Genomic DNA, 223,270 nt, shown 5'->3' with positions numbered 1-223,270 from the left:
TGGCCAGCCACCCGGACAAGAAAACAAAGTTGTTCGACCCAAAGTTTTCCAAGCTGTACTACGCTCACAATGTGACTTTCAAGATCATTTCAGTCTTCAACCACAAGGGCGGCGTGTCAAAGACGACAACCACCTTCAACCTCGCGTGGATGCTTGCTCAGAAGGGTAAGCGGGTGATCATGGTCGACGCTGATCCGCAATGCAACCTCACAGGAGTCACCTTGGGGCTCAATCCTGAATGGCCGGACGATGATGAAATGGCCTCCAGCCTTGATGATCCCGACAGTGTTCAATTCGGCAGAACGCAGGACACGGCGCAAGACTTCTGGGAAGAGAATTTTGATCGAACCCTATTCGGTGCGCTTAAACCTGCTTTTGATTCCGAGCCACGTGTCCTGGAAGCGGTTGAATGTGTACCAGTAGAAGGGCGGGAAGGGCTGTATCTACTCCCTGGGCACTTGCGTCTAGGCGAGTATGAAGTCTCGTTGGGCATCGCACAAGAGCTCGCTGGTTCCATGTCGGCACTACGCAATCTTCCTGGTGCCATTCACTTCCTCTTGAAAGAAACAGCAGAGGCGCTTGATGCCGATTATGTCATCGTCGACATGAGCCCCAGTCTGGGTGCAATCAATCAGAATATTGTGAGCATCAGTGATCTCCTCCTCGTGCCGACCTCACCAGACTTCTTCTCTATCATGGCCTTGCAGTCGCTCGGTAAGGTCTTACCGCGCTGGAAACGCTGGGCTGAGGGTGCCAGTACGAACGAGGTGCTCAGAGACGCTTCATACCCGTATCCCTTGCCGAGACTTAAGTTTGCGGGGCTCGTTATCCAGCGGTACCGCCTCTACCGGTCTGCGACCGCGGAAGAGCCATATGGCACGCCGACCGGGCCGTTCCGAGCGTGGATTGATAAGGTGGCTGACGCTTCCGAGAGTCAATTTGTTCCGGCGTTGCGTCAGGCAGGGCTTACCTACGATGTAGCCCAGTATGAAGCAGCGGAAGTTGCTGCTAATGGCGTGATTGGGCAGGTGCAAGAATTCAATAGTCTCTTGCCGAAGTCCCAGGAACATCACGTCCCGGTGTTTGCGCTCACCGACGAACAGCTGGCCCAAGTCGGCGTCGTTCTCGACGGGTCACGAGCTCAGATTGCTAGTCTGGCTCGTATCTTTGACTCGATGGCGGATCGGCTCATCGCCCTCGCCGCGGAGTGAACATGTCTGCATCATTCGCTCTTGCTGTTTTCGAACGGCTGATTGAGCAAGTAGACCACGTGGAGGCTGTCGCGAAGGAAATGGATGAGTCGAATCCGCCGTCGGCCTCAGTGCTTCGCCGTAGCGCTCTAGTATTGGCGGTCGCCGCGATAGACACATATTTCCATGAGCAAGCGGCCATGCGTCTTCGTGCTGCCGCGTTGCAAGGTGCGCCTCATAGTGCTCGCGTTTCAAACTTCCTGAAGAACGTGTCCGCGGGGGATGTTTCGGGAGCGCAGGGGGAGAGTCACATCAGACTACGCCTGAGTTTCATGACGCTCGTCGCTCCGAGTCGCATCGATGCTGCGATCACGGCCTGGGGTGGGGACCCAGTGGTTGTTTGGCAGAACTATTGTTTCGCGAAAGGGTCCCGAACAGACCGGGAACGTCGTCAGCTGGAGCTGCTTTACGATCGACGAAATCAGATCGCGCACGAAGGAGATTGGGATTCTATTCAGCTTGACTTTCGGCCAATGACTCAATCTCACCTCGATGACTGTGTGGTTGCACTTCGTTCGCTAGCTGCGGGTATCGACGCCGTGCTCTGAGTTTGGCGCCGGAGGCCTACGCCTGGTAGGCGGCCAGGGTGACCCCGGGCGTTCCGATCGAAGGGCACCCGGGGTCCGACGCTGTCACAGCTCGTTGTCCACGACGCGCCGGACTGCCTGTGCAATAGCCATCGGTCCCGCGTTGAGCTCCAGGATCCGTCGGCTGATGTTCGGCTCGAGGATGAGTGCCTCGAGGACCGCAGCCACGTCTTCGCGCGTGATCTCGTCGTGGAGTTCGGCGGGCCCCAGGGCGACCGTTCCCCGGGCCGGGTCATCGGTCAGCAGTGAGGGGCGGAGGATGACCCAGTCGATCGGCTGGCGGGTCAGCGCGACCTCCGCCCGCTTCTTGACGGCGAAGTAGTGCTCTTCGTCGTCGTTCAGCTGCCGCTCACGCCAAGCCTCCGGCATGACGGACAGCAGTATGAGGCGCTTCCCCGGCGTCGCAGCGACCGAGTCCGACACGCGCCGGAGAGCCGTGTCGTCGATGTCGTCCGTCACGCTCTGGGGTCCGGCGTTCGACCCTGCCGCGAAGACGATGACGTCCCAGTCCGAGGTCATCGCCGTGATCTCCTCCGTGGTGGCGACCCCGAGCTCGCCGGTGACGGTCGTCACTCCATCGGCTTCGAGGGCGGGATCCGGCAGCGACGACCTCGTGAGGCCTGAGACGATGACACCTCTGGCGCGGAGCCGGGTCGTCAGGAGTCGGCCGACCCTGCCCGTGATCCCGAAGATGAACACGCGCGTGGTGGGTGCGGCTGAATCGTCGTGGGATGCGTTCTCGGTCGCGGCGGTGGTGTCTTGTGACGTCATGGGTGATCCTCTCGATCTCTTACTTACCAATCGTAACTTACTAAGAGTAGGTAGAATCGGAGGATGGAAACCACCGCGGACGACAGCTTCAGCTCTGGGCCGAGACGTCGCCTCTCGTGGGATGTACGCCACGCGCAGTTACTCGATGCGTTTCGCGACCTCATCCGCACGCATGACCTCGCGGACGTCACGCTGGCGCGGGTGGCTGCGCACGCCGGCGTGACGAAGCCCGTGGCCTATGACCACTTCGGCGATCTGTCGGGGCTGTTCTCCGAGGCCTACCGAGCCTTCGAGTCCCACCAGCGAGACGTCCTGCTCCGGGCCCTCGAGAGCGCCCCGCGGGACCTCGATGCTGTAGCCGACCTGGTCGCCGAGGCCTACATCGAGTGTTGGGTCGCTGAGGGGTTGGAGCTTGCGGCCGTCGTGGCCGCTCTCCAGGGTTCGACGACCTTGAGTACCCTGCGGTCGGACGCGGAGCAGGCGTATCTCGAGATCTGTCGCGAGGCGCTGGAGCCTTGGACCGGACCCCTCGTGAGTGCATCGTTGGCAGCTGTCGTCGGTGCCGGGGACGCCCTCGCCCGAAGTGTCATGTCCGGGTCGCTCTCAACCGCCCAGGCCTCCTCGACACTCGCCGTGGTGGTTCGTGCCGTCGCGTCGGCGTCTGCCCTCCCCGATGCCACTCGAGACCGCAGGACCTGAGCGGCCGCTTCCTCAGCGTGGGGAGTCGGCGGGAGCGAGCGCGATGACGTGTTCGCCGACCCCCCGTTATGGTTGCTCCATGGCTCGCGCACCCTGGAATCGACCCGGCGAATCTCCACAGATACGACGGCTTCGCATCGTGATGTTCTGGACCGCCGTCGTCCTCGTCGTGGCATTCGTCGCCATCCTCGTGTACTTCGTCGTGCGATCGGCCGAAATCGCCGGTCTGTAAGGGCGGCCCGCGGGGATGGACGCTCACTGGCCCCCGGGCATGATGGCTTCGATGAGGCTGAAACTCGCGTCCACGGATGACTTCATCACGCTTCGTCGCCTGTTCGATGACCCTTCCTTCCACGGATGGGGCGGGCCGGGACGGCTTTCCGACGAACTCATCCGCGCCAAGTACCTAGGGGCGCGACTGCCCGACGTCGAGTGCTATCTCGTCCTCGTCGAGGAGCAGGCGGTCGGGCTCGTCCAGCTGCACGTGGACGGGGCTGACTGCGCTGGGATCGACCTCATCTTGTCGCCCTCGGCGCGAGGTCAGGGGACCGGTCGACGGGTGGTCGATGCCATGGTGGCCCGCGCAAGGGAACGGAACATCGCTCGACTCACCGTCGACCCGGACGTCCAGAACGAGCGCGGAGTGCGATTCTGGCGAGCCGTTGGGTTCGAACCGCAATCGACCATCACGGACGACAGCGGACGTGCACCGTATGTCCTCATGTCCCGCAGCACCGCTCTCGAGCCTGCGTCGGGACCGCGGAGTTCAGCGCGTCGATAAGCTCACCCCATGGGCGTTCTCGGCATCGGCGGGTTGTTCTTCCGCAGTCATGACCCGTCGGCGCGCGCGGCGTGGTACCGCGAGCATCTCGGCCTTGAAGCCGGCGCAGAGGGCGAAGACGCCGTCTGGATGCAGGAGGCCGGCATGACCGTCTTCGCGCCGGTTGCGGGGACGAGCGAGTCGTTCGCGCACGACCAGCCGTTCATGCTCAACCTTCGCGTGAGCGACTTGGATGCCCTGACAGCGCATCTCGAGGGAGCCGGGATCGTTGTCGAGCGTCGAACTGAGTGGGAGACGGAATACGGCCGATTCGTCCGCATCCACGACCCCGAGGGACTCCCGATCGAACTCTGGGAAGTCCTCGAATAGACGCCTCGTCCCCCTCGTGGACGGCTCGACTCCGGAAGCCGTCACGTCTCGACGGTGCCGCCACTGTGAATCAGCCGGACCTCGACCCCTCCTCCTCGATGAACCTCGGGGTTCGTGGCAGCGATGGTGAGCGCTTCCTCGAACGTCGAGGCTTCGATGATGTAGACACCCGCGACCACCTCTCGAGAGTCGATGAACGGACCGATGGTCACTCCGGACGCGCGGATCGATCGCGCAAGATCGCGCGGAGTGAACGCGTAGGCGGCCCGCAGCGAACCAGTCTCAGTGAGCGCTCGTCCGTGGGCATCTGGAACCGCCAGTTCCTCCTCAGTCGCATCTCCGGCGTGAAGGGAGTCTTCGGTGTAGATCAGGACGGCGAAGTGAGGCATGGTCTCTCCTTTTTTCGAAGGGTACGCGAGGCCGTATCGATGTCAACCGAAACTGTGGGATGACATGTGGCGCCCCGCCCGAGTGAGCCCCTGCATCGTTCGTGGCACGGGTCGGGAGTTGTCCCGATGGACGAGCTCGGAGCGGCGGCGGCGGAGAGTCCCTAGCTTCCGCTGATGACGCTCACGGCCTGGAGGCCGACGACGATCGCGTTGATCGGTACGGCGATGACGAGCACGACGACCGCGCCGACGACGCCGATGATCGAGTGCCGCGGCGTCCGCTTGTGGACCCGTGCCTCAAGGATGATCACGAGGACGGGCGAACCGATCGCGATCGCGGCGCCGAGCATGAACCCGCCGAGCAAGCCGCCGTCGCTCAGCCGGTCCTCGGGTGGCCCGAACCCGCCCTGCAGGGCGAAGGACAGCTGGACGAGCCAGCTCACCACCAGCAGCCCGAACAGGAGCAGCGTGATGCCGACGCCGGACGCTCGTCCGGTGACCGGTCCGTCCTGGTCGGCTGCTGCAGGGTCGGCGGCTGACACGGATCCAGCGGCCGACGCGGCAGGCTCCCTGGCTGAGCTCGGCCCTGACAGCGGTTCGGCCGGCGGCCGCAGTCCGTCGCCAGCGCTCGGTTCATCGCTCACGACGTGCCCCTCGTCCCTTCGATCAGACGCCGGCGTGCCGGCATCCTCGTCAGCCTATGGTCACGCCGTGAGCGCCGCCCGCACCTGCGCGGCCAGCAGCGGCACCGTCTCCTCCTGGAACCAGGGGTTCTTGGTGCGCCAGCCGCGCGCGAGCGGCGACGGGTGCACGATCGGGAAGAGCGGGAGGTGGGTCTCCGCGGCACGGACGTTCTCCGTCAGGGTGCGACCGGCCCGCGGTCCGAGGTAGGCGCGCTGGGCGTAGGCGCCGATGAGGATCGTCAAGCGCACCTCCGTCAGCCGCTCGAGCAGGGGCGGATGCCAGCGCGGTGCGAAGTCCCGGCGAGGCGGCAGGTCGCCGCTCGCCCCCTTGCCCGGGAAGTAGAAGTCCATCGGGACGATCGCGACGTTCGCCGGGTCGTAGAACTCCTCAGGTGTCACGCCCATCCAGGAGCGGAGGAGGACACCACTCGGGTCGTTCCAGGGGATGCCCGACTCCTGCGCCAGACGACCAGGCGCCTGACTGATGATGAGCACGCGGGCCTCCGGGGAGGCGACGAAGAGCGGTTTCCAGCCGAGCTCGTGGGCCCACTCGTTCGACTCGTGCGCGGCGACCTCGGCTCGGAGACGGTCGATCGGATGCATCCCTGCAGTCTCCCACCGCGAGCGCAATACAGTGAGGGGATGGACGACGACCAGCGGCGACGGCGCCTCATCCCCGAGCCGGTGGACCGGTTCGCGACCGGCGAGGAGTACCCCGAGTACCGGGTCGACCTCGAGCGCATCCGGTTCTCCCCGTACTTCGCGCGGTTGTCCGCGGTGACGCAGGTCGTCTCGCCCTCCGGCGTCGGTCAGGTCGTCCACAACCGGCTCACGCACTCGATCAAGGTGACCGCGGTCGCCCGTGCCATCGCGATGCAGCTCACCACGACGGATCCCGAGCAGAACGCCATCGTCGAGCGGCTCGGCGGGTGCGACCCGGTCGTGGTTCAGGCCGCCGCCTCCGCCCACGACCTCGGTCACCCACCGTTCGGCCACCTCGGCGAACAGGTCCTCGACCGCCTGGCACGTGAGCGGCTCGGCCTCGCGGAGGGCTTCGAGGGCAACGCGCAGTCGTTCCGCATCCTCTCCGCGCTCGACGTGTGCGAAACGGTGAAGGAGGGCCTCAATCTCACGGCCGCTTCCCGCGCCGCCGTGCTCAAGTACCCCTGGGGCCGCACCATCCACCGCCCCGACCTCGACCCGGCAGACCCCACCCGCATGCCTCGCGGGTCAACCGCCAGCCGCTGGGAGACCGCGCCGCCGAAGTTCTCCGCGTACACCCTCGATCTCGACGACATGCTCGACGCCCGCAGCGCGTTCACCGCGATCGCGCCCTGGCAGCAGACCGTCGAGTGCTCCGTGATGGACGTCGCCGACGACATCGCCTACTCCCTGCACGACCTCGACGACTTCTATCGGGCCGGCGTCCTGCAGCAGGCGGCGGTCGCGGTCGAGTTCCGCACCTTCCTCCGCGACCAGCACACCCTCGCCGCGCTCGACGCCGACGAACTCTGGAACCGCGCACCCGGCCACTCGCTCGAGCTGTTGCGCCGGCGGATCGTCTCACGCGACCCGTGGATCGCCAGCGACGAGCACTTCCGGGCGTCGGTCCAGCGGGTCGCGACCGAGCTCGTCGAAGGACTCCTCGCCGTGCCCTTCGACGGTTCCAGCCGAACCGAACGCGCCATCGAATCGTTCGTGTCGTCTTGGATCGGTCGCCTCCAGCGCTCCGTCCTCGTCGTCGAGGAGCCGAACGTGCGCTCCGGCCACGTGTCGCTCCTCCCCGAGGCGTGGCACGACGTCACGGTGCTGAAGTTCGTCCACACCCGGTTCGTCATCGACCGGCCGGACTTCGCCACCTACCAGCGAGGCCAGTCCCGGGTGCTCGACGTGCTCGTCACCGAACTGGACAGCTGGCTCGACGACCCCCGCGACGGCCCGCGCGCCCCGCAGAAGCTCCTCGACTTCGTCGAACTCGCCACCGACGGCTACTTCCGACTCCGGGCGGACAACCCCGACTGGCTCCCTGCGGACCCCGAGTCCGAGAGCGAGCGACCGCAGAGTGACCCGCGCGCCCTCGGGCGGCTCGGACGGGCCCGCGGCATCCTCGACTACGTCGCCTCGCTGACCGACGAACAGGCGACGGCGCTCGCCGCGCGACTGCGCGGTGACCGCGAGGCCTGGGCCTTCGGCAGCTGAGTGCAGCCTGGACGCCGACCCGGTTCCGAGCAATACCCGACGCATTTCGGATAGGTCAGAGCGGGGGATCGCTAGAAGATCTAGCGTTAGCAACGGCGCCGGGAACCAGCCCGGCACCGAAACAGAACGGATGGCGCGCCTCATGGGAAACCTCCTCTACGGAACCCCTCCGACCCCGCACGAGATCGAAGACCGACTGCTCGCTCACCTGCAGACGGTCATCTTCACGAAGTTCCGCCGCAACGAGAGCTTCGCGTTCCACCTCGAAGCCGTTCCCGGCCGTGGAACCGGACGTCAGTCGCTCTGGCTGAACCCGATGATCCCCCTCCAGTTCTCGTTCTACGGCAGCCGTGCCCCCGAACTCAACCGCGAATGGTTGGCCGCGCTCCTCGAGCAGGCCAACAGCGCCAAGGGCATGCGCGTCGTCCCCGAGCCGGCAGCCGGCGCCGCGAAGCGCGTCGAGTCCGCAGCGTAAATCCGAACGGTCGGCGGCAACTGACCGACCATCGTCTCGACGCGCTCCGGCCGTCGGACGTCTCTGAAACACCAGTTGGGGGTGCCACCGTGACCACCGGTCTCCAGAGCGCGCCCGACTTCCTCGACCTGGACGACGCGCGAGCCTCACGTCGCCTGATCGACCGCACGGACATCGTGTTCCAGACCTCGCACGCCAGCTTGGACGCGGAGGGCGGGCTGTCCCTCAGTCGGACGTCCCTCAGCCTCGACGTCGACGGCGACACCGTCCGGGTTCCGGCGAATCACATCGTCGCCTGGTCGCTCCGTACCGAAGGCGGCCTCATCGTGGTGACCGTCTGGTCCGAGCGCCCGACCGCCGTCCACGAGACCACGGTCCTCCCGCGGTTCGCCCGCATGGCGTCGTCCGCGCTCACCGAGGTCCTGGGTGCGGAACACGGCTTCCTGCAAGGGACCGCCTGACATCGAGTGGTCTGCTCGGGCCGGAAACGACCCGCTACGGGATGACAGCCGGGCGCCGCCGTGAGATTCTATGAGCGATGAGCGAAGAAACGGGACCCGCGGAGCGGTCCGAGGTCGCAGGCCGCGACGTCGATGAGGCTCGCGATCTGTTTGCCGGCGCGTACAACGCCGGCTCGATGATCATCGAACCCACCGAATCGGCGTTCACCTTCCGGTACACCGCGATCGGCGACGACGAGCTGACCCTGCGCGCCACCCAGTTCACCGGACGCGTCACCGGAACGGTGCTCACCGAGGGCGAGTACATCGTCTCGTGGCTGACGGCGGGCAGTGGGGCCACCGACCTCGCCGGCGCACCGATGCAGCTCGTGCACGGGCAGCCGGCGATGTTCGCGAACGACCGACTCGCCGAGTTCGACTTCACCGACTACCGGCAGAACCTCATGCACTTCGACGGCGGGTTCCTGGAGCGTGTGGCGGCCGAAGTGGAGGGGACGAGCGGGCCGATCCTCTTCGACACGACGGCCCGCCCGACGGGTGAACAGCTCCGTCGCTGGGCCGCCTCGGTGACGACCGTCGCCAGGGTCATCTACGACGACACGAGTCCGGCCGTCCTCCGCGCCGAGGCGAACCGGTCGGCGGCGATCGCGCTCCTCGAGACGTTCCCGCACACGGCCCTGCACGCGCCGGTGGAGATCGGCCTGCCGGACGCCGGGAAGACCCGCGCGGCCATCGAGTTCATGATCGCCAACGCCCACCTCCCGATCCGCACGGAGGACGTTGCCGAAGCGGTCGGCATGAGCCAGCGCAGCCTCCAGAGCGCGTTCCGTCGGGAGCACGACATCACCGCGATCGACTACCTGCGACGGGTCAGGCTCGACCGGGTGCAAGAGGAACTGCAGAAGGCCGACCCCGGGCTGGCCACGGTCGCGGAGGTCGCAAGCCGGTGGGGGTTCGCGCACCTCGGGCGGTTCTCCGCCTCGTACACCAACCGCTTCGGCGAGTATCCGAGCACGACGCTCGGCTCCTAGCCGCCGGCCGTTCGGCTCAGAAGTCGCCGAACTCGTCGTACTCGTCGAGACCCGACAGCTTCTCCGTCTCGATGGCGGGAACGATCTCCAGCGCCCGGTTCGCGAAGGATTCCACGGTCACCTGCAGGCCCGGGCTGACCAGGACGTCCAGGTTGCGATCTGCGGAGAGCGGGACGTGGACGAAGCGACCACCGGCTTGGACGGCGGACTCAATCTCGCTCATCAGTGCCGAGATGTCGACACCCGACTCGATGTCGTACGAAACGCGGCCGATGGCGATGCTGTACTGCATGACCATCACCTCCGGGATCGGGTTGTTGCTGCAAGCGTATGGAACGCGCCTGTGGATCACGGTGGGTTGACCAAGGTCGCCACACGTGCAGGGGGTGTCGCCTCAGTCTTCCTCCTGCGCGGCGAAACTGCGGCGACACCCGCTATCGCGCGCGGTCGACGCGGGTCTCCTCCCAGACGGGCGCGTCGGAGGCCTGCACCCGGCCGTCGGAGCCGAAGACGAGGAAGCGGTCGAAGCCGCGCGCGAACCAGCGGTCGTGGGTGACCGCGATCACCGTGCCCTCGAAACCCGCCAGACCCTGCTCGAGCGCCTCCGCCGAGACGAGGTCCAGGTTGTCGGTCGGCTCGTCGAGCAGCAGCAGCGTGGCACCGGAGAGTTCGAGCAGGAGGATCTGCAGGCGCGCCTGCTGTCCGCCCGAGAGGGATTCGAACGGCTGCTCGGCCGCGCCCGCCAGCCCGTAGCGGTCGAGCACGCGGCTGGCGGCCTCGCGGGGGAGACCCGACCGGTGCTCGTCGCCGCGGTGCAAGATGTCGAGCAGGGTCCGGCCGACGAGTTCGGGGTGCCGGTGCGACTGTGCGAACCACCCCGGTTGCACGCGCGCGCCGAGCTTGGAATGGCCGTCGTGCGCGACCGGGACGAGTGCGTCGCCAACTGCGGCGAGGTGCCCCGCGCCCGGATCGGGATCCGTCCCACCGCCGGCGAGCAGCCGGAGGAAGTGCGACTTGCCCGAACCGTTCGAACCGAGGACGCCGATGCGCTCGCCGAACCAGATCTCCGCGTCGAACGGCTGCATGAGGCCGGTCAGTTCCAGCCCCGTGCAGACGATCGCGCGGCGGCCCGTGCGTGCGCCGCGGAGACGCATCGTGACCTGCTGGTCCTTCGGCCGCTCCTCCGGTGGTCCGGCCTCCTCGAACTTGGCGAGTCGGGTCTGCGCGGCCCGGTAGCGGGAGGCCATGGAGTCGTTGAACTTGGCCTGCTCGCGCAGACGCAGCACGAGTGCGCGCAGCTTCACGCGGTCCTCGTCCCAGCGCCGGCGGAGTTCGTCGAGTCGGTCGAGGCGGGCGTCGCGGGCCTCGTGGTAGCTGCGGAAGCTCGCGCCATGGGTCCACGTCGTGCTGCCGGCCGCGCCGACCTCGAGGGTGATGATGCGGGTCGCCGCCTCTGCCAGGAGCTCGCGGTCGTGCGAGACGAGGAGGACCGTCTTGCGGGTCTCGGCGAGCATCCCCTCGAGCCAGCGCTTCGTCGGGACGTCGAGCGAGTTGTCGGGCTCGTCGAGGAGGAGGACCTGCTCAGGGCCGCGGAACAGGGCCTCCAGGACGAGCCGCTTCTGCTCGCCGCCCGACAGCGTTCCAAGCGTCCGCCACTGCGCGCGGTCGTAGGGCACCCCGAGTGCCGCCTCGCAGCAGCTGTCCCAGAGCACCTCCTGGTCGTACCCGCCGGCGTCGGCGTACTCGGCGAGCGTCGTCGCGTAGGCCATCTGGGTCGCCTCGACGTCGTCCTCCATGAGGGCGAGCTCGGCGCGGTCGACCGCCTCTGCCGCCGCGCGGACCCGCGGAGGCGCGACCTGGACGAGGAGGTCCCGGACCGTCCGGTCATCGTCGCCGCGACCGACGAACTGGTCCATCACGCCGAGGCCGCCGTCGATGGAGACGACCCCGGAGTCGGGCTGGAGCTCGCCGCGGATGATCCGCAGCAGCGTCGTCTTGCCGGCGCCGTTCGCTCCGATGAGCGCGGCGATCGCCCCTTCGCCGACGCGGAACGAGACCTCGTCCAGCAGCGTCCGTCCGTCGCTCAGCGTGTAGCTGAGGTCGCTGACGTCGATGTAGCCCATGGTGCGCACTCCCCAGGGAGCCGATCGCTCCCGAACGGGCCCGCGCTGGTTCGCGCCGGGCCGCCCACCGCCTGGCGAGCCGACCAGTCTAGCCGCGCGGGTTCGTCCGCGCGCAACTGCCGCTGCGCACGACTCCCGGTCACTGAGCCCCCACCCCGGTCACTGAGCTTGTCGAAGTGCCCCGACCGCCCTTCGACAAGCTCAGGGACCGGAGGAGGTCAGCTCAGGGACCGGAGGAGGTCAGCCCAGGGACCGGAGGAGGTCAGCTCAGGGACCGGAGAGTCGCGCGGCTCAGGCGAGCGAGGCCGCGATGTCACCGATCCACGTGCGCACCGACGCGTCGTGTTCGTCGAACCAGTCGCCCTCGTAGCCACGCGGGACGCCTTCGACCACCATGACGAGCGCGAGGTACAGCGACCACAGGCGCGCGCGGGTCCGGGCGTCCTCATCGGGCAGGAGCTCGCGGCCGGACGTCTCGCGGTAGGCGCGGAGGAGTTCCGAGTCGGCGGCGACCGTCTCCGGCACGTCGGTGAAGAGCGCCAGGGAGACGAGGTCGGCGGTGGGGTCGGCCCAGTGCGCGCGCTCATGGTCGATGACGCCGGTCAGTTGGGCGGCCTCCGCCCCGTGTTCGGGCATGACGAGGAGGTTGCCCTCCCAGAGGTCGAAGTGGACGAGCGTCGGCTCCGTCACGCTGTCGAAGGCCGGCAGCGCGGTGTCGATCAGGTGTCGGATCTCGTCCGCCGCGACCGGAAGGTCGACCTCGAACCGCAGGGCATCGGCGAGGACGGCCTCCACGACGAGCCGGTAGGCGTCCGCGGCACTGGCCGCCTGAAGCTCCGGGCGGAAGGGGTAGCCGAATCGGTTCCCCTCGGCGAGGCCGGTCGCCGAATCGATGGACGCGGCCTCCGCCGGGATGTCGACGTCGTCTGGTTCCACGTGGAACGGCGTGCGACCCGCCTCGTGCAGACGGGCGAGCGTGCGGCCGAGGACGTCGCGGGCGAGGGGGACGGTCTCGGTGCTGTTCGCCGGTCGGCCGGTGAGTTCGGTCATCACGAGGGCGTCGCGTCCGTCGAGCGTCGCCTCGAAGACGATCTCCGGCTGCGGCACCTCCGCACGGCCGAGGATGCGGAGGGCGAGCGCCTCGGTCGCCATGAGGGACCGCTCGTAGGTGAGGCCGGCCGCGTCCGCGGGGGAGAGCTTCACGATGACGCGCTCGCCGCCGTCGAGTTCGACCGCTGCGACCTCGTTCGCCGTGCCCGCTCCGAGCATCGTGATGGTCGGGCTGCCGGGCTGCATCGCCGGTCGCTCGGCCGCCCAGTGCTCGGCGACCGCGATCATGGTGTCACTGGGGCGAGGGGTTCGGCTCATCCGCCCACGGTAGTCGACGGTGTGGCGCTCCCGCTCCCGCTGCCCGTCGGCTCAGGAGATCGGTTCGCAGGTGAGAATCCGCGTGAAGATCGCAACGAGCTTGGAGTCGTCGCCATTGTTTCTCGCCGCATGACAGGCCGCGTGCAAGTCCTCGCGCTCGACCCGACCCCACTCGAGACCGCGCCCCGACTCAGCGAGCAGCTGCGCGAAGAACTCGCGTTGCGTTCGGCCGTTCCCTTCACGAAACGGATGCGCGAAGTTCATGTAGTCGTAGAGATAGGCGACTTCGGCGGCGAGGTGATCGTCGGTGACTCCGCGGAGGAGGTCCGAATCCGCTATCCGTTGAGCCGCGTGGGCTACGGGGCGGCCGATCTCCGCCGGAGGCGTGAAGGACTCGCCACCATCTCGCGCAAGTCCGACGGTGCGAAGTTCACCGGCCCATTCGTAGACGTCTTGGAAGAGCTGGCGATGCAGTGCTTGCACGTGGCTGAGGTCGTAGGTCCGTTTCACGAGCGTCGGATCGGCGCGGAGTTCGGCGAGGCGATACTCGACGAGGTCGTCCTCGGCGGCTTGGAGCTGTTCCGCGTCGACGATCCCCAGCGTGTTTCGGAGGACCCCTGAGTCAGGCCCCCATAAGTAACCGAGCCAACGACATGCTGCATCCCCCAGCTCCCAGGGACGCTCGATGGTCAATCGAGACCGTAGCGCGAACGCACCCGTTGGCCGAGCTGCGCGATGTCGATCTCGCCTCGGACGTAGGCATCCTGGTCAGCCCGCGTCGCGGGGGTGCTCTGTGATCCCTCGAGCTCTGAGGATCGGCGAGCGTCTTCGATCGCCCGCTGCCGTCGGTCCTGTGCAGTGTCCAAAGTCATAGCGTCGTCCTCCTGACGCCAGTGTAATCGGGCGTCCCTCGAGCGATGCCACCGTCTCTGGGTGGCTGCGGTGTCGATGCGATTCGTCCACAACTCCCGCTGGATTCGCGGGCGGCTCACGCGGGGTGCGGGATCTCCTGGCGGGCGGCGTCGGCGGGCTCGTCCTGCAGGAGTTGTGGACGACGACGGGAGCACTTCGCGGCGGTGGCCGCACCGATGATGACGATCAGGCCGAGCAGGGTGATGGCCGCACCGGCCCAGATCGGCGAGGTGTAGCCGAGGCCGGCGGTGATCGTGACGCCGCCGAGCCAGGCGCCGAGCGCGTTCCCGAGGTTGAACGCGGCGATGTTCGCTCCCGAGGCGAGCGTGGGAGCGGCCGACGCGTACCGCATGACCCGCATCTGCAGCGCGGGGACGGTCGCGAACCCGAAGCCGCCCATGAGGACGAGGGCGATCACGGTGGCGACGGGCGACTGTGCGGTCGCGGCGAAGGCGACCAGGATCACGCTCAGTACCGCGATGACGACGATGAGCGTCCGGTCGATGTTCCGGTCGGCCGCCTTGCCACCCACGATGTTGCCGACCAGGAGCCCGACGCCGAAGAGGATGAGGAGCCACGGCACCGTGGTCGAGGCGAAGCCGCTGACCTCCGTGAGTGTGTACGCGATGTAGGTGAACGCACCGAACATGCCGCCGTAGCCGAGGACCGTGACAGCGATCGAGAGCCAGACCTGGCCGGAGCGGAACGCGCGCAGCTCGGCGAGGAGCGACGCCGGGGCGTCGTCACGCTTCGGCTTCGGCACGAGTGCCAGGATGCCGATGAAGGCGACGACCCCGATCACCGTGATGGCCCAGAAGGTCGAGCGCCAGCCGAAGTGCTGGCCGAGCAGCGTGCCGAACGGGACGCCGAGCACGTTCGCCGCGGTGAGGCCGGTGAACATGATCGCGATCGCGCCGGCCTGTTTGTGGGCGGGGACCATCGCCGCCGCCAGGACCGAGCCGATACCGAAGAACGCTCCGTGGCTGAGGGCGGCGAGGATGCGGCCGGCGAGCATGATCTGGTAGTCGCCGGCGAGTGCGGAGACGAGGTTGCCGACGACGAAGAGCACCATCAGGGCCAGCAGGACGGGCTTCTTCGGCAGTCGGGTGACCGCCGCGGTGAGGGCGAGCGCCCCGACGACGACGGCCAGGGCGTAGCCGGAGATGAGCCAGCCGGCTGCGGCCTCCGAGACGCCGAAGTCGGCCGCCACCTCGGGCAACAGCCCCATGATGACGAACTCCGTGAGGCCGATGCCGAAGCCGCCGAGGGCGAGGGCGATGAGACCGAGTGGCATGACGATTCCTGCGATTCCTGGGGGTCGTGGGGAGAGTGCTGGTGGCCTGCAGCCGGGGCGCGTACGCTGATAGTTGCAGACGCGCGATAGATATCGTTGCACGCGCTAGGTAATAGCGCAAGCAACTATGTGCGCCTGCAATCAATTGATCGATGTTCGAACCGAGGAGTCCCGATGGGCATCGCCGACGACGCTGTTGAGATCCGCGCGCAGGGGTGGCGGACGCTCGCCGCCCTGTACGGATCGATCGAGTCCGATCTGGAACGCGCGCTGCAGGCCGAGGCCCGGCTCTCCGTGGTCGAGTACACCGTGCTCGACGCCCTGGGGCGCCAGGACGGCTGGCACATGCGCATGCAGCAGCTCGCCCGTGCGACGGCCCTGTCGCCGAGCGCCACCACCCGGCTCGTCAACCGCCTCGAGGACCGCGCGCTCCTCACCCGCGTCCTGTGCGCCGACGATCGCCGAGGGGTCTACACCGAGCTCACGGCGGCCGGGAAGGCGCTGCTCGAGGAGGCCCGACCGGTGCACGATCGCGCCCTCGAGGAGTCGCTCTCCACCGCGGAGTCGCTCCCGGAACTCGCACCGCTCGTGGAGGCGATCCACCGGCTGGAGCCCGTCGCCACCACCGTCTGACCGACCGGACCGTTCTCAGGAGAACTCCGGCGCGTCGCTCGGGGAGCAGGGCGGCGTGCCGGAGGAGTCCTGAGACAAGGACGTCCGGGTCGCGGAACGGTGCACGCGCGCGTCGGTGGGTGATGCCAAGCTGAGTCGTCCGACTCGAGGGAGCACGATGAGCACCGCAGCACCGAACACCCGTGTCACCGCGCTCGTCGCACCAGGGTCCCGCAGGGTGCTGGGCGCCTATCTCGGCGCTGCGCTCATCTGGGGCGCCAGCTTCCTCTTCATGAAGACCGGCCTGACCGGGCTCGCTCCGGCGCAGGTCGCCCTGTCCCGCGTGGTGCTCGGCGCCTTGACGCTCTGCATCATCATGCTCGTCACCCGACGCCGCTGGCCGCGGGAGCGTCGGCTCTGGGCGCACCTCGCCGTCGTCTCCGTCTTCCTCTGCGTCGCCCCGTTCCTCCTGTTCTCCTGGGCGGGACAGTTCCTGCCGTCAGGCCTGTCGAGCATCCTCAACGCGACCACGCCGATCATGACGCTCGCCGTCGGCGCCGTGTTCCTCCCGAAGGAACGGCTGAACGGCCTGCAGGTGTTCGGCATCTTCGTCGGTGCCCTCGGCGTCGCGATCGTCGTCGGCCCCTGGCGCGTCCTGGCCGACCCGGCGATCCTCGAGTCCATCCCGGCTCAGCTCGCCTGCCTCGGAGCGACCCTCTGCTACGGCATCGCCTTCGTCTACCTCCGGAAGTTCGTCCTCGGCACCCACAGCTACGACGCGGTGGTCATCTCGGCCGTGGAGATCTCGCTCGCCGCCGTCATCATGCTCGTGCTCTCGCCGTTCATCGCGATGCAGCCGGTGTCGCTCGACGCCCCGGTCGTCCTCAGCATGCTCGCCCTGGGAGCACTCGGTACCGGCGTCGCCTACATCTGGATGACGACGATCGTCGACTCCTGGGGCCCGACGGCGGCGTCCACCGTCACGTACCTCACGCCCCTCGTCGGTGTCGTCCTCGGCATCCTCGTGCTCGGTGAGATCCTGCACTGGAACGAGCCGGTCGGCGGCGTGATCGTCGTGCTCGGCATCCTCGTGAGCCAGGGCCGGCTCCGGCTCCGGCGGCGTACGCCCCCACTCTCGGCATAGGGTGGCTGGACGGCCGCGCGCTGACGGTCGCGGCCCTCCCCACGGAACGAGGTTTCACATGCGCATCGCATCCGGGCAGTTCTCCGCCGGAACGGACATCGACGAGAACCTCGCCAGCGTGGTCGCCCTGCTCGGTGAGGCCGCGGCGGGTGGCGCCGAACTGCTGCTGCTGCCGGAGATGAGCAGCTACGCCACCTCGGAGCCGCCGAGCGCGCTCGCCGCGATCGCCCAACCACTCGACGGACCCTTCATCACGGGCGTCGCCGCCGCAGCCGCCGCGCGCTCCCTCCCGACGGTCGTCGGCACCATCGAGGAGAACCCCGACGGGTTGCCGTACAACACGCTCGTGGCGATCGACGCCGAGGGGCGCATTACCGCGACGTACCGGAAGGTGCACCTCTACGACGCCTTCGGGTACGCGGAGAGCGACGGCATCTCGGCCGGCGAGCTCACCGAACCGTTCGTCCTCGAGCTCGGCGACCTCCGCATCGGTGCCTTCACCTGCTACGACCTCCGCTTCCCGGAGAGCGCGCGGCGTCTCATCGACGCCGGCGCCAACGTCATCCTGCTGCCCGCGATGTGGATCGTCGGCCCCGGCAAGGAGGACGCCTGGACGACCCTCGTGCGCGCCCGGGCCATCGAGAACACCGCCTACGTCGTGAGCGCCAACCAGACCGGCCCGCTCGCCACCGGGAACTCGATCATCGTCGACCCGGCCGGCGTCGTCATCGCCGCCGCCGGCGAGGCGCCCGGGGTGGTCTTCGCCGAGCTCGATCCGGCGCGACTCGACGCCGTCCGTGCGCGGGTGCCCTCGCTCGCCAACCGCCGGTTCACCGTGGTCCCGCGGACCGCCGAATGAGCGTGGGCGAGCGCGTGAGCGACCCGGTCGGTCTCTCGGAGGTCGTCGCCATCACGCGCGACCTCATCCGGATCGACACCTCGAACTACGGCGGCGGGCGTGCCGTCGGCGAGTCCCGCGCGGCCGACCTCGTCGAACGCCTGCTCGGTGAGGTCGGGATCGTGTGCGAGCGCTTCGAGGCCGAGCCTGGCAGGACGAACCTCGTGGCACGGTGGCCAGGTCGTGACCGCACCCTGCCCGGCCTCCTGCTGCACGGGCACCTCGACGTCGTCCCGGTCGACGCGGCCGCGTGGACGGTCGACCCGTTCGGTGGCGAGATCGCCGACGGCATGCTGTGGGGCCGCGGTGCCGTCGACATGAAGAACATGGTGGCGATGATCGTCGCGTCGGTCCGGCGCATGGTGACGGCGGGGGAGCAGCCCGAGCGAGACGTCGTCCTGGCGTTCTTCGCCGATGAGGAGGCCGGGTGTGTCCTCGGCTCGCAGTGGATGGTGGAGCACCACCCGGAGCAGTTCGCCGGCGTCCGCGACGCGATCAGCGAGGGCGGCGGGTACAGCGTCACCGTCGGCGAACGAGCCGACACCCGCGCCTACCTGCTCAACACCGGCGAGAAGGGCGTGCTCTGGTTGCGCCTGACCGCCCACGGTGCCGCCGGTCACGCCTCGCTCGCGAGTCAGGATTCGGCGATCGTCAAGCTCGCCGCCGCGGTCGGCCGGATCGGCGCGCTCGACTGGCCGGTGTCGTTCACCGAGACCACGACGCACCTGTTCCAGCGGCTGCGTGAACTGACCGGAGCGTCCTCCGAGCTGTCGCCGTTCGAACTCGCCGCGCTCGTCGGCCCGAGTGCGTCGCGGCTGCGCGCCGGCCTGCAGAACGTGGCGAACGTCACCATGATCACCGGCGGGTACAAGGAGAACGTGATCCCCGAGTCCGCGACCGCGACGGTCGACGCCCGGTTCCTGCCCGGCCAACGGGACGAGGTCATCGCGCGCATCCGCGAGGCGGCGGGCGAGGGGGTCGACGTCGAGGTCCAGCTGGAGCTCATCGCGATGGAGTCGCCGAACGACGGTGAGCTCGTCTCGGTGATCGAAGCGGTCATCGAGCGGCACGATCCCGGTGCGACCGTGCTCCCGCACCTCATCCCCGGCGGCACCGACGCGAAGGCGCTCAGCCGACTCGGCATCACGGGGTACGGTTTCATCCCGCTCAGGTTGCCGGCGGACTTCGACTTCCCCGGGATGTTCCACGGTGTCGACGAACGTGTGCCGCTCGACGCGCTCGACTTCGGCTGCGCGGTGCTCACGGACATCATCCGCTCGGTCTGACGGGCAGATGACCGGGGGGCCGACCGGTGTTCGGGTTCGCCGATCGGCCACCCGGAGACGGGTGGCACGGTGTTCTGGCGAGCTCGGGGTCCGGGAGTCTCGGCGGTACTAGCGTGCGGGTGGTGCAGGCGGAACAGGCGTCGGTGCCGTCGCGAACGGGCCGGAGAGCCTCGCCCACTGCAGCAGCATGATGGTCTTCGCGTCGATGATGTCGTCGCCGATGCGCGCGATCGCGTCGTCGATGTCGAGTTCGAGGAGTTCGATCTCCTCGCCCTCCTCGGCGAGCCCGCCCCAGTCGCCGCGACGCGCGGCGGGGTCGTACTCGGCCGCGTAGAAGTGCAGGCGCTCGGTCACGGAGCCGGGGCTCATGAAGGCGTCGAACACATGCTGGACGGCCTCGACCGCGAACCCGGTCTCCTCGCGGGCCTCACGGGCGACCGCCGTCTCAGGATCGTCGTCGTCGAGCAGGCCGGCGGCGGTCTCGATGAGCTCGCCGGTCGGGTGTCCATTGACGTACGCCGGGTAGCGGAACTGCCTGGTGAGCAGGACCTTCCGGGAGTCACCGTGGTAGAGCAGGATGGTCGCGCCGTTGCCGCGGTCGTAGGTCTCGCGCTGCTGCGTCGACCATGCGCCTGAGCGGTCCTGGACCCGCAGGGTCGTCCGGCGGAGGACGTGCCAGGCGGCGGCGACCAGTTCCACGTCGGTCACCTGGACGCGCGGGTTGCCGGTGAGGTCGAGACCGGTCCGGTGCAGGCCGGTGCGCCCGCGGGCGTCGGGGAGGTCTCCTCCGGGTTGCGGCTCCCGGACCGTCGTGGAATCGGCCATCCATCGAGTGTACGACCGCCTGCGAACGGCATACCAGCGGGGTGTCCCGTGTGCGCCGCTCGGGTGAGCCCTGCTGTGCGCCGCGTCCGATGGTGAATGGCGACTGCTCTTCGGTTTTCGCGGGTTCTGCAACATACTGGTGGGAGCACCGGTCGCGGTCCACGGAGGACCCCCGTCGAAAGGCACTCGATGACGAGCAGCAGTCCCGCCAGCAGTCCCGCCGCCAGCGGGGGCACCACGGCATCGGCGCGGTCGGTCACCTGGGTCGTGACCACCCAGGACGCACCCTGGCAGGAGCAGGAGCCGCTCGGGTTCGGACGACTCGCGGGGATGCCGAACGTCATGGTCGACGTGATGAACCCCCGGCAGACCGTCGACGGCATCGGCGGGTGCTTCAACGAACTCGGCTGGACGGCGCTCGGGCTCCTCTCTGAGGAGGACCGCGAGGGCATCCTGTCCGACCTCTTCACGCCGGGCGCGGGACTGAACCTCTCGCTCTGCCGCATGCCCGTCGGCGCCAACGACTTCTCCACCGACTGGTACTCCTACGACGAGGTCGACGGCGACTTCGACCTCGAGCACTTCAGCATCGACCACGACCGTGCGACGCTCGTCCCCTTCATCCAGGCGGCGCAGCGGTACCGGGGCGACCTGCGTCTCTGGGCGTCGCCGTGGAGCCCGCCCACCTGGATGAAGACGAACGGGCACTACGCGGCCGCGCGCCCCTGGCCGGGGTCCGGCGTCGACAACGGCATCCGTGACGACCAGCTGGGCTCCGAGGGGACCGATCTGTTCATCCTCGAAGACCGCTACCTCGAGACCTACGCCCGGTACTTCGCCCGCTTCGTCGAGGCCTACGGCGAGGAGGGCATCCGCGTCGAGATGGTCATGCCGCAGAACGAGTTCAATTCGGCGCAGGTGTTCCCGAGCTGCGTGTGGACGGCCGAGGGGCTCGCGCGGTTCATCGCCGTCCTCGGCCCGGAGATGGACCGTCTCGGAGTGCGGGTCTTCCTCGGCACGCAGGAGCGGCCTCACGACGCGCAGATCGAGACCGTGCTCCGGGATCCGGCGGCCGGCCCGTGGGTCGCCGGAGTCGGATTCCAGTGGGCCGGCAAGGGCGCGATCGCCGCCGTGCATCACGCCCACCCCGACCTCGCGCTCTACCAGACCGAGCAGGAGTGCGGCGACGGACGGAACGACTGGCGCTTCGTGCGACACACCTGGGGACTCATGCGCCACTTCTTCACGAACGGCGCGCAGGCCTACACGTACTGGAACCTCGCGCTCACCGAGGGCGGGGTCAGCCGCTGGGGCTGGGCGCAGAACTCGCTCGTCGTGGTGGATCCCGAGACCCGGACCTTCCGTTACACGCACGAGTACTTCCTCATGCGGCACCTGGGGCACTTCCTGCAGCCGGGGGCACAGCGGCTCGCGACGATGAGCTGGACCGGGCACGAGAACCTGCTCGCCTTCCGCAACCCGGACGGCGGCGTCGTGCTCGTGATGCAGAACGACCTCGGCGAACCGCTCCCCGTGCAGATCGTAGTGGGCGACGACGTCATCACGCCGACCCTGCCGGCAGACTCCTTCGCGACGCTCGTCATCCCACCCGCCTGACCGTCGGTGCCGGAGCCACCCCTTGTGGGCGGTCGCCTCTGCGGCCTAGCCTCTCGCGTACCGGCACTGGCGACGGAGGACACATGGGCAGGCTCATCTACTCGGCGATCAGCTCGCTCGACGGCTACCTCGCCGATGAGGAGGGCCACTTCGACTGGAGCGCACCGGACGCCGAGGTGCACGCCTTCGTGAACGAGCTCTCCCGGCCGATCGGCACCTACCTGTTCGGCCGACGGATGTACGAGATCATGACGTTCTGGGAGACGGCGGACGAGCTGCCGGACGAGCCCCGCGAGATCGCGGACTTCGCGGCTCTGTGGCTCGCTGCCGACAAGGTCGTGTACTCGACGTCGCTCGACGCGGTCTCGACGGCCCGGACGACGCTCGAGCGATCGTTCGATCCGGAGGCCGTGCGCCGGTGGAAAGCGGAATCGGACCGCGACCTCAGCGTCGGCGGCCCACACCTCGCAGCCGAGGCGATCGCCGCGGGGCTCGTCGACGAGGTGCAGTTGTTCCTCTCGCCGGTGATCGTCGGCGGCGGCTTGCGTGTACTGCCGGCCAACCTCCGGCGGCGTCTGGAACTCGTCGACGAGCGTCGCTTCGAGGCCGGCGTCGTCCACCTCCGCTACACCGTCACCGGCGAGCCCGTCTGAGGTGAGGCAGTCTGTCGCGGGGATGCCCCGGGAGCGACCAGATGCCTCACCTCACGGATCAGACGGCCTCGAGGATGATCGCGGAGCCCTGGCCGCCGCCACCGCAGATGCCGGCGGCACCGATCGAACCCGAGCCGGCGGCGGCGAGGCGCCGGGCGAGGTGCCCGACGATCCGGGTGCCGGAGGCGCCGATCGGGTGACCGAGGGCGATCGCGCCGCCGTTCGCGTTGACGATCGCAGGATCGACCCCCAGTTCGTCGGTCGAGTGGACCGACACGGCGGCGAACGCCTCGTTGATCTCGACCGCTGCGAGGTCACCGATCGTGTGGGAGGTCTTTGCGAGTGCGGCGACGATCGCGTTCGACGGCTGGGCGTGCAGGCTCACATCGGGTCCGGCGACGAGCGCGTGCGCGACGACCCGGGCGATCGGGGTGAGTCCCCGGGCTGCAGCCGCCTCCTCGCTCATGAGCACGACCGCGGCCGCTCCGTCGGTGATCTGGGAGGAGTTGCCCGCGGTGATCGTGCCCTCGCCGCCGAACGCGGGACGCAGCCCGGCCAGCGACTCGGCGGTGGTGTCGGCGCGGAGTCCGTCATCGGCGCTCACGACCGTCGGACCCTTGCGCCCCGGCACGGAGAAGGGTTCGATCTCCTCGGCCTGGACGTCCGCCGCTGCCGCGAGCCGCTGGTGCGACCCGGCCGCCCAGGCGTCCTGCTCCGGGCGTGCGATGCCGAGTGAGCCGTTGCGCTCCTCGGTGGACGACCCCATCGACCGGTGCTCGAACGCATCGGTCAGGCCGTCGTGATCGAGGGTGTCGACCAGCTCGATGGCGCCATAGCGCTTGCCCGCGCGCGAGCCCGACCAGGCGTGCGGGGCGAGGCTCATCGACTCCTGGCCGAGCGCGACGACGACGTCGACCTCGCCGGCGTCGATGAGACGCGTGCCGGTGACGATCGCCTCCATGCCGGACAGGCACACGGCGTTGACGGTGATGGCGGGGACGGTGAAGGGGATGTCGGCCCCGACGGCGGACTGCCGGGCGGGGTTCTGGCCGGCTGCGCCCTGCAGCACCTGGCCGGCGATGACCTGCTGCACGTCGGCGGCGTCGACTCCTGCCCGGGACAGGGCCGCGCGGATGGCGTGGGCGCCGAGCTCGGTGGCCGGCACGGACGCGAACGCCCCGTTGAACTTCACGAACGGGGTGCGGGCGTACCCGACGATGACGGTGCTCATGCGTGTGCCTCCTGAGGCGTGGCGGGTGCGGTCGGCACCTCGCCGGTGGTGGTGGGGTCGAGTTCGACGGAGAACTCCGCGCCTGTCAGGGTGCGCAGCTCGGCGACGCTCGTGTCGGGCGCGAAGGCCCGCAGGACGAGCGCCCCCTCGACGATATCGAAGACGGCGCGGTCGCTGATGATCCGGTCGACGACACCGACACCGGTGAGTGGGAGATCGCACCGCTCGACGATCTTCGGGCTGCCGTCCTTCGCGACGTGCTCGGTGACGACCACCACCCGCGGGGTCCCGGCGACGAGGTCCATCGCACCGCCCATCCCCTTGACGAGCTTGCCCGGGATCGTCCAGTTCGCGAGGTCGCCCGCACCCGAGACCTGGAGTGCGCCGAGGATGGCCAGCTGCACGTGGCCGCCGCGGATCATGCCGAACGACATCGCCGAGTCGAAGTAGCTCCCGCCCTCGAGGAGCGTGACCGTCTGCTTCCCGGCGTTGATGAGGTCGGCGTCCTCCTCGCCCTCGATCGGGAACGGACCCATGCCGAGGAGGCCGTTCTCGCTCTGGAGGGTCACGTGCACCCCGGGTGGGACGTGGTTCGCGACGAGCGTGGGGATGCCGATGCCGAGGTTCACGTACTCGCCGTCGCGGAGTTCGGTCGCCGCGATCGCGGCCATGTCGTCTCTCGTCCACATGATGATCAGGCTCCTGCCGGTGTCGTGGTGGCGGCCGCCGGACGGACGGTGCGCTGTTCGATGTCCTTCACCCGCGGCGTCGCCGTGACGAGGCGCTGGACGAAGATGCCGGGGGTGACGACGGTGTTCGGATCGAGGTAGCCGTCCTCGACGACCTCTTCGGCCTCGGCGATCGTCAGCCGGCCGGCGGTCGCGACGATCGGGTTGAAGTTCCGTGCCGTGTGGCGGAAGACGAGGTTGCCCTCGCGGTCCGCGCGGAACGCGTGCACGAGGGCCACGTCGGCGACGATGCCGCGCTCGAGGACGTAGGTCTCCCCGTCGAAGACCTCCGTCGGCTTGCCCTCGGCGACCGGGGTGCCGACGCCGGTCTTCGTGTAGAACCCGGCGATACCGGCGCCGCCCGCGCGCAGCCGCTCGGCGAGCGTGCCCTGCGGGGTGAACTCGACCTCGAGCTCACCGTCGAGGAACTGCTTGGCGAAGAGCTTGTTCTCGCCCACGTACGACGCGACGACCTTCCGCACCTGTCGGTTCTCGAGGAGGATGCCGAGGCCTTTGCCGTCGACGCCCATGTTATTGGAGACGATCGTGAGGTCGGTGGCACCGGTGTCCCGGAGGGCCTCGATGAGGTCGGTCGGGTTGCCGCTCAGGCCGAACCCGCCGACCGCGATGGTCGCTCCGTCCCGGACGACCTCGTGCAACGCTTCGGCGGCGCTCGACCAGTGTTTCGTCATATCACTCCCTTGTGGATGGCGGGCCGACCTGACCACATGGTGGCACTGGCCGCTCGTCTCTCCTGTAGTCAGTCACAGCCGTCCTGCGGTGTCAAAGGTGGCATGGGGCCCGATCCCGGATTCACTCATGACGTGGTCCCGGCTGCGGTGTATGCTCACCATGTGGACAACCTGACGGTGCGACGTGGCTGAGGGGATGCGTGGCGCCCAGGTCGTCTCACGCGTGAGCCGGATCCTCAAGATCGTGTCGGAGCACCCCGGTGGTGCGTCGTCTTCGGCGGTGGCTGCGGCCGCCGGGCTCACCCGGCCGACGGCGCACCGCCTGCTCGCCTCGCTCGCCGCCGAAGGCTTCCTCGACCACGACGTCCGCGCCGCCCGGTGGCACCTCGGCCCGGAGCTGTTCCTCCTCGGATCGCTCGCGGCGGAGCGGTACGACGTCGCCGAGCTCGCCCGGGAGAGCGTGCGGATCCTCGCGCACGAGAGCGGCGAGAGTGCCTTCCTCTCGGTGCGTCGCGGCTTCGAGACTGTGTGTCTGCTGCGTGAGGAGGGGAGTTTTCCGGTGCGGTCGTTCGTCCTGACCGAGGGTGTCCGCTTCCCGCTGGGGGTCGCGTCGGCGGGACTGGCGATCCTCGCGTTCTCGAGCGACGAGGAGATCGACGACTACCTGGGCCGCGCCGACCTCACCGAGCGATGGGGCGAGGCCCACACCGCCGACCGCGTGCGCGAGCGGATCCGCGAGACGCGCGAGCGCGGGTACGCGGTGAACCCGGCGCTCATCCTCGAGGGCAGCTGGGGCATGGGCGCGGCGGTCTTCGATGCGGCGGGGAAGCCCGCCTGGGCGCTCAGTCTCACCGGGATCGAGTCCCGGTTCCGGCCTGAGCGCCAGGCGTTCCTCGGTGGCCTGCTGCTGGAGCAGGCGCACGAGCTGTCGAAGCGGCTCCGCTGAGCCGGGTGGTCGGACCCTGAGCTGCGCGGCACTTCGACAAGCTCAGTGACCGGCGGTGCGGTTCCTGAGCCTTTCGAAGGGCAGTGACCGACGGTCCGGTCCCTGAGCCTGTCGAAGGGCGGCGCTACGACGCAGGCCATGTTCGAACCGTAACCCGACGCTGCTCCAGAGGTATCGCTGACCTCCCAAGGTGGCGCGATGAGGCGTGGACGGACCCTCGACCATCTTTCGACCCACGCGCTGGGTCTCGCGCTATGGCGGTGAGTCAGTCATATCAGCGAACCAGGAAAGCCTGAAATATTAACTGGACATGCAAAATATCTGTTCGCTAGGGTCGACCTGCGCTCAACTCCTCAAGCCGAACCGACCAAAAGGAGCCATTCAGGTGTCGATAGTCGGATCGGCTGCGGACAAGATCGCGGGGCGTTAGCGTCGGTGGCGCTCGACTCAAAGGGTTAGAGGGGAAACACACAATGAGGATCAAAAAGGCACTCACAGTCACGCTACTGTCTGCGGGACTGTTGGCTGGAGGAGCAGGTGTCGCGCACGCGGAAACCGTTTACTACAAAGGGTCTGCGATCAGCTGGGATCACGGTCGCTCTTGGGGGGTAACGAGTTACTCGAGTGTGCAGTCGGGCGCCTACGAGCACAGCGCCACCGCAAATACGACCTTCTCAGGTTGGAAAGCCCCGGGAGTGCTTGCGAGCGCTGAACAGTGGGTCGGGACGGGCTCGGCGACGGCCTACTGGAACGCCCGAGGATAGGTTCTTCGTTCACATATTCGGCCTCTCGTGAGGTCTCCGTCGTCTGGGGCGTCCTCACGAGAGTGTCCGGAGAACCGGCGGTCGGCGAAAGAGAGACGGCAACACACATGGCCCTTTGGTCGAAAGTGACGAGCGTCGTGCTCGTGATCGTCATCGGAGCAATGATGAGTGTGCTCTACGTGATCGGTCAAGGGAGCCTGCTTCGTCGAGAGATCGATGAGTATCCTCGCGGTTCCACAGAGATCTCCCTCTATGACGTTTCCGAGTCGCAAACGACTCGCGTACTGGACATTCTCGGTGAGTTCGCTACCGCCGACGAGGTAGCCATCGTGAGAGTGGATCAAGAGTTGTCCGATGCTGACGGCTCATTGACCGGGATGCGCGTCGGGGTCATGACCGGAGACAATGCTCCGGCACCGCTCACGTTAGATTTCCTCGGGACGACGCTGGTCGACATCGATCAGATCGCCGATCTCGCCAGGGCCGATCCCGCTGCATCGATCGGCCTCGACGCCAACACGGCAGATGTCATCCACCCTGTTCCGGAGTTGTTGTTCGCGCCGCGGTTCTCCGTGGTGCAACTCGCGCGGCTCGTGGAAACGTCGGGTACGGTCAACGGTGCTTACCGGGTTTCGGGAGCCGACGAGGAGCAGTTGACGGAGTTGCTCAGTTCGCTCGAATCGGCGACGGGGCTCTCGTCGGACCGCATGCTCGCACCGCTCCGCGGTCATGTGACGGACAGCGGGATGAGCGCCCGCCTGCTTCACGGATTCGTGATAGCCACGGCTCTCCTGCTGTTGCTCGTTCTCCTCTTCGAGGCAGTGCGTGCGTTCCGCGTGCTCGGCGTGCATCTCCTCCTGGGGAGATCGCGCTTGGGTTTCGCCGTCGTGCTGTTGAGGCCCGTCGTCGTCGCGATCGTTGCGACCATTGCGCTGTCGATGATCGCCGTACCACTGATGGCGCCGGGATACAGCCTGAACCCGACGATGCTCGCCGCTGCATGGAGTGCCGCAGTGGCCGGAGTGCTCCTACCAGTCGGGTGCGTGGCGATCGCGGCCCTCGCGCTCGTCGCGGTCAAACCGGTCGACGCGATCGCCGGACGCTTCTCGCGGCGAATTCTGCTCGGCGTGCTCGCCGGTATTCACGCGATGGCGATGGCCGGATTCACCACGACGTTCATCTTTCTCGACGGTCCGATGAAGGAAGCCGGAACGCTCGCAGGGGTCAGCGAATCATGGGCGGCGGTGGCCGATCAGGAGATCCTGTACCAGACGAAGGCGGGTGAGGATGAGGCGAGTTTCGCCGGACAGTCAGGCCAGTATCAGCGCGACTTCTACGACTGGTACACCTCGATCGCCGACGCGCGCGGCGTCGGCCTCGTCAACAGCCAGTATGTCGACCGGAGTGTGCTGGCCGTGTGGTCGGGAGTGTACCAATCCGTTCCGGAGCGGCCGTTCTGGTATGTGGTGGCCTCGCCGAACGCCCTCGCGTCACAGGGCTTCGAGGTGGACGCCAGCCTCGTCGAGCGTGCCGAGGCCGGCGAACGTGTCTTCCTGATTCCGGATTCCTGGACGGGATCGGCGCAAGCCGCAGTCCGCGGGTGGCTCGGTGAGCACAGTGACGTCGCCTACGAACCGGCGATCCGCACGGCCTTCTTCGACGACCGGATCGTCACCTTCCAGAACTACCACCCCGCCGAAGCGCTGTTCCCGTGGAGCACGAACCCGGCTGGGTGGAATGGGGTCACCGACGCGGTCATCCTCGTGACGACCCCGGAGAACATGATCCCGTTCGAAAGCGAAAGCCTCGCCGCGGTCGGGTTGGACAACAGTTACGTCAAGCTCAGCCGGGGCGCATCGAAGAGCTATGCGAATCAGTCATACCTCTCGAGATTCGACCTGGACGACAACCGGGTCGAATTCCTCCCGGTCGGCGATTTCGTCGCGGGCCTCACGAAGTCCATCCAGTCGGTGGTGCAACTCTTCGGCGTGATGATTCTCTTCCTTGGTCTGTTCTGCTTGTTGCTGCTCACTGCGCTGATGAGGCTGTATTCGACCACGTATCGGGAATCGATGGCCGTCAAGAGGATGCTCGGGTATTCATCCAGCAGCATCTTCGCGCCCGCCTTCGTCCTCGTCGGCGTGGTCTGTGCCTCGGCAGTGACAGCCGCGGCGCTGTCCTCTTCGCGGAGCGCGATCTTGGGGATCGCCGTCATGTCCGCGGCACAACTCATCCTGTTCGTGTTCCTTGCGCGAACCCTTTCGCGGCTGCAACTGACCATCATGCTCAAGGACTAGGACGGACCCACAGTGACACCACTGCTCATGATCGACCAGCTGAACAAGCAGTACGGTTCACGCCGCGTCCTCGACCGCGTGGACTTGGAGGTCCACCGTGGCGAATCGGTCGCCATCGTGGGGCCGTCAGGTTCCGGCAAGTCGACGTTGTTGAACATCGCAGGGCTCCTCGACGAGTGCAGCGGCGGCGAAGTGCGGTTCCGCGGCGCACCCCTTCCACGGATCAACAGCCGCGCGGCGTCGCATCTGCGCCGCGACCACATCAACTACCTCTTCCAGTCGTTCGCGCTGATCGGTGCTTCGACGGCCTTCGAGAACGTCCTGATCGGTCTTCATGCTGTGAGACTCGGCCGACGAGCGAAGGAGCAGCAGATCATGGAGATACTCAGCCGGCTCGGTCTCCGGCAGGTCGCGCATGACCGGGTCATGACGCTGTCCGGGGGAGAGCGTCAGCGCGTCGCGCTCGCTCGTTGCCTCGTGAAGCCGGGAGAGCTCATCCTCGCGGACGAGCCGACGGGAGCCCTCGATGACGCTCTGGCGGATGTCGCAGTCGCTGAAATGCTCTCGCTACAGCAGGACTACGGCAAGACACTGCTGGTGGTCACTCACGATCGGCGGGTCGCCGACCGATGCGACCGGGTCTTCGACCTCGGCCTGTCTGCAGAACGCGATGCAGCCCCGTCGCTCTCGGCCTCGTCGACTGACCCGGTGGCCAGGTCCTGAGCTGCGCCGCACTTCGACAAGCTCAGTGACCGGGTGGCCGCTCAGTGACCAACGGTGCGGTCCCTGAGCCTGTCGAAGGGTGGTGGGAGTACTACTCCGAGACGGCGGACAGCTCCTCGAACTCGTCGTCGGTGAGCTCGATCGTCGCACCCTGCAGGTTGTCCTCGAGGTGCTCGATGCTCGACGTCCCCGGGATTGGGAGCATGGCGGGCGAGCGCTTGAGCAGCCAGGCCAGCGCGAGCTGCGACGGGGTCGCGTCGTGTCGCTCGGCGAGCTGCGTGAGCGGGCCGTCCTCCTTGCTGAGGGCGCCGGTCGCCAGCGGGAACCACGGGATGAAGGCGACGCCGTGCTCGGTCGACCAGTCGAGGAGGTCCTCCGAGGAGCGGTCGGTCAGGTTGTAGAGGTTCTGCACCGACGCGATCGGAGCGATCTGCTGGGCCGCCTCGACCTCGGCGACGCTGACCTGGCTGAGGCCGATGTGTCGGATCTTGCCCTCGTCCTGCAGCTTGCGCAGTTCGCCGATCTGGTCCTCGAACGGCACGGTCGGGTCGATCCGGTGCAACTGCAGGAGGTCGATGCGGTCGACGGCGAGACGGCGGAGGCCGAGCTCGACCTGCTGGCGGAGGTAGGCGGGCACGCCGGTGGGCGTCCACTCGCCGGGACCCTGTCGCGTCTGGCCGACCTTCGTCGCGATCACGATGTCGTCGTAGGGGTGCAGCGCCTCGCGGAGGAGGGTGTCGGTGACGTCCGGACCGTAGGCGTCGGCGCTGTCGAAGAAGTTCACGCCGAGCTCGGCGGCGCGCTTGATCAGGCGGATGGCGCCGTCGCGGTCGTCGGGCTCGCCCCAGACGCCCTCGCCGGTCAGCTGCATCGTGCCGTAGCCCAGTCGGTTGACGGTGAGGTCGCCGCCGAGCGAGAAGGTGCCGGCGGCGGTTGCTGGACGGGTGGTGGTGTCGGTCATGCGGGTGCTCCTTCGGAGGAATGCGGAAGTTCAACCCAAGCATCGGCGGCTGGGAGGCGCACCCCCCTTGCATTCGGTCCCTGAGCCTGTCGAAGGGACCGGCCGGTGTTACTCAGGGACCGGCGGGTGTTCCTCAGGGACCGCCCTTCGACAGGCTCAGGGACCGGGGATGGGTCAGGCCGCCGCGGCCTCGAGGGCGGCGCGGAAGGCGACGATCGCCGGGCGGGTGACGCCGGCCTCGCGCGCGGAGGTGAAGATGGTGCGTCGCGGGAGGTCGGGCAGGTCGACGAGGCGACAGCTGGCCGGCTCGCCCGCCCACTGGAGGTCGGGGATGAGGGCGACCGCGTTGCCGGACTCGATCAACCGGATCTGCGCCTGGAGGTCGGCGGTCTGGTAGCGGACGTCGGGCTCGAACCCCGCGCGGCGGCACAACTGCTCGGCGAAGTGGCGTGACGCCGCTCCGTGCGGCTCCATGACCCACGGGAGGTCGGCCGCATCCTCGATGCGCAGCACGGGGTGGATCTCGTTCGCGACCGGCGGGCACGCGAGTCGGATCGGGTCGGTGGCGAGCTGACGGCGGTCGAGTCCGGGGTGCCGCGGGGCGGCGTGGGCGGGGTACTGCTCCGCGACGACGACGTCGAAGTCGCGCGCCCAGGTCTCGGCCAGTGCCGTCTCCGGTTCGTGTTGCACCATCTCGACGCGGACGTCCGGGTGGTCGCGGCGCATGGCGCTCAGGGCCGCCGGCATGAGTGCGAGTGCCGCCGACTGGAACACCGCGACGCGGATGGTGCCCGACACGGTCGTGAGGGACGCCCCGAGGTCGGCCTCGGCGCGCTCGAGCGTGTCGAGGAGTGCGTCCGTGTGCCCCACGAGGATCTCGGCCTGCGGGGTGAGCTGCACCCGTCGACCGACCTTCCGCAGGAGCTCGACGCCGGTCTCCTGCTCGAGGACGGAGAGCTGCTGCGACACCGAGGAGGGGCTGAAGTTGAGGGCGGAAGCGACCTCGGCGATCGTCCCGCGGATCTTGAGTTCGCGCAGGAGGCGGAGCCGTCGGACGTCCAGCACGATGCCCTCCAAAACCATCGGCTCAACCGATGAATATTGTTCGAAAACCTTCGCTGTATCTTATTGGTCTCGACGCCGATACTGGCACCATGACCGACACTCTTGCATCGACGCAGCAGCTCGACCGCGACGCCCTCGCCACCGAGGCCATCGCCCTCGTCCGCCGCTGGCTCCAGACGGCCTCGACGATCCCCGCCGACGCCTCCGCGCAGCAGCTCGCCGGTGTGTTGAAGGATCCGACCGGCCTCGAGTTCACGGTCGGCTTCGTCGACGGCGTCGTGCGTCCGGAGGACCTCCGCGTCGCGGCCCGCACCCTGCAGACGATCGCCCCGAAGGTGCCCGCGTTCCTCCCCTGGTACTTGAAGGCCGCCGTCCGCTGCGGCGGTGCGTTCGCCCCGATCCTGCCCGGCGTCGTCATCCCGATCTCCCGTAAGGTGCTCCGCAACATGGTCGGCCACCTCGTCGTCGACGCCACCGACAAGAAGCTCGGCCCCGCGATCGCGAAGATCAAGACGCCCGGCACCCGACTCAACGTCAACCTGCTCGGCGAGGCCGTCCTCGGTACGGGTGAGGCGGCACGTCGTCTCGAGGGCACCCACAAGCTGCTCGCGCGCCCCGACGTCGACTACGTCTCCATCAAGGTCTCCTCGACTGTGAGCCCCCACTCGGTCTGGGCGTTCGACGAAGCCGTCGAGCACGTCGTCACGAGCCTCACCCCGCTGTTCGAGCGTGCCGCCAAAGCCACACCTGCGAAGTTCATCAACCTCGACATGGAGGAGTACAAGGATCTCGACCTCACCATCGCGGTCTTCACCAAGCTCCTCGACCTCCCGCAGTTCCGCGATCTCGAGGCCGGCATCGTCCTGCAGGCCTACCTGCCCGACGCCCTGTCCGCGATGATCCGCCTGCAGGAGTGGTCGGCCGGTCGCCGTGCCGCCGGTGGTGCCGGCATCAAGGTGCGCATCGTCAAGGGTGCGAACCTCCCCATGGAGCAGGTCGAGTCGTCGCTCCACGACTGGCCGCTCGCCACCTGGTCCACCAAGCAGGACTCCGACACCAACTACAAGCGCGTCGTCGAATACGCCCTGCACCCCGACCGCATCGACAACGTGCGCATCGGCGTCGCGGGCCACAACCTCTTCGACATCGCCTTCGCCTGGCTGCTCGCCAAGCAGCGTGGTGTCGAGCGCGGCGTCGAGTTCGAGATGCTGCTCGGCATGGCTCAGGGCCAGGCCGAGGCCGTGAAGCGCGACGTCGGCGAGCTCCTGCTCTATACGCCGGTCGTGCACCCGCAGGAGTTCGACGTCGCCATCGCTTACCTCATCCGCCGCCTGGAGGAGGGCGCGAGCCAGGACAACTTCATGTCCGCCGTGTTCGAGTTGAGCGAGAACGAGACCCTCTTCGCCCGTGAGGAGCAGCGGTTCCTCGCGTCGCTCGCGGAGCTGGACACCACCGTCCCCGCGCCGAACCGGCAGCAGGACCGCACGAAGCCCGCCGAGGCGTCCCCGGTCGACGCGTTCGAGAACACCCCCGACACCGACCCCTCGCTCCCCGCGAACCGGGTCTGGGGACGCGACATCCTCACCCGCGTCACCGAGTCGCGGCTCGGGAACGACACCGTCGCCGCGTCCATCCTCGACAGCGTCGAAGCCCTCGACGCCGTCATCGACGGAGCGACCGCAGCGGGCGCCTCGTGGGGCTCGCTCTCCGGCGCCGAGCGTGCGGTCATCCTGCACCGCGCCGGCGACGTCCTCGAGCAGCGTCGTGCCGACCTCATGGAGGTCATGGCGTCGGAGACCGGCAAGACCCTCGACCAGTCCGACCCCGAGGTGTCCGAGGCGATCGACTTCGCCCACTACTACGCCGAGCGCGCCCGCGAGCTCGACCACGTGGACGGCGCGACCTTCACCCCCGCGAAGCTCACCGTCGTCACCCCGCCGTGGAACTTCCCCGTCGCCATCCCCGCCGGCTCGACCCTCGCGGCGCTCGCCGCCGGGTCGCCCGTCATCATCAAGCCCGCCCGTCAGGCTCGCCGCAGCGGCGCGGTCATGATCGAGGCGCTGTGGGAGGCCGGTGTGCCGCGCGAGGTGCTCCGCTTCGCGCAGCTGGCCGACAACTCGCTCGGAGAGCGCCTGGTCGCCCACCCGGCGGTGGAGCGCGTCATCCTCACCGGTGGCTACGAGACGGCGGAGCTGTTCCGCTCCTTCCGTCCCGAGCTGCCGCTCCTCGCCGAGACGTCCGGCAAGAACGCGATCATCGTCACCCCGAGCGCCGACCTCGACCTCGCGGTGAAGGACGTCGTCGCGTCGGCCTTCGGTCACGCCGGCCAGAAGTGCTCGGCCGCGTCGCTCGTGATCCTCGTCGGTTCCGTCGCGTCCTCGCGCCGCTTCCGTCACCAGCTCGTCGACGCCGTCACGTCGCTCAAGGTCGGCTACCCGGTCGACCCGACCACGCAGATGGGTCCGATCATCGAGCCGGCGAAGGGCAAGCTGCTCAGCGGCCTGACGACCCTCGGCTCCGGTGAGTCGTGGCTGGTCGAGCCGAAGCAGCTCGACGACAGCGGCAAGCTGTGGAGCCCCGGCGTGCGTGCCGGCGTCGCCCGCGGCTCCGAGTACCACCTCACCGAGTACTTCGGTCCGATCCTCGGGATCATGACGGCCGAGACCCTCGAGGAGGCCATCGCCATCCAGAACGAGATCGACTACGGACTCACCGCCGGGCTGCACTCCCTGAACCCGGCCGAGCTGCGCCTCTGGCTCGACGGCATCCAGGCCGGCAACCTGTACGTGAACCGCGGCATCACTGGCGCGATCGTGCAGCGTCAGCCGTTCGGCGGTTGGAAGAAGTCCGCGGTCGGCGCGGGGACGAAGGCCGGTGGCCCGAACTACCTCATCGGCCTTGGCTCGTGGTCGAGTGCCGAGAGCACGGCTGAGCGCACCGTCGGTCGGTCGGCGGAGCGCCGTGGCCCGAAGCCCGCTGTCGCCTCATTGCTGCGTGCCGCCGACGCGGTGCTCACCGCCGACGAGTTCGCGTTCCTGCGCCGGTCGGTTGCGAGCGACGCAACCGTGTGGGCGGACGAGTTCGGGGTCGCGAAGGACGTCTCGAAGCTGACCGCCGAGCGCAACGTGTTCCGGTACGTGCCGCGTGAGGTCCACGTGCGTCTCGTGGACGGCGGTTCGGTCGCGGAGCTCCTCCGCGTCGTCGCCGCCGGTGCGACCGCGGGCGCGACCGTGCACGTGTCGTCCGCCGTCGCGCTGCCGCCGAAGCTCGTCCCGGCCGTCGAGGCCATCGCCGGTGGGATCACCGTCGAGAGCGAGGACCGCTGGTACGTCACCGCCGCCTCGCTCGTCGGGACGAAGGCCGGCGCGCGTGTCCGGATCATCGGTGGGACGACCGAGGGTGTCGCCCACGCGACCTCCGGCAGCCCCGACGTCGCGATCTACGCCGGCGACGTCACCGAGGCCGGCCGCATCGAGCTGCTGCCGTTCCTCCAGGAGCAGGCGGTCTCGATCACGGCGCACCGCTTCGGCACACCGAACCACCTCTCGGACGACCTCATCTGACCCGACTCCGCTCGGTTCGCAACTCAGGAACGCCCCGGCGTGTCATCCCGACACACCGGGGCGTTTTGCATGCCGCGCCGCGAAGCCGAGCGTTGGTCAAGCGCAAGAACGGCGACACATGCGGGTCTTCACATTGAAGTATTTACTCGGGTAAACGACTGAAATATATTGTGTGAATCCGCCGAGGTCGTTCGATCTTGGATAAGGCGGCGCCGCGGGTGTCCTCTGTGCTCATTGACGAAAGGAAGCATCGAATGAAAGTCCGCGCCTACCTGGCCACGTTGGCGATAGCTGCTCTGCTTTCCGGTGGGTCCGCTGTGCTCACTCCGAGCGACGCGAGTGCCGCGCCACTGATCTCCGAGGCGACGTCCGATGGGGGGTTTGCGATTCGTGGCACTGATGATGCTGTCCGCTCGATCATCCCCGACGAGAAGAACACCTCCTCCGTCAGCGGGATGAGCGCCAAGGTTTCGATGGAGCCTACGGATCGCATCGTCCTGAGCGCCGATGCGCGCCTCCTCGTACTCCACGACCAGGATGGTGGGGTCTTGCTGAGTTCAGCGAACCCGACCCTGGAGCGGGGAGCGGAGACAGTGCCGGCCAAGTTCGTCCTCGAGGACGGACACCTCATCGTCACCCCGATCGAGCACACCCCGAATCTCGCACGCGCAGCGTGCGCCTCATCGTTCTGGGGCAACCTGATCTTCAACATCGGGATGGCAGGGGTCTGCGCGATGCTCGGTATCGCAACAGCTGGTCCGGGCGGAGTCGCTTGCACGATGGCAGTCATCGGCGCAAACTTGGGCATCGACTGGGATCGACCTTGCTAGGCGGCTGTGATGTCTCATTCCAGGAAACTGCGTTCGACCAGGATTGACTGGAAGAACATGCGACAGTTCGGCTGGTTCCTCGGCCTGCTTTGGGGGCTGACGGTTCTTGGCACCTTCGTCGGCTTGCTGGTGCAAGCGCTGCTTGGTACTCGTACTTGGTCAGACGTCCCAAGTGACATGGTTCCAGTGTTGCTCGGGACCTCGCTCGGCTACGGGCTGCTCTGGCTGGGGAGCAATATCGCAACCAGACGCCGCAAGCATCCGCCGGAGTAGGGCTTCGTCTGCTCGGCTGCGCGACGCAGGAACGCCCCGGCGTGTCATTCCGACACACCGGGGCGTTCTGCGCGACGCGCCGACATCCTCCTGAGTTGTGAACCTGTCTCAGGAGAACTCCGGCGGGTCGGGTGGGTGCGGGGGCGACGCGCCGGAGCTCTCCTGAGTGAGGGACTAGGTGAAGGGGTCAGGGAGGGGTTGTGGCGTCAGCGGAGGGTGCCGTGGACGGCGAACTCGTCGATGCGCGCGAGTTCGGCGTCGTCGAAGTCCAGGCGGTGGATCGCCGCGTAGTTGCCCTCGAGCTGCTCGACCGAGCTGGCACCGATGATCGCCGACGTGACCGTGTCGCGGCGCAGCACCCACGAGAGCGCCAGCTGCGCGAGCGTCTGGCCGCGTTCCTCGGCGATCGTCTGCAGACCGCGGGCGCGCTGGAGATAGGTGTCCGTGATCGATTCCTCGTTGAGGAAGTGGCTCGTCGCCGCACGCGAGTCCGACGGAACCGTCCCACCGAGGTAGCGGTCGGTCAGCATGCCCTGCGCGAGGGGGCTGAAGACGACGGCACCGAGACCGAGGTCGTCGAGGGTGTCGAGCAGACCGTCCTCGACCTCGCGGGAGAACATCGAGTAGCGGGGCTGGTGCACGAGCAGCGGGACACCGTGCTCACGAAGCGCGGCCGCCGCGGCGATGGTCTGCTCGGGGGAGTAGTTCGAGATGCCGGCGTACAGCGCCTTGCCCTGCTTGACCGCCGTCGCGAGCGCACCCATCGTCTCCTCGATCGGGGTCTCCGGGTCGGGCCGGTGCGAGTAGAAGACGTCGACGTACTCGACGCCGATACGGCCGAGGCTCTGGTCGAGCGAGGACAGCATGGTCTTGCGCGAGCCCCACTCGCCGTAGGGCCCCTGCCACATGGAGTAGCCGGCCTTCGAGGTGATGATGATCTCGTCACGGTGGGCCGCGAGGTCCTCGGCGAAGATGCGACCGAAGGCGGTCTCGGCGGAACCCGCGGGCGGGCCGTAGTTGTTGGCGAGGTCGAAGTGGGTGATCCCGAGGTCGAAGGCGCGGCGCACGATGGCCCGCTGGACCTCGATGCTGCGGCCTTCGCCGAAGTTGTGCCAGAGACCGAGGGACAGTGCGGGGAGGCGCAGTCCGCTGCGGCCCACGCGGCGGTAGGTCATGTCGTCGTAACGGGTTTCGGCTGCTTCGTAGGGCATGGTCTGCGCTTTCATCATCGAATCGTCGTGGTGCCGGGAGCAAGCGTACCGTGATCGTTCACGGCCGAGTCGGTGCGGCGTCGAGTAGCGTGAGCACGTGTCGTCAACCGCGCTTCTGCCCGCTGAAGAGCCCGTGTCGCACCCGCGCTCCGGGTGCGGCGTCGCGATCGTCCGCGAGGGTCGGATCCTCCTACTCGAGCGCCTCCGCGAGCCCGAGGCCGGATCCTGGGGCATCCCCGGCGGGAAGGTCGATTGGATGGAACGCCTCGAAGACGCCGTCCGTCGCGAGGCACTGGAGGAGACCGGGCTCGAGCTCGGCTCGATCGAGCTGTTGTGCGTCGTCGACCATTTCGAGGAGGCGCTGCAGCAGCACTGGATCTCGCCGGTGTACCTCGCGGAGGACACCGTCGGTGAGCCTGAACTCCGAGAGCCGGAGAAGCATGGCGGCCTCCGGTGGTTCCCGCTCGAGGTGTTGCCGGAACGGGTGACCGTCTCCACGGTGGCGGCGGTCGAAGCGATCGCGCGGTCTCGCGGATCCAGACGCCCGGACGGCGCCGACTCGTAGACTCGGGCACGTGACCGATCACCCGTCGTCCGACGCCCGCAACGACTTCGTCACCTTCGACGCGCTCCGGGCGGAGGCCGTCGAGCAGCCGATCCGACGTGGAGCGGGCGCATGGGGCTTCTTCGGCACGGTCGCGATCGTGATCGGTGCCCTGTTGATCCCGGTCGCCCTCGTCAGCACCTGGGCGGACACGATGCTCCGCGACACCGACGCGTTCGTCGACACCCTCGCCCCGCTGGCCACGGACCCCGCCGTCCAAGCCTTCGTGGGGGACCAGGCGCTCGCCGCGCTGGAGAGTCAGGTCGACCTCGATGCGGCGGCTGCAGTACCGGCCGACCTCGCGGCGACCCTCTCGCTCCCGCCGGCGATCTCGGAGGTGCTCGGCGCGATCGGTGGCGACACCGCGGATGCGCTGCGCGAGGTCCTGCGTCGGAACGTCGCCGAGTTCGCGGCCTCGCCCGCGTTCGCGACCGCCTGGACCGAAGCCCTCCGCGTCACGCATGAGCAGCTCGTCGCGCGCGTCTCCGGTTCCCAGGGAGCGGTCATCGACGTCTCGGCCGAGCAGGGCCTGGGCGTGCAGTTGGGTCCGATCGTCTCCGCGACCCGCACGTGGCTGGTCGACGCGGGGTTCGGATTCGCGGCCGCCATCCCGGACGTCGACCGCGTGGTCGACGTCGTCCCGGCGGCGCAGGTCGCGCCGGTACTCAGTGGAATCCAGGTGATCGAGACGGCGGCGGGTTGGTCGCCCTGGCTCGCGATCGGGCTCCTCGCACTCGGGGTGATCCTGCTCTGGCTGGGGCGCCGCAACCCGAGCCGGACCGTGGCCGGAGCCGCGATCAGCGTCCTGCTCGCTGCGGGCCTGACGCTCATCCTGCTCGGCGCTGCCCGGCTCGCCCTCGTGTTCGCGGTGTCGGTCGCGATCCCCGGCGGCGTCGGAGACGCGGCGGCGTCGCTGCTGCTGGGCCCGCCCACTGATGCCGCCTGGTCCGTGCTCTGGGTGTCGCTCGCCGTGGCGGTGCTCGCCTTCGTCAGCGCCGCGTTGCGGCTCCCCGAGCGCATCGCGCAGGGCGTTCGGTCGGCGCGGGGTCCGCTGTCGGGCACGAACGCCTAAGAGCCGGTCGCCGATCCGTCGGCGTGGACGGCCCGGCTCGTGCGCGGTGCTGCGAGTCTCCGATGCCACGGCACCTCCACGAGCGTGTGGAGCAGCCACGATGCGGCGAGGATCGAGCCGAACCAGGTCAGGATGATCGGAGCACGGAGGAGGAGCGGCATGCCGTCGACGGCGCTCGGCGTGATCGCCTTCGCCAGCAGGATGAGCACGAAGACGTGCACGAGGTACGTGGAGAACGAGAGCTGCCCCAGGAAGCGCGCGGGGCGGCTGCGCAGCCCCGCGGTGGAGCGCGGACTCGCGACCGCCAGGCCTCCGACGACGATCCCCGCGAAGGTGATCGCCGCCCAGGCGCGCGGTGCTCCGGGTTCGAGTGCGATCGCCGCCACCACCAGGCCGGCGGCACCTCCTGCAGCGACCCACGCCGCTCGCCGGGTGACCGGCAGGGCTGCCGTCCACTCCGCCAGACAGATGCCGAGCGCGAAACAGCACAGCACACGGAGGGCCGGGGTCGCCATACCGTTCATGGCCGACGGGGCGAGGGCGGCGGCGATCGTCGTAGCGCTGACGAGCACGATCGACAGGGTGACCACCGGGACCGGGCCGCGCACCCGGCCGCGGAAGGCGAGGGCGATCGCCGGGAACAGGATGAACGCGAGGAACTGGGCCGACAGTGACCATGCGGGCGGGTTCCACCACAGTGCGTCGCCGAACCACGCGCGGGTGAGCGTGAGTTCGGCGAGGAGGCCGATGGGCGGGAACGCCCCGTCGTCCGTTGGGACACCGACCATCGCCCCGCCGACGCAGAGCAGTGCGAAGGCGAGGAGCACGGCCACGTGTGCCGGGTAGAGGCGCGCCACGCGGTTCCGGAGGAAGCGACCGTAGGCGGGCCAGGTCCAGCGTCGATCCAGGTAGGCCCGGGCGATCGTGTACCCGCTCAGGACGAAGAAGACGTCCACGGCGAGTCCGGTGTGGGCCATCGGGGCGAGCCACGAGAGCTCGGGGAGGATGGAGAACAGCCAGTCCGCGGAGTGCGAGAACACCACCCACCAGGCGGCGATGGCGCGGGCTCCGGCGAAGGCGGTGTGGTCGACGCGGGGTGCCGGTCGGCGGCCCGGCCCGGTCGCGCGGTTCTCCGGTGACGGCATGGTGCTCCTGAGTGATCGGACGGCGGTGATCACGCCGGACTTCAACTCTAGGATGCTTCTGCACCTCATGCTTCTGTACGGTGTGGATTGTGGACAAGACATCATGGCGCGACGGAACAGCTCGGGGGCGGGGGACCGGAGCGGAACCCGAACCGATCCCGGAACCTGAACCGACGGCCCTCGATCCCGATCCCGATCCCGATCCCGACCACGAGGCCCCGTCATCACCACCGACCGGGAGTGCGGACACCCAGGCCGCCCCGCCCATCGGACTCGTGCTCGAAGGTCCCGGGATCGATCCGACCGGCGCCTCCGTCAGCACCACCGCGGTCCTCGCCTGGTTCGCGGCCGTCCCGGCCGGCAGCACAGTGATCGTCCGCGGCGGCGACGTCATCGCCGTGGACGCGACGATCCGGATCGACCGTCGCGTCCATCTCCGCGGGCGCGGCGAGCTGCGGTTCGTCGGAGGTGTCGAGGCGGCCCCGGCGCTGAAGCTCATCGTGTCGGGCAGCTCGGTGACCGGTGTCCGGGTCAGCTACGCGGGCCCGCCGGCGTCGAGCACGGGTGAGCGCAACACCGGGATCAGCATCTGGGCGAGCGACGTCCTGATCGACGGCGTCACCGTCGACGGGTTCCAGAACGGCATCGCCGTGCAACCGTCAGGCGAGTTCGAGGGCGTCGTCATCTCCGCGTGCCATGTCCTGAACGTCGTCGGCTCGGGCGGAGGGCGAGGCTCCGCCTCGTCCGCGGGCGAGGACCGCGGCGACGGCATCACCGTCTGGGGTGCGCGTTCGGCGGTCATCGGCAACATCGTCTCGGCTGCCCCCGGCACCGACGCACGGGTCGGCATCCATGCCGAGAACCTGCCCGACTACGCGGTCGATCCCGGGTCCTGGGCCGACTCGATGGTCACGATCGAGGGCAACGTCGTCACCGGGCCGTTCCGCCGATCCATCGCCGTGGAAGGCATGGCCCACACCGTCGTGACCGGCAACACCGTGTCCGACGCGACCTGGTGGGGACTCGCCGTCATCGACACCCGATCGGTCGCCCTGGTCGCGAACACGGTGCGCTGGACGCGGACGGCCGACGACGACCAGGGGTCGGCCTGGGGGCCGAAGCGCTGCCCGGTCATGATCTACCGCGACGCGCAGGGAACCGTGGTCTCCGGGAACGTCATCGAGATCCGCGGCGTCGCGGCCGCGGGCATCATGGCCCAGGCGGCGACACCGCCCCGCGGTTCGACCACCGTCATCGGCGCCGTCGACGCGCTCATCACCGACAACGTGGTCCGCATCGCCGCCGGTACCTGCCCGATCGGGATCGCGCTCGATCGGACCAGGCAACCCGTCGTCTCCGGCAACCGCGTCGCCGTCACGCTCGCATCCGGCTCGGTGGGCGGTGTCGTGTCGTACCTCGCCGAGGATGCGGTGGTCTCCGACAACTCCATCACCGGGGCGGCGACCTCCAACGGGTTCGGGGTGCTCCACCAGGGTGCCGGCTCGATCGTGGTCATGGGCAACCGCATCGACCGCATCCGCGTCGCGGTCGCCGTGAGCAACTGCACCGGTGGCGCGACGATCATCGGCAACACCGCGCGCGAGTGCGAGTACGGCCTCGACACCTTCGGCACGACCGGGCATTCGGTGGTGCAGGGCAACCGTTGGGAGTCGAACAACACGGCGCACGCGAACGCGCAGCCGAACACGAGCTACCTCTCCACGCGGCACATGGGGCTCGCGCGTCCGTACGGCGGTCGCTCCGGCGACATCCTCGTGGGGAACGGACGACTGTGGGTGAACGATCAGGGCACCTGGCGGTCGACCACCCTCAGCTGAACCGACCGGCGGGCGCCCGGGAATCGAGCGCCCGCCGGTCGTGGCGTCGGTGTCGGATCAGCTGCGCGGTGCGTGCGCCGTGTCGGAACCGCTGGCTACGGCTGCCTCGTCGATCGCCGACTGCTCCTCGCCACCGCGGAACTGCGTGCGGTAGAGCTCGGCGTACGCGCCGTCGACCTCGAGGAGCTGCGCGTGCGAGCCCTGCTCCACGATCCGGCCGTTCTCCATCACGAGGATCGTGTCCGCGTCGCGGATGGTCGACAAGCGGTGGGCGATGACGAACGAGGTGCGGTCGGACCGCAGCGCCGCCATCGCGTGCTGCACCAGCAGCTCGGTCCGCGTGTCGACTGAGGACGTCGCCTCGTCGAGGATGAGGAGCTTCGGCTTCGCGATGAACGCGCGGGCGATGGTGATGAGCTGGCGCTCACCGGCCGAGACGCTGCCGCCGTCCGCGTCGAGGACGGTGTCGTACCCGTCGGGCAGCTGCCGCACGAAGCGGTCGACCATCGTCGCCTCAGCGGCCTCGACGACCTCCGCGTCGCTCGCGTCGAGTCGGCCGTACCGGATGTTCTCGCGGATGGTGCCCTCGAAGAGCCACGCGTCCTGGAGCACCATCCCGACCTGCGATCGCAGCTCGGCACGCGTCAGCGCCGTGACGTCGACCCCGTCGAGGAGGATGCGTCCGCCGGTGAGCTCGTAGAACCGCATGACGAGGTTCACGAGGGTCGTCTTCCCGGCCCCGGTCGGGCCGACGATCGCGACGGTCTGACCCGGCTGCGCGGAGAAGGAGAGGTCCTCGATGAGTGGCTTCTCGGGGTCGTAGCTGAAGGAGACGCCGTCGAACTCGACGTGGCCGTCGGTGTGCTCGGGCAGGTGCGCCGTCGCCGTCTCCGGGTCCTGCTCCTCGGCGTCGAGCAGCTCGAAGGTGCGCTCGGCGGACGCGACACCCGACTGCAACTGGTTGGCCATGCCCGCGATCTGGCCGAGCGGCTGCGAGAACTCGCGGGAGTACTGGATGAACGCCGTCGCGTCGCCGAGGGTCATCTGCCCGGAGGCGACCCGGAGGCCGCCCACGACGGCGATGAGCACGTAGGACAGATAGGAGACGAAGGTCATCGCCGGCATGATCATGCCGGACACGAACTGCGCGCCGAACGCCGCCGTGTAGAGCTTCTCGTTCCGCTCGTCGAACTCGGCGAGCATCTCCTTGTCGCGACCGAAGACCCGCACCAGCTCGAGGCCCGAGAACGACTCCTCGATGTGCCCGTTGAGCGAGCCGGTGTTCTTCCACTGCGCGGTGAAGAGCTTCTGCGAGCGGGAGCCGATGACCCCGGCGATCAGCGCGGACAGCGGCAACGCGATCAGCGCGATGAGTGCGAGCTGCCACGACACGATGAACATCATCGCCGTGATGCCGAGCACCGTGAGGGCGGACTGCACGAGTTGTGAGAACGCCTGCTGGAGGGCGGTCTGGATGTTGTCGACGTCGTTCGTGACCCGGGACATGAGGTCGCCGCGCTGGCGGGTGTCGAAGTAGCTGAGCGGGAGGCGGTTGAGCTTCCGTTCGATGTCCTGGCGCAGGTTGTAGACCACGCGCATGACGAGTCCGTTGAGGATGTAGCCCTGCGCCCAGTTGAGGATCGACGCGACGATGTACATGGCGAGCACGATGATGATGAGGCGGCCGAGCAGGGTGAAGTCGATGCCCTGGCCGGGCGTGATGTCGGACTTCACGAGCATGTCGGCGTACTGGTCGTTGCCGGAGGCCCGTGCTTCGTCGACGATCCGGTCGAGCGGGACGCCCGCCGGGAGTTGCGAGCCGATGACGCCGTTGAAGATCGCGTCCATCGCGAGCCCGAGGATCTTCGGGGCGATGACCGTGAGGACGACGGAGAGCACGACGAGCCCGACGACGAGGCTCATCTTCACCTTCTCGGGTGCGAGCAGACCGACGAGCCGCTTGGCGGACGGCCAGAACTGCTCGGCCTTCTTCGAGGGCGTGCCGCCGAACATGTCGCCGTCGGACTCTCCCGGGGTGAACTCCGGCTCGAGGACGTCTGCCTCGATCGCGTTCAGCTCGGGAGCCTGGGCGGTGTCCTTCGAGGTGCGCGAGGGACGCTTGTCACGTGGTGAACGGGCCATGGTCACGCCACCCCTTCCACAGCGAGCTGCGATTGGACGATCTCGCGATACGTCTCGTTAGATTCCAGGAGTTCGTCGTGGGTGCCGCGGCCGACGATGCCGCCGTCGTTCATGACGATGATGTGGTCGGCCTCGCGGATCGTCGCGATGCGCTGCGCGACGATGATGACGGTCGCGTCGGCGGTGCTGTCGCCGAGGGCTGCCCGGAGTCGGGCGTCGGTGGCGACGTCGAGGGCCGAGAACGAGTCGTCGAAGAGGTAGACCAGGGGCTTCGCGACGAGGGCCCTGGCGATGCACAGGCGCTGACGCTGGCCGCCAGACACGTTCGTGCCGCCCTGGGCGACGCCGTCGTTCAGCATCTTCGGCTTCGCGCGGACGAAGTCCTCGGCCTGCGCGACGTCGAGGGCGCTCCACAGCTCGTCGTCGGTGGCGTCGGGACGTCCGAACCGGAGGTTCGAGGCGATCGTGCCGGAGAACAGGTACGGCTTCTGCGGCACGATCCCGACGACCCCGGCGATCTGCTGCCGGGTGAGCTGCGAGACGGGGACGCCGTCGATGGTGACGTGGCCCTGCTGCGGGTCGTAGAGGCGCGGGATGAGCGAGAGGAGCGTCGTCTTGCCGGAGCCGGTCGAGCCGACGATCGCGGTGGTCTTGCCGGGCTCCGCCGTGAACGTCACGTCCGACAGGACCGGTCGCTCCGCGCCGGGGTAGCCGAAGGTGACGCCGGTGAACTCGACGCGACCGACGGACGGCACGCGGATGTCGGTGCTGGTCGGCACCGTGAGGCTCGGCTCGGTGTCGAGGACGCTCTGGATGCGTTCGGCGCACACGACCGCGCGAGGGATCATCATGACCATGAAGACGCCCATCATCACCGAGGTGAGGATCTGGAGCAGGTACTGGAGGAACGCGGTGAGGGAACCGACCTGCATCTGTCCGGCGTCCACCCGCTGACCGCCGAACCAGAGGACGGCGGCGGTCGCGAGGTGCAGGACCATCATGATGACGGGGAACATGAGGACGAAGATGTTGCCGACCTTGATCGAGACGCGCGTGAGCGCCTCGTTCGCACGGTTGTAGCGCTCCGACTCGAACGGCTCGCGGACGAAGGCGCGTACGACGCGGATGCCGATGATCTGCTCGCGCAGCACGCTGTTGATGCCGTCGATGCGGTCCTGCATCTGCCGGAACAGCGGCATGAGCAGGTAGACCAGGAACCCGACGATGATGAAGAGCACCGGCACGGACACCCACACCAGCCAGGACAGCCCCGCGTCCTCACGGAGGGCCATGATGATGCCGCCGACGCACATGATCGGTGCGGACACCATGAAGTTGAGGGTCATGAGGATCAGCATCTGGACCTGCTGGACGTCGTTCGTGCCGCGCGTGATGAGCGTCGCGCTGCCGAAGCCGCCGATCTCGAGGGCGCCGAGCGAGTCGACCTTCCGGTAGAACTCCCGGCGCAGGTCGCGGCCGATGGCCATGGCGGTGCGGGCGCCGAAGTAGACCCCGCCGATGGCTGCGGCCACCTGGACGAGGCAGACGAGCAGCATCGTCATGCCGGTGGACCAGATGAAGTCCGTGTCGCCGCGGGAGACACCCTGGTCGATGATCTGGGCGTTCAGGCTGGGGAGGTAGAGGGCCGCGATCGTCGAGACGAGCTGCAGCACGAACACCGCGACCACCCAGGCCGCGTACGGCTTGGCGTGTCGGAAGGCGAGGGCAAGGAGGGCCACGTGAGGTCCTTAGACGGTTCGTGTCCGGCGCGGGGCATCGCGCGGACGGGTGACGAGGTGGAGCGGGCCTGGCGCGAGACCAGTGCTCCGGTCGGCGGCGCAGCCGGACAGGAGCGTGAGGGACGTGCCCGAGTGACGATACTCCGCACCGGTGACACGGTGGTGTCCCGGTTCGGAATCGTGATGATCCCGGGTCAGTCGACGCCGACGGAGATGGTGTGCCAGCCCTCCGCGCCGTCGGGGACGACGTCGACGGGGGTCTCGCTCTGCGTCTTGCCCGCGGCGTCGGTCGCGCGAACGGCGATGGTGTGGTCGCCGGCCGGGGCGTCCCACTGGAGGACCCACTGCACCCAGGTGTCGTCGGAGATGGCGGTCGCGAGCGTCGTGTCGAGCCAGTCGCCGTCGTCGATCCGGACCTGGACCCGGTTCACGCCCGTGTGCTGCGCCCAGGCGACGCCGGCGATCGCGACGTTCCCCGCCGCGACACGTCCACCATTGCGCGGTACGTCGATGCGCGACTCCGTCTTGATGGGCCCGCGCTCCGACCAGCCGCGGTCGGTCCAGTAGGCCCGCGCGTCCGCGTAGCGGGTCACCTCCAGCTCGACGACCCACTTCGTGGCGGAGACGTACCCGTACAGGCCCGGGACGACCATGCGCACCGGGAAGCCGTGCTGCAGCGGGAGCGGTTGCCCGTTCATCCCGACGGCGAGGAGGCTGTCGCGATCCTCGTCCTGCAACACCTCGAGCGGAGTGCCGGCGGTGAACCCGTCGATGCTCCGCGACAGGACCATGTCGGCTCCCGCCTTGGGCTTCGCGCGGGCGAGCAACTCGCGGATCGGATACCCGAGCCAGAGCGCGTTGCCGATGAGGTCGCCGCCGACGGGGTTCGAGACGCAGGTCAGCGTGATGATCGACTCCTGGAGCGGGAGGGCGAGGAGTTCCTCGAACCCGATCTCGACCTCTTGCTCGACCATGCCGGTGATCTTGAGGCTCCAGGTCGAGGGGTCGATGTTCGGCACCTGGAGGGCCGTGTCGATCCGGTAGAAGGAGTCGTTCGCCGACACGACCGGGGTGAGTCCGTCGACACCGAGTTCGGCTCCGGCGGGGACCGGCGGTGCGGCGACGGCGGCCGTCGGGAGCTTGAGCGCCTTCCGGATGGTCTCCACGGCGACCGCTCCGGCCGAGGCGACGCGCGCGCCGACGCCGACGACGAGTGCGCCGACCGCGGTGCCGCCGAGCAGGACGAGGAAGGAGCGCCGGGGGAGTTCGGCCCGGGAGGCGCCGACGACCGGCCGGGCTTCATCCGCGACCGTCGCGTCGTCCCAGGTGCGGAGCCGGGTGACGAGCAGTCGCAGGACGAGGATGCCGACCGCTGTACCGACGACGCTCGGGAACGCCCAGTCGAGGCCCGCGTCCGCGCGGGTGATCGCTGCGACGACCGCGACGACACCGACGAGCGCGAGCGCGATGCTGCCGACCACCGGGCGACGCTCCTCGAGGATCCCGATCCCGACGGCGAGGGCCGCGACCAGGACGCCGAGCACGATGAGCAGCACGAGCTTGTCGTTGGTGCCGAACAGGGCGATGACGAGGTCCTTCACCCAGCCGGGCACGAGGTCGATCACGAGGGAACCCACGGCGAGCAGTGGCGAGCTCGCGGGGGCGACGAAGGCTGCGACGGCCTCGGCCGAGCCGAGGGTGGCGACGGCTGCGACGACGCCGGACGCACCGGCGAGCAGGGTGCGGCGGCGGGGCTCCATGTCCGTCATGCTACGCGCGCCCGCTGGGCGTTCCTCCCCGAAGCGGCTCTAGAGGGGCAAGTCGGCCGTCCATCCCCGTACCCTGGGGGGATGACCACAGTCGGGCTCGGAATCCCACGCATCGGGTCGCCGCTCAGGCACATCCCGGACGCTGCCGGGCGCCCCGACGTCGACGGCCTCATCGACCGCTTCGGCAGGGTCGCCCGCGACCTCCGGGTGTCGATCACGGAGAAGTGCTCGCTGCGCTGCACGTACTGCATGCCCGAGCAGGGTCTCCCCGCGATCGCCCGCGACGACCTGCTGACGCCCACCGAGATCGGTCGCCTCGTCGAAATCGCCGTCCGCGACCTCGGGGTGCACGACATCCGCTTCACGGGTGGCGAGCCGCTCATGCGCCCCGACCTCGCGGAGATCATCGCCCGCAGCTCCGCGGTCGCCGGCGACGCCTCGATCTCCATGACGACGAACGGCATCGGACTCGACAAGCGCGTCGACGAGCTCGTGGCCGCCGGGCTCACCCGCGTGAACATCTCCCTCGACACCGTCGACCGCGACCACTTCGCGCGACTCACGCGTCGCGACCGACTCCCCGCCGTCCTGGCCGGCATCGAGGCCGCCAAGCGCGCCGGGCTGACGCCGCTCAAGATCAACGCCGTCCTCATGCGCGACACGCTCGACGGCGCGGTCGCCCTCCTCTCCTGGGCGATCGAGAACGGTTGCCGTCTTCGTTTCATCGAGCAGATGCCGCTCGACGCCGACGAGGCGTGGGTGCGGGAGAACATGGTCGACGCGGCCGAGTTGCTCGACGTCCTCGGCTCCCGCTTCACGCTCACTGCCCCGCATCGCGAGGACCCCTCCGCTCCCGCAGAGGAGTGGCTCGTCGACGGCGGCCCGGCCACGGTCGGCATCATCGCCTCGGTCACGCGCTCGTTCTGCGACGACTGCGACCGCACGCGGCTCACCGCCGAGGGGACGATCCGCTCCTGCCTCTTCGGCGACGACGAGACCGACCTTCGGGGCATGTTGCGTTCGGGCGTCGAGGACGTCGAGATCGCGGATCGCTGGCGCGCGGCGATGTGGCACAAGCAGGCTGGGCACCGCATCGCGTCACCCGACTTCGTCCGTCCCGAGCGGAGCATGGGAGCGATCGGTGGCTGAGACGACGACCCTGCAGGTGCTCGTGCGCTACTTCGCCGCTGCCGAGGAGGCCGCCGGCGTCCCCGAGGAGTCCTTGCCGGCGGTCGCGACGGTCGGCGAGCTGAAGTCGGTGCTGCTCGAGCGCTACGGCGACGCGATGGCGAAGGTCCTCGCGTCAGGCTCGTTCCTGGTCGACGGCGTCGTCAGTCGCGACGACACCCGTCCGCTCGGCGCCCGGGTCGACGTCCTCCCACCCTTCGCCGGCGGCTAGGACGGGGACGTCGCCGAGCGACCACGCTCGGCGAGGGCGCGGGTCGCGCGGTGTTGGAACCATCGCAGGAGGTCCAGGATGCGATGGCGCCGTGCATCCGATTCGTCCTCGTGCGACGCGCGGTAGCCGGGGATCGAATCAGCCGGGTAGTCGTCGAGGTTCTCGCAGCGCATGGTCCAGTCCGGGAACCGCCGGTAGTCGATCTCCTCTTCGACCAGGACCCGCAGCTCGCTGTGTCGGTTGTCCTCGCGCAACCGCTGCAGTACGTGGCGCACGGCCGTAGGAGGCCCTTCGATCACCTGGAAGAAGTCGTCGCCGCGCACGGCGAGCATGCCGGTGAGGCCGGAGCGTCCGTTGTTGTCGCGGGACTGCCGGAGGATCGCTTCGAGGGCGGTCTGGGTCAGCGGCGCAGCGGAGGTGCTCACGTAGGTCACGGAGAGGAACGCGGATTCGGGCTGCGTCATACTCCGTGACCTTACACGTCAGGTGTCGGATAGGGGCTCATCGCGAAGCCTGCCAGGCGCGACGGGCCACCCCGGCCGACCGGAACATCAGGATGAGCGAGCAGATCGCTCCGATGACGGTCGCCAGGAACGCCACGAGCGCGAGCATCTGGAGCAGTTCGCCGACCGATGACGACCGGCCGACGTATGGCGGGATCTCGTCGGACACGGTGTTTCCGACGCCGAAGCCGGCGACGAACATGGCCAGGAGACCGAGCCAGACGAGCATGGATCCGAGTGTCGCGACCTGGACCCAGTGTGTGCCGAGCCGGCCGCGCCATCCGAAGTGGGTGAACACCAGAATGGCTGTGAGGCCGAGCAGGAACGCGACCGCGACACCGACGAGGCCGACGGTCAGGGTGGTGGGCGCGAACACCCCGTAGATCGCCTCGAGGCCGTAGGAGTCGTCCGTCATCGCGAGCGGCGCCCAGATGAGTTCCTCGATGGGAGCCAGCACCAGCATCACCGTCGCGGCGACCGCCCAGACGACGACGGCGATGCGCTGAGCGCGGAGGTCACGGCGTGCATCGGTCGTCTGCATGGACTCCACGCTAGGCGCTCGGCGAAGGCGGGGCGTCATCCCGCCGACGCGTCCTCCGGTGACGGTGCCGCTCCGAGCAACGCCAGTCGCTTCGCCAGGTAGGGCGCAGTGCGGCTGTCTGGGTCTGCGGCGACGGTGTCCGGAGTGCCCGCGGACACGATGCGTCCACCAGCGTCGCCGCCGGACGGTCCGAGGTCGATCACCCAGTCGGCCGCCGCGACGACGTCCATCTCGTGCTCGACCACGACGACCGTGTCGCCGGAGTCGACGAGCGCGTTCAGCTGCGCCAGCAGACGACGGACGTCGGCCGGGTGGAGACCGGTCGTCGGCTCGTCGAGGAGGTAGAGGGTGTGACCGCGTCGCACCCGCTGGAGTTCCGTCGCGAGTTTGATGCGCTGCGCCTCTCCGCCCGACAGCTCCGTGGCCGGCTGGCCGAGCCGCAGGTACCCCAGGCCGACCTCGAGCAGGGTGCGGAGGCTGCGTGCCGCCGCCGGGACGGCCGTGAGGAACTCGGCCGCCTGCTCGACGGTGAGTGCGAGGACGTCTGCGATCGACTTCCCGTCGTAGGTGACCTCGAGGGTCTCGGCGTTGTACCGAGCGCCGTCACAGGTCGGGCACTTCCCGTAGCTGCCGGGGAGGAACAGCAGCTCGACCGACACGAAGCCCTCACCGAGGCAGGTCTCGCAGCGACCTCCCGCGACGTTGAACGAGAAGCGGCCGGCCGTGTAGCCGCGTTCGCGGGCGAGGTCCGTGGCGGCGAAGGCCGCGCGGACGGCGTCGAAGAGGCCGGTGTAGGTCGCGAGGTTCGACCGCGGCGTTCGACCGATGGGCTTCTGGTCGACCCGGACGAGGCGGTCGACGTGCTCGAGCCCTCGGACGCGGCGGACGGTGAGCGTGTCGGCATGTCCGTCCGGCACCGTCGCCTCCGCCAGGCCGGAACCCTCCGTCGCATCGGTCTCGGTGGGCACCTCGTCGTCATCGTCTGCGACGTCGTCCGTCGTCCGGCCGTCTGCCCGCAGGTGATCGCGCACGACGTCGCGGAGGACGCGGCTCACGAGGGTCGATTTGCCGGAACCGGAGACACCGGTGACGGCCACGAACGTCCCGAGGGGGATCGAGGCGTCGACGCCGGCGAGGTTGTGGAGCGTGATGCCCTCCACCTCGAGCCAGTCGCGCGCCTCACGGAGTGCTCGTCGCTCGGGAGCCGGACCGTGCTGGTCGGGGAAGAGGAACGGACGGGTCGCCGACGCCTCGACGTCGGCGAGACCCTCGACGGCGCCGCTGTAGAGCACGTCGCCGCCACCCTCACCCGCGCCGGGGCCGACGTCGACGATCCAGTCCGCGTTCCGGACGACGTCCATGTTGTGCTCGACGACGTAGACCGAGTTGCCGGAGCGCTTCAGCTGCTCCAGCACCTCGAGGAGGGGCTCCGCGTCGGCCGGGTGCAGACCCGCTGACGGTTCGTCGAGGACGTAGACCACGCCGAAGAGCCCGGAGCGCAGCTGGGTCGCGAGCCGGAGCCGCTGCATCTCGCCGGGGGAGAGCGTCGTCGTCACGCGTCCGAGGCCGAGGTAGCCGAGTCCGAGGTCGGTGAGCACGCGGATGCGCGCGAGGAGGTCGGTCGTGATGGCGACGGCGACGTCGGTGCGCTCGCCGGACAGCGTGGTCGGGAGCGCGGGCGCCGCGTCGGTCAGCTCCGTGGTGGGGCGGATGACCTCGGCGAGCTCCGTCATCGGCAGGGCGTTGAGCTCGGCGATCGTGCGGCCGGCGAAGGTGACCGCGAGCGCCTCGCGGCGGAGTCCCGTGCCGTGGCAGAGCGGGCACGGACCCGAGCGCACGAACTGCAGCACCTTGTTCCGCATCATCTGGCTCTTCGAGTCGGAGAGGGTGTGGAAGACGTACTGCTTGGCGCTCCAGAACATGCCGTTGTACGGTTTCGCGACGCGGTCGCGCTGCGGCGTGATCTGCACGACCGGCTGCTCCTCGGTGAAGAGGATCCAGTCGCGGTCCTCCTGGTCGAGCTCCCGCCAGGGTCGGTCGACGTCGTATCCGAGGGCGATGGTGATGTCGCGGAGGTTCTTCGCCTGCCAGGCTCCCGGCCAGGCGGCGATCGCGCCCTCGCGGATGCTCAACGACGGGTCGGGCACGAGGGAGTCCTCGGTGACCGTGTGCGCGACGCCGATGCCGTGGCACTCCGGGCAGGCGCCGACGGCGGTGTTGGGGGAGAAGGCGTCCGAGTCGAGTCGGGTCGTGAACCCCTCGGGGAAGGTGCCGGCGCGCGAGAAGAGCATGCGGAGCGAGTTCGAGAGGGTCGTCACCGTGCCGACGCTGGAGCGCGAGCTGGGGGCGCCGCGACGCTGCTGCAGGGCGACCGCCGGTGGCAGTCCTGAGATCGAGTCGACGTGCGGGTCATGACCCTGCTGGATCAGCCGCCTGGCGTACGGTGCGACGGACTCGAGGTACCGCCGTTGTGCCTCGGTGAAGATGGTGCCGAACGCGAGCGACGACTTGCCCGAGCCGGAGACCCCGGTGAAGGCGACGATCGCATCGCGCGGCACGTCGACGTCAACGTTGCGGAGGTTGTTCTCGTTGGCTCCCCGGACGCGGACGAACGGGTCGGATGCTTCGGGGGCGTGTTCGGGCATCAGATCACCCTACGTCGCCGCGGTCCGGTGGGCGACCGGTTGACGTGCCCCGCCCGATGCGCGATGTCGGGGGTGGACGGCAGGATCGTCCTCATGACTCGTGAACGTTCCTGGCACGGCTGTGTCTTCATCGGCGTGAGCCTCGACGGTTACATCGCAAAGCCCGACGGCGACCTCGGCTGGCTCACGGAGCTCGAGCCGCGGGGGCATGCCGCGGATGCGCCGGGAGGACACCCGGCGCTCGACTGGGATTCGTTCTTCCCGACGATCGACACCCTCGTGATGGGACGCACCACCTACGACACCGTCCTCGGCTTCGGCGAGTGGCCGTTCGAGGGCAAGCGGGTCGTCGTGCTGAGCACCACGCTCGAGGCAGGGGACGACCGCATCACGGTCGCCGGGTCGGTCGACGAAGCGGCCGCCCTGCTCGACGAGGCCGGGGCCGGCCGCGTCTACATCGACGGCGGCAGGACCATCCAGGCGTTCCTCGGTGCTGGCCTCGTCGACGAGATCACCGTGTCGGTCGCGCCGGTGCTCATCGGCTCGGGCGCCCGCCTGTTCGGCGACCTCGACGCCGACGTCCGCCTGCGACTCCGCGGCACCCACGCGACGCCCGAGGACGGGCTCGTGCGCATCACCTACGACGTGCTGCCACGCTGACAGCTCGATTCGCCCCGAATGGTCGGCCACGCTTCGTGCGTGCGACCATTCGGGGCGAATCGAGGACGGGCCGCTACAGGCCGACCCACTCCGTCTCGCCGTCGGCCAGGTGCTGGCGCTTCCAGATGGGGACGGTGCGCTTGATCTCCTCGACCAGGCGCTCGCAGGCGGCGAAGGCCTCGGCACGGTGCGCGGCGGCGACGGCGGCCACGAGGGCCAGGTCGCCGACGACGAGCGACCCGACGCGATGCGCTGCCGCCACTCGGAGGCCGGTCTCCGCGGCAACCGTCCGGCAGCAGTCCTCCAGGAACCGTTGGGCATCGGGATGGGCGCGGTAGTCGAGGGCGTCGACCGCCTCGCCGTGGTCGTGGTCGCGCACGATGCCTCGGAAGGCGACGAGGGCGCCGTTGGCGGGCGCCGCGACGAAGTCCTCGATCGCATGCGCGTCGAGGGGCGACTCAGAGATGAGTGCGAGGACCTCGGGAACCGTCGACTCACTCATGCGCGCCACCTCCGGCGATCTGGGCGACGAGGTGGTCGAGCAGGCCGTCGAGGACCGCGAGTCCGTCCTTCACGCCGCCGGTCGATCCGGGCAGGTTCACCACGACGGTGCCGCCGGAGACCCCTGCGAGTCCGCGACTGAGCGCCGCGGTCGGAATCTTGGTCGACCCGAGGGTGCGGATCGCCTCCGCGATGCCGGGCAGCTCGCGGTCGAGGTGGGGCCGCGTCGCCTCCGGGGTGCGGTCGCTCGGCGAGAGGCCGGTGCCGCCCGTTGTGATGAGCACCGCGGGCGCGGCGTCCAGGGCTGCCGCGATCGCGAGGTGCACGTCGGCGTCGGACACGACCGTCACCGCATCGACCGCGTAGTCGTGCTCGGACAGCCACGCGGAGATGCGCGGCCCCGTGAGGTCCTCGCGCGTGCCGGCCGCGCCGGCGGTCGACGCGACGATGACGGCCGCGGTTCGCGGGCGGACCGTTCGTCCCGCCGGCGCCTCGACCGGATCCACCGCATCCGGCGTCCAGTTCCCGCGCTTGCCGCCGGACTTCTCCAGCAGCCGGATGTCGCCGAGGACCGATGCCGGGTCGACGGCCTTGACCATGTCGTGCAGGGTCAGGCCGGCGATCGACGCGGCCGTCAGGGCCTCCATCTCGACCCCGGTCTGGCCGGTGGTCTTCGCCGTCGCGGTGATGACGATGGAGTCCTCGGTGAAGGCGAAGTCGAGGCTCACGGACGACAGCGCGAGCTGGTGGCACAGCGGGATGAGCTCGCTCGTCCGCTTGGCCCCCGCGATCCCCGCGATGCGAGCGGTCGCGATGACGTCCGCTTTCGGCAGGCCGTCCGCTTGAACGAGCGCGATCACGTCTGGTCGGGTGGTGAAGGTCGCGGTCGCCGTCGCGACCCGCTTCGTCGTGGCCTTGTCGCCGACATCGACCATGCGTGCGCGGCCGTCGTCGTCGAGGTGTGTGAGCCCGGTCATAGTGCCCATGCTTCCACAGCGTCACCGGCGTCGAGCTCGAGCGTGTCCTCCGGGATCACGATCAGCACGTCGGAGGCCGCGAGCCCGGCGACCAGGTGCGAGCCGGGGCCCGCGACCGGTTCGACCCGGCCATCGTCTCGTCGGCGTCCGCGGAGGAACTGGCGCTTGCCGGGCACCGAACGCACGGCGACCGCGAGTTCGGCCGGTGCGCGTGTCGCCTGCGGCAGCCCGGCGACCCGGCGGAGGACCGGAGCGACGAAGACCTCGAACGAGAGCTGGGTGCTCACCGGGTTGCCGGGGAACGCGATGATCGGGACGCCCCGGTGGGCGCCGAGCGCCTGTGGTCCGCCGGGCTGCATCGCGACCGAACCGATCCAGCCACCCAGCGGACCGAGGACGTCACGGACGACCTCGTGCTCACCCATGGAGATCCCGCCGGAGGTGAGGATGAGATCGACCTCGCCGCGGAGGTCGTCGAGCAGGGCGAGCAGGACGTCGGCATCGTCGACGACGCGCGCACGGGCGTTGACCTCGGCCCCGGCTGCGACGACGGCGGCCGCCAGCGCGGTCCCGTTGGAGTCGAAGGTCTGGCCGAGCGTCGGCGTCTCGCCGGGTTCGACGAGTTCGGCACCGGTCGTGACGATCGCGACCCGCACCCGCCGACGCACCTCGACGGTCGTGATTCCGGCCGCAGCCAACACGGCGAGGTGTCGTGAAGCGAGGCGCACGCCGGCCGGCAGCAGCTCCTCGCCGGCGCGGACGTCGCTCCCGCGTTCCCGGACGAACAGCCCCACCGGGCGCTCGCCACCGCCGCGCGCAGGACCGAGGAGGACGGTCTCGACACCGCCCGGATCCGTCTCGACCTCGCTCTCCTCGACCGGCACGACGACGTCCGCACCCGGCGGAACGACCGCGCCCGTCATGATGCGCACCGAGGTCCCCGCCTCAAGCGGCGCGGGGTCGATCGGGCGCGCGGCGATCTCGCCCACCACCCGCAGTCGCGTCTCATCGCCCGTGAGGTCTGCCGCCCGAACCGCGAAGCCGTCCATCTGCGAGTTGCGGAACAGCGGCAGGTCGACCGGTGACGGCACCGCCACCGCCGTCACCCGAGCTGCGGCCTCGTCGATCGGCACGTGCTCGGCGCCTGTGTCGGTCACGTCGTCGAGGAGGGCTGCGACGTCGGAGGCGTGTTGCTCGACGGTCTTCCGACTCGTGGGCGCTGGCGTCGTCATGGTGGTTCCCGTCGTCGAGGTCGGTCGGTGGGGCTGCACGGGGTGTTCGGAGCCGCGGTCAGTAGCGGGGGACGGTCGGATCCACGAGCCGCGACCACGCGTCGATGCCGCCCTCGAGATGGACGGCCGAGTAGCCGCGCTCGAGGAGCAGGCGAAGCGCGGACTCGGATCGGATGCCGTGGTGGCAGTAGACGACCACGGGCGTCTCGGGGTCGAGCCCGTGGAGCGTCTCGGGGAGCGAGCCGAGCGGCATCAGCGTCGAACCGGGCAACCGGGCGATCTCCGCCTCCCACGGCTCCCGGACGTCGAGCAGGACGGCCTCATCGTCGCTCGCCGCGAGCTGCGGTGCGGTGATCGTGCGGCCGCCGTGTCGCGGCTCGTGCGGGGCTGCCGCTGCGGCGCTCGCCGTGTCCCCTCCTGGCGTCCGATGCAGATGCTCATCGAGCGACACCTGCCGGGCGCCCGCGGGGTCGCGCTCGTACCGGAGTTCGCGGAACCCGCCGCTCAGCCCGTCGAACATCGTCACCCGGCCGAGCGAGAGGGTCCCGACCCCGGTGAGCACCTTGATCGCCTCGGTGGCCATGATGGACCCGATGACCCCGACCGTGGTGGGCAGGACGCCGCCGGCCTCGCAGGAGAGCACCGAACCGTCCGTCGGCGGGTGGGGGAAGAGGTCGCGGTAGCGCGGGCCGCGAGACGACCAGCTGAGTCCAGCCTGCCCGCCGTACTGCGAGACCGCACCCCAGACGAGTGGGACGTCGGCGAGCGTCGCGGCGTCGTCGACCAGGTAACGGGTCTCGAAGTTGTCGCTGCCGTCGATGACGAGGTCGATCTCCGCGTCGGCCAGGAGGCCCATGATCTCGCCGGGTCCGAGGCGGAGGCGGTGCCTGAGGATCGTCGCATCGGTGTTGACGGCGAGGGCGCGGTCCGCGGCGGAGTCGACCTTCGGACGGCCGACGTCCGCGGTGCTGTGGACGGTCTGCCGATGCAGGTTGCTGAGCTCGACCGTGTCGTCGTCCACCAGGTGGATCGAGCCGTCACCGGAACCGACACCGGCAGCGGCAAGCGCCGGGATGACGATGCTGCCGAGGCCGCCGGCGCCGACGATCAGCACCCGCGCATCGGCGAGACGCTGCTGCGCCGCTGGTCCGAACCCGGGGAGGGCGAGCTGCCTGGCGTACCGCGTGGTCGAGGACATGCGCCGATTATCCCACCGGCACCGTGCCCGCCGGCCCTCAGACCGCATCCGCTCGCGTCCGCAGGAGGCAGCAGGCGCCGCCGCGAGAAACCGACAGGAGTGGTGCAGTGGCACGACGCGTCGATCGATGCTGGGATGGACGCATGGATGACCACCTCCCCATCGTCGAGTTCGCGTTCCCCGGCCCGCTGCGGGACAGGCTGGTGGCGGCGATCGAGTCCGGCGAGAAGGTCGCGACGAGTTCCCTGGCGCACGAGTACGAGGTGGCAGGCGAGGAGTTGCCGGCGGTCGGGCAGCGCGGAATCGTCGTCGATTCCGATGGCGTTCACCGCTTCGTCATCGAGACGGTGGGTGTCGAGGTGGTACCGCTGGGCGAGGTGCCGCTGGCTCACGCTCTGGCGGAGGGCGAAGGCTACGCGTCGGTCGCCGACTGGCGTGCCGGTCACGAGCGGTTCTGGACCTCACCGGAGATGCAGGCCGAACTCGGCGCCGACTTCCACCTCGACGACACGACGCTCGTCGTCCTCGAACGGTTCGCCCTCATCGCCCGGGACTGACGCCGATCAGACCGGCTTGACGGGCGTGCGCAGGAGGCAGAAAGCGTTGCCCTCGGGATCGGCGAGGACGTGCCACGACTCGTCGCCCGTCTGCCCGATGTCCGTCGGGCGCGCTCCGAGGGCCAACAGGCGCTCGAGTTCGGCGTCCTGGTCGCCGTCGGTCGGGCTGACGTCGATGTGGAGCTTCGACTTCGGCTGCGGCGGGTCGTCGCTGCGGCTGAGGATGATGGTCGGCTGCGATCCACCGAAGCCGTCCCGCGCTCCGATCTCCACCCCGTCCTCGTCTCGGTCGAGCACGACGAAGTCGAGGACCTCGCACCAGAAGCGGGCGAGCGCTTCCGGATCGCGGCAGTCCAGGACGAGTTCACTGATGCGGCATGACATGACGGCACGCTACCCCGCACGCGTCGTGCAGCGGAACCCGTTGCGGATCGGCTAGGACTCGTCCCCAGCGGTCTCGGCCCAACGGGTCAGGGTGATCGTGAACCCACGGACGAGGCGGTCGAAGCTCCGGTCGAGGTCGCGGTCGAGGCCGAAGGAGCCTGCCGCCTCGAGCGAGACGAAGCCGTGCAGGGTGGAGCGGAACGCGCGGATCGCGTCGATGGCGTCGTCGCCGCGGAGCTCGTAGGCCGTGAGGACGTCGCTGATGACCTGGATGGCGCCGAGCGATGCCGCCGCGTCCTCCTCATCCTCCGGCCCGGCGATCCACTGCGCGGCCGTATAGCGTGCCGGGTGCTCCAGGGCCCACTCCCGGTAGGCGCCGGCCATCACCGTGATCGCATCCGCGCCCGAACGGCCGACGGCGGCGCGCAGCAGGACGTCGCCGAGCTCGCCCTTCGCTTGGAGGGAGATGCTCCGGCGGAGTCCGGCGAGCGAGTCGAGGTGCTTGTAGAGCGAGGGCTGCCGGACGCCGAGCCGTTCGGCGAGGGCGGCGAGGGTCAGCCCCTCGAGCCCGACCTCGTCGGCGAGTTCAGTCGCTTCGTCCACCACGCGCGCGCGGCTGAGTCCCGCCCTAGGCACGGTGCAGCGCCGACTGGAGGAAGCCGAGGACGGCCTGCGAGGTGACCTCGGGCTGCTGGGCCTGCGGGTAGTGGCCGGCGTCCTCGACGAGGACGACCTCCGCCTGCAGGGTGTCGCCGATCCAGCGGGCCTCTCCTGCGGGGTCGGGGAAGTCGGGGTCCTTGGTGCCCATGATCACGAGCGTCGGAGCGCTCACGCCGGGGAGCGCAGCCTCGGCCGGGGCATGGTCGGTCTGTCTGGTCGTCTGCGAGAAGGCCTTGCCGTAGGCGGGGCGACGCAGGCTCGCGAAGACGTCGGCGAGGTAGTCGTCGAAGTCGACCGGCTTCCGGCCCGCGTTCAGCGTGGGGAGGTAGGCCTTCCAGACCCGTGCGATCCACAGCGGAGCCATCATGGCGCGGAAGACCGCCTGCATGACGGCGCCCGCCTTCGGGTTGCGGACGAAGGGCCCGACGAGGACGAGACCCGACACGTCCTCCGGGTGCTCGGCGGCGACGATCACGCCCGCGCCGGCAGCGAGGGAGTTCCCGATGACGACGGCCGGGGCACCCAGGTCGCGGATGAGGGCGTGGATGTCCGAGGCGGTCGCGACGTCGCCGTACGAGGAGAACGTCGTGTCGCTGTCGCCGTGACCACGGAGGTCGGTGGAGGCGACGCGGTACCCGGCCTGGACGAGCGCGGGAGCGAGGAAGCGGTAGGAGGAGCGGAGCTCGCCCATTCCCGGGACGAGGACGACGAGCGGGCCGTCGCCCTGGATCTCGTAGGCGATCTTGCCCTCGGGACGGTCGAGGTAGCGGGTGGCAGGCCCTGTCGATGCCGGGTTCGTGTTCATGAAGCTAGTCTGCATCGCCGTTTAGCTAATGTCAATAGCTTTGATGGATTGCCTGTCGAAGCCACCTCATCGACTCGGCGCTGGCTCCGAACACTGGCGCCGATACTCGGCAACCGTGTCGACCTTCGGCAGAATGAGGAGGAGTGCCAGGTAGATGAGACCGGCGGTCCCGCCTGTGAAGAGGAGGAGGAAGAGGGCGACGGTGCGGACCCAGTCCACGCGGAAGTCGCCGTACGCGGCGATGCCAGCGCACAGGCCGCCGAACCAGCTCCCTTCCCCGATGCGACAGAAGAATCGACCGCGAGCGGGATAGGCGAGGATCCGGGTCGGCGGTGCTTCCTGCTCGACGGAGCCCGTCTCCGCGAGGATCCTCGCGAGCTGTTCGTCGTCGATCGCGGAGCCAGGGGTCGTGGTCATCGATCGCAGGCGGTCTCCGAGCGTCGTCTCGAGGTCGCGTACGGTCTCGTCCGCATCGGGGTCGGTGCCGAGTGCGGCGCGGGTGTTCGACAGGTAGCGGACCAGGTGGGCGTGTGCGGCGGCCGTCAGCGGGATCGTCTCCGCATGCCCACTCAGGCTCATGTGGTGGATCTGTTCCATGTCAGTGTCCGATCGTCGTGATCAAGTCGGTGAGGGAGGACCAATAGGTGCGGAAGTTCCGCAGCTGTACTCGTCCGGCTTCGGTTAGGGAGAGGTACTTGCGAGGCGGGCCGGACGTGGACTCCTGCCAGTCGTGCGCCAGGAGGTCTTCGCGTCGGAGCTTGTTCAGGAGTGGATACAGCGTGGCTTCCTGGACGGGGAAGCCGGCTTCGCGGAGCGCCGTCGCTATCTCGCCCGCGTAGCGTCGCTGATGCTCGACCGAAGCGAGCACGAGGGGTTCGAGCATGCCTCGGCGGAGTGCCGCGAGCTTGCTATCTCGTTCCATGCCGGTACTGTAACACGACTCGGTACCCGGCGGGATGTCGTCAACCGAGGTCAGTCCACCAGCGAACGCCGTCGAGGGTGACGCGCGTGGTCTCCTCGTGATGGAGGACGACGAGCAGGACGTCGTCGCAGAGCCGACAGCGCACCACCCACGCGTCCGGGGTGCCGAAGACCAGCTCCGCCGCGAGGGGCGAGACGTCGCGGCACCCGAGGCACTGCGACATCGTCCCGCTCGGGTCGGTGCCGGTCAGTTCCGACAGGGTTCCGGCGAGGACGTTCCCGTCCAGATGCGAGGTCATCACGCGCCTCCGAACCGCTCGGTCTTGATGCGGGCGGGATCGTGGCCGATCGCGACGAGGGTGTCGGCGACCGCCTCGACGAATCCGGTCGGTCCGCAGACGAACACCGACGGGGCCTCGTCGCCGGCGGCCTCGAGCGCCTGCAGGTCGGCCGCGACCAGGCGGCCGGCGGGACGAGCCCAGCCGTCGGGCGCTCGCCGGGTGTAGATCCAGGTGACCTCGACTCCGGTCGCCGCAGCGAGCTCGTCGGCGAAGAAGGCGTCCTGCGGTGAGCGGACCGAGTACACGAGTCGGAACGGCGTCGTGGTCCCGGCCGCCTCGTGCGCTCGCACCATCGCCATGAGCGGCACGATGCCCGAACCTCCGCCGATCAGGAGGACCGGCTCCGTGTCCTCGGGTCGCCAGACGAACCAGCCGCCCAACGGCCCCCGCACCTCGACCTGGTCGCCGACCTCGATCGCGTCGACGAGGAACGGAGAGACCTCGCCGTCGGGGACCCGGTCGACGGCGATCTCGATGCGGTCACCGGCGTCCGCCGAGGCGATCGAATAGGAGCGGACCGCCTGGTAGCCGTCGGGTGCGGTGAGGCGGACGTCGGCGTGCTGCCCGGCGAGGTTCCCGCCCCAGCCGGGGGCGTCGAGGATGAGGCTCCGCCCCGACGGGGTCAGCTGCGTCGCCGCGACCACGGTGGCCGCCTTCCAGGCGTCGACATGGCCCGTGCGCCTCACGAGTACCGCTGTTCGAGCCAGGGGTCACCGTAGGCGTGATAGCCGTTCTGCTCCCAGAACCCCGGTTCGTCGTCCTGTTGCATGACGAGGCCGCGGATCCACTTCGCGCTCTTCCAGAAGTAGAGGTGCGGGATGAGGAGCCTCGCCGGCCCGCCGTGCTCCGCGGCGAGCGGCTCGCCGTCGAAGCCGGTGGCGATCCAGGCCTTGCCGTCCAGGAGGTCGTCGAGTGGGACGTTGGTCGTGTAGCCGCCGTAGGAGTGGGCCATCACGAAGTCGTAGCCGCTCTCGACCTCGGCGAAGAGCGTGTCGAGGGAGACGCCCTGCCAGCTCGTGCCGAGCTTCGTCCAGCGGGTCACGCAGTGGATGTCGCGGGTGATGTCGTCCTGCTGGAGCGCCTGCATGGCTGTCCAGTCCCAGCGGTGGATCTCGCCCGTCTCCGTGCGGATCTGGAACTCCCACTCATCAGTGTCGATCCGCGGCGTGGGCCCGGCGGACAGGACGGGGAAGTCCTCGGTGAGGAACTGCCCGGGCGGGAGCCGGTCGTCCTGCTCCCGTGCCCGTCCTCCGAAACCGCGTGTGAACACCGCCATGTCGACCTCCTCAGGATGGTCATCACCCTAGTGAGCGGGTGTCGGTGAAACCAGACCCTCCTGGGGCCACCCGGGGCGGTCGCGGCTCCAGGCCTGCGTGGCCAGCTGCACGGCATCCCACGGCGAGCCGAGCGGCGGCGTGTAGGAGAGGTCGAGGTCGCTCATCGCGCCGACCGTCATCCCGTGATGGAGTGCGGTGGCATAGGTGTCGACACGTTTCGCGATCTCCGCGCCGCGCGTGCCGACGAGCTGGGCGCCCAGCAGCAGGCCGGAGTCGGTCGCGCCGGTGATCCGGATGCTGATCGGTGTGGCCCCGGGATAGTAGGCCTTGTGGTCGTCCGCGATCGCTGTGGAGCTGTGCGGTGTGTATCCGGCCGTGGTCGCTTCGTGGTCGCGCAGGCCGGTGCGTGCGGCGACGAGGTCGAACACCTTCACGACCTGGGTGCCGAGGCTTCCCGCGAACCGGGTGTCGCCGCCGATCGCGTTCTCACCCGCGACCCGGCCCTGCTTGTGCGCTGTCGTGCCGAGCGGTAGATACGTGACGCCCAGCATTCGGTGGTGGGTGATGACGCCGTCGCCTGCCGCCCAGACGTGTGGCAGGCCGGTGCGCATCCGCTCGTCGACGACGACCGCACCTGCGGCGCCGGTGGTCGCACCGGCCTCGGTGAGCAGCCCCGTGTTCGGCTGAACACCGACGACGACGAGTACGAGGTCCGCGCTGCGCTCGAATGCCCGCCCGTCCTGCTGGCCGGTCACCGTGATTCCGCCGCTCGTCGTGCTGATGTGCTCCACGCGGGTGCCGGTCACGACGTCGACGCCGTGCCGCGTGAGTTCGTCGTGGACGAGTGAGCCGAGGTCCGTGTCGAGGGTGGAGAGCACCTCGGGGCCGCGCTGCAACTGGGTGACCTGGAGGCCTCGGACGGTGAGCGCTTCGGCCATCTCCAGGCCTACGTAGCCGGCGCCGACGATGATCGCGGTGTCCGGTTGATGTGTATCGAGGTACCGCTCGAGCGCGAAGGTGTCGCCCATCGAGTGCAACAGGTGCACACCGTCCGCCGGTCCGAGTCGGTCGAGGCCGGCGATGCCCGCGGTGGAGGGCGATGCCCCGGTACCGACCATGAGTTCGTCGTAGGGGATCGTCGACTGCGAGCCCCGCTCGTCGCGCACCGTGAGGCGCTGATCGTCGACGTCGATGCCGGTGGCGAGCGTGTTCAGACGCAGCTGCATGCCGGTGGCTTCGAGGTCGGCATGGGTGCGGTGCGCGAGTGACTGCCACGGATCCACTTCGCGCGAGAAGTAGTAGGGGATGCCGCAGATGGAGAAGTTCGGGTAAGCGTCCGCGACGACGACGGTCACGTCGACGGAGGGGTCGAGTTCGCGGGCGCGGAGAGCGGTGGAGATACCGGCGTCGCTGCCGCCGACGATTGCGAGATGCATGAGGGTGCCTTTCAGGCCTGGGTTGCACGAGGGAGCGGAGCCGGGACGCCGACGGTGCTGCGCGCGGGAGTCGGGTAGAGCACGAGGACCAGGCCGAGCCCGATGGCCGCGCCGAGGACCTGCGCGAGGATGAACGGGCCGACCGAGGCCGGGGCGATGCCGGCGAAGGTGTCGGTGAACATGCGGGCGATCGTCACCGCCGGGTTCGCGAACGACGTCGAGCTGGTGAACCAGTAAGCGGCCCCGATGTACGCACCCACCGCGGCCGCCGTCACCGCACCCTTCCCGGATCGGGATAGGGCGAAGATCACCAGAATGAGCCCCGCGGTCGCGACAACCTCACCGAGCAACGTCCCAGCGCTCGCCCGGTCCGTCGTGGAGAGCGCTGGTGCGGTGTCGAACATCACCCCGGCCAGCACCGTGCCAGCGGCCCCGCCGACGATCTGCGCGACCAGGTACGGCAGCAGGTCCAGCGTCGGCAGACCGTGCGCCATGCCGCGATTCACCCACCAGTCCGCGAGCGAGACGACTGGGTTGAGGTGAGCGCCCGAGACCTGGCCGAGGATGAGGATGAGCACGGCGAGCCCGAGCGCGGTCGTCAGGCTGTTCTGCAGCAGCTGCAGCCCGGCGTCATCCGGGGAGAGCCGCTGCGCCATGATCCCGGAGCCGACGACGATCGTCACCAGGAGTCCGGTGCCGATGAACTCGGCCAGCATCCGACGCGACAGATGCGGTCGGATCGGGGTGGGGGCGGGGTTCGGTGGGTTCATGGCGACATCATCTTGACCCACCAAGATACTTCAGTCAATATTGAACCAATGAACATCGAACGAACTGAAGTGGTCGAAGCGCGGGCGGCGAAGCATGCCGCGCTGAGCGATCCCACGCGCCTGCAGATGATCGACCTGCTGACCTTGGGCGACCTGTCCCCGACCGAGATCCGGGTCGCGCTCGGAACGCCGGGCAATCTGCTGACCCACCACCTGAACGTGTTGGAACACGTCGGCATGATCACTCGCACGACGTCCGAAGGCGATAAGCGCCGCAGCTACGTCCACCTCGCCCCTGGCTGGTTCGACGGTCTGGTGCCCGGCGCTGCAGGCTCGGCCAGCCGTGTCGTCTTCGTGTGCTCCGCGAACTCCGCACGCTCGCAGCTCGCTGCCGCCCTCTGGGCGCGGCAGAGCAGCATCCCTGTCGCCTCCGGTGGCACTCACCCCGCCGAGCGGATCGCGCCCGGCGCGATCGCCGCCGCCGAACGGCATCAGCTCGCGCTCCCGTCGAGCGCGCCGAGCGCACTCGACGCCGTGCTGGGCGCGGACGATTTCGTCATCACGGTGTGCGACAACGCACACGAGGAGATCGGCGTCGCCGGAGATCTGCACTGGTCGATCCCCGACCCGGTGCGCGTCGGCACCGACGCCGCGTTCGACGCCGCCTACACCGAATTGGAGCGCCGCATCGCGGACTTCGCTCCCCGCCTGCTCGCCGCCTGACCCGAAAGCACCAGCACCCCATGGAAACGACCAAGCCCGTCGTCCTGTTCGTCTGCCAGCACAATGCGGGCCGCTCCCAACTCGGTGCAGCGCTGCTCGAACACGTTGCGAGCGAGCGTTTCACCGCGATCTCAGCCGGCCTCGCTCCGTCACACGCTGTGAACCCCGCCGTCGCCGCAACCGTCGCCGAACTCGGACTCGACATCTCCGACCGTGTGCCGCGCGCCGTCACCCCCACCGACTTGGATCAGGCCGACATCGTGGTGCTCATGAAGCCCGGCCTGACCCTTCCCGCCAGCCCGCGAGGAGAGGTCTTGGAGTGGTCGTTCCCGAACCCAGAAGCCTGGGACGTCGACGCTGTGCGCCCGCTGCGGGAAGCCGTCGCCGAGCGGATTCGCACGAGCCTGCTCACCCGGTAGCGCCCGCAGTGCGGTCAGACGGACGCGGGCGCGCGGCCGATCTGCAGCACCTGCTCCGGTACGGCGCAACAGGAACCACCGGGCGATGCATCGGACGCATCGAACAGGCCGGTCCCGCCACACACACCCGTGTCCGGGAGGACGAGTTCCACCCGTTTGGCCGCAGCGTGGTCCCCTGCCAGGGCGGCGACGACGGAGCGCACCTGCTCGTAGCCGGTCATCGCGAGGAAGGTCGGCGCGCGCCCGTAGGACTTCGCGCCCACGATGTAGAAGTCCGGCTCCGGCTGCGCGAGATCCCGTGCGCCGGTCGCGGCGACCGAGCCGCACGAGTGGAGGTTCGGGTCGACCTCGTCCGCGATCCGCACCGGAGCCTGGAGCGACGGGTCCAGCTCGATCCGCAGTTCTGACAGGAACGACAGATCGGGTCGGAATCCGGTCAGTACGATCACCCGATCAGCGGTGGGCAGCTCGCGGCCGTCCTCCGACACCAGCACGGTCCGGTCTCCGTCGCAAGCCACGCGCTCGACCCGGAACCCCGTGACCAGGTTGACCAGACCGCTCTCGAAGAGTTCTCTCGCCGTCACCCCGAGGGCGCCGCGGGCGGGCAGCTCGTCGGCATCGCCGCCGCCGAAGGTGTTCCCGACCGTGCCCCGGCGCAGCACCCAGGTGATCGTGGTGTCCGGATGCCGGCGAGCGACTCGGGCCAATGCGATGACGGCCGTCACGGCTGAGTGTCCGGAGCCGACCACGACGGTGTGCCTGCCCTCGAACCCGGCCTGGTTCCAGAAGTCGGGGATCCGGTAGCTGAGCAGATCGGACGCCGCCCTTTCTCCCAGCGCCGGCAGGCCGTCGGCGCCGGCAGGGTTCGGTGTCGACCAGGTGCCGGAAGCGTCGATGACCGCCCGGGCATCCAATCGATACTCCGCCCCGTCCGCCGATTCGACATGCACGGTGAACGGTTGTTCCGCGCGCCCAGCGTCAACGAGTCGGTCGCGACCGCGCCGGGACACTCCGACCACACGGGCGTCGAACCGCACGCGCTCGCCCAGGGCCTCGGCGAGTGGAGCGAGATAGGTGTTGATCCACTGGGCACCGGTCGGGAAGCCCTTCGTCGGGGCCGTCCAACCGGTCGGGGCGAGTAACCGGGCGGATGCCGCGTCGACCAACTCCGACCAGTCGGAGAACATCCGCACATGGCCCCACTCTGATACCGCGGCGGCAGCCGAGGGGCCGGCCTCGAGCACCCGCACCGGAACGTCGCGCTCCACCAGGTGCGCTGCGGCTGCCAAGCCCTGCGGGCCCGCGCCGATCACGATCACGGGCAGCTCGTTCACCATCGCCAACTCCAATCGACAAACATCAATACGCCGACACTGATCGATACATCGACGAATGTCAATACGACGTGTCAGGATGAGTCCATGCCGATCGAACCGCCGCTCCTGGAAGCCGACGTAGCCGCATGCTGCACTCCCGTCACCGGCGGAGTGCTCGCGCTCGACGAGGCTGAACGGATCGCCCACACCTTCAAAGCGCTCGGCGACCCGACTCGCGTGCGTCTGCTGTCGCTGATCGCTGCGAGCGAGGGCGGAGAGGCGTGCATCTGCGATCTCACCGAGCCGGTCGGGCTCTCGCAGCCCACGGTCTCGCACCACATGCGGATCCTCGTCGATGCCGGACTCGCCACCCGTGAACAGCGTGGTCGATGGGCGTACTTCCGGGTCATCGCGGACGGGCTCGAACGCGCCTCACGAGCGATCCGCCCGTGACCGTGTCGGTCGCCGTCCGCCCGCTCAGCCGGTGATGAGGTTCGACAGCGCGTCGATCGAGTGGACGACGGCGAGGGCGCCGGCGGCCTCCGCCGGCGAGCCGTAGCCCCACTCGACGAGGATCGTCGGGATCCCGTGTGCAGCCGCGCCCTCGATGTCGTGGAGGCGGTCGCCGACGAGCACGGTGCGGGAGGTGTCGACGCCGGCGGCCGTGAGGCGTCGGAGGGCCTCGCCGACGACGTCGGCCTTGCTGCTGCGCACCTCGTCCTCCGAGGCGCCGGTCACGACGGTGAAGTACTGGCTCAGACCGAAGTGGTCGAGGATCGTGTTCGCCTGTGACTCGGGCTTCGAGGTCGCGAGCCCGATTGGGATCCCGGCCTCGGAGATGCGCGCGAGCAGCCCGGTGACGCCTGGGAACACCGCGGTGCCGACCTCGGCGCCCTCGATGGCGACCTGGCGACGGTACTCGGTGAGGGCGAGCTGCGACTGCAACGGGTCCATGTCCGCGAAGTCGCGGAAGGAGTCGAGCAGCGGCGGCCCGACCCAACGCAGCAGTGACTCGTCGGACGGGACGACGGCACCGACGTTCGCCAGGGTCGTCTTCATGCGGGAGATGATGCCGGGAGCCGAGTCCACGATCGTGCCGTCGAGGTCGAACAGCACGCAGGACCAGCTGCGGTGGAAGGACACGGTCGTACTCGCGAGGTAGAGATCGGTCACACGCTCCATCCTAGGGCGACCCCTCCGGCTGCAAAGGGTTGTCAACCGGTTGCCAGAGTCGTAGGCTGACAGGACCGGCAGCCCGACTGCCTGGTTCCCGATGACGAGAACGAACGCGAAGGCGGAAGCGCACGTGAATGCACAACACCCGGTGAGCTGGACCCTGTCGGGCTTCGGAGACGAGATCGACGCCGACCCGACGACGCAGATCGCCGTGCTCGAGGCGCTCGGTGCATCGCACATCGAGGTCAGGAGCGCGTGGGGCGTCAACATCATCGACCTCGACGCCGACCAGCTCGCCCGACTCGGTGCGCAGCTGCAGCGGTCCGGCATGGGCGTGTCCGCCATCGGATCGCCGATCGGCAAGGTCGACGTGGCCCTCGACGCCGAGCTGGAGGTCGCCCGCCTCGAGCGAGCGATCGCCGCTGCACATGCCCTCGGGACCCCCAACATCCGGATCTTCTCCTTCTTCCGCGGTGAGGGCGTGCCGGTGGAGGCCATCCGCGACGACGTCCTGGTCCGCATGCGCCTGCTCGCCGACCTGGCCGAGCGGGAGGGGGTCGTGCTCCTGCACGAGAACGAGAAGGACATCTACGGCGACGTCCCGGAGCGCATTCTCGACCTCGTCGAGTCCGTCGGATCGCCTGCACTCCGCCTCGCCTGGGACAACGCGAACTTCGTCCAGGTGGGCGTCGCGCCGTTCGACGACGGCTATGCGATGCTGCGCCCGTACCTCGACTACCTGCAGGTCAAGGACGCGGTCGCCGAGAGCGGCCAGGTCGTGCCGTCCGGCGAGGGCGACGGGCAACTGCGTGAAACGCTCACGGCGTTGCGCGACGACGGCTACGCGGGGTTCGCCTCGCTCGAGCCGCACCTCGCCGACACCCACGCGCTCGGCGGCTTCTCGGGTCCCGCCTCGTTCGGCGTGGCCGCCCGGGCCTTCCGGAGGCTCACCGACGAGCTGGGGATCGAACTGCGATGAGCCGCGGGCCCGCACCCGTCCTCCGTCGCGTCGCCGTGGTCGGGTGCGGCGACATCTCCGCCCTCCACATCGCGGCGATCGGAACGGTGCCCGGTGCGCAGCTCGTGGCGGTGTGCGACGTCGACGCCGGCCGGCTCGATGCGGCGACGGCTGCGACGGGTGTCCCGGGCTTCACCGACCTCGATCGACTGTTCGAGGAGGCGCGACCCGACGTCGTCCACATCTGCACCCCGCACCACCTGCACGCCGACCAGGCGATCCGGGCGCTCGAGCGCGGGATCAGTGTCATCCTCGAGAAGCCCCTCGCCCACACGCGCAATGAGGCCGAACGGCTCCTGGCCGCGGCGGAGCACAGTCGCGCGAAGATCGCGGTGTGCTTCCAGAACCGCTACAACCAGCCGGCGGAGCGCGCCAAGGAACTCCTCGACTCGGGTGAGCTCGGCGCAGTGCTCGGCGCCTCGGCGGTCGTGCCGTGGCATCGGACGGCGGCCTACTACGAGGATCGCCCGTGGCGCGGTCGCTGGGAGACCGGCGGCGGTGGACTCCTCATGAACCAGGCGATCCACACCATCGACCTCGTGCAGTGGTTGGTCGGCGACCCGCTCGAGGCGACGGGGTCGATCGCCACCCGCGCGCTCGCCGAGGTGATCGAGGTCGAGGACACGGCCGAGCTGCGCATCGTGCACGCGGGTGGCGCGACGAGCACGGTCTACGCGACGGTCGCCGGGGTCGCGAACCTGCCCGTGACGATCGACGTCGTCTGCGAGCTGGGCACGCTGAGCTTGGGGGCCGAACTCACCGCACGCTTCGCCGATGGACGCGTCGAGACCACCGTCGAGCGGGTGATGGCCAGCGGAGCGCGTGCCTACTGGGGCGTGTCCCATGAACGGCTGATCCAGGACTTCTACGCGGGGCTCGACGAGCCGGGCGCCTTCTGGCTCCACCCCGCAGAAGCGCGGAAGGCGTTCGACGTGATCCAGGACGTCTACGACGCGGCGATCCCCGAGCGACGGTCGTCGGTCCTCGCCGCGCAGCTCGGCGGTCGCTGAGCCACCACCCGCCGCGGGCTGTGACGGCTCAGGGCGCTGCGGTCCGCTTGACGAGCAGCTGCGCTCCGTCCGGGTCGGGGAACCGCTCCACGTCTCGGACGGCCGTCTGCAGGACGGTGTCGAGGTGCTGGGACGCCAGGCTCACGCCACCCATCGCCACCGCCTCCGAACCCAGCGAGGAGACGACCACGTCCGGTGGCAGCGGGCAGATCTCGCCGAGGGCGCGGATGAAACGCGGCAGGAAGACGTCCGCGCCCGGAGCGCTGCCGCCGCCGACCACGAGGAGTTCCGGATCGAGTGCGAGGACCATGGCCGCCGCGCCGGTGGCCAGGTCGTCCGCGAACTCGTCCATCGCCGTCAGGGCGATCCGATCACCGGCGCGAGCCGCATCGAAGATCTCCTCGCGGGACGGCCGTGGTGAGCCGAGGACCGACTCGCCGTACCGCTCGTTCAGGCGGGACCACCGGAGTTCGGGCATCTCGCCGACGATCCCTGCCGCACCGTGCACGCCGCGATGCACCTTGCCATCGACGATGGAGGCGGCGCTGGTGCGCACGCCGCAGAGGAGGTAGACGACGTCGCGGTGGCCCTGTGCCGCGCCGACGGTCAGTTCCGCGCGGGCGCCGAGCGCGACGTCGCCCTCCACCAGGACGGCTCCGTCGAACTCCCGCTCGAACCGCTCGCGCAGGTTCAACCCGACCCAGTCCGGAAGTCCCGTCCCGCCGAAGTGCAGCACCTCGCCGTCCCGGCCGATCGCGCCGGGGGAGCCGACGGCGACGATCCACACCGACCCGCGGGTGAGGTCGAGGGTGCTGAGCACCGCATCGCCGGTCGCCAGCGCCAGGGTGATGCGCTCGGTCGCACCGGTGTCCTCGGCGAGCTGTGCCGTGCGCTGGCCCAGGACGGCACCGGCGAGGTCGGTCACGACGGCGTGGATGTGGTTCGCGCCGATGTCGAGCGACAGGAGGTGGCCGAGTCCGGCCCGCACGCTGAAAGCGGTGGCGGGTCTGCCGATCCGGGACGCCGAGGCGCGTTCGACGGATTCGAGCCAGCCCATGTCGACGAGATCCGTCACGATCGCGTCGATGGCCGTGCGAGACAGCCCGGACGCGTCCGCCAGCTCCCGCAGGGTGAGCGGCTGCGGGAGCAGGGCGCGCAGCACACCGAGCGAGTTCATCCTCCGGAGCAACGACCGACTGCCCATCGATCCGCCGGACGGCTCCACCATCGCCTCTCGAGGCATTCCCATTCCCCTCTTGCGACTTTTCACGGCACGTTGCAGTATTAACTCCGCCTCCCCGACTCTACCCGCGGCAGCCCCGCGGCGGCAGTCGGGAATCCCACGTCGACGCCGAGCGCGCGCCCACCCAGAGAGAAACCCGGCCATGCTGCACACCTTCACCTTCGGTGACCTCCGCATCCCCGCGAACCTCGCCGGCGAGCCGACCGCCACGAGCACCGGGTTCGTCGTGCCCGCAGGTCCGGTCGCGCTCCTCCACCCCTTCGGCGACACCGGCTTCTACCGGCACGGCTGGAACTCGTGGAGCCCGAGCGGGTGGACCACCACCGACGGCGAGACCATCGGCATCAAGAACAGCCCCGACCGGCTGCTCACCGCCGACGACGCGGTCAACGAGACCCCGCACCTCCACTCCGGCAGTGGCGTCGGAGCCATCGCCGGACCGGACGGCACCGTCCTGCTCATCGGGACCCTCGGGCTCGGCAACCCCCGGGTCGGTGCCGACCGCAACACGATCTGGGCGCGGAGCGAGACCGAGGAAGCCGAGTGGTTCGTCACGTTCGGACCGGAGCAGCAGGCCTTCGCCGACTACGCGGCCATCCTGTCCGAACGGCTCGGGCGGCGCTCGCAGCGCGCCGGTCGCGTCTGGAGCAGTTGGTACTCCTACTACGAGGGCATCGACGAGGAGCTGGTCGCCCGCACCGTCGCCGATCTCACCGGGTACCCCTTCGACGTGTTCCAGCTCGACGACGGCTGGGAGCCGATCGTGGGCGACTGGACGGCCGGACCGGACTTCCCGTCGGGCATGCAGGCGACCGCCGGTCGCATCGCCGAAGCCGGGTTCCGCCCGGGGCTCTGGCTCGCCCCGATGATCGCGCTTCCCGACTCCACGATCGCGCGGGAGCGCCCCGACCTCCTCGTGCAGGACGACGCCGGCCGAGCGCTTGCGACCGGCTACAACTGGAACTCCCACTACTACTCGCTCGACACCACCCAGCGGGAGGTGCAGGACCACCTCCGCGAGGTCTTCGAGCGCGTCACCGGGTGGGGCTTCAGCTACCTCAAGCTCGACTTCATGTACGCGGGCGCCGTCACCGGTCGGCGGCACCAGGACGTCCACCGTGAGACCGCCTACCGGGACGCGATCTCGTTCATCAGGGAGACCGTCGGCGACGACGTGTACCTGCTCGGCTGCGGCGTCCCGATGATCCCGTCCATCGGGGTGTTCGACGGCGCGCGCGTGGGGCCGGATGTCGGTCCGTTCTGGGACAACGCCGAACGCGTCGGCGACCCGTCGGGCGTCGGGGCGTGGAACTCCATCGTCGACTCCATCAACCGCGTCTGGCTGAAGGACGTCTACGAGGCCGACCCCGACGCCGTCTACTTCCGCAGCGCTCGGAACCTCCTCGACCCCGTCGAACGTCGCATGCTCCAAGACGTCGCCGCCATCCTCGAGTTCAAGTCGACCTCCGACCCGGTGGTCTGGCTGCACGAGAGCGAACGCGCCGAACTCCGCCAGTACCTCACGGAGACGCCGACGGTCGAACAGACGGGGCGGTTCACGTTCCGCCTCGACGGCCGCGAGGTCGACCTGACTGCCGTCGTGGCGGGAGAGGCCCGCTCCGACACCTCGTACATCGGGTGACGCCTGGCGCTCGGCTGCGATCCGGCGTTATCCGATAAACGAACGCCGACCGCCCGGAAGTGGAGCTTTGGCATAGTCGTGGGATTCTGAGCAGGATGAGCGCGAAACCAGGGTCCGCGGAGCGGTTCGAGGCCGCGGGGAGCGACGTCGACGACGCTCGCGAGCTCTACCGCGAGGCCTACCGGATCGGCGGGATGACGGTCGAGCCGACCGCCGCCGAGTTCGGATACCGCTTCACCTCCACCGGCGACGACGACCTCTCCCTCCGTGCCTCGCAGGTCGAGGGACGGATCACGGGTGCGTCGTTCACCCAGGGCGAGTACGTGGTCTCCTGGATGACGCGTGGCGAAGGCGTCTCAGACCTGCTCGGCTCGCCGATGAAGTTCCTGCACGGGCAGCCGGCGATGTTCGCCAACGACCGCCCCGCGCAGTTCGACCTCATCGACTACCGGCTCAACATGATGCACTTCGGCGGCGCCTATCTCGAGGGTGTCGCGGGGGAGACCGAGGGGTCGGTGGGTCCGATCCGGTTCGACACGACGTTCCGCCCGTCGGGCGCGGGACTCCACCGATGGAACGCCTCCGTCGCGGCCGTCGCTGGGGTGGTCTACGACGACGACAGCCCGGCGCTCCTGCGCGCGGAGGCCAGGCGAGCGGCCGCGGTGTCGTTGCTCGAGACGTTCCCGCACCTCGCGCTCCGGCCGCCGACCGAGGTGGCCGTCGCCGCCAGCGCTCGGACGCGAACCGCGGTGGAGTACCTCGTCGCGAACGCTCATCTGCCGATCCGCACCGAGGACGTCGCAGCGGCGGCCGGCATGAGCCTCCGCAGTCTGCAGTCGGCGTTCCGCCGGGAGTTCGACGTGACACCGGCCGACTACCTCCGCGCGGTCCGGCTCGACCGCGTCCGCGACGACCTGCGGGACGCCGACCCCGGACGGACGACGGTCGGTGACGTCGCCCGTCGGTGGGGGTTCGGTCATCTGGGGCGGTTCGCCGCCGGGTACTCGCGACGCTTCGGCGAGTACCCGAGTGCGACGCTGGCCTCGTCGAACACCATCGGAACCCGCCCGCGTTCCCTAGGCTGAGGCCATGACCCGATCCACCGTGACCGACCCGCACGCGCCCGAACCCGTCGGGCCGTACTCGCATGCGGCGTCCGGCCCGAGCGGGGCACTCCACCTTTCGGGGCAGACGCCCATCGACCCCTCGACCGGAACCCTCGTCGAGGGCGACGTCGCGGCACAGACCGAGCGGGTGTTCGCCAACCTCGAGTCGGTGCTGACGGCCGCCGGTCGAGGCTTCGGCGATGTCGTGAAGGTGAACGTGTACCTCGTCGACATGGCCGATTTCGCCGCGATGAACCGCGTCTACGAGACGGTCTTCTCGGCGCCCTACCCTGCGCGCACCACGGTCGCGGTCGTCGGGCTGCCGCTCGGCGCGCGCGTCGAGATCGAGCTCGTCGCCTGAGGACCACGCGAGGGGCGGCCCTACTTGTCCCAGGCCTCGGTCGGCGGCAGGCCCCGCGCGGTGCGTTCCTCGTTCAGCAGCGCTTCGATGAGCGGGAGTTTCGCCGCCGTGTAGGCGCGGCCGTCGTCGGTCCTGGCGAGCTCCAGCTTGAGCTCCTGATACCGGCGCCGAGCGGATGCGTCGTGCAGTAGCTTGTCTCGGAACAGCCGCTGGTTGCAGTGCTCCCACGCGTCTGGGCCGAACATGTGGAGGATGTGCTTGCGACGGGCTCGCTCTGAGCGGACGTACACGGCATGCGTCTTCGGTCCCGCGGCGTTCGGCTCGTACCCGAGCCCGGCCAGGAGCGGTCCGAGGGCGAACGGGTCGACGCCTGCCATCGCTCTCGCGGCGAGGTCGATGATCGGCTTGGCGACGAGACCAGGGACGGCGGTGCTCCCGATGTGCTCGATCGCGTCGACACGTCCGTCGAGGACGTCCGAGAGTCGCGCCGCCTCGTGTCGGAACGCCGTCGCCCACGCCGTCCGGTGCGGGCTCAGCTCGATCATCGGATCGAGCGTACCCCGCGGTCGGTCCCCGGGCGATGGACCGTCCCGGTCCCTGAGCCTGTCGAAGGGTTGGGTGACGCCCCGACTCAGTCCGTAGCCGGCGGCGGAGCGGTCGACTCGCGCATGATGAGCGTGGTCGCGAGGTCGGTGATGGTCGGGACGGCGGTGCCCCCGAGGTGCGCGAAGAGGGTCTGCACGGCGTAGGAGCCGGAGGCGATGTGCGGGCTGCGGATCGAGGTGAGTGCCGGTGTCGTGAAGTCCGAACCGAAGATGTCGTCGAAGCCGATGAGGCTCAGCTGGGTGGGCATCTCGACACCACGTGAGCGCAGCTCCAGCATGATGCCGATGGCCAGGAGGTCGTTGTACGCGAGGACCGCGGTGGCACCCGTCTCGAGCACGGCGGTGGATGCCGCCCTGCCTGCGGCCATGTCGGGCTGTGTCGACGGAACCCGCACCGTCTCGATGCCGCGTTCGGCGCACAGCTCCCGTGTCCGGCTCCACCGATGCCGCGACATCCAGGACCGACCGGGGCCGGAGACGAACGCGAGCCTCCGGTGCCCGAGCTCGGCGAGGTGGTCGATCGCCGCGGTGAGGCCCGGGTCGATGTCGGCGACGATGCTGTCGACGTCGTCGACCTGACGGTTGATCACGACGACGGGCTTCTCCTGGCCCAGCGCGCGCACGTCGTCGGGCAGGAGCCTCGAGGTCGCGAGGATGAGACCGTCGACCGACGGCATGAGCCGCCTGGCGGTCAGCAGCTCCATCTCCGCCGACTCCTTGAACTCCGCGAGCACGAGCGTGTAGTTGCGCTCGGCGGCCTCACGCTCCGCGCCGCGGACGACGTCGAAGAACATCGGGTTCGTGATGTCGGCGACGATGAGGCCGAGCGTGCCGGTGCGCCCGGTGGGGAGCGCTCGGGCGGCGGGGTTCGCGACGTAGTTGAGCTGCTTGGCGGCGTCGTGGATCTTCTGCGCCGTCTTCTCGTTGATGCGGCCAGGGCGGCTCAGCGCCCGCGAAACGGTCGACGGGTTGACGCCGGCGAGCTGTGCGATGTCGTAGATCGTCGCGGCACGTTTCGTCCTCGCGGCCCCTGCCGTGGGTTCGGGCGTTCCGGGCTCGGGAGCGACCGTCTCCGCGGATGCGTCAGAGGTGCTCATGGGGCCCGCTCCTCTCGATCGCCGCCCTCGGCGACCTGAGCCATCGTACTGCCGCGGCCTCGGCGTGCGGGTTCAGGCCGGCCTGGTCAGCGGGTTGCGACATCGAGTGCGTGGCTGGCCCATTCGTACGACAGGCGGTGCGACTCGTAGACGCTCTCGACGCTCGGGAAGTCGACCTCGATCATGAAATCCCCGTCGTAGTCCGCGGGCATCGCCGCGACGATCGCGTCGAAGTCGAGCACACCGAGCCCGGGTTCCGCCCACAGCCGCTTCGTCTGCGACGTCTCGTGGTAGCTCAGCGCGCCGTCCGCTGCGCCGTCGAGGTGATCGGCGTACACATCTTTGATGTGGATGCCGCCGACGCGGTCGCGGTAGTCGGTGATCATCGCGACCGGGTCCGCTCCCGCCCAGCGGAGGTGCCCGGTGTCGGGCCCGAACCCGATGAGGTCCGGCCCGAGGGTGTCGAGCAGACTGCGGATCTCGTGCTCGGTCTCGAAGACACCACCGACGTGCGAATGGTGCAGGGGACGGATCCCCTCGGCGAGCAGGACCTCGCAGGTGCGGCCGACGTTTTCGATGGCCAGGTCGAGGCGCTCCTGGGAGAAGTCGGCGCCGATCGCCGGCGTCGCCATGCGCGCCGGGATCGCCATCGAGGAGATCATCGTACGGTCGAGTCCGAGGGAGGCCTGGGCCGCCCCGAACGCCTTCGCCGCCTCGAGGACCTCGGCCGGGTCGACCGTCTCGTCGAACGCGCTGCTGAACAGGCTGAGCGACGGTGCGAGGCCGTAGCCGCCGATCCACGTGCGGTACTCGTCCGCGGTCATGCCCTCGGGGATGTCGGCCTTCACCGCGGTGAACCCGATGCGCTGGAAGTCGGCGAAGGCCTCCTCGAACACCTCGCGGGTCTTGCCGCGCGCACTCCAGTACGGGATGGGGTTCGCCGCCACCCGGTTCGTCCGCTGGGCGCTCACCGTGACACCGCCGCAACGGCGTCGAGGCGGACCGGCTGGCCCGTGCGTGCGGATTCGTAGAGACCGGTGATGATCGAGATCGCCTGGCGGTTCTCGGCCAGCGTCACGCGGAGCGGCTCCTCCCCGCGGATCGCGGCGAGGACGTTCCGGTACTGGCGCAGGTGCGCGTCCGACATCTGTCCGGCGACGCTCGAGCCCGCCTGCGTCTCGTCGCCGAACTGCGCCGCCTGGTTCGTGTCCTTGCCCTGCGAGCCGAAGAAGGCCTCGGCGCGCTCCATCCCCGCGGGGGTGGAGTGGAAGTACGTCAGCTGGTCGTTCTCGATGACCGCGGAGCCGCGGTCACCGTGGACCTGCAGCCGCGCGACGAGGCCCGGGTAGACGGCCGTCGAGCCGTGGATGACGCCCAGCGCGCCGGATGCGAAGCGGACGACACCGACCGCGACGTCCTCGGTCTCGATGCGCTCGTGGGCGAGGAGCGCGGTGTAGCCGAAGACCTCGACGGGGCGTCCGAGGAGGGCGACCAGCAGGTCGACCGTGTGCACGCCCTGGTTCATGAGCGCGCCGCCGCCGTCGAGCGCCCACGTGCCGCGCCAGTCGCCGGAGTCGTAGTAGCTCTGCCCGCGCCACCAGTCGACCGATGCGATGCCCGAGGTGATGCGCCCGAGGTCTCCGCGTTCGGCAGCGGCGAGGACGATCTCCGTCGACGGGTCGAAGCGGTGCTGGGAGATGACGGTCACGACGGTACCGGCGCGCTCCTGGGCGGCGATGATGTCGTCCGTCCGCGAGACGGTGACGTCGGCCGGCTTCTCGATGATGACGTGCTTGCCGGCCTCGAGCGCCTCGATGGCGAGGTCGGCGTGCAGACCGGTGGGCGTGCAGACGACGACGATGTCGGGGTCGGTCTGCGCCAGCGCCTCCGTGAGGGTCGTGAACGCCCGTCCGCCGCGCTCGGCGACGAGGGCCTCCGCCTTCGCGAGCTCCGGGTCGGCGACGGCGAGGAGTTCCAGCTCGTCGCGCAACTGGTCGATGACGATGCCGTGCTGCTTCGAGATGATGCCGGCGCCGGCGATGGCGATGCGGTGCGGTCGGGACATGCGGGGGTTCGCTCCAGTTCTGTGCGTGGGGTGCGTCGGTGTCCGTGCCGGCTCAGGCGAGCCGACGGAGGTGCGCGAGGGCGGCCTCGAGCTCCGGTTCGAAGTCCTCGAAGAGGCACTCGACGGTGATGGGGCCGTCGTAGCCGCCGTCTCGGAGGGCCGTGATGAATTCGGTGAGTGGCCAGTCGCCCTGGCCGGGCGGCCGTCGTCCGGCATCGGCGATGTGGGCGTGTCCGATGCGGGCGCCGAGGGCCTGGACGACGGCGAACGGCTCCTCCTCCAGCATGATGTGGAAGAGGTCGGCGACGACGGGCACACGGTCGATCCCGAACTCGTCGAGGAAGGCGACCGTCTCCTCGAGCGAGTTGAGCAGGTTCGTCTCGTCACGGTTCAGCGGCTCGAGGACGATCTGCAGTCCGTTCCGCTCCGCCGCGTCGCGCGTCTCGACGACGACCTCTGCGAACCTCGCGCGGGCGGCCGCGACGTCCACCCCGGTGGGGATGGTGCGCGCCGTCCCACTCCCGAACACGATCTTCGCGCCGGGCTCCGAGACCGAACCGATGATCGGCATGACGGCGTCGAGGTACGCGGTGACGCGTTCCGTCGGGAAGCCGGGGTCGGCGAGCGACAGGTCGCCGGGGAACAGGATCGCGAACGAGCCGCGTCGGACGCTCACGTCGTAGTCGGGGTGGCGCGTCCACCCGGCTCCGTCGGCGACGACGAGGTTGCCGACGATGGTCGGTTCCGCGTAGTCGGCTCCGGACGCGAACGCACCGGGGATGCGTTCGGAGGGGACGATCACGCCGTACCCCGTGAGCGGGTGCCGCTGGGCGGTCGCGATGTCGATACGAACGCTGCTTGCCACTGCAATCTCCTGTGATAGCCGGGTCTGCTCCTCGCGTCGCTGACGCGTTCCAGTGGTCCTGGACCACGACGGTTCCGGTCGGAAGCGGGATCAGTCTCGCAGACGGTCGGCGTTCCGGCAAGCGATTGCCAGCAGGGTGTGGCAATCGGTTGACAGACGGAGGCCTCACCGTTTCAATGGAGGCGTGCCGACGACGCTGCAGAACGATCCAGACCGCCTCCTCCCCGCCGACCCCGGGACGCGCGATGTCGCCAGGGCGCTCTACCGCTCGGTCGAGGCCCTGCCGATCATCTCGCCGCACGGGCACGTGGATCCGGCGATCCTCCTCGAGGACACCCCGTTCGCGAACGCCACCGAGCTGTTCCTCCGGCACGACCACTACGTCACCCGCCTGCTGCACGCCGCCGGGTTCTCCCTCGCGGACGTCGGTGTGCCCGACCTCGCGGAGGGTGGTGCCGTCGCCGCGCCGAGGGACGCCTGGCGACGGTTCTGCGAACACTGGCACCTGTACGCCGGCACCGCCTCCGGGTACTGGCTGAGCTCGATCCTCGGTGAGCAGTTCGGTGTCACGGAGCAGCCGGACGGAGCGAACGCCGACCGGCTCTTCGACACGATCCACGAGGCGCTCCAAGCGCCGGCGTTCCGTCCGCGTGCGCTGTTCGACCGCTTCCGCATCGAGGTGCTCGCGACCACCGACGACCCGATGGACGACCTCGCCGCGCATGCCGCCCTCGCGGCGGACCCCACCTTCAGTGGGCGCGTCCTGCCGACCTTCCGGCCTGACGCGTACCTCGATCCGTCGAAGGCCGGGTGGGTGGAGCGAGTCGCTTCGCTCGCCGCCTGGAACGGGACGCCGGAGGGCAGCTACCGTGGCTATCTCGAAGCGCTCGCCGGGCGCCGTCGCCACTTCATCGAGCACGGCGCGGTGTCGGCCGACCACGGTGTCCCGCAACCACTCACGCTCGAACTCGACGAGGCGGACGCCGCAGCACTGTTCGCCCGCGCGCTGTCGGGGACGGCCGATGAGGCCGATCTCGAGCGGTTCGCCGCGCACATGCTGTTCGAGAGCGCCCGGATGAGCGTCGAGGACGGCCTCGTCATGACGGTGCACCCCGGCGTGCACCGCAACCACCACGCGCCGACGCTCGCCCGCTTCGGACCGGACACCGGGCACGACCTCCCGGTCCGCACCGACTACGTCCGCCCCCTGCGTCCGCTGCTGGAGCGCTTCGGTACGGCTCCGGGGTTCCACCTCGTCCTCTTCAGCGTCGACGAGACGAGCTACTCGCGGGAGATCGCGCCGCTCGCCGGGTTCTACCCGAGTGTCTTCATCGGCGCGCCGTGGTGGTTCCTCGACGCGCCCGACGCCGTCCTGCGCTTCCGGTCCGCCGTGACGGAGACGGCAGGGTTCTCACGCGGATCGGGGTTCATCGACGACACGCGGGCGTTCCTCTCGATCCCCGCCCGACACGACATGTCCCGGCGCCTCGACGCCTCCTTCCTCGCGCGACTCGTGCGGGAGGGGCGCATCGACGAGGCGACGGCCGAACGCATCATCCTCGACCTCGTCGTCGAGCAGCCGCGACGGGTGTTCAAGCTGTGAGCACCGTGACGAACGTGGACAGCGCTGCCGGAGCGCCGGGGGAGCAGGCGGTCCAGCGTCTGTCCCGCGCGCGGCTGCCCGAGTTCCCATCGGCACCGGTCCGGATCGTCCACCTCGGACTCGGCGCCTTCCACCGTGCCCACCAGGCCTGGTACACCCAGCTCGTCGACCCCGATCACGAGTGGGGCATCGCCGCCTTCACCGGCCGGAGCCCGCAGGCCGCAGTCGACCTGGACGCCCAGGACTGCCTCTACACGGTCGTCGAGCGCTCGGCGGACGGCGACTCGGCCACGATCGTCGGTTCGATCGTCGAGGCGCGGGACGGCGCCGACGTCGCACGGCTCCATGACCTCCTCGCCACTGAGACCACCGCCATCGTCACCCTCACCGTCACCGAGTCCGGGTACCGGCTCGATGCCGAGGGCAAGCCGGACGCGTCGGATCCGGCGGTCGAGCGGGACGTCACGCTGCTGTCGGACGCCTTGGACGGCGGGGCGGAACTCCGCGATGCCCGACCGACGACGACGCTCGGCAGACTGCTCCTCGGCCTCGAGGCCCGTCGTCGCGCCGGGGCCGGTCCGATCGCGATCGTGCCGTGCGACAACATCGCCGACGGCGGCGCGCTCGTCCGTCGCGCGATGCTCGCCCTCGCCGACCGGGTCCGCCCGGAGACCGCTCGGTGGATCGCCGACGAGGTCTCGTTCGTCTCGTCCTCGGTCGACCGCATCACGCCGCGTCCCACGCCTGCCGACGAAGCGACGGCCGCGACGCTCACCGGATTCGCTGATGCCAGCCCCGTCGTCACCGAGCCCTTCACCGACTGGGTGCTGAGCGGCGACTTCCCCGCCGGGCGACCGGCGTGGGAGTCCGCGGGTGCCCGGTTCGTCGACGACCTCGAGCCCTACGAGCAACGCAAACTGCGGCTGCTCAACGGCGCCCACAGCCTCCTCGCCTACGCGGGCCCGCTGCGCGGTCATGTGACGGTCGCCGAGGCGGTCGGTGACGAGCAGTGCCGGGCCTGGGTCGAGGAGTACTGGGACGAGACGGAGCGTCACCTGCCGGCCGACCTCGGGCTGACGGCGTATCGCACCGCACTCCTGGAGCGCTTCGACAACGCGCGCATCGAGCATCGGTTGCAGCAGATCGCCCTCGAAGGGGTCACCAAGCTGCGGGTGCGGATCGTGTCGACCCTCCTCGCGGAACGGGCCGCCGGTCGGCCGGGAACCGGGTCCCTGCGCGTGATCGCCGCGTGGGTGGCGGCTGTACAGAGCGACGACCGCCCGGGCGATGCGAGCGGTGCCGCGGTCGCCGAGGCACTCCGGTTCCACGGCCGGGAGCGGACCGCGGCGCTCGTGCGCCTGATCGATCCCCGCCTCCTCGACTCGGAGCCGGATGACGGTTCCACGCTCGTCACCGAGCTGGAGCACCTGGTCGACGAGCTGACCGGACGCCCACGGAACCCCTGACACCCGCCGCTGCAGCCGACCCGCAGTCCGTCGGAACCACCCCGGCCACATCGGCCGCAACGCACGAAGGAGTAGTACCCATGAACATCGACAAGGCCGAGGTCATCGTCACGAGTCCCGACCGGAACTTCGTGACGTTGAAGCTCACGACCGACGACGGCCTGACCGGCCTCGGCGACGCGACGCTGAACGGGCGCGAGCTCGCGGTGGTGGCGTATCTGACCGAGCACATCGTCCCGCTGCTGCTCGGGCGCGATGCGTCGCGGATCGAGGACACCTGGCAGTTCCTCTACCGCTCGGCGTATTGGCGGCGTGGTCCCGTGACGATGGCCGCGATCGCGGCGGTCGACATGGCGCTGTGGGACATCAAGGGCAAGGCTGCGGGCATGCCGGTGTACCAGCTGCTGGGCGGGGCGTCCCGGACGGGGCTGCTCGCCTACGGGCACGCGTCGGGGAAGACGAACGAGGAGCTGTTCGACAGCGTGCGCGAGCACCAGGCGCAGGGCTACAAGGCCATCCGGATCCAGACGGCGGTGCCGGGGCTGAAGTCGATCTACGGGATCGCCTCCAACGCCACGTTCGAGGGCAACACCGGTGTCCGGTACGACCACGAGCCGGCGCAGCGCGGTGGCCTGCCGAACGAGGAGGACTGGGACACCCGGTCGTACCTGCGTCACCTGCCGACGGTGTTCGAGGCGGTGCGGAACGAGTTCGGGCCGGAACTGCCGTTGCTGCACGACGGGCACCACCGGATGACGCCGATCCAGGCCGCGAAGCTCGGCAAGAGCCTCGAACCCTACGACCTGTTCTGGTTGGAGGACTGCACGCCGGCGGAGAACCCGGAGGCGTTGCGCCTCGTGCGGCAGCACACGACGACGCCGCTGGCGATCGGGGAGATCTTCAACACGGTGTGGGACTACCAGCAGATCATCCGCGAGCAGCTCATCGACTACGTCCGCAGCGCGGTCACGCACACCGGCGGGATCACGCATCTGAAGAAGGTGCTCGACTACGCCTCGCAGTATCAGATCAAGTCGGGCATGCACGGGCCGACCGATATCTCGCCGGTGGGGATGGCCGCCGCGATGCACCTGGGCTTGTCGATCCACAACTTCGGCATCCAGGAGTACATGAAGCACGGCGCCAAGACCGATGCGGTGTTCCAGCAGTCCTACACCTGGGAGAACGGCATGCTCCACCCCGGGGATGCGCCCGGCCTCGGTGTCGACTTGGACGTCGACGAGGCGGGCAAGTACCCGTACCAGCGCGCCTACCTGCCCTACAACCGTCTCGCCGACGGCACCGTCCACGACTGGTGATCCCTGCGGCCAGCGCGGTGCGCTGACCCGACCGTGCCCCTGCGGCGTGAGTGCGCCCCTCCGGAGGCCCGCGCTCACGTCACAGGGGCGCACTCACGAATGCCTCGTAGCAGGGTCAGCCCGCGAGGAGGGCGACGCCGATCACGACGACGGTCGCCGCGGCGATCCGGCGCACGGGTCGGCCCTCGCAGAGCACGAGCGCGCCGAACAGGCTGACGAGGATGACGCTCACCTCGCGCATCGGCGCGACGAGCGCCACCGGTGCCATGGTGATGGCGACGAGCACGAGGATGTACGACATCGGCGAGAGCACTCCGAAGGTGAGGATGCGCGGCCAGTGAGCGCGCAGGACCGCTGGCAGCTCGCGTGCCCGGCGACCGAGCGAACCGGAGAACAGCACGACCTCGACCGCGGTGCAGCCGACCATGAACGCCACCGGGGAGGCACCCCACGTGCGGACGGCGTGCGCGTCCCAGATCGTGTAGGCGGCGATGGCGACCCCGGTGAGGAGCCCGAAGGCGACCGCGGGGTCGATACGTCGTCGGGTGGCGCGCACCTCGACGGCGACCGGTGACGGGTCGCTGCCGCGATCGACGAACCCGATCGCGACGACGCCGACGACGATCGCCGCGACGCCGAGGAGCGCGAGCAGCGACGGGCGCTCGCCGAGGAGGAGGACGGCGATGATCACGCTGATCGTCGGGCCGGTGCCGCGTGCCGTGGCGTAGACGGTGGAGAGGCGCCCGCTGGCGTAGCCGCGTTGCAGCACGAGCATGTAGACGTAGTGCAGCACGGCGGAGACCACGACGCCGATGGCGAAGCCGACGAGGTCGTCCGTACCCAGCCCGCCCGTGAACGGGACGACGACCGCCCACAACACGGTGCTCGCCACCGCTCCCCACCAGAGGAAGGGCATGCCGATCCGGCTGACGCCGTGGGCGACGATGTTCCACGCCGCATGGCAGACCGCGGCGGCGAGGACGATGGTGACGGCGAGCAGAGACACGTGAGACCCTTCCGATCCTCGCGGGCGCGACGATCAGGGTCCTCCGGGCTTTTGTCCTGTCAGATGACGGTCGTCGGCTGGCCGCCGACCGTGGCGCCGCTCGGACCAGTCGAGCTGTCGCTCCGGAACCCTAGGCGCTATCGCGCACCACGCTACCAGCCTCCGACGAGGCGTGTTCGTTCGCCCAGAAACGGGCGAACGGCCTGCGTCAGTCGACGATCGCGATGGCGTCGATCTCGACGAGCATCTCCTCGCGCGGCAGGCCGGTGAAGACCGTGGTCCGGGACGGCAGCACGCCACCCTGCACGCGCGAGCCGACGAACTCGCCGTAGGCGTCGTTCATGATCGCGAAGTCCTCGCGCTTCGTGAGGTAGACGCGCAGCATCATGACGTCGTCGAAGGTCGCGCCGCCGGCCGCGAGGATCGCCTCGACGTTCTGCAGCGTGCGGGTGGTCTGCGCGGCGACGTCGCCCGGGAACAGGTACTCGTTCGTCGCGGGGTCGACGGGGCCCTGGCCGGAGACCTGGACGAAGTTGCCCTTGCGGACGCCCTGGGAGAAGGTGTGCGCGGGAGCCGGGGCGTCGGTGGTGGAGATGGCGGTGCGGTCGGTCATGGGGGTGTGTCCTTCGGTTGGTGGCCCTTCGACAAGCTCAGGGACCGGATGGTGGGGCTCAGGGGCCGAGGTCGGCGGGGGCTCAGGGACGGGAGGGGCGGGAGCTCAGGGACGGGAGGGGCGGGAGCTCAGGCGGTCGCGGGGGCCTCAGCGGGCGCCGGCGGTGCGTAGCCGAGCTCGGCGGAGATCGCGGTCGTGGTGGCGAGGAGCTGCGGCAGGAGGGCGCGGACGCCGCTGTGCGGGAGGACCATCGTCGGGACCGAGATCGACACCGCCGCGGTGACCCGGCCGTCGGGCCCGAAGACCGGCGCGGCCACGCAGTTCATGAAGCTCTCGTGCTCCTCGTGGTCCTCGGCCCATCCGCGTTCGGTCGAACGCTCGATCTCGGCGAGCAGGGCGTCGGCGTCGGTGATGGTCTTGTCGGTGTACCGTTCGAAGACGATGCCGGTGACGACGCGTCGACGCTCCGCCTCGTCGAGTCCACCGAGGAGGACCTTCGCGACCCCGGTCGCGTACAGGGAGGCGGGCAGGCCGACACGCGAGTACATGCGGAGGGGCTGACGGGACTCGACCTTGTCGATGTAGAAGACGGAGCCCCCCTCGTAGGCGGCGAGGTGCACCGTCTGGCCCGTGGCCGCCCCGAGCGCCCGGATGTGCGGAGCGGCGACCCCGCGGACGTCCTGCTCGTCGAGCGCGGTCTGGGTCAGCTCGAACATCGCCCGCCCGAGGTGGTATCGGAACGACGCGTCGCGCGTGACGAAGCCGTGCTCCTCGAGCGTGTTGAGCAGACGCAGCACCGTGGTCTTGTGCACGCCGGCCGTCGCCGCGAGCGCGTCGAGGGAGTTGGTGCCCGAGACGATCTCGCGGAGGAGGTCGAGGGCCCGGGACAGCGATTGACTCATGCGTCGATCATCCCGTGCGCGCCGACCGTGGTCCACGGCAGCGGGTGGTCCGCGGTGATCCGCCACGACGCCCATTCCTCATCGGACGCCTCGACGATGGTGCTGACGCCCTGCGCGTCGGGCACGAGCTCGGGGCGGTCGCCGTGGCAGATGAGCGTCGACGCCGCGACCGCGTGGCCGAGCCGCGTGCAGGCGGTGTCGGAGCGACCCGAGGCCAGGCCGGCGAGGTAGCCGGCTGCGAACGCGTCGCCCGCACCGACGGTCTCGACGACGTCGACCGACAACGACCGCACCTCGATGCCCGCCTCGGAGTCACGGTGGAGGGTGGTCGCTGCGTTCTCCTCGTCCTTGAGCACGATGCGCTGCAGGGTCGGCAGCTCGGCGAAGAGGCGGGCGGCTTCCGTGTGGCCGAAGAACAGCTCCGCTTCGTCGACGCCGAGGAACAGGACGGACGCCTGGTCGAGCAGGCGGTGCAGCGGGGCGGTCGAGCGACGCTCCCAGAGGCGCGGCCGGAAGTTGAGGTCGACGCTCAGGACGGTGTCGCGGGGGAGCGCGTCGCCCAGCTCGCCGACGAGCAGCGCCGTCGAGTCGGAGAGCGCCGGGGTGATGCCGGAGGTGTGCACGATGGCGGAGGCGGTGATGGCCGCCCGGGTCGCCTCGTGCCGCAGGGTGTCGGCGCCGAGCTGCGACGCTGCGGACTCGCTGCGGTAGTAGTGCATCCGCGGCCGACGGTCGCCGTCGCCGCTCACGACCGTCTCCTTGACGTAGAGGCCGGTGGGCCGGTGGTCGTCGCGTTCGACGGCGTCGGTGAGGACGCCGTCGTGCCGGGCCGTCTCGAGGATGTAGTCGCCGAACCCGTCGTCGCCGAGGCGCGAGATCCAGTGGGTGGGGACACCCAGACGCGCGAGGCTGGAGGCGACGTTGAACTCGGCGCCCCCGACGCCCGTCCGGTATTCGCGGGCTTCGGCGACCGGGAGCTGGTTCTCGGGCAGGAGGACGACCATCGCTTCGCCGATCGTGCTCACGGTGGACGGTGACGTCGTCATCACGGTTCCCCTCACGTCTCGGCCGGGTCCGGTTGACGGCCTGTGGACGCAATGCTAGAACAGACGTAGCGCCGGATGCAATGTACGTTGCAAGATGCGCAACGCTAGGCGCTCACGACGTCGGCGGGTGCAGCGCTCGATCGCGAAACGAGGAGACGATGACGGACGACTTCGATGCCGGCGCGCTGGGCGTGCTCGACGGCAGCCTCAAGGGATTCCCGCCGGCGTCCGTCGGGACCGACGCCGCTACGTTCCTCGCCGGTCGACCGCCGCTCGCCGACTTCACGACGCCGCTCGTCTCGCTCGACCGCTCGGCGGTCACCGACAACGTCGAGACCATGCGGCAGTGGTGCGACCACGCAGGGGTGGGCCTCGCACCGCACGGCAAGACGACGATGAACCGAGCCCTGTGGCAGCGTCAGCTCGACGCGGGTGCCTGGGGCATCACCGTCGCGACCCCGTGGCAGCTCTCCGTCGCGCTCGACTGGTCGATCCCCCGCGTGATGCTGGCCAACGCCCTCGTGCAGCCCGAACACCTGCGCGCGGTCGGGCGGGCCCTCGACAGCGGGGACGCCGAGATCGTCGTGTGGGCCGACTCCGTCCGAGCCGTGCAGATCATGTCGCGCGTGCTCGCCGAGCAGCCACCCCGTCGCCCCCTCCACGTGCTCGTGGAACTCGGTGCGCCGGGCGGCCGCACCGGAGCCCGGGACCAGGCCACCGCGCTCGAGATCGCCGAGGCCGTCGTCGCCTCGCCCGAGCTCGCGCTCGCCGGCGTCAGCGGCTACGAGGGGGCCCTCGCGCACCACGGCGACGACGGTTCGCTGCAGATCGTCCGCGACTACCTGGAGTCGCTCGCCACTCTCCATGACGCGCTCCTCGCAGGCGGCCGGTACGACGAACGTGTCCGGACGCTCATCGTGACCGCCGGGGGCAGCGCCTACTTCGACGTGGTCGCCGAGGTCCTCGCCGGACTGCGCGACCTCGACGGTGCTCACGGACGCGCCGTCGACGTGCTGCTGCGCTCCGGCGCATACGTCACCCACGACGACGGCTTCTACCGCGGCATCACTCCGCTCGGCCGCCACGAGGGCACCGGCGACTTCCGCTCCGCGATCCACGGCTGGGCGACGATCGTCTCCCGCCCCGAGCCCGGCCTCGCGCTCGTCGACGGCGGGAAGCGCGACTTCCCGTTCGACGAGGGGCTCCCCGAGGTGCAGGGCGTCCGTCGCGCCGGGTCCGCCACCGTCGAACCGCTCCCGGGCGCGACGACCACCGCCATGAACGACCAGCACACCTTCGTCTCCCTGCCGCCCGGCAGCGACGTCGAGGTCGGCGACGTCATCCGCCTGGGCCTCTCCCACCCGTGCACCACCTTCGACAAGTGGCGTGCCCTCGTGGTCATCGACGACGTCCGTCTCGCCGAACCGAGCGCCGTCGACGCCGTCACCACCACCTTCGGCTGAGCCGAACCGAACAGGAGCCCCGCATGACGCTCGCGACCCCTCCCTCCACGCCGCACGCCCTCGACGCCTTGTACGCCGACCGCGCCATCGCCGTCGTCCGCGTGCCCGTCATCCCCGACCCGGTCGAACTCTGCCGGGCGCTCGCCGCGGGCGGGATCCGCAGTGTGGAGTTCACCTTCACCACGCCGGGCGTCGAAGCGCTCATCCGCGCCGCGGCCGACGCGATCGGCGACCACGGGGCCGTGATCGGCGCGGGGACGGTCGTGGACCGCGACACCGCGCAGCGCGCCGTCGACAGCGGTGCGCAGTTCCTGGTCACGCCCGGTCTGAGCGAGGAGGTGGCCGAGGTCGCCACCGCCGCCGGCATCCCGTTCCTGCTCGGTGCGATGACGCCGAGCGAGGTCATGCGCGCCGCGTCGCTCGGTTCCCACGCGGTGAAGATCTTCCCGGCCGCCGCCATGGGACCCGGCTTCCTCAAGGACCTCAAGGGCCCGTTCCCGGGTCTCCGGCTCGTGCCCTCGGGCGGACTGCACGCAGGCAACGCCCGGGAGTACATCCAGGCCGGCGCAGCCGCCGTGACCGCGGGGTCGAGCGTGGTCGGTGCGGCCGACGTCGCCGCGGCCGATTGGGCCGGGGTCACCGAGCGCGCGACCGCCTTCACCACGGCGGCCCTCCTGCCGTGACGTCGCGACCGACGGACGATGCGCGCGCGGTGGTCATCCGCGGCGCTCGCATCGTCGACGGTACCGGCGGACCGAGCGTGCACGGGTCGCTGCTCATCGGCCGGGGCCGCATCATCGCGATCGGGGCGTCCGCCGAGGCCGACGCGCCCGCCGACGCCCTGATCATCGACGCCGAGGGTCTCGTCGCCTCACCTGGCTTCATCGACATGCACGCCCACTCCGACCTCGCCGTCCTCCGCGACCACGAGCACCTCGCCAAGGTCTCGCAGGGCGTCACCACGGAGGTCCTCGGACAGGACGGGCTCTCCTACGCCCCGACGGACGACCGCACGATTGCCATCGTCCGGCAGCAGATCGCCGGCTGGAACGGGCAACCCGACGACGTCGACTTCGCCTGGCGGACCGTCGGCGAGTACCTCGACCGGGTCGACCGCGGAGCCGCGCTGAACGTCGCCTACCTCGTGCCGCAGGGCTCCGTCCGGATGCTCGTGGTCGGCACCGAGAACCGGGCTGCGACCGCTGACGAGATCGCTCGCATGCAGGAGCTCGTCGCGGCGGGTCTGCGGGAGGGGGCCGTCGGCATGTCCTCCGGCCTCACCTACGTGCCCGGCATGTTCGCCGACACCGAGGAGCTCGTCGCGCTGTGCCGCACCGTCGCGGAGCACGGCGGCTTCTACGCTCCGCACCAGCGCTCGTACGGCAAGGGCGCGCTCGAGGCGTACGCGGAGATGATCGACATCAGTCGTCGTTCCGGGTGCGCGCTGCACCTCACGCACGCGACGATGAACTTCGGCGTCAACGCCGGCCGGGCCGCCGAACTCGTAGCGCTCATCGACGCCGCCATCGCCGACGGGGTCGACATCACGCTCGACACCTATCCCTATCTGCCAGGTTCGACGACCCTGTCGGCGTTGCTGCCGAGCTGGGCGGCGGTCGGCGGGCCGGACGCGACGATCGAGCGCCTGGGTGACGACGACGTCCGTGCGCGGATCCGATACGAGCTCGAGGTGCTCGGCACGGACGGTTGTCACGGTGTCGTCACCGACTGGGCCACGATCGAGATCTCCGGCGTCGCGAACCCCGCGCTCGCCGGCTTCGTCGGGCGGACCGTCGCCGACATCGCCGCCGAGGATGCGGGACACGCGTGGTCGGGCGACCCGACGGCCCTGTTCTTCGCGCTGCTCGAAGCCGACCGGCTCGCGACCGGCATCCTCCAGCACGTCGGCGACGAGGCCAACGTGCGCACGATGATGGTGCACCCGGCCCACACCGGCGGAAGCGACGGGATCCTCGTCGGCGCAAAGCCACACCCGCGTGCCTGGGGCACCTTCCCGCGCTACCTTGGCCACTACGTCCGCGAGGAGGGTGTGCTCGGGCTGGAAGACGCCGTAGCCCACCTCACCTCGCGTCCGGCCGCGCGTCTCGGTCTCAGCGACCGCGGCGTGCTCCGCGTCGGAGCCGTCGCCGACCTCGTCCTGTTCGACCCCGCGACCATCGCCGACCGCGCGACGTTCGCCGAACCCCGCCAGCAGGCCGCCGGCATCCCGTGGGTCTTCGTGAACGGGGCCGCCGTCATCGCCGACGGTCGACGCACCCACGCCGTCCCCGGTCGCTCGATCCGCCGCAGCCCGGCCTGACCGCTCCCTCGTCCCTCCCCGCGCCCACAGACACAGAAGGTCCTCCCATGCCCATCACCGCCCTCGCGCGCAGCGTCGTAGCCGCCGCCGCACCAGCCCCGAGCGATCCCATCGGATGGCTGCAGCAGACCACCCCCGGCCTGCTCATCCTGTGCGCGGTCGCCATCGCGGTGCTGCTGTTCCTCATCATCCGGGTGAAGCTCGAACCGTTCATCTCGCTCTTCATCGTCGGCATCGGCCTGGCGCTCGCGACCGGGACGAGCATCTACCAGATCGTCGGCGTGGCCGTGCCGGACCCCTTCGACGACGAGCAGATCAAGCCGGGGGCGTCGCTCCTCGAAACCGGCTTCGGCGGGATCCTCGGGCACATCACGATCATCATCGGTCTCGGCACCGTGCTCGGCGCGATCCTCGAGCGCTCCGGCGGTGCGGACGTCCTCATCCGGAAGCTCCTCGGTCGCTTCGGGGAACGCGGCGCTCCGATCGCGATGGGGCTCACCGGTCTCATCTTCGGTATCCCCGTGTTCTTCGACGTCGGCATCTTCGTCCTCGCGCCCCTCGTCTACATCACCGCGCGTCGCGGCGGGAAGTCGCTCGTGCTCTACGCGCTCCCGATGCTCGCCGGCCTCTCGATGACGCACGCGTTCCTACCGCCGCACCCGGGACCGACGGCGCTCGCCGGCACCTTCGAGGTCGGGCTCGGCTGGCTCATCCTCATGGGCTTCCTCTGCGGCATCCCCGCCTTCATCGCGTCGGGCATCGCCTGGCCGCTCTGGATCGGGAAGCGCGTCATGGTCTCGGTTCCCGAGGAGTACGTGCTGGAGCCCGAGGACGACGCCCCTGAGCGCAAGGACGTCTCGCTCTGGAGCGTCGGTCTCATCATCATCACGCCGATCCTGCTCATCCTCGCCGCAACCTTCGGTGCCCTCGCCCTCCCGAACGGCCCGGTCCTCGAAGCGTTGACGCTCATCGGCAACCCCGCGGTCGCGCTCACGATCGCCGTCTGCCTCGCGTACTACGTGCTCGGGGTGCGGCGCGGCATGACGCTCGCCGAGCTGGGCGAGCTCTCCGGTCAGTCACTCCGACCGATCGGTATGATCCTGCTCGTCGTCGGTGCGGGTGCGTTCTTCGGCGCGGTCATCTCAGCGACGGGTGTGGGTGCGGCACTGGCCGAGGTGCTCGGTTCGCTCGGCCTGCCGATCATCGTGTCGGCGTACCTCATCAGCTCAGGCCTCCGCATCGCGCAGGGCTCGGCGACCGCGGCGATCGTGATCACGGCGGGGATCCTCCAGCCGGTCGTGCTCGCGGGTGACTACTCGCAGCCGCAGCTGGCGCTCATCGGCATCGCGATCGCGGCGGGTTCGATCACGCTCTCGCACGTCAACGACGGTGGGTTCTGGATCATCGCGAAGTACTTCAACATGTCGGTGAAGCAGACGCTCGCGACCTGGACCGTGCTCGAGACGATCCTCTCGGTCGTCGGCTTCGGGATGGTCGCCCTCATCTGGCTGTTCGTCTAGTCCGAGTCGTGACCGTCGGTCCAGTGCCTTTCTCAGGAGTGTCCGGGCGTGTCGGTGCCTGGTGAAGCCGGCGCGCCGCAGGACTCCTGAGAAAGGTCACTGAGCGGTAGATGGTGCCTTTCTCAGGAGTGTCCGGGCGTGTCGGTGCCTGGTGAAGCCGGCGCGCCGCAGGACTCCTGAGAAAGGGACTCGGTCGACGTCAGAAGAGGCGGGAGTCGCTGTCGTCGAGGCCGCGCATCGCGTCGTAGTCGAGGACGACGCAGCGGATCCCGCGGTCCTGGGCGAGGGTGCGCGCCTGCGGCTTGATCTCCTGAGCGGCGAACACGCCCTGCACGGGGGCGAGGAGCGGGTCGCGGTTCATCAGTTCGAGGTAGCGGGTGAGCTGCTCGACGCCGTCGATGTCGCCGCGGCGCTTCAGCTCGACCGCGACGGACGCCCCGGTCGCGTCGGTGGCGAGGATGTCGACCGGACCGATCGCGGTCATGTACTCGCGGCGGATGAGCCGGTATCCGTCGCCGAGGAGTTCGATCTGCTCGGCGAGGAGCTTCTGCAGGTGCGCCTCGACGCCGTCCTTCTGGAGCCCCGGGTCGACGCCGAGCTCGTGCGCGCTGTCGTGGTGGACCTCGTGGATCGACACGATGAGGGCGTCACCGGTCTTCTTGTGCGTGACCTTCCACAGCTCGGTGATCCCGGCCGCGGCCTGCGTCTCGTCGGGCTCGACCGTCGTGAGCACGCAGGGCGGGCTCATCCAGTTGAGCGGCTTGTAGGAGCCGCCGTCGGAGTGGACGAGTAGGCTGCCGTCGTTCTTCACCATGAGCAGCCGCTTGGCGAGCGGCAAGTGAGCCGACAACCGTCCGGCATAGTCGACCGAGCACTCCGCAATCACCAAACGCACGACGACGAGCCTACCGCGACACCGTCGCGCGTCCATTCGCCCATGTTCGGGAGGCGGAACGCTGAATCGCCCGAACATGGGCGAACGAACTGCGGTCAGCGCTTGCGGCGGCTGCTCTCGCGGGCGGCCGGCGACGCCAGGCCGGCGAACACGATGAGTACGAGCACGACGAACAGGGCGTTCAGCAGGCCGATGGCGTCGCCGAGGATGCCGATGAGCGGCGGACCGACGAGGAACGCGCAGTAGCCGATCATCGCGACGGCGCTCACCCGTGCCGCAGCACGCTTGGAGTCGTCGGCCGCGGCGGACATGCCCACCGGGAACCCGAGCGAGGCGCCGAGTCCCCACAGCACGGTGCCGAGGACCATGAGGCCGGTGGCCGGCGTGAGGATGAACAGGACGAGTCCGGCGATCGCGGCACCGGCCGACACCTGCAGCACCGGCACCCGGCCGAAGCGGTCGATGAGCGGCCCGCCGACGATGCGACCGACGGTCATCGCGGTGACGAACACGCCGTAGACGAGCGCGCCGGTCGTGTTGCTCTGCTCGTGGCCGTCGACCACGGCGAGTGCGAGCCAGTCGTTGGCGCTGCCCTCGGCGAAGGCCATACCGAGCATGATGACGCCGATGAGGATGAGCCGGCCGTCCGCCCAGACCGACAGGCTCTCGCGCAGCCGCTCCCGCCACGGCGCCTTCGGGGCCTCGTCGAGCCCGTCCACGACGGCCTGCTCGGTCGGCACGAACCGGACGACGATGACGGCGGCGATCGCGATGGTGACGGCCATGATGAGCGCGTGCCAGAACACCTCGAGGCCGGCGGCGGAGGCGAGCGCCCCCAGTCCGGCGCCCGCGACCGTGCCGAAGCTGAAGCACGCGTGCATGAACGGCATGACCGTCTTGCCCAGTTCCTGCTCCGCGGCGGCTCCCTCGACGTTCATCATGACGTCGAGCGCGCCGTTGCCGAAGCCGAAGATGATCAGGCCGACGAGCACGATGCCGGCAGTCGGGACGAGGCTCGCGCCGATCCCGATGAGGAGCAGCCCGACGGCGATGAGCCCGAGCGTCAGTTGCATCCCGTGCCGCGGGCCGAGCCGTCCGAGGATGTGCTGCGAGGCGATGAGGCCGAGGATCGACCCGATCGACATGCCGAGGATGAGGAGTCCGACCGTGCCGGTGGTGAGGTCGAGGTTGTCGCGGATGGCCGGGAGGCGGGCCACCCAGGTCGCGATGCTGAGGCCGCTCAGGGCGAAGATCACGAAGATCGCGTTGCGCCAGGCGAGGAGCTCGCGGCGTGGGCGCAGGGCGACGGGTGCGGTCGGCGGGTTGGTCGGCTCTGACACAGGGTCCTCGGGATCGGTGCTGGTGCGCCTGGGCGCTCGGTGGAGCGGGGTGGTGAGGCCCGTGCATCTGGGTGGATCTGACGAGAATCGAATCGATTCGATTCCGTCGACTAAGCTAGCAGATCGTGGACCAGGAATCACGCCCCTCGCGACCGACGCTCGCCGATGTCGCCGAGCGCGCGGGGGTGTCGCCGTCGACCGCCTCGCTCGCGTTCAGCGGCGCCGGACCCGTCTCCGAAGCGACCAAGCAGCGGGTGCTGCAGGCTGCGGCCGACCTCGACTACGCCGGCCCCGACCCCCGGGCCCGTTCCCTCCGCCAGGGACGCAGCGGCATCGTCGGAGCCGTCGTCGCCGGCCGGATCGGGCACTCCTTCCGCGACCCGGTGATGATCCAGACCCTCGACGGACTCGCCGACGAACTCGGCGCGGTCGGTGCCGGTCTGCTGCTCCTGAACGACGCGCAGGAGGGCACGCTGCAGTTGAGCAACGCACCGATGGACGGCGTCGTCCTCATCGGCTGCAGCCCGAACCTCGACAGCTCGGTCGCGATCCTCAGCCGACGGGGGATGCCGATCGTCTCGATCGAGGGACTCGCAGCCCTCGGCGTCCCCGACATCGCCGTCGACAATCGCGGTGGCGTGCGGGAGGAGGCGCGACACCTCGCAGATCTCGGCCACGAGCGTGTCGCCGTCGTCACCCTCAACCTCGACCCGACCGAACGCCGCGGCCCGCTCACGCCCGAGTGGGAGCGATCCGCCACGACGGTCCCGGCGATCGAACGCCTGCAGGGCCTCCGCGACGTCTTCCCCGACGCGCAGGGGTTCGTCACCACGGGGTCATCGCTCGAGGAGGGGCGGGTCGCCGGACACGCCATCCTCGACGTTCCGGCGGGTGAACGGCCGACGGCGATCGCTGCACAGAGCGACCTCCTGGCCGCCGGCGTCATCCGCGCAGCCGAGGAACTCGGCATCTCCGTCCCCGCGGAGCTCAGCGTGGTCGGGTTCGACGGCATCCGCGTCGAGGGGCTCGACTACGACCTCACGACGGTGTGGCAGCCCTCCCGCGAGAAGGGGTCGGCCGCCGGCCGCGCGATCGTCGCCATGCTCGACGGCCGCGATCCGGAGTGCGAGCAGTTCAGCGTCCGCTTCCACCCTGGAGCGACGACGGCACGGGCGCACCGGGCCCGGTGATGCGACCGACCACCCTCCCGTCCATCGCCGACCTCGGGGAGCTGGCCGAGGCGCTCACGGAGTTGCGCGCGGAGGCCGGTGCGCCGTCGTTCGCCGAGCTGGCCCGGCGGGTCGGTGCCTTCCGGCTCGGACGAGGTTCCCGCGACGCCCCCGGCAAGGTGACGGTCTACGACTGCTTCCGCACCGACCGGCATCGGGTCGACGCCGAACTCATCCACGACCTCGTCCTCGCCCTCGGAGCTTCAGCGTCAGCGGCCGCCGAGTGGCGCACCACTGCTGCGCGCCTCAACGGTGCGACGCTCGGAGGCCCGGTGTCCGCCTCCGTCCTACCGGCAGCCGAGGAATCGACGTCCACCGGTGTGGAACCCGCTGCCGCACCCGTCGTCGTCCTCACCGGGCTCCCCGGGGTCGGCAAAGCCGAGGTCGCGAGGCGGCTCGCCGAGGTCGAACGCCGCCGTACCCCCGGTGCGGTGGTGCTCCGCGTCCGGCTGCACGGATTCGAAGACGGGCAGCGTCCGGCGGAAGCGGACGAGGTCCTGCGCGAACTGGTGCGCGCCGTCGGCGGTCGGTCCGATCGTCGGCTCGACGCCGCATCGCTGCGCGAGACGCTCAGAACGGCGGCACACGACCGCCGGATCGTCGTCCTGCTCGAGGATGCGTTCTCCGCAGCGCAGCTCGCTCCACTCCTGATCGCCGATCACACCCGGGGTCCCGCCGGGTGCGGTCTCCATCTGATCGTGACCTCGCGAGCCCGGCTCGACGGCCTCGAGGCGCTGGCGGCCGCGGAGGGACTCGCGGTGGACCGCCGGACCGTCCTGCCGCTCGAGACCGAGGAGACGGTCCGGCGGCTCTCGGCCGCGACCGCCTCGCAGCGTCCGACGTCCTCCTCGACCGACGACGCGGCGGTCCGCCGGCTCGCGAACGCGATCAGCGGGATCCGCCTCGACCTCGACCTCGTGCTGCGCTTCATCGAAGACCACCCGGACTGGTCGCTCGCCGATGTGGCCGAGCGCTTCGGCGACCGCCCGCGGCGCGACCACGCGGTGCCGCTCCTGGAACCCTCGGTCGCCGCCATCGGACCGGACGCCGCGACCCTGTTCCGGCGACTCGGCCTGCTCCGCGGCCCAGTACGGCTGGACGTCGTCGGGACACTGCTGGACGACGCCGGTGCGGATGCGCCGACCTCGGTGCGCCTGCTCCGTCGCCTGGCGGACATGCACCTGGCCACCGTCTCGGAGCGGACCGTCGAACTGCACCCGCTCGTCCACACCGCGGCCCACCGGCTCGCGGTCGAGCAGGAGCGCCCGTCGGTCCTCGTGGTGCTGGCCGAGCGGGTGTTGGAACGGTTCCGCGAGTTGGTCGGCTCCGTCCGCTTCGACGCGTCGCTCGCCGACGGGCTGGTGGCCGCCGCAGCGCTCGCAGTCGACCAGCGGGCGGGTGCCGCGCTCGCCGCGGTCGTCTTCCACGTGGTGGAGCCGGTGGGTGATGCCGGCTATTGGAGCCATGCGGCCGAACTCCTCCAACTCGCCGCGCCGTTCGTGCCGCGGGAACGACGAGGCACGACCGCGGAGCTCCTCGCCCGCGCCTTCGAGAAGCTCGGTCGGTACGACGACGCCCTCGACCACCTGCATCGGGCGAGCCGCCTCCTCACCGAGGAGCAGCCGGGTCGCACGATGAACGTGATCGCCAATGTGGAACGCCAACTGGGACGGATGGCGGAGGCCGAGCAGTCGTATCTCCGCGCCGCTCGGATCGCGGCCGCAGCCGGCAATCCGATCACGCGGGGGCGCGCGCTTGGCAACCTCGGCAATCTGGCGCGCATCACGAGCCGGTATCGCCGGTCGGAGCGGTTGTTCGATCTCGCCGAGGCGGTGAGCGCTCGAGCCGGGGATGACGTCAATCGGACGATCGTCGAGTCGAACCGTGTGCTCCTGCTCCAGGCGCAGGGGCGGTTCGACGAGGCGCTCCGGCGCTGCGCGACCCTACTCGAGCGCGGCGGTCCCGGCGTCAACCGCGGATACCTCCTCACTCAACGCGCCATGATCCTGCTGGACCTCGACCGTGTGGCCGAGGCGGAGGCGGCCCTGCTCGCGGCAGGGGCGGACGGTGGCGGTCCGACGACGTTCGACGAGGACGCCGAGATCGCCATCCAGCTCGCCCAGGTCGCGCGTCGACGTGGGGACCTCGTCGAGGCGACGCGTCTGGCGGACATCGCCCTGGCCTCGGCCGAGCGCGTCGGCTACCCGCTCCTCCGCTCCGACGCCTGCAGCACCCTCGGTGAGATCGCCGCCGACGCCGCCGACGCCGGGCCTGCCGAACGCTGGGCGCGAGGCTCGCTTGAGCTCGCCGAACTGCTCGGTGACCGGGTCGAGCAGGCGAGGGCGTTCGAGACGATCGGGAGGGCGGCGGCGATCCGCGGCGACCGAGCGGCGGCCGACGCCGCGTTCGCCGCCGCCGCCGACCTCCTCAGCGCAGTCGGCCACTGGCGAGCCACGGCCGTCCAGACGATGCGCGCGGACCTCGCCCGGGCCTGACTCCACCGCCACCACGCGTGCGCGACCTCCGTTCGTCGACCCGCGCGAGTCGTTCGGGCTCGTTCGGGTGGCTGGCTCGGAGCCGCGGCGCTCCGGCACCATCGGTTCGGGCACGCCGTGGAGCATGCCGCCACCCCCAGACGACCGGACCGGGCGACGCGTGTCGCTCGGTCCGGGCCACGAGAAGGACGAACCACATGACGCACCGCACACGATCGATGAGCCGGCTCCCGCGCCTGGCTGGAGGAGGCGCTGCGCTCGTCTTCGCCGCGGCCCTCGCCGGCTGCTCCAGCGGTTCCGTCTCGGTCGGCGAGACGGCCACCGTGACCCTGCCCGCCAAGATCGCGGGGAACGACGATCAGGACTTCGCCGTCACGGTCGCCTCGCTCGACAAGGCACCCGCCGAGGTGACCGCGCAGATGGGTGGTGACGACGACGTCTACTTCGCCTCCATCGAGTTCGCGTACGAGGGGGACGCCACCGCCGAGGTGCTCGCGTTGCCCTGGAACAACGTCTTCGCCGAGTTGTCGGATGGGAGCTTCCTCGAGACGTCGTTCATCGGTCTCACGGAGTGCACCGGGACACCGGACGATCCGACGACGGCTGCGGAGGACCTCGTCGGCGGCGAGACGATCACGGTCTGTGTGCCGCTGTCCTCGACCGACGGCCTCGAGGTGACCGGCGTCTCCGTCGGCGGTTCCGACATTGGCGCTGGCGGAACGGTCTGGAAGCGATGAGCGGCGGGCAGCAGCCTGGCCAGCAGCCGGAGCAGGAACCGGTTCAGCCGGGCGAACCGGAGACCCCATCGCAATGGTCCGTCGAGGAGTGGGGGAGTTCGCCGTTCGGGTGGTTCGCCGGCGCAGGGATCGGCGTGCTCGTCGCCGTGCTCTGCTTCACCCCGATCTGGGACGAGGTCGCCGGACGGAGCACCGGACGGCGAGCCGGTTTCGGTGCGCTGCTCGGCACGATCGGACCGTTCGGCGTCGCCGCGATCGCGCTGGCCGTCGCCGTCGTGTTCGCGGTCGTCGGTGTCCGGAAGCGACGCGCCGGCGATCGCGGCTGATCGCCCGAGCCGGCGCCCGGCCGACGGTACGGACGGCATGCCCCGTAGGGTGGAGGAGACGCTCGAAGGAGACCCATGACCGACCAGCCCATCGCCACCGCAGCACTCGTCCAGCAGGAGGCGGCGTCGCTCGCCGTGTCGCTCGCACCGGTGTACCAGGATCTGCACGCCAATCCGGAGCTCTCCTTCGCGGAGCACCGGACGGCCGCCCTGGTCGCGGATCGCATCACCGGCCTCGGGTACGGGGTCGCGACGGGGATCGGCGGCACCGGTGTCGTCGGCGTACTGGAGAACGGCGAAGGACCGACGGTCCTCCTGCGGGCCGACATGGACGGCCTGCCCGTCCTGGAGGAGACAGGCCTCGACTACGCGAGCGTCGCGCGCGGGGTCGACCCGGAGGGCAACGACGTCCCGGTCATGCACGCCTGCGGCCACGACGTCCACGTCACCTGTCTGCTGGGAGCCGCCGAACTGCTCGCCGCACGGCGCGACACCTGGTCCGGGACACTCGTCGTCCTGTTCCAGCCGGCCGAGGAAGCCGGCGGCGGTGCGCAGGCGATGGTCGACGACGACCTCTACGCACGCGTCCCGAAGCCCGACATCGTGTTCGGCCAGCACGTCGGTCCGCTGCCGGCCGGTGTCGTCGGCACGCACGCCGGTCCGTCGTTCGCCGCGACCGACGCCTACCGCGTCACCTTCCACGGCCGCGGCGGGCACGGATCCCGCCCGCAGTCGACGATCGACCCGATCGTGATGGCGGCGTCGGCGGTCGTCCGACTCCAGAGCATCGTGTCCCGCGAGGTCGCCGGAACCGACACCGCGGTGCTCACCGTCGGCACGATGCACGCCGGCACCAAGAACAACATCATCCCCGACACCGCGCAGATCGGCGTCAACATCCGCAGCTACGAACCACACGTGCGCGACCGCGTCGTCGGCTCCATGGAGCGCATCATCCGGGCCGAGGCCGCAGCATCGGGCGCCGAGCGGGAACCGGTGATCGAACACACCGAGGCCTTCCCGGTGCTCGTGAACGATCCCGCGGCGACCAGTGCGGTGACGGCGGTGTTCGCCGACGCGTTCGGTGCCAACCGCGTCGTCGACCCCGGTCTCGTCACGGGGAGTGAGGACGTCGGCATGCTCGCGACGGCCGCCGACGCTCCCATCGTCTACTGGATCCTCGGGGGTGCCGACCCACAGGCCTTCGCGGCGGCCTACGCCTCGGGGCGCATGGAACAAGACCTCCCCGGCAACCACTCCTCGAAGTTCGCTCCGCTCATCCACCCCACCCTCGACACCGGCATCGCAGCGCTCTCCCTCGCCGCGCTGTCGCGTCTGGCCGGAACGGCGGCCACCGCATGATCGTCGTGACGACGGACACCGTCGCCGGACACCGCATCGACGCCGTCCTCGGCGAGGTCGTCGGGCTCACCGTGCGGGCTCGCGACTGGGGCTCCTCGATGTCGATCGGCTTCTCGGCGCTCGGCGGCGGCGAGGTCCCGGGGATGACCCAGCTGCTGTTCGAGTCCCGCCAGGAGGTCATGCGACGCCTGGTGGCCGACGCGGAACAGCGCGGCGCGAACGCGGTCCTCGCGATGCGTCTCGAGACCACCGACATCGGCGGTGCGTGGACGCAACTGACCGCCTACGGCACCGCGGCGTACCTCGTCCCGATCCCCGCAGGGGAGCCCGGAGCCACCGGCCAGTCCGCCTACGCGGCGGAACAGCCGGACGCCCCGAAACCACGCGGCGACGTCTGACGGTGGAGCCCCATGACCGCTTGGATCGACGAACTCATCACCGAGGTGACCACGGCTGTGCGGGAGCGCAGTGACGAACGGGTGGCCGAGATGTTCGAGCGCTGCTTCGCCGACACCCTGCGCAGCACGATGACGCCCATGCCGGACGGCACCGTGTTCATGCTCACCGGCGACATCCCCGCGATGTGGTTGCGCGACTCGAGCGCCCAACTCGCTCCGTATCTCCACTTCGCAGCCGACCACCCCGAGCTGGCCGAGCTGCTCGTCGCCGTCAACCGCCGGCAGCTGGATGCGATCGCACTCGACCCCTACGCGAACGCGTTCAACGCCGAGCCGAACGGACACGGCCACCGCGACGACCGCACCGATGCGTCGCCCTGGGTGTGGGAACGCAAGTACGAGATCGACTCGCTCTGCTACCCGCTCCAGCTCGCACACGACATCTGGCTGGCGACGGGGCGCCGCGACCACCTGGATGCGCGGTACCGCTCCGCCGTCGTCGCGGCGATGGAGGTCTGGCGGGTCGAACAGCACCACGAGGAGCGCTCGCCGTACCGGTTCCAGCGGTTCGACGCGCCGATCTCCGACACGCTCGTCCGCGACGGACTCGGGCCGGAGACGGCGTGGACCGGGCTCTCGTGGTCGGGGTTCCGGCCGAGCGACGACGCAGGGCGGTACGGCTACAACGTTCCCGGCAACCTCTTCGCCGCGGTGACGCTCGCCGGGGTCGAATCGATCGCTGCCGAGGTGCTCGCCGACGCGGCACTCGCTGCGGAAGCCGGTGCGCTCCGACGCGAGCTCGAGACCGCCATCGACGCCCACGGTGTCGTGACGACCGATCAGTACGGCGACGTCTACGCCTACGAGGTCGACGGATTCGGCAACGCGCTCCTGATGGACGACGCCAACGTGCCGAGCCTGCTCTCGCTGCCGTTCCTCGGCTGGTGCGCGCCCGACGACGCCCGGTACCTGGCCACGCGACGGTTCCTCTTGAGCGGAGACGACCCGAGCTACTTCGTCGGGTCCGCCGCCCGTGGGATCGGGAGCCCACACACGCCCGACGACCACATCTGGCCGATCGCCCTGTCCATCGAGGGCCTCACCTCGCAGGACGAGCAGGATCGCGCCCGCCTGCTCGACACGCTGCTGCGGACCGACGCCGGCACGGGGGTCATGCACGAGTCGTTCCACAAGGACGACCCCGACACGTTCACCCGCCCCTGGTTCTCCTGGGCGAACGCGATGTTCTGCGAGTTCGTCCTCGACGTGGTGGGTCTGCGCACGCACGTGCGGCGTCCTGTGCCCCGAGGTGACTGAACGGACCCGCAGTCTCGTGCGTCGGCTCAGAGCAGCCGCAGCTCCTGTGCACGGGTGACGGCCCGGGTCCGGTCGGCCACCTCGAGCTTCTCGAAGACGTGCAGCAGGTGCGTCTTCACCGTCGACTCCGAGATGAACAGTGCCGCCGCGATCGCCCGGTTGCTGTTGCCGGCGGCGACGAGCGCCAGGACCTCGAGCTCGCGAGCGCTGAGCTGCGGGCGGGCTGGGGTCCCACCCTGCATGCGGCCGACGAGCGTCGCCGCGATCGTCGGCGCGAGCACCGTCTGACCGGCGACCACCGAACGGATGCCGGCCAGGATCTCCTGCTCAGGCGCCGCCTTCAACAGGTAGCCGCCGGCTCCGGCCTCGATCGCGCCGAGGATGTCGTCGTCGGTCTCGTAGGTCGTCAGCACGAGCACCCGGACGCCTGGCACGCGCTGCACGATGCGCGCCGTCGCCTCCGCACCGCCGAGGACCGGCATGCGCAGGTCCATGAGCACCAGGTCGGGCCGGTGCTCCTCGGCCGCCGCGACCGCCGCAGCGCCGTCCGCCACCTCGGCCACGACCTCGAGGTCGTCCGCGCGCCCGAGCAGCGCGACGATGCCCGATCGCACGATGGGGTGGTCGTCCGCGACCACGATCCTGATCCGTGTCATCGTCCGTCCTCCACGGTTCTTGAGCCTGTCGAAGGGCTGCCGACCGGGAGGCCGTTCGTGGTCCCTGAGCCTGTCGAAGGGCCCGCTTCGATCGTCACCGGCACTCGCACCAGCACCGTCGTCCCCGCTCCGGCGGCACTCGTGAGTTCCACCGTTCCGCCGAGCAGCGTCACCCGGTCGTGCATGCCGTGCAGCCCGAAGCCCGCGCCCGGACTGGTCCCGAGCAGCGCGCCTTCCGGGTCCGCGATGCCGACCCCGTCGTCGGAGATCCGCAGTTCGGCCCAGCCGTCGTCGACGGTGAGTACCAGCTCGACGCGGTCGGCGGCGGCGTGCTTCCGGATGTTCGCGAGACCCTCCTGGGCACTCCGGAGCAGCACGACCTCGGGTGCTCGCTCGAACCGTTCTGACGGGGCGTCGACCTCGACGACCACGCCCGTCTCACGGCTGAACCGCTCGCCCAGGCGCCGCAGGCTGTCACCGAGGGTGGTGTCGACGGCCGGCATCGCGGCCAGCGTGGCCACGAGGGATCTCGCCTCGCGCAGGGCGTCGCGTGCCGTGCTCTCGATGAGGTCGATGCTGTCGAGGGCGGCGATCGGTCGACCGTCCAGCGGGGAGGCGTCCGGCGTGCCCGCGACGGTCTCACCGACCTCGGAGCGGGCGCGTTGCGCGAGCAGCACCACACTCGTGAGGCTCTGCGCGATGGTGTCGTGGATGTCGCGAGCCATGCGTTCGCGTTCGGCGGCCGCCCCGGCCTCCCGGCTCGCCCGTTCCGATTCCGCCTGAGCGGTCTGCAGACTCACGAGGAGTCGTGCCTTCTCGTCGCCGAGCTCGGCGATCCGGGTGATCCAGAGACCGAGGGACAGCGCGAAGACGAGCGAGACGCTCTGGATCGCGAGCCCCTGCAGGATCGCCTCCGGGGCGGCACCTTGTCCGACGATGAAGCCGACGGCGAGGGCCGCGGCGCTCGCGATGTTGAGGATGATCGCGTTCCGGGTGTTCGGCGTCAGCACCCACAGCAGTGGGAACACGAGGCACTGGAGGGTCAGGACGTTCGGGGAGAACGCCGTCCCGACTGCGGTGAGGGCGATGAGGGTGATCGCGAACCAAAGCCCGCCCTGCGGACGCTCGAGGGTGCGTCGCCCGGCCGTGTAGTAGACGAGGCAGAGCGCCGCCAGCACGATCCAGACGCCGACGGCCCGCTCCGGTGCCCCGGCCGCGCTGACGCTCACGAGCGCACCGACGATCACGCACCCCGCGCCGAACGCGACATCCCACCACCGTCGTCCGTCCATGTCCCAACCCTCCCATCCCTGCTCGCGAACTGTCACTTCCTGCCAGTTCCGGCGGCGTACACCCACCGGAACTGACAGTTCGCGGGCTAGGAGCGGCGGACCCAGCGGAAGGTGAGGCGGGTGAGGACGAGGCCGACGATCGCCCAGACGACGAGGACGAGCGCGACCGTCGGGAGGTCCCAGCCACCGGACGGCTCCTGCGAGGCGAACCCCTCCGGCAGGAAGACGGAGCGCATGCCCTGCGCGATCCACTTGAGCGGGAAGACACTCGCGACGTTCTGCAGCCACTCGGGGAGCATCGTGAACGAGAGGTAGACGCCGGAGATGAACTGCAGCACGAGCACGATCGGGATGATGACGGCCGTCGCGCTCTTGCCCGTACGGGGGAGTGCCGACAGGGCGATGCCGAGGACGGCCGACGTCGCGATGCCGAGCAGGTAGACCCAGGCGAAGGTGAGCCACCGCTCGGGCTCGGTCGGCAGGGTGACGTCGAACAGGAACCGCGCGACGAGGAGCAGCAGCGCGATCTGGAGCACCGAGGTGACGAGGACCTGCCCCATCTTCCCGAGGAAGTAGGAGATCACCGGGAGCGGGCTGCCGCCGAGGCGCTTGAGCGTGCCGTCGCTCTTCTCCGTCGCGATGTCGGTCGCGAGGTTCTGGACGCCCGAGAGGAGGATGCCTGCGGCGATCATGCCGGGCAGGTAGAAGGCAGCCTGGCTGACCCCGCCGGTGCCGTCGGGTGCCTCGCCAACGTTCCCCATCGCGCTGAACGCCGTCGAGAAGATCGCGAGCATCACGACGGGGAAGAGGAAGGTGAAGAACACCTGGTCGCCGGAGCGGAAGTAGATGCGGGTCTCATAGCCGATCCGGCTCGCACCGAGTCGGAGGGTGCGTCCGTGGGGGAGTGACGGGACGAGCGCGTTGGTGGTGCGGTCGATGGTGGTCATGCGCCGACTCCTGTCGTGGTGACCGTCGTGGCCGGTGACGGTGCTGCTGATGGGGTGGCTGACGACGCAGCGGCGTCGGCCGCGTGGACGAGCCCGAGGTAGATGTCCTCGAGGCTCGGACGGATGACCTCCAGGTCGCGCGGCTCGCCCCCCAGTGTCGCCGTGAGATCGGCGACCCGTGCGGCCGGCACCTCGGTCCGTTCCTCGTGGAGGCCGTGCTCGTCGCGCCAGCGCACCACGGGGATCCGGGCCTCGGCGCCGCCGATCTCGTCGACCGCGCCGATCTCCACGAGTCGACCCGCCGCGATGACGGCGACACGGTCGGCGAGTTGGGCGGCCTCGTCGAGGTAGTGGGTGGTGAGGAGGATCGTCGTGCCGTCGCGTTTGAGCGAGCGGATGAGCTCCCAGAACTGCCGACGCGCCTCGGGGTCGAACCCGGTCGTCGGCTCGTCGAGGAACAGGAGGGCTGGGCGGCCGACCACCCCGAGCGCGACGTCCACCCGCCGACGCTGGCCGCCCGAGAGCTTGCCGATGCGCGTGCCCGCCTTGCTCGTGAGCCCGACCGCCTCGATGACCTCGTCCACATCCCGCGGGTCCGCGTAGTACCGGGCGAACTGTGTGAGCTGCTCCCGGACCGTGACGTTGGCGGCCTCGGCACTCGACTGGAGGACGATGCCGAGGCGGGCCTTCCAGTCGAGACCGCCCTTCGCCGGGTCGACACCGAGGACGCTCGCCTCGCCGCCCGTCCGGTGCCGGTAGCCCTCGAGGATCTCGATCGTGGTGCTCTTCCCGGCGCCGTTCGGGCCGAGGAGGGCGAAGGTCTCACCCGGGTGGATGTCGAAGGAGACCCCGTCGACGGCGGTGAAATCGCCGTACTGCTTGCGCAGCTCGCGGACCTCGATGATCGGTCGTGTGCTCATGGTGTCCATGCTCGTCCGCTGGGACGCGCACCGGTAGCGGTGGAGGGGCTGATCCTCCTATCCACCGATCGGTTGATGCGCGAGCGGTCTATGCCCCGCCGCTCCGGCTCGGTCTGCCGACACGCACGAACGCCCACCCGCCCGACGAGGGCGGATGGGCGCTGCCGTGACGCTGCGGCGGCCTAGCCGAGTGCCGCGGTGGAGACGACGACGACGAGGTCCTCGACGTTCTCGAACCCGGCGGTCTCCTGGGTGAGCTGGGTGAACGGGATCCCGATGATCGTCAGCCCGTCGAGCGATCCGGTGAACGTGCCGGCGGCTTCGGTCACGCTCGCGCCACCGGCCGTCGCGTTCGCGGCCGCTGCGGTGAGGGAGGCAGCGCCGCCGGAGAGGACGGCGTAGCTGCCCGAGGCGTCACCCGCTTCATAGCTGAGGATGCACACGGTCGGCAGGTCGCCGAGGACCGCGGCCGGAGCGAAGGTGGCCTTCGCCGCGGCGACAGCGGCCGCCGGGACCGCGACGCCGCTGGCTGCGCTGAGCGTGTTGACCTGCTCTTCGGTGCACTTCGTCGCGCCCGATGCCGGCTCCTCCTGGGCAGCGTCCTCCGTGGCCTCGGGCGCGGTCGTGGCGCTCGTCGAGGGCTCGGAGTCGGTCGGTGCGTCGCCACTACTGCAGGCGGCGAGCCCGAAGAGCCCGATGACGGCGACGGCGGTCACCGCGGAGACGCGGAGACGGTGGTGAGCGGAGCGAAGTGACATGGTGGTTCCCCCTGGAATCGTGAGCGTTGACGGATGCTCAGGTCCAGGATGGGGGACCGAGGAGGCCGCCTCAATGGGGACAACTCCCCAGTTGTCCGTCAGGCCCCGGTGCGCATCCACGCCGTCGTGCGGGCGCGGAGCCCGAGGGTGGTCGCGCGCGCGCCGAGATAGCCGACGAAGAAGGTGAGCGCCAACCAGGTGAGCCCGGTCTGCCCGCCGGGTGCCCAGGCGAGGACCGCGAGCGCGAACGGCAGGAAGACGAGCGTGTTGAGCAGCCCGGTGATCGCGAGGTACTTCGCGTCTCCGGCGCCGATGAGGACGCCGTCGAGGACGAAGACGACACCGCCGAGCGGGGTGGTGACGGCGAGCACGATGATCGCGGGCACGATGAGCGCCGCGAGGTCGGGGTCGCTCGTGAAGAGCAGGCCGATGACCGGGCTCGCGAGCGCGATGACCAGGCCGAGCACGATCCCCGAGCCGACGCCCCACTGCAGGCAGCGGACGAGGACGGCACGCACACCTGCGACGTCGCCGGCCCCGAGCCCCTTGCCGACGAGCGCCTGCGCGGCGATCGCGAGGGCGTCGAGCGCGAAGGCGAGGGTGGCGAAGAGGGTCATGACGAGCTGGAACCCGGCGAGTTCGTCGGTGCCGAGGTCGGTCGCGACGAACACGGCGATGAGCATCGCGGCGCGGAGGCTGACCGTGCGGAGGAACAACCATCCGCCGGAACGGGCCGCACCACCGAGGCCGGCGCGGTGCGGGCGGAGACTCGCTCCCGTCCGCCGCACATGGCGCAGGACGACGACGAGGTAGGCCACGACCATGCCCCACTGCGCGATGACGGTGCCGATGGCGGATCCCGCGATGCCGAGTCCGAGGCCGTAGATGAAGAGGAAGTTGAGGCCGATGTTCGCGGCGAACCCGGCACCGGCGACCACGAGGGGCGTGGTGGTGTCCTGCAGGCCGCGGAGGAGCCCGGTCGCACCGAAGACGAGCAGCATGGCGGGGATGCCGAGCATCGAGATGCCGAGGTAGGTGTCGGCCTGCTGGGCGACGGCGTCCGTCGCGCCGAACAGCCCGACGAGCGTGGGCGAGAGGAACCATCCGGCCGCACCGATCACGACACCGAGCCCGAGCGACAACCAGAGCCCATCCACCCCGAGCGATACCGCGCCGCGTTCGTCGCCGTGTCCGAGACGCCGGGCGACCGCGGGCGTTGTCGCGTAGGCGAGGAACACCATGAGTCCGATGACCGTCTGCAGGACCGCGCTCGCGACCCCGAGGCCGGCGAGCGGCACGACGCCGAGGTGGCCGATCATCGCGGAGTCGGCGAGCAGGAACAGCGGCTCCGCCATCAGCGCCCCGAGCGCCGGGACCGCGAGCCGGAGGATGTCGCGGTCGACGGGTCGCAGTCGTCGCCTGTCCGGTCCCATGGTCACCCGCCGAGCCTAGCCGCGGGTGGTGACACGCCGCGTCGCCGTCCGAGGCGGGACGAGTCGACGGCCTACCGCGCGAGCAGCGACCCGCTCAGGCCAGGGAGGTCGCGGAGACGGATGCCCGTGAGGAAGCCGGCCGCGGCGGCGTAGGCGACCCGCGGTTGGTCGGCGTCCTCGCGGCAGGCGAGGAACAGCGGCACGGCGGTGGCGCCCAGGCGCTCGGCGACGTCGGCGATCTCCGCGAAGCCGACGAGCGGGTCGACCCGGTGGGCGATGCCGGCCATCGTGCGCACGGCGACGCCGTCGGGCTCGGTGCCGTCCTGTGCCAGCCCGGAAGCAGCGAACGAGACCATGGCTGCGCCTTCGGACGCGAATCGTCGGCAGGCATCGGTCAGGGCCCGCTCGACGGCTCGGCTGGTGTGTTCCTCCGACGCTGTACCCGCACTCGCACCCGCAGCCGTGCCGACGTCGTCGTCCGGTAGAGCACGACGGACCGCGTCGAGCGCCCACCCGTGCACGGTGCCGTCGGTCCCGGGGATCGGCAACCAGGACACCGCCGCGAGCACGGCGCCTGCGGCGTCCGTCACGACGGAGACCCGGACCGCGGTCGGCTCCCGGTCGTCGCCATCGGGGGCGTCGATGCTCGAACCCACCGTGAGACCGAGTTCGGGCACGTGCCGGTCGGACACCCACACCGACGACAGCGCGCGGATCTGGCTACGGAGCTCCCACGGCAGTTCGCGAGCGGCCAGGAGGATCGAGGTCGTCGGATCCGCGCCGATGGCTCCCGTCGCATCGTCCGGACCAGCGGGTTCTGATGCATCAGCCCCGCTGAGGTCGAGCACGAGGTCTCGACCGAGCGGCGACACCCGCCACCCCTCGGGCACGATGCGCGCGTCGCGGGTGGCGAAGACCGCCGGTGTGAGCCCCTCCTGCTCGGCCGCCGTCGCGAACGCCGACACCGCGGCGACTGCACCGCCGGGGTCGCCGATCGGCTCGCCGAGGGCAAGCGCGACGCCGGCATGCTGCTGGTAGGCGACCGCGTGTCCACCGTCGGCCGTGATGAACACCCGGTTCTCGGGTCGGAGTGCCGAGGCCGCCAGCGGTCCGCCGCCGTGTTCGCGCAGCAGCTGCGCCGCCTTGGCGCGCGCTCGCCGCGCACCCGGACCGATCGCCCCGGGCAGGCGTCGCCTGGTCTGGTTCGCCGCGACCCGGAACGCGTGGCGCGACAGCACGAGGACCACCGCCTGTCCCACCCACAGGACGCTCGCGGAGATCCAGATGGTCGACGCCACGACCGGCACCTGGGCCAGCCAGGCGAGGGCGATGAGGGCGAGCGTGACCAGGAGGTTGCCGACGGTGAGCACCATCGCCGCCCACCAGGCCCAGCGATGACCACGGCGGAGCCAGTTCGCGATCACCAGGATCGCGATGGTGTCGACCCCGACGTCGAGGATCGAGCCCTGCGTCAGGGTGGTCGAACCGAGCGGCCCGTCGAGCGGCACGAGGGTGACGAGCAGCTGCACCGCACCGATCACGAGCAGTCCGGAGACGGCGAACAGCCGCCAGTCGCGCATGGTGGGTCGCGGGGTCGACCGGTGCTCGCCGAGGAGGAGGCGGGCCACGATCACGAAGACGACCGTCGTGATGAAGTGCTCGAGGTCGTCGATCTTCCCGACGTAGAGGAGCGCGATCGACACCCACGACAGGAGCAGCAGCCGCCAGCGCAGCCGGTAGGGGGAACGCATGAACGCGGTCGCGGTCGCGACGCAGGCGAGGATGCCGCAGCTCGGACCGACGTCGAGCGTCGTCACGAGGGACTGCGCCCACGGCCAGTCGAGCCGAGCCAACGCCAGGGCCGCACCGAGGGCCCCGAAGACACCGAGGAGATGGCCGGCCACGAAGATCGCCGACGCCCGCAGCGTGCCGAATCGGGCCTCGACCCACCCGCCGAACACGGCCGCGCCGACGATCGCGATGAGGCAGGCGAGCGGGTCGGCGGTGATGAACATGCCCGTCAGGACCGTCCACCAGCGCCCGGCTTCAAGGCTCGGCACCCCGTACGCGAACGCCGGGTACCAGGCGGCCTGGTCGATCGGGCGCCACAGGCCACCGGTCACGACGCCGAGGGCGACGAAGACGGTGACGAAGGCGGTGGTCGCGGGGGTCGTCCGCAGTGCCCAGCGCAGCGGCGTCAGGACGACGGCGATCGCGGCGCGCAGATCGGTGCGGACGGGGGCAGAGCTGGCAGGGGTGGGCGGCGCGTCCATTCGGGCGTCGGCGTCGGTCGTGGCCGGGACCGACCCGGATGGCGACAGCAGTTCGTCGAGCTCAGCCTCGGTCATCGACACGGGCGCGCGATCGGCGGCCGGCTGGGCAGCCCGACGACGGATCCGGAACACGACGACCACCGCGATCACGACGGCCGCGGCACCGGCCAACGCGAGCGCCGCCCAGGAGAAGCGGTGCAGGAACTCGGTCGCGGCACTCCCCAGGACGGTGACGACCGTCACCACGAGCGAGGCCCAGGCGATGCCGCCCGCCGCGTTGGCGACGAGGAAGTGCGGGTACGTCATGCGGAACATGCCCGCGAGCGGTCCGGAGAAGATGCGGAGGACGGCGATGAACCGTCCGACGAACACCGCCCACGGCCCCCACCGCCGCATGAGGTGCACCGCGGCGCCCAGTCGCTTCGGCCCCACGTGCTTCGGGAATCTGCGGTTCAGCACCGACAGGAGCCGCCGGCCGTACCGCTTGCCGATCCAGTACCCGATCGAGTCGCCGAGGATCGCACCACCGGCGGCCGCAGCGGCGACGAACACCGGGTTCAGGCCGCTCGACGCGGCGAGGAGGGTCGCCCCGATGAGCACCGTCTCTCCCGGCAACGGCACGCCGAGGCTTTCGACCGCGACGACCAGGAAGACGACGAGGAGCAGGACGCCGGGCGGGAAGTCGGCCAACCAGTCCACGCGGGCTCCTTCCGGCCGGGTGGGTCAACGGTAGTCCCTCGTTCCCCGAAGCGCTCGCGACGCTCCTCCACAGGACTCGGTCCAGAGCGGCACGCCCGCTCTGAGAGAACACCCGAGCCGTGGTCAGGTGCCGTCGCTAGGCTGATCCGCATGACTGACGCGCAGCTCGCCTCCGGCATCGACCGCTCCGAACTCGACCCGGCCGTGCGGCCGCAGGACGACCTCTTCCGCCACGTGAACGGCAAGTGGATGGACCGCACCGAGATCCCCGACGACAAGGCCCGCTGGGGATCGTTCCATCAGCTGGCGGAAGACGCCGAGAACGCCGTCCGCGACATCATCGAGGAGTCGCAGACGAACCCCGACGGCGAGGAGGGCGTGAAGATCGGCGCCCTGTACGCCAGCTTCATGGACGTCGACCGGGCCAACGCCCTCGGAGCGACCCCGCTCGCCGACCAGCTCGCCCGCGTCGCAGCGGTCGACTCCATCGAGTCCTTCCTCCGCCTGTCCGGCGAGTTCGAGGCGGAGGGCGTCGGCGGCTTCCTGCAGCTCTTCGTCGACAACGACCCGGGCAACCCCGAGCGCTACCTCGTCTTCGCCGAACAGGGCGGCATCACGCTGCCCGACGAGTCCTACTTCCGTGAAGACACCTTCGCCGACGTCCGCGAGGCCTACCGCGCACACCTCCAGACGATGTTCGAGCTCGCCGGCATCGACGACGCTGCCGCACGCGCCGACCGCGTGTTCGCCCTCGAGACGGCGATCGCGTCCAAGCACTGGGACAACGTCGCCACCCGCGACAGCGAGAAAACCTACAACTTGTACTCGTGGGACGAAGCGGCGGCGCTCGCCGCAGGCGCCGACCTCGACGGCCCGGACCTCGCCGTCTGGCGCGATGCGATCGGCGCCGCCGACGCGGTGTTCGCCGAGATCGTCGTGCGCGAGCCGAGCTTCCTCGAGGGCCTCGGGGAGCTCCTCGTCGACGAGCAGCTCGAGTCCTGGAAGGACTGGCTGGCCTGGAAGGTCGTCCACGGTGCCGCACCGTACCTCTCCGAGGAGTTCGGTCGCGCCAACTTCGACTTCTACGGCAAGACCCTCACCGGCACGCCGCAGCAGCGCGAGCGCTGGAAGCGCGGCGTCTCGCTCGTCGAGGGCATGCTCGGCGAGGCCGTCGGCCGCATCTACGTCGACCGGCACTTCGGCGCCACGTCGAAGGACGAGATGGACGTCCTCGTCGGCTTCCTCGTCGAGGCGTACCGCGACAGCATCGAGAACCTCGAGTGGATGAGCCCCGAGACCCGCACGCGGGCGCTCGAGAAGCTCGACAAGTTCACGCCCAAGATCGGTTTCCCCGTCAAGTGGCGCGACTACTCGGCGCTCGAGCTCGAAGCCGACGACCTGCTCGGCAACGTCCGTCGAGCCAGCCGCTTCGAGATGGACCGCGAACTGGGCAAGATCGGCAAGCCGCTCGACCGCGACGAGTGGTTCATGACGCCGCAGACGATCAACGCCTACTACAACCCCGGTTTCAACGAGATCGTGTTCCCGGCCGCCATCCTCCAGTACCCGTTCTTCGACGCCGGCCGCGACGCCGCCGCGAACTACGGGGCCATCGGCGCTGTGATCGGTCACGAGATCGGGCACGGCTTCGACGACCAGGGATCGAAGTTCGACGGCGACGGCCGACTCACCGACTGGTGGACCGAGGCCGACCGCGCGGCGTTCGAGGAGCGCACCGCGTCGCTCATCGAGCAGTACAACGCGCTGGCTCCGGCCCAGGTGCCCGACCACCACGTGAACGGCGCCCTGACGATCGGCGAGAACATCGGCGACCTCGGCGGGCTCGGCATCGCCTGGAAGGCTTACCTGCTGTCGCTCGAGGGCGCGGAGCCACCGGTCATCGACGGCCTCACCGGCGCGGAGCGGTTCTTCCTCTCCTGGGCGCAGGCCTGGCAGCAGAAGGGACGCGACGCGGAGGTCATCCGACTGCTGTCGATCGACCCGCACTCGCCGAACGAGTTCCGCTGCAACCAGATCGTCCGGAACATCGACGCCTTCTACGAGGCGTTCGGCGTCACCGAATCCGACGCAGCCTGGCTCGCTCCCGAGGAGCGCGTCACCATCTGGTAGCGCCGCGTATCGCGGAGCCTGTCGCCCCCTACCGATGACCCCAGTAGTGGGACATGCGGGAGGGCGGTCGACGCTGCAAGAATCGCTCTGGAGTCGACGAATCGTCATCCCGATGCACTCGAGAAGCTCACGGCGCGAGACCCGAACAGCGCCTGAGCGGACCTGGTCCGATCCGTCCGGTTCACAGCAGCGTCGCCGTCGATATCGCCACAGCCCCAGCCGTCCCCCGGCCTGGGCGAGGCGGTACCGGCGGCGACGTGCTCCACTCCCCGCGAACCCGTAGAATCGCAGGCGTGTCTAAAGTCTTGAGCAGCCTCCCCGTCGGCGAGCGCGTCGGCATCGCCTTCTCCGGAGGTCTCGACACCTCCGTCGCCGTCGCCTGGATGCGCGAGAAGGGTGCCATCCCGTGCACCTACACCGCCGACATCGGCCAGGCGGACGAGCCCAACATCGGCGCCGTCCCCGACCGCGCCAAGGAGTACGGCGCCGAGATCGCGCGCCTCGTCGACGCGAAGTCGGCGCTCGTCGAGGAGGGCCTCGTCGCCCTCCAGTGCGGTGCGTTCCACATCCGCAACGCCGGCAAGACGTACTTCAACACGACGCCGCTCGGTCGCGCCGTGACGGGCACCATGCTCGTCCGCGCGATGAAGGAGGACGGCGTCGACATCTGGGGCGACGGTTCCACCTACAAGGGCAACGACATCGAGCGGTTCTACCGCTACGGTCTGCTCGCCAACCCGCGCCTGCGCATCTACAAGCCGTGGCTCGACGTCGACTTCGTCAACGAGCTCGGTGGCCGCAAGGAGATGAGCGAGTGGCTCGTCGCCCGCGACTTCCCGTACCGCGACTCCACCGAGAAGGCGTACAGCACCGACGCCAACATCTGGGGCGCCACCCACGAGGCCAAGCGCCTCGAAGAGCTCAGCTCCGGCATGGAACTCGTCGAGCCGATCATGGGCGTGCCGTTCTGGCGTGAAGACGTCGCGATCGCCTCCGAGGTCGTCACCGTCACCTTCGAGGCCGGTCGCCCGGTCGCGCTCAACGGCGTCGAGTACGCCGACGCGGTCGCGCTGGTCCTCGAGGCCAACGCCATCGGTGGTCGTCACGGCCTCGGCATGAGCGACCAGATCGAGAACCGCATCATCGAGGCGAAGAGCCGCGGCATCTACGAGGCCCCCGGCATGGCGCTCCTCCACATCGCGTACGAGCGTCTGCTCAACGCGATCCACAACGAGGACACGGTCGCCAACTACCACAACGAGGGCCGCCGACTCGGCCGCCTCATGTACGAGGGCCGCTGGCTCGACCCGCAGTCGCTCATGCTGCGCGAGTCCATCCAGCGCTGGGTCGGCTCCGCCGTCTCCGGCGAGGTCTCCATCCGTCTGCGCCGCGGCGACGACTACACGATCCTCGACACCTCGGGCCCGGGCCTCAGCTACCACCCCGACAAGCTCTCGATGGAGCGCGTCGGCGATGCGGCGTTCGGTCCCGACGACCGCATCGGTCAGCTCACCATGCGCAACCTCGACATCGCGGACTCGCGCTCGCGGCTCGAGCACTACGCAGCGGCCGGCATCGTCGGCGGCGCGACCGCCGACCTCGTCGGCAAGCTCGAGCAGGGTGAGGCGCAGGAGATCCTCGGCGGCGAACTCCTCGACCCGACCGCAGACGCCCTCGAGCGCGCGACCGACCTCGCTTCCGAGGGCGCCGCGTTCGACTCCGGCACCGACTAGTCGCACCACGTAACGCCGAACGCCCGCCGCACTCGAGGAGTGCGGCGGGCGTTCTGTCGTGGTCCCTCCCGTTCCGTTCTCAGGAGTGCTGCGGTGCGTCGAGCGGGAGCGCTTGCGACACACCGGCCGACTCCTGAGTTGGGGACGGCAGGGGTTCACAACTCAGGACCGGTGCGGCGCGTCCCGCGGGACACGCCGGGTGGCCGATGCGACCCGCCGGGGCCGTCCTGAGTTGTGAACCGGCCGGACCTACGCAGGGACGGGTGACTCGGCGTACCGCTCGGGCCGGAAGGTCGCGAGCAGCGGCGACGGTTCGCCGTCGACGATCTCGTCCGCGAGGAGTTCGCCGGCGATGAGCCCGAGTGTCGCACCGCTGTGGCTGAAGGCGGTGAAGAGCCCCGGCAGCTGCGGGACCGCGCCGAAGACCGGCTCGCCGTCCCCGGGGATCGGCTTGTAGCCGGCCCCGATGTGGTCGAGTTCGAGGCTCGGGTTTCCGGCGAGCACCCGCGATCCCTCGGCCAACAGCCGCTCCACAGTCGAGTCCGAGATGTGCAGCGAACCGTCGTCGCGGACCTCGATCTCCTCCTCCGACCACGCGGAGTCCAGCGCGAAGCCGCCCTCCCTGGTGCGACGGACGGCCACCTTCGGCGTGTTGAGGACAGCGACGAGCTCGGCTGCGACGGGCTTCGTGAACGCGACGAACGCGGCCGGGCTCTGATCGCCGATCGTGATGCCGAGTGCGGCGAGCTGGGTCGGGACGTCGGGACCCGTGGCCAACAGGACGGCGTCGGCCTCGATGCGGTCGCCGTTCGCGAGCACCGCGCCCACGGCACGTCCGCCGGACGAGGCGATCTCGGCGCCGGCGTCCGTCACGATCCGTCCGCCGCGGGCGACGAACTCGCGGGACAGCACCTCGATGACGGACGGCAGCTCGACCCAGCCCTCACCCGGGTTGAAGATCGCACCCTCCGCAGCCACAGCGGCCGGATCGACACCCGGCGTGACCGAGGCCACCTCCTCCGGAGCCAGCCACCGGGCGTCGTAGCCGATGCCGCGCTCGTAGGCGAAGGTCTCCGCGTAGGACTCGCCCTCCGGTGCCCACATCAGTCCGCCGTCGAAGCGGAGGAAGTCCGCGCTCGGGATCTGCGCGGCGAAGGTCCGCCAGCGGTCGATCCCGAGGACACGGAGCGCGTGGTACTCGCTCGACCGCTGGGCTGCGGAGTTCAGCCAGGCGAGCGATCGTCCCGAGGCGCCGCTGGCGAGCGAGCGGTCTGTCACGAGGGTCACGTCGGCACCTCGGCGGGCGAGGGCGACGGCGCTGGACGTTCCGAGGATGCCCCCGCCGATCACGACGACGCGTCGGCTGGTCTGGGTGGTGCTGCTCATGCTGTCTGCTCTTTCTGTTCTGGAGTGGTGCGTTCGTGAGGTGCTGCGGCCGCGTGGACGGCCTCGATGATCTCGAGGACGGCGATCGCGTCGGCCGGATCGACCGGTGGAGGACCGCCGTCGTGGAGGGCGGTCGCCAGGAGGCGGGTGAAGGCGGCGTAGTCGCCGTCGGCCATCGGGACGGGCTCCGTGGCGCCGTCGATTCCGATCGAGCCCCAGCCGGACGGGTCACGCCGACCGAACCCCTCGTCACGCGGATCGGCACCGGCCTTCAGTGCGGGCTCCTGGCTGTCGAGTCCCCACGAGGTGTAGGCACCGGAGGAGCCGAGGATGCGGAACCGTGGGCCGGCCTGGGCGACGAGCGACCCCATCCACAGGTGCGACCGGACCCCCGAACGGTGACGGAGTGCCACGAAAGCGTCGTCGTCCGCGACCGCTCCGGGCCGGACGACACCGAGTTCCGCCTGGACGTCCTCGACCGCGCCGAACAGCTGGATGGCCTGATCGATCACGTGCGTGCCGAGGTCGTAGAGGATGCCGCCGCCCTCCGCGGCGGTCGCGGCCGTCTTCCACGATGCGGGCGGATCGGGCTTCCACCACTCGAAGCGTGACTCGAAGCGATGGACGTGCCCGAGCATGCCCTCGTCGAGCAGCCGCCGCACGGTCAGGAAGTCACCGTCCCAGCGGCGGTTCTGGAAGACCGTGACGAGGCGGTCGGCGGCCACAGCATGATCGATGACCGCCCGGCCCTCGGCCGCGGTGACGGCGAAGGGTTTGTCGACCACGACGTGCAGGCCGGCGTCCAGGGCGGCTGTCGCGAGCGCGGCGTGCGTGCCGGACGGCGAGCCGATGACCACGAGGTCGAGTTCGTCGGCTCGGGCGAAGAGCTCCTCGGCGGTCGACACCACCTGGACACCCGGGTACCGGCCGAGCGCCTCGGCCCGTCGATCCGGGTCGGAGGTCACGACGAAGTCGAGCGAGTAGTCGGGATCCGCGGCGAGGAACGGCGCGTGGAACACCGCGCCGGAGGTGCCGAAGCCGATGACGCCCGTCCTGATCGTGCCGGAGACGCGCGCCGCCATCAGAGGACCTCGGAGAGGAAGCGCTGCAGGCGGGGGCTCTGCGGGGCGTCGAACAGCTGCGTCGGGGTCCCCGCCTCGACCACGCGGCCCTCGTCCATGAACACGACCTGGTCGGCGACCTTGCGGGCGAAGCCCATCTCGTGGGTCACGACGAGCATCGTCATGCCGCGCTGCGCGAGACCGGCCATGAGGTTGAGGACGCCCTTCACGAGTTCGGGGTCGAGGGCGCTCGTGGCCTCGTCGAACAGCATGACCTCGGGTTCCATCGCGAGTGCGCGGGCGATCGCGACGCGCTGCTGCTGGCCGCCCGAGAGGTCGCGCGGCCGGTGGTCCGACCGCTCACCGAGTCCGACGTCGTCGAGCCGCGCTGCCGCGACCCGGAGCGACTCGCTCTTCGACATGCCCTTCACATTGCGGAGCGCGAGGGCCACGTTCTCGAGCGCGGTGTGGTCGGGGAAGAGGTTGAAGTGCTGGAAGACGAGGCCGACCCGCGTCCGGAGCCGTTCCGGTTTCATCTTCAGGGCGCTCTCACCGGCGAGGAGGACGTCGCCGGAGGTTGGCTCGTGCAGCCGGTTCACCCCGCGCAGCAGCGTCGACTTGCCCGAGCCCGACGGCCCGATGATGCAGGTCGTGGTGCCGGGCTCGACGTCGATGCTCACCTCGCGGATGACCTCGATGTCGCCGTACGCCATCGAGACGTCGCGGAGCTCCAGACTCGAGCCGCGGTAGAAGTGTCCGTCGGTGACGGGCAGGGGAGAGGTGTAGGTCATGTGTTGCTCCCGGTGGTGGCTGGCAGGGGTGGCTGCACCTCGTCGAGCTCGTCGAGGCCGCTCTTCGGCGGGGTGGCCTTGCGGCGACCGGTGCGGAAGCGGTTGTCGAAGAAGTTGACGAGGTGGGTGAGGGGCACGGTGATGACGAGGTAGAAGAGGCCCGCCATGACGAGTGGCGAGAGGTTGCCGGTCAGGACGGCGGCGTCCTGACCGACCCGGAACAGCTCGCGCTCACTGACGAGGAGCCCGAGGAAGTAGACGAGGCTCGAGTCCTTCACGATGGCGATGAACTGGTTCACGAGCGCGGGGAGGACCCGGCGGATGCCCTGCGGCACCACGACGAGTCGCATCGCCTTGCCGTAGCTCATGCCGAGTGCCCGGCAGGCCTCGAGCTGGCCGCGGTCGACGCTCTGGATGCCGGCGCGGAAGATCTCGCCGATGTAGGCGGAGGCGATGAGGCTGAGCGCGAGGATGCCCAGCGGATAGGGCGAGGGGCCGAACAGCTGCTGGCTGAAGCGGGCGAAGCCTTGGCCGATGAGGAGGATGGTGAGGATCGCCGGCAGGCCGCGGAACACGTCGGTGTAGATCCGCGCGGGCACCCTGAGCCAGCGTGAGGGCGAGATGCCCATGATGGCGATGATCATGCCGAGGACGACGCCGATCACCGTGGCGGCGATCGAGATGACGAGGGTGTTGACGAGCCCGGTGCCGAGCAGCTGCGGGAACACCTGCCACATCGCGTCGAAGTCGAAGAAGGTCTTGATGATGCTGTCGAGCCAGTCCATGCTGTCTGCTCCTGAGGGGTGGGATGGTGTGGTGCGGGCCGGTGCTCGGCCCGCACCACGAGACGGGGACTACTCGGTCGACGAGGTCGGGCTGGGGCTGGAGGTCTGCTCCGCCTTCGGCAGGTACTGCTCGGGCATCGGAGAGCCCGGGAACCACTTCTGGTAGAGCTTCTTCCAGGTGCCGTCCTCCATCGCCTCGGCGAGGGCCTTGTCGAGGGCCTTCTTGAACTCGGGCTTGTCCTTCGCGATGGCGAACCCGGCCGGTGCGTCGAAGGACGGGATGTCGATGGCGTTCACGAGCCCGTACTGGGCCGCGTACTCCTTCGCCGCTTCGTAGTCGAGGAAGTGGGCGTCGATGCTGCCGCTGTTGACCGCCGAGATCGCCGAGTTGTTGTCGGGGAAGCGCACGAGTTCGGTGTCGGTGAAGTGCTTGACCGCGTAGGCCTCCTGGAGGGTCCCCTGGACGACGCCGAGGCGCTTGCCGGCGAGGCTGTCCGCGTCGGTGATGCCGGAGTCCTTCGCCGCCATGACCGTGAGGTACCCGGCGAGGTAACCGTCGGAGAAGTCGACCGTCTGCTCGCGCTCCTTGGTGATGCCGATGGCCGCGACGCCGACGTCGAACTGTCCGTTCGCGACGGCGGACAGCAGACCGGAGAAGTCCTGACCGGTGAACACGACGTCGTCGATCCCGATCCGCTTGGCGACGTCGGTGAAGAGCTCGACGTCGAAGCCGGTGAACGTCCCGTCGGCGTCGGTGAAGGTGTACGGCTTCGAGTCGCCGAGGCTGGCGACGCGGATCTGTCCGGGGGTGATGAGTCCGTACGGGTTGTCCTCGGTGCTGCTCGCGGTTCCAGCGCCACCGGAGCACGCGGAGAGGATGAGGGCGGTCGCCGCAGCGACGGCGAGGAGGGCCGTCCTGCGGAGGGTGAAGCGATTCGTCACGGCGAGTCCAATCGTGGGGAGGAGTTCGTGGTGCGTGGAGGGAACCGTCGGCTCGTGTCTTGTGGACGCCGTCAGCTCCATTGCTGTCGTTCTGCTGGTGAGACCGGTCTCAATGTCGTAGGTTGAGACCGGTCTCACCAGGTTGTCCAGGACAGTACCCTGGTTCTCGGACAACGTCAACGACGCAGCAGACCCCATCGGAGGGCACATGGCAACGGATCCGGGTACCGGCAGACGCGAGGCGACGGTGTCGGACGTCGCGAAGGCCGCTCGGGTCTCGAAGGCCACGGCGGCCCGCGCGCTCGGTGACTACGGGGCCGTGAGCGACGACGTGCGGGACCGCGTGCAGGCCGCCGCGGAACGCCTCGGTTACCGCCCGAACGCCCTCGCGAAGAGCATGAACACGGGGAAGTCGAACACCATCGGGGTGGTCATCGGCGACATCGAGAACCCGTTCTTCGCTCGCGCGACCCGGGGGATCTCCGACGTCGCGCAGGCCGCCGGATTCGACCTCATCCTCGCCAATTCCGATGAGGAGGTCGACGCCGAGACGGCAGCGATCGAGCTCCTCCTCGACAAGCGCGTGGACGGGTTCATCGTCACGCCGGCCTCCTCGATCGAAACGAGAAGTTTACAAACGGCGCTCGCCGAGGGGCGTCCCGTGGTGCTCCTCGACCGCCGTGCGGCCGGTATGGAGGCCGACACGGTCGTCGCCGACAACGCCTCCGGGGCGGCCGCGGCAACCCGGCACCTCCTTGCCGCCGGACACCGTCGGATCGCGTTCATCTCGACGCTCGGGCACGGGGAGCCGTATGCCTCAGGGGACGATGTCGGCTCCTCCTCGGTCGGCGATCGCATCGACGGCTTCACGGGTGCCCTCCGGGAGGCCGGCGTCGAGGACCCGGCCGCGTCCGTCCACCTCAACGCGCGTGCGGAGGGGATCGACGTCATCACCCGGAAGGTCCTCGGCGACCCGGACCCCGTGACCGCGATCATCGCCTCCGACAGCCTGGTCGGTTCCGCGGTCTTCCGGACCATCCGCGAACTCGGCCTCGCGATCCCCGACGACGTGTCGCTCATCGCATTCGACGACGCAGACTGGACGAGCCTCACCACGCCGCCGATCACCGTCGTGTCGCAGCCGATCTACGAACTCGGTGCCGAATCCGCGCGCCGGCTGATCGCCCGGATCGGTGGGGCGGGAGCCGACGCGGAGGAGTTCGTGCTCGCCCAGACGCTCATCGAGCGCGGCTCCGTGGGCGCGCCGCCGACCCGCTGACCCCTGATCGCTGACCCGATTCGACCTCAGTCCTGTCCCTAACTCAGGACTGCCGCGGCGTGTCGCCTGCGACACGCCGGGCGGGCGGCGCGACGCGCCGGGACGCTCCTGAGTTAGGGACGGGGAGGATCCGGTGTGAGCCAGGGGTGCGCGGCAGGTGTTGTTGTGTCCCTAACTCAGGACGGCTGCGGCGTGTCGGGCGCGACGCGCCGGCCAGGTGGCGCGACACGCCGCGACGCTCCTGAGTTAGGGACGGCGACGGAGGACGAGGACGCTGTCGTCGAGCTCCGCTGGCTCGCCGTCGGGCCCGATCGCGGCGCGCGCGACGAGGCCTGCGGTGACGACCTCCCACTCGGTCGCCTCCAGCTCCAGCGAGGCGTGGACCTCCTCGGGCGTCGGGAAGTGCGCGTGCGCGATGTGCTCGGTCGCCCAGGGCGGCGGACCGGCGTGGCCGACGATGAGCAGCGTGCCGCCGGGAGCGACCGCCGACGCCGCACGGTGCAGGACCGCCTCCCGGGGAAACTCGACGGGGGAGTGCAGGAACGTCGCGGTGACGAGATCGAACGACGCCGACGGTTCCCACTCGACGAGGTCGGCCTGCACCCAGGAGACGCGATCGGCGACGCCCGCCTCTGCCGCGGTCGACGCTCCGAGGGCGAGCGCGCTCGGGGAGATGTCGACCGCCGTCACGGACCAGCCCTGCCGGGCGAGCCAGACGGCGTCGGCGCCCTCCCCGCTGCCGAGCTCGAGTGCGGTGCCGGGCGCCAACCCGCCCACCTCGCGCTCGAGGGCGGCGTTCGGTTTGCCGCTCCACACCTGGCCGCGGCTGCTGTAGCGGTGCTCCCAGAAGGCGGCGGGATCGGTGATGGCGGGCTCGTGCTCGGAGGTCATGGCATCAGCCTGCCGTGACACCGGTTGCGAACACGTGATTCTTGCCGGAACGGCAACGGAGGTTGTCGCTGGGTGGCCTTCGACACTTCGACAGGCTCAGTGACCGGGTTGCGGCTCAGGGACCGGGTTGCGGCTCAGGGACCGGGCCGCGGCCAGTGACCGGGTTGCGGATGGGCTGATCCGGTCACTGAGCCTGTCGAAGTGCTCGCGGGGACAGACGGTCCGGTCGCCGCCCTTCGACAAGCTCAGGGGACCGGGTTGCGGCTCAGGGGACCGGGCATCGATGCCGCGTCCTGCGTCAGGCGCGGAAGTTGAGCGCCAGGTCGATCAGGAGGCGCGTGCCGTACCCGGTCGCACCCTTCGACCGCCAGGACTCGTCCGACTCCACGAGCATGGTGCCGGCGATGTCGAGATGCGCCCACGGGATGTCGCCGACGAACTCCGCGAGGAACAGCGCGGCGAGCGTGGAACCGGCGAACCGGCCGCCGATGTTGGCGAGGTCCGCGACGTCCGAGTCGAGCTGCTTGCGGTAGCTGCGTTCGAGCGGCAGCTGCCACAGCTGCTCGTCGGTGGCCTTCGACGACGCGAGCGTCTGGTCGACGATGCCCTGGTCGGTGCCGTGCACGGCCGCCGTCTTCGTGCCGAGCGCCATGATCGCGGCACCGGTCAGGGTCGCGATGTCGACGATCGCGTCGGGCTCCTCCTCGACGGCGAGGCTCAGGCCGTCGGCGAGGACGAGGCGACCCTCGGCGTCGGTGTTCTTGATCTCCACGGTGGTGCCGTTGCGGAACGTCAGCACGTCGCCGAGCATCGTGGCCGAGCCCGAGGGCATGTTGTCCGTGCACATGAGGAACGCCGTGACGCTGCTCGTGCAGTGCAACTCCTCCAGCGCCGTCATGGCGGACAGGATCGCTCCGGCGCCCGCCATGTCCATCTTCATCGCCGCGTGGGACGGGTCGGACGGCTTGAGCGAGATACCGCCCGAGTCGTACATGATGCCCTTGCCGACGAGCGCAAGGTGTCCTGCGGCCTCGATCGGCGAGCCGTCGTCGTCCTTCGGCGTGTACCGGAGCTTGATCATGCGCGGTTCCTCGACGCTGCCGGCGTTGACCCCGAGCAGGCCGCCGAGACCGAGCTCGATGAGCGCGTCCTTGTCGAAGACCTCGACGTCGAGCCCGTTGGCGGCACCGAGCGTCTCGGCCACCTCGGCGAGGTCGGTCGCCGTGAGGTGTCCGGGAGGCGTGTTCGCGAGGTCGCGGGCGAGGTTCGCCGCGCGGGCGAGGACCTCACCGCGGTGCGCGCCGGTCGCGGTCTCCGGGAGGTCTTCAGCACCGGCGACGAGGTGGAGCGCGACGAGCGGGGTGCGCTTGGTCTCCCGCTTCAGCTCGGTGTAGCGGTACCGGGCGAGGAGCGCGCCCTCGACGACGAGCTGACCGGCGGAGGCCGGGTCGAGGTCGAACGAGCGCGCCACGTCGAGGCCGATGCTCGCGAAGGAGGATGCCGCACGGGCGAAGGCAGCAGCGATGTCGCGGAGGGCTGCCGGGGTGCGCTTCTCGGGTGCACCGACGCCGACCGCGATGTACGTCGGTGCGTCCTGGCTGGGGATGACCAGCGTCTGGCCGATCTCGCCGGTGAACCCGGCGCGGGTCAGGGCCGCACGGTCGAGTCCGAGCGCGGCGGGGATGTCGTCGCCGGCGCCGTCGGCTGCGGGGGCGACGGCCAGGCCGATCGCCTCGACGCCCTCGGGGAGTTCGATCGCGACGCTCAACTCGACCGCCTCGGCGTCGAGTGAGGGGGTGCGGGAGAAGGTCGGCGGGATCAGCTTGGTGGGGCGGGATGGCATGCAGCGTCCTTCGTCTCGGAGTCGGGCTGGATCCATCGTATGGGCCTCACCTGGCCGCTGACGCGAGGGGTCTGGCAGGATGCCGGGATGGGTGCATGGGGAACGGCGATCTTCTCGAACGACACGGCGTCGGACATCCGCACCGAGTACCGCGAGTACGTGCAGGACCGGGTGCCGGACGACGAGGCGACGCGACGGACCATCGCGTCGTTCGCCCACCTGGTGGAGCGCGAGGACGGCGAGCTCTGGATCCCGCTCGCGGCCGCGCAGAGCGAGGTCGGCCGGCTCGATCCCGACGTGCGAACGCGGGCGCTCGCGGCGATCGATCGCGGTGCCGACCTCGAGCTGTGGGCTGAAGCAGGCCCGGGGGAGGTCGCCAGGCGGACCGCGGCCCTCGACCGTCTCCGCGAGCAGCTCCTCGGCCCGCAGCCCGCACCGAAGCGCCTCCGTCGATCGTGGCGCCACGTGGAGGACGACCTGATGCCGGGCGACGTCCTCGCGTTCACGGCGCCGAACGGACGGACCGCCCTGTTCCGGGTCGCCGGCATCCATCGGTCCCGATACGGCGACTCACCCGAGCTCGACGTGCTCGACTGGGTGGGCGAGCAGGTCCCCGGGCCGGAGACCTTGGCGACGCTGCGAGCGAAGCGCGAGCCGGCCTCGGGCAATCTGCCGGAGCGTCCGGTCGTCTGGCAGCCGCACCGCTTCCGCAAGACGGATCCGCAGTGGCACGAGGTCGGTTTCGTCCGTGTCGCACGCGTCGAGGGGTGGCCGAACCGGCCGGGCCAGACGCCGGGCCACTCCGGCCTCTGGCGGGTGCTCAACCTGGTCGTGACCCGCGACCTCCTCGACGGGACCTGGTGAGGTGAGGCGGATCGTCGCTCGCGGGGTGCGCGGGCGACGATCCGCCTCACCTCAGCGGGAGGTGACGAGCGCGGCCCGGACGTCGGCGCGCGGCTCGGCCTCGATCGCCCGCGTGTGCGCCTGGGCGAGCACGTCGGCGATGACCACGCGCTCGCCGGACTCGGCGGACCGCACGGCGGCCTCCACCATCGCGAGGCTCAGCACGTTGGCGTGCACCTCACCCGACGGGACACACCCCGTGCGCAGGGCATCGACGAACTCGACGAGCGAGCCGGCGATCTCCTCCGGCACGTCCGGCTCGAGCTCAGCGGTCTCGACCGCCGACGGAGATCCGCCCTGCGGCGCGAGCTGCCGCTGCGGAGCGGAGTCGCCGTCCCAGACGGCCGTACCGTGCTCGCCGTTCACCCGCCAGCTGCCGTTCCACGAGGTCTCCACGCCGTCCGCACACCAGCTGCCGCTGTAGGTGTACCGGACGCCTCCGGCGAACTCGAAGACCGCGGTCGCGGCGGCGTCGGCGGAGAACCAGCTCCACCCCGGGTTGTACTCCTCGCAGTACACGGCGATCGGGTCGCTGCCGAGGACGTAGCGGGCGGCGTCGAAGGCATGGATCGCCATGTCGACGAGCAGCACGTGCGCCATCTCCTCGCGGAAGCCGCCGAAGTGCGGTGCCTTGAAGAACTCGGTCGTCGCGGATCCGAGCCGACCGAGCGTGGCGACCTGCTCCCGGAAGGCGGCGATCGATGCGTAGTAGCGACGCGACTGGCTCGTCATGAGCAATTGCCCGCTGGCCTCGGCCGTCGCCGCCAACGAGAGGGCCTGCGCCACCGTCGGTGCGATCGGCTTCTCGCAGAGCACCGGCAACCCGGCGAAGAGCGCCTCGGTGTTCACCGGGTGGTGCGCGGCGGGCACGGTGACGTTGACGACCGCGTCCGCCCCCGTCGCCTCGGCGACGACCGACACGCTGGTGCCGACGACGACACCCTCGGGCCCCGCCCGGAGCCCGGCCTCGGTCACCGCCGACTCGGCGAGGGCCGTGTCGAGGTCGACGACGCCGACGAGTTCCGTGTCCGGGTTCGCGAGGATCGTCCGCAACCAGGCCCGTCCCATCCCGCCCGCACCGACGAGCACGAGCCGGACCGGCCTGGTGGCGTCCGCGAGCGTCGCGAAGCCACCGTCGACAGGAGCACTCATCGCGCGAGCGCCCCTTCGTACCCGCGCCCGTTGTAGAAGTCCTCGGTCTCGTACCGAAGCAGGACCGGTACCGCGCGTTCCGGACGCAGCGTCTGCGCCCACCGGACGCCGTTCGCGAGGACGCGACGGACGTGCTCGTGGTGGTAGACCGGGTAGTCCTGGTCGCCGGGGGAGAAGAAGAAGATCTTGCCGAAGCCGCGCTTGTAGGTCATGCCGGAACGGAAGACCTCGCCACCGGTGAAGGTCGAGAGGAAGACGAGCTCGTCGGGCGCGGGGACGTCGAAGAACTCGCCGTACATCTCCTGCGCCGGGATGATGAACGGGTGCGGGATCCCCTGGGCGATCGGGTGGGTGGGGTCGACGGTCCAGACGATCTCGCGGTCCTCCTCCGACCGCCACCGGAGCGTGCACGAGGTCCCCATGAGCTTGCCGAAGATCTTCGACCAGTGGCCGGAGTGCAGCACGAGCAGGCCCATGCCGGCGAGCACGTGCTGGTGCACGCGCTCGACGACCTCGTCGGCGACCTCACCGTGAGCCGCGTGGCCCCACCAGACGAGCACGTCGGTCGCGGCGAGCACCTCCTCGGTGAGCCCGTGCTCCGGTTCGTCGAGCGTGGTCGTGGTCACCACGGCCTCGGCGCCGAGGTGCTCTTCGATGCCCTCCTTGATGGTCGTGTGCATGCCGTCCGGGTAGATGGCGCGGACCTTCTCCTCGATCTGCTCGTGGCGGTTCTCGCCCCAGACGAGGACGCGGATGGGGGTGCTGCTGTCGGACATGGTGGTGCTCCTTCGAGGATGCGTTGCGTGGTCGGAGAGGGTGTCGGAGTGGTCGTCGGTCATTTCACGGCACCGCCCGTGGTGCCCGCGGCGATGAACCGCTGGGCGATGACGAGCAGCAGGATCGCGGGCAGGGACGACAGGACGGCGGTCGCCATCACCGCGCTCCAGTTCGAGACCTGCGAGCCGAGGTACTGGTAGATGCCGAGCGTCACTGGCCGGACGTCCTCCGTCGTCGTCAGCGTCAGGGCGAACAGGAAGTCGCTCCAGGAGAACAGGAAGGCGAACAGGCCGGCGGTGATGAGCACGTTGCGGCTCACCGGGAGGACGATCGAGACGAAGGCCCGCACGTGCCCCGCGCCGTCGACCCGTGCCGCCTCCACGATCGACGGCGGGATGGTCTGCATCGACGCCCGCAGGATGAGGATCGCGAACGGGATGGCGTGCGAGGCGTCGGCGAGGATCAGCCCGGGGATCGAGTTGAGCAGGCCGAGGTCGTTGTAGGCCGAGTAGAGGGCGTTCGCGATCACGATGCCCGGGATCATCTGGGCGATCAGGATCACGAGGAGCGCGATGCTGATCCAGCGGAACCGGAACTGTGCGAGGGCGTAGGCCGCCGGGGCCGCGATCGCGAGCGACAGGACGACGGTACCGAGCGAGATGACGAGGCTCGTCACGAGGTGCCCGCCCTGGTCGGCGATCGCCTTCTCGTACCCGGCGAAGCTCGGGTTCACCGGGAAGAAGTCCCCCGTGAGCGTGTTTCCGGAGGGTTGCAGGGACGCGTTCACCATCCAGTAGACGGGGAAGAGCATGATCGCGAGGATGATGACGCCGACGACGGTGTAGCCGAGGTGGCGTCGGTCGCCGCGGTGTCGACGTGGGCCGACCGGAGCGAAGCGGCGCGTCTGCCGTCCGCCGGTCACGATGCTGGTCGTGGTCATGAGGGTCCGTGTCCTTACTCGTCGACCGCGCGTCGGTTCACGCGCAGGTAGACGATCGCGAAGAGGAGCGAGATGACGATCAGGATGTTGCTGAAAGCGGCGCCGACGCCGAACTCGAAGTTCACGAACGACTCCTGGTACGACCGCACCGCGAGGGTCTGGGTAGCGTTCGCCGGCCCGCCGTTCGTGAGGCCGAGGATGATGTCGAGCACCTTGATCGTGTAGACGACGCCGAGCACGAGCACGACGCTGACCACGGGGCGGAGGTTCGGCCAGGTGATGTGGCGGAACGCCTTCCAGCCGGTCGCGCCGTCGAGCGCTCCCGCCTCGTAGAGCTCGTCGGGGATGTCCTGGAGGCCGCCGTAGAGGATCGTGACGTTGAACGGGATGCCGATCCAGATGTTGACGAGGACGACCGCGAACAGTGCCACCGACGGGCTCGTCAGCCAGGGGACGCCCGACAGGCCGATGGATCCGAGGGTGGCGTTCAGGACGCCGCTGTCCTGGTCGAGGATCGACCGCCAGGTGGCGCTCGACACGATCAGGGGGAGGAGCCAGGGGAGCAGCAGCATCGCGCGGAGGAACGAGCTCAGGGGGAAGCGTCGCTTGAAGAAGACGGCGAGCGCGAGCCCGATCACGAACTGCCCGGCGATCGACCCGATCGTGAACAGCGCCGTGTTGAGCAGCGCCGGTGTGAACAGTTGGGAACTGAACACGGTCACGTAGTTCGCGAACCCGACCCACGGCGCCTCGCCCGTGAAGAACGTCTTCGTCGTGTACTCCTGGAAGCTCATCGTGACGTTCTTGACGACCGGATAGCCGAAGAAGAGCACGATGTAGAGCGCTGCTGGGAGGACGAAGCCGAGCTTGATCAGGTCTTCCCGGCGGAAGCGTCGGGACCGGCGGCCGGCCCCGGCGGGGGTGCGCTTGGTCGGCGCGCCCCCGTCGGTACCGCTGGACCGCTGGCCGGTCTTCCGGTCCTGGAGCGATGCTCCGGCGATGCCACTGCTCATCGGGATCAGCCCGCGGCCGCCTGCTTGAACGCCTCTTCAGGCGTCGCCTGCCCGGTCAGGGCGAGCTGGATGGCGGTGTAGATCTCGGTCGCGGCCTCCGGCCACTCCTCGCCGAGCTCGCCGGTGCGCGAGCGGGCGTTGGCGACCTGCTCCGTGAACGCGGCCATCTCGGGGACCTTCGCGACGTACTGCTCGGCCAGGGCCGTCTTCGTCGGGACGGTGAAGCGGGCCTCCGCGAGGGCGAGCTGGTTCTCGTCACTCGAGATGCACTCGACGAACTTCGCCGCCTTCGCCTGCTTGTCCTTGTCGCCGGTCACGGGGACGGTCCAGACCTCGCCACCGAGCGGGGCGACAGGTGTCTGGCCGGCCTTGTTGACCGGAACCTGCACGCTGCCGTACTTGAGGTTGGTGTCGGCGCTGAGGGCCGGGATCTGCCACGGGCCGTTGATCATCATCGCGGCCTTACCGGCCATGAACTGGTCGTTCACGTCGGCCTGCGACCAGTTGATGACGCTCTTCGACGCCGAACCCGAGTCCACGAGGTCGACCTGCAGCTGGAGGGCCTCGGCGACGGCGGGCGTCGTGAGGTCGGCCTCGTCGCCGCCGTTGGTCCACATGAACGGCAGGAACTGCCAGCTGCCCTCGTAGGTGGCGATGGAGCTGAAGGCCAGCCCGTAGGTGTCGCCCTCGGTCAGTGCAGCGGCGGCCGTCTTGAGCTCGTCCCACGTGGTCGGCGGGGTGATGCCCTTCGCCGCGAGGAGGTCCTCGTTGTAGAAGAGGCCGAGGGTGTTGACCGTCGGCGCCAGGCCGTAGACCTCCCCCTCGTAGCTCGCCGCGTCGAGGATGCCCTTCGCGAAGCCCGAGGTGTCGACGCCGTAGTCGCTGAGCGGCGAGAGGCCGCCGGTCGCGGCGATCTCCTGGACGTCCGGGTTGTCGAGCATGAGGACGTCGGGCAGCGTCTTGGACGACGACTGCTGGAGCACCTTCTGGATGAGGTCCTTGCCGGGGACGGTCTCGCGCTTGATCTTCACGCCGACGTCGTCCGCGCACCGGTCGAGGGCGTCGCCCACGAGGGTCTTGTCGGGTTCGTTGTTGTAGTAGTCGAGGATCGTGAGGGTGCCGGCGTCGCCTCCGGCCGCCGCGCCACCGCCACCGCTGCACGCGGTGAGGGCGAACGGGGTGATCGCGAGGATCGCGAGCGATCCGAGCACATGCGGCCGACGGATGATGCGTGGCCGGGTGTCGCGGGTGGTCGTGGATCTCATGTCATGGCTCCTTTGCCTGGTGAGTGGTGTTCGTGATGCGGTGGTGATCGTGGTGCGGTGGGTGGTTCGGTCAGTGGTCGAGTGGGATCCAGGCGGCGCCTGCGTCGGCGCTCGCCGAGACCGCGGTGAGCACGCGCTGCACCAGGAGGCCGTCGGCGAAGCCAGGTTCGGGCGCCCGGCCGGCGGCGAGGTCGCGGGCGAGGTCGGCGACCTCGTGGACGAAGGTGTGCTCGTAGCCGAGGCCGTGCCCGGCAGGCCACCAGGCGTCCGCGTACGGGTGACCGGGTTCGGTGACGAGGATGCGCCGGAAGCCCGCCTCCTCGGCCGGGAGGGTGTGGTCGTGGAACTGCAGCTCGTTCATGCGCTCGAAGTCGAAGACGAGCGATCCGTCGGAACCGTCGACCTCGAGCCGCATCGCGTTCTTGCGACCGGTGGCGAAGCGGGTGGCCTCGAACGTCGCCAGGGCGCCGCCGTCGGTACGCGCGATGAACACGACCGCGTCGTCGACGGTCACCCGCCCGGTGAGGGGTTCCGCCGCGTCGCCATCCTCAGGATCGTCGCCCGCGGTGGCGCTGAGGCCGCTCGACGAGGTGGGGAGCGGCCGCTCGGTGACGAAGGTCGAGGTCAGGGCGCTCACGCCGGTCAGCTCCTGCCCGGTGACGAACCGTGCGAGATCGATGATGTGGGCGCCGAGGTCACCGAGCGCACCGGAGCCGGCCTGGTCGGCGTCGAGCCGCCAGACGAGCGGGAACGTCGGATCCGCGATCCAGTCCTGCAGGTACTGGGCCCGGATGTGACGGATCGTCCCGAGGCGACCGTCGGCGACGAGCCGTCGTGCATAGGCGAGTGCGGGGGTGCGCCGATAGCTGAAGCCGACCATCGCGTGAACGCCGCGCGCCGCAGCTCGCTCGGCCGCGGCGTTCATCCGCTCGGCCTCCTCGAGCGTGTTCGCGAGCGGCTTCTCGCACAGGACGTGGATACCGGCGTCGAGTGCCGCGATCGCGATCTCGGCGTGGAGGTGGCCAGGGGTGCAGATGTCGATCACGTCGATGTCGCCGCGGGTGAGGAGCGCTCGCCAGTCCGTCTCGACGTCGGCGATCCCGAACCGGTCGGCGAACGCGCGGGCGGCGTCGGCATCGCGACCGCTGACCGCGACGAGGTCGACCCCGCGGCCGAGGTCGAAGAAGCGGGGAGCGGTGGTCCAGGCCTGCGCGTGGATCGTGCCCATGAAGCTGTACCCGACGATCGCGACGCGCAGTGGCTGCTCGGACCGGCGGTCCTCCGTGGTCGGTACAGGCATCAGCACGGCTCCTTCGCCGGTCGAGGTCGGATCGCGCAGACCAGAAAGTTAACCGGTTTACTGCGCGCTTCGGGAACCAGCATGCACCGCGTCGCCGGAGTCGTCAAGGAGCAATTTAACCGGTTTACCGAATCGTGATCCGTGAGAGACTGACCGGACAGCACCGCACCTGAACGGGGATCCATGGCAACGATGCGTGACGTCGCGCGACTCGCAGGGGTCTCGGTCGCCACGGTGTCGTTCGTCGTCAACGATTCGAAGCCCGTATCCCCGGCAACCCGACTGCGGGTGGAGTCGGCGATGGTCGAGCTGGACTTCCGCCGGAACGCGGTGGCCCGCGCGCTCGCGAGCCGGCGGACCCGCATCATCGCACTGCTGTTCCCGGTCCTCCAGCATCGACTGTCCGACAACGCGGCCCGCTTCTTCACCGGTGCTGCGGAGGCTGCCGCTGAGCTCGGGTACACCGTCGTCCTCTGGCCGGAGCCGAGCGACCCAGACGCGCTTCGCGAGTTCACCTCCGACGGCCTCATCGACGGCGTCATCCTCATGGAGGTGCGGCTCGACGACCATCGGGTCGACCGTCTGCTCGCGGCCGGGACGCCACTGACGCTCATCGGTCGGACGCGCGACCCCTCCGGTCTCGACTATGTCGACGTCGACTTCGAGGGGATGGTCGAGTTGTCCATCGACCGCTTGCAGGCCCTCGGTCATCGGGAGTTCGCCCTGCTCGAGGAGGTCGAGCGGGCCGATCTCGACGGTTACGGCCCGGTGGTCCGCGTGCAGGAGACCTTCCACGCCGTGTGCGCGGCCCGTGGACTGCGCGCTCGGACACTCCAGTGCACTCCCGATCCGGCCGGTGGTCGCGCGATCGCGGCGGCCATCCAGCAAGAGGCGCCCGAGGTCACCGCCGTCCTCGTGCTCAACGATCGGGCGGCCCTCGGTTTCGTGAGCGAGCTCGGCAGGCGCGGCGTCTCGGTCCCCGACGACCTGTCCGTCGTCCTCGTCGCCTCCACACGAGAGGTGTCAGAAGCGGCCGACCCGGCACTCGCCGTCACGTTGCTGCCCGCCGCCCAACTCGGCAGGATGGGCGTCGAGACCCTCATCGGCCGTCTCGACGGCACCCTCGGTGAACTGCGTCACGAACTCGTCATGGGCGCCTTCCTCGAGGGCGCGTCCCTCGCGCCGCCGCCCGATTGAGTCATCTCGTCGCGTGCATGGCCCGCGAGCGACCGGTCACCGCACCTCGGGGGGCCGGGAGGACTCCACCGCTCGGTTCGCGATCGCCCGGTGCCGTGCCTGCCCGATCAGTGATTGGGTGTAGCCGACGCGGTTCATGGTGTCGTGTCGGGCGAAGTCGGTCGAGATCGGGACCTGCTCGGTGTAGGTGTACGGGCCGGCCTGGACGTTCACGGAGACGAACCCCGAGACACGCCTCTCCTTCGCGAACAGGAACAGCAGGCTGAGGAAGAAGAACCAGATCAACACGATGACCAGCACGATGGCCCACGCCGGGGTGTGGGTGGTCGTCGAGGTCTGATCGCTCGACGTCACGTTGACGTCCGCGAGTGGCCACGTGCCGGCGGGTGTCATGATCACGTCCTCAGTGACCCTGATGTTGCCGATCTGGACGAGGAGGGGCTGTGGCATCGGCGGGAGCGGGGTGGTCATGGGCATCGACCATAACCAATCGGTCCAGACCGCCGCCGAAGTTCTCCACAGCCCACGATGGAGTGGAAGCCGGGTCGCGGAGCCCCGTCCCCGTCACGGTCGTTGGAGACCGATCCGCGGGTAGAGCGCACGGAGCGTCTGGTCCAGCCCGCCCGTGAGCGAGCTGGCGCCGTGGTCGCCACCCGGTATCGCGAAGGTCTGGACCCTCCAGCCGGCCGCCGTCGCGGTGGATGCGGCGCGCCGCATCATGTCGGTGTAGACCGCGTCCGCCGTCCCCGCGGAGAAGAACGCCTCGGTGTCGGCGTACGTCGTCTTCGCCATGATGGTCGCCGGTTTGATCGCGTCGTACGCGTTCTGGTCGCCGTTGAACATCACGCGCAGGTTGTCCGCCGGGAGGCCGGCTCCGGGATACTCCTCGCCCGAGACACTGACGACGTTGCCGAAGGTCTGCGGGTACTTGGCTCCGTAGTAGATCGCACAGCTGCCGCCGGCCGAGTACCCGGCGACCGTCCAATCCTTCGGCGACTGGAGGATGTGCAGGTTCGCCTTCGCCCAGGGGAGGACGTCCTGCGTGACGTAGGTCTCCACCTTCCCGTACCGCCCGTCGATGCACAGCGGATCCACCGAGGGGTCGCCGAGCTGGTCCACGACGAGCGCGATGGGGGCGAGCCCCTGGTGGTCGGCGGCGATCGCGTCGAGCGCCTCGCCGATCCACTTCGCGTCGGGGTCACCCGGTTGTCCCATCATCATGAGGACGAACGGGAGCGCCGGGGGATCCTTCACGAGTGCGGCGGGTGGGTAGTAGACCTGCGCCGGGCGGGCGTTGAACCCGGAGTTCGTGTTCGGGATCCGGTCGCCCGTGGGAAGCGGGCCGAACCTGCCTGTCTTCGGCAGATCGGCCGGCGGCTTCCACGTCTCGTACAGCGGGCGGGCCGGATCGCCGGTGGGCGTGCTGGTCGGCGTCACGAGGGTGATCGGCTTGCCGTTCTGGACGTGGAACATCGACCCGAGGGTGGTCTGGACACCGTACGCGCCGTTGACGCCCAGCGCCGCGGTGGCGCCGAAGACGAGGGTGCACGCGACGGCGATGACGCGCCGCTGCCATGAGACGCGCCAGCAGATCGTCAGGACGGCGAGCGCGATGCCGGCGAAGACGCCGATCAACCAGGGCTCCGCGGAGCGGATCAACGGCCCGCCGAAGAGGTTGAGCACGTCGAAGACCAGCCACACCGTCCCCAGGGCGAGGAGCGCGCCGGCCAGGAGGGCGATGGCTGCGCTCAGGTACCACAGCAGCCCGGACCGACGGATGACGAGGTACAGCAGGCCGGCGATGCTGAGCCCGTCGAGCACCCAGACGAGTGGACCGTCGATGACGTCGAGGTTCCACAGCCAATCCATCGATGCTCCATCCTGCGTACCGCGATGGTTGTCAGGCTAAGTGGCCGCCCTGAGCGGGACAAGGGCCGTTGGGCGTCCTCACGGGCTCGCCCATAGGATTGAGGGGTTCCGGGAGCGGGCGCCAGCCAGGCGTCAGCACCGGAAGGTACCGCCGCATGGCAAGCGGCACGGAGGATCCACACCCATGGCAGAGCAGTCCCATCTCGAGTCCGTCATCACCCTGGCCCAGCACCGCGGCTTCGTCTTCCCCTCGGGAGACATCTACGGCGGCACGCGGTCTGCGTGGGATTACGGGCCCCTGGGTGTCGAGCTCAAGGAGAACATCAAGCGCCAGTGGTGGAACGCGTTCGTCCGCGGCCGTGGCGACATGGTCGGTCTCGACTCCGCCGTCATCCTGCCCACCCCGGTCTGGGAGGCGTCCGGTCACGTCAAGGTCTTCAGCGACCCGCTGACCGAATCGCTCATCACCCACAAGCGGTACCGGGCCGACCACCTCTTCGAGGCGTACGAGGCCGAGCACGGCCACCCGCCGGAGAACGGCCTCGCCGACATCCCCGACCCCGAGCACCCCTCGAAGGTCGGCCAGTGGACCGAGATCCGTCAGATGTCCGGCCTCCTGAAGACCTTCCTCGGCGTCGTCGACGACGAGTCCGGTCTCCACTACCTGCGTCCCGAGACCGCCCAGGGCATCTTCACGAACTTCGCGAACGTGCTGCAGACGGCCCGCAAGAAGCCGCCGTTCGGCATCGGCCAGATCGGCAAGGCGTTCCGCAACGAGATCACGCCCGGTAACTTCATCTTCCGCACCCGCGAGTTCGAGCAGATGGAGATCGAATTCTTCGTCGAGCCCGGCACGGACGACGAGTGGCAGCAGACCTGGATGGACCTCTGCTGGGCCTGGTTCATCGACCTCGGCATGACGCCCGACAACATCCGTTGGTTCGAGCACCCGCAGGAGAAGCTGGCGCACTACTCGAAGCGCACCGTCGACATCGAGTACAAGTTCGGCTTCGCCGGAAGCGAGTGGGGCGAGCTCATGGGCGTCGCGAACCGCACCGACTACGACCTCAAGGTGCACGCCGAGCAGTCCGGCAAGGACCTCAGCTACTTCGATCAGGCCAAGAACGAGCGGTACATGCCGTACGTCATCGAGCCGTCGTTCGGTCTGACCCGTGCGCTCATGGCCTTCCTCGTCGACGCGTACGAGGAGCAGGAGCTGCCGCCGAACGCCAAGGGCAAGATCGAGAAGCGCACCGTGCTGCACCTCGACCCGCGTCTCGCGCCCGTCAAGGTCGCCGTGCTGCCGCTGTCGCGCAACGAGGCGCTGTCGCCGCTCGCCCGCCAGATCGGCGACGAGCTGCGCGGCTCGTGGAACATCGACTTCGACGACTCGGGCGCGATCGGCCGCCGCTACCGTCGTCAGGACGAGATCGGTACTCCGTACTGCGTGACCGTCGACTTCGACTCGCTCGAGGACAACGCCGTGACGGTCCGCGACCGCGACAGCATGCAGCAGGAGCGCGTCGCCATCGACGAGCTGTACGCCTACCTCGCCACCCGCCTCAAGGGCGCGTAGGCCTCCGTCGTTTCACCCGAACGCCCGCTCGCCCATGTTTGGGCGAGCGGGCGTTTCTTCGCCCAGAAACGGGCGAACGGACACGGATGGCTCGGGCTAGGCGTTGCCGAGTGAGGTGTCGAGGAACGCGAGTGTCTTCACCCAGGCGTCGGCGGCCGCGTCCTCGCGGTACGTGATCGTGTTGGTGTCGTTGAAGAAGGCGTGACCGGCGTCGGGGTAGACGGTCGCGGTGAACTCGACACGCGCGTCCTCCATCGTCGTGGTCAGCTCGGGCAGGCTCTGCATGAGGCCCTCGTCCTGGTCGCCGTAGAACGCGAGGACGGGGCAGGCGATGCTCGTCACGGCCTCGGGCTCCGGCGGGTAGCCGTAGAACGGGACAGCGGCGCGGATGCGGCGGTCGGCCGCGGCGAGCGCGAAGCTGTAGCCACCACCGAAGCAGAAGCCGACGACGGCGACGCGGCCGTCGATCCCCTCCTCGTCGAACAGGGCGTCGACGGCCTCCCCCAGGTACCCGAGCGCCTCCTCGGCGTACTCGGGCGACTTCGAGGCCGAGAGCTTCTCGCGCAGCTTCGGCTGTGCCGCGGTCCTCGTCGCCTCGTCGCTGTTGAAGACGAGGCTCTCCAGCTCCGCACCGATCTCGGGCGTGACGCCGGCGCCACTCAGGATGTCGGGTGCGATGACGAGGTACCCCTCCGCGGCGAACCGGTCGGCGACGTCGGTGATGTGTGGGACGAGGCCCCAGATCTCGTGGATGAGCACGAGCCCGCCGCGGAGCTCGACGCCCTTCGGCGGGTCGGCGCGGTAGGCGGTGAGGCCCTTGGTCAGCGTGATGGTCGTCATATCGCCAGTGTTCCAGCCGACCCTCCGCACCGGCTGGGGGTTGCGCTGCCTCGCGAGTTATCCACAGATTCCGAACGAGCATCCGAACTGATGTTTCAGATGACTACAGTCGAGCTGTGGCGTGCCCACGGGCCGGCTCTCCTCACCGCGAGGTGGCCCCTGGACCTCGACCCACTCCGCTCGGAGTCGTCGACATGCCGACCTGCCCCCTCGTTCCATCCGCGATCAACACCCTCGGAGGTTCTCTCGTCGTGCCCGTTCGACCACTCGCCATCGTCGGCCTGTCCGCCCGCTTCGGTAACGCGGCAGACGCCCACCAGTACTGGCGCAACATCCTGGCGGCCCGACGCAGCGGCTCCGCCGTCCCCCGCTCGAGATGGGATCACGCCTCCTTCTTCGCGCCGCACGACCCCCGATCGGTGCATCACGCCTACTCCGACCAGGGGTCCTTCATCGACGGCGTCGAGCAGTTCGCCGCTCGGCACTTCCGCATCCCACCCAGTCGCGCGCACGCGATGGACCCGCAACATCGCCTGCTCCTCGAGGCAGCGCGAGCCGCCTGGATCGACGCCGGGTTCGAACGTCGTCGCATCGACCGGTCGTCCATCGGCGTCTTCGTCGGGATGGCTGCGAACGATTACCGCGAACTCTCCTCGCTCCGCATCCGGGCGCAACTCCTCGGCGACGACTCGGTCCACGCGGAACACGCCGGCCCCGACCTCACGGCGGCGATGGGCGCGCGCGTCGCCGGTGTGCGCCCGTTCCACGCGTTCTCGATGCCGGGATGCCTGCCCAACATGGGGCCGGCGCTGGTGAGCAGCACGCTCGACCTCGGCGGCCCGAGCTTCGCGGTCGACGCCGCGTGCTCCAGCAGCCTCGTCGCGCTCCACCAGGCGATCGCCGCTATCCGGTCCGGGCAGTGCTCGGCGGCGCTCGTCGGCGGTGTCAACCTCAGCCTCGTCCCGGACGCGATGGTCGCCTTCTCGCGGATCGGCGCGCTGTCACGAAGCGGGGTGTGCCGGCCGTTCGACGGCGATGCCGATGGATTCCTCCTGGGCGAGGGTGTCGGCATGATCGTCGTCAAACCGCTCGAGGCCGCCATCGACGACCATGACGACGTCTACGCGGTCATCCGCGGCTCCGGGGTGTCCAACGACGGCCGGGCCGAAGGACCGATGACGCCGACGACGGACGGACAGCTGGCAGCACTCCGCCGGGCCTACGAGGACGCCGCTGCCGACCCCGCCGACCTGGGCGTCGTCGAGGCGCACGGCACGGCCACCCCGGTGGGTGACCGCACCGAGCTGGAATCGCTGGCGGCGCTGCGTCGTCTCGGGGCATCGCCGCGCCGGACCGCCACGGTCACGGCGGTGAAGGCGCTCGTCGGACACACGATGGCGGCGGCCGGGATCGCCAGCATCGTCAAAGCGGCACTCATGGCGAGGCATCGGGTCGTCCCCGGGCAGCCCCAGCTCCGTTCGACGGCCCACGCCGACGCCCTCCGCGACGGCCGCCTGGAGCTCGCCTCCCGCACCGCCGAACCGGGCGACGACGGTCTGGGGCTGATCGGCGTCAGCTCGTTCGGGTTCGGCGGCACCAATGCGCACGTAGTGCTCGAATCCCCGCCGACGCGAGCGGGTCGAGTCCGTCGGCGTGCCGCCGGGGGACCGGCCGACGAAACGCTCCCGCACCTGCTCGTGTTCTCGGCCGCCGACCCCACGCTGCTCGGCGAACACCTCCGAGCGGTCCTCGCTGTCCTCGAGGCCGCCGACGCACCGTCCATCGCCGGCCTCGCACGGACCTTGAGCTCCCGGTCGCTCGCGAGCACCCGTCTGGCGATCGTGTGCCGCACCGCCGCCGAGCTGATCTCCGGGCTGTCGGCCGCCGTGGAGCAGCTCGCTAGCGGAGCCACCGGGGCGATCTCCGCGGACGTCTGCAGCGGTGTCCGTGTCGACGAGGCCGCTCGGCGGATCGCCTTCGTCTTCCCCGGGCAGGGCAGCCAGACACCGCGGATGCAGTCGGACCTCGTCGACCGGTTCCCCGCCTTCCGCACAGCGGCCGAGACCTTGAACGAGCAGGTGCTCGACGAGACCGGGGTCGATGTGCTCGCGGCGCTCTCCGCGGCCGATGCCGACACCCCCTCCGGAATCGACCGTCTCACGTCCACCGAGGTCTGCCAACCCGCGCTCGCGGTGACGGCGATCGCCGCCGTGGCGCTGTTGCGCGAGATCGGCGTGGAGCCCGACCTCGTCATCGGGCACAGTGTCGGCGAGCTGCCCGCCATGGCGACGGCGGGCGCGCTCGATGCGCCCGACGCCGTACGGCTCGCCGCGGTCCGCGGACACCACATGCGGTCGGCTGCGACGCGATCCGGCGACGGCATGACGGCCCTCGGCTGCGACGCCGAGCGGGCCGCAGCGCTCCTCAGTGGTATCGACGACGCGTGGATCGCAGCCGCCAACGACCCCCGGCAGACGGTGGTGAGTGGAACCGGCGAGGCCCTGCGCACCGTCGCGGAACGGTGCGTCGAGCACGGGGTGTCGACCCAATCGCTGCGCGTCGCCACCGGGTTCCACTCGCCCCTGCTCGAGCCGATCCGGCCGGCCCTCGTGGCGGACCTGTCGCGATTCCGACCTCGCGCGCCGCAGGTCCAGCTCGTCTCCACCGTGACGGGCCGCACGGTGGAGACGAGCGAGGAGCTGGGCCGTCAGCTCGAGGAGAACGTCTTCTCCACGGTGCGGTTCCGCGAGGCGATCGAGTCGGCGTCCGCATCCGACGTCAATGTCTACGTCCAGATCGGTGGAGGTTCGGCACTGCTCGGGTCCATCCGACGCTCCCTGGGCGATGCGCCCGACGTGCACGTCATCCCGAGCAGCGCGTCGGCGCCGGACGACGCGTCGACCTTCCTCCGACTCCTCGGTCGGCTGACGGTACTGGGGGCCGACCTCGACCTGGCATCGCTCGTGCCACCGGACACCGCGGGTGTGGCGCTGCCGATCGCGCCGCTGCCGACCGAGCCGTACTGGGTCGTCCGACCGGACGCAACCGCCCCGACGACCACACCCCGAGAACCCACATCCGAACCGCACCGACCACCCTCCCCCGTCGAACAGGATCCCCACTCCATGCACCACAACCCCCGCGATCTGCCGTCCTCCCCCCTCGCCGGACGACCGTCGGCAGGACCGTCGATCCAGCCGCGAGCCGCCGACGCCCAGGCCGACCACCTGCCCGGACTGCTCGCCCTCATGAACCGCCAGCTGAGCCTCATCGAGGGTTCCGGGCAGGCCGGACGTGCGCCCGCGTCGACGGATCCGTTCGGTTTGTCAACGGAACCCGGCTCTCCGCAGGCGGAGGTGGTCGCACGGATGGGTCTCGCAGCCTCCCGGTCGCATCGTGCGGAGTCCGACGCGGTCATCCTCGGCATGGTGTCGCGCATCAGCGGGTTCCCGCTGGACCTGATCCGGCCGGACATGCACCTCGTCGAGCAGCTCGGATTCGATTCGCTGATGATGCGTGAGCTGATCACCCAGCTGCACACGGAGTGGCCATCGCTGCCGACCCCCGCCCAGCTCGGCGAGCGCTTCGCCGGGCGGCCCACGGTGGAGCAGGTGCTGGACGGCGTCGGGTCCCTGCTGCACCCGTTCGCCGAGGAGCCGCAGCACCGGCTCCCGCGGGTCGAGACGAAACCAGTGGCAGCCGCGTGCCCTGCGCCGGTCGACCGCCCGACCCGATGGACCGAGGCCGACGCCCGCATCGAGTGCTTCCCGGAGGCGGTCGCCATGCGGGAACGCCGGCAGCAGACGGACCGCAATCCCTACTTCCTGCTCCATGAGGGGATCATCGACGCGACGACGACGATCGGCGACGCCCAGCTCGTGAGCTTCTCGAGCTACAACTACCTCGGTGTCACCGGCCACCCCGTGGTCGCCGAGACGATCGCCGACGCCGTGGCCCGATACGGCAGCTCGGTGTCCGCCAGCCGGTTCCTGTCCGGTGAGCGCCCGATCCATGCCGAGCTCGAGCAGGAGCTCGCCGACCTCCTCCAGGTGGAGTCCGCGCTCACCCTGGTGAGCGGCCACGCGACGAACGTGAGCGTCATCGGGCACCTGGTGGAACCGGGCGATCTCATCGTCCACGACAGCCTCGCGCACGACAGCATCATCCAGGGGGCGAAACTCTCCGGAGCCACCCGGCGGTCCTTCCCCCACAACGACCTGAGCGCGCTCGACGACCTTCTCGGCGCGATCCGCGGCGGGTTCCGCCGAGTCCTCATCGTCGTGGAGGGCGTCTACAGCATGGACGGCGACCTCGTACCGCTCCCGCAGCTCATCGAGCTGAAGCGGCGGCACGGCGCACTGGTGCTCATCGACGAAGCGCACAGCATCGGGACGGTCGGCGCGAACGGGGGCGGGGTCGGCGAACACTTCGGTGTCGACCGCTCGGACATCGACCTCTGGTGCGGCACGATGTCGAAGTCGCTCGCCGGATGCGGCGGCTACGTCGGTGGCACCGCCGCCGCGGTCGACTACCTCAAGTACTCCGTGCCCGGGTTCGTGTACAGCGTCGGCATCACCCCGGCGAACGCGGCTGCGTCACTCGCCGCCCTCCGGCTCATGCGCGACGAGCCCGAGCGACTCAGCCGCCTGCGGCAGAACGCCGACCGCTTCCGCGAGACGGCCCGGGCCGCCGGCATCGACATCGGCGACAGTGCCGACTCGCCCGTCGTGCCGTGCATCGTCGGCAGCTCGGAACGGGCACTCGCCCTGGCGACGGCGCTCTTCGACCACGGCTTCAGCGTCAACCCGATCCTGTACCCGGCCGTGCCGGACGACCAGGCGCGGCTCCGCTTCTTCATCACCGCGGAGCACACCGCCGAGCAGATCCAGCGGGTCGTGGACATCACGGCATCCGAACTCAACCGCATCACCCACGACATCGAGGTATCCGCATGACGAACCACTCCAGAACGACACCCAGACGACGGGCGGTGATCACGCTCCTGATCGGCCTGGTGTTCGCGATCGTGGCGGGCATCGCGGGGGCCGACGTCCTCGACAACCTCAAGACGGGAGGGTTCGACGACCCGCAGTCCGACTCCGTGGCCGCAGCGGACGTGCTCGCCGACCGGTTCCCGGGCAGCGACCCGAAACTCGTCCTCGTCGTGGATGTCTCCGACGGACTCGACAGCGCCGCAGGCAGGGAGGCGCTCGACGACATCGTCGGCGCTGTGGACGACGTGGACGGCGCCAGCGTCACCGGCTCCTACGCCGACGCGGAGCAGCTGCGGAGCGACACCGACCGCGGCGTCGTGCTCGTGGCGCTCGCCGGAGACGAGGACACCGTGCAGCGCGCGACCACCGCGCTCCGCGGGACGATCACCGACGAGGTGACGTCGGCCACGGTCCGGTTCGGCGGCATCGCGGGGATCAACGACGACCTGAACGCGCAGGTCAAGACGGACATCATCGTCGCGGAGACGATCGCCATCCCGATCACCCTCGTGCTGCTGTTCTTCGCGTTCCGCGGTGTGGTGGCCGCGCTGCTGCCCGTCGGCGTCGCGGGCGTCACGATCCTCGGTTCCCTCGGCCTGCTGAACGTGGTCGCGCAGCTCACCTCGGTCTCCCTGTTCGCAGTCAACCTCGTCACCGCGTTGGGCCTCGGACTCGCCATCGACTACTGCCTGCTGTTCCTCACCCGCTATCGGGACGAACGCTCGGGCGGAGCCACCGACGAGGAGGCGTTGCGGATCGCTCGGCGGACGACCGGCCGGACCATCGTGTTCAGCGGCGTCGTCGTCGCCGCGGCGCTCGCCACGCTGATGCTGTTCGACCAGTACTTCCTGCGCTCGTTCGCCATCGCCGGACTCGTCATCGTGGCCTGCTCCGTGGTGGGCGCGGTCGTCCTGCTGCCCGCAGCCCTCACCCTCCTAGGGCGCCGGATCGACTGGGGCCGTCTGCGCTCGCGGCGCCCGGCCGGGGCCGAGGGTCGATTCTGGTACCGGGTGGGCGACCACGCGTATCGCCGTCCGTGGTTGGCGGTGCCCGTGATCGCGCTGCTCATCGCCATGGCCGCGCCGTTCGCGCACGCGGAGTTCGGGGTACCCGACGAACGAGTGCTCCCCGCCGACGCCGAGAGTCGTGTCGTGGCGGACATCATGCGGTCCGACTTCGACGTCGCCGAGGCGGACGCCGTCTCCGTCGTCACCGAGGACTGGGCGGGGACGGACCGCGAGCTCGAGGAGTACGCCACCGGACTCTCCTCGATCGCGGACGTCGAGGCCGTCACGACGTCCCTCGGCAGCTTCGTCGACGGACGACTCGTCGTCCCGGCCGACGCGCGGACGGAGCAGCACTTCCGTGACGGTTCGGCGCTCTGGCTGCAGGTCGCGACCGACGTCGTCCCGTACTCGCCCGAGGGCTCGGAGCTCGTCCGCGACGTCCGTGCGGTGGACCCTGGAGCCGGCTCTACCGTCCTGGTCGGTGGGCTCGCGGCGCAGATGATCGACATCGGTGACTCCATCTCGGCGCGTCTGCCGTTCGCCGCCGCGGCCATCGCGCTCATGACGCTGATCATCCTCTTCCTGTTCACGGGGAGCGTGCTGCTCCCGATCAAGGCGCTGGTGCTGAACGTGGTCGGGCTGGTCGGCATCCTGGGCGTCATCGTGTTCCTCTTCCAGGACGGCAATCTGTCGGACGTGCTCGGCTTCACCCCGTCGCCCATCGCCATCTCGATCCCGATCCTGCTGTTCTGCATCGCCTTCGGACTCTCGATGGACTACGAGGTGTTCCTCCTCGCGCGGATCCAGGAACGGTTCCGTGCCACGGGCGATCTCGCTGAGGCGGTGCGGAGCGGGCTCGGTGCGAGCGGCCCGATCATCACGGCCGCTGCGGCGATCCTCGCGGTGTCGTTCTTCGCCATGGCGACCTCCGGGGTGTCGATCATCAAGATGCTCGGCATCGGTACCGGTATCGCGATCCTCATCGACGCCATCCTGATCCGCGGCGTGCTCGTCCCGGTCTTCATGCGCGTCGCCGGACGATACAACTGGTGGGCGCCGCGGTGGCTCGCGGCGGTCCACCGTCGCATCGGGATCACGGAGGGCTGAATGGACGCGCGGTTCAGAGGCCTGTCGGCCGATGACGACCTCTCGGCGCTCGTGTCCGAGGCGGCTCGTGCGGCGAACGCCCACAACACGCAGCCGTGGGGCGTGGACTGTCAGGGCGACGAACTCGTCCTCCGCCGGGATCGCACTCGCACCCTCGGCGCGAGCGATCCGCGAGGACGCGACACGATGCTGTCGTTCGGGGCGTTCGTCGAGTCACTCCTCATCTGTGCGGCGTCGGCCGGTGTCGGACTGCGCTTCGAGGCCTCCACCGGCGGTGACGCGGAGACCGATGAGGTCGGCCGGTTCTCGCGCCACCCGGAGGGCTACCAGACGACGTTCTCCTCGGCGGACGTCCGTGGACGACGCGTCTGGCGAGGGCGATGGCGGGACGGCGCTCCTCCGCCCGACGTCCTCACTGCGGCCGCTGCGGAGGCGGAGCGTGCGGGGTTCCGGCTCGTCTCGATGCCGACCCGGGACGCCCGTCCGTTCCTCATCCGAGCCAACCGGTGGTTCTTCGGCGACGCGGCGATCGTCGCCGAGCTCCACCGGTGGACCCGCCTGTCGCCGCGCCACGCCGACTACGGCGAGGACGGACTCAACGACGCGATGCTCGTGCTGTCGAAGGTCGAACGAGCCGGCCTGCGGATGCTGATCAGCCCGCGGGTGTTCCGCGCGCTTCGCGGCGTCGGGCTGCCCGGGTTGTTGGCGAGGATGTCGGCCTCCGCGACCCAGGGCTCCGGCACCGTCCTCGGCGTGGTCAGTCCCACCGAGGCTCCACAGGAACTCGCCGCTGGGCGACTGCTCACCCGGCTCTGGCTCGGCTTCCAGCGCCACGGCCTGTACGTGCATCCCCAGAGCGCGCCGCTCGACTGTCCGGAGACCAGAGCCATGCTCGAAGAACGCTGGCAAATCGCCCGGGACGAGCAGCTCGTCGCCTGGTTCCGGGTCGGCATCCCCGCCTCCCACCCCGCGGCGCGCGTGGCGTCCCCGCGTCGGTCGGGTGGCTGAATCCGCAGCCGCGGTCGTCGACGCTCTCCGGATGCAGGTGCCGTCGGGCGTCGTCGTCTCGGCGTCCGTCGGCACCGCACCCGGGCCGTTCGGGGACCGTCCGACTCAGGCTCTTCGGAGCACCGAATCCCGCTCGGTGCGCGACTGCGCCAGGGCGGCACTCGCGACGCTCGGCCAGCGCTACGCGGACATCCCGACGGGGGAGGGTGGGCAACCGGTCTGGCCGACCGGCTTCGTCGGGAGTCTCTCGCACTGCCCCGGTTTCACGATCGCAGCCGTCTGTCGCGTCGGTGTCGCGAGTGCCATCGGGATCGACGTCGAGGTGCACCGGCCCGTCCGTCCCGCCGTCGCGGCGACGATCGTCTGCGGGAGTGAGGAGTCCATGCTCACGCGGCTCGCCTCGAGCCATCCGGCCGTCGCGTGGAGCGCCGTGTTGTGGAGCGTCAAGGAGAGCGTCTTCAAGGCGTGGTACCCGCTCACCGGCCGATGGGTCGACTACACGGCGTGCGAGGTGGTGATCCACCCGGATCGTGGGTCGTTCGATGCGCGGGTCGTCGCGCCGGCCGGCCCGACAGAGTGTTCGACCATGCCGCGGGCCTTCGCCGGCCGGTGGTCGGTGGTGGGCACCCACCTCTGCAGCGTCGTCATCGTCCCGGCCTCGCAGCGACAGGACGGGTGATCGGCTGATTCGGTCGGCGCGGGTACCGTTGAGGACGATGTCGTAGACCGCAGGAGGAGGGGCCATGTCGGACGAGGAACGGACGACGACGGACTGGCGTGCAGTGGCCGCCGCCCTCGCGAACGACGACGCCCGGACGGTGTACGCGCAACTCGTCCTCGGGCAGGAGCCCGACCTCGGCGCCACCCAGCGTGCTGTGCGGCGAGCCGAGCAGAGCGTTCAGGCGTTGTCTCGGGTGGGCCTGCTGGATGTTGACGGACGCACTTCGGGCAGGGCGTTCCGGGACCTCCTCGCGGCCGCCGCACCGCCGAAGCGCGAAGGGATCGACCGCTTCCTGGTCGACGGTCGGATCGTGCAGTACCCGTCGAATCCGGACGAGCGGCAGGCGCTGTTGCAGCGCGTCGCGGCATCAGCGCTCCAGCCGGGCGAGGTGGTCGACGAAGCCGAGATCAACGAGCGGTTGTCCGCGTTCCACGACGACGTCGCGGTGCTCCGGCGATACCTCGTCGACGCGCAGCTCGTCGAACGCACGCGCTCGGGGAACGAGTACGCGCTCGTCACCTGAGGCGGACGCCCTTTTACAGGCTCAGGAGTCGAAGCGCGCGACGGTGGACCTCCTCCGGTCACTGAGCTTGTCGAAGTGGACACGGGGCTCGTGCGGGGCTGCCCTTCGACAGGCTCAGGGACCGGTGCGCGCGACGGCGGCCCTCTTCCGGTCACTGAGCTTGTCGAAGTGCGCACGGGGTCTTGTGGGGCCGCCCTTTGACAGGCTCAGGGGTCGAAGCGCGCGACGGTGGACCTCCTCCGGTCACTGAGCCTGTCGAAGTGCGCACGAGGGGCTTGCGGGGCCCTTCGACAGGCTCAGGGACCGAGTTGGGGCTCGGGGACCAGGCGGGAGGCTTAGGGACCGACGGGAGGCTTCGGGACCGGGCGGGAGGCTCAAGGCCCGCCGCCGGCGTCAGGCGCGGATGTCCTTCGTGAGTTCGGCGACGAGGGCGGCCCGCTGCTCGCGGGTGGACGGCCGACCCTCGGCGTCGGGACGCTCCTGCCACGGGAACGGTCCCGAAGCGCGGCGGTACTCGACCCCGAGGGCGTCGAGGCGGGCGAGGTGCTGCTGCAGCCGCGCCTCGAAGCCCGCGAGGTCGCGCTCGCGGCCGACCCAGGCGACCTCGGCGAGGGCGCACAGCCGCGGGTATGCCTGGTAGTCGATGACGCGGGCGGAGTCCATGTGCTCGGTCCAGATGTTCGCCTGCACCCCGATGATGTGCTCGGCCTGCGCCTCCGTCAGCTCAGCCGGCACCGGCTCGAAGGTGTACACCTCCGCGACGGTCAGCGGTGGCCCGACCGGGATCGGCTCACCCGGCAGCTCCGACTCGCGGTAATCGAGGTAGACGCGGTCGTCCGGGCAGGCGATGACGTCGTACCCCTGGCGTGCGGCGGCGACCGCACCGAACTCGCCGCGCCATGAAGCGACGGTCGCGTCTTTCGGCAATCCGCCGCCCTCGAGGATCTCGTCCCAGCCGTACAGGCGTCGGCCGGAGGCGGACAGGTGCGCCTCGAGCTGGCGGATGAACCACGCCTGCAGCGCTTCGACGGAGTCGAGCCCGCGCTCGGCCATGAGGGCTTGCGTTCGAGCGCTCGCTGCCCAGCGGGTCTTCTTCGCCTCGTCGCCACCGACGCCGATGAAGGTCGAGGGGAAGAGCTCCATGACCTCGTCGAACACGGTGCGGAAGAAGGCGACCGTCTCCTCGCCCATGTCGAGGATCGCCTCGTTGATCCCCCACCGCGTCCACACCGACGGCTCGTCCGCCTCCTGCGCCACATCCGGCACGCCCAGCTCCGGGTACGCGGCGATGATCGCTCGCGCATGACCGGGCAGGTCGATCTCGGGGACGACCGTGATGGACCGCTCAGCGGCGTAGGCGACGATCTCGCGCAGGTCGTCCTTCGTGTAGAAGCCGCCGTGCGGGCGGCCGTCGCCGGGAGCGTGCCGTGCTGCGCCGTGCTGGCTCTCGGTCCGCCACCCGCCGACCTCGGTCAGCTTCGGGAACGCGTCGATCTGGATCCGCCAGCCCTGGTCGTCGGTGAGGTGGAAATGGAGGACGTTGAGCTTGTGGCGCGCGGCGAGGTCGATGAACCGCAGCACGTCGGACGTGGGGAGGAAGTGCCTGGCCACGTCGAGCATGACGCCGCGCCACCCGAAGCGTGGGGCGTCGTCGATGGTCGTCGCCGGGACGGTCCAGTCGACTCCGGGGACGAGCGCACGGCGGTTGACCGCAGGGGGAAGGAGCTGGGTCAGGGTCACCGCACCCGAGAACGCGCCGGAGGCGTCGGCGGCGACGATGCGCACACCGTCCGCGTCGACCACGAGCCGGTAGCCGCCGGCCGCGACGGTGTCGTCGTGGATGAACGCGATGCTGTCGGTCCGCAGGTCGATCCGTGCGTCGAGGTCGAACCCGGTCGACGTCTGCAGCACCCCGCGCAACCAGCGGGTCGCGGCCGTGAAGCGGCGGTCACCGCCGAGCCCGGTCGTCTCGCTCAGCGTGAAGGCGCCGTCGTGCTGCTGGATGGATACGGGCAGTGGAAGCATCGGTGGTTCTCTCCTCGAGTGCTGATGGGCCGTTCTCAGGACCTCTGCGGCGCGGCTGGCCGGGAACCCGGTGACACGCCGGAGGACTCCTGAGAAAGGTCTCGGATGGTGGAGGTCAGGACGGGCGGTCGACGAGGGTGGTGAGCCGGTCGGCGATCAGCGTATCCGAGACGACGGTGAGCGGCGACTGACCGGCCTCGGCGGCGAGCTCGGCGATGCTGCGGCCGACGAGCTCGCGGAGGTCGGGGTGCGACACCTGCGCAATGCGCACAGCGGACCAGTCGACGCGCTCGTCGAACGGCGGCTCGGCGAAGGCGCGTTCGAGTTCGTCGACGATGGCGTCGTCCCGGAGACGGTCGATGACGGCGTCGCCGCCACCGCCCGTCACCCAGGTGGGCAGCAGGGCGGTGAGGGCGGTGCCGCGGAGGACGCCGCCCGGGCGGATGGTGCCGGTGCCGTGATCCATGGGCCGCTCTCCAGTCGTCGGGCGATTGCGCATGTTGCAACGGAGGTTGCGTCAATGCCCGACAACTGTAAAGGGTCCGAACAAACGTGTCAACGGTGTGGCGACGGGGTTGCGGGGGAGGGTTGCTCGGCACTTCGACAGGCTCAGTGACCGCGGGAGGGTGGCTCAGTGACCGGGGAAGGGTGGGCCTCGTGACCGGTGGCCGGTCGGCCAGCGAGCGGGGAGGGTTGCTCGGCACTTCGACAGGCTCAGTGACCGGGGATGCGGCTCAGTGGCATGGGAAGGGCGGGCTCGGTGACCGGACAAGCCCGGCTCTTTGACCGGACAAGCCCGGCTCGGTGACCGGACCCGCCCGGCTCAGTGACCGGGCGGGTCCGGGCCCGGCGGCCGGGCGGGCGGCTACTCCACGAGGCGGAGGCGGACCGCCATGAACTGGCGACCGGGCAGGTCGACCCGGACCGTACCGGTGTACGTGCCGGGGAGGGTCTCGACCGTCATGTTCCAGGTGTCGAGCACGTCGACGTGGAACTCGCCCTCGGGGAGGAAGACGTTGCGGAACCGCGGCCGGTTGAAGCCGAAGTAGCCGATGACGTAGCGGCCGGAGACTCCGCCCCACGGCACGTCCCAGTCGCCGGGCAGCGGGTCGAGGACACCCGTCGGGGACTCCGCCGAGATGCGCTCCAGGAACGCGATGCGGTCGGGACTCGAACCGATGAGCGGCCCGCCCTTCGACCAGAACAGCTCCTCCCGGTCGTTGAGGTAGGTCTCGCCGTGGCCGACGTAGCCGCCGCGGATCGCACCCTCCCAGAACCGTCGCACCATCTCCTCGCCGGTGATGTTGCCCCAGCCCTGGTCGATGTCGCCCTCGTAGGCGCACTCGTCGATGACGATCGGCTTGCCCCACTGCTCGCGCCAGGCGTCGGTGTTCTCCGCGGTCCGGTAGACGTCGACGCGCTGCACGCTGCAGTGCGTGATCCAGGGCTTCGTGTAGTCGTAGAACCCCTGGCAGTTGTGGATGGAGTTGAGGTGGCCGTGCGGGTCCTCCGCGCCGACGACAGCCGCGAGCCGCTCCCAGTCGTCGTTCGTCTTCGCCCAGAGCAGGTCGTACTCGTTCGCCATAGACCACCACACGTTCGCGAACGCGGCGAGCCGACGGACGGCGTAGCGGAGGTACCGTTCGTCGACGGCCGGACCGAGGTCAGCGAAGCCCCAGCGGTCGTAGGCGTGGAAGAGGATCAGGTCCGCCTCGATGCCGAGCGCGCCGAGCTGGGTGATGCGCCGCTCGAGGTTCGCCCAGTACTTCGGGTCGAAGCGCTCGTGGTCGAACCCTTCTGCGAGTGAGCCGACGAAGGGGAACGTCTCCGGCTCGTTCGCGTTGTAGAGGTACGACTTCGGGAACACGCACATGCGGATCTTCGTGAACGGCGCGGTCTCCAGGGCGCGCAGCGTCTGCTCCTGCAGCTCCTCGGGCTGGTGGGTCCAGGCGTAGGCGGTCGTGCCGAGCGGGCGATGACGGGTGCCGTCCGCGTGGGCGAAGTGGAAGCCGTCGACGCGCACCGGTCCGTGGCTGCCCGTCGCCGCGGCCGACACGGTGAACGCGCCGGCGACGCCGTCGAGTGATCGGGCGGTCGAGCTCGTGGTGAACGACCACTCGCCCTGCTCCTCGGCGAGCAGCCGCACCAGGTACCGGCCGTCGCCGTCGTAGAACCCGCCGACGGTGAGCTCGCGTGCGCCGTTCGTGAACGTCGCGCCGAGTTCCACGTCGACGAACGGGTTGCCGTGCGACGGCCCGTCCAGCCGGATCTCCACGACGCCGTACTGCGGGACGTCGCCGGGGACCGCCATGGTCGCCGAGCCGCGCGGGACGTCCTCTCCCTCGTAGTCGGGAGCGGGCTCGATCGCGGCGCCATAGGGTGCGCGGGCCTCGGGACCGTCGTCGACCTGTGCGAGCGCCGCCCAGAGACGATCCTTCGCCGCGTCGTCCTGCAGTTCCGGCACGATCGCCGACAGCTGCCCGAGACGGATGCTGCGGAACTGTTTGGCCATCGGCGACGCGGCGATGCCGGGCAGGAACTGCTCGAGGACGGTGCGACCCGCCGGGCTCTCGATGACGTCTCCGAAGGCGGAACTGCGGTCGAACATGGATCTCCTGTGGTCGGCCGAGCGGGTCGGCGGCGGGTGCTACTGGTGCAGGCGGTGCGAGTGTTGCACGTGGAACGGTCGAGTGGGGGTTATCGCGCAACTCCTGGTGTCGGAGTGGCTGCGGCCAGCGCCGCGTCCACGTCGTCGAGCATCGACGGCGGCGTGAACATGAGGAGCTGACGGACGGTCCGACCACGACTCCACTGGGTGCCGCGGCGGATGTCGTCGGCCTTGGCCTGATCGTGGGCACCCACCGAGTTGAGGAGGGCGTCGTACGCGGCCGGTCGGTCGATGATCTCGGAGAGCGGCGAGTCGAGGCCGAGCGTGATGTCGTCATCGGCACTCGAGCCGGCGTCCGTGACCTCGGCCGTCCACTCGTGACGACCGGACCCGACCGTCTCCTCCGCGGCACCCGGCAGTGCGACCGTCGCCGTCGTGTTCGGCGGCACGACCGCAGACACCCGGAGTGACGACCCTTCGCGTCGCCACGCCACCGACGCCTCGCCGTAGGGCGTGACGTGTCGGGCCTCGGCGTGGTCGAGCCCGTCGATCGGCCGCGGTGCGATCCGGAGTTCGCGGTAGCCGGGAGCCGCGGGGGCGAGGCCGGCCACGGTGCGGTGCAGCCAGTCGGCGACGGCACCGAGCGCGTAGTGGTTGAACGAGGTCATCTCGCCCGGGTTGACCGAGCCGTCCTCGAGCAGGCTGTCCCAACGCTCCCAGATCGTGGTCGCGCCCTTGGTGACGGGCGAGAGCCAGGAGGGGTTCTCGGTCTGGAGCATGAGGCGGCCGGCCGCGCGGAGGTGTCCGCCGTCGGCGAGTGCGTCGGTGATGAGCGGCGTCCCCACGAAGCCGGTGCCGATGCGGTAGCCGTCGGCACGGACGAGGTCGGCGAGGCGGTCCGCGAGGCGCTGCCGCAGGGTGGGGTCGTCGACGAGGTCGAACCGGAGGGCGAGGGCGTACGCGGTCGGCGCGTCGGACATCATCCGGCCGGCGGGGGTCACGTACTCGGCGGTGAAGGCCGCCCGACTCCGCTCGGCCAGTTCGCCGTACCGCTCGGCGTCCGCCGTCTCTCCGAGGAGCCCGGCGGTGTCGGCGAGGATCCGGAGGGATCGCGCGTGATAGGCGCTCGCGACGATGTCCGAGTCGACCCTGGCCTTCGCCGGCTGGTCCGGCGGCGCGCTCGGGTCGAGCCAGTCGCCGAGCTGGAAGGTGTTCGACCAGAGACCGTCGGTGCTCACCCGGAGGACGGCCTCCACCCAGGAGCGCATCGACGGGTACTGCTCGCGCAGGATCCCGAGGTCGCCGTAGCGCTCGTGGAGCACCCACGGCACGACGGTCGCGGCGTCGCCCCAGGCCGCGGTCGGGCCGCCACCGGCGAATCCGGACAGCGCGGCCGGGACCACCATCGGGACGACACCGTCCTGGTGTCCCTGCTCGAGCGCGAGGTCGCGCAGCCAGGAGTCGAGGAAGGCGGAGCTGTCGTAGAGGAAGCTCGCGGTCGGTGCGAAGACCTGCAGGTCACCCGTCCAGCCGAGCCGCTCGTCGCGCTGCGGGCAGTCGGTCGGGATGCTCAGGAAGTTGCCGCGCATGCCCCAGACGACGTTCTCGTGGAGGCGGTCGAGCAGCTCGTGCGAGGAGGAGAACCAACCCGTGCGCGTGAGGTCGCTGTGGAGGACGACGGCGGTGACCGATGCCGGGTCAAACGCGCCCGGACAGCCGTCGATCTGTGCGTAGCGGAAGCCGTGGAAGGTGAAGCGGGGCTCGATCGTCTGCTCGCCGTCGCCCGAGAGCGTGACGTGGTCGGTGGCCGCGGCGTTGCGGAGGGGGCGCAGGGCGAGTTCGCCCTCGTCGAGGACCTCCGCGTGCCGGAGCGTGAGCGTCGTGCCCCGCGGGCCGGCGACGGTGAGCCGGAGGCGGCCGACGAGGTTCTGGCCGAAGTCGAGGATGGTCGCGCCCGACGGCGAGGTGAGCACCTCCGCCACCGCGCGCTCCTCGATGCGACGGACGGGCGCGGCGATGCGAGCCTCCGGCACCGGGTGCGCAGCGTCGTCGACGAGGGCCGGGGCCCAGGTGGACGCGTCGAACGCCGTCGTCGACCAGCCGAGTTCGGCGAGGGTGGTGTCGATCGCCTCGCCGCCGTAGATGCCGCTGTCGACGAGCTCGGCACCGTCGGCCGCCGACCAGCTCGCATCGGTGACGAGCGTCTCCGTCGTCCCGTCGAGGTAGTCGAGCTGCAGCTGGGCGGCGAAGCGTGGCTGGTCGCCGTAGACGCGCTCGGCGAACTGGAAGAACCCGTACCGCTCGGTGTACCAGGCGCCGGCGACGGTCGCGGCGATGACGTTCTCACCCGGCTCGACGAGCGCGGTGACGTCGACGGTCTCGTGCACGAGGCGGTCGCCGTAGGCGGTCCAGCCGGGGGAGAGGACGTCTTCCGAGGCGGGCATCCCGTTCAGCTGCGGTTCGGCGGCACCGAGCGCGGTCCAGAACAGCCGGGCGCGACGGACGGGCCCGCCGACCGTGAAGGTGCGGCGCACCCGGATCGGTTGCGCAGGACGCTCGGGCGCTGCGAGACCGATGAAGCGGGCGGTCCAGGCTCCGTCGGCCAGGAACGCGGCCTCGACGACGGTCGGCTCGCTCCAGGGTGTCTCCTCCCCAGCAGTCGACGCGGCACGGACCTCGACGGTGCGCACCTCGTCTGGGCCGAGTGGTGGGAACGGCCAGGAGACGAGGACGGAGTCGCGGCCCTCGACACGTGCCGTGGCACCACTGCCGTCCCGGAGCTCGGCCCAGGCCTGCACCCAGTCGGAGCCAGCGGTCTCGACGGTCCAGCTCAACCGAGGCGTCGGCGTCGCAACCGCGGGGCTGTCGTCACGGGTCTCCGCCCGCAGTCGGCCGATCCGCGCGACGTGCGCGGTCATCGGGAGGTCCCGGCTGCGATGGTGACGACATGCTCGTCCACGAGGTCGACGACGGACGATCCGATCCGGAGGGTGACGTCGCCTGGCTCGACCTGCCAGCCGTCCGCCCAGTGGGCGAAGACCCGGGCCGGCAGCGCGACCTCCCAGGCGACCGATTCGCCGGCGCCCGCGCGGACGACAGCCGATCCGACGAGCCAGCGCACGGGGCGGTCGACCGATGAGTCCGGTCGCTCCGCGTACACCTGCACGACGTGCTTGCCGGCGCGGTCGCCGGTGTTCGTCGCGGTCCCGGAGACGCGGGCGTCACCGGAGGCGACGTCACCCGAGACTTCGCCACCGTCGATGGACCAGCTCGTGTACCCGAGCCCGTGGCCGAACCAGTAGGCGGGCGTGGCACCTGAGCGGAGCCACGCGCGGTAGCCGATGTGGATGCCCTCTTCGTAGCGGAGCACGCCGTCCACCGGGGTGACGTCGAGCACCGGGACGTCGTCGAGCGCCGCAGCCCAGGTGGTGCTCAGGCGACCACCGGGTTCGGCGACCCCGAGCAGCACGTCGGCCAGGGCGTTGCCCATCTCCTGTCCGCCGAACCAGCCGAGGAGCACGGCGGCGACCTCGTCGCTCCAGGGGAGCAGGACCGGGGCGCCGGAGTTGACGATCACGACGGTGCGCGGGTTCACGGCGGCGACAGCCCGGACGAGCTCGTCCTGACGGCCGGGGAGGGTGAGGTCGCTGCGGTCCCAGCCCTCCGATTCGACCTTCGAGTTCGTGCCGACGACCACGACGGCGACATCGGCCGCGCGGGCCGCCTCGACCGCCTGGGCGATGAGGGCGTCGGGGTCGGAGTCGTCGGGAGCGCGACCGACGGTGACGCTGATCGCGCCGAGACCGTTCTCGCTCGGGGAGAGGTCGAACTCCGCGCGGAGTTCGACGGCGACGTCGGCCTGGGCGGCGAACGCCCCGGTCGCCGACGGCGGGGCGAGCAGCGCCGCGCCGAGGTCGTTCCCGACGACCACGGGTTGCTCGTCGACGAGGAGGACGCCGTCGACGAAGAGTCGGCCGTGGAGCCCCGTGGCGAAGCCGAGTCGCAGTTGCTCGGTGGCCTCCGGCGTGTACGTGGTGGTGAGCACGAGCTGCGACGCCGTGGTGACCGGGGCGTCGCCGCCGAACCAGACGAGCGCGGTGGACCGGCGGTCCTCGGTGAAGAGTTCCGCGCCGTCGGCATCGAGGAACGTGGCGACGAGACCGGGGTCACCCGTGCGCGGGTTGGTGAGGCGCTCGAGCGGAAGCTCGGCGACGCCCTCCTGCACGATCGCGCCGACGGCGTAGTCGATCGTCGCCTCGGGGAGCGCGAGTCGGAGTCCCTCGAGTGGGCTGACGGTGTGCTCGGGGAGGACCGTCGCACTGCCGCCGCCCTGGGTGCGCGAGTCGCGGGCGTTGTGCCCGATGACGGCGACGCGGGTGAGCGAGGCCGCGTCGAGGGGGAGCGTGCCGTCGTTGTCGAGCAGCACGATGCCCTCAGTCTCGGCCTCGCGGGAGAAGGCGACCCCGTCGACCGGAGCGGGCGCCAGTGCTTCCTCGCCGAGGGCACCGACGCGGACCGCGAGCGCGAGGAGCCGGGCGACCTTGCGGTCGACGTCGGCTTCGGCGACGCGGCCGTCGCGGACGGCCTCGACGAGGGCCGCGCTCCATGCGGGAGCAGGGCCGGGCATGGCGAGGTCCTGCGACGCCGGTGCCGAGCCGAGGCTGCGGACGCCGGTCCAGTCGCTGACGACGACGCCGTCGAAGCCCCACTCCGAGTTGAGCGGCGTCTCCAGGAGGTCGTTCTCGCTCATCGTGACGCCGTCGACGGAGTTGTAGGCGCTCATGATCGCCCAGGTGCCGGCTTCGGTCACCGTGCGCTCGAACGGCGCGAGGTAGAGCTCGCGGAGGGCACGCTCGCTCGCGTGCACGTCGACCGTGAAGCGGTCGGTCTCGGAGTCGTTGGCGACGTAGTGCTTGGGGGTCGCGGCGACGCCGTTGTCCTGCAGGCCGCTGACGTAGGCGGCCGCGAGCGATCCGGTGAGTTCCGGGTCCTCGCTGAACGCCTCGAAGTGCCGCCCGCCGAGCGGGGACCGGTGGAGGTTGATGGTCGGGCCGAGGACGACGTCGACGCCTTTGCGGCGGGCCTCGGCCGCGGCGACGGCGCCGTATCGGTAGGCGAGCGACGGATCCCACGAGGACGCCAGCGCGGTCGCTGACGGGAGGTTGATGGACGGCGAGCGCTCGTCCCACAGCGGGCCGCGGACGCCGGCCGGGCCGTCGGACAGGACCATGGCGCGGAGGCCGATCTTCTCGAGCGGCACCGTGGTCCAGAAGTCGGCGCCGGAGACGAGCGCGACCTTCTCCTCGAGGTCGAGCCGGGCGACGAGGGCGGCGATCGCCGCGGTGTCGACGGGCTTCGTGGCGGCGGCGTGCCGGGGAGTGGTGATGGTCATGCGATGTGGGTCCGTTCTGGGGTGGCCCTTCGACAAGCTCAGGGACCGGATGGTGGGTCTCAGAGACCGGGTGTGGGTCTCGGGGACGGGATGTGGGCCCTTCGACAAGCTCAGGGACCGAGTGATGTGCGTGGTGCGCCCGGCCGGCCAGGTTCCTGGCCCCGGCCGACCGGGCGGTCGAAGCGACGGTCAGGCGGCGGACTCCGCCGCACGCTGCTCGTCGATGAGGCGGCGTCGCTCCACCCGGCGGTCCTCCTGGCGGTCCGGGTCGGGGATCGGTGCCGCCATGAACAGGCGCTGCGTGTAGGGGTGGGCCGGGTGCGCCGTCACCTGGTCGCCGTCGCCGGACTCGACGATCTCGCCGTGGTACATGACCGCCACGCGGTGGCTGATGTGCCGGACGACCGCGAGGTCGTGCGAGATGAACAGGTAGGCGACGCCCGTCTGTTCCTGGATGTCGATGAAGAGGTCGAGGACCCGCGCCTGCGTCGACAGGTCGAGGGCCGACACGGGCTCGTCGCACACGATGAGCTTCGGATCGAGGGCGAGCGCCCGGGCGATCGCGATGCGCTGCCGCTGGCCGCCCGAGAACTCCCGGGGGAGCCGTGAGGCCGCGCCGGTCGGCAGCTGCACCTGGTCGAGCAGGGATCCGACGCGCTTGCGGGCGTCGGCACCGGAGACGCCGCGGACGGTGAGTGGCTCGGTGAGGATCTGCTCGATCGTGAGCGAGGGGTTGAGCGAGGAGTACGGGTCCTGGAACACGACCTGGATCTCCGAACTCAGCGCTCGGCGCTCCTTGCGCTTCAAATGCCCGATCTCCTGGTCGCGGTAGCGGATGCTGCCGCCGGTGACCGGGGCGAGGCCCAGCACGGCGCGACCGAGTGTGGTCTTGCCGGAGCCGGACTCGCCGACGAGACCGACGGTCTCACCGGGCTTGATGTCGATCGACACGCCCTTGAGCGCCTTGAACGACTGGGCACGGAACCCCTTGCCCGGGTACTCGACTTCGAGGTCCTTCACCTCGAGCAGTGACGACGTCATCGGGTCTCTCCTGTCAGGTTCGTCGCGAGTGCCGGTCGGGCGGGACCCTCGTCGAGGATCGCGCCGAGCAGCGACTGCGTGTACGGGTGCTGCGCGTGGTTGAAGATCGAGCGCACCGGCCCGGTCTCCACGATGAGACCGTTCTGCATGACCGAGACGCGGTCGCAGAGGTCGGCGACCACCCCGAAGTTGTGCGTCACGAGGAGCATCGCCATGTGGCGCTCCGCCTGGAGGTCGCGCAACAGGTCGAGGACCTCCGCCTGCACGGTGACGTCGAGGGCGGTGGTGGGCTCGTCGGCGATGATGATGTCCGGGTCCGTGGAGACGGCGCCGGCGATGAGCACACGCTGCGCCATACCGCCCGAGACCTCGTGCGGGAACGCGGCGAAGGTGCGCTTGGGGTTCGGGATGCCGACCCGCTCGAGCAGGGCGAGCGCCTTGTCCGTCGCCTCCTTCTTGCTCAGGCCGAGGGTGACGCGCAGGGGTTCGACGAGCTGGCTGCCGATCGTGAACGCCGGGTCGAGGTTCGACATCGGCTCCTGCGGGATGTAGCCGATGCGCTTGCCGCGGATGGCCGTGTACTCGCGCTCCCCGAGGGTGTCGAGTCGGGTGCCCTCGTAGCGGATCGTGCCGTCGGTGACCCGGCCGCCGCGGGGCAGGAGTCCGAGGACGCCCCACGCCGTCTGGGTCTTGCCCGAGCCGGATTCACCGATGAGGCCGTGGACCTCGCCCTTGTGGATGTCGAGGTCGACGCCGTGGACGACCTCGGTGACCCGGCCGCCCTCCTGGTCGTAGCCGACGCGGAGGTCGCGGACGCTGAGGACGAGCTCCTCGGCGCGAGCGGAGGCGCGGGCGTCGTCGTCGTGACGGATGGGCGGGACGCCGACGATCTCGTCCTCGCTGATCCCGGAGGTGCTGATCGACTGGGTGACGATCGTGTTGGAGCCCGTCTTCGACGTCGTCACGATCTTGCGACGGCGCCGACGGACGGACACGGTGCGCTCGAGCTCGTCGCGCATCGCGTTGGCGAGCAGGGTGAGCGCGATGCAGGTGAGTGCGATCGCGAGCGACGGCCAGACCATGAGGATCGGTGCCTTGTAGATGTTCGTGAAGCCGTCGTTCAGCATCGAACCCCAGGTCGGCACCGACAGGTCGCCGAGACCGAGGAACTCGAGGCCGGACTGGATCGCGATGGCGATGCCCGCGATGATCGCCGACTGGATGATGATCGGTGCGCGGACGACGGAGAGGATGTGCTTGCCGATGATGCGCGGGTCGCTGAGGCCTGAGACCCGGGCGGCGTCCACGTAGAGCTCCGAGCGCACGGCCGTGACCGCCGCATAGACGAGGCGGAAGTAGGAGGGCGAGAGCAGGATGCCGAAGATCGCCATCGAGATCCAGACCGACGGGCCGAGGACGGCGCGGGCGGCGAGGAGGACGACGATGCCGGGCAGCGCCATGATGAGGCCCGTGAACCAGGACGACACGGAGTCGAACCAGCCCTGGTAGTACCCGGCGATCAGCCCGGCGACGACCCCGATGACGATCGCGACGACGAGGGCGAGGAGCGCTGCGGCGACGCTGATCTGGGTGGCGGCGAGCAGACGGGAGAACACGTCGCGCCCGGCGCTGTCCGCTCCGAGGAGGTGGTCGGCGCTCGGTGGCGCCAGGACCTGCTGCAGGGACGCGAGGTTCGGGTCCTGCGGGGCGATGAGCGGTCCGAAGATCGCGACGATCCCGATGAGCGCGAGGAACACGAGCGACGCGGCGCCGATCGGGCGCTTGAGGAGCCGACGCAGGAGGTTGACGCGGACCTGCGGGGTCGGGACGGTGAGTGGGGTTTCGATGGCGGTCATGACAGTCGCACCTTCGGGTTGAGCGCAGCCTGCGCGAGGTCGATGAGCAGGTTGACGACGACGACGATGATGGCCGTCGCGATGACGACCCCCATGACGATGGGGATGTCGCCCTGAGTCGTGGCCTGCACGGCGAGCTGACCGATGCCCGGGAGGGCGAAGATCTGCTCGATGATGACCGCGCCGCCGAGGAGGCCGATGAACTGCACGGCGAGGACCGCGAGGGCCGGGCCGCCGGCGTTCCGCAGCACGTGCTTGTAGATGACGCGGCCCGTGCCGAGCCCGCGACTGCGGAGCGTCCGGACGTAGTCCTTCGACATCGCGTCGACGACCGAACCGCGCACCTGCTGCGAGACCGTCGCGATGGCGCCGATCGCGAGGGCGATGATCGGCAATGTCACCGAGGCGACCCAGCCGGAGAAGGACGTGGTGATCGGGATGTACCCGGTGGCCTTGAACAGGCGGAGGTTGATCGCGAAGGTGATGACGAGCACGAGCGCGATGAGGAAGCTGGGGATTGCGAAGCCGATGACGGAGATGAACTGGACGACGTTGTCGATCCATCCACCGCGACGGGCGGCGAGGACACCGAGGATGACGGACACGATCGCGGCGATGATGGTCGCGCCGAGCACGATCGAGAGGGTGACGGCGAGGCGGCCGGTGACGCCGGAGGAGACGAGCTGGCCGGTGAACCACGAGCGGCCGAGGTCGCCCTGGAAGGCGGAGGTGATCCAGTCGAAGTACTGCACCGGCAGCGGGCGGTCGAGGCCGAGTTCAGCGGCCTTCTTCGCGACGGTCTCGGTGGTGGCGCTCTGGCCGAGGATCCGGCGGGCGATGTCGCCGCCGCCGAGGTAGAGGAGGGAGTACGCGATCACGGAGATCACGAAGATGAGGACGACGCCGGACACCAGGCGTCTGAGGATGAATCCGAGCATGGGTCACTCCAGGAAGTGGGTGAGTGAGGGGTGTTGGGGCCGGCCCGCCCGAGCGCTGGGCACTCGGGCGGGCCGGGGTCGAACCGACGTGCGGCCGGCCGGTCCCGGTCCCTGAGCCGGTCGACGGGCGAACCCCTCGACCGGCTCAGGATCAGCGGACTACTTCGGCTGGATGTCGTAGATGGACGGGTACGCGTTCGTCGGGATCATCTTGACGGTCGTGTTGGCGTCCGTCGCGAAGCTGCCCTGCACCCGGTAGAAGGGGGCGAACCAGGCCTGCTCGACGATGTAGGCGTTCAGTTCCTTGGCGACCTTGCCCTGCGTCGCCTCATCGCCGTACTGGATCTGCTTGATGTACTCGTCGACCTTCGGGTCGTCGTACTTGAAGGGGTTGAAGACGGCGTTCGGGGCGATCATGAACTGGATGAGCTGCCAGTCCGGGTTCTGCTCCAGCGCCATGAAGGAGACGGGGAACTTCGGGGCCAGGAGGTCGGCGATGAAGTTGTTGCCCGGGTCCGTGTACTCGGCGGTGATGCCGACGTCGGCCAGCTGCTGCGAGATCAGCGTGTAGGTGGTGGCGCCCAGCACCGTGGAGGACGGCATCGAGAGCGTCAGGCCGTCGGCGTAGCCCGCCTCGGCGAGCAGTTCCTTGGCCTTCTCGGGGTCGTAGCCGTAGCGGTCGTCGAGCGACTTGTCGTAGGCGGGGGAGTTCTCCGGGAAGACCTGACCCGTGACCGTGCCGTTGTCGTTCTGCAGCGCCTTGAGCAGCGCCGGGCGATCGAACGCGTAGTTGATGGCCTGGCGGACGCGGACGTCGGCGATCGCCGGGTTCATCGTGCCGGCGCGGTCGAGGAGCAGCATGCCCTGGAAGTCGAGTTCGTTGGCGTTGACGGTCCAGCCGGCGCCCTCGACCTCGGCGAGGTTGTCGTTGTTGGCGAGCTTGATGCCGTTGACCTCGCCAGACTTGACGGCGTTCAGGCCGGCGGTCGCGTCCTGGAGGACGTTGATGGTCAGCTTGTCGTAGTGCTGCCAGTCCTTGTTCCAGTAGTCGGGGTTCGCGGTGTAGCTGTAGCTCGTGCCCGTGACGGTCGCGGCCGTGTCGAGCATGTACGGTCCGGAGCCGACCGGGTTGGTGGCGAGGTCGGGGCTGTCGAACGACTCGGCGCTGGCGATCAGGCCGGGGTCGCGGGTGAGGTAGTTGAGCATGGCCGGGTCGGGTGCACTCAGGGTGATGACGACGGTGGTGTCGTCGGGCGCCTCGACGGAGGCGACGCCCGCGAAGTAGCCGGCGTCGGGGGAGGTGCCGGTCTTGAACCGCTCGAGGTTCTGCTTGACGACGTCGGCGGTGAGCTTCGACTTGTCGGTGAAGGTGACGTCGTCGCGGATCTTGAGCGTCAGGACGGTGTTGTCGTCGTTGTACTCGTAGGAGGTCGCGAGCGACGGGACGATCTCACCGTCGGCGGTGGCGACGAGCAGGGTGTCGAAGACGGCCTGGTAGAAGGGCGAGCGGTTGCCCCACTCGGAGCCGGCCGGGTCGAACGTGGTGGGGGGAGTGATCGCACCCAGGATCAGGGTGCCACCGGAGCCGCTGTCAGAGCCGGAGGTGCTACCGGAGCATCCGGTGAGCACGAGTGCAGCAGCGGTGACCGCGACGGCTGCGGTCGTCTTCCATCGGAACATCTTTGTCCATTCGCTGTGAGCAATCCCTCATCGGATCGCTGGTGATTGAGGACGCTAGCATGAAACCCGAGTGGTCACTAGCTTTTTGTTTTCGGCCATGTCACAGTTGGATCACGACCAGGCCGCGGCGTTCGACGGGGAACGCGCTATCGTGAAGCCGTCCGAAGGGGGAGGTCGTCCGATGACATCGGTCAAGACCGGGAACAAGCCGCAGGGGAAGCCCCGCGGCGCATATGCGAAAACCGGTATGAAGCGCGTCGCGATCCTCGACGCCGCGCTCGCCGTCTTCGCCAACGGGGGATATCGCGCGGGTTCACTGCGGGAGGTGGCCGCGCAGGTGGGCATGAGCGAGGCCGGACTCCTGCACCACTTCCCGAACAAGAGCGCGCTGCTCGCCGCGGTGCTCTCACACCGCGACGACCTCTCGGCGACGCTCGTCCCGATGGACGGCGACGACCCGATCGAGACGCTCCGGGGGTTGGTCGCACTCGCCCGGTACAACGCTTCCGTGCCCGGCGTGGTCGCGCTCTACTGCACGCTGTCGGCGGAGGCGACCTCGCCCGACCACCCGGCACACGACTACTTCGTCGAGCGCTACGAGGGCACGCGCGGGCGGCTCGAGCGCACCTTCGGGCTACTCGTCTCCGCAGGACGGGTGCGGGCTGACTTCCCCACCACCAGCGCGGCGTTCATGACCCTCGCGCTCATGGACGGACTGCAGGTCCAGTGGCTGCTCGCACCCGAGTCGGTCGACATGGCGGACGAGCTCCACGCCTTCCTGTCGGGGCTCCTCGGCGCCGAGCTGTAGGCGGCCGAGCGGTCGGCGCGGCAGCAGGAGATCCGCCTGGGGCCAGGCGCCTTCGAGCGAGTGGGTCCTGCTCCGGCGCTGATCTCCTGCTGTCGGGCTACGGCGTGGTCGTGCGGGCGTCGCGTAGGTCCGCGCCGACGGAGACGTACGAGACGCCGCGGCGGTGCCGGGTGAACGGTACGGAGACGACGGCCGTGGTGACGATGATGAAGCTGAGGATCCCGATGATCCCGACGATCGTCTGGGTGAGGCCGCTCGTGGCGTCGGGTATCTGCGCGGCGGTCGTCGTGGCGATGTACGGCAGGGCCACGACGGACCCGCGGTAGAGGCGGCGTGCCACCGAGCCGCGTCCGTCCGGCCACTGCGGGGCGAGCCAGACGAGACGTTGCCCGAGCGACGCGCCGCTCCCGATGAGCGCCGGCAGGACGATCACGAGGACGACCGTGCCCGCGCCGATGCTGAGCACCTCGGGCAGCGTCGGGTCGTTGGCGGTCCCGGTCGCGCCCGTGAGCAGGACGCGTGGGACGACGAAGACGAGCGACAACACCGTGATCGACAGGTTCACGGCGAACGCGTCGAGCACCATGCCGAACCAGCGTCGCCAGACGGTGATGGGTCGCGCCCGGTCGCGGGTGGCGCGCAGGGCTCGCGCGCTCGGCATCCACCCGAGGACGATCGGGGCGATGAGTGCTCCGATCGCGGCGCCCGCCGTGTTCGTGATCACGTCGTCGACGTCCGCCACCCGGTAGGCGCACTCGTACAAGCCCCAGATGCCCGTGTACTGCGTCGACTCGATCAGCAAGGAGACGAGCGCCCCGAGCAGGATGGAGACACCGAGCCCGCGGTTCCAGTAGCGCCGCGCGATGGCGCCGAACGGGATGAAGAGGATCACGTTCAGGACGACCTGGAGGAACGCGTGGCTCGTCAGGGTGCTCAGGACGGAGAGCCCAGCGGTCTCCCGTGCGATGTCCCCGATCGAATGGCCGGGGATCAGCTCGAGCGCCCCGTGGGCCGTGCTGCAGTTCGCGCGCTCGTCCGGCAGCGGCAGCAGCGTGTACGCCACGAGGGCCACCGCGTAGACACTGACCGCCGCAGCACCGGTCACCCGGGGGAGCGACATCTGGCCGTACCGACGGAGCTGCACGAGCAGGATCGGACCGAGGACGGCGAAGAAGATCACCGTGCCGCCGACGAGTCCGACCCACGCCTGCCATGTCCACCCGCTCATTCCGACAACTGTAGGGCGCTCGCCGCGCCGTCGGCATCAGTCGGCGGACGGACCCCGGTCATCCTGCGGAGGGTGCCGAACGGCGGATCCCGCGTCCGATGCAGGCGATGATGGAGTGTGCCGACGCTCATCGTGACCACCCATCCCGACCCCGACTCCCTCACCCACCACCTCGCCCAGCGGCTCGCGCAGGAGCTGCGATCGACCGCCGGCTCGACCAGCGTCGAGGTCGCAAACCTGGCTGCGGAGGGCTTCGACCCGCGGTACACGCTCGCCGACCGCCACACCTACCGCGTCGGCGGGGACTTCACCCCGGACGTCGCCGCCGAGCAGGAGCGGCTCGACCGGGCCACCGACCTCGTCCTCGTGTTCCCGGTGTACTGGTGGTCGGCGCCCGCACTCCTCAAGGGCTGGTTCGACCGCGTGTTCGTCAACGGCTGGGCGTTCGGCCTCGACGCGGACGGCGGGATCGTCCGGAAGCTCGACCGCCTGCGCGTGCACCTCGTGCCGATCGCGGGCGACGACGCCGGGGTCTACGACCGCCACGGCTACGAGCAGGCGATGCGGACGCAGCTCGAGCACGGCATCGTCGACTTCTGCGGCGCTCGACGCGGCGTGACGACCTTCGTCCACGACTCGGAGGGCGAGGACGCCGCCGCCCGGACGCGTGCGGTCGAGGCGGCGGTTGCCGCGGTCGTCGAGGCGATCCGCGCCTGAGCGCCCTTCGACAAGCTCAGGGACCGGGACTCGGTCACTGACCCGAACCCCGGTCACTGAGTAGCCCCCTCCGGTCACTGAGCTTGTCGAAGTGCGGCCCCGGACGGGATCCAGTCTCTGAGCCGAACCCCGGTCACTGAACCGAACCCCGGTCACTGAGCCTGTCGAAGTGCTACGCCGTGAGGGTGCGGTTCAGGCGCTCGGTCGCGGTGTCCATGTGGTGCTGCATCGCGGCCGTGGCCGCGGCGGGGTCGCCCGACATGATCGCCTCGTAGACGGCCTCGTGCTCCTCGAAGGCGCGCTGTGCGTCGACGTCCTCGTGGATGCCGCGCTCCACCCAGATGCGGAGCAGCGAGCGGATGCTCTGCAGGAGGTCGGACAGCACGCGGTTGCCGGTGGCCGAGGCGAGCTCCAGGTGGAACTTGAGGTCGGCTTCGATGAACTTGGTGCGGTTGGCACCCGCCTCGCTCATCGCGGTGAGGTGGTTGCGGAGCCGGTTGCGCGCCATGTCGTCCATGCGCGTCGCGGCGAGGCCGGCGGCGAAGACCTCGAGCTGCCCGCGCACCTCGATGAGTTCGCGGGTCCGTGGTTCGCCGAGCATGAGGCCCCAGCTGAGCGTCTCGGGGAGGAGCTCGGAGACACTGCCGCGGAGGTAGGTGCCGCTGCCCGGGCGGACGTCGACGACGCCGAGGATCTCGAGCGCCGCGAGGGCCTCGCGGACGGCTGAGCGCCCGATGCCGAGAGACGCGGCGAGCTGGCGTTCCGGGGGGAGCCTGGTGCCGGGTGCGATGTCGCCGCTCGTGAAGTGGTCGAGCAGGCGCTTCGCGACGGCGGAGACGGCGGATCCCACGGCGACCGGTCCGAGGCTGGACGAGATGTCGTCGGTCGGCCGATCCGGGAACGCAGGCATGGGTTCACTGTATCGCGGCGGCCTGCCGCCCCTGCTTCCTGACCGCTTCGAACCGGGCGGTCGTCGTCCGCGGATGGCCCTCGATGGTCTTCGGGATCGAGACCTCGCCCGGTCCTCTGAGCCTGTCAGTACAGCGGTTCTCGCGGCCGGCGAGGGGGTCATCACTCGGTATGGTCGGTGACGAGGGCATACTCGGTGCCGGAGCTGGTGCGCTCGACAAACTCGAAGTCGACGAGGTAGCGGCGGAGCGCAGCCACGTCGGGGTGGAAGGCGCGGAGCCTTTCATTCATCTCCTGCTCGTTGATGACCTCGCCCGGTTGCAGCGCATGGGACGCCACGTACTCGAGCAAGCGGGCGCGCTCGTCGGGGTTCGCCGGATACTGGACGATGCGCCCACTCGAGAGGAACCTCTCGACCCCAGTCGCCTTCGGTGGCGCCGAGGTGACCAGAATCCTTCGGAGGAAGCCACCGTCCACCGCTCCCTCCGAATCGAGGACGCCCGCGCGGCGGAGGGTGTCCACACAGCGTTCGGTGGCTCGGATCCTCCGCAGTGAGTCGCCGAGATCTGGTCTCTCTCCGAGGACGATCTGTGCGAACACGGTTCGTGTGTCGTCATGGGCGATGGCGGCGATGAGCGGCCGCCAATCCAACATGTTGCTGTCCGCGTCAGGCATGTGGTTCCGTTCCGAGGTTCGGTGCTTGTTGAGGCTCGGGCGCGGTCGCCGTTACTTGGGTCGATCGCTTGCGGCGGGCCAGTACGGCGATCGCGACGTACAGGATGCAGGACATGCCGACGGCAGGGGTGAGGCCTGCACTCTGCCCGATCCATCCGATCAGCGGAGCGACAAGTGCGACGACGAGTGAGTCGAGCAACGAGACGATCGAGCTGGCCGTGGCTCGGATCTCATTGGTGACGAGGGAATGGAACTGCCCAGAGGCGAGCACAATCAGGACCGTGTGGAGGAGGACATGGAGAGCGAACGTCATCGCTAGGGAGACAGAGTCCGAGGAAACAGCGAACAGGCCCGCGGCCAGGGCGTTGCACGACGCAGCGAGCCCAATTGAACGGGTCTTCACCGGAACACGTTGCAGAACGAGAGGTGCGATCAGGCGCGCTCCGTTCATGAGTAAGAAGCCGAGCAAGATGAAGCTGACGGAGACCTGATTGAACTTGATCTGCCAGATGAGGAATGGAGCCACTGCGCTGGCATTGACAAGAATCAACACGACCGTCGATCTCATGCGCACGACCGAGAACGCCCTGTTCGAGTACGTCCGCCACGGAATCTTCTCGACTGCGGCTCGAGTGTCGTCGAACCCCAGGATGATGACGGCGGCCGCGAGATAGAAGCCGATCGCTGCGAGCCAGATGGTTCGAGGAATCAACGTGTACAGACAGATTCCGACGATGCCGCCGACCAAGCTGGCGCCAGCCACCAGATACGTGATGCGCCCGAATGCTCTGGTGGCTCCAGTGTCGTCGACTGATGCGCTGACCTGGTTGATCACCAGAGCGTTCGATGTGCCACTCGCGGCGGCCACAGCGATTCCTGCGATGACCTGCGCGAGCAGAAGCATCTGCGGGTCGACGCTCCAGAAGAACAGCGCGAACGCCCCGATGCGCGCAAGATTTCCGACCTGAAGCGCGAGTTTGTTCGAGTATCGGTCGAACAGGATGGCGAAGGGTAGCTCAGTCGCGGTAACAGCGAGATTGAACGCCGCAGCCATGAGACCGATGAAGGCGAGGCTGTAGCCGAGAGTCTGGAAGTACACCACGTCGACAACGCTGAAACAGGCGACCCCAGCAGCCGAGAGGACTATGAAACCATAGGCACGTCTCATGGCGACTCACATGAAGAGGGAACCAGCGTATTCCACGCGTGGTTCGGGGTGTCGGAGCATTGCGGCGATCTGTGCAAAGCGGTCGTTCCGCCTCGTATAGGTGGTATCCATGGCCGAGATGCTGGACATCAGGGTCCTCACGACCGCGAACGCCTCGCCTTCGATGAGCACGACACGGAAGAGTCGCAGGTTTTGAGATAGTGCTGCTTGAACGATGTGCTCGCGCAACTGGCGACTCGACTCGATCCGGGGCAAGCGCCCCAAGGCGGCTTGACCTGATGTCGTGAAGAATTGCGGAAAAGTGGCTCGTGCCTTGCCGGTGAACCAGAGGTGGCGCATATCAGTCGCGGACGGCTCGACGGCGAGGCCGCTGTCAAGGGATTCAAGCATCTGTATGCACTCGCTGTGAGCGCGACGGAGCGCGAGTTCGAGGGAGAAGGACGCGCCCGTTCCGCGAGCGGTCCGGGTAGCGTGGCGTCCGCCGCTTGCGAATGAGACCTGGACGACAGGCAGGTTGAAAGGGTTCTCGAGGAACTGAACGGTGAAGATTCCGTCTTGGGTTTCCATCGAGTCACGAAGATCCCGCGGGATACTGCTCTCGGGGATGGATGGAGGGACAGTCCCCGTTCTGGCGTAGTACCAGAACGCGTCACGCTCAATCAACTCGAGAAGAGATTGAGTGGTTGCGTCATCCACCGTTCGTCCAGCAGCCGCGCCGTTCGTGCTAGTGGTCGAGAAGACGCTTGCGCCGTCACGTGCCACGTAGGGGCAGTAGACAAGGTTTGCAGGAACCCATGTCGCTCGTCCGAAGGGGAGTTCTTCGCCCCCTACCCACTCGATGGGCATTTCGGGAACGTACTGCTCGATCGAATCGGCTGTATCGATCGCAGGATAGCCGAAATCGATGTGGGGGTCGGCGAAGTGTCCGTCGAACCCCGTTGCGGCGGTGATGATCGTTCGTGGCTTCACAACACCAGTGAGGAAGTATCTTTCAAGTCCTTCGCCCAAGCAGCTCGCCAATGCTTGTTCGAACGTTGAGCCCTTTCCGCCGGCGACCTCGTGATGTTCGGGGTTCATGGTCATCATCACGGGCCCGTTCATCAGCGCGGCTGCTGACTGTGTCTCGACAGTGACCGGATTGCCGATGATGGAAGTGAATCCGAATGCGGCCCGATTCTCGGTGACGAAGTGTTCCGGTCCGATCGAGCGCATATGGTCGGACTGCTCCGCTGAAATCAGGGGCGCGGCCCGCTTGAGCCCGACATTCGGGAGGACAAAATTACGAACACTCCGCTCTGACCCGCGACACGTCTCGCAGAACGGCAGCGGCGTCATGAGCGACCAGTTCTGAGGGTCGTACATCCCCGTCATCGATAGGGCCAGGCCATGGACAGAGAACAGCGCGGCGATGGCACGAGCGGACTTGTGCTCATCGAAGACCTCTGATTCCAGACCCTCGTAGAAGTAACCGATGCCCGCGACACGGCCAAGCACACAGTCCGGGCACCCGGAGCGCCAGTCGCTTTCGACGAGTGCGACTGTCAACCGATTCGTCGTGGTGGGCACGACCATGACTACATCCGTTTCGCCTCGAAAACGCTTTGCCTCGGCCGCTCCTCGGACGACTGGCGTCGTCTCATGTGTCGGGGGTGGTATCACCGCCGGAAGGTTGAAGATCTTGCAGAGATCTCGGTAGACCTCTCGTACCGTCTCGTCCACTGCGCCTCTCATTGGAAGTCGGAAGGATGCAACGGGCGCGCCAGTGCGGCGCGCCCGTTGGGGACTACTGGGCCGGGCCGTAGCTCTGCTTGGACTGGCGACCGACGAAGACCTTGTTGGGCTTCGGAGCGAGGATCGAAGACTTGACCATGGTTCACATCCTTGGGTAGGCGCGAGCGCGGTACTCGCCTTTGAAATCTAAAGTCTTAGTCTCAAAATATCAAGGGGGCCGACCAACCGTGTTGCCGCGACTCGTGGATCGCTTGAATTGGTCAACCGGTTGATGTATCGTTCATTCCGGTCCGGCCCGGACCACGCCCTGCCCGCGGCATCGATGCCGCCCACCCGAGGAGTCATAGTGGACACCACCGCCCCCGCGGCCAATCCGGCTGTCGAGCGATCAGCCATCCGGAAGGTCTCGATCCGTCTCGTGCCGTTCGTGGCGCTGATGTTCTTCATCAACTACCTGGACCGCACCGCGATCGGCTTCGCCGCCCCCAACGGCATGAACGAGGACCTCGCGCTCTCCGCCGCCCAGTTCGGCTTCGCGTCCGGCGTCTTCTTCATCGGCTACATCCTGCTCGAGGTGCCCAGCAACCTCGCGCTCAACAAGTTCGGTGCCCGCCGCTGGCTCGCCCGCATCATGGTCACCTGGGGCATCGTCGCGGTCCTGTTCACCTGGGTCGCCAACTTCGAGCAGCTCGCGATCCTCCGCTTCGTGCTCGGTGTGGCCGAAGCCGGCTTCTTCCCCGGCGCGATCCTCTTCCTGAGCCTCTGGGTCCCGGCCAAGCACCGCAGCAAGATCCTCGCCCTCTTCTACCTGGCGCAGCCGCTCACCACCGTCATCGGCGCACCCCTCGCCGGGTGGCTCATCGGCCAGCACGGCGTGTTCTTCGGTCTCGAGGGCTGGCGCTTCATGTTCCTCGGCGTCGGTCTCCCGGCCATCCTCATCGGAGTCATCGCCTGGTTCTACCTGAAGGACCGCCCCGCGGACGCCAAGTGGCTCACCACCGAGGAGCAGGTCTGGCTCACGGCGGCCCTCGCACACGAGAAGGCCACCACCGAGCAGAAGCAGGGCCACGTCAGCCTCAAGCACGCGTTCACGAGCGGTCGCGTCTGGATGCTCGCGTTCATCTACTTCGGCTTCATCTACGGCCTCTACGCGCTCGGCTTCTTCCTCCCCACGATCATCGAGGGCTTCCAGGAGACGTTCGGAACCGAGTTCAACGTCATGCAGAAGGGCCTCATCACGGCCATCCCATACGTGCCGGCCGCCATCGCCCTGTACTTCTGGTCTCGTGACGCGACGCGTCGTGGTCTGAAGACCTGGCACATCGTGATCCCCGCGATCGTCGGCGCCGTGAGCATCCCGCTCGCGCTCTTCGCCAACTCGCCCGCCCTCACCATCGCGATCATCGCGGTCACCGCCATGGCGATCTTCGCCGCGCTGCCGAACTTCTGGACGCTGCCCACGCAGTTCCTCACCGGTGCGGCAGCGGCTGCCGGCATCGCACTCATCAACACGGTCGGCAACCTCGCCGGGTTCTCGGCGCCGTACATCACCGGTGCCGTCGCGGACCTCACCAAGGTCGGCGACACCCCGCAGTACGTCGTCCCGATGTTCATCGTCGGTGGCTTCATGATGATCTCCGCCACGCTCATGGTGATCCTCTCGAAGCAGCGGAGCTCTCGCGAGCTGCGCGTCTCGCACGACGACCTCACCGGTAAGACCCGATGACGCGCCTCTTCAACGATCCGGCGGACTTCGCCGACGAGATGATCGACGGCTTCGTCGCCGCGAACCGCAACCAGGTCCGGCGCGTGACCGGCGGCGTCGTCCGGAGCACCCGGACGCCCGAGGGCACGGTCGCGCTCGTCATCGGCGGTGGCTCCGGCCACTACCCGGCGTTCGGCGGCATCGTCGGCCAGGGGCTCGCGCACGGTGCGGCGATGGGCAACCTGTTCGCGTCGCCGTCCGCCCACCAGGTCGAGTCGGTCGCGAAGGCCGCGCAGCGTGGCGGCGGCGTCCTCCTGAGCTACGGCAACTACGCGGGTGACGTGCTCCACTTCACCCAGGCGCAGGACGCGCTGAACGCGGCGGGCATCCCCACCCGCAGCGTCGCCGTCACCGACGACATCTCGAGCGCGCCCCTCGCCGAGAAGCACAAGCGTCGCGGTATCGCGGGCGACCTCACCGTCTTCAAGTCCGCCGCCGCCGCGGCCGAGGCGGGCTACGACCTCGACGAGGTCGTCCGCGTCGCCACCCACGCGAACGAGCGCACCCGGTCCTTCGGTGTCGCCTTCAGCGGCTGCACCCTGCCGGGCGCGACCGAGCCGCTGTTCACCGTGCCCGAGCGCCGCATGGCGGTCGGGATGGGCATCCACGGCGAGCCCGGTATCGACGAGACAGACGTGCCGACGGCCGATGAGCTCGCCTCGCTGCTCGTCTCCTCGCTGCTCGCGGAACTGCCCGAGGGCGTCTCCGAGGCCACGGGCGCGCGCGTCGGGGTCATCCTCAACGGCCTCGGCTCCGTCAAGTACGAGGAGCTCTTCGTCGTCTACCGCGCCGTCGCGGCCCAGCTGGAAGCCGCGGGCGTCGAGGTCGTCGATCCCGAGGTCGGCGAGCTCGTCACGAGCTTCGACATGGCCGGCGTCTCGCTCACGCTCTTCTGGTTGGACGAGGAACTCGAGGGCTTCTGGGCTGCCGGTGCCGACACCCCCGCCTACCGCAAGGGCGCCGTCGCAGGGGCCGAGCAGCTCGACCCCTCGGAGCTCGTCGCCGAGACGGCTGCCGAGATCCCCGAGTCCACTGACGAGTCACGGGCCGCCGCCGCGGTCGTGGTCGAGGCCCTCGACGCGCTGGTCCAGGTCATCGACACGAACGTCGAGGAGCTCGGACGGATCGACGCCGTCGCGGGTGACGGCGACCACGGCATCGGCATGCAGCGCGGTGCTCGTGCCGCCGTCACCGCCGCACACGCCGCCGCCGATGCCGGGGCCGGTGCCCACACCGTCCTGCACCTGGCCGGCGACGCCTGGGCGGACCGCGCCGGCGGCACGTCCGGCGCCCTGTGGGGCCTCGCCCTCCGCTCGGTCGGAACCGCCCTCGGCGACGAGGTCGCACCAGGCCGCACCGACGTCGCGACCGGCGTGCAGGCCGCGGTCGACGGCATCATGTCGTTCGGCAAGGCCGAGGTCGGACAGAAGACGATGGTCGACGCGCTCGTGCCGTTCACCACCACGTTGCGTGCAGCCGTCGCCGACGGTTCCGACCTCGTCACTGCCTGGAGGACCGCCGCTGCGGCTGCCTCCACCGCTGCCGCTGAGACCGCGGACCTCCTGCCGAAGATGGGCCGCGCCCGTCCGCACGCGGAGAAGAGCCTCGGTACCGTCGACGCCGGTGCCTACTCGTTCGGCCTGATCGTCACGGCGATCGTCCCCGTCCTCGAGCGCGCCGCCGGCACCACTACGCCGGACGGCTCCACCAGCACCACCACCAACGAAGGAGTACACGCATGACCGATCAGCTGCGCATCGTCATCGGCTCGGATGACGCCGGGTTCGACTACAAGGAGATCGTCAAGCGCGACCTCGAGCAGCACGACGGCGTCGCCTCGCTCGTCGACGTGGGCGTGGACGCCGATGGTCACACCGCTTACCCGCGCGTCGCGATCGCCGCTGCGGAACTCGTCGCGTCCGGCCAGGCCGACCGCGCGCTCCTCTTCTGCGGCACCGGCCTGGGCGTCGCGATCGCCGCCAACAAGGTCGCCGGCATCCGCGCCGTCACGGCACACGACAGCTTCTCGGTCGAGCGCGGTGTCCTCAGCAACAACGCGCAGGTCCTGACGATGGGCCAGCGCGTCATCGGCATCGAGCTCGCCCGCCGCCTCGTCCGCGAGTGGCTCACCTACCGCTTCGACGAGACCAGCGCGAGCGCCGAGAAGGTCGCCGTCATCGGTGAGTACGAGGCGACGGGCTCCTGCTGATGACCACCCCGTCCCCGTCGGCCGTGCCCACGTCGACCGCGCCCCGCGTGGTCGGCGTGAGCCTGAAGATGTACTTCGGCCACGCGCAGACCCTCGAGTGGATCGAGCAGGTGGGCGCCTTGGCCCGTCGGCACGAAGCCGTGGTCGATGGTCGCGTGCGATTGTTCGTCATCCCCGGCTACCTCGCGGTCGCGCCGTCGGTGGCGGCCCTCGCCGGGACGGGCGTGCTGGTCGGTGCACAGGACCTCGCGAGCGCGGACCGTGGCGCGTTCACCGGTGAGGTCGGCGGCCCCGAGCTCGCCGAGGTCGGCGTCGCCGTGGTCGAGGTCGGCCACGCCGAGCGCCGCTCCCTCTTCGGCGAGACCGACGAGGTCGTCGCCGAGAAGACCGCCGCGGCCCTCCGCAACGGCCTCTCGCCGGTCCTCTGCATCGGCGAGGTCGAGCGCACGACGCCCGAGGCGGCTGCGACGGAGTGCGTGCGCCAGCTGGACTCCGCGCTCGCCGATGCTGTGGCGGGGCCGGTGATCGTCGCTTACGAGCCCGTGTGGGCGATCGGTGCGGCTGAACCCGCGTCTGCCGAGTACGTGCGAGCCGTCGGCGCGATCCTGAAACAATCGATCGCCGAGCGTCCCGACCGGGTCGGTAGTTCCGTCATCTACGGCGGCAGTGCGGGTCCCGGTCTGCTGACCGCCCTCGGTGACGACGTCGACGGCGTGTTCCTCGGACGCTTCGCCCACGACGTCGCGGCGCTCGAGGCCGTGCTCGACGAGGCGGCCCGCGCATGATCGGCTTCGGCACCTACACCTTCTTCTGGGAGGGCTCCGAGCTCGCACTCGAGCGCTTGAGCGTCATCGGCATGATCGAGCGCACGGCCGACGCCGGCGTCGAGCTCTTCCAGATCTGCGACGACGCCCGCATCGAGGCGATGTCCGACGATGAGCTGCGCCAGATCGCCGAGGTCGCGCGCGAGCGTGGGGTCACGCTCGAACTCGGGACGAAGGGGATCGCGGTCGCGCACCTCGAACGCTTCCTCCACATCGCCACCGTGCTGGGCGCGAAGCTCCTGCGCAGCATGGTCACGTCGGGCGACGACCGGCCGTCCCACGCGGACGCCGTCGATCGACTCCGCGCGGTGCTCCCGGCGTTCGAAGCGGCCGGCGTGACGATCGCGCTCGAGACCTACGAGCAGCTGTCGTCGCAGGAGCTCGTCGACCTCGTGAGCGCCGTCGACCACCCGAAGCTCGGCATCTGCCTCGACCCCGCCAACACCGTGGCCCGGCTCGAGCACCCGAGTGACGTCATCGAGCGCACCGCTCCGTACGTCCGCAACATCCACGTCAAGGACTTCGCGTTCACCCGCCGGGGCGGCTGGGTCGGCTTCACCCTCGAGGGCGCCCCGCTCGGCACCGGCCTGCTCGACTACCCCGCCCTCACCGCCGTCGTCCGACCGGACGAGCGCGGCGTCAACCAGATCATCGAACACTGGCTCCCGCTCGGCGACTCCATCACGGAGACGATCGAGCTCGAGCGCACGTGGACCGCACACAACCTGCAGTACCTGAGAGAAGGAAGATCATGACCGACACCACCACCGTCGCGGACCAGCTCACCATCGCCGTCATCGGCGCGGGCGGCAAGATGGGCATGCGCGTCTCCAACAACCTCGTGAAGACCAGCCACACCGTCTTCTACAGCGAGGTCTCGCCCGCCGGCCAGGAGCGCGTGACCGAGGCCGGTCGCGAGCTCACCGAGACCGATGCGGCCGTCACCGACGCCGACGTCGTCATCCTCGCCGTCCCGGACCTCGCCCTCAAGGCCGTGTCCGCCGGCGTCGTCCCGCTCATGAAGTCGGGCGCCGTGCTCCTCACGCTCGACCCGGCCGCAGCGTACGCGGGTCTGCTGACGCGTCGCGACGACGTCATCCAGGCCGTCACGCACCCCTGCCACCCGTCGGTCTTCGTCGAGCGCCACACGCCCGAGGAGTACGCGGACACCTTCGGTGGCATCGCCGCCCTCCAGGACGCCATCGCGGCGATCGAGTCCGACGACGCCGAGAAGCAGGCGCAGGTCGAGGCCGTCGTCCGGGCGATCTTCGCCCCCGTCGGTGAGGTCCACTGGGTCACGGTCAAGCAGCTCGCGCAGCTCGAGCCGACCCTCGTGGAGACGATCGCCTGCATGATCGGTGCGCTCCTCAAGGAGTCGCTCGACGAGGCCGTCAACACCATGGGTGTGCCGGAGCCGGCCGCTCGTGCGATCCTCCTCGGCCACACGCAGGTCGCCCTCGCGAACTCGCTCAAGGGCGACAACCCGTTCTCCGACGCGTGCCTCATCGCGATGGACTACGGCCGCAGCGCGATCATCAAGGACGACTGGAAGAAGGTCTTCCAGGACGACGAGCTCGACAAGAACCTCGCCGCCATGCTCCACCTCGACAAGATCGCGCGGTAACCCGCTTCCCCGACTGTTCGCAATTCAGGACGTGCCCGGCGCGTCGGCCCGCTCCACCCCCGATCCGGGCCGGCGCGCCGCGGTCGTCCTGAGTTGCGAACGTCGCATGCGGTCAACCGGTTGTGCCGGATAGGCTGCAGACGACCCGATGCACCACCCCGCGACAGCCACTGCGACACCCGCGAAACCACCCCCGCAACACCGCACGAGAGACAGGCGACGATGACTGGACGACTTGCAGGAAAGACCGCGCTCGTGACGGGTGCCGGATCGGGGATCGGACGTTCGGTCGCCGAACGGTTCGCGCGGGAGGATGCCGCCGTCGTCTTCTCCGACCGCGACATCCAGGCCGCCCGCGATGCGGCGGCAGCCTTCCCGACCGCCATCGCCGTGCGACTCGACATCGCCGACGAAGCGAGCGTCGAGGCCGCCTTCGCGGTCATGGACGCAGCAGGCAAGACCCCGGACGTCGTCGTCGCGAACGCCGGCGTGCAGCTCTTCGGCCAGGACGCGAAGATCGCCGACCTCGACCTCGAGGTCTGGCAGCGCACGGTCGACATCAACCTCACCGGAACCTTCCTCACGACGAAGCACGCCGTCCGTGCCATGCTCGGACGCGGCGGCTCGATCATCCTCACGGGCAGCCCGACCGGCCTCAACGGCGAGGGCGCCGACTTCACGGCGTACAGCTCGACGAAGGCCGGGATCCACGGCCTCGGCCGGACCGTCGCCGCGGCCTACGCCGATCAAGGCATCCGCGTGAACACCGTCGTCCCCGGCTACACGGAGACCCCGCTCGTCACCGCGATCTCCGGCGACCCCGAGTCCCGCGCCGCGATCGTCGGGCGCATCCCGCTCGGTCGTCCCGGCCAGGCCTCGGACGTCGAGGGCATCATGGTGTACCTCGCCAGCGACGAGTCGAGCTTCGCCACCGGAGCGACCTTCCGGGTCGACGGCGGCATGACGAGCCTCTGAGCCGACGATCATGACCTCGCGTTCGGGAACCACCTTCCGCGTCGCATCCGACCTCCTGCTCGACCGCGAGCGCGACGCCCTCGCTGTCGGCCGGGGGCCCTGGTCGGCCTCGCTCCGCGGGTCGGAGCTGGACGACATCGCCTTCGACGGCGAGCTCGTGCTGCGCAGCATCCGCTTCGTCGTCCGCGACCAGGACTGGAAGACGCTGCCCGTCATCGTCGACGCGGTCGACCACACGACGAGCGGCCTGCACTTGCGCGGCCGCGCCGGTGACGGCGGCGAGGTCGTCGCCTGGTCCCTGTCGGTCGACCTCGGCGCGTCGACACTGCGGGTCGCCGTCCGGGCCGAGGTGACCGCCGCGTTCCGCCGGGCGCGCATCGGCCTCATCGTGCTGCAGTCGCCGACCCTGGCCGGCACCGAGCTCGTCGTCGGCCACCCGGAGGGCTCCACGACGACCACGCGCCTCCCGGATCACGTCGCTCCGCATCAGCCGGCGATCCGCATCGAGTCCCTCGCCTGGACCGGCGACCGCATCGCGACCACGGCCCGCTTCAGCGGTGACGTCTTCGAGATGGAGGACCAGCGCAACTGGACCGACGCCTCGTTCAAGACCTACTCGACGCCGCTCTCGTTGCCGTTCCCCGTCGCGCTGGCGGTCGGTGACGTCGTCGAGCAGTCCGTCGAGGTCAGCTGTGCGCGGGTCGACGCTGCCGAGCCCGCCGACGCCCCGCTGGCGACGCCGCTCGCCGTGACCGTCGTGCCCGAGACGGAGTTCACGGCGCAACGAGAGGACCCGGTACCTGAGCCTGTCGACGGGCGGATCGGCGCGCCACTCGACAGCGTCGTCCCGGCGATCTCGACCTCGGTCTCCAGCGACCCCGATGGCGGTCGCGCTGGTGCGGTGGTCCCCGAAACGATCACCGGGATCCTCGTGGAGATCGATCCGACGAACCAGGACTGGCCGGCCATCCTCGACCGAGCCGTGCGCCAGGCCGGCACCAGACCCCTCGACCTCCGACTCGTGCTCGGGACGGGCGAGGAGGCCGAGCCGGTGCTGCGGCGACTCCGCGACGCGACCGTGCCCGTCGTGCGCGTCGGGGCGTTCCATCGCCGCACCCACCTCTCGGAGGTCACGCTGCTGACCGCGCTCGGCGACGTCCTGCGAACCCTGTGGGCCGAGGGCCCGCCGCACCCCGAGCTCGTCGGCGGCACGCGCGCGCACTTCACGGAGCTCAACCGCAACCACGCGCGCCTCGAGCGCTGGACGGGCCCAGTGGCGTTCAGCATCACGCCGTTCATGCACGACCGCGGCGGGCACCAGCTCGTCGAGTCGCTCGGCATGCAGGCGGTCGTCGTGGCGGACGCTGTCAGGATCGCCGACGGCCGCCCGTTGCACGTCGGGCCGGTCACGCTCGGCGCCCGCTACAACGCGGTCGCCACCACGCGGGCGAGCGCCGGTGACTCCCGTGACCCGGAACTCCGCGCGGGCTTCGGCGCGGAGCACGTACCCGGCGCGACGGACGACCGGCAGTCGGCCGAGGCACTCGGCGCCTGGGTCGTCGGCAGTGTCGCGGCGCTGGCCGTCTCCGGTGTCGAATCGCTGTCGTACTTCGAGGCGACCGGACCGCGTGGGCTCGTCGCGGCCGACGGGACGCTCACGGCTGCCGGCCGTGCGCTCGAGTGGATCGCCGAGCTCAGCGGACGGCAACGCGTCGCGGTCGAGATCGGCGGGATGTCGCTCGGTGCCGGGTCGCCCGTCGCCGGGCCACCCGTCTCGTTGACCGGTGTGACCGCGATCGCCGCCGTCGATGCCGCCGGCGAGACCGTCGTGATCCTCGGCAACCTCGGCGAGACACCGGTCCAGGTCGTCCTGACCGGCGCGTCCGAGCCGCACACCGTGGAACTCGCTGCGGGTGCGGTCGCCCGGGTCGTGATCGCCCGTTCGGGTTCGTAGATCCTGCTCAGGCGAGCGTGCGGCGCAGGATGGCGAGGTCGAGCCAGCGGCCGAACTTCGTCCCGACCTCCGGCAGCAGGCCGACCTGCTCGAACCCGAGCTTCGTGTGCAGGGCGATCGATGCGGTGTTCTCGGCCTCGATGAGGGCGAGCATGACGTGGTGGCCGTCGGCCGTGGCGCGTTCCAGCAGCTCGACCATGAGCGCCTTACCGAGGCCGCGCCCCTGTGCGTCCGGGTGCACGTACACGGAGTTCTCGACGGTGTGGCGGTACCCGTCCTTCGCGGCGTACGGACCGTAACTGCCGTAGGCGAGGACGTCACCCTCGGGGAGCGCGTCGTCGGGGCCGTCGGCGATGGCGACGAGCGCGACCCGGCCCGGCTCCTGGTGGCGGGCGAGCCACGCCTCGCGCTCGGCGAGGTCGGGTGTGACCTCGGTCCAGATCGCGACACCGTTCGCGACGGCGTCGGTGTGGATGGCGAGGACGCCAGGCAGGTCGGCGGGTTCGGCGAGACGGATGCGCATGCATCGATCGTAGAGCGCCCTTCGACAGGCTCAGGGACCGACGCTGTTGGGGGCTCAGGGACCGGTGGTGGTTGGGCTCAGGGACCGGGAAGCCCAGGGCTCAGGGACCGGGAAGCCCAGGGCTCAGGGGCCTGTTGCCCGCGACGGGTAGATTCGAGGCATGTCCTCTTCCACTCCGCTCCCGATGGAGCAGCTCACCGCCGTCCTGAACGCCGAAGTCGCCCGCTACGCCGCGCGCGGATGGACGGTGTCGTCGGTGCAGGGCCAGCAGGCCGTGCTGCAGCGACAGAAGCGCATCGGGTGGTTCTGGAACCTCGTCCTCACGCTCATCACCGGCGGGCTCTGGCTCATCGTCGTGATCATCCGCGTCGTGAACCGGAAGATCGAGTCGCTCATCGTCACGGTCGACGCCTACGGCCGCATCTCCACGCGCCGCTGACGGCCGGAGCATGACCGACAGCGCTGAGCCCGATACGAGCAGCACCGCTACCATCGCGGGCATCACCGCCGAACGCGCGCGGGTGCAGCGGCGGACGCTCACCGTCGTCGTCATCAGCCAGGTGCTCGGCGGAGCCGGCCTCGCCGCCGGCGTGACGGTCGGTGCGCTGCTCGTGCAGGACGTCCTCGGGAGCACGAGCCTCGCGGGCGTCGCGGCCGCCCTCCTCACCCTGGGGTCCGCGCTCACGGCGTTCCTCGTCGGCCGCGTCACGCAACGCCTCGGCCGGCGGATCGGGCTCGGCATCGGGTTCGTCGCGGGCGGGGTCGGCGCGATCGGCGTGGTCGTGGCTGCCACCACGGCGCTGGTGCCGCTACTGTTCGTGTCGCTGTTCGTCTACGGTGCCGGGACCGCCACGAACCTGCAGGCCCGCTACGCAGGCACCGACCTCGCGACCCCGGCCCGACGTGGTTCGGCGATCAGCGTCGCGATGGTGTCGACGACACTCGGCGCCGTCGCCGGACCCAACCTCGTCGAGCCGCTGGGATCGTTCGCGACCGGCCTCGGGCTGCCGTCGCTCGCCGGGCCGTTCCTCCTCGCCGCGATCGCCTACCTCGCGGCCGGGACGGCGTTCCTCGTGCTGCTCCGACCCGACCCGTTCCTCCTCGCCCGCCGTCTTGACGCCGAGCTCGCGCAGCTGGAGGTGGAGCGGACCGCCGCGGAGCAGGTGGGGTCGAAGCAGGTGTCGCCGACGACCGCCGCACGCCCGGGTCCCGGCGTCGGCGCCTACGTCGGCGCCGCGGTCATGGTGGTCACGCAGATCGCGATGGTCGCCATCATGACGATGACCCCCGTGCACATGCGGGCCCACCACCACGGCCTCGGCGAGGTCGGGCTCGTGATCGGGATCCACATCGCCGCGATGTACCTCCCCTCGCTCGTGACCGGCGTCCTGGTCGACCGCATCGGCCGCACGCCGATGGCGATCGCCGCCGGCGTGACCCTCCTGCTCGCCGGTGTCACGGGAGCCCTCGCGCCGGCGGACTCGCTCGGCCTGCTCATCCTGGCGCTCGCGCTCCTCGGACTCGGCTGGAACTTCGGGCTCATCGCGGGCACCGCGCTCGTCGTCGACCACACCGTGCCCGCCAACCGCGCCCGCACCCAGGGCACGCTCGACGTCCTCATCGCGCTCGCCGGTGCCGGAGCCGGTGTCATGTCCGGCGTCGTGATGGCGGGTGTCGGTTACGGTGCACTGTCGATCGCGGGCGGCGTGCTCGCCCTCCTGCTGATCCCCGTGCTGCTCTGGGCCCGACGGGTCACCCCACAGACCAGAGTCGACTGAGAGGGCGCGAGCTACTCCGCCGCAGCCGGAACGCGGACCGTGAGGGCGCCGGGCTCGATCCAGGTGTTGATCGCGACGGCCTTGCCGAAACCGTCGCCGTCGAGCTCGATCTCCTCAGGCTTCGACATGCGGGCGACGAAGCGCTTCGCGGTGCCGTAGCGGAGCTCGCCGTCGTCCTTCTGCTTGCCGGCGAGGGCCTTGCCCGCCTTCGTCCGGCGGAGGACGCCGTTCACCCAGGCGACCTTCGCCCAGATGCGGATCCAGCCGAGGATTCCGCCGGGACGCATGAACATGAGGTCGAACAGCCCGTCATCGACGACCGCGTCGGGCAACAAGAGGATGTTGGCCGGGAGCGAGCCGCAGTTCCCGATGATGACGGTGTGGACGGTCGCGCGCGTCTGCGGCTCGTCGTCGATCCGGAACCGCAGGTGCAGCTCGTCCGGGTCGCGCAACGACTTCACGATCGCATCGACGTAGGCGGCCCAACCGGCCTTGGCCTTGAGGTCGTCGTCGGTGTTCTTGATCATCTTCGCGTCGATGCCCATGCCGGCCATGACGACGAACACATGGCGGTCGCGGGAGTGGTCGGCGCGCTCGATGTCGATGACACCGAGGTCGATCGCCTTGTCCGTGCCGGTGAAGGCCGTGATGACGGAGCCGGGCAGGTCGTTGAGCGTGAGGTCGAGGTTCCGGGCGAGCAGGTTGCCGGTGCCCGACGGGAGCAGGGCGAGCGGGACGCCGCTGCCGCGGAGGCCCTCCGAGACGGCGCGGACGGTGCCGTCACCGCCGGCCGCGATGACGAGGTCGACGCCCGCTGCGATGGCCTCGGCGGTGACCCCCTGGCCGACGTCGTCGACGGACGTCTCGAACCAGAGCGACTCGGCCCATCCGGCGTCGGACGCCGAGCGCTCGACCGATTCACGGAGTGCGTCGAGGTCGACCTTCACCGGGTTGTAGATGATGGCGGCGACCTTCGTGGCGGTGGCGTCGGTCGGCGCGGTCGTGCTCTCAGGAGTCGTCATCCGATCAGCATAGGAGCGGATTCCGGCAGCGTGGAGATCTCGTCTCCGGGTTGACGCGGCACGTGGGTTCTGTAGGCGGCGGAAGAGTATCGTTGACTCCTTGCAGGCACCGTCCATGCCCGCCACGAACGCAGTGTCCGCGGCGGCCTCCCCATCGTGATTGCGACATCGTGAAGATCCTCTCCATCCAGTCAGCCGTGGCCTACGGGCACGTCGGCAACTCCGCGGCCGTGTTCCCCCTCCAGCGCATCGGCGTCGAGGTGATCCCGGTCAACACGGTGAACTTCTCGAACCACACCGGGTACGGCGCGTGGCGCGGGCCCCTGATCTCGCCCGAGCAGGTCGGCGAGGTCATCACCGGTGTCGAGGAGCGCGGTGCGTTCCCGCAGATCGACGTCGTGCTCTCGGGCTACCAGGGCGGCGTCGGCATCGGCGACGTCATCGTGGACGCGGTACAGCGGGTCAAGGCGGCGAACCCCGACGCGCTGTACGCGTGCGACCCGGTCATGGGCAACGCGAAGTCCGGCTGCTTCGTCGCCCCGGAGATCCCCGACCTGCTGCGCGACCGCGTCGTGCCGAACGCCGACATCATCACGCCGAACCAGTTCGAGCTGGGCTTCCTCACGGGCACCGAGCCCGCATCGCTCGAGTCCACGCTCGCGTCGGTCGAGCTGGCGCGCGCGATGGGCCCGTCGGTCGTCCTGGTGACGAGCGTCGAGCGTCCCGACCGCGACCCCGAGACGATCGAGATGCTCGTCGTGGACGACGCCGGTCGGTGGATCGTCCAGACGCCGCTGCTGCCGTTCAAGGCGAACGGTTCCGGCGACGTCACGGCAGCCCTGTTCGCCGCGCACTACGGCGAGACGCGCGACGCCAAGCTCGCCCTCGAGCGCACGGCGTCGAGTGTGTTCGACCTCGTCGAGCTCACGTACCGCTCGGGCCAGCGGGAGCTGCAGCTCGTCGAGGCGCAGGAGTTCTACGCGAACCCGCGGATGCAGTTCACCGCGACGGCGGTCTGAGCCCGACTCCAGCTCCTGAGCTCCCCTTCCGGTCCCTCAGCTCCCTTTCCGGTCCCTGAGCTTGTCGAAGGGCGCGGTTGTCCGTGTGCACTTCGACAGGCTCAGTGACCGGGGGCGGCTCAGTGACCGGGGGCGGCTCAGTGACCGGGGAAGGTGTCTCGAACGGGTTCCGGTCCCTGAGCTTGTCGAGGGGCGGCACTTCGACAAGCTCAGTGACCAGGGTGGCTCAGCGCCCTCCGTCACCGCACGGCGCGGCAGGCGAGGTGGAGCGCGAGGCGCACCTCCGGGTCCGCCATGTCGACGCCGAGGAGCTCCTGCGCGCGGGTGATCCGCGTCGCGACGGTGTTGCGGTGCAACCCGAGCGCGGCGGCCGTCGGTGCGACCGCGGACTCGTGGTCGAGGTAGGCGGACAACGTCGTCAGCAGTTCACCGTTGCCGGTCTGCAACGGTGCGAGGAGCGACCGCGCCGCCGGGACGAAGGTGTCGTTGCCGGTCCAGGCGAGCAGGAGCTGTTCCAGGCCGAGGCCGTCCACCCGCACGAACCAGCCCGTCGTCGACCGGTTCGCGGCGATGCGCACCGCGTCGGACGCCTCCCCGAGTGATGAGGTGAGACCCGCCGATCCGCTCGCCAGCGACCCGACGGCCGTCGCGACGTTGAACGAGCGCCGCGCCTCCACGTGCAGGTCGCGGAGGGCGGCGATGTACCGCTCGACCTGAGGTGGCTCCGGTGGCTCGGCGAAGGTCAGCCAACCGCTCACCCCGCGTCCGCTCGTCGTCGCGTGGGAGTCCACGGCGATCCGCCCGAGTGCGCCGGTCACGAAGCGGAGGAGTTGCAGGGCGTCCACCCGGCTCCGGCCGACGATGCGGAACGCGAGGTGGTAGCCGGTCGTCCGCCAGCCCCGCTCGAGCATGCGGCGTTCGACGTCGGGATCGGGGCGGCCTCGGAGGTCCACGAAGTCCCGCAGGACGCCGGACGACACGGATGCGTCACTGACCTCGGCGACCTCGTCGATGAGGATCCGCGCCGCGACGGCGGGCATGGCGACCTCGGCGGCGACCGCGAGCGCACTCAGTTGTCGGTCGTCGAGTCCGTCCCCGAAGAACGCGACCCGGAGGCCCTCCCGGCTCGGGCTGTCGACCCGGACCGATGCCGCAGCGCCCTGCCCGGCCTTCGTCAGGTCGACCCAGGGGCCGAAGTCGATCGCCGCGTGCACCTCCGACGGCAACCGCCCGCCGGCCTCGAGCAGGACGCCCTCGCTGTCGATGAGGGCGATCCCGTGGCCGATGCTCGTCGAGAGGTGGCGGAGCAGGTCGGCCAGTCCCTCGGCGTGGTACTCGATGGACTGCGCGACCTTGCGGACGTACCCGAGGGTCAGGGAGTCGCGGGCCTCGACGAGCTGCCAGCACGCCTTCGCGAGCAGCATGGGTCGGTCGACGTGCAGGAGCGAGAAGCCGAGTCGGTCGGCGAGCGCGCGCGTCCCCGCGCCGAAGCCGTCGGCCTCCGGGATCGCCAGGGCGAGGAAGCCGCGATCCCGGGTGCGGCGGACGAGTGCGTCCTGCTGCCATGGCCTCGTGGGTGGGGCTCCGGTCACCACGGCGAGTCGGCCGGCCCCCTCCTCGGGGAGAGCCGCCTCGTTCGTCTCGACCACCACGCCGGCCCAGTTGGCGTCGGCCGGGCCGGCGACGAGCCGCACGCCACCGTTGTCGGGGTGCGCGAGGAGCGCGCCCAACTGCAGGCGATCGCTCATGCCGGGACCTCGTCGGTCCGGATCTCGTCGAGCTCGTCCAGGCCGTAGGCGGACGGGAGCACATGGCGGAGTCGTTCCGGGGAGCCGGACCACCAGCCCGGACCGTCGACCCGGATGACGGCGACGTGTCTCGCCATCGAGATCGCCGTGACCTCGAGGATGTCCCGCGAGACGGCGTCGACCACGACGATGAGGTCCGGCGCGGCGGCTTCGAGTCGTCCGTCGGTCATGAACGCGAGCGTCTCGGAGCGGGCGACGAGACGGTGCAGCGCACCACTGCTCCCGTCGATCCCGAAGGTGAGCACGTGCGGGTCCCGGGAGTCCGGCTCGATGCTGCTGACCCGTCCCTCCGCGAGGAGCCGTCCACCCAGCGACTCGGCCAGGGCGGTCAGCGGGCCGTCGATCCGTGCGAGGAACGCTCCGCCCAGCTCGAGTGCCCGAGCGGCGTTCCCGACGATGGCGTGCGCTCGGAGGTCGCCGACGGTGAAGCCCGCGAACACCATGCCGCCACTGCCGCCGGCCTGCACGATCGCCGCGCGGACGACGCGTTCGATGTCGAGGGCGCGTTCGGTCTCGACGAGGGCGACCCCGCCGGCACCGGTGTCGCAGGTGACGACGATGCCCGGGATCTCGTCCACGAGGATCGACATCTGGTCGAGCGAGGGGACGGCGCGTCCGGTCAGATCAGCGTCGACGATGGTCCTCCCCGCGGCGAACGCGAAGGGGGTGAGCCCGTTGACCCCGCCACCCTCCAACGAACAGATGGCCGGGATGCGGTGTCCGAGCCAGCGTTCCGCGGCCCCGATCAGCCGCCCGAACGGGTCCGTGCCGGGCAGGCGCTCACTGAGCAGCATCGTGGAACCGACGAAGCCGACGGCGAGACACGGGGTCTCCGGGTCGAGGTCGTCGACGCTGTGGAGGTCGAACGGCCAGGCGCGCTCGTCGCGGAGGGCCAGCTCGAGCATCGTCGTCGCACCGCCACCTCCCGAGCCCAGGATCGCGAACCCCGTCGCCAGGGCGGGGAGGCGATCGCGCTCGAGGAGGGTCGGCATGCCCTCAGCCTAGGCTCGGACCGCCTGACCAGCGGCGAACGCATCCGCGGCTTCTGCGGCCATCGCCTCGCCCTCCACCGGGACGAACGGCTCCGTCAGCCCGAACGCGGTCGGCCCGAAGGCGCGCAGTGCGTCCGGCGTGCGCATGAGGGCTGGCGTCGAGATCCCGAGGACCCGCACGCGTTGGCCGTAGCGGAGGCCCTCCGTGGTGATCGGCTCGGCGGTCTCGTGGTCGACGATGCAGATGAGGTCCGGGACGATCGCGACGACCTCACCGTTCCATCGCGCGATGAGGTTTTCGTTCTGGAACGAGATCTCAAGGCGTTCGGAGCTCGACGGGTCGGCCGACCAGATGACGGCCGTGCCCTTGGCGAAGCCCTCGGTGGTGCGGCGCTCCACGTCGGCGACCTTCCCGACGAAGAGCTCCCGGACGTGCGAGTAGAGCGTCGTGGACAGCGTGTCGGCGATGGCGGCGAACGGCGAACGGTGCTCCTCGCGCGCGACCCGGATCGCCCGGCCGAGGGCCAGCGCCATCGAGATCGTCCGCGGCACCGCGGTGCGACGCACGTCCGCCCCGCTCATTGCGTACTCGGCGATGTGGGCGACGCCGCCGAGACGGATCGCGATGCCGCGCGCCAACCACTCCATCTGTCGGTCGTCGTCGCCGGTGTCGATGATCACGCGCTCCCCGCGTTCCCCGGCGATGGCGAGCGGCGAACCGTGCACGCCGTACACCGCGAAGGTCTCCATGGAGAGCTCCGGGAAGGCCCGGCCCATGCCGTCGGCGTCGACGACCGGCAGCCCGGTCTCGGCGGCCACGATGAGCGGGATCATCGAGTTGATGCCACCGCACTCGATCGGCATGGTCGCGTCGGCGGTGCGCCCGAGGTGCTCCTCCAGTGTCCGCAGGGCGAGTGTCGGTTCGAACCCGGCCGGGATCTTCTCGACCATGACCGTTGGAGCGCCCATCTGCGCGGTGGGGATGACGAAGAGGTCGTCGGCGAGGTCGTCGGGGTCGAGGATCGTGATGGAGCGGTCGCCGAGCACCTGCTTCACGAGCATCATGCCGATGTACGGGTCACCTCCGCCGCCGGTCCCGAGGAGGGTGGCGCCTCGAGCGAGGTCGGGCAGGTCGTCCGCGGTCAGCGTCCAGCTCATGCGGCGACCTCCGGCGCGTCCGGCGCAGGCGTCTCGGCCGTGCCGTCGAAGCGGTGCGAGGGCACCTCGTACCCGAAGTACCCCGGCCCGACCATCGCCAGCGCCTCAGGACTGTGCCAGCGGTCGTCGCTCGGTGCCGAGATCACGCGGACACGCTGTCCGTAGCGGAGCCCCTCGGTGGTGATGGGCTCGCCGGAGTCGTGCTCGAGCACCATGATGAGGTCGGGCGTCGTCACGAGGGTGACGCCGTCGAGCGCGGCCATGAGGTGCTCGTTCTGGAACGACAGCTCGAGGCTCGCGTCGACCCCGTCGATCCGTGCGCGACCTCGGGCGAACCCGGTGGTGGTCGCGCGCTCGACGTCGACGACCTTGCCGGAGAACAGTTCGCGACCGCCGAGCAGCTGCACGGTCCGCTCCACGGGGTCGGCCTTCTCGGCTCGGGCCGCTTCGATGCCGTCGCCGATCTCGCGGCACAGCGACAGCGAGTCGGCCACGAGCGCCTCGCGCGCCTGCGCGCCGGACATCGGGAAGCCGGAGATCATGACCGAGCAGCCCATCTCGACACAGGCCACGCGGGCGATGCGTTCTGTCCAGCTGTTGTCGACGGTCGTGAGGACGCCCGTGTTGCCCTTCTCGTCGCTGAACGCGAGCGGGGAGGCGTCGATGCCGTACAGGGTCGGGAGCACCATCTGCAGCTCGGGGAAGGCCCGCCCCATCCCGTCGGCGTCGATGAGGGGGAGCCCGAGCGCTGCCGCTGCGGCGATCGGGATGGTCGAGTTCACGCCGCCGACCTCGGCGCACGCGATGTGGGTGACCGGACGACCGAGGGACGCGCTGAGGGCGTGGACCGGTGCGACGACCTCGGTGAGGCTCGGCAGCTTCTCGACCATGACGGTCGGGGCGCCCATCATCGCGACGGTGAGGACGAGCGCGTCGTCGGGGACCTCGTCGAGGGTGACGACGGTGACGTCGCCGTGCTCGCGGAGTGCCTGCGCGGCGAGCAGTGCGCCGATGTACGGGTCACCGCCACCGCCGGTCCCGAGGACGGCGGCTCCGCGGGCGAGGCCGGGGATGAGCTCGGCGGAGATGGTCCAGCTCATCGGAGGCCTCCCATGTCGAGGTCGCCGACGGCCTTCACCCGGATGCGCGTGGCGTTCCCGGGGAGATAGGGGATCGGGACCTCGTCGAAATCGACGATCGCGACCGACGCGGGGGAGGCGCCGGCCGCGATCGCCTTGTCGATCGCCTCGGCACGGACCTCGGCGATCGCCTCCTCACGCCGGCCGGGTTCGATGGCGTAGACCTTGTCGATCTCGCCCCCGACCTGCGCGATGGAAGCACCGATGGCATTCGCCACGGCGTAGTTGTCGGGCCGGTGGACGGCGCCGAAGATGGGGAGTTCGTCGGAGAGCAGGATCGACCCGCCGCCGACCGCCACCACGGGGATCGGCTCTGGGGAGGTCCGCATGCGGTCGACGGCCTCGGCGATGCGTTCGCCGATCCGCTCGAGGACGCGCTCCACGAAGACCGGGTCGAGATGGGCGACCTTCGAGGCGTCACCGATCGACGCGCGACCGGCGGCCACGGCGATGTCCGTCGCGGTGAGGGTGCTGCCGCCGAAGACGAGGGCCTCGGTCATGAGCTTGTACCCGACGGATGCCGGCCCGACCTCGGCGGTCTCCTCGTCGACGATGCTGCCGCCGCCGATCCCGATGGACAGGACATCGGGCATCCGGAAGTTCGTGCGGATGCCGGCGACCTTGACCTCGTTCGCCGTCTCGCGAGGGAAGCCGTTGATGAGCAGGCCGATGTCCGCCGTGGTGCCGCCGATGTCGACGACCGCGCACGTCGCGAGCCCGCTCGTCAGTGCCGCCCCGCGCATCGAGTTGGTGGGGCCGGAGGCGAACGTCGCGACGGGGTAGAGGCGCACGTAGTCCTCGTCCATGAGCGTGCCGTCGTTCTGGCTGAGGAAGATGGGCGCCTCGATGCCCTGCTTCCGGACGGCGGCGGTCAGCCCGTCGACGATCTCCGAGGCGAGCTCGCGCAGGGCTGCGTTGATGATCGTCGCGTTCTCGCGCTCCAGGAGGCCGATGCGCCCGATCTCGTGCGAGAGCGAGATGGCCACGTCCGGGCCGAGGACCTCGCCGACGATCCGCGCCGCCTCGACCTCGAGGTCGTGGTTGACGGGGCTGAAGACGGAGGAGATCGCGACGGAGCGGATGCCGTTGACACGCATGTCCTCGGCGTGTGCCCGCAGCTCGTCCGGGTCGATCGGCGAGATGGGGCGTCCGTCGAACTCGTAGCCGCCATGCGCGAGGTAGCTGCGTGCACTGATCGCCTCGACGAGCTCCGCCGGCCAGTCGACGAGCGGCGGCAACGCGCGGGTCGCCGGGAGCCCGAGCCGCAGTGCCGCGGTGGGTGCGAGCCGCTTGGCCTGCACGAGGGCGTTGATGAAGTGCGTCGTGCCGATCATCACCGCGGTGATCTGCTCGCCGTCGAAGTGGTGTCCGCTCCGCAGTTCGCCGATCGCCTGGACGATCCCGTCGGTCACGTCCGGGGTGGTCGCGTGCTTGACGGCCGCCAGGGTGGTGGTGCCGTCCATGAGCACGGCGTCGGTGTTGGTGCCGCCGACATCGATACCGATGTGCATATGAGGGGTTCGCTTTCTGTTGGTGCGGTGGAGCGGTGTGCGGTGGAACGGTGACGGATCAGTGCGCGACGGTCACTTCGAGGCGGTGGCGGGGCTGTCCACCGTCGCGTCCGCCTCGATCTGCGAGGTGTGGGCGACGCCGACACCGCGGACCAGGCCGAGCTTGCCGGCGGCGATGTACAGCACCATCGAGAGGATGAGCGACAGGACGGCGGGGATGCCCCACGTGACGAAGTAGCCGGTGATCGCGGACACGGCCCAGATGACGATGGTCGCCGGGACGATGCGCGGGGCGGTCGTGGGCAGGCGGCCCGAGGCGCGCGTCTCGTCGAGCTCGCCGCGCCAGCGCTTCACGATGAAGTACTCGGCGACCATGATGCCGGCGATGGGCGGGAAGGCGACGCCGAGGATGATGAGGAAGCCGGAGAACTGACCGAGGATGCCGACCGCCGCGAGGATGGAGCCGACCACACCGAGCACGATGGTGGTGGTCACGCGGTTGAGGTTCTTGCCGAACGCGGTCGAGATGAAGTTGACCAGCCCGAGCGTCGACGAGTACAGGTTCCAGTCGTTGATCTTGAGCGTCCCGGTGATGACGATGATGAGGCCGATGAGCCCGACCGACGACGTGACGATCGCGACGACGTTGCCCGAGGCCGCGGCGTGGGCGAGCAGGACGCCCGAGAGGCCGATGACGAACTCACCGAGCGAGACGCCGACGACGGTCTGCTTGATGACGTCGGCGCGGGACCGGTTGAAGCGGGTCATGTCGGCGGTGATGATGGCGCCGACGATGAGGCCGCCCGCGACGATGCCGGTGCCGGCCCAGACGCTCATGGTGGGGCCGGGTGCCGGGCCGGTGACGAGTTCCATGAAGTCGTGCTGGGTGAGTTCGCTGATGATCGACCAGCCGACGAGGATCAGGAACAGCGGGACGGTGATGTTCGCGAGCCACTGCATGCCCTTGAACCCGTAGGCGACGATGGCGGTGACGGCGAGACCGAAGATGAGGCTCCAGGCCCACACCGGCATGAAGCCGGGGAGGAGGGCGTCGAGCGACTCGGCGGAGATGGCGCTTTGGATGCCGAACCAACCGATGAGGCTGATGCCGATCGCGAGTCCGACGAGTGACGCGCCGATCTCGCCGAAGCCGGTCCAGCGGGCGAGGAGGGCGGTGTTGAGGCCCTCCTTCTGGCCGATGATGCCGACGATGCACATGATCACCTCGAGGATGATCGAGCCGAGGAGTAGAGCGAGGAACGCCTCGCCGAAGGTCATGCTGTAGCCGAGGGTGGCGCCGAGGAGGAACTGGGACAGGGCCGACACCTGTCCGAAGCGTTGGACGGCGATGCCGAACCAGGGCTTCTGTGCGTCGGGACGGACGCGGGACAGGGCGAAGTCGTCTGCGTGTGCCATGCGAGCCATGCTGGTCTCCAGAAGTGGGGGAGGGAGCGGTGCGGGTGGCGGCAACGTTACTGACGGCCCGCCCGCAGCAGAATGTGCATGATGCAGGAATGTGCGCGCGATATCAGCACTCTGCACAGGAGCCCCGTCTCGCCCCGTCGCTGTGTGACTCACCTGGTCCCTGAGCTCCTTCCCTCCCGGTCCCTGAGCCTGTCGAAGGGGGTGTCCTCCGTGTGCACTTCGACAAGCTCAGTGACCGAGGAAGGCGGCTTGGTTGGTCTCGGTCTCTGAGCCGGCTCAGAGCGAGGCCTGGATCACCTCGAAGGTCCGTGCCCCGTCGAGCGCCGCCATGTCGTGGCGGATGCCCGGGAACCGCGTGACGGTCCAGCCCAGGTGTTCGTAGCGAGGGACGTGGCTGCTCGGAAGGACGAGCTTCGCGTCGTCCGACAGCACCAGCGTCGAGGGGACGATCGGCGCCGACGGCGTCACCGGGGTCGCTGCGACGTCCTGCAGCACCTCCGCGATCATCGAGCGGTCCCACGCGGCATGGGCGGCCTCGGCGAGCGCGACGTTCGCGGGACCCGTCGCTGGGTCCGTGCGGTCGTAGAACCAGGCCAGGAGCCGAGGCAGCCCTGGGATGCTCCAGAACAGTCGTGCGCCGAGGCCTCGGCCCGGCAGTTTCAGGCCGAACCCGGGATCGAGGTAGATCGCGTGCGCCGGGCGGAGCGGCCCCACGATGTCGATGAGGAGCCGCCCGCCGAGGGAGTGGCCGACGATCGCGTCGAGGCCGTTCGGCAACGTCTCGACGAGGTCGGCCGCGAGTGAGGCGATGTCGTAGCGCTCGCCTCGGGTCCGATCGGCGCGTGGGCTGGAGCCGTGACCGCGGAGGTCGACGAGCAGCAACGTGTACCGCTCCGGGTCGGCCGCTGCGACGACGTCGGTCCAGGCGGCTCCGTCGGCCAGGAATCCGTGGATGAGGGCGATCCGGACCGGGCCGTGCCCGCGTTCCTCGACGTGCAGTCGCATGGCCCTCCTCCGTCGGTGCTGGGGACGACTCTACGCGGCGACACCACGCTCCGTCGCTGCGCTCAGGACCGCACGAGCAACCATGCGAAGGCACCGAAGGACACGAGTCCGAGTGCTGCGCCGACGATCGACCCGATGAGGCTGAAGGTGGGCCAGGGGGCGCCGGGTTGGCGACTCATCCTGATGCCCTGGACCGCGAACAGCAGGGGCACGAAGCAGGCGAGCACCGAGAACGTCCATGACCCGCCGTCTCTCGCCGTCGACGCGACGATGTAGATGGAGAACGCGGCGATGGCGATGCTGAGGATCGCACACGCGCGTGCCGAGATCGGTTCGTTCTTCGCAGCCATGGGCACAGGGTATCGACTGGTGCCAGTCACCGACCAGAGCAGAATGGAGGGCATGACCGACGCGACTCCGCCGACCCTGACGGAACGACTGACGCTCGCCCGCCCCGCCGAGCGCGACCTGCCGGAGCTCCACGACCTCCATGCCGACCCCGCGGTCTGGACGCACCTGCCGTCCGCCCGACACACGGCGCTCGCCGAGACTCGTGAGCTGATCGAGCGGTACCAGGCCGGCTGGGAGGCGAACGGTCTCGACGTGTGGGTGGCGCGCGACACCGCGACGGGTGCCTTGGTCGGCATCGGCGGCCCGAGCCTGCGTGGCGGGGTCGCCTGGAACCTCTACTACCGTCTGGCGCCCGCGGCCTGGGGGCGCGGATACGCACAGGAGCTCATCGCGGCCGCGCGAGCCGCGGCACCGGCGTCGGCACCGGATCTGCCCGTCGTGGCGTTCCTCCTGGAGCACAACGAGGGTTCACGTCGGGCTGCCGAACGGGCGGGGTTGGAGGTCGTGTGGCGTGGCCCCGACGCGGGCAACCCGGATCCGGATGCCGTGCGCCTGGTGTTCGCCGACCGCGTGCTCAGCGACGAGGCGCTCCGCGTGTTCGTGGGCTGAACGACCGCTGCACCCGATCTCCGAGCGTGTCGAAGGACGCCGCTTCCGGGCGCGACCGGGTATTTTCGGGCAACCGGCCGCGAAACGCAAGCAGTCTGTTCACCGACGACGTTCCTCGATACGGTTGGAAGATATGTCAGCCACGGTCGAGATGGAACACATGAGTCAGGTAGAACGCGAACGCCCGCTCCTGCGCAAGGGGAGCGAGGCGAGTTTCGTCCGGTGGGCCTTCGACGGTCGCTCATGGTGCGCCGACCTGGTGAGCGGTCAGTACCGAGGCGCGACGAAGACCGGCTGGCTCTTGCAGACCGAGAACGAGCAGCGGGAACTCTCCAACCAGGAGTGGGCTCCCTGCATGGCGTGAGCGTGCCGTCCACATCCACCCGCGCCACGCACCGAGGAGCCCACGCATGACCGACCGCATCCTGACCACGCACGCCGGGAGCCTGCCGCGCACGCCCGAGTTGACCCGGTTGCTCGTGGCCCGCGACCAGCGGCGGTCGTTCGACGTCGCCGAGCTGGAGGAGGTCACGGCGGATGCGGTGGCCTCGACGGTCGCCGCACAGCTCGCCACCGGTCTCGATCTCATCAACGACGGCGAGGTCCCGCGCGTTGGCTTCTCCACCTATGTGCTGGAACGCATCGAGGGCTTCGGCGGTGCAGGACACCGCAAGCCGACGCTCGACTCCGTGCGATTCCCGGACTACGCGGCGTTCCAGGCGAAGCAGATCGTCGAGGGGGCAGACGTCGCACGGGTGTGGGATCCGCCGATGGCCCAGGGGCAGCTCGTGTACGACCCGACGCTGTCCGGCATCACCGCCGATCTCGACGGCTTCGAACGGGAGCTCGCCGTGCAGGCCGGCCAGGGACGCACACCCGCCGGCACCTTCTTCTCCGCGGCGACGCCCGGGATCGTGTCGACGACACTGCTGCTCGATGCCGCGAACCCCTTCTACGGCGACGATCGCGCCTACGTGTTCGCGCTCGCCGAGCAACTGCGGATCGAGTATGAGGCGATCGTCGCCCGGGGGCACGTCCTGCAGCTCGACGCCCCGGACCTCGCCATGGAGCGGGTCATCCAGTTCGGTGACGCTACGCTCGAGGAGTTCCTCGCGGCCGTGGACCTGCACGTCGACGCCCTCAACCACGCCATCCGGAACATCCCCCGTGAGCAGGTCCGGCTCCACGTCTGCTGGGGCAACTGGCAGGGGCCGCACCAGGACGACGTCCCGGTCGACGTGCTCCTCCCGCACCTCTACCGGGCGCGGGTGGGCGCGTTCAGCATCCCGCTCGGCAACCCGCGGCACCAGCACGAGGCGCCGGCGTTCCGCGAGCACCCGCTCCCCGAGGGCGCGCTCCTCATCCCGGGGGTCGTCGACGTGACCACCAACTATCTGGAGCACCCGCAGGTCATCGCGAACCGCATCGTCGAGGTCGCCGAAGCGGTCGGCGATCCGACGCGCGTCATCGCCGGCACCGACTGCGGGCTCTCCACGTTCGCAAGCTATGAGTTCGTCGCGACCGATGTCGCGTGGGCGAAGCTCGGTGCGCTCGTCGAGGGTGCTGCGATCGCGTCGAAGCGGCTGTTCGGCGCCTGAGCCCTCGGCTCGTCGCCGCGCTCAGACGGTGATCGACGGCTCGTCGCTCACCGAGAGCGTGAGCACGGCCTTGCCGATGAGGTCGTCCTGCTCGAGGTCGCCCTCGAGTCGGCGGAGCTGACGCGCGACGTCGTTCTCGCGGTCGTCGCCGACGAGGTCGACCGACGCGACGAGGAAGAGGCGTTCCGGCCCGCTGAACTCGAGGTACAGCGCCGTCACCCGTTCGATCTCCGGGTGCGAGAGGAGCGCGGTGATCGTCTGCGCGCGGTACGCGGGGCTCGGCGAGGCTCCGAGGAGATAGCGCCGGTTGCGGTTGATGAGCAGCAGCGCGACGCCGCCGAGCAGGACGCCGATCGCGATCGAGCCGATCGCATCCCACACCGGGTCGCCGGTCACCTGGTGGAGGCCGATGCCGGCCCCGGCGATGATGAGGCCGAGCAGTGCTGCGGAGTCCTCGAAGAACACCGAGCGGAGCGTCGTGTTGGAGCCGTTCACGATGTAGTCGAAGAAGCCGCGGCCGTACTTCTTCGCCGTGCGCCGACCCTCGAGGATCGACTGGGTGAAGGAGAAGCCCTCGAGGAGGAAGGCGACGCCGAGCACGAGGTAGCTGAGGGCGTAGTCCTCCATCGCCTCCGGTGCGGTGAGGCTCTGGATACCGTGCTGGATCGAGACGACCGCACCGACGGTGAAGATCCCGAAGGCGGCGAACAGCGAGAAGATGTAGGCGTCACGGCCGTAGCCGAGCGGATGTGCGGCGTCTCGTTGCTTGTCCGCCCGTTTGTCGGCGATGAGGAGGAAGATCTCGTTCCCCGCGTCGGCCCACGAGTGGGCGGCCTCGGCCAGCATCGACGCCGACCCGGTGAGCGCGGCGACGATGGACTTGGCGATGGCGACGATGACGTTGGCCAGGAAGGCGATCACGACGGTCATGCGCCAACGCTACGCCTAGCCGGGGTCCGTCGTGGACGTCCGGGTGTCTGTGCATCGGGCCGCCAGGGGGAGAGCCTCAGGACTTCAGGACGCGAAGCGCGGAGCCCTTGTGTGCGGCCTTCGCGCCGGTCTTCTCGGACTCCACGATGAACGCGGGCTCGTCCGTCGACGCCGTGAAGTGCTGGCCGTCGAATTGGAAGTCCGCGGTCTTCCGCTCGACGACCTTCCCCTGCGTCCGCCCCTGCGAGGTGCCCCACGACACGCGGTCGCCCACTCGTACGTCTGCCATGCTGCCTCCTCGGCGCTCCACGCCGCGCGCGCGACGTGACAGCGACGATGCCAGCGTGTCGGCGGCCGGACAAGCGCTTGCGCCGCGCGAGTGTAGGGGATATCCCCCGAGGCCCGCGGGCTCCGCGGGGTTAGCGTGTCCCCATGGCCTCGTTCACTCCGGGAAGACCCCGACTCGCGCTCGGCATCGGCATCGTGGCTGTCGTACTCGGGGTGGCGCTCATCCCGGTCGCCGTCGCGAACGCCCACGGCGAGTACGGCTTCCATTTCTGGTGGATCGTCATCGTCCCGATCCTCGCCGGCCTGTACTTCGGTGTGGCCGGAGCCGTCGGGCTCCGCAACCGCCGCTGAGGCCCGCGGCGGCCGCAGGCGCCCCCGGAATCTCGCGTACCGTTGGCGGGATGAGTGACGACGCCGCGACCGATGAGCACCGCAGAACCGCTGCGCACGCCTACAGCGCGCTCGGCTGCCTGCTCCTCGACGCCGGCACCTCCGTCACCGACGTCCGCGACTCCCTGGAGCGCGCCACGGTCGCATCGGGCGACGAAGGCCTCGCCTTCTCGGTGCTGCCGCAGCTCATCATCGTGAACGACGTGCGCACCGGCGCGGTGCTCGCGGCCGGCAACACGCACGGCGAGCTGTCGTTCCGCGGGGCTGCCCGGGCGAACCGGCTCATGCGCGAACTCGAGCTCGGACACTGGCCGGTCGGGGATCTGCCGGCCCGTATCCAGTCGATCCGGGAGACGCCGCGCCCGCACGCGTCGATGCACTGGGTGGTCGGGAACCTGCTGCTCGCGGGTGGGCTCGCGCTGCTGTTCCGCTGCCCCTGGTGGGCGATCGTCGCATCCATGCTCGTCGGTGCCTTCGTCGGCCTCGTCATCACCCTGCTGGCGCGGTGGCGGGGAGCGGTCGCGATCGCCCCCTTCGTGACGGCGTTCGTGTCGACGACGCTCGTCGGGACGCTCGCATCGGCGATGGATCTCGGCCCCGTGCCGCTGTTCGCCGTCTGCGCGCCGATCGCGATCCTCGTGCCCGGCGCGCTCATCACCAACGCCCTGCTGGAATTGACGGCGACGGACATCGTGACGGGCTCGGCGCGCCTGATGTACGGGCTCATCGTGCTCGCCTTCATGGCGGCCGGGATCTCGGCCGGGGCGCTGCTCACCGGCCTGTCGATCGACCCCGACTCGACGGCGCTCGTCGGTCAGGTGGGCCGCGGGAGTTCGGATCTGGTCGGGTGGGAGTCGGTCCCGCCGCTGTGGTTCACGTGGATCGGCGTCGTGATGCTCGCGGCCGGGATCGGGATCGCGTTCGGCTCGGGCCGCTCCCTGACGCTGCTGACCATCTGCGTGATGGCGCTGACCTATGCGGGCATCGTCCTGTTCGCCCCGCTCGTGGGGAACGCGGTCGCGACGGGGCTCACCGCCGGAATCGTGTTCGTCGTCGCTCGCATCGTCGAGCGGTACTCGGCGGCGGTGCCGTCCAACGTCACGTTCCAGCCGGCCCTGCTCATGCTCGTGCCGGGCACCGTCGGCCTGGTCTCCCTCGCGACGCTCGAGGGCTCAGCGGTCACGGCGGCGCTGACGGTCTTCATCAGCCTCTGTGTCGGCGTCAAGACGGCGGCGGTCCTGACCGGGGTCGTCATCCCGCCGGTGCGTGCGAGCGCCCGTTCCTGAGCCGCCCGGAATCGTCCGAAACCGAGCCGAATTCGCGCAGATCCGGGCGACTCAGCGGCTCAGGGCTGCACGCGCCCGCGCCTTGATCGCGAGGATGACCTCGGTCTTCGCATCGGCGTAGTCGTTCATGTCGTTCCAGGACCTCCCGAGCAGCTCCCGCTTGGTGCGCTCGTACAACGCGCGGTCGTCGGCGTCGGAACGCAGGTGGTCGCGGAGGAGGAGATACTCGTCGATCTCCGGCGCGCCCTGTTCGTAGAGGTGCACGTGGACGTCGCGCTCCGGCGTCCGGACCATCCGGTGGCGGGGTTCACGGACGCGCAGCACGTAGCCGGCGGCCAGCAGGGGGTCGAGGTAGTCCTCCTCCGCCGTGATGTCCTCCACGGCGACCACGATGTCGACGATCGGCTTCGCCGCGAGTCCGGGCACCGAGGTCGAGCCGATGTGCTCGATCGCGACGGCGCTGGACCCGCTCGCGCTCGTTCCGAGGGCGTCGATGATCCGCTGCCGGTGCTCCCGGTACCGCTCGGGCCACGCAGGGTCGGCGTCGTGCAGCTCGATCCGGACTGGCTCGGGGCCGCCGACCAGCTCGAGCGTCGTGACGTCCGGGCGGCGGGGGCGTCGGCGCAAGCCGTTCTGAATGGCGCGGATGTTGTCGCCGAGTACTCCCGATGCCAGCAGTCCGCTGCCGAGCGGCCCTGACGGATCGGTGCCGAGTGCCGGCAGGAGCCGGAGTGCCGACCGGACCGGCGCACTCACGTGTTCGAGCTGCCAGGCGATCTCCATTGCGCTGGCGCCGGCCCGGTGCAACTCGGCGGCCTTCGCCGCGTAGGCGGCGGCACCGAGCGCGTGGGCGCCCATGTGCGCGACACCTGCGGCCTGCCCGGCCGACCACGCGGCGGCTTTGGCGGCGGGCGAGGACACCACCTGCGAGGCCCGGTTGGCGACGAAGCGGCGGCGGATCTCACCGGCGGTGTCGAGCTCGCCACTCGCGTATGCCCGCGCGCGGGCGATCGCGTCACGTGGACGATCGTCGTCCGGGGCCTCTGCTTCGAACAGTGGCAGCACCCGCTCGGCGCAATCGGCGGCCCACGAGGCGACGAGACGGCGGTCGGCTTCACTGAGTGACTGCGGCGAGAGCATGCTCCACCCTCGCACACCGGTCATGCGCACCGCGTGGGCTGCCGGGCTAGCGTAGAGGGATGGCCGCCTTGAACCTGCCCGTGATCTCCTGCAGCCTCGATCCGGCGAGTCGGAGTCGGACCCTCGCTTCGGCGAGCAGCGGGTTGCTGCGCGAGCAAGGTCATGACTCGTCCGTCATCGATCTGGCCGAGATGGAACTGCCGCCGTTCGACAACGACCGGGTCTTCGAGAGCCCTGCGTTCCGTCGCCTGCATGCGTTGATCACTGCTGCGGACGGCGTCGTCCTCGCCTTCCCGATCTACAACTGGGCGCCGGCCGCGTCGGTGAAGTCGCTCATCGAGGCGACCGGCGCGACCGGTGAGGACGGCAGGGTCGCCGCCTGGTTCGACAAGGTCGTGACCTTCGTCTGCGCCGCAGGCCTGCCGCACAGTTACATGGCGACCGCCACGCTCGGGCAGTCGCTCATGCTGGACTTCAAGTGCGTCATCAACCCGTACACGGCCTACCTGTCGGAGCGGGACTGGGAGCGTCCCGAGGTGCTGAAGGCGGACCGCGCCGAGCGGCTCGCCAAGACGATGAGCGTGCACGCGGAGTTGTCGGCGCTGCTCGCCGAGCGGAGCTACCGTTCGACCTGGGAGGTGTGAGGGCGGAGCGTCACGGTCCCGCGCCTCACAACCGCACGACGAGCTTGCGGGCTGAGACGCCGCCGTGGAGTCGGTCGAGGGCCGGCTGGATCGCTTCGAGGCCTTCGCCGACCACCTCGGGGGCTGGCGCGCAGACGTGTCGTCCGCCGGCGAGCGCGCCCGGCAGGTAGTCCTCCCACAGCATCGGCCCGACCTCGTTGGTCATCAGCGAGCTGCCCCACACGTACCGCGCGGAGATCCCCGCCCGACGGGCACGGATCTGCAGCGCGACGTTGGCCGCCACGAGCCGGGTCATGGTGCGGACGAACGTCAGACTCGGGCCGGCCCGACGAGGCAACGACCCGAACGACACCGACGGGCTCGCGAGTGCGACGCGGCGTGCCCCGGTGGCGGCGGCGACGGCGACGGCTGGTTCTGCGGAGCCGGTCCCGACGGCGAGCACGCCGACGACCGAGGATCCGCGGAGGGCGCTGACGAGATCCGCCACGACGGTCGGGCTGCGGTAGTCGAACACGATGTCGGCACCGAGCTCGCGCATCCGGTCGTGGTTGTGCGGCGAGGCGGTGGTCGCGACCCGGTGGCCGGAGGCGGCCGCGAGCTGGATGGCGTTGCTGCCGACGCTCGTGGCACCGCCCCAGACGACGACGGCCGTCCCGGTGGGGGTGGGGTGCTCCGAGGGGTGGGGGAGCGCGAGGTGGTCGCGTTGGAAGAGAGCGGTCGCGGCCGTGGAGATCCCGAGCGGCAGGACGACGGCGTCCTCGTCTCGCAGACCGTCCGGGATCGGGGCAGCGAGGTCCGCCCGCACGACGGTGAACTGCTGGAACCCGCCCTCGGCGTCATGGCGCCGACCGCGCTCCATGCCGACCGCGTACGCCACGACGCGGTCGCCGACTGCGAACCGACGGACACCCGGCCCGACGGCCACGACCTCGCCCGCGACATCCTCACCGAGCACGGCGGGCACTGGCAGCCACCGGTACATGAGGTTCCCGGTCTGCTGCTTGACGTCGTCGAGCGGGTTCACCGCGACCGCTCGGTTCCGGATGAGGAGTTCGCCAGGGCCGGGTTCGTGCATCGCGGCCGGACCGACGACGAAGTCCGCTCGGGGTGCTGGCAGCCAGGCTGCGGTGTTCGTCGGCATGAGGTCTCCAAGGGTGTTGCGGATTGGCGTGGCGATGATGACACGGTGTGTCATCACTGTACACCTGACGACACGACGTGTCATCGGTTATCCTGATCGCATGGCACGATGGGCACCCGACGCCGCTCTCCGACTCGAGGGCGCTGCGATGGCGCTGTTCGCCGACCGGGGCTTCGCGGCGACGACGGTCCCGGAGATCGCCGAGGCCGCCGGGCTCACCACCCGCACGTTCTTCCGTCACTTCGCCGACAAGCGCGACGTGCTCTTCCTCCGCGAGCGCGAGCTCCCGACGGTGGTGGGACGGCTGGTCGCCGCGGCGCCAGCAGGGCTCGACCCGCTCGCCCTGGTGATGTCCGGCCTCGAGACCGTGGCCGCCGGTGAGCTGCAGCGCTGGCGGGACGACATCGCCGCCCGCCATGCTGTCATCCGGTCGGAACCGCAGCTGCGCGAGCGGGAACGGTTGAAGTCGGCGGTCCTCATCGACGCGATGCGCGATGCCCTCATGGAGAGTGGTGTCACGTCAGCCGACGCGGCGCTCGCCGCGTCCATCGGTTCGGCACTCTTCGACGCCTCCCTCGAGCAGTGGCTCGCCGGACCGGACGACGTGCTCCTCGTCGACGTGCTCCGCGCGATGCGCGCCCGACTCGGCGACCTCGCGGGTCGCTGACCGAGCAGACAGGGAACCGGTTGCGCGCGCAGCGTGGCCGTTCTATTCACGACCCCGTCGTCGCCCGGTCGTACGGTGAGACCATGACACTGAGACTCGGCTTCATCGGCATCGTGACGAACGACATGGCGGCCTCGCTCGCCTTCTATCGAGCCTTGGGCGTGCCCATCGAGCCCGGTCAGGACGACGCTCCCCACGTGGATGCACTCCTGGACGGAGGGGTGGCGCTCGCATGGGACACCGTCGAGACGATCCGCGGTTTCGACCCGACCTTCGTTCCGGCGTCCGGCGGCCACCGGATCGCCCTCGCCTTCGACCAGGGGAGTCCGGCTGCCGTCGACGCCACCTTCGCCACGCTCGTCGATGCCGGATACGCCGGGCACGTCGAGCCCTGGGACGCAGTGTGGGGCCAGCGGTACGCGACCCTCCTCGACCCGGACGGGAACTCGGTCGACCTCTACGCCGCGCTCGCCGCGAACTGAGCGGGGCTCGAGCCGACGAGGCGCCTGAACTCGCGGGAGAGGTGGGGTTGGTCGGCATAGCCCGCCGATGCGGCGACGTCGGCGATCGACGAGCCAGAGCGGAGTGATGATCGAGCTCGATGTGCGCGATCGAGGCGCACGAGCGTGGCGTAGCCGTATCCGAAGGTGGCGAGCATCCGCCGCCGGAAGGACCGTTCGGAGCCGCTCATCGTCGCGGCGACGTCACGCGCCGGCGTCGCCTCGAACGCCGCTCGGCGGACGGCGTCCGACCAGCGACTCGCTTCGGCAAGCTGGGCCGAGAACGCCGCGAGCGTGCCGATCGGGGCGGGTCCGGCTTCGAGCGGGATCATCGCCTCGCGCAGCCGTGCCGCGGTCCGCCGATCGGTGACGTCGTCGAGCGGTACGAGCTGGTCCGCGATCGCTGCGAGATCGAGGCCGAGCAGGAGCCTGGCCCGCCCCGGCTGCATCCTGAAGCCGAACGACCCGGCGACCCCGTCGGGACCGGTGGCCAGCCACCGTGTGGACGGTCCGGCCACCTCGACCCGGCCGTCGCGGAGGATCAGGTCGACGCAGCCGTCGGCCGGGACGACCGCCCCGCCAGCGCTGTCTTCCGAGCGCCACAGCGCGTTGCCGGAGAGGAGGACACGCTCGGAGTACACCTGCCCAGTGTCTCAATCGGCGCGTGATGGTGTCGACACCGATCGGGCCGATGTCGACCGACGACGGCCGTGGTCCGCCGCTCACCACCACCCGCTACGGCGATGGCGGCGCGGTCGGTCAGCGGTGTTCCGCGGAGGATCGACCGCCCTGACCGACCGGCTGCTCCGGGAGCCCGACCTGCCACAGGATGAATGCCACCACGCTGCAGACCGCGAGCGCGGCGCCGATGATCAGTGCAGCCGTCCCGGTGGAGGCGAGCCAGTCGTGGTGGCTGATCCAGCCGGGATCGTCCTGCGGGAAGTCGAGGAACGACGCGTAGATCGAGATGCTCACGACGCCTGCCCCCAGGAACGTCGCGGCCAAGACTGATGCGCACCAGGACAGGGTCAGCCAGCCTCGGGCGTGGGTCGCGCCCGGGCGCGCTCGTGTGCCTCGCGATTCCCCCATGCAGCGAGGCTATCGCGACGCCGTGCCATGAGGTCGATCGATGGAGCGGCGTCCGATGGTCGAGGATGAGGGCATGTCGAAGCAGCAGTCGGGCTCGAAGGAGCACCGCGATCCCACCACCAACCCCTACCGGATGAGTCGACGGCGCATCACGACGTGGACTGGCGCGCTCATCGCCTCCGTGGTGCTGCTCGTCGTCGTCGCGATCGTCTTGGCCGCCATCGGCGGCGACCGTGCCGAGTCCTGGGTCGCGATCGTCCTGTTCGTGGCGTTCGGCGTACCCGTCGCTGCGGCCGCCGTCTTGGGCGGGTTGGCGATCGCCTCATGGGGGTGGGTGGCCGGCACGGTGTTCGGTGTCGGGTGGCTGACGCTGCTCGTCGTCGTCGTGAACAACGGGTTCCACCTGCTCTTCGACGGTCAGGCCGTGGGGCCCGTGATCTACGACGAGGCGATCTGGCAGACCGCCGGGGTGGGCGGGCTGGTCGTCGGTGGAGCGTTGTTCTTCGTCGCCGGCTGGGGGAGTGGGGTGCCGATGTGGATCGGTGGACCGGCAGGCGGCGTCGACGTCTCGCGCCGGAAGCGCTCGGGCGAGGGGGACGCGGTGGTCCCGCCACCGAAGCGGAAGCCGCGTCCGAAACCGAAGCGTCGCCCGAAGCAGCAGCGACGTCGCTGACGGCTGACGCGGCCCGGGCGGACCGGTCAGTCACCGCCGCCCCCACCGCCCCCGTCTCCGCCGCCGCCGGAGTCGCCGCCACCGCCACCGTCCCAACCGCCGGAGTCGCTTCCGCCGTGGTGGCCACCGCCGTGGTGGCCGCCTCCATGGTGACCGTTGCTGTCGAGGATGAACGGCATGCCGGAGTCCGAACTCGTACCCCCGCGATGCTTCGTCCCGCCGGCACGTCGTCTGGCCTGCACGGTGATCGTGAAGACGATGACTGCAACGGCGGCGAGGACCACGATCATGATGACGGTTGAGCTGTCCATGGCTCGACCGTAGCGATGTCCGACGGCTGTCGCATCACCCGCGCGGTGACTATCTGCGTCCGACCGGACCTCAGCGCCTCGGGATCGTGGAACCGCGGAGGACGAGGCGGCCCGGCAGGTACTCGACGCCCGGTGCGACGTCCGTACCCTCGATCGCCTCGAAGATGCGGGTCGCGGCGAGTCGGCCGAGCTGTTGCAGGTTGGCGTCGATCGACGACAGCTCCGGGCGCGAGTTGGTGGCCAGGATCTCCCAGTTGTCGAAGCTGACGACCGCGACGTCGCTCGGGACGTCGCGCCCGAGGTCGCGGACGGTGTCGAGCACGCCGCGGGCGATCTGGTCGGAACCGGCCACGATGCCGTCGATCTCCGGGTGCTGTGCGAGCAGCATCGCCGCCGCATCGCGACCCCAGTGCTCGGTCCACTCCGAGAACATCGGCGTGCCGACGAGGTCCAGGCCCGCCGCGGCGAGGGCGTTCTGCACGCCCGTCACGCGATCCCTGGCCGCCGCATACTGCGGCTCACCCGTGATCATCGCGATCCGGGAACGCCCGCAGGCGATCAGGTGCTCGACGGCGAGGCGGCCGCCGTCGCGGTTGTCGGGGGTGATCGACACGTCGGTCGGGTCGTCGGACGGCGCGTAGGCGTAGACGACCGGGACGGGTAGTTTGTGGCCGAGCGAGGGGCGTGGGTCCGTCGTGCGGCCCACGACGATGATGCCGTCGACGCGCCGGGTGAGGAGCGCGTTCAGATGGTGCTGCTCGCGGATCGCATCGCCCCGGGCGTCGCACAGGAACACGTTGACCTGCCCGGCTCCGAACGCGTCCTCGGCGCCCATGAGGATGGGGATGACGAAGCGGCCCTCGAGGTCGCTCGTCAGGAGACCGACGGTGCCGGTGCGCCCGTTGATCAGGCTCCTCGCGAGTTCGTTGGGCGTGAAGGCGACTTCCTTCGCGGCGTCGAGCACCCGCTGACGGGTCTTCGGTGCGACCTCGCTCCGTCCGTTGATGGCCTTCGAGGCGGTGGCCATCGAGACGCCTGCGATGCGCGCGACGTCGCCCAAGGTCGCCGCTCGGCCGGGGGTACCGGTTGCCGACGCACTGACGTCACTGTCTGGCATTGCTCCCCCTCTTCGTTTCCGAAACGTTACCGGACTTCGCTCTTGACGCTACACCGATCCCAGGCTAGCTTTACCGAAAGGCGTTTCGACAGTTTCGAAAACCTCCCATGCACCGCCGGACCCGACCGGTCCGCTCAACGATGAGTCAGAGGAGTCACCATGCGCAGCACGCACACCAGACGGATGCAGCGGGTCGGAGGGGTGTTGGCCGCCAGCGCCCTCCTCGTCGGCCTCGCCGCCTGTTCCTCCGGGGGCGGCGGCAGTTCCCCGCTCGCCAGTGCCGGGCCCGAGGGCGTCGACGACGGCTCCGAGCTCACGCTCTGGACCCGCGCCCCACTCGAGAAGCAGGCGAAGCTCCTCGTCGAGGCCTACAACGCCTCGCACGAGAACCAGGTCAAGCTCACCGTCGTCCCGAACGACGACTATGTCGCGAAGGTCGGTGCGGCGGCCGGCTCCGACAGCCTCCCCGACCTGTTCGCCGCCGACATCGTGTACGTCCCGAACTGGGTCGAGCAGGGCCTGTTCCAGGACCTCACCGCGAACATCGACGGACTCGACTTCAAGGACGAGATCAACAAGGGTCACCTGGCCGCCGGCACCGCGGACGGCAAGGAGCACGTGCTTCCGTTCGTGCTCGACCTGTCGATGCTCTTCTGGAACAAGGAGCTCTACAAGGAGGCCGGGCTCGACCCCGAGCAGGGCCCGACCACGCTGGCCGAGTTCGCCGAGGACGCGAAGGCCGTCCAGGCCCTGAACAAGCCCGACACCTACGGCACCGCGACCGGCCTCAACTGCGGCGGTTGCCTCGTCTTCACCTGGTTCCCCAGTGTGTGGGCCGACGGCGAGCAGGTCATGAACAAGGAGGGCACCGAGTCACTCCTCGCTGAGGACGGCGCCAAGGAGGTCTACAGCACCTGGGCCGACCTCTGGAAGTCGGGCGCCGTGCTCCCGTCCTCGAAGGACGAGGCCGGACCCACCTGGACCGCCGGCTTCACCGAGGGCAAGGTCGGCGTCATGCCGTACCCGGCGACGCTCCTCTCCTCCACTCCCTTCGACGTGGGCGTGTCCGGCATCCCCGGCCCGAAGGGCGGCGACTCGACCTTCGTCGGTGGCGACGGGATCGGCGTCTCGAAGGACAGCAAGAAGGCCGCACAGTCGTGGAACTTCCTCAGCTGGCTGATGTCCGAGGACGCACAGGTCGGTGTCCTCGCGAAGGATAACGACGTGGTCTCCCGCTCCGACCTCGCGGAGAACGAGTACTCGAGCAAGGACCCGCGCCTCGTCACGATCAACGAGGTCGCCTCGAAGGGTGACACCCCGTACTCGCTGAACTTCCAGGAGGCCTTCAACTCGCCGACCAGCCCCTGGCTGACGCTCGTGCGCAACGCGGTCCTCGAGGGCACCGACTCCGTCGACGCCGACAACGACGCCATCACGGACGTGCTCTCGCAGTAGTCCGACCGCCGGTGCGCCACCGTGATCCCCCCATCGCGACGGCGCACCGGCGCCCACCCGTTCGAAAGGTCCCACCCATGAGTACCACCCTCGCCAGACGAGGCCCGACGGACTCGGTCGGTGCCAGGAAGCGCCGCGCCGCGCAGGCCCGCACCGGCTGGCTGTTCGCGCTCCCGACCGCCGTCTTCGTCATCCTCCTCTTCCTCGTCCCGCTCGGGCTCGTCTTCCAGATGGCGGGGTCCGACTGGCCGCTCCTCGGCGGCAACCAGGGTGTGAACTTCCCCGAGAACTTCCCGAAGGCGATCGACAACCGCTTCTTCCTCGACTCGGTGGTCTTCACGCTGAAGTACACCGTCATCGCGACCGTCCTGCTCATCGGCCTCGGGCTCGGCCTCGCGCTCCTCGTCCAGGAGTCCAGCCGATGGAAGGGCTTCCTCCGCACCGCCTTCCTCATCCCGAGCGCGCTCGGCCTCGCCTCGGCGTCGCTCCTGTTCTACGTGCTGTACTCGCCGATCGCCGGCCCGTTCGCGGACCTCACCAAGGCGATGGGCTTCACCTTCCTCGGGACCCCGGACGCGGCGCTCTGGTCGACGGTCTTCCTCATCGTCTGGCGTTTCGCCGGCTTCTACATGCTGCTCATGCTCGTCGGGCTGCAGGGCATCCCGGAGGAGGTCTACGAGGCCGCCCGCATCGACGGCGCGTCGCGTTGGCAGACCTTCCGCGACATCACCGTCCCGCTGCTGAAGCCGACCCTCGCCCTCACCACGGTGATGTGCGTCACCGGCTCGCTCCTCGCGTTCGAGCAGTTCTACATCCTCACCAAGGGCGGTCCCGACAACAGCACCATCACCGTCGTCCAGCTCATCTACAACGTGGCGTTCCAGGGCCCCAACAACCTCGGCGTCGCCGGTGCGCTGTCGGTCATCGTGCTCGCCGCGCTCATCGTCATCAACATCGTGCAGATCCGCGCGTTCAGCAAGAAGGTCGAGGACTGAGCATGACCATCACCCGAAAGGAACCGGCCACCGTCACCTCGACGATGCCCGACGTCCGTGCTCGCCGCGGCGGGCCCCGACGCGGCTCCGGCGGACCCGAGAAGTCCACCAACTTCTTCGGCATCGCGATCAAGATGCCGTTCTGGCTCTTCTCCGGCGCACTCGCCGTGATCTTCCTCTACCCGCTCGTGTGGACGGCCGTACGATCGGTCTCCCCGCTGGCTGGCACGAACCAGACCGAGGGCTGGGGGCTCGGCAACTACATCACCCTCGCCGGCTACCAGGACGGCATCCTGCAGTACATCGGCAACTCGGCGTTCGTCTCGCTGCTCACCGTGGTCCTGACGCTCGTCATCTCGCTGTTCGGCGGCTACGCCTTCGCCAGGTTCCAGTTCCGCGGCAAGAACGCCCTGTTCCTCGCGACCATCGCGATCCTCATGGTCCCGTACGCCACGCTGCTCATCCCGCTCTACGTGCTCCTCAACCTGGTCGGTCTCTCCAACTCGCTCGTCGGGGTGGCGCTCGTGCTCACCATGTTCCAGCTGCCGTTCTCGACCTTCATGATGCGGATCGCCTTCGAGTCGATCCCGAAGGAGCTCGATGAGGCGGCGATGGTCGACGGCTGCAACTCCTGGACCGTGCTCTGGAAGGTGCTCGTCCCGGCGGTCAAGCCCGGCCTCATCACCGTGGGACTGTTCGCGTTCCTCGCCGCCTGGAACGACTTCATGGCGCCGCTGATCCTCATCAACGACTCCGCGAAGATGACCCTGCCGCTCGCCGTCTCCAACCTGCGCGGCCAGGTCCAGGGCGTCGTGGACTACGGCGCGACCGAAGCCGGCGTCGTCGTCCTCGCGTTGCCGTGCTTCCTCCTCTTCCTCATCCTCCAACGTCACTACGTGCGCGGCTTCATGTCCGGCGCCTTCAAGGGGTAACCATGAGCACCACCACCAGCACCACGCCCACGACGTCCACTACGTCGGTGACCGTCGCAGCCCCGGTCGTCCCCACCACCGGCGCGCTCACACCGCTCGGCCTCGACGAGGTGCGCATCACCGACGGCTTCTGGGCCGACCGCCAGCGGGTCAACGGCACGGCGACGCTGCCGCACGTCGAACACTGGCTCGAGCGGGAGGGCTGGCTCCGCAACTTCGACCTCGCCGCCGCCGGCACGCTTCCCGAGGGTCGCCGCGGACGCGAGTTCGCCGACTCCGAGGTCTACAAGTACCTCGAGGCCGTCGCGTGGGAGCTCGGACGGCTCGGCGGTGACGAAGCGCTCGAGTCGCGGTTCCGCGCGATCGTCGACCGGGTCGCCGCCGCACAGGAGGCGGACGGCTATCTGAACACCCGCTTCGGTCGCCCGGGTCAGGGTGAGCGCTGGTCGGATCTCGAGTGGGGGCACGAGCTGTACTGCCTCGGCCACCTCTTCCAGGCGGCCGTCGCCCGGGAGCGGACGAGCCCTGGCTCCGACGACGGGCTCCTCGGGATCGCGACGCGGGCCGCCGACCTCATCTGCGAGGTCTTCGGCACCGACGGCATCCAGTCCGTGTGCGGGCACGCCGAGGTCGAGGTGGGGCTCGCGGAGCTGTCGCGGGTGACGGGCGAGCCGCGCTATCTCGAACTCGCGTCGTTGTTCGTCGAGCGTCGCGGCACCGGCGTGCTCCAGGACATCGAGTGGGGCCGTGCCTACTTCCAGGACGACGTGCCGATCCGCGAGGCCGAGGCGTTGCGGGGTCATGCGGTCCGCGCGAACTACCTCGCGGCCGGTGCCACCGACATCGCGGTCGAGCAGAGTGATGCCGGCTTGCTCGACGCCCTCCGCGGCCAGTGGGACCGGACGATCGCCCGCCGCACCTACCTGACCGGCGGTCAAGGATCGCACCACCAGGACGAGGCGTTCGGCGAGGACTTCGAGCTGCCGTCCGACCGCGCCTACTCCGAGACCTGTGCCGGCATCGCGTCGATCATGTTCAGCTGGCGGCTGCTGCTCGAAGACCGGGACGTCCGGTACGCCGACCACATCGAGCGCGTCCTCTACAACGTCGTCGCGACCTCGCCGTCGGCCGCCGGCACCGCGTTCTTCTACGCCAACACCCTCCACCAGCGCACGCCGGGGGAGTCGAGCCCGGACGACGAGGTGTCGCCCCGAGCGTCGTCCTCCGAGCGTGCGCCCTGGTTCGACGTGTCGTGCTGTCCACCGAACGTGGCCCGGACACTCGCGAGCCTGGCGGCGTTCGTCGCCACGAGCGACGACCGCGGCGTGCAGATCCATCAGTTCGCATCGGCGACGATCGACACGGTCATCGGCGGCGAGCATGGCGGGCGGTTCCGGGCCGAGCTCGTGACCGACTACCCGCGCTCCGGTGTCGTCACCATGCGGATCGTGGAGGCGCCGAGTGGACCGGTGACCGTCTCGCTCCGCGTGCCGTCGTGGGCTGATGACGCGGTGGTGACCGTCCGGCCCGTCGACGGGGAGCCCACCGATCGCGCCGTCACCCCGGGCTACGCCGACATCGAGCGGTCCTTCGTCCCCGGTGACGTCGTGGAGCTCGCGTTCAGCGTCCGTCCGCGGGTCACCCTGCCGGATCCCCGCGTGGACGCCATCCGTGGCAGCGTCGCGATCGAGCGCGGACCCGAGGTCTACTGCGTCGAGTCGGTGGACCTCCCGGGTGGTGACGAGGCGATCGCGCGTATCGAGGTGGGGGAGGGTGTCGTGCCCGTCGAGGACGCGGACGGTCGGCTGTCGATCGAGCTGCGTACCCGGAGTCTCGCCGACACCGCCTGGCCGTACGGCGATGCGTTCGCCGGGTCGGGACCCGATGAGACCTTCACCGCGAGCATCGCGCCGTACCATTCGTGGGCCGAGCGCGGGCCGTCCACGATGCGTGTCTGGATCCCGATCGCCCGGGCGTGAGGGCGGAGCGCGTCATACTGGTGTCCTGTCGACCAGCGATCCGGAAGCAGCCATGACGTATCCTCCGAACCCCCAGGTCCCCTCCGGCCAGCCGCAGGGCGGCCAGCCACAGTCCGGCCAGGCGCCCTACGGGCAACCATACGGGCAGCCCCAGTACGGCCAAGCACCCTACGGCCAACCGCAGTACGGCCAGGCACCGTACGGTCAGCCGCAGTACATCGCGCCCCCGCCCCGGGGTGCCAGCTCGCCGGACGACCTGACCCTGCCGCTCTACGGGGCCACGTTCCGCCAGGCCACCAAGCGGTTCTTCAAGCAGTACGCGAACTTCTCGGGGCGCGCGTCGCTCAGCGAGTACTGGTGGAGCACCTTGTTCACCACCTTGCTGATCCTGGTCCCGACCCTGGTGGTGACGGTCGGCGCCGTCCTCGTCGGCGTCACCGTGGCGACGTACTCGACGCAGGAGCAGGGCCTGTCGAGTGACGGCTACGACTTCGCTGAGCCTGGCCCCTTGGACTTCGGTGTCCGGGTGCTCCTCATCGTCGGCGTGGTCCTGCTGCTCGTCGTGTGGTTCGCGCTCCTCGTGCCGAGCCTGTCGATCACGTGGCGACGATTGCACGACGCAGGCTTCCCCGGCCCGTATTACTTCTTCACACTCGTCCCCTCGATCGGAAGCGTCATCATCCTGGTCCTCGTGCTGCTTCCGTCGAAGCCCGAAGGGCAGCGCTTCGATCGTCCGGCGCAGGTGTCGTCCGGGCGCTGAGGTCGCAGGAGACGCGGTTCACTGCGGCAGTTCGGCGGCCTTCCAGAGCAGGACGTCGCGCTCACGGTCGTTCGCTGCGAGGTGCGCGGCGGTCAGGAGTTCCGAGCGCGCCTCCTCGATGCGCCCCAGCCGTGCGAGCAGTTCGCCGCGGACGCTCGGGATGAGGTGCGACCCCCGGAGTGACGCATCGTCGGCGAGACCGTCGACGATGCGGAGCGCCGTCGCCGGGCCGGTCGCCATCGACACCGCGATCGCGCGGTTGAGTTCGACGACCGGGTTCGGGGCGATCCGTCCGAGCGCCTCGTAGAGGATCACGATCTGCTCCCAGTCCGTTGCCTCCACGCTCGGAGCGACCGAGTGGCACTGCGCGATGGCCGCCTGGAGCGCGTAAGCGCCGCGTCCCCGTCCGAGGGCGTCGGCGCGGCTGAGCGCCGCCGTCCCTCGGACGATCTGCGCCCGGTCCCAACGCTCGCGGTGCTGGTCGGCGAGCAGGATCGCGGAGCCGTCGGGTGCGACGCGGGCGGCGAAGCGTGAGGCCTGGAACTCCATGAGGGCGACGAGCGCGTGCGCCTCCGGCTCGCGGGGGACGAGAGCGACGAGGCGTCGGCCCAGCCGCAGGGCCTCGTTCGCGAGCTCGGCGCGGATCCAGGTCGGTCCGCTCGTCGCCGCGTAGCCCTCGGTGAAGAGCAGGTAGACGACGCCGAGGACGGCCGACAGGCGCCGGGGCCACTCGGCCGGGTCCGGCGCCTCGAAGTGGACGTTCGCCGCGGCGAGCGTCTTCTTGGCGCGGGTGATCCTCGCCTGCACCGTCGGCACCGGGACGAGGAGCATCCGGGCGATCTCCTGGGTGGTGAGGCCGCTGACGACCCGCAGCGTCAGCGCCACCTGCGACTCCCGCGACAGCGCCGGGTGGCACGCGGTGAAGACGAGCCGCAGCACGTCGTCCCCGATCGGCTCCCAGTCGAGGTCGCTCGCCTGCTCAAGATCCCGGGCGAGCGAGCGGTACCGCTCATCGAGGGCTGCCCGACGTCGCCACCCGTCGATCGCGCGACGCTTCGCCACCATTGTCAGCCACGCACCCGGGTTGCGTGGCACGCCGTCGCGCGGCCACTGCTCGAGGGCCTCCAGCAGCGCCTCCTGGGCGAGATCCTCCGCCAGACCGAGGTCGCCGGTCAGCTTCGTGAGGGTGGCGACGATCTGCGCGCTCTCGATCCGCCAGACGCTGTCGACCACGCGGCGGGCGGCCTCGTCGCCGTCCGCCGCGTCGGTCTCGGTCAGGTCGGCGTCGGTCATGTCCGTCTCGCCTCGGTCGTGCTCAGGCCGGGTCGGCCGCCGGCTTCGCCACGCGCTCCTGCGCCCGCCACTCCTGCTCCTTCTGGAGGTACTCGTTGTCGGCATGGTCGGCGAAGTCCGTCTCGTCGGTCACGCGGCGCACCTCGATCTTGTTGCCGGGGCCGAGCGGCGCACGGCCGGCCCATTCGATGGCCTCCTCGCGGGTGGCGACCTCGATGGTCCAGAACCCGTTGAAGAGTTCGTGGAGTTCGCCGTAGGGGCCGTCGGTGACGATCGGCGCCTCGGTCGTGAACTCGACGACGGCGCCCTGTGCGGCGTCGGTGAGACCGTCACCGCCGACCATCACGCCGGCGTTGATCATCGACTCGTTGTAGGCGCCCATCGCGTTGATGACCGCTTCGAAGTCCATGTCCTCGAGCTTCTCGACGGACCCGCTGTTGCGCATGATGAGCATGTACTTCGACATCGTCTTCTCCTGTCGTCAGGGGCGCTGATCGCCCGCCTCACTCTGACGTCGAACGGCGAACACGGAAATCGACATCGCGGTCAGAATATCCTCGGCGGGTGCCCGATGGGGAGGGTGAACGGATCGCGGCGGCCAGGTGTCCGGCGGGAGAACAGCGGCGGACGGAAGTCGCGATTCACAGCCCAGGCAACAACTGTGGGTTGATACTGAGTCCATGGCAACTGAGATCGACCACGAAGAGATCATCCGTCAGCTCACCGCGAAGCTGAGTGAGAAGTACTCGGGGGTCGATTCCGCTCGGATCGGCGAGCTCGTGCGCGAAGAGGTCAGCGCGCTCGCCGAACGCCCGGTCCAGGATTACGTGACCGTCCTCGCCGAGCGTGCGGTCAAGAAGTCGCTGAAGCGCGCCGAGAAGTAACGGTCCCACCACCGGCCGGATCGCTACCGGTCAGGTCTGCTCGTCAGCGCCTCGATCGAGACCACGATGACGATGCAGACGACGAGCAGGATGAACACGTTCGGGTTCAGGGTCAGCGCGTAGAGGACGACGGCGATCAGCACGAGGACGCCGATGATGACGATCGCGCGGCGTGGTGATCTCCGCCTCGTCCGGTTCAGGTCTGCCATGGTGCCCCCTCGCTGATGGTCGGTCGAATCTCCAGACTATGAGTGCCCGGCCACCCGCGCGCCCAGTCTCTGTCGATAGACTCGGCTCGGGTACTTTTGTCGATGAGTCGACAGAAGCGGTCCGGCTCGGTGTCCGTCACCGATCCGATCGCCCGTCGGTGCCCGCCCGAAGCTACGAAGGAGTACCCATGAGCGCACCGTCCGTGCAGCTGTACACCGTCCGCGACGCCATCACCGAGGACCTGCAGGGCGCCGTCGCCCGCATCGCCGAGATCGGCTTCACGAAGGTCGAGCCATACGCGTTCGTCGAGCGCGCTGCCGAGTTCGAGACCGCTTTCGCCGCCGCTGGTGTCATGGCCCCGTCCGGCCACGCGCCCGTCATCGACGCCGCCGACCCGGCGGTCGCGTTCGACGCGGCATCGCGGCTCGGGATCGGGACGGTCATCGACCCCTTCATCCCCACCGATCGCTGGCAGACCGCCGACGACGCGGCACGTCTCGCCGAGCGCGTCAACGAGCTCGCCGTCCAAGCAGCGGCGTCCGGCCTGAAGTTCGGTTACCACAACCACAACTGGGAGTTCTCGACCCACGTCGACGGGCGCCCGATCTTCGAGCTGTTCGTCGAGCAGCTGTCGCCCGAGGTCGTCCTCGAGATCGACACCTTCTGGTCGACGGTCGGCGGTGCCGACACCCCGGCGTTCCTCCGTTCGCTCGGTGACCGCGTGCAGTTCCTGCACATCAAGGACGGCATCATCTCCGGTGACATCGCCACCGCACTGCCGAGCAGCGAGAGTGCGCTCGTCGTGCCCGACGCGCTCGCTCAGGCGTTCGCGAACCAGCAGCCCGCGGGTCAGGGCCAGGTCGACATCCCGGCGATCCTCGCTGCCGCACCGCACGCGACCCGCGTCGTGGAGTTCGACGGCTACAGCAAGGAGATCTTCGGCGGCGTCGCCGAGTCCTACGCCTGGCTCGCCGAGAACGACAAGTAGGCGCGCACCTCGACAGGCTCGGTGAGCGGGGCGCCCGTTCCCCGAGCTGCGCCGCACTGAGCCTGTCGAGGTGTCGAAGGGCCCACGGGGAGTCGTTCTGTGGCCGTGGACGTGTGCTCGGGGGCACTTCGACAAGCTCAGTGACCGAAGTTGGCTCAGTCACCGAGGTCGGCTCAGTGACCGAGGTCGGCTCGGTGAGCGGGGCGCCCGTTCCCTGAGCCTGTCGAAGGGCCTACGGGGAGTCGTTCTGTGGCCGTGGACGTGTGCTCGGGGGGCACTTCGACAAGCTCAGTGACCGGGTGTGTGGCTCAGTGACCGAGTGCGGCTCAGTGACCGGGGCGCGGGCGTGCGCAACCCCAGGACGATCGGCCGCGGCTCGGTCAGGATGGAATCATGAGCGACCAGTCCGACACCACCACCCAGCCCGATCCCGACACCGTACCCGGCATCCCGGACGCGGAGTCGCTGGAGCCGACGAAGCGCACCATCGCCATCCTCGGCGCCAACGGCGACCTGGCCAAGCGGCTCCTAATCCCCGGCCTCGGCGAGGTCGTCGACGCCGCACGCGACATCTCGCTGCAGATCATCGGCGCCGCCCGCACGCCGCAGCCGAACGAGGAGTGGCGTGCGACCGTCCGCGCCAGTCTCGAGGACGCCGGCATCGGCGCCCGGACCGTCGACGCGCTGGTGTCGACGACGGAGTTCATCCCGACCGACGCCTCCGACCCCGACGAACTGCGTGCACTGCTCGACTCCTGCACCGGCTCGCCGATCCTCTACATCGCGCTCCCACCGTCCGCCGGGCGCAAGGTCGCCGAGGCGCTCGCGCAGATCGACCTGCCCGACGACCTCCTCATCGCCATCGAGAAGCCCTTCGGCGACGACCTCGCCGACGCCCAGGCGCTCAACGCGGCGCTCGCCGAGGTCGTGCCGGAGGAGCGTCTGTGGCGCATCGACCACTTCCTCGGCAACGCGACCGTCCTCGGGATGCTCGGCCTCCGCTTCGGCAACCGGCTCCTCGAGGCGGGCTGGAACGCGGAGCAGATCGAGAAGGTGGAGATCTTCTACGACGAGGAGCTGGGGCTCGAGGGGCGTGCAGCGTTCTACGACCAGACCGGCGCTCTGCGCGACATGTTGCAGAGCCACCTGCTCATGGTCCTCGCCCTCACGGCGATGGAGCGTCCGGACGCGGTGACGCCGACCGACGTCCACGACCGCATCGCCGAGGTCCTCGGCGCCGTGCGACTGTGGAAGGACGACCCGTCGACCGCCCGTCGCGCCCGCTACACCGAGGGCCGGGTCGGCGACCGGCTCTTCCCGTCCTATGTGGACGAGCCCGACGTCGACGCCTCCCGCGAGACGGAGACGCTCGCACAGCTCCTGCTCCAGGTCGACACCCCGCGTTGGCAGGGCGTGCCGTTCGTCCTGCGCTCCGGCAAGGGCATCGGTGACCCGCGCCGCGAGGTCGCCGTGCACTTCCGCCGCTCGGCTGCGCCGACCGGACTGGACGCTCCGGACGGACACTCCGACACCGTCCTCCGCATGTCGCTCAAGGGCGGTGCGGTGCACCTCGACCTCATCGTGACCGGAGCCGATGACGTCGACGGCCTGCGCCGGGTCGAGCTCGAGGCCGATCCCGGAGCTGCTACCCTCAGCGCCTACGCGCAGGTGCTCGCCGGCCTCCTGCAGGAGAACACGCTGCTGTCGGTGCGCGGCGACATCGCCGAGCAGTGCTGGCGCATCGTCACCCCGGTCGTCACCGCCTGGGCCGCCGGCGAGACGCCGCTCGAGGAGTACGAGGCGGGGAGCGCCGGTCCGACGGACTGGTGACCGGGTCCTGACGCACTGCTGACCGCCTGACACGAAACGACCCGCGCCGAACGATCGGCGCGGGTCGTTTTGTACAGCGGGCGGTCACGCCGACGGCTTCAGGACGACCTTGGTGCAGCCGTCCCGGTGCCGCCAGGTCACGCCGAGAAATGCAGCTACGCCGACGGCTTCAGGACGACCTTGATGCAGCCGTCCTCCTTCTTCTGGAAGGTCTCGTACATCGCCGGAGCTTCGGCGAGCGGCACGCGGTGGGTCGCGAGGTCGAGCACACCGAGCGGGTCGGTGCTGTCCTCGACGAGGGGGAGCAGCGTCGGGATCCAGCGGGCGACGTTGCACTGACCCATCCGGAGCGACACCTGCTTGTCGAACATCGACTTCATCGGCATGATGTCCGCCTCACCGGCGTAGACGCCGCTCAGGGACACGACGCCGCCACGGCGGACGAGCTCGAGCGCGGTGTGCAGGGCGGCGAGCCGGTCGATGCCGGCGTGCTCCATGGCCGGTCGCGCGATCGCGTCGGGCAGCACGCCGACGGCCGTCTGTGCCGCAGCCGCGATCGGTGACCCGTGGGCCTCCATGCCGACGGCGTCGACGACCCCGTCCGGGCCGCGTCCGCCGGTGGCGTCGCGGAGCTCCGCGACCACGTCGTCCGAGAGGTCGAGCGCACGGATGCCGTAGCGCTCGGCGAGGGCACGGCGCTCCGGCACCGGGTCCACGGCGAAGACCTCGAGACCGCGGTGCTTGGCGATGCGAGCCGCGAGCTGACCGACCGGGCCGAGGCCGAGCACGGTGATCGAGCCGCCGTCCGGCACCTCGGCGTACTCGACGCCCTGCCAGGCGGTCGGGAGGATGTCGCTCAGGTAGAGGTAGGACTCGTCCGGCAGGTCGCGACCGACGACGATGCAGTTCGCGTCGGCGAGCCGCACCTGCAGGAACTCGGCCTGTCCGCCCGGCACCTGCCCGTAGAGCTTCGTGTAGCCGTAGAGGGAGGCGCCGCTGCCGTGCTCGGTGACCTGGGTCGTCTCGCACTGCGACTGCAGCCCGTTGCGACACATGAAGCACTCGCCGCACGCGATGGTGAACGGGATGACGACCCGGTCGCCGACCGCGACGCGGGTGACCTCCGAGCCGACGGCTTCGACGACACCCATCGTCTCGTGGCCGAGGACGTCGCCGCGGTCGAGGAACGGGCCGAACAGTTCGTAGAGGTGGAGGTCGGAGCCGCAGATGGCTGCCGAGGTGACACGGATGATCGCATCGGTGGGGGCGGTGATCGCGGGGTCCGGGACGGTCTCGACCGACACCGAACGGCGACCCTGGTACGTGAGTGCGCGCATGGATGCTCCTTCGTCGTTGTCCTTCCACCCTGCGCCTCCTGGACGTCGGGCGACTGGGGGTGGACGTCTCGTCGGAGGGCTGATACGAGCTCAGCGTGCTGCTTCGGCGGCCACGCGCTGGAGGCTGGCGAGCACCGACCGGACCGCGGATCGCGCCATCGCCTCCGGTCTCGCCAGGACGTCGACGTGCCGGACGAGGACCGCGCCGGCGACCGGTCGGAGGACCATGCCGTCGACCGCCAACGGTGCCGCCGTGGTGCGCGGCATGACGGCGATCGCCGCCCCCGTGCGGACGACCTGGGCGGCGACCGAGAACTCGTTGATACGGTGGTCGATCCGCGGCGCCCGGCCGCTCAGCGCGCCCAAGTGATGGAGGACGCCGGCGAGCGGGAAGCCCTCATGCGTGGAGATCCAGCGTTCGTCGCGCAGATCCTCCGGTCGCAGCTCCGACCGCGCCGCGAGCGGATGCGCCTCGTGCATCGCGATGTCGAGGGGTTCGACGAGCAGCGGCGTCATCACGAGGCGGTCGAGCGGCCACGCCGGTTCGTGCGGGAGGCGGTGGGCGATGACGAGGTCGTAGTCGGCGGTGAGCCCGGCGAACCGGTCCTGCGCGACGTCGGCGTCAGCGAGGATGAGCCGCGGAACCGAACCGGTCGCGTCCGCTCCGGGAATGGAGCCGCTCGCGAGCAGCGGTCCGAAGAACGCCAGCCCCGCGCTGTGGAACGCGGAGACGCTCACGGGGCGCTGCTCGTGTTGGAGGAACGAGTCCACGGCGTCCCTGGCCTCGGCGAGAGCCTCCTCGACGCGCGCGGCGGCGACGGCCAGGGCTTCGCCGGCCTCGGTGAGGACGAGCCGGCGTCCATGCTTCTCGGTGAGTGGCACCGGCAGGGTGGCCTGCAGCGCGGCGAGCTGCTGCGACACGGCCGAGGCGCTGACGTGCATGGCTGCGGCGACCGCGGCGACGCTGCCACGGTCACCGAGTTCGCGGAGGAGTCGGAGGCGCGCGGGATCCATAAGCTTTTCCTTCATCGTCGATCCAGACACTGCCTGTTGTTCTGTCGTGTCCGTCTCCAGGAGAGTAGCGGCATGGCCCGCCGCGCACCCTCCGAACTCATCGTCGATGTGCTGCTCGTCGGGGTCGCGGCGGTGTGGGGCGCCAGCTTCCTCGCGGCGAAGGACCTCGCCGCCGTCACCGGTGTGCCGGCCGCGGTCGCCCTGCGGTTCCTGGTGGCGGTGATCGCCATCGGGCTCATCTGTCTCGTGCGGCGGGAGCGGATCCCTCGCGGACGGGGCCTGCTGATCGCGGCGGCACTCGGCTGCTCGCAGGCCGCGATCATCGGCCTCGAGACGTGGGGCGTGCACCTGACTTCGGCGACGAACGCCGGGCTGCTCATCAGCCTCGCGCTCGTCATGACGCCGGTGCTCGACGGTGTCGCGTCGCGGTCCTGGCTCCCGAGGTCCTACTTCGTCGCGGCGGTCGCAGCCGTGGTCGGTGTCGCGCTGCTCGTGTCGGACGGCGGTCTCCGCGCACCCACCGCGGGCGACGCGCTCGTGATCGCCGCCGCCGTCGTCCGTGCGGTGCACGTGACGTCGAGTGCGCACCTGACGCGAGGTCGAACCGACAGCACGCTCGGCGTGGTGTTCGTCCAGATGCTCGTGTGCGCCGGGGCGTTCAGCCTCATCGCCGGTGACGGGCTCGCTGCGGCTGTCACGCTGCTGGATCTGCGCGGCTGGCTGGACGTGCTGTTCCTCGGTCTGCTGTGTTCCGTGTTCGCGTTCGTCGTCCAGCTGTGGGCGGTGCGGCGGACCTCGGCGTCGCGCGCGAGCATCCTCATGGGGACGGAACCCGTCTGGGCGCTCCTCGTCGGCGTGCTCATCGCGGGGGAGGTGATCGGCCCGCTGGGTGCGCTCGGTGCGGCGCTGATCATCGTGGCGAGCTATGTCGGCCAGGCGATCGAACGCCGCCACCGCGCGCGGACGACGGGCACGGCACCCACGGTGCAGCAGGAGCCGGCGCCCGTCTGACGGGGTCTACGGTGTGGTCGCCGCGCCCGTGAGCGGAGTTCCCAGCGGTGCTGCGTCCTCGATCCGGCACACGCGGACGTCGATCTCATGGATCGGCGTCCCCTCCATCGACGACGCGAGTACCCCACGGATCGCATCGCCGACGAGACGCAGGGTCGCCGGGACCGGAGCCCCGTCGGTCACGCCGATGGTCACGCCGATCGTCAGCGCGCCGTCGGCTCCGCGACCGACGGCCACCTTCGTCGGCTCCTCGTCGTCACGGCCGACCGCGTCGGCGACGGTCCGCAGGACGGCACGGATCGGCGACCCGGACGCGTAGACCGTCGTGACCCCCGGTGTCGCAGCGACGACGGCGGTGAGCTGCTGCGAGAGCGCGGCGTCGGTGTCCATCAGGAGTCCTCCGGCCGGGCGACGCGCTGCGTGTGGATGTCGATGATCGTGACGTCGACGGCGACCACGTTGAGCTCGGTGTGCGTGGCCAGTTCCGCGACGACGCGATCCCGGATGAGCTGCGACAGCCGTTCGAGGTTGTTGCCGAACGCGGCCGAGGCGGTGATCGCCACCGTGATGGGCGCGTCCAGGGTCGTCACATCGCCGTCGAGCCGGACCCGACCGACGATGACCCCGCCGACGCTGTCGCCCACCCCGCGGATCAGGGTGCGGACGGAGCCCTCCGTGATACGGAGGTGCACCTCGGGGTCCGGGTGCCTGAGTGGGATGTCCCGACCGGCGTGCGCCTCGAGCGAGATGTTCTGGAGGACCGCGTGCATCCAGGAGCGGTCCTGCTCGGAGTGCGTCGCCGCCTCCGACTTGAGGAGCGCCCAGGTCTGGGTGCGCAGCCGGAGCAGGGCGTCGAGGGCGAGTTGGCAACCGGGGGAGGCTTCGATGTCGGGGTCGAGGGGCTCACGGCCGCTGTCGAGGTAGTCGGAGAGCTCGTCGATGGTGTGCCCGTCGAGGTCGGCGCCGGCCAGGCCGTCGAGCATGGACTCGTGGTCGTCGTCGTTCATCGCCACACCTCCATCTCCCGCAGGACGGTCTGTCTGGCTCGCGCGAGCTGACCGCGCACCGTCGACGTCGGGACCCCGAGCGACTCTGCGATCTCGACGTACGACAGCCCGCCCGTCTCCTTGAGCATCCAGCACTCACGCTGCATGGCGGGGAGTCGGTCGAGGACCGAAGCGAGCGCGCTCATCTGCATGCGCACCTCGACGACCCGTTCCGGGGACTGATGGGACGGGGCGGGGGCATTCCAATCCTCGATCTCGCTGTGTTCGCGGCGGCGTCTGATGCGGTCGATCGCCCGGTTCGAGACCATTCGCATCAGCCAGGACTTCACCGCGTTCGGGTCGTTCAGCCGGTCCAGCTGGCCCCACGCCTGGATGAGGACGTCCTGCACGACGTCCTCCGCCTCCGACTGGTTGCCCAGCACGCGGACGGCGTAGGCGCGCATGAGTGAACCGTGCCGGAAGACGAGGACCTCGAAGGCGGTGGCGTCTCCGTCGGCAGCGCGCTCGGCGAGGATGCCGTCCGGGAGGACCTCGAGCGAGCGCTTCACCGTGTGGCTAGAGGACGGCGAACGCGGTGAAGGCGACGGCGGTCGCGGACACGATCGCGGACGCGGCGACAGCGGCGACGTACGGAAACTGGAGCGTCTTCGCCGGGCCGTTCTCCACCGCCTCCTTGGCGCGGAGCAGGGAGACGAAGACCCCGAGGTCCTTGCCGGTGCTCGAGGCGGCGACGAAGCGGCCGTCCCGGAACTCGACCATGCCGGCATACTCGCCGTCGACCGAGGCGACCCAGAGGGTCGCGTCCGGCTCAGCCCAGGCGACCGTGGTCCCTGTGCCTCGCTCCAACACCGTGCTCATGACTGCTCCTTGCTCAACGTTCGTGTTGTTAGAGAATCTAGCTATTCATGCGTCTGCATGTACCCCACTTGACATCGCGATCCAGACTCCGCTAGACAATCTCGTTACGAGAACCACTACTGTTGGACTTCATGACCGCCCAAGCCGTTGACGCGCAGCACTACTGGTACGAACAGGACGAGCACGACCGCGGCCGCCGCATGCTCGAGGCCATGCGTCTGTACCGTGCCGCCGAGGCCGCCATGCGTCGTCGGACCCGCGACGAGATGCACATGGGCGAGAACGACCTCCTCGCGCTGCGGTTCATGCTGCGCGCCAAGCAGGAGCACCGCCTGGTCAGCCCCACGGATCTCGGTGCCTACCTCGGCATCAAGACCTCATCGGTCACGGTCATGCTCGACCGCCTGGAGGCGGCGGGTCACGTCGTCCGTCGGCCGAGCGAGACCGACCGTCGCCGCGTCACCGTCTCGACCACCGACTTCGCCGACTCCGAGGTCCGCAAGACCTTGAGCCACATGCACCACCGCATGATGGAGGCGACCACCGGGATCGAGCCGGAGATCGCTGCAGGCATCGTCGACTTCCTCGACCGCATGCGCGAGGCCGTCGACTCGATCGACCGCACCGAGCCCGAGGGGCAGCCGCAGCGCTGAACCACGGCTCTGAGGCGTCGATGGGCCGGGAGGCCACTCGGTCTTCCCCACCTGGTCTGAGGGGAAACAGCGAGGCGGGCCGCACGGTCTGATCCGTGTGACCCGCCTCCGAATGTCTTCGACGATTTCGACCGCGCGCTGCGGGCCCTCCAGGCACCGCTCGAGCCGACTCTCAGAAGTCCCCGACCTTCGATGATCCGATGGTAATCGAGCACGTGTCGGACGACCGATGCTTGAACGGTCGGACCGCTTGTGCTACCCGGGATCGTGCCGGTGGCTGTGCCTCAGTTGTCGGCGGACAGCTCCGGGTAGTCGGTCTCCGGCATCAGCTCGAGTCCCGCCGGCGTGTGGGTGCGGTCGAGCATGGCCTGCAACCAGGTGCGGTTGAGTGCGACCGGGCGGGAGCCGGTGAACCGGAAGACGATGGGGACACCGGTCTCGATCCAGATCGCGTAGCGGCCCGAGCCGTGTGCGGGGTCGATCGTCCACGAGAGGAGGAACGCCTCACCCTTGCGGAGTTTCGAGACGACGACCATCTGCACATGGGCGAGGGTCCGGTCCTCGAGTTCGAGTGCTTCGTTCCCGTACCGCAGCGTTCCCATGTTCCCCAGCCCCCTGTCGTCGTGTGTGCGGTGGATCACCGCGCCGACAATTCTGGCAGCTCCCGTCCACGAGCGGCGAACCCGAGGGGCGGGGGCACCGGTCAGTCGGCGTCGAGGACGGCGTCGAGGAGGCCCGGGAACCGGGTGTCGAGGTCGTCACGCCGCAGGGTGAGCGTGCGGTGGCGACCGTTCGGCTCGTTCCGGATGACGCCGGCCTCGCGGAGCACCTTCATGAGGTGGGACTTCGTCGACTTCGGGATCGTGGGGTCGAGGGCGGTGCAGTTCGCGGCGTCCATCGGTCCGTCCCGGAGCTGCCGCACCATCTCGAGTCGGTCGGGATCGCTGAGCGCGAAGAGCACGGCCGGCAGCTCGATCGCCTC

At 69.8% G+C, this 223,270-nt stretch carries 211 protein-coding genes (1 of these 211 only partly in view); 93 read left to right on the top strand and 118 right to left on the bottom strand.

Going from position 1 to position 223,270, the window contains the following annotated elements:
- The first annotated feature begins 71 nt into the window (after nt 1–71).
- Nucleotides 72–1,211: a ParA family protein gene (locus ACQ3HE_RS11420; protein WP_430892848.1), complete on the top strand. Its 1,140-nt coding sequence runs from the start codon at nt 72–74 to the stop codon at nt 1,209–1,211.
- Between the two features lie 2 nt (nt 1,212–1,213).
- Nucleotides 1,214–1,798, top strand: coding sequence for a hypothetical protein (locus tag ACQ3HE_RS11415; RefSeq protein WP_430892847.1), 585 nt, complete (start codon nt 1,214–1,216; stop codon nt 1,796–1,798).
- 84 nt (nt 1,799–1,882) lie between these two features.
- Here the strand turns inward: ACQ3HE_RS11415 and ACQ3HE_RS11410 are convergent, their stop codons facing one another.
- Nucleotides 1,883–2,608, bottom strand: a complete 726-nt coding sequence (locus ACQ3HE_RS11410) for an NAD(P)H-binding protein (RefSeq protein ID WP_430892846.1) — start codon at nt 2,606–2,608, stop codon at nt 1,883–1,885.
- Between the two features lie 63 nt (nt 2,609–2,671).
- On the opposite strand from ACQ3HE_RS11410, the gene ACQ3HE_RS11405 reads away from it, so the two are divergent.
- The 3 genes from ACQ3HE_RS11405 (at nt 2,672) to ACQ3HE_RS11395 (ending at nt 4,457) form a co-directional block, all read left to right on the top strand.
- Nucleotides 2,672–3,307, top strand: coding sequence for a TetR/AcrR family transcriptional regulator (locus ACQ3HE_RS11405; protein ID WP_430892845.1), 636 nt, complete (start codon nt 2,672–2,674; stop codon nt 3,305–3,307).
- A gap of 283 nt (nt 3,308–3,590) precedes the next feature.
- Nucleotides 3,591–4,088 (top strand): GNAT family N-acetyltransferase, encoded by a 498-nt coding sequence (locus tag ACQ3HE_RS11400; RefSeq protein WP_430892844.1) that lies wholly within the window; start codon nt 3,591–3,593, stop codon nt 4,086–4,088.
- A 9-nt stretch (nt 4,089–4,097) separates the two neighbouring features.
- On the top strand, nt 4,098–4,457 hold the full coding sequence (locus ACQ3HE_RS11395; protein WP_430892843.1) for a VOC family protein: 360 nt from the start codon (nt 4,098–4,100) through the stop codon (nt 4,455–4,457).
- Between the two features lie 41 nt (nt 4,458–4,498).
- On the opposite strand, the gene ACQ3HE_RS11390 is transcribed toward ACQ3HE_RS11395, so the two are convergent.
- From ACQ3HE_RS11390 to ACQ3HE_RS11380, 3 genes are all read right to left on the bottom strand, one after another.
- Nucleotides 4,499–4,846 (bottom strand): YciI family protein, encoded by a 348-nt coding sequence (locus ACQ3HE_RS11390; protein ID WP_430892842.1) that lies wholly within the window; start codon nt 4,844–4,846, stop codon nt 4,499–4,501.
- A gap of 161 nt (nt 4,847–5,007) precedes the next feature.
- The gene (locus tag ACQ3HE_RS11385) at nt 5,008–5,490 is read right to left on the bottom strand and encodes a hypothetical protein (RefSeq protein ID WP_430892841.1); all 483 of its coding nucleotides are present in this window, start codon (nt 5,488–5,490) and stop codon (nt 5,008–5,010) included.
- Between the two features lie 60 nt (nt 5,491–5,550).
- On the bottom strand, nt 5,551–6,132 hold the full coding sequence (locus tag ACQ3HE_RS11380) for a uracil-DNA glycosylase family protein (RefSeq protein ID WP_430892840.1): 582 nt from the start codon (nt 6,130–6,132) through the stop codon (nt 5,551–5,553).
- Nucleotides 6,133–6,171: 39 nt separating this feature from the next.
- On the opposite strand from ACQ3HE_RS11380, the gene ACQ3HE_RS11375 reads away from it, so the two are divergent.
- The 4 genes from ACQ3HE_RS11375 to ACQ3HE_RS11360 all read left to right on the top strand — a co-directional run bounded on the left by ACQ3HE_RS11375 (nt 6,172) and on the right by ACQ3HE_RS11360 (nt 9,695).
- Nucleotides 6,172–7,728, top strand: a complete 1,557-nt coding sequence (locus tag ACQ3HE_RS11375) for a deoxyguanosinetriphosphate triphosphohydrolase family protein (RefSeq protein WP_430892839.1) — start codon at nt 6,172–6,174, stop codon at nt 7,726–7,728.
- Between the two features lie 142 nt (nt 7,729–7,870).
- Complete coding sequence (locus tag ACQ3HE_RS11370) at nt 7,871–8,203, top strand: DUF7882 family protein (protein ID WP_079706140.1); 333 nt, start codon at nt 7,871–7,873, stop codon at nt 8,201–8,203.
- A gap of 89 nt (nt 8,204–8,292) precedes the next feature.
- A complete protein-coding gene (locus tag ACQ3HE_RS11365; RefSeq protein WP_159876643.1) occupies nt 8,293–8,664 on the top strand; it encodes a hypothetical protein in 372 nt (123 codons plus the stop codon).
- Nucleotides 8,665–8,741: 77 nt separating this feature from the next.
- Nucleotides 8,742–9,695, top strand: a complete 954-nt coding sequence (locus ACQ3HE_RS11360) for a helix-turn-helix transcriptional regulator (RefSeq protein ID WP_430892838.1) — start codon at nt 8,742–8,744, stop codon at nt 9,693–9,695.
- 16 nt (nt 9,696–9,711) lie between these two features.
- Here the strand turns inward: ACQ3HE_RS11360 and ACQ3HE_RS11355 are convergent, their stop codons facing one another.
- The 6 genes from ACQ3HE_RS11355 to ACQ3HE_RS11330 form a co-directional block, all read right to left on the bottom strand.
- Complete coding sequence (locus ACQ3HE_RS11355; RefSeq protein WP_124767897.1) at nt 9,712–9,987, bottom strand: hypothetical protein; 276 nt, start codon at nt 9,985–9,987, stop codon at nt 9,712–9,714.
- A 142-nt stretch (nt 9,988–10,129) separates the two neighbouring features.
- Nucleotides 10,130–11,818: an ABC-F family ATP-binding cassette domain-containing protein gene (locus tag ACQ3HE_RS11350; RefSeq protein WP_430892837.1), complete on the bottom strand. Its 1,689-nt coding sequence runs from the start codon at nt 11,816–11,818 to the stop codon at nt 10,130–10,132.
- A gap of 291 nt (nt 11,819–12,109) precedes the next feature.
- A complete protein-coding gene (locus ACQ3HE_RS11345; RefSeq protein WP_430892836.1) occupies nt 12,110–13,186 on the bottom strand; it encodes a phosphotransferase family protein in 1,077 nt (358 codons plus the stop codon).
- A gap of 51 nt (nt 13,187–13,237) precedes the next feature.
- Nucleotides 13,238–13,879: a Fic/DOC family protein gene (locus tag ACQ3HE_RS11340; RefSeq protein WP_430892835.1), complete on the bottom strand. Its 642-nt coding sequence runs from the start codon at nt 13,877–13,879 to the stop codon at nt 13,238–13,240.
- Nucleotides 13,876–14,058 (bottom strand): antitoxin VbhA family protein, encoded by a 183-nt coding sequence (locus ACQ3HE_RS11335; protein ID WP_159876653.1) that lies wholly within the window; start codon nt 14,056–14,058, stop codon nt 13,876–13,878. Before ACQ3HE_RS11335 ends, ACQ3HE_RS11340 begins: the two co-directional genes overlap by 4 nt.
- Before the next feature lie 116 nt (nt 14,059–14,174).
- Complete coding sequence (locus tag ACQ3HE_RS11330) at nt 14,175–15,392, bottom strand: MFS transporter (protein WP_430892834.1); 1,218 nt, start codon at nt 15,390–15,392, stop codon at nt 14,175–14,177.
- A gap of 174 nt (nt 15,393–15,566) precedes the next feature.
- Between ACQ3HE_RS11330 and ACQ3HE_RS11325 the strand changes: the two genes are divergently transcribed.
- The 4 genes from ACQ3HE_RS11325 (at nt 15,567) to ACQ3HE_RS11310 (ending at nt 19,332) form a co-directional block, all read left to right on the top strand.
- Entirely contained in the window at nt 15,567–16,025 is a 459-nt protein-coding gene (locus tag ACQ3HE_RS11325) for a MarR family winged helix-turn-helix transcriptional regulator (RefSeq protein WP_430892833.1), read from the top strand.
- A 157-nt stretch (nt 16,026–16,182) separates the two neighbouring features.
- Nucleotides 16,183–17,148: a DMT family transporter gene (locus ACQ3HE_RS11320; protein WP_159876659.1), complete on the top strand. Its 966-nt coding sequence runs from the start codon at nt 16,183–16,185 to the stop codon at nt 17,146–17,148.
- 58 nt (nt 17,149–17,206) lie between these two features.
- Nucleotides 17,207–18,007 (top strand): carbon-nitrogen hydrolase family protein, encoded by an 801-nt coding sequence (locus tag ACQ3HE_RS11315; RefSeq protein WP_430892832.1) that lies wholly within the window; start codon nt 17,207–17,209, stop codon nt 18,005–18,007.
- Nucleotides 18,004–19,332 (top strand): M20/M25/M40 family metallo-hydrolase, encoded by a 1,329-nt coding sequence (locus ACQ3HE_RS11310; RefSeq protein ID WP_430892831.1) that lies wholly within the window; start codon nt 18,004–18,006, stop codon nt 19,330–19,332. Before ACQ3HE_RS11315 ends, ACQ3HE_RS11310 begins: the two co-directional genes overlap by 4 nt.
- 108 nt (nt 19,333–19,440) lie before the next feature.
- Here ACQ3HE_RS11310 and ACQ3HE_RS11305 read toward each other — a convergent pair whose 3' ends face one another.
- Nucleotides 19,441–20,157: an NUDIX domain-containing protein gene (locus ACQ3HE_RS11305; protein WP_124767904.1), complete on the bottom strand. Its 717-nt coding sequence runs from the start codon at nt 20,155–20,157 to the stop codon at nt 19,441–19,443.
- Between the two features lie 189 nt (nt 20,158–20,346).
- Between ACQ3HE_RS11305 and ACQ3HE_RS11300 the strand changes: the two genes are divergently transcribed.
- Both ACQ3HE_RS11300 and ACQ3HE_RS11295 read left to right on the top strand, forming a co-directional pair.
- Nucleotides 20,347–21,774 carry a glycoside hydrolase family 30 protein gene (locus ACQ3HE_RS11300; protein ID WP_430892830.1) on the top strand — a complete coding sequence of 476 codons (1,428 nt, stop codon included), beginning with the start codon at nt 20,347–20,349 and terminating at the stop codon, nt 21,772–21,774.
- A gap of 83 nt (nt 21,775–21,857) precedes the next feature.
- Entirely contained in the window at nt 21,858–22,427 is a 570-nt protein-coding gene (locus ACQ3HE_RS11295; protein WP_430892829.1) for a dihydrofolate reductase family protein, read from the top strand.
- A gap of 58 nt (nt 22,428–22,485) precedes the next feature.
- Here the strand turns inward: ACQ3HE_RS11295 and ACQ3HE_RS11290 are convergent, their stop codons facing one another.
- Genes ACQ3HE_RS11290 through ACQ3HE_RS11280 form a run of 3 tightly spaced genes read right to left on the bottom strand, consistent with a single transcriptional unit; the run spans nt 22,486 to nt 25,078 of the window.
- Nucleotides 22,486–23,658: an acetyl-CoA C-acyltransferase gene (locus tag ACQ3HE_RS11290; protein WP_430892828.1), complete on the bottom strand. Its 1,173-nt coding sequence runs from the start codon at nt 23,656–23,658 to the stop codon at nt 22,486–22,488.
- A complete protein-coding gene (locus ACQ3HE_RS11285; RefSeq protein WP_430892827.1) occupies nt 23,655–24,347 on the bottom strand; it encodes a 3-oxoacid CoA-transferase subunit B in 693 nt (230 codons plus the stop codon). Before ACQ3HE_RS11285 ends, ACQ3HE_RS11290 begins: the two co-directional genes overlap by 4 nt.
- Before the next feature lie 5 nt (nt 24,348–24,352).
- The gene (locus ACQ3HE_RS11280) at nt 24,353–25,078 is read right to left on the bottom strand and encodes a CoA transferase subunit A (RefSeq protein WP_085511404.1); all 726 of its coding nucleotides are present in this window, start codon (nt 25,076–25,078) and stop codon (nt 24,353–24,355) included.
- Nucleotides 25,079–25,274: 196 nt separating this feature from the next.
- On the opposite strand from ACQ3HE_RS11280, the gene ACQ3HE_RS11275 reads away from it, so the two are divergent.
- From ACQ3HE_RS11275 to ACQ3HE_RS11265, 3 genes are all read left to right on the top strand, one after another.
- The gene (locus tag ACQ3HE_RS11275) at nt 25,275–26,024 is read left to right on the top strand and encodes an IclR family transcriptional regulator (RefSeq protein WP_192004738.1); all 750 of its coding nucleotides are present in this window, start codon (nt 25,275–25,277) and stop codon (nt 26,022–26,024) included.
- 907 nt (nt 26,025–26,931) lie between these two features.
- Nucleotides 26,932–29,085 carry a hypothetical protein gene (locus ACQ3HE_RS11270; protein ID WP_430892826.1) on the top strand — a complete coding sequence of 718 codons (2,154 nt, stop codon included), beginning with the start codon at nt 26,932–26,934 and terminating at the stop codon, nt 29,083–29,085.
- A gap of 27 nt (nt 29,086–29,112) precedes the next feature.
- On the top strand, nt 29,113–29,808 hold the full coding sequence (locus tag ACQ3HE_RS11265; RefSeq protein WP_430892825.1) for an ABC transporter ATP-binding protein: 696 nt from the start codon (nt 29,113–29,115) through the stop codon (nt 29,806–29,808).
- Nucleotides 29,809–29,899: 91 nt separating this feature from the next.
- Here ACQ3HE_RS11265 and ACQ3HE_RS11260 read toward each other — a convergent pair whose 3' ends face one another.
- Complete coding sequence (locus tag ACQ3HE_RS11260) at nt 29,900–30,769, bottom strand: aldo/keto reductase (RefSeq protein ID WP_430892824.1); 870 nt, start codon at nt 30,767–30,769, stop codon at nt 29,900–29,902.
- A gap of 174 nt (nt 30,770–30,943) precedes the next feature.
- The gene (locus ACQ3HE_RS11255) at nt 30,944–31,834 is read right to left on the bottom strand and encodes a LysR family transcriptional regulator (protein WP_071262156.1); all 891 of its coding nucleotides are present in this window, start codon (nt 31,832–31,834) and stop codon (nt 30,944–30,946) included.
- 89 nt (nt 31,835–31,923) lie between these two features.
- Here ACQ3HE_RS11255 and ACQ3HE_RS11250 point away from each other — a divergent pair, with 89 nt between their 5' ends.
- From ACQ3HE_RS11250 to ACQ3HE_RS11240, 3 genes are all read left to right on the top strand, one after another.
- The gene (locus tag ACQ3HE_RS11250; RefSeq protein ID WP_430892823.1) at nt 31,924–35,397 is read left to right on the top strand and encodes a bifunctional proline dehydrogenase/L-glutamate gamma-semialdehyde dehydrogenase; all 3,474 of its coding nucleotides are present in this window, start codon (nt 31,924–31,926) and stop codon (nt 35,395–35,397) included.
- 254 nt (nt 35,398–35,651) lie between these two features.
- On the top strand, nt 35,652–36,227 hold the full coding sequence (locus ACQ3HE_RS11245; RefSeq protein WP_430892822.1) for a hypothetical protein: 576 nt from the start codon (nt 35,652–35,654) through the stop codon (nt 36,225–36,227).
- A 9-nt stretch (nt 36,228–36,236) separates the two neighbouring features.
- Nucleotides 36,237–36,500: a hypothetical protein gene (locus ACQ3HE_RS11240; RefSeq protein WP_430892821.1), complete on the top strand. Its 264-nt coding sequence runs from the start codon at nt 36,237–36,239 to the stop codon at nt 36,498–36,500.
- A gap of 206 nt (nt 36,501–36,706) precedes the next feature.
- Here the strand turns inward: ACQ3HE_RS11240 and ACQ3HE_RS11235 are convergent, their stop codons facing one another.
- Entirely contained in the window at nt 36,707–37,711 is a 1,005-nt protein-coding gene (locus ACQ3HE_RS11235) for an aldo/keto reductase (RefSeq protein ID WP_430893085.1), read from the bottom strand.
- Nucleotides 37,712–37,808: 97 nt separating this feature from the next.
- Here ACQ3HE_RS11235 and ACQ3HE_RS11230 point away from each other — a divergent pair, with 97 nt between their 5' ends.
- Complete coding sequence (locus ACQ3HE_RS11230; RefSeq protein WP_430892820.1) at nt 37,809–38,276, top strand: NUDIX hydrolase; 468 nt, start codon at nt 37,809–37,811, stop codon at nt 38,274–38,276.
- A 10-nt stretch (nt 38,277–38,286) separates the two neighbouring features.
- Entirely contained in the window at nt 38,287–39,387 is a 1,101-nt protein-coding gene (locus tag ACQ3HE_RS11225; RefSeq protein ID WP_430892819.1) for a serine/threonine-protein kinase, read from the top strand.
- Here the strand turns inward: ACQ3HE_RS11225 and ACQ3HE_RS11220 are convergent.
- Nucleotides 39,384–40,532, bottom strand: coding sequence for an acyltransferase family protein (locus ACQ3HE_RS11220; protein ID WP_430892818.1), 1,149 nt, complete (start codon nt 40,530–40,532; stop codon nt 39,384–39,386). The two genes, ACQ3HE_RS11225 and ACQ3HE_RS11220, sit on opposite strands and share 4 nt — an antisense overlap.
- An 89-nt stretch (nt 40,533–40,621) precedes the next feature.
- On the opposite strand from ACQ3HE_RS11220, the gene ACQ3HE_RS11215 reads away from it, so the two are divergent.
- On the top strand, nt 40,622–42,370 hold the full coding sequence (locus tag ACQ3HE_RS11215; RefSeq protein ID WP_430892817.1) for a NosD domain-containing protein: 1,749 nt from the start codon (nt 40,622–40,624) through the stop codon (nt 42,368–42,370).
- A 57-nt stretch (nt 42,371–42,427) separates the two neighbouring features.
- On the opposite strand, the gene ACQ3HE_RS11210 is transcribed toward ACQ3HE_RS11215, so the two are convergent.
- From ACQ3HE_RS11210 to ACQ3HE_RS11200, 3 genes are all read right to left on the bottom strand, one after another.
- Complete coding sequence (locus ACQ3HE_RS11210; RefSeq protein ID WP_201299345.1) at nt 42,428–44,512, bottom strand: ABC transporter ATP-binding protein; 2,085 nt, start codon at nt 44,510–44,512, stop codon at nt 42,428–42,430.
- Nucleotides 44,513–44,514: 2 nt separating this feature from the next.
- Nucleotides 44,515–46,251, bottom strand: a complete 1,737-nt coding sequence (locus ACQ3HE_RS11205) for an ABC transporter ATP-binding protein (protein ID WP_430892816.1) — start codon at nt 46,249–46,251, stop codon at nt 44,515–44,517.
- A 194-nt stretch (nt 46,252–46,445) separates the two neighbouring features.
- Nucleotides 46,446–48,011 carry a molybdopterin-dependent oxidoreductase gene (locus ACQ3HE_RS11200; RefSeq protein WP_430892815.1) on the bottom strand — a complete coding sequence of 522 codons (1,566 nt, stop codon included), beginning with the start codon at nt 48,009–48,011 and terminating at the stop codon, nt 46,446–46,448.
- A gap of 90 nt (nt 48,012–48,101) precedes the next feature.
- Between ACQ3HE_RS11200 and moaA the strand changes: the two genes are divergently transcribed.
- The gene (gene moaA / locus ACQ3HE_RS11195; RefSeq protein ID WP_064293946.1) at nt 48,102–49,169 is read left to right on the top strand and encodes a GTP 3',8-cyclase MoaA; all 1,068 of its coding nucleotides are present in this window, start codon (nt 48,102–48,104) and stop codon (nt 49,167–49,169) included.
- A complete protein-coding gene (locus tag ACQ3HE_RS11190) occupies nt 49,162–49,419 on the top strand; it encodes a MoaD/ThiS family protein (protein ID WP_079704425.1) in 258 nt (85 codons plus the stop codon). Before moaA ends, ACQ3HE_RS11190 begins: the two co-directional genes overlap by 8 nt.
- Here the strand turns inward: ACQ3HE_RS11190 and ACQ3HE_RS11185 are convergent.
- From ACQ3HE_RS11185 to ACQ3HE_RS11175, 3 genes are read right to left on the bottom strand one after another with little or no spacing between them, the layout of a single operon-like run.
- Nucleotides 49,416–49,883 carry a BLUF domain-containing protein gene (locus ACQ3HE_RS11185; protein ID WP_430892814.1) on the bottom strand — a complete coding sequence of 156 codons (468 nt, stop codon included), beginning with the start codon at nt 49,881–49,883 and terminating at the stop codon, nt 49,416–49,418. The genes ACQ3HE_RS11190 and ACQ3HE_RS11185 overlap by 4 nt on opposite strands.
- Before the next feature lie 37 nt (nt 49,884–49,920).
- The gene (locus ACQ3HE_RS11180) at nt 49,921–50,463 is read right to left on the bottom strand and encodes a hypothetical protein (RefSeq protein ID WP_430892813.1); all 543 of its coding nucleotides are present in this window, start codon (nt 50,461–50,463) and stop codon (nt 49,921–49,923) included.
- 35 nt (nt 50,464–50,498) lie between these two features.
- Nucleotides 50,499–53,108, bottom strand: a complete 2,610-nt coding sequence (locus ACQ3HE_RS11175) for an excinuclease ABC subunit UvrA (RefSeq protein WP_430892812.1) — start codon at nt 53,106–53,108, stop codon at nt 50,499–50,501.
- Nucleotides 53,109–53,201: 93 nt separating this feature from the next.
- Between ACQ3HE_RS11175 and ACQ3HE_RS11170 the strand changes: the two genes are divergently transcribed.
- Nucleotides 53,202–53,768 carry a dihydrofolate reductase family protein gene (locus ACQ3HE_RS11170; protein WP_430892811.1) on the top strand — a complete coding sequence of 189 codons (567 nt, stop codon included), beginning with the start codon at nt 53,202–53,204 and terminating at the stop codon, nt 53,766–53,768.
- A 73-nt stretch (nt 53,769–53,841) separates the two neighbouring features.
- Here the strand turns inward: ACQ3HE_RS11170 and ACQ3HE_RS11165 are convergent, their stop codons facing one another.
- The 4 genes from ACQ3HE_RS11165 to ACQ3HE_RS11150 are packed head-to-tail and all read right to left on the bottom strand — an operon-like array spanning nt 53,842 to nt 57,676.
- Nucleotides 53,842–54,270, bottom strand: coding sequence for a molybdenum cofactor biosynthesis protein MoaE (locus ACQ3HE_RS11165; RefSeq protein WP_056011786.1), 429 nt, complete (start codon nt 54,268–54,270; stop codon nt 53,842–53,844).
- Nucleotides 54,263–55,246, bottom strand: coding sequence for a bifunctional molybdenum cofactor biosynthesis protein MoaC/MoaB (gene moaCB, locus ACQ3HE_RS11160; protein ID WP_430892810.1), 984 nt, complete (start codon nt 55,244–55,246; stop codon nt 54,263–54,265). The genes ACQ3HE_RS11165 and moaCB overlap by 8 nt, the downstream gene beginning before the upstream one ends.
- On the bottom strand, nt 55,243–56,478 hold the full coding sequence (locus tag ACQ3HE_RS11155) for a molybdopterin molybdotransferase MoeA (RefSeq protein WP_430892809.1): 1,236 nt from the start codon (nt 56,476–56,478) through the stop codon (nt 55,243–55,245). Before ACQ3HE_RS11155 ends, moaCB begins: the two co-directional genes overlap by 4 nt.
- 58 nt (nt 56,479–56,536) lie before the next feature.
- The gene (locus tag ACQ3HE_RS11150; protein ID WP_430892808.1) at nt 56,537–57,676 is read right to left on the bottom strand and encodes a ThiF family adenylyltransferase; all 1,140 of its coding nucleotides are present in this window, start codon (nt 57,674–57,676) and stop codon (nt 56,537–56,539) included.
- Between the two features lie 143 nt (nt 57,677–57,819).
- On the opposite strand from ACQ3HE_RS11150, the gene ACQ3HE_RS11145 reads away from it, so the two are divergent.
- Complete coding sequence (locus tag ACQ3HE_RS11145; RefSeq protein ID WP_191940008.1) at nt 57,820–58,233, top strand: ASCH domain-containing protein; 414 nt, start codon at nt 57,820–57,822, stop codon at nt 58,231–58,233.
- 6 nt (nt 58,234–58,239) lie between these two features.
- Here ACQ3HE_RS11145 and ACQ3HE_RS11140 read toward each other — a convergent pair whose 3' ends face one another.
- From ACQ3HE_RS11140 to ACQ3HE_RS11095, 10 genes are all read right to left on the bottom strand, one after another.
- The gene (locus tag ACQ3HE_RS11140) at nt 58,240–58,617 is read right to left on the bottom strand and encodes a VOC family protein (protein ID WP_071261898.1); all 378 of its coding nucleotides are present in this window, start codon (nt 58,615–58,617) and stop codon (nt 58,240–58,242) included.
- A 51-nt stretch (nt 58,618–58,668) separates the two neighbouring features.
- Nucleotides 58,669–59,220, bottom strand: a complete 552-nt coding sequence (locus tag ACQ3HE_RS11135; RefSeq protein WP_305790874.1) for a TetR/AcrR family transcriptional regulator — start codon at nt 59,218–59,220, stop codon at nt 58,669–58,671.
- Between the two features lie 25 nt (nt 59,221–59,245).
- Nucleotides 59,246–60,082, bottom strand: a complete 837-nt coding sequence (locus ACQ3HE_RS11130) for an alpha/beta fold hydrolase (protein ID WP_124767925.1) — start codon at nt 60,080–60,082, stop codon at nt 59,246–59,248.
- Nucleotides 60,083–60,148: 66 nt separating this feature from the next.
- Nucleotides 60,149–60,679, bottom strand: a complete 531-nt coding sequence (locus tag ACQ3HE_RS11125) for a PspC domain-containing protein (protein ID WP_430892807.1) — start codon at nt 60,677–60,679, stop codon at nt 60,149–60,151.
- 1 nt (nt 60,680) lies between these two features.
- The gene (locus tag ACQ3HE_RS11120; RefSeq protein WP_430892806.1) at nt 60,681–61,004 is read right to left on the bottom strand and encodes a PadR family transcriptional regulator; all 324 of its coding nucleotides are present in this window, start codon (nt 61,002–61,004) and stop codon (nt 60,681–60,683) included.
- 40 nt (nt 61,005–61,044) lie between these two features.
- Nucleotides 61,045–61,302 carry a DUF6510 family protein gene (locus ACQ3HE_RS11115; protein WP_430892805.1) on the bottom strand — a complete coding sequence of 86 codons (258 nt, stop codon included), beginning with the start codon at nt 61,300–61,302 and terminating at the stop codon, nt 61,045–61,047.
- Entirely contained in the window at nt 61,302–62,030 is a 729-nt protein-coding gene (locus ACQ3HE_RS11110) for a ferredoxin reductase (protein ID WP_430892804.1), read from the bottom strand. Before ACQ3HE_RS11110 ends, ACQ3HE_RS11115 begins: the two co-directional genes overlap by 1 nt.
- Nucleotides 62,027–62,620 carry a sulfite oxidase-like oxidoreductase gene (locus ACQ3HE_RS11105; RefSeq protein WP_175116669.1) on the bottom strand — a complete coding sequence of 198 codons (594 nt, stop codon included), beginning with the start codon at nt 62,618–62,620 and terminating at the stop codon, nt 62,027–62,029. The genes ACQ3HE_RS11110 and ACQ3HE_RS11105 overlap by 4 nt, the downstream gene beginning before the upstream one ends.
- A gap of 27 nt (nt 62,621–62,647) precedes the next feature.
- Nucleotides 62,648–64,057, bottom strand: coding sequence for an FAD-dependent oxidoreductase (locus ACQ3HE_RS11100; RefSeq protein ID WP_430892803.1), 1,410 nt, complete (start codon nt 64,055–64,057; stop codon nt 62,648–62,650).
- Nucleotides 64,058–64,068: 11 nt separating this feature from the next.
- Nucleotides 64,069–64,827, bottom strand: a complete 759-nt coding sequence (locus tag ACQ3HE_RS11095; protein WP_430892802.1) for an aquaporin — start codon at nt 64,825–64,827, stop codon at nt 64,069–64,071.
- Between the two features lie 48 nt (nt 64,828–64,875).
- Between ACQ3HE_RS11095 and ACQ3HE_RS11090 the strand changes: the two genes are divergently transcribed.
- Nucleotides 64,876–65,550 (top strand): arsenate reductase/protein-tyrosine-phosphatase family protein, encoded by a 675-nt coding sequence (locus ACQ3HE_RS11090; protein WP_430892801.1) that lies wholly within the window; start codon nt 64,876–64,878, stop codon nt 65,548–65,550.
- 20 nt (nt 65,551–65,570) lie between these two features.
- On the top strand, nt 65,571–65,969 hold the full coding sequence (locus tag ACQ3HE_RS11085; protein ID WP_430892800.1) for an arsenate-mycothiol transferase ArsC: 399 nt from the start codon (nt 65,571–65,573) through the stop codon (nt 65,967–65,969).
- A gap of 14 nt (nt 65,970–65,983) precedes the next feature.
- Here ACQ3HE_RS11085 and ACQ3HE_RS11080 read toward each other — a convergent pair whose 3' ends face one another.
- Nucleotides 65,984–67,306 carry an NAD(P)-binding domain-containing protein gene (locus ACQ3HE_RS11080; RefSeq protein WP_430892799.1) on the bottom strand — a complete coding sequence of 441 codons (1,323 nt, stop codon included), beginning with the start codon at nt 67,304–67,306 and terminating at the stop codon, nt 65,984–65,986.
- Nucleotides 67,307–67,390: 84 nt separating this feature from the next.
- Here ACQ3HE_RS11080 and ACQ3HE_RS11075 point away from each other — a divergent pair, with 84 nt between their 5' ends.
- A complete protein-coding gene (locus ACQ3HE_RS11075; RefSeq protein WP_430892798.1) occupies nt 67,391–67,738 on the top strand; it encodes an ArsR/SmtB family transcription factor in 348 nt (115 codons plus the stop codon).
- Nucleotides 67,739–67,762: 24 nt separating this feature from the next.
- Here the strand turns inward: ACQ3HE_RS11075 and ACQ3HE_RS11070 are convergent, their stop codons facing one another.
- On the bottom strand, nt 67,763–68,458 hold the full coding sequence (locus tag ACQ3HE_RS11070) for an HAD hydrolase-like protein (RefSeq protein WP_430892797.1): 696 nt from the start codon (nt 68,456–68,458) through the stop codon (nt 67,763–67,765).
- Nucleotides 68,459–68,558: 100 nt separating this feature from the next.
- Here ACQ3HE_RS11070 and ACQ3HE_RS11065 point away from each other — a divergent pair, with 100 nt between their 5' ends.
- Nucleotides 68,559–69,440, top strand: coding sequence for a sugar phosphate isomerase/epimerase family protein (locus tag ACQ3HE_RS11065; protein WP_430892796.1), 882 nt, complete (start codon nt 68,559–68,561; stop codon nt 69,438–69,440).
- Nucleotides 69,437–70,489, top strand: coding sequence for a Gfo/Idh/MocA family protein (locus tag ACQ3HE_RS11060; protein WP_430892795.1), 1,053 nt, complete (start codon nt 69,437–69,439; stop codon nt 70,487–70,489). The genes ACQ3HE_RS11065 and ACQ3HE_RS11060 overlap by 4 nt, the downstream gene beginning before the upstream one ends.
- Nucleotides 70,490–70,517: 28 nt before the next feature.
- On the opposite strand, the gene ACQ3HE_RS11055 is transcribed toward ACQ3HE_RS11060, so the two are convergent.
- Nucleotides 70,518–71,732, bottom strand: a complete 1,215-nt coding sequence (locus ACQ3HE_RS11055; RefSeq protein ID WP_430892794.1) for an ROK family protein — start codon at nt 71,730–71,732, stop codon at nt 70,518–70,520.
- A 142-nt stretch (nt 71,733–71,874) separates the two neighbouring features.
- Here ACQ3HE_RS11055 and ACQ3HE_RS11050 point away from each other — a divergent pair, with 142 nt between their 5' ends.
- From ACQ3HE_RS11050 to ACQ3HE_RS11040, 3 genes are all read left to right on the top strand, one after another.
- A complete protein-coding gene (locus ACQ3HE_RS11050; protein ID WP_430892792.1) occupies nt 71,875–73,374 on the top strand; it encodes a glycoside hydrolase family 36 protein in 1,500 nt (499 codons plus the stop codon).
- Between the two features lie 95 nt (nt 73,375–73,469).
- Nucleotides 73,470–74,459: a helix-turn-helix transcriptional regulator gene (locus ACQ3HE_RS11045; RefSeq protein ID WP_124767930.1), complete on the top strand. Its 990-nt coding sequence runs from the start codon at nt 73,470–73,472 to the stop codon at nt 74,457–74,459.
- 4 nt (nt 74,460–74,463) lie between these two features.
- On the top strand, nt 74,464–74,841 hold the full coding sequence (locus ACQ3HE_RS11040) for a RidA family protein (RefSeq protein ID WP_079704440.1): 378 nt from the start codon (nt 74,464–74,466) through the stop codon (nt 74,839–74,841).
- Nucleotides 74,842–74,861: 20 nt separating this feature from the next.
- Here ACQ3HE_RS11040 and ACQ3HE_RS11035 read toward each other — a convergent pair whose 3' ends face one another.
- The 5 genes from ACQ3HE_RS11035 to ACQ3HE_RS11015 all read right to left on the bottom strand — a co-directional run bounded on the left by ACQ3HE_RS11035 (nt 74,862) and on the right by ACQ3HE_RS11015 (nt 79,473).
- Complete coding sequence (locus ACQ3HE_RS11035; RefSeq protein ID WP_430892791.1) at nt 74,862–75,386, bottom strand: GrpB family protein; 525 nt, start codon at nt 75,384–75,386, stop codon at nt 74,862–74,864.
- A gap of 86 nt (nt 75,387–75,472) precedes the next feature.
- Complete coding sequence (locus ACQ3HE_RS11030; protein ID WP_430892789.1) at nt 75,473–76,543, bottom strand: LacI family DNA-binding transcriptional regulator; 1,071 nt, start codon at nt 76,541–76,543, stop codon at nt 75,473–75,475.
- An 86-nt stretch (nt 76,544–76,629) separates the two neighbouring features.
- Nucleotides 76,630–77,514: a sugar phosphate isomerase/epimerase family protein gene (locus tag ACQ3HE_RS11025; protein WP_430892787.1), complete on the bottom strand. Its 885-nt coding sequence runs from the start codon at nt 77,512–77,514 to the stop codon at nt 76,630–76,632.
- Nucleotides 77,511–78,608, bottom strand: coding sequence for a Gfo/Idh/MocA family protein (locus ACQ3HE_RS11020; protein ID WP_430892785.1), 1,098 nt, complete (start codon nt 78,606–78,608; stop codon nt 77,511–77,513). Before ACQ3HE_RS11020 ends, ACQ3HE_RS11025 begins: the two co-directional genes overlap by 4 nt.
- Before the next feature lie 52 nt (nt 78,609–78,660).
- Nucleotides 78,661–79,473, bottom strand: a complete 813-nt coding sequence (locus tag ACQ3HE_RS11015) for a sugar phosphate isomerase/epimerase family protein (protein WP_430892783.1) — start codon at nt 79,471–79,473, stop codon at nt 78,661–78,663.
- Nucleotides 79,474–79,657: 184 nt separating this feature from the next.
- Between ACQ3HE_RS11015 and uxaC the strand changes: the two genes are divergently transcribed.
- From uxaC to manD, 3 genes are all read left to right on the top strand, one after another.
- On the top strand, nt 79,658–81,076 hold the full coding sequence (uxaC, locus tag ACQ3HE_RS11010) for a glucuronate isomerase (protein WP_430892781.1): 1,419 nt from the start codon (nt 79,658–79,660) through the stop codon (nt 81,074–81,076).
- A 5-nt stretch (nt 81,077–81,081) separates the two neighbouring features.
- Nucleotides 81,082–82,542 carry a mannitol dehydrogenase family protein gene (locus ACQ3HE_RS11005; protein WP_430892779.1) on the top strand — a complete coding sequence of 487 codons (1,461 nt, stop codon included), beginning with the start codon at nt 81,082–81,084 and terminating at the stop codon, nt 82,540–82,542.
- 80 nt (nt 82,543–82,622) lie between these two features.
- On the top strand, nt 82,623–83,861 hold the full coding sequence (gene manD, locus ACQ3HE_RS11000; protein WP_430892777.1) for a D-mannonate dehydratase ManD: 1,239 nt from the start codon (nt 82,623–82,625) through the stop codon (nt 83,859–83,861).
- A gap of 115 nt (nt 83,862–83,976) precedes the next feature.
- Here the strand turns inward: manD and ACQ3HE_RS10995 are convergent, their stop codons facing one another.
- The 4 genes from ACQ3HE_RS10995 to ACQ3HE_RS10980 form a co-directional block, all read right to left on the bottom strand.
- A complete protein-coding gene (locus ACQ3HE_RS10995) occupies nt 83,977–84,867 on the bottom strand; it encodes an EamA family transporter (RefSeq protein ID WP_430892775.1) in 891 nt (296 codons plus the stop codon).
- A gap of 208 nt (nt 84,868–85,075) precedes the next feature.
- A complete protein-coding gene (locus ACQ3HE_RS10990; RefSeq protein ID WP_079704451.1) occupies nt 85,076–85,480 on the bottom strand; it encodes a RidA family protein in 405 nt (134 codons plus the stop codon).
- 128 nt (nt 85,481–85,608) lie between these two features.
- Nucleotides 85,609–86,382 (bottom strand): IclR family transcriptional regulator, encoded by a 774-nt coding sequence (locus ACQ3HE_RS10985; protein ID WP_430892773.1) that lies wholly within the window; start codon nt 86,380–86,382, stop codon nt 85,609–85,611.
- A complete protein-coding gene (locus ACQ3HE_RS10980) occupies nt 86,379–87,428 on the bottom strand; it encodes a sugar kinase (RefSeq protein WP_430892772.1) in 1,050 nt (349 codons plus the stop codon). Before ACQ3HE_RS10980 ends, ACQ3HE_RS10985 begins: the two co-directional genes overlap by 4 nt.
- A 158-nt stretch (nt 87,429–87,586) precedes the next feature.
- Here ACQ3HE_RS10980 and ACQ3HE_RS10975 point away from each other — a divergent pair, with 158 nt between their 5' ends.
- Genes ACQ3HE_RS10975 through ACQ3HE_RS10960 form a run of 4 tightly spaced genes read left to right on the top strand, consistent with a single transcriptional unit; the run spans nt 87,587 to nt 92,731 of the window.
- Nucleotides 87,587–88,891 (top strand): type III PLP-dependent enzyme domain-containing protein, encoded by a 1,305-nt coding sequence (locus ACQ3HE_RS10975; RefSeq protein ID WP_430892771.1) that lies wholly within the window; start codon nt 87,587–87,589, stop codon nt 88,889–88,891.
- A 23-nt stretch (nt 88,892–88,914) separates the two neighbouring features.
- Nucleotides 88,915–89,574, top strand: coding sequence for a bifunctional 4-hydroxy-2-oxoglutarate aldolase/2-dehydro-3-deoxy-phosphogluconate aldolase (locus ACQ3HE_RS10970; protein WP_430892770.1), 660 nt, complete (start codon nt 88,915–88,917; stop codon nt 89,572–89,574).
- Complete coding sequence (locus tag ACQ3HE_RS10965; RefSeq protein ID WP_430892769.1) at nt 89,571–91,211, top strand: N-acyl-D-amino-acid deacylase family protein; 1,641 nt, start codon at nt 89,571–89,573, stop codon at nt 91,209–91,211. Before ACQ3HE_RS10970 ends, ACQ3HE_RS10965 begins: the two co-directional genes overlap by 4 nt.
- 47 nt (nt 91,212–91,258) lie before the next feature.
- Nucleotides 91,259–92,731 carry a GntP family permease gene (locus tag ACQ3HE_RS10960; RefSeq protein ID WP_086472615.1) on the top strand — a complete coding sequence of 491 codons (1,473 nt, stop codon included), beginning with the start codon at nt 91,259–91,261 and terminating at the stop codon, nt 92,729–92,731.
- Between the two features lie 199 nt (nt 92,732–92,930).
- Here ACQ3HE_RS10960 and nucS read toward each other — a convergent pair whose 3' ends face one another.
- Nucleotides 92,931–93,626 (bottom strand): endonuclease NucS, encoded by a 696-nt coding sequence (gene nucS, locus ACQ3HE_RS10955; RefSeq protein ID WP_064294112.1) that lies wholly within the window; start codon nt 93,624–93,626, stop codon nt 92,931–92,933.
- A gap of 95 nt (nt 93,627–93,721) precedes the next feature.
- The gene (locus tag ACQ3HE_RS10950) at nt 93,722–94,966 is read right to left on the bottom strand and encodes an MFS transporter (protein WP_430892767.1); all 1,245 of its coding nucleotides are present in this window, start codon (nt 94,964–94,966) and stop codon (nt 93,722–93,724) included.
- Between the two features lie 125 nt (nt 94,967–95,091).
- Between ACQ3HE_RS10950 and ACQ3HE_RS10945 the strand changes: the two genes are divergently transcribed.
- The 7 genes from ACQ3HE_RS10945 to ACQ3HE_RS10915 all read left to right on the top strand — a co-directional run bounded on the left by ACQ3HE_RS10945 (nt 95,092) and on the right by ACQ3HE_RS10915 (nt 102,830).
- Nucleotides 95,092–96,156: a LacI family DNA-binding transcriptional regulator gene (locus ACQ3HE_RS10945; RefSeq protein WP_244175370.1), complete on the top strand. Its 1,065-nt coding sequence runs from the start codon at nt 95,092–95,094 to the stop codon at nt 96,154–96,156.
- The gene (locus ACQ3HE_RS10940; protein ID WP_430892765.1) at nt 96,156–98,690 is read left to right on the top strand and encodes an AAA family ATPase; all 2,535 of its coding nucleotides are present in this window, start codon (nt 96,156–96,158) and stop codon (nt 98,688–98,690) included. Before ACQ3HE_RS10945 ends, ACQ3HE_RS10940 begins: the two co-directional genes overlap by 1 nt.
- A gap of 197 nt (nt 98,691–98,887) precedes the next feature.
- Nucleotides 98,888–99,427 (top strand): hypothetical protein, encoded by a 540-nt coding sequence (locus tag ACQ3HE_RS10935; RefSeq protein ID WP_430892764.1) that lies wholly within the window; start codon nt 98,888–98,890, stop codon nt 99,425–99,427.
- Nucleotides 99,424–99,753 (top strand): hypothetical protein, encoded by a 330-nt coding sequence (locus ACQ3HE_RS10930; RefSeq protein ID WP_430892762.1) that lies wholly within the window; start codon nt 99,424–99,426, stop codon nt 99,751–99,753. Before ACQ3HE_RS10935 ends, ACQ3HE_RS10930 begins: the two co-directional genes overlap by 4 nt.
- A 75-nt stretch (nt 99,754–99,828) precedes the next feature.
- Entirely contained in the window at nt 99,829–101,115 is a 1,287-nt protein-coding gene (locus ACQ3HE_RS10925; RefSeq protein ID WP_430892760.1) for an amidohydrolase, read from the top strand.
- Nucleotides 101,112–101,513 carry a YbjQ family protein gene (locus ACQ3HE_RS10920; RefSeq protein WP_079704464.1) on the top strand — a complete coding sequence of 134 codons (402 nt, stop codon included), beginning with the start codon at nt 101,112–101,114 and terminating at the stop codon, nt 101,511–101,513. The genes ACQ3HE_RS10925 and ACQ3HE_RS10920 overlap by 4 nt, the downstream gene beginning before the upstream one ends.
- A 12-nt stretch (nt 101,514–101,525) precedes the next feature.
- Nucleotides 101,526–102,830, top strand: coding sequence for a glycoside hydrolase family 125 protein (locus tag ACQ3HE_RS10915; protein WP_430892758.1), 1,305 nt, complete (start codon nt 101,526–101,528; stop codon nt 102,828–102,830).
- A gap of 26 nt (nt 102,831–102,856) precedes the next feature.
- On the opposite strand, the gene ACQ3HE_RS10910 is transcribed toward ACQ3HE_RS10915, so the two are convergent.
- The 7 genes from ACQ3HE_RS10910 to ACQ3HE_RS10880 all read right to left on the bottom strand — a co-directional run bounded on the left by ACQ3HE_RS10910 (nt 102,857) and on the right by ACQ3HE_RS10880 (nt 111,808).
- The gene (locus ACQ3HE_RS10910) at nt 102,857–103,486 is read right to left on the bottom strand and encodes a response regulator (RefSeq protein WP_079704466.1); all 630 of its coding nucleotides are present in this window, start codon (nt 103,484–103,486) and stop codon (nt 102,857–102,859) included.
- The gene (locus ACQ3HE_RS10905; protein WP_430892756.1) at nt 103,483–104,778 is read right to left on the bottom strand and encodes a sensor histidine kinase; all 1,296 of its coding nucleotides are present in this window, start codon (nt 104,776–104,778) and stop codon (nt 103,483–103,485) included. Before ACQ3HE_RS10905 ends, ACQ3HE_RS10910 begins: the two co-directional genes overlap by 4 nt.
- A gap of 86 nt (nt 104,779–104,864) precedes the next feature.
- The gene (locus tag ACQ3HE_RS10900) at nt 104,865–105,725 is read right to left on the bottom strand and encodes an ABC transporter permease (protein WP_430892754.1); all 861 of its coding nucleotides are present in this window, start codon (nt 105,723–105,725) and stop codon (nt 104,865–104,867) included.
- Complete coding sequence (locus tag ACQ3HE_RS10895; protein ID WP_426738897.1) at nt 105,722–106,645, bottom strand: ABC transporter ATP-binding protein; 924 nt, start codon at nt 106,643–106,645, stop codon at nt 105,722–105,724. Before ACQ3HE_RS10895 ends, ACQ3HE_RS10900 begins: the two co-directional genes overlap by 4 nt.
- A 182-nt stretch (nt 106,646–106,827) precedes the next feature.
- A complete protein-coding gene (locus tag ACQ3HE_RS10890) occupies nt 106,828–107,403 on the bottom strand; it encodes a hypothetical protein (protein ID WP_430892752.1) in 576 nt (191 codons plus the stop codon).
- A 98-nt stretch (nt 107,404–107,501) separates the two neighbouring features.
- The gene (locus ACQ3HE_RS10885) at nt 107,502–108,836 is read right to left on the bottom strand and encodes an MATE family efflux transporter (RefSeq protein ID WP_430893084.1); all 1,335 of its coding nucleotides are present in this window, start codon (nt 108,834–108,836) and stop codon (nt 107,502–107,504) included.
- A 71-nt stretch (nt 108,837–108,907) separates the two neighbouring features.
- Nucleotides 108,908–111,808 carry a VTT domain-containing protein gene (locus ACQ3HE_RS10880; RefSeq protein WP_430892750.1) on the bottom strand — a complete coding sequence of 967 codons (2,901 nt, stop codon included), beginning with the start codon at nt 111,806–111,808 and terminating at the stop codon, nt 108,908–108,910.
- Nucleotides 111,809–111,958: 150 nt separating this feature from the next.
- Here ACQ3HE_RS10880 and ACQ3HE_RS10875 point away from each other — a divergent pair, with 150 nt between their 5' ends.
- Complete coding sequence (locus ACQ3HE_RS10875; protein ID WP_430892748.1) at nt 111,959–113,938, top strand: M13 family metallopeptidase; 1,980 nt, start codon at nt 111,959–111,961, stop codon at nt 113,936–113,938.
- 293 nt (nt 113,939–114,231) lie between these two features.
- Nucleotides 114,232–115,671: an argininosuccinate synthase gene (gene argG, locus ACQ3HE_RS10870; protein ID WP_430892747.1), complete on the top strand. Its 1,440-nt coding sequence runs from the start codon at nt 114,232–114,234 to the stop codon at nt 115,669–115,671.
- Nucleotides 115,672–115,920: 249 nt separating this feature from the next.
- Here argG and ACQ3HE_RS10865 read toward each other — a convergent pair whose 3' ends face one another.
- The 5 genes from ACQ3HE_RS10865 to ACQ3HE_RS10845 form a co-directional block, all read right to left on the bottom strand.
- Complete coding sequence (locus ACQ3HE_RS10865) at nt 115,921–117,057, bottom strand: NAD(P)/FAD-dependent oxidoreductase (protein WP_430892745.1); 1,137 nt, start codon at nt 117,055–117,057, stop codon at nt 115,921–115,923.
- Complete coding sequence (locus tag ACQ3HE_RS10860; protein WP_430892743.1) at nt 117,054–118,139, bottom strand: Gfo/Idh/MocA family protein; 1,086 nt, start codon at nt 118,137–118,139, stop codon at nt 117,054–117,056. The genes ACQ3HE_RS10865 and ACQ3HE_RS10860 overlap by 4 nt, the downstream gene beginning before the upstream one ends.
- On the bottom strand, nt 118,139–118,909 hold the full coding sequence (locus ACQ3HE_RS10855; RefSeq protein ID WP_124767959.1) for an amino acid ABC transporter ATP-binding protein: 771 nt from the start codon (nt 118,907–118,909) through the stop codon (nt 118,139–118,141). Before ACQ3HE_RS10855 ends, ACQ3HE_RS10860 begins: the two co-directional genes overlap by 1 nt.
- A complete protein-coding gene (locus tag ACQ3HE_RS10850; protein ID WP_430892741.1) occupies nt 118,906–119,694 on the bottom strand; it encodes an amino acid ABC transporter permease in 789 nt (262 codons plus the stop codon). The genes ACQ3HE_RS10855 and ACQ3HE_RS10850 overlap by 4 nt, the downstream gene beginning before the upstream one ends.
- 69 nt (nt 119,695–119,763) lie before the next feature.
- Nucleotides 119,764–120,636, bottom strand: coding sequence for an ABC transporter substrate-binding protein (locus ACQ3HE_RS10845; RefSeq protein ID WP_071261542.1), 873 nt, complete (start codon nt 120,634–120,636; stop codon nt 119,764–119,766).
- Nucleotides 120,637–120,844: 208 nt separating this feature from the next.
- Here ACQ3HE_RS10845 and ACQ3HE_RS10840 point away from each other — a divergent pair, with 208 nt between their 5' ends.
- The gene (locus tag ACQ3HE_RS10840) at nt 120,845–121,915 is read left to right on the top strand and encodes a LacI family DNA-binding transcriptional regulator (protein ID WP_430892739.1); all 1,071 of its coding nucleotides are present in this window, start codon (nt 120,845–120,847) and stop codon (nt 121,913–121,915) included.
- 246 nt (nt 121,916–122,161) lie between these two features.
- Here the strand turns inward: ACQ3HE_RS10840 and ACQ3HE_RS10835 are convergent, their stop codons facing one another.
- A complete protein-coding gene (locus ACQ3HE_RS10835) occupies nt 122,162–122,806 on the bottom strand; it encodes an SAM-dependent methyltransferase (RefSeq protein ID WP_159876771.1) in 645 nt (214 codons plus the stop codon).
- Between the two features lie 298 nt (nt 122,807–123,104).
- Nucleotides 123,105–124,649, bottom strand: coding sequence for a leucyl aminopeptidase (locus tag ACQ3HE_RS10830; protein ID WP_430892737.1), 1,545 nt, complete (start codon nt 124,647–124,649; stop codon nt 123,105–123,107).
- Between the two features lie 87 nt (nt 124,650–124,736).
- Here ACQ3HE_RS10830 and ACQ3HE_RS10825 point away from each other — a divergent pair, with 87 nt between their 5' ends.
- On the top strand, nt 124,737–125,513 hold the full coding sequence (locus ACQ3HE_RS10825; RefSeq protein ID WP_430892735.1) for a hypothetical protein: 777 nt from the start codon (nt 124,737–124,739) through the stop codon (nt 125,511–125,513).
- 51 nt (nt 125,514–125,564) lie between these two features.
- Here the strand turns inward: ACQ3HE_RS10825 and ACQ3HE_RS10820 are convergent, their stop codons facing one another.
- The 6 genes from ACQ3HE_RS10820 to ACQ3HE_RS10795 form a co-directional block, all read right to left on the bottom strand.
- The gene (locus tag ACQ3HE_RS10820; protein WP_430892733.1) at nt 125,565–126,704 is read right to left on the bottom strand and encodes a Gfo/Idh/MocA family protein; all 1,140 of its coding nucleotides are present in this window, start codon (nt 126,702–126,704) and stop codon (nt 125,565–125,567) included.
- Nucleotides 126,701–127,480, bottom strand: a complete 780-nt coding sequence (locus ACQ3HE_RS10815; protein ID WP_159876781.1) for a ThuA domain-containing protein — start codon at nt 127,478–127,480, stop codon at nt 126,701–126,703. The genes ACQ3HE_RS10820 and ACQ3HE_RS10815 overlap by 4 nt, the downstream gene beginning before the upstream one ends.
- Before the next feature lie 59 nt (nt 127,481–127,539).
- Complete coding sequence (locus ACQ3HE_RS10810) at nt 127,540–128,421, bottom strand: carbohydrate ABC transporter permease (protein WP_430892731.1); 882 nt, start codon at nt 128,419–128,421, stop codon at nt 127,540–127,542.
- Nucleotides 128,422–128,435: 14 nt separating this feature from the next.
- Nucleotides 128,436–129,434 carry a carbohydrate ABC transporter permease gene (locus ACQ3HE_RS10805; protein ID WP_430892729.1) on the bottom strand — a complete coding sequence of 333 codons (999 nt, stop codon included), beginning with the start codon at nt 129,432–129,434 and terminating at the stop codon, nt 128,436–128,438.
- A 5-nt stretch (nt 129,435–129,439) separates the two neighbouring features.
- Nucleotides 129,440–130,699, bottom strand: coding sequence for a sugar ABC transporter substrate-binding protein (locus tag ACQ3HE_RS10800; RefSeq protein ID WP_430892727.1), 1,260 nt, complete (start codon nt 130,697–130,699; stop codon nt 129,440–129,442).
- Nucleotides 130,700–130,769: 70 nt separating this feature from the next.
- Entirely contained in the window at nt 130,770–131,999 is a 1,230-nt protein-coding gene (locus ACQ3HE_RS10795; RefSeq protein WP_430892725.1) for a Gfo/Idh/MocA family protein, read from the bottom strand.
- A gap of 183 nt (nt 132,000–132,182) precedes the next feature.
- Here ACQ3HE_RS10795 and ACQ3HE_RS10790 point away from each other — a divergent pair, with 183 nt between their 5' ends.
- Complete coding sequence (locus ACQ3HE_RS10790) at nt 132,183–133,196, top strand: LacI family DNA-binding transcriptional regulator (protein ID WP_430892723.1); 1,014 nt, start codon at nt 132,183–132,185, stop codon at nt 133,194–133,196.
- A 36-nt stretch (nt 133,197–133,232) separates the two neighbouring features.
- Here the strand turns inward: ACQ3HE_RS10790 and ACQ3HE_RS10785 are convergent, their stop codons facing one another.
- Both ACQ3HE_RS10785 and ACQ3HE_RS10780 read right to left on the bottom strand, forming a co-directional pair.
- Nucleotides 133,233–133,667 (bottom strand): hypothetical protein, encoded by a 435-nt coding sequence (locus ACQ3HE_RS10785; RefSeq protein WP_430892721.1) that lies wholly within the window; start codon nt 133,665–133,667, stop codon nt 133,233–133,235.
- Between the two features lie 93 nt (nt 133,668–133,760).
- Nucleotides 133,761–135,065: an alpha/beta hydrolase gene (locus ACQ3HE_RS10780; protein WP_430892719.1), complete on the bottom strand. Its 1,305-nt coding sequence runs from the start codon at nt 135,063–135,065 to the stop codon at nt 133,761–133,763.
- Nucleotides 135,066–135,249: 184 nt separating this feature from the next.
- Here ACQ3HE_RS10780 and ACQ3HE_RS10775 point away from each other — a divergent pair, with 184 nt between their 5' ends.
- Complete coding sequence (locus ACQ3HE_RS10775; RefSeq protein WP_064295424.1) at nt 135,250–136,641, top strand: glycine--tRNA ligase; 1,392 nt, start codon at nt 135,250–135,252, stop codon at nt 136,639–136,641.
- 96 nt (nt 136,642–136,737) lie between these two features.
- Here ACQ3HE_RS10775 and ACQ3HE_RS10770 read toward each other — a convergent pair whose 3' ends face one another.
- Nucleotides 136,738–137,481 (bottom strand): dienelactone hydrolase family protein, encoded by a 744-nt coding sequence (locus tag ACQ3HE_RS10770; protein ID WP_430892717.1) that lies wholly within the window; start codon nt 137,479–137,481, stop codon nt 136,738–136,740.
- A 251-nt stretch (nt 137,482–137,732) separates the two neighbouring features.
- Between ACQ3HE_RS10770 and ACQ3HE_RS10765 the strand changes: the two genes are divergently transcribed.
- From ACQ3HE_RS10765 to ACQ3HE_RS10745, 5 genes are all read left to right on the top strand, one after another.
- Nucleotides 137,733–142,436: a type I polyketide synthase gene (locus tag ACQ3HE_RS10765; protein WP_430892715.1), complete on the top strand. Its 4,704-nt coding sequence runs from the start codon at nt 137,733–137,735 to the stop codon at nt 142,434–142,436.
- Complete coding sequence (locus ACQ3HE_RS10760) at nt 142,433–144,589, top strand: MMPL family transporter (RefSeq protein WP_430892713.1); 2,157 nt, start codon at nt 142,433–142,435, stop codon at nt 144,587–144,589. Before ACQ3HE_RS10765 ends, ACQ3HE_RS10760 begins: the two co-directional genes overlap by 4 nt.
- A complete protein-coding gene (locus ACQ3HE_RS10755) occupies nt 144,590–145,597 on the top strand; it encodes a nitroreductase family protein (RefSeq protein ID WP_430892711.1) in 1,008 nt (335 codons plus the stop codon). It abuts the gene before it with no gap.
- Nucleotides 145,590–146,276, top strand: a complete 687-nt coding sequence (locus tag ACQ3HE_RS10750; RefSeq protein ID WP_430892709.1) for a 4'-phosphopantetheinyl transferase family protein — start codon at nt 145,590–145,592, stop codon at nt 146,274–146,276. The genes ACQ3HE_RS10755 and ACQ3HE_RS10750 overlap by 8 nt, the downstream gene beginning before the upstream one ends.
- A gap of 64 nt (nt 146,277–146,340) precedes the next feature.
- Nucleotides 146,341–146,841, top strand: a complete 501-nt coding sequence (locus ACQ3HE_RS10745; protein WP_430892707.1) for a DUF2087 domain-containing protein — start codon at nt 146,341–146,343, stop codon at nt 146,839–146,841.
- A gap of 393 nt (nt 146,842–147,234) precedes the next feature.
- Here the strand turns inward: ACQ3HE_RS10745 and ACQ3HE_RS10740 are convergent, their stop codons facing one another.
- From ACQ3HE_RS10740 to ACQ3HE_RS10700, 9 genes are all read right to left on the bottom strand, one after another.
- Nucleotides 147,235–148,866: a beta-N-acetylhexosaminidase gene (locus ACQ3HE_RS10740; RefSeq protein WP_430892705.1), complete on the bottom strand. Its 1,632-nt coding sequence runs from the start codon at nt 148,864–148,866 to the stop codon at nt 147,235–147,237.
- Between the two features lie 115 nt (nt 148,867–148,981).
- The gene (locus ACQ3HE_RS10735) at nt 148,982–149,332 is read right to left on the bottom strand and encodes a hypothetical protein (RefSeq protein ID WP_430892703.1); all 351 of its coding nucleotides are present in this window, start codon (nt 149,330–149,332) and stop codon (nt 148,982–148,984) included.
- Nucleotides 149,333–149,731: 399 nt separating this feature from the next.
- Nucleotides 149,732–151,474 carry a DUF5605 domain-containing protein gene (locus ACQ3HE_RS10730; protein ID WP_430892701.1) on the bottom strand — a complete coding sequence of 581 codons (1,743 nt, stop codon included), beginning with the start codon at nt 151,472–151,474 and terminating at the stop codon, nt 149,732–149,734.
- 89 nt (nt 151,475–151,563) lie between these two features.
- Complete coding sequence (locus tag ACQ3HE_RS10725; RefSeq protein WP_430892699.1) at nt 151,564–154,392, bottom strand: family 78 glycoside hydrolase catalytic domain; 2,829 nt, start codon at nt 154,390–154,392, stop codon at nt 151,564–151,566.
- Nucleotides 154,389–156,866 (bottom strand): beta-glucosidase family protein, encoded by a 2,478-nt coding sequence (locus tag ACQ3HE_RS10720; protein ID WP_430892697.1) that lies wholly within the window; start codon nt 156,864–156,866, stop codon nt 154,389–154,391. The genes ACQ3HE_RS10725 and ACQ3HE_RS10720 overlap by 4 nt, the downstream gene beginning before the upstream one ends.
- A gap of 189 nt (nt 156,867–157,055) precedes the next feature.
- The gene (locus ACQ3HE_RS10715) at nt 157,056–157,907 is read right to left on the bottom strand and encodes an ATP-binding cassette domain-containing protein (RefSeq protein ID WP_064295413.1); all 852 of its coding nucleotides are present in this window, start codon (nt 157,905–157,907) and stop codon (nt 157,056–157,058) included.
- A complete protein-coding gene (locus ACQ3HE_RS10710) occupies nt 157,904–159,763 on the bottom strand; it encodes a dipeptide/oligopeptide/nickel ABC transporter permease/ATP-binding protein (RefSeq protein WP_430892695.1) in 1,860 nt (619 codons plus the stop codon). Before ACQ3HE_RS10710 ends, ACQ3HE_RS10715 begins: the two co-directional genes overlap by 4 nt.
- Nucleotides 159,760–160,701 (bottom strand): ABC transporter permease, encoded by a 942-nt coding sequence (locus tag ACQ3HE_RS10705; RefSeq protein ID WP_079704501.1) that lies wholly within the window; start codon nt 160,699–160,701, stop codon nt 159,760–159,762. The genes ACQ3HE_RS10710 and ACQ3HE_RS10705 overlap by 4 nt, the downstream gene beginning before the upstream one ends.
- Nucleotides 160,702–160,860: 159 nt before the next feature.
- Nucleotides 160,861–162,381: an ABC transporter substrate-binding protein gene (locus ACQ3HE_RS10700; protein WP_079704502.1), complete on the bottom strand. Its 1,521-nt coding sequence runs from the start codon at nt 162,379–162,381 to the stop codon at nt 160,861–160,863.
- Nucleotides 162,382–162,562: 181 nt separating this feature from the next.
- On the opposite strand from ACQ3HE_RS10700, the gene ACQ3HE_RS10695 reads away from it, so the two are divergent.
- Entirely contained in the window at nt 162,563–163,189 is a 627-nt protein-coding gene (locus ACQ3HE_RS10695; RefSeq protein WP_137242777.1) for a TetR/AcrR family transcriptional regulator, read from the top strand.
- Nucleotides 163,190–163,286: 97 nt separating this feature from the next.
- Here the strand turns inward: ACQ3HE_RS10695 and ACQ3HE_RS10690 are convergent, their stop codons facing one another.
- Entirely contained in the window at nt 163,287–164,417 is a 1,131-nt protein-coding gene (locus tag ACQ3HE_RS10690) for a VanZ family protein (RefSeq protein ID WP_430892693.1), read from the bottom strand.
- Nucleotides 164,418–164,534: 117 nt separating this feature from the next.
- On the opposite strand from ACQ3HE_RS10690, the gene ACQ3HE_RS10685 reads away from it, so the two are divergent.
- Nucleotides 164,535–165,134: an NAD(P)H-dependent oxidoreductase gene (locus ACQ3HE_RS10685; RefSeq protein WP_430892691.1), complete on the top strand. Its 600-nt coding sequence runs from the start codon at nt 164,535–164,537 to the stop codon at nt 165,132–165,134.
- A 172-nt stretch (nt 165,135–165,306) separates the two neighbouring features.
- Here the strand turns inward: ACQ3HE_RS10685 and ACQ3HE_RS10680 are convergent, their stop codons facing one another.
- From ACQ3HE_RS10680 to ACQ3HE_RS10665, 4 genes are all read right to left on the bottom strand, one after another.
- A complete protein-coding gene (locus ACQ3HE_RS10680) occupies nt 165,307–166,044 on the bottom strand; it encodes a FadR/GntR family transcriptional regulator (protein WP_159876820.1) in 738 nt (245 codons plus the stop codon).
- 161 nt (nt 166,045–166,205) lie between these two features.
- Nucleotides 166,206–166,718 (bottom strand): DUF2087 domain-containing protein, encoded by a 513-nt coding sequence (locus tag ACQ3HE_RS10675; protein ID WP_430892689.1) that lies wholly within the window; start codon nt 166,716–166,718, stop codon nt 166,206–166,208.
- A complete protein-coding gene (locus ACQ3HE_RS10670; RefSeq protein ID WP_430892687.1) occupies nt 166,711–167,886 on the bottom strand; it encodes an MFS transporter in 1,176 nt (391 codons plus the stop codon). Before ACQ3HE_RS10670 ends, ACQ3HE_RS10675 begins: the two co-directional genes overlap by 8 nt.
- A 6-nt stretch (nt 167,887–167,892) precedes the next feature.
- A complete protein-coding gene (locus tag ACQ3HE_RS10665; protein WP_430892685.1) occupies nt 167,893–169,605 on the bottom strand; it encodes a YcaO-like family protein in 1,713 nt (570 codons plus the stop codon).
- 358 nt (nt 169,606–169,963) lie between these two features.
- Here ACQ3HE_RS10665 and ACQ3HE_RS10660 point away from each other — a divergent pair, with 358 nt between their 5' ends.
- The 8 genes from ACQ3HE_RS10660 (at nt 169,964) to ACQ3HE_RS10625 (ending at nt 178,968) form a co-directional block, all read left to right on the top strand.
- Nucleotides 169,964–171,343, top strand: a complete 1,380-nt coding sequence (locus tag ACQ3HE_RS10660) for an MFS transporter (RefSeq protein ID WP_229940051.1) — start codon at nt 169,964–169,966, stop codon at nt 171,341–171,343.
- Complete coding sequence (locus tag ACQ3HE_RS10655; RefSeq protein ID WP_430892684.1) at nt 171,340–173,124, top strand: dihydroxyacetone kinase family protein; 1,785 nt, start codon at nt 171,340–171,342, stop codon at nt 173,122–173,124. The genes ACQ3HE_RS10660 and ACQ3HE_RS10655 overlap by 4 nt, the downstream gene beginning before the upstream one ends.
- The gene (locus ACQ3HE_RS10650; protein ID WP_064295405.1) at nt 173,121–173,591 is read left to right on the top strand and encodes a ribose-5-phosphate isomerase; all 471 of its coding nucleotides are present in this window, start codon (nt 173,121–173,123) and stop codon (nt 173,589–173,591) included. The genes ACQ3HE_RS10655 and ACQ3HE_RS10650 overlap by 4 nt, the downstream gene beginning before the upstream one ends.
- Nucleotides 173,591–174,376 (top strand): triose-phosphate isomerase family protein, encoded by a 786-nt coding sequence (locus tag ACQ3HE_RS10645; RefSeq protein ID WP_430892682.1) that lies wholly within the window; start codon nt 173,591–173,593, stop codon nt 174,374–174,376. Before ACQ3HE_RS10650 ends, ACQ3HE_RS10645 begins: the two co-directional genes overlap by 1 nt.
- Nucleotides 174,373–175,170 (top strand): sugar phosphate isomerase/epimerase family protein, encoded by a 798-nt coding sequence (locus tag ACQ3HE_RS10640; protein WP_430892680.1) that lies wholly within the window; start codon nt 174,373–174,375, stop codon nt 175,168–175,170. Before ACQ3HE_RS10645 ends, ACQ3HE_RS10640 begins: the two co-directional genes overlap by 4 nt.
- Nucleotides 175,167–176,039, top strand: a complete 873-nt coding sequence (locus tag ACQ3HE_RS10635) for a phosphogluconate dehydrogenase C-terminal domain-containing protein (protein WP_430892678.1) — start codon at nt 175,167–175,169, stop codon at nt 176,037–176,039. Before ACQ3HE_RS10640 ends, ACQ3HE_RS10635 begins: the two co-directional genes overlap by 4 nt.
- 222 nt (nt 176,040–176,261) lie before the next feature.
- Entirely contained in the window at nt 176,262–177,014 is a 753-nt protein-coding gene (locus tag ACQ3HE_RS10630; protein ID WP_430892676.1) for an SDR family NAD(P)-dependent oxidoreductase, read from the top strand.
- A gap of 10 nt (nt 177,015–177,024) precedes the next feature.
- The gene (locus ACQ3HE_RS10625) at nt 177,025–178,968 is read left to right on the top strand and encodes a D-apionate lactonase family protein (protein WP_430892674.1); all 1,944 of its coding nucleotides are present in this window, start codon (nt 177,025–177,027) and stop codon (nt 178,966–178,968) included.
- A gap of 7 nt (nt 178,969–178,975) precedes the next feature.
- Here ACQ3HE_RS10625 and ACQ3HE_RS10620 read toward each other — a convergent pair whose 3' ends face one another.
- Entirely contained in the window at nt 178,976–179,491 is a 516-nt protein-coding gene (locus ACQ3HE_RS10620; RefSeq protein WP_079704517.1) for a GNAT family N-acetyltransferase, read from the bottom strand.
- Nucleotides 179,492–179,651: 160 nt separating this feature from the next.
- Between ACQ3HE_RS10620 and ACQ3HE_RS10615 the strand changes: the two genes are divergently transcribed.
- Together ACQ3HE_RS10615 and ACQ3HE_RS10610 are read left to right on the top strand one after the other, a co-directional pair.
- Nucleotides 179,652–179,930, top strand: coding sequence for a hypothetical protein (locus ACQ3HE_RS10615; RefSeq protein ID WP_430892672.1), 279 nt, complete (start codon nt 179,652–179,654; stop codon nt 179,928–179,930).
- 10 nt (nt 179,931–179,940) lie between these two features.
- The gene (locus tag ACQ3HE_RS10610; RefSeq protein ID WP_430892670.1) at nt 179,941–181,269 is read left to right on the top strand and encodes an MFS transporter; all 1,329 of its coding nucleotides are present in this window, start codon (nt 179,941–179,943) and stop codon (nt 181,267–181,269) included.
- A gap of 11 nt (nt 181,270–181,280) precedes the next feature.
- Here ACQ3HE_RS10610 and ACQ3HE_RS10605 read toward each other — a convergent pair whose 3' ends face one another.
- Nucleotides 181,281–182,291 carry a diacylglycerol/lipid kinase family protein gene (locus ACQ3HE_RS10605; protein ID WP_430892668.1) on the bottom strand — a complete coding sequence of 337 codons (1,011 nt, stop codon included), beginning with the start codon at nt 182,289–182,291 and terminating at the stop codon, nt 181,281–181,283.
- 170 nt (nt 182,292–182,461) lie between these two features.
- Between ACQ3HE_RS10605 and pdxY the strand changes: the two genes are divergently transcribed.
- A complete protein-coding gene (gene pdxY, locus ACQ3HE_RS10600; protein ID WP_079704522.1) occupies nt 182,462–183,310 on the top strand; it encodes a pyridoxal kinase PdxY in 849 nt (282 codons plus the stop codon).
- 239 nt (nt 183,311–183,549) lie between these two features.
- Here the strand turns inward: pdxY and ACQ3HE_RS10595 are convergent, their stop codons facing one another.
- From ACQ3HE_RS10595 to ACQ3HE_RS10560, 8 genes are all read right to left on the bottom strand, one after another.
- Complete coding sequence (locus tag ACQ3HE_RS10595) at nt 183,550–185,058, bottom strand: PucR family transcriptional regulator (protein ID WP_159876834.1); 1,509 nt, start codon at nt 185,056–185,058, stop codon at nt 183,550–183,552.
- A complete protein-coding gene (locus ACQ3HE_RS10590) occupies nt 185,055–186,110 on the bottom strand; it encodes an S-methyl thiohydantoin desulfurase domain-containing protein (RefSeq protein ID WP_430892666.1) in 1,056 nt (351 codons plus the stop codon). The genes ACQ3HE_RS10595 and ACQ3HE_RS10590 overlap by 4 nt, the downstream gene beginning before the upstream one ends.
- Before the next feature lie 9 nt (nt 186,111–186,119).
- Nucleotides 186,120–187,268: an S-methyl thiohydantoin desulfurase family protein gene (locus tag ACQ3HE_RS10585; RefSeq protein ID WP_430892664.1), complete on the bottom strand. Its 1,149-nt coding sequence runs from the start codon at nt 187,266–187,268 to the stop codon at nt 186,120–186,122.
- Nucleotides 187,265–188,368, bottom strand: coding sequence for an S-methyl thiohydantoin desulfurase family protein (locus ACQ3HE_RS10580; protein ID WP_124768045.1), 1,104 nt, complete (start codon nt 188,366–188,368; stop codon nt 187,265–187,267). Before ACQ3HE_RS10580 ends, ACQ3HE_RS10585 begins: the two co-directional genes overlap by 4 nt.
- The gene (locus tag ACQ3HE_RS10575; RefSeq protein ID WP_159876842.1) at nt 188,365–189,918 is read right to left on the bottom strand and encodes a hydantoinase/oxoprolinase N-terminal domain-containing protein; all 1,554 of its coding nucleotides are present in this window, start codon (nt 189,916–189,918) and stop codon (nt 188,365–188,367) included. The genes ACQ3HE_RS10580 and ACQ3HE_RS10575 overlap by 4 nt, the downstream gene beginning before the upstream one ends.
- Nucleotides 189,919–189,990: 72 nt before the next feature.
- Nucleotides 189,991–191,343, bottom strand: coding sequence for a purine-cytosine permease family protein (locus ACQ3HE_RS10570; RefSeq protein ID WP_159876844.1), 1,353 nt, complete (start codon nt 191,341–191,343; stop codon nt 189,991–189,993).
- A gap of 276 nt (nt 191,344–191,619) precedes the next feature.
- Complete coding sequence (locus ACQ3HE_RS10565) at nt 191,620–192,348, bottom strand: alpha/beta hydrolase (RefSeq protein ID WP_430892662.1); 729 nt, start codon at nt 192,346–192,348, stop codon at nt 191,620–191,622.
- 62 nt (nt 192,349–192,410) lie between these two features.
- A complete protein-coding gene (locus tag ACQ3HE_RS10560) occupies nt 192,411–192,698 on the bottom strand; it encodes a hypothetical protein (protein WP_085511290.1) in 288 nt (95 codons plus the stop codon).
- A 52-nt stretch (nt 192,699–192,750) separates the two neighbouring features.
- Here ACQ3HE_RS10560 and ACQ3HE_RS10555 point away from each other — a divergent pair, with 52 nt between their 5' ends.
- The 3 genes from ACQ3HE_RS10555 to ACQ3HE_RS10545 all read left to right on the top strand — a co-directional run bounded on the left by ACQ3HE_RS10555 (nt 192,751) and on the right by ACQ3HE_RS10545 (nt 194,906).
- Nucleotides 192,751–193,308, top strand: a complete 558-nt coding sequence (locus tag ACQ3HE_RS10555) for a GNAT family N-acetyltransferase (RefSeq protein ID WP_430892661.1) — start codon at nt 192,751–192,753, stop codon at nt 193,306–193,308.
- 160 nt (nt 193,309–193,468) lie between these two features.
- Nucleotides 193,469–193,672 (top strand): hypothetical protein, encoded by a 204-nt coding sequence (locus ACQ3HE_RS10550; protein WP_124768057.1) that lies wholly within the window; start codon nt 193,469–193,471, stop codon nt 193,670–193,672.
- Between the two features lie 46 nt (nt 193,673–193,718).
- Complete coding sequence (locus tag ACQ3HE_RS10545; RefSeq protein WP_159876852.1) at nt 193,719–194,906, top strand: cobalamin-independent methionine synthase II family protein; 1,188 nt, start codon at nt 193,719–193,721, stop codon at nt 194,904–194,906.
- 21 nt (nt 194,907–194,927) lie between these two features.
- On the opposite strand, the gene ACQ3HE_RS10540 is transcribed toward ACQ3HE_RS10545, so the two are convergent.
- Together ACQ3HE_RS10540 and ACQ3HE_RS10535 are read right to left on the bottom strand one after the other, a co-directional pair.
- A complete protein-coding gene (locus tag ACQ3HE_RS10540; RefSeq protein ID WP_079704532.1) occupies nt 194,928–195,836 on the bottom strand; it encodes a cation diffusion facilitator family transporter in 909 nt (302 codons plus the stop codon).
- Between the two features lie 76 nt (nt 195,837–195,912).
- Nucleotides 195,913–196,125, bottom strand: coding sequence for a hypervirulence associated TUDOR domain-containing protein (locus tag ACQ3HE_RS10535; protein WP_314138089.1), 213 nt, complete (start codon nt 196,123–196,125; stop codon nt 195,913–195,915).
- Between the two features lie 143 nt (nt 196,126–196,268).
- Here ACQ3HE_RS10535 and ACQ3HE_RS10530 point away from each other — a divergent pair, with 143 nt between their 5' ends.
- Both ACQ3HE_RS10530 and ACQ3HE_RS10525 read left to right on the top strand, forming a co-directional pair.
- Entirely contained in the window at nt 196,269–196,475 is a 207-nt protein-coding gene (locus tag ACQ3HE_RS10530; protein WP_137242746.1) for a hypothetical protein, read from the top strand.
- A 50-nt stretch (nt 196,476–196,525) separates the two neighbouring features.
- Entirely contained in the window at nt 196,526–197,800 is a 1,275-nt protein-coding gene (locus tag ACQ3HE_RS10525; protein ID WP_430892659.1) for a threonine/serine exporter family protein, read from the top strand.
- Nucleotides 197,801–197,851: 51 nt separating this feature from the next.
- Here ACQ3HE_RS10525 and ACQ3HE_RS10520 read toward each other — a convergent pair whose 3' ends face one another.
- Nucleotides 197,852–198,964 carry a GrpB family protein gene (locus tag ACQ3HE_RS10520; RefSeq protein ID WP_430892657.1) on the bottom strand — a complete coding sequence of 371 codons (1,113 nt, stop codon included), beginning with the start codon at nt 198,962–198,964 and terminating at the stop codon, nt 197,852–197,854.
- A gap of 35 nt (nt 198,965–198,999) precedes the next feature.
- On the opposite strand from ACQ3HE_RS10520, the gene ACQ3HE_RS10515 reads away from it, so the two are divergent.
- Entirely contained in the window at nt 199,000–199,584 is a 585-nt protein-coding gene (locus ACQ3HE_RS10515; RefSeq protein WP_430892655.1) for an NADPH-dependent FMN reductase, read from the top strand.
- Nucleotides 199,585–199,609: 25 nt separating this feature from the next.
- Here ACQ3HE_RS10515 and ACQ3HE_RS10510 read toward each other — a convergent pair whose 3' ends face one another.
- Complete coding sequence (locus ACQ3HE_RS10510; protein WP_430892653.1) at nt 199,610–200,779, bottom strand: zinc-binding alcohol dehydrogenase family protein; 1,170 nt, start codon at nt 200,777–200,779, stop codon at nt 199,610–199,612.
- 46 nt (nt 200,780–200,825) lie between these two features.
- Between ACQ3HE_RS10510 and ACQ3HE_RS10505 the strand changes: the two genes are divergently transcribed.
- The gene (locus tag ACQ3HE_RS10505; protein WP_159876864.1) at nt 200,826–201,392 is read left to right on the top strand and encodes a TetR family transcriptional regulator; all 567 of its coding nucleotides are present in this window, start codon (nt 200,826–200,828) and stop codon (nt 201,390–201,392) included.
- Between the two features lie 83 nt (nt 201,393–201,475).
- Complete coding sequence (locus tag ACQ3HE_RS10500; RefSeq protein WP_085511268.1) at nt 201,476–201,874, top strand: VOC family protein; 399 nt, start codon at nt 201,476–201,478, stop codon at nt 201,872–201,874.
- Here ACQ3HE_RS10500 and ACQ3HE_RS10495 read toward each other — a convergent pair.
- Both ACQ3HE_RS10495 and ACQ3HE_RS10490 read right to left on the bottom strand, forming a co-directional pair.
- A complete protein-coding gene (locus ACQ3HE_RS10495) occupies nt 201,850–202,533 on the bottom strand; it encodes a helix-turn-helix domain-containing protein (RefSeq protein ID WP_430892651.1) in 684 nt (227 codons plus the stop codon). The two genes, ACQ3HE_RS10500 and ACQ3HE_RS10495, sit on opposite strands and share 25 nt — an antisense overlap.
- A gap of 118 nt (nt 202,534–202,651) precedes the next feature.
- A complete protein-coding gene (locus ACQ3HE_RS10490; protein ID WP_430892650.1) occupies nt 202,652–202,981 on the bottom strand; it encodes a hypothetical protein in 330 nt (109 codons plus the stop codon).
- Between the two features lie 73 nt (nt 202,982–203,054).
- Between ACQ3HE_RS10490 and ACQ3HE_RS10485 the strand changes: the two genes are divergently transcribed.
- Entirely contained in the window at nt 203,055–203,654 is a 600-nt protein-coding gene (locus ACQ3HE_RS10485) for a hypothetical protein (RefSeq protein ID WP_430892648.1), read from the top strand.
- A gap of 26 nt (nt 203,655–203,680) precedes the next feature.
- Here ACQ3HE_RS10485 and ACQ3HE_RS10480 read toward each other — a convergent pair whose 3' ends face one another.
- Complete coding sequence (locus ACQ3HE_RS10480) at nt 203,681–203,965, bottom strand: hypothetical protein (RefSeq protein WP_430892647.1); 285 nt, start codon at nt 203,963–203,965, stop codon at nt 203,681–203,683.
- A 70-nt stretch (nt 203,966–204,035) separates the two neighbouring features.
- On the bottom strand, nt 204,036–205,082 hold the full coding sequence (locus tag ACQ3HE_RS10475) for a LacI family DNA-binding transcriptional regulator (RefSeq protein ID WP_079704543.1): 1,047 nt from the start codon (nt 205,080–205,082) through the stop codon (nt 204,036–204,038).
- Nucleotides 205,083–205,241: 159 nt separating this feature from the next.
- Here ACQ3HE_RS10475 and ACQ3HE_RS10470 point away from each other — a divergent pair, with 159 nt between their 5' ends.
- The 5 genes from ACQ3HE_RS10470 (at nt 205,242) to ACQ3HE_RS10450 (ending at nt 211,203) form a co-directional block, all read left to right on the top strand.
- A complete protein-coding gene (locus ACQ3HE_RS10470; RefSeq protein ID WP_430892646.1) occupies nt 205,242–206,537 on the top strand; it encodes an ABC transporter substrate-binding protein in 1,296 nt (431 codons plus the stop codon).
- A gap of 77 nt (nt 206,538–206,614) precedes the next feature.
- The gene (locus ACQ3HE_RS10465) at nt 206,615–207,532 is read left to right on the top strand and encodes a carbohydrate ABC transporter permease (RefSeq protein ID WP_192004148.1); all 918 of its coding nucleotides are present in this window, start codon (nt 206,615–206,617) and stop codon (nt 207,530–207,532) included.
- A 2-nt stretch (nt 207,533–207,534) separates the two neighbouring features.
- Entirely contained in the window at nt 207,535–208,464 is a 930-nt protein-coding gene (locus ACQ3HE_RS10460; protein ID WP_430892644.1) for a carbohydrate ABC transporter permease, read from the top strand.
- Nucleotides 208,465–208,466: 2 nt separating this feature from the next.
- On the top strand, nt 208,467–210,443 hold the full coding sequence (locus ACQ3HE_RS10455) for a glycoside hydrolase family 127 protein (RefSeq protein ID WP_430892642.1): 1,977 nt from the start codon (nt 208,467–208,469) through the stop codon (nt 210,441–210,443).
- Between the two features lie 52 nt (nt 210,444–210,495).
- Nucleotides 210,496–211,203 carry a DUF805 domain-containing protein gene (locus tag ACQ3HE_RS10450; protein WP_430892640.1) on the top strand — a complete coding sequence of 236 codons (708 nt, stop codon included), beginning with the start codon at nt 210,496–210,498 and terminating at the stop codon, nt 211,201–211,203.
- An 18-nt stretch (nt 211,204–211,221) separates the two neighbouring features.
- Here the strand turns inward: ACQ3HE_RS10450 and ACQ3HE_RS10445 are convergent, their stop codons facing one another.
- Both ACQ3HE_RS10445 and ACQ3HE_RS10440 read right to left on the bottom strand, forming a co-directional pair.
- Entirely contained in the window at nt 211,222–212,496 is a 1,275-nt protein-coding gene (locus ACQ3HE_RS10445) for an RNA polymerase sigma factor (RefSeq protein WP_430892639.1), read from the bottom strand.
- 22 nt (nt 212,497–212,518) lie between these two features.
- The gene (locus tag ACQ3HE_RS10440; RefSeq protein WP_079704548.1) at nt 212,519–212,962 is read right to left on the bottom strand and encodes a YciI family protein; all 444 of its coding nucleotides are present in this window, start codon (nt 212,960–212,962) and stop codon (nt 212,519–212,521) included.
- Nucleotides 212,963–213,176: 214 nt separating this feature from the next.
- Between ACQ3HE_RS10440 and ACQ3HE_RS10435 the strand changes: the two genes are divergently transcribed.
- Nucleotides 213,177–213,380, top strand: a complete 204-nt coding sequence (locus ACQ3HE_RS10435) for a three-helix bundle dimerization domain-containing protein (protein ID WP_079704549.1) — start codon at nt 213,177–213,179, stop codon at nt 213,378–213,380.
- Nucleotides 213,381–213,403: 23 nt separating this feature from the next.
- Here the strand turns inward: ACQ3HE_RS10435 and ACQ3HE_RS10430 are convergent, their stop codons facing one another.
- A complete protein-coding gene (locus ACQ3HE_RS10430; RefSeq protein WP_079704550.1) occupies nt 213,404–213,589 on the bottom strand; it encodes a hypothetical protein in 186 nt (61 codons plus the stop codon).
- A 188-nt stretch (nt 213,590–213,777) separates the two neighbouring features.
- On the opposite strand from ACQ3HE_RS10430, the gene ACQ3HE_RS10425 reads away from it, so the two are divergent.
- On the top strand, nt 213,778–214,578 hold the full coding sequence (locus tag ACQ3HE_RS10425; RefSeq protein WP_430892637.1) for a sugar phosphate isomerase/epimerase family protein: 801 nt from the start codon (nt 213,778–213,780) through the stop codon (nt 214,576–214,578).
- Nucleotides 214,579–214,971: 393 nt separating this feature from the next.
- The gene (locus ACQ3HE_RS10420; RefSeq protein ID WP_430892635.1) at nt 214,972–216,408 is read left to right on the top strand and encodes a glucose-6-phosphate dehydrogenase; all 1,437 of its coding nucleotides are present in this window, start codon (nt 214,972–214,974) and stop codon (nt 216,406–216,408) included.
- Between the two features lie 155 nt (nt 216,409–216,563).
- Here ACQ3HE_RS10420 and ACQ3HE_RS10415 read toward each other — a convergent pair whose 3' ends face one another.
- Complete coding sequence (locus ACQ3HE_RS10415; protein ID WP_079704553.1) at nt 216,564–217,745, bottom strand: alcohol dehydrogenase catalytic domain-containing protein; 1,182 nt, start codon at nt 217,743–217,745, stop codon at nt 216,564–216,566.
- 90 nt (nt 217,746–217,835) lie between these two features.
- Nucleotides 217,836–218,759: a LysR family transcriptional regulator gene (locus tag ACQ3HE_RS10410; RefSeq protein WP_430892633.1), complete on the bottom strand. Its 924-nt coding sequence runs from the start codon at nt 218,757–218,759 to the stop codon at nt 217,836–217,838.
- Nucleotides 218,760–218,831: 72 nt separating this feature from the next.
- Here ACQ3HE_RS10410 and ACQ3HE_RS10405 point away from each other — a divergent pair, with 72 nt between their 5' ends.
- A complete protein-coding gene (locus ACQ3HE_RS10405; RefSeq protein ID WP_430892631.1) occupies nt 218,832–219,770 on the top strand; it encodes a DMT family transporter in 939 nt (312 codons plus the stop codon).
- Between the two features lie 6 nt (nt 219,771–219,776).
- On the opposite strand, the gene ACQ3HE_RS10400 is transcribed toward ACQ3HE_RS10405, so the two are convergent.
- From ACQ3HE_RS10400 to ACQ3HE_RS10385, 4 genes are read right to left on the bottom strand one after another with little or no spacing between them, the layout of a single operon-like run.
- Nucleotides 219,777–220,160 carry a hypothetical protein gene (locus ACQ3HE_RS10400; RefSeq protein ID WP_430892629.1) on the bottom strand — a complete coding sequence of 128 codons (384 nt, stop codon included), beginning with the start codon at nt 220,158–220,160 and terminating at the stop codon, nt 219,777–219,779.
- Nucleotides 220,160–220,777, bottom strand: coding sequence for an Asp23/Gls24 family envelope stress response protein (locus tag ACQ3HE_RS10395; RefSeq protein WP_079706159.1), 618 nt, complete (start codon nt 220,775–220,777; stop codon nt 220,160–220,162). Before ACQ3HE_RS10395 ends, ACQ3HE_RS10400 begins: the two co-directional genes overlap by 1 nt.
- Complete coding sequence (locus ACQ3HE_RS10390; RefSeq protein ID WP_079704557.1) at nt 220,774–221,325, bottom strand: RNA polymerase sigma factor; 552 nt, start codon at nt 221,323–221,325, stop codon at nt 220,774–220,776. The genes ACQ3HE_RS10395 and ACQ3HE_RS10390 overlap by 4 nt, the downstream gene beginning before the upstream one ends.
- A gap of 7 nt (nt 221,326–221,332) precedes the next feature.
- A complete protein-coding gene (locus ACQ3HE_RS10385) occupies nt 221,333–221,635 on the bottom strand; it encodes a hypothetical protein (RefSeq protein WP_124768103.1) in 303 nt (100 codons plus the stop codon).
- 131 nt (nt 221,636–221,766) lie between these two features.
- On the opposite strand from ACQ3HE_RS10385, the gene ACQ3HE_RS10380 reads away from it, so the two are divergent.
- Complete coding sequence (locus tag ACQ3HE_RS10380; protein WP_430892627.1) at nt 221,767–222,288, top strand: MarR family winged helix-turn-helix transcriptional regulator; 522 nt, start codon at nt 221,767–221,769, stop codon at nt 222,286–222,288.
- A 284-nt stretch (nt 222,289–222,572) separates the two neighbouring features.
- Here the strand turns inward: ACQ3HE_RS10380 and ACQ3HE_RS10375 are convergent, their stop codons facing one another.
- Nucleotides 222,573–222,890 carry a DUF7882 family protein gene (locus ACQ3HE_RS10375; protein WP_430892625.1) on the bottom strand — a complete coding sequence of 106 codons (318 nt, stop codon included), beginning with the start codon at nt 222,888–222,890 and terminating at the stop codon, nt 222,573–222,575.
- 101 nt (nt 222,891–222,991) lie between these two features.
- On the bottom strand, nt 222,992–223,270 hold the 3' portion of the coding sequence (locus tag ACQ3HE_RS10370) for an ArsR/SmtB family transcription factor (RefSeq protein ID WP_064295809.1). Its footprint extends 36 nt past the window's final position; the window shows 279 of its 315 coding nt (coding positions 37–315); the start codon falls outside the window, past its right edge — the gene reads right to left on this strand; its stop codon occupies nt 222,992–222,994.

The sequence above is a fragment of the Plantibacter auratus genome (genome assembly GCF_050587365.1).
Lineage (GTDB): Bacteria > Actinomycetota > Actinomycetes > Actinomycetales > Microbacteriaceae > Plantibacter > Plantibacter auratus.
This window is presented reverse-complemented; position numbering and strand designations above follow the sequence as displayed.

Bases quoted from the DNA above. Each gene is read 5' to 3' on its own strand.
- ACQ3HE_RS11415 (WP_430892847.1), top strand. From the start codon at position 1,214: ATGTCTGCATCATTCGCTCTTGCTGTTTTCGAACGGCTGATTGAGCAA.
- ACQ3HE_RS11410 (WP_430892846.1), bottom strand. From the start codon at position 2,608: ATGACGTCACAAGACACCACCGCCGCGACCGAGAACGCATCCCACGAC.
- ACQ3HE_RS11405 (WP_430892845.1), top strand. From the start codon at position 2,672: ATGGAAACCACCGCGGACGACAGCTTCAGCTCTGGGCCGAGACGTCGC.
- ACQ3HE_RS11400 (WP_430892844.1), top strand. From the start codon at position 3,591: ATGAGGCTGAAACTCGCGTCCACGGATGACTTCATCACGCTTCGTCGC.
- ACQ3HE_RS11395 (WP_430892843.1), top strand. From the start codon at position 4,098: ATGGGCGTTCTCGGCATCGGCGGGTTGTTCTTCCGCAGTCATGACCCG.
- ACQ3HE_RS11390 (WP_430892842.1), bottom strand. From the start codon at position 4,846: ATGCCTCACTTCGCCGTCCTGATCTACACCGAAGACTCCCTTCACGCC.
- ACQ3HE_RS11380 (WP_430892840.1), bottom strand. From the start codon at position 6,132: ATGCATCCGATCGACCGTCTCCGAGCCGAGGTCGCCGCGCACGAGTCG.
- ACQ3HE_RS11375 (WP_430892839.1), top strand. From the start codon at position 6,172: ATGGACGACGACCAGCGGCGACGGCGCCTCATCCCCGAGCCGGTGGAC.
- ACQ3HE_RS11370 (WP_079706140.1), top strand. From the start codon at position 7,871: ATGGGAAACCTCCTCTACGGAACCCCTCCGACCCCGCACGAGATCGAA.
- ACQ3HE_RS11360 (WP_430892838.1), top strand. From the start codon at position 8,742: ATGAGCGAAGAAACGGGACCCGCGGAGCGGTCCGAGGTCGCAGGCCGC.
- ACQ3HE_RS11355 (WP_124767897.1), bottom strand. From the start codon at position 9,987: ATGCAGTACAGCATCGCCATCGGCCGCGTTTCGTACGACATCGAGTCG.
- ACQ3HE_RS11350 (WP_430892837.1), bottom strand. From the start codon at position 11,818: ATGGGCTACATCGACGTCAGCGACCTCAGCTACACGCTGAGCGACGGA.
- ACQ3HE_RS11345 (WP_430892836.1), bottom strand. From the start codon at position 13,186: ATGAGCCGAACCCCTCGCCCCAGTGACACCATGATCGCGGTCGCCGAG.
- ACQ3HE_RS11335 (WP_159876653.1), bottom strand. From the start codon at position 14,058: ATGACTTTGGACACTGCACAGGACCGACGGCAGCGGGCGATCGAAGAC.
- ACQ3HE_RS11330 (WP_430892834.1), bottom strand. From the start codon at position 15,392: ATGCCACTCGGTCTCATCGCCCTCGCCCTCGGCGGCTTCGGCATCGGC.
- ACQ3HE_RS11325 (WP_430892833.1), top strand. From the start codon at position 15,567: ATGGGCATCGCCGACGACGCTGTTGAGATCCGCGCGCAGGGGTGGCGG.
- ACQ3HE_RS11320 (WP_159876659.1), top strand. From the start codon at position 16,183: ATGAGCACCGCAGCACCGAACACCCGTGTCACCGCGCTCGTCGCACCA.
- ACQ3HE_RS11315 (WP_430892832.1), top strand. From the start codon at position 17,207: ATGCGCATCGCATCCGGGCAGTTCTCCGCCGGAACGGACATCGACGAG.
- ACQ3HE_RS11310 (WP_430892831.1), top strand. From the start codon at position 18,004: ATGAGCGTGGGCGAGCGCGTGAGCGACCCGGTCGGTCTCTCGGAGGTC.
- ACQ3HE_RS11305 (WP_124767904.1), bottom strand. From the start codon at position 20,157: ATGGCCGATTCCACGACGGTCCGGGAGCCGCAACCCGGAGGAGACCTC.
- ACQ3HE_RS11300 (WP_430892830.1), top strand. From the start codon at position 20,347: ATGACGAGCAGCAGTCCCGCCAGCAGTCCCGCCGCCAGCGGGGGCACC.
- ACQ3HE_RS11295 (WP_430892829.1), top strand. From the start codon at position 21,858: ATGGGCAGGCTCATCTACTCGGCGATCAGCTCGCTCGACGGCTACCTC.
- ACQ3HE_RS11290 (WP_430892828.1), bottom strand. From the start codon at position 23,658: ATGAGCACCGTCATCGTCGGGTACGCCCGCACCCCGTTCGTGAAGTTC.
- ACQ3HE_RS11285 (WP_430892827.1), bottom strand. From the start codon at position 24,347: ATGTGGACGAGAGACGACATGGCCGCGATCGCGGCGACCGAACTCCGC.
- ACQ3HE_RS11280 (WP_085511404.1), bottom strand. From the start codon at position 25,078: ATGACGAAACACTGGTCGAGCGCCGCCGAAGCGTTGCACGAGGTCGTC.
- ACQ3HE_RS11275 (WP_192004738.1), top strand. From the start codon at position 25,275: ATGCGTGGCGCCCAGGTCGTCTCACGCGTGAGCCGGATCCTCAAGATC.
- ACQ3HE_RS11265 (WP_430892825.1), top strand. From the start codon at position 29,113: ATGATCGACCAGCTGAACAAGCAGTACGGTTCACGCCGCGTCCTCGAC.
- ACQ3HE_RS11260 (WP_430892824.1), bottom strand. From the start codon at position 30,769: ATGACCGACACCACCACCCGTCCAGCAACCGCCGCCGGCACCTTCTCG.
- ACQ3HE_RS11250 (WP_430892823.1), top strand. From the start codon at position 31,924: ATGACCGACACTCTTGCATCGACGCAGCAGCTCGACCGCGACGCCCTC.
- ACQ3HE_RS11245 (WP_430892822.1), top strand. From the start codon at position 35,652: ATGAAAGTCCGCGCCTACCTGGCCACGTTGGCGATAGCTGCTCTGCTT.
- ACQ3HE_RS11240 (WP_430892821.1), top strand. From the start codon at position 36,237: ATGTCTCATTCCAGGAAACTGCGTTCGACCAGGATTGACTGGAAGAAC.
- ACQ3HE_RS11235 (WP_430893085.1), bottom strand. From the start codon at position 37,711: ATGCCCTACGAAGCAGCCGAAACCCGTTACGACGACATGACCTACCGC.
- ACQ3HE_RS11220 (WP_430892818.1), bottom strand. From the start codon at position 40,532: ATGCCGTCACCGGAGAACCGCGCGACCGGGCCGGGCCGCCGACCGGCA.
- ACQ3HE_RS11210 (WP_201299345.1), bottom strand. From the start codon at position 44,512: ATGGCCCGTTCACCACGTGACAAGCGTCCCTCGCGCACCTCGAAGGAC.
- ACQ3HE_RS11200 (WP_430892815.1), bottom strand. From the start codon at position 48,011: ATGGAGCCCCGCCGCCGCACCCTGCTCGCCGGTGCGTCCGGCGTCGTC.
- moaA (WP_064293946.1), top strand. From the start codon at position 48,102: ATGACCACAGTCGGGCTCGGAATCCCACGCATCGGGTCGCCGCTCAGG.
- ACQ3HE_RS11185 (WP_430892814.1), bottom strand. From the start codon at position 49,883: ATGACGCAGCCCGAATCCGCGTTCCTCTCCGTGACCTACGTGAGCACC.
- ACQ3HE_RS11180 (WP_430892813.1), bottom strand. From the start codon at position 50,463: ATGCAGACGACCGATGCACGCCGTGACCTCCGCGCTCAGCGCATCGCC.
- ACQ3HE_RS11175 (WP_430892812.1), bottom strand. From the start codon at position 53,108: ATGCCCGAACACGCCCCCGAAGCATCCGACCCGTTCGTCCGCGTCCGG.
- ACQ3HE_RS11170 (WP_430892811.1), top strand. From the start codon at position 53,202: ATGACTCGTGAACGTTCCTGGCACGGCTGTGTCTTCATCGGCGTGAGC.
- ACQ3HE_RS11165 (WP_056011786.1), bottom strand. From the start codon at position 54,270: ATGAGTGAGTCGACGGTTCCCGAGGTCCTCGCACTCATCTCTGAGTCG.
- moaCB (WP_430892810.1), bottom strand. From the start codon at position 55,246: ATGACCGGGCTCACACACCTCGACGACGACGGCCGCGCACGCATGGTC.
- ACQ3HE_RS11155 (WP_430892809.1), bottom strand. From the start codon at position 56,478: ATGACGACGCCAGCGCCCACGAGTCGGAAGACCGTCGAGCAACACGCC.
- ACQ3HE_RS11150 (WP_430892808.1), bottom strand. From the start codon at position 57,676: ATGTCCTCGACCACGCGGTACGCCAGGCAGCTCGCCCTCCCCGGGTTC.
- ACQ3HE_RS11145 (WP_191940008.1), top strand. From the start codon at position 57,820: ATGGATGACCACCTCCCCATCGTCGAGTTCGCGTTCCCCGGCCCGCTG.
- ACQ3HE_RS11140 (WP_071261898.1), bottom strand. From the start codon at position 58,617: ATGTCATGCCGCATCAGTGAACTCGTCCTGGACTGCCGCGATCCGGAA.
- ACQ3HE_RS11130 (WP_124767925.1), bottom strand. From the start codon at position 60,082: ATGAACACGAACCCGGCATCGACAGGGCCTGCCACCCGCTACCTCGAC.
- ACQ3HE_RS11125 (WP_430892807.1), bottom strand. From the start codon at position 60,679: ATGGAACAGATCCACCACATGAGCCTGAGTGGGCATGCGGAGACGATC.
- ACQ3HE_RS11120 (WP_430892806.1), bottom strand. From the start codon at position 61,004: ATGGAACGAGATAGCAAGCTCGCGGCACTCCGCCGAGGCATGCTCGAA.
- ACQ3HE_RS11115 (WP_430892805.1), bottom strand. From the start codon at position 61,302: ATGACCTCGCATCTGGACGGGAACGTCCTCGCCGGAACCCTGTCGGAA.
- ACQ3HE_RS11105 (WP_175116669.1), bottom strand. From the start codon at position 62,620: ATGGCGGTGTTCACACGCGGTTTCGGAGGACGGGCACGGGAGCAGGAC.
- ACQ3HE_RS11100 (WP_430892803.1), bottom strand. From the start codon at position 64,057: ATGCATCTCGCAATCGTCGGCGGCAGCGACGCCGGTATCTCCACCGCT.
- ACQ3HE_RS11095 (WP_430892802.1), bottom strand. From the start codon at position 64,827: ATGAACCCACCGAACCCCGCCCCCACCCCGATCCGACCGCATCTGTCG.
- ACQ3HE_RS11090 (WP_430892801.1), top strand. From the start codon at position 64,876: ATGAACATCGAACGAACTGAAGTGGTCGAAGCGCGGGCGGCGAAGCAT.
- ACQ3HE_RS11085 (WP_430892800.1), top strand. From the start codon at position 65,571: ATGGAAACGACCAAGCCCGTCGTCCTGTTCGTCTGCCAGCACAATGCG.
- ACQ3HE_RS11080 (WP_430892799.1), bottom strand. From the start codon at position 67,306: ATGGTGAACGAGCTGCCCGTGATCGTGATCGGCGCGGGCCCGCAGGGC.
- ACQ3HE_RS11075 (WP_430892798.1), top strand. From the start codon at position 67,391: ATGCCGATCGAACCGCCGCTCCTGGAAGCCGACGTAGCCGCATGCTGC.
- ACQ3HE_RS11065 (WP_430892796.1), top strand. From the start codon at position 68,559: ATGACGAGAACGAACGCGAAGGCGGAAGCGCACGTGAATGCACAACAC.
- ACQ3HE_RS11060 (WP_430892795.1), top strand. From the start codon at position 69,437: ATGAGCCGCGGGCCCGCACCCGTCCTCCGTCGCGTCGCCGTGGTCGGG.
- ACQ3HE_RS11055 (WP_430892794.1), bottom strand. From the start codon at position 71,732: ATGCCTCGAGAGGCGATGGTGGAGCCGTCCGGCGGATCGATGGGCAGT.
- ACQ3HE_RS11050 (WP_430892792.1), top strand. From the start codon at position 71,875: ATGCTGCACACCTTCACCTTCGGTGACCTCCGCATCCCCGCGAACCTC.
- ACQ3HE_RS11045 (WP_124767930.1), top strand. From the start codon at position 73,470: ATGAGCGCGAAACCAGGGTCCGCGGAGCGGTTCGAGGCCGCGGGGAGC.
- ACQ3HE_RS11040 (WP_079704440.1), top strand. From the start codon at position 74,464: ATGACCCGATCCACCGTGACCGACCCGCACGCGCCCGAACCCGTCGGG.
- ACQ3HE_RS11035 (WP_430892791.1), bottom strand. From the start codon at position 75,386: ATGATCGAGCTGAGCCCGCACCGGACGGCGTGGGCGACGGCGTTCCGA.
- ACQ3HE_RS11030 (WP_430892789.1), bottom strand. From the start codon at position 76,543: ATGAGCACCTCTGACGCATCCGCGGAGACGGTCGCTCCCGAGCCCGGA.
- ACQ3HE_RS11020 (WP_430892785.1), bottom strand. From the start codon at position 78,608: ATGTCCCGACCGCACCGCATCGCCATCGCCGGCGCCGGCATCATCTCG.
- manD (WP_430892777.1), top strand. From the start codon at position 82,623: ATGAACATCGACAAGGCCGAGGTCATCGTCACGAGTCCCGACCGGAAC.
- ACQ3HE_RS10990 (WP_079704451.1), bottom strand. From the start codon at position 85,480: ATGACCGACCGCACCGCCATCTCCACCACCGACGCCCCGGCTCCCGCG.
- ACQ3HE_RS10985 (WP_430892773.1), bottom strand. From the start codon at position 86,382: ATGAGTCAATCGCTGTCCCGGGCCCTCGACCTCCTCCGCGAGATCGTC.
- ACQ3HE_RS10980 (WP_430892772.1), bottom strand. From the start codon at position 87,428: ATGACGACGTCACCGTCCACCGTGAGCACGATCGGCGAAGCGATGGTC.
- ACQ3HE_RS10975 (WP_430892771.1), top strand. From the start codon at position 87,587: ATGACGGACGACTTCGATGCCGGCGCGCTGGGCGTGCTCGACGGCAGC.
- ACQ3HE_RS10970 (WP_430892770.1), top strand. From the start codon at position 88,915: ATGACGCTCGCGACCCCTCCCTCCACGCCGCACGCCCTCGACGCCTTG.
- ACQ3HE_RS10960 (WP_086472615.1), top strand. From the start codon at position 91,259: ATGCCCATCACCGCCCTCGCGCGCAGCGTCGTAGCCGCCGCCGCACCA.
- ACQ3HE_RS10940 (WP_430892765.1), top strand. From the start codon at position 96,156: ATGCGACCGACCACCCTCCCGTCCATCGCCGACCTCGGGGAGCTGGCC.
- ACQ3HE_RS10935 (WP_430892764.1), top strand. From the start codon at position 98,888: ATGACGCACCGCACACGATCGATGAGCCGGCTCCCGCGCCTGGCTGGA.
- ACQ3HE_RS10930 (WP_430892762.1), top strand. From the start codon at position 99,424: ATGAGCGGCGGGCAGCAGCCTGGCCAGCAGCCGGAGCAGGAACCGGTT.
- ACQ3HE_RS10925 (WP_430892760.1), top strand. From the start codon at position 99,829: ATGACCGACCAGCCCATCGCCACCGCAGCACTCGTCCAGCAGGAGGCG.
- ACQ3HE_RS10920 (WP_079704464.1), top strand. From the start codon at position 101,112: ATGATCGTCGTGACGACGGACACCGTCGCCGGACACCGCATCGACGCC.
- ACQ3HE_RS10915 (WP_430892758.1), top strand. From the start codon at position 101,526: ATGACCGCTTGGATCGACGAACTCATCACCGAGGTGACCACGGCTGTG.
- ACQ3HE_RS10910 (WP_079704466.1), bottom strand. From the start codon at position 103,486: ATGACACGGATCAGGATCGTGGTCGCGGACGACCACCCCATCGTGCGA.
- ACQ3HE_RS10905 (WP_430892756.1), bottom strand. From the start codon at position 104,778: ATGGACGGACGACGGTGGTGGGATGTCGCGTTCGGCGCGGGGTGCGTG.
- ACQ3HE_RS10900 (WP_430892754.1), bottom strand. From the start codon at position 105,725: ATGACCACCATCGACCGCACCACCAACGCGCTCGTCCCGTCACTCCCC.
- ACQ3HE_RS10895 (WP_426738897.1), bottom strand. From the start codon at position 106,645: ATGAGCACACGACCGATCATCGAGGTCCGCGAGCTGCGCAAGCAGTAC.
- ACQ3HE_RS10890 (WP_430892752.1), bottom strand. From the start codon at position 107,403: ATGTCACTTCGCTCCGCTCACCACCGTCTCCGCGTCTCCGCGGTGACC.
- ACQ3HE_RS10885 (WP_430893084.1), bottom strand. From the start codon at position 108,836: ATGGGACCGGACAGGCGACGACTGCGACCCGTCGACCGCGACATCCTC.
- ACQ3HE_RS10875 (WP_430892748.1), top strand. From the start codon at position 111,959: ATGACTGACGCGCAGCTCGCCTCCGGCATCGACCGCTCCGAACTCGAC.
- ACQ3HE_RS10865 (WP_430892745.1), bottom strand. From the start codon at position 117,057: ATGAGCAGCACCACCCAGACCAGCCGACGCGTCGTCGTGATCGGCGGG.
- ACQ3HE_RS10860 (WP_430892743.1), bottom strand. From the start codon at position 118,139: ATGGCGGCGCGCGTCTCCGGCACGATCAGGACGGGCGTCATCGGCTTC.
- ACQ3HE_RS10855 (WP_124767959.1), bottom strand. From the start codon at position 118,909: ATGACCTACACCTCTCCCCTGCCCGTCACCGACGGACACTTCTACCGC.
- ACQ3HE_RS10850 (WP_430892741.1), bottom strand. From the start codon at position 119,694: ATGGACTGGCTCGACAGCATCATCAAGACCTTCTTCGACTTCGACGCG.
- ACQ3HE_RS10840 (WP_430892739.1), top strand. From the start codon at position 120,845: ATGGCAACGGATCCGGGTACCGGCAGACGCGAGGCGACGGTGTCGGAC.
- ACQ3HE_RS10835 (WP_159876771.1), bottom strand. From the start codon at position 122,806: ATGACCTCCGAGCACGAGCCCGCCATCACCGATCCCGCCGCCTTCTGG.
- ACQ3HE_RS10830 (WP_430892737.1), bottom strand. From the start codon at position 124,649: ATGCCATCCCGCCCCACCAAGCTGATCCCGCCGACCTTCTCCCGCACC.
- ACQ3HE_RS10825 (WP_430892735.1), top strand. From the start codon at position 124,737: ATGGGTGCATGGGGAACGGCGATCTTCTCGAACGACACGGCGTCGGAC.
- ACQ3HE_RS10820 (WP_430892733.1), bottom strand. From the start codon at position 126,704: ATGAGTGCTCCTGTCGACGGTGGCTTCGCGACGCTCGCGGACGCCACC.
- ACQ3HE_RS10815 (WP_159876781.1), bottom strand. From the start codon at position 127,480: ATGTCCGACAGCAGCACCCCCATCCGCGTCCTCGTCTGGGGCGAGAAC.
- ACQ3HE_RS10810 (WP_430892731.1), bottom strand. From the start codon at position 128,421: ATGACCACGACCAGCATCGTGACCGGCGGACGGCAGACGCGCCGCTTC.
- ACQ3HE_RS10805 (WP_430892729.1), bottom strand. From the start codon at position 129,434: ATGAGCAGTGGCATCGCCGGAGCATCGCTCCAGGACCGGAAGACCGGC.
- ACQ3HE_RS10800 (WP_430892727.1), bottom strand. From the start codon at position 130,699: ATGAGATCCACGACCACCCGCGACACCCGGCCACGCATCATCCGTCGG.
- ACQ3HE_RS10795 (WP_430892725.1), bottom strand. From the start codon at position 131,999: ATGCCTGTACCGACCACGGAGGACCGCCGGTCCGAGCAGCCACTGCGC.
- ACQ3HE_RS10790 (WP_430892723.1), top strand. From the start codon at position 132,183: ATGGCAACGATGCGTGACGTCGCGCGACTCGCAGGGGTCTCGGTCGCC.
- ACQ3HE_RS10785 (WP_430892721.1), bottom strand. From the start codon at position 133,667: ATGACCACCCCGCTCCCGCCGATGCCACAGCCCCTCCTCGTCCAGATC.
- ACQ3HE_RS10780 (WP_430892719.1), bottom strand. From the start codon at position 135,065: ATGGATTGGCTGTGGAACCTCGACGTCATCGACGGTCCACTCGTCTGG.
- ACQ3HE_RS10775 (WP_064295424.1), top strand. From the start codon at position 135,250: ATGGCAGAGCAGTCCCATCTCGAGTCCGTCATCACCCTGGCCCAGCAC.
- ACQ3HE_RS10770 (WP_430892717.1), bottom strand. From the start codon at position 137,481: ATGACGACCATCACGCTGACCAAGGGCCTCACCGCCTACCGCGCCGAC.
- ACQ3HE_RS10760 (WP_430892713.1), top strand. From the start codon at position 142,433: ATGACGAACCACTCCAGAACGACACCCAGACGACGGGCGGTGATCACG.
- ACQ3HE_RS10755 (WP_430892711.1), top strand. From the start codon at position 144,590: ATGGACGCGCGGTTCAGAGGCCTGTCGGCCGATGACGACCTCTCGGCG.
- ACQ3HE_RS10745 (WP_430892707.1), top strand. From the start codon at position 146,341: ATGTCGGACGAGGAACGGACGACGACGGACTGGCGTGCAGTGGCCGCC.
- ACQ3HE_RS10740 (WP_430892705.1), bottom strand. From the start codon at position 148,866: ATGCTTCCACTGCCCGTATCCATCCAGCAGCACGACGGCGCCTTCACG.
- ACQ3HE_RS10735 (WP_430892703.1), bottom strand. From the start codon at position 149,332: ATGGATCACGGCACCGGCACCATCCGCCCGGGCGGCGTCCTCCGCGGC.
- ACQ3HE_RS10730 (WP_430892701.1), bottom strand. From the start codon at position 151,474: ATGTTCGACCGCAGTTCCGCCTTCGGAGACGTCATCGAGAGCCCGGCG.
- ACQ3HE_RS10725 (WP_430892699.1), bottom strand. From the start codon at position 154,392: ATGACCGCGCACGTCGCGCGGATCGGCCGACTGCGGGCGGAGACCCGT.
- ACQ3HE_RS10720 (WP_430892697.1), bottom strand. From the start codon at position 156,866: ATGACCATCACCACTCCCCGGCACGCCGCCGCCACGAAGCCCGTCGAC.
- ACQ3HE_RS10715 (WP_064295413.1), bottom strand. From the start codon at position 157,907: ATGACGTCGTCACTGCTCGAGGTGAAGGACCTCGAAGTCGAGTACCCG.
- ACQ3HE_RS10710 (WP_430892695.1), bottom strand. From the start codon at position 159,763: ATGACCGCCATCGAAACCCCACTCACCGTCCCGACCCCGCAGGTCCGC.
- ACQ3HE_RS10705 (WP_079704501.1), bottom strand. From the start codon at position 160,701: ATGCTCGGATTCATCCTCAGACGCCTGGTGTCCGGCGTCGTCCTCATC.
- ACQ3HE_RS10700 (WP_079704502.1), bottom strand. From the start codon at position 162,381: ATGTTCCGATGGAAGACGACCGCAGCCGTCGCGGTCACCGCTGCTGCA.
- ACQ3HE_RS10695 (WP_137242777.1), top strand. From the start codon at position 162,563: ATGACATCGGTCAAGACCGGGAACAAGCCGCAGGGGAAGCCCCGCGGC.
- ACQ3HE_RS10690 (WP_430892693.1), bottom strand. From the start codon at position 164,417: ATGAGCGGGTGGACATGGCAGGCGTGGGTCGGACTCGTCGGCGGCACG.
- ACQ3HE_RS10680 (WP_159876820.1), bottom strand. From the start codon at position 166,044: ATGCCTGCGTTCCCGGATCGGCCGACCGACGACATCTCGTCCAGCCTC.
- ACQ3HE_RS10675 (WP_430892689.1), bottom strand. From the start codon at position 166,718: ATGCCTGACGCGGACAGCAACATGTTGGATTGGCGGCCGCTCATCGCC.
- ACQ3HE_RS10670 (WP_430892687.1), bottom strand. From the start codon at position 167,886: ATGAGACGTGCCTATGGTTTCATAGTCCTCTCGGCTGCTGGGGTCGCC.
- ACQ3HE_RS10655 (WP_430892684.1), top strand. From the start codon at position 171,340: ATGACGCGCCTCTTCAACGATCCGGCGGACTTCGCCGACGAGATGATC.
- ACQ3HE_RS10650 (WP_064295405.1), top strand. From the start codon at position 173,121: ATGACCGATCAGCTGCGCATCGTCATCGGCTCGGATGACGCCGGGTTC.
- ACQ3HE_RS10645 (WP_430892682.1), top strand. From the start codon at position 173,591: ATGACCACCCCGTCCCCGTCGGCCGTGCCCACGTCGACCGCGCCCCGC.
- ACQ3HE_RS10640 (WP_430892680.1), top strand. From the start codon at position 174,373: ATGATCGGCTTCGGCACCTACACCTTCTTCTGGGAGGGCTCCGAGCTC.
- ACQ3HE_RS10635 (WP_430892678.1), top strand. From the start codon at position 175,167: ATGACCGACACCACCACCGTCGCGGACCAGCTCACCATCGCCGTCATC.
- ACQ3HE_RS10630 (WP_430892676.1), top strand. From the start codon at position 176,262: ATGACTGGACGACTTGCAGGAAAGACCGCGCTCGTGACGGGTGCCGGA.
- ACQ3HE_RS10625 (WP_430892674.1), top strand. From the start codon at position 177,025: ATGACCTCGCGTTCGGGAACCACCTTCCGCGTCGCATCCGACCTCCTG.
- ACQ3HE_RS10620 (WP_079704517.1), bottom strand. From the start codon at position 179,491: ATGCGCATCCGTCTCGCCGAACCCGCCGACCTGCCTGGCGTCCTCGCC.
- ACQ3HE_RS10615 (WP_430892672.1), top strand. From the start codon at position 179,652: ATGTCCTCTTCCACTCCGCTCCCGATGGAGCAGCTCACCGCCGTCCTG.
- ACQ3HE_RS10610 (WP_430892670.1), top strand. From the start codon at position 179,941: ATGACCGACAGCGCTGAGCCCGATACGAGCAGCACCGCTACCATCGCG.
- ACQ3HE_RS10605 (WP_430892668.1), bottom strand. From the start codon at position 182,291: ATGACGACTCCTGAGAGCACGACCGCGCCGACCGACGCCACCGCCACG.
- ACQ3HE_RS10595 (WP_159876834.1), bottom strand. From the start codon at position 185,058: ATGAGCGATCGCCTGCAGTTGGGCGCGCTCCTCGCGCACCCCGACAAC.
- ACQ3HE_RS10590 (WP_430892666.1), bottom strand. From the start codon at position 186,110: ATGCCGACCCTCCTCGAGCGCGATCGCCTCCCCGCCCTGGCGACGGGG.
- ACQ3HE_RS10585 (WP_430892664.1), bottom strand. From the start codon at position 187,268: ATGAGCTGGACGCTGACCGCGGACGACCTGCCCGACCTCGCTCGAGGC.
- ACQ3HE_RS10580 (WP_124768045.1), bottom strand. From the start codon at position 188,368: ATGAGCTGGACCATCTCCGCCGAGCTCATCCCCGGCCTCGCCCGCGGA.
- ACQ3HE_RS10575 (WP_159876842.1), bottom strand. From the start codon at position 189,918: ATGCACATCGGTATCGATGTCGGCGGCACCAACACCGACGCCGTGCTC.
- ACQ3HE_RS10570 (WP_159876844.1), bottom strand. From the start codon at position 191,343: ATGGCTCGCATGGCACACGCAGACGACTTCGCCCTGTCCCGCGTCCGT.
- ACQ3HE_RS10565 (WP_430892662.1), bottom strand. From the start codon at position 192,348: ATGCGACTGCACGTCGAGGAACGCGGGCACGGCCCGGTCCGGATCGCC.
- ACQ3HE_RS10560 (WP_085511290.1), bottom strand. From the start codon at position 192,698: ATGGCTGCGAAGAACGAACCGATCTCGGCACGCGCGTGTGCGATCCTC.
- ACQ3HE_RS10555 (WP_430892661.1), top strand. From the start codon at position 192,751: ATGACCGACGCGACTCCGCCGACCCTGACGGAACGACTGACGCTCGCC.
- ACQ3HE_RS10550 (WP_124768057.1), top strand. From the start codon at position 193,469: ATGAGTCAGGTAGAACGCGAACGCCCGCTCCTGCGCAAGGGGAGCGAG.
- ACQ3HE_RS10545 (WP_159876852.1), top strand. From the start codon at position 193,719: ATGACCGACCGCATCCTGACCACGCACGCCGGGAGCCTGCCGCGCACG.
- ACQ3HE_RS10540 (WP_079704532.1), bottom strand. From the start codon at position 195,836: ATGACCGTCGTGATCGCCTTCCTGGCCAACGTCATCGTCGCCATCGCC.
- ACQ3HE_RS10535 (WP_314138089.1), bottom strand. From the start codon at position 196,125: ATGGCAGACGTACGAGTGGGCGACCGCGTGTCGTGGGGCACCTCGCAG.
- ACQ3HE_RS10530 (WP_137242746.1), top strand. From the start codon at position 196,269: ATGGCCTCGTTCACTCCGGGAAGACCCCGACTCGCGCTCGGCATCGGC.
- ACQ3HE_RS10525 (WP_430892659.1), top strand. From the start codon at position 196,526: ATGAGTGACGACGCCGCGACCGATGAGCACCGCAGAACCGCTGCGCAC.
- ACQ3HE_RS10520 (WP_430892657.1), bottom strand. From the start codon at position 198,964: ATGACCGGTGTGCGAGGGTGGAGCATGCTCTCGCCGCAGTCACTCAGT.
- ACQ3HE_RS10515 (WP_430892655.1), top strand. From the start codon at position 199,000: ATGGCCGCCTTGAACCTGCCCGTGATCTCCTGCAGCCTCGATCCGGCG.
- ACQ3HE_RS10510 (WP_430892653.1), bottom strand. From the start codon at position 200,779: ATGACACACCGTGTCATCATCGCCACGCCAATCCGCAACACCCTTGGA.
- ACQ3HE_RS10505 (WP_159876864.1), top strand. From the start codon at position 200,826: ATGGCACGATGGGCACCCGACGCCGCTCTCCGACTCGAGGGCGCTGCG.
- ACQ3HE_RS10500 (WP_085511268.1), top strand. From the start codon at position 201,476: ATGACACTGAGACTCGGCTTCATCGGCATCGTGACGAACGACATGGCG.
- ACQ3HE_RS10490 (WP_430892650.1), bottom strand. From the start codon at position 202,981: ATGGGGGAATCGCGAGGCACACGAGCGCGCCCGGGCGCGACCCACGCC.
- ACQ3HE_RS10485 (WP_430892648.1), top strand. From the start codon at position 203,055: ATGTCGAAGCAGCAGTCGGGCTCGAAGGAGCACCGCGATCCCACCACC.
- ACQ3HE_RS10480 (WP_430892647.1), bottom strand. From the start codon at position 203,965: ATGGACAGCTCAACCGTCATCATGATCGTGGTCCTCGCCGCCGTTGCA.
- ACQ3HE_RS10475 (WP_079704543.1), bottom strand. From the start codon at position 205,082: ATGCCAGACAGTGACGTCAGTGCGTCGGCAACCGGTACCCCCGGCCGA.
- ACQ3HE_RS10470 (WP_430892646.1), top strand. From the start codon at position 205,242: ATGCGCAGCACGCACACCAGACGGATGCAGCGGGTCGGAGGGGTGTTG.
- ACQ3HE_RS10465 (WP_192004148.1), top strand. From the start codon at position 206,615: ATGAGTACCACCCTCGCCAGACGAGGCCCGACGGACTCGGTCGGTGCC.
- ACQ3HE_RS10460 (WP_430892644.1), top strand. From the start codon at position 207,535: ATGACCATCACCCGAAAGGAACCGGCCACCGTCACCTCGACGATGCCC.
- ACQ3HE_RS10455 (WP_430892642.1), top strand. From the start codon at position 208,467: ATGAGCACCACCACCAGCACCACGCCCACGACGTCCACTACGTCGGTG.
- ACQ3HE_RS10450 (WP_430892640.1), top strand. From the start codon at position 210,496: ATGACGTATCCTCCGAACCCCCAGGTCCCCTCCGGCCAGCCGCAGGGC.
- ACQ3HE_RS10445 (WP_430892639.1), bottom strand. From the start codon at position 212,496: ATGACCGACGCCGACCTGACCGAGACCGACGCGGCGGACGGCGACGAG.
- ACQ3HE_RS10440 (WP_079704548.1), bottom strand. From the start codon at position 212,962: ATGTCGAAGTACATGCTCATCATGCGCAACAGCGGGTCCGTCGAGAAG.
- ACQ3HE_RS10435 (WP_079704549.1), top strand. From the start codon at position 213,177: ATGGCAACTGAGATCGACCACGAAGAGATCATCCGTCAGCTCACCGCG.
- ACQ3HE_RS10430 (WP_079704550.1), bottom strand. From the start codon at position 213,589: ATGGCAGACCTGAACCGGACGAGGCGGAGATCACCACGCCGCGCGATC.
- ACQ3HE_RS10425 (WP_430892637.1), top strand. From the start codon at position 213,778: ATGAGCGCACCGTCCGTGCAGCTGTACACCGTCCGCGACGCCATCACC.
- ACQ3HE_RS10420 (WP_430892635.1), top strand. From the start codon at position 214,972: ATGAGCGACCAGTCCGACACCACCACCCAGCCCGATCCCGACACCGTA.
- ACQ3HE_RS10415 (WP_079704553.1), bottom strand. From the start codon at position 217,745: ATGCGCGCACTCACGTACCAGGGTCGCCGTTCGGTGTCGGTCGAGACC.
- ACQ3HE_RS10410 (WP_430892633.1), bottom strand. From the start codon at position 218,759: ATGGATCCCGCGCGCCTCCGACTCCTCCGCGAACTCGGTGACCGTGGC.
- ACQ3HE_RS10405 (WP_430892631.1), top strand. From the start codon at position 218,832: ATGGCCCGCCGCGCACCCTCCGAACTCATCGTCGATGTGCTGCTCGTC.
- ACQ3HE_RS10400 (WP_430892629.1), bottom strand. From the start codon at position 220,160: ATGGACACCGACGCCGCGCTCTCGCAGCAGCTCACCGCCGTCGTCGCT.
- ACQ3HE_RS10395 (WP_079706159.1), bottom strand. From the start codon at position 220,777: ATGAACGACGACGACCACGAGTCCATGCTCGACGGCCTGGCCGGCGCC.
- ACQ3HE_RS10385 (WP_124768103.1), bottom strand. From the start codon at position 221,635: ATGAGCACGGTGTTGGAGCGAGGCACAGGGACCACGGTCGCCTGGGCT.
- ACQ3HE_RS10380 (WP_430892627.1), top strand. From the start codon at position 221,767: ATGACCGCCCAAGCCGTTGACGCGCAGCACTACTGGTACGAACAGGAC.
- ACQ3HE_RS10375 (WP_430892625.1), bottom strand. From the start codon at position 222,890: ATGGGAACGCTGCGGTACGGGAACGAAGCACTCGAACTCGAGGACCGG.